A 225012-nucleotide genomic window follows, 5' to 3' on the forward strand; every position below is an offset into this window, starting at 1 on the left:
GTCAGGTCGCCGCGAGCCAAAACCGCCTCCTAAAAGGCAGCCTTGAATCACGCTTCAGCTGATTTGGGAATCCACTTTGTCAACAGGACCTAGTGACCTGCCTAGTCTGATCACTGTTGCTGGCGCCCTGATCGCGCTCGGCATCTGGGTAGGAAACTTGAAAAATCAGGTCGATAGCTCCCAGGTGGAAGTGGCTCAACTGAAAGGGCAGGTAACACAACTGCAAGAACTCTTGCAGAAGACACAGTCTGCAACTCTCACGGGGCTGCGCGGTCCAGCCGGCCAGAAGGGTGAGAAAGGTGACCCTGGCGAGCCGGGACCAATCGGCCCTCGGGGTCCTCGTGGTGAAGTCGGGGCTCAGGGTGAGCAGGGTACGCCCGGTGCTGTCGGGCGCGCTTCTGTAAGCGAAGCAGCAATTCGCGATATCGTGAACGACGCTTTAGAAGCCAAGCTGCGTGCCTTACCATCCGGTAAAGCCGGGAATTCATCTCAACCCAATGGGACAACAAACATCTTTGACACAAGCGACTGTCTTCAGGTGAACGAGATCCGGTCGCTTGATGTCTTGATCCTTAGAAAAGGATTAGAATTCTGTGAGGCAGACGGCAGACTACTAGCGACAGTCGGAGATGTGGCAGAACGCGGGTACGTTTATATACCGGTAGCTGGCAACGGCTTTGACCAGTGTCACCTCAACCACAAATGCTCATTTCGCTTTATGGGATCCCAACAATATGTTTTCGAGCGTGTCGCTCGAGATGACCAAGGGGTCGTCGCTCTGTTCCGAAAAGCAAAATAGGACATAGCTTGCGCACTGGCCCTGAATCGCTTCTGCCGTATTCGGCTTGCTTCAGGGCTGGGGCTGACCGGTGTACCACCTCGGGATTTCTCCCCGCTTTCTACGGCGTTCTCAGAGGCTCACTAGCAGGATCATCAGCGCGTCCAGTGGCGAAATGACTCTCACAGTTTTTCGAGCATGGCAAGAGGCAGCGTCATAGGCACGGCACCACCAAGGATGTCCACCGTCACCACCACGTCGCCCTTGCCCTTGCCGTTCGGAGTGATGACGATAGCTGTCATCGCCTCGAAAGGCCCGCCCGTCATCGACACCTTGTCGCCAGCCTTCACGACAAGCTCTGACGGCTTCTCCCAATCATAAAGCCCTGCATCAGCCATCGTCTTGAAGCGATTGATTTCAATTGCTCTCACCCGCATTGGCTTCTCCGCTCCGCCGAGCACACCGATGACGTCCTGCACCCCTTTGAAGGCGACGAGCACGCAAGGGTTCGGGTCGCTCTGGACGAGCACATAACCGAAGATCACGGGCTGCATAACGCCCTCTATCTTGCGTCCACGACGCTCCCAGGTCTTTCCCTTCCGCATCGGCACCAATGAGTTTATCCCCAACACGTCGAGCGCCTCCTGCACGAAAGCCTCACGTCCGGTCATCACCCGGAGGGCAAACCACGGCGAATCGTCGCCGATGATTCGGGCCGCCTGTTCGAGCGTCGCAAGCCGCGCTTCGGTTTCCACCTCGTCGAACGTCCTTCTGGAATGGGTTGCAATTGCCTTGCCCGTCATGTTGCCCTGCTGCATCATCGCCTCACACCGCCGCTTCATGGGTTTCGCCCTTCACCAGGGCCTGAAACTCCGCCATCGCCTCTTCCGGCTGTCCGGCCGGGAAGTAGAGCCATTCGTGCCCGGTCGCCGGCAGCCAGGGCCAGCCCATGCGCTCGTGCAGCGCCTTCCAGGCCGCCGCTTCGGCGCTGTCCCGATGCATCTTCTGAAACCCCTCGGAGACCACCAGCAGCGGTCCCGGCACAAAGGCGCCAAACCGGTTCTCGACCTTGGCATCCATGGCCGTCACCTTCGGCCAGCCATAGCGAGCCCTGCGCTCGCGCTTGATCTCGGCCGCCTTGTCGGCATCCCGCATCAGTGTTCGCTGAAACGCCGATGGCGCTGGCCAACCCTCGGAGGTCATCGGCTTGGAAAGCTCGGCTAGCCTCAGCGCCATCCATGCCCGGCTGAATGGGTTGTACATCGCCGCCGGCGCCACGTCGGAGCGCGGATCGTCGAGCAGGGTCCACTTGCGTTCCTTGAGGTAAACGGATGGGTAGACGAAGCTGCCCTTGGCATCTTTCGTCGCCTTGATGAAGGCCGGTGTGCGGGCAATGCAGTCCGCCCGCTCGTCTGCCGTCAGGGCGAACCACTCCTTCAGCGCCGCGTCGCGGCTGGTGCCGGCATAGTCCGGATAACTCGGCCACCACTTGTCGAACTTACGGATCACGCTCCTGGAATTTTCTTCCCCGTTCGCGCTTGCGCTCGCGCCCTCTCTCTCAAGTGATGGTTCTACTGGTGGTTCTATTACGGTTCGGGTGTCATGGTGACACCCGTCTTCGTCGTCAGTGTCACCCGTCTCCGTCATGGTGTCACCCGTCAGAGCACCGGCGACGGGTGACATGACGTCACCCGTGTGCCTGTCCTGGCCCAGCCTTGCGATGGCAGCGAGGTCGAAATCGTAGCGCGTGGCCTGCCCCGGCTTGCCGCTTGCCTCCTGCACCACGACCAGCAATCCCTCGGCAACAAAATCGGCGAGAATCCGCTGCACAGTCCGCTCCGAAAGCTCCGTTTCGCGCGCAAGCCGTGCCACCGTCGGCCAGATCCCTCGCCCCTCGTCGTCGGCAAAATCCGCCAGACGCACAGCCATTATCTTACGGCTGGAAGAACCGAGCGAAGCTTTGAACATTCTAGACATGACCATGATGCTCATAGGAACGACATCCTACCATCCGCCACTTGCATCCGTTTGATTCCGATTGCTAACCTGAGCACGCCTGATCCGCATTGCGACAGGCACAGGAGGACGAACGACGCATGTCTTGGGGATTTGAACGCGGGAAAATTTATAACCGGGTCGCCGATATCAACGCCCGCTTCAGCAGCACACCGCAAGGCGGCATCATCAGACCATCGCGACACAACCTGGTCATAGCGATCACCGGCCCCGGTGGCCATTCCTACGGCTACCAAGATCGAGAGAATGAAGATGGAACATTTGACTATTTCGGCGCCGGTCGCATGGGTGATATGGAGTTGGTCCGGGGCAACAAGGCGATCGTGGAACACAGTGCGGACTCTAGGAGCCTGTTGTTGTTTCAGGAGGTCGGGCGTCGCAAGGGGCTGCGCTTTAAAGGCGAATACGTCCTGGAAAGTTACACCTGGCAGATGGCGCCTGATGAAACCGGTGCTATGCGAAGAGCCGTTGTCTTCAAGCTTCGCCCACTCGAAAACATCGTCGAGACGGTCCTGAATGATGAAGAACCGCTGAAGCTGTCCGACGAAGAACTTTTGGCGCGTGCGCGCGATGCGGGGCAACCCATGGCGCCGGGTACTACGACGATCAGCAACACCTATCTCCGTAGTAAACACGTGCGCGAATGGGTTCTGCGCAGAGCTGCCGGCCACTGCGAGGCAGATGGCGCCCCGGCACCATTCCTGCGGGCAAATGGCGAGCCTTACCTGGAACCGCATCACATTCTGCGCGTCAGCGACGGCGGCCCAGATGACATCCATCACGTCATTGCATTGTGTCCGAACTGTCACCGGCGCGCGCATTCCGGAGCGGACGCCAAAGCGTTCAACGCAAACCTGCTGCAGCAAATGGCCACTATTCAGCCCGACTAGTTGGGAAATAGCAGCGGGAATTGTCGAAGCGCGACGGCGAACGTTCATCTCGCCCTCCCCGCCACACTCTCCGCCAGCCGCAATTGCGCCGCCTCGCACATTTCGTAGGCCGCCTGCGCAAGCCACCCGTGCTCGTCGGCATTGCGGCGCAGCGCCGTCAGCCGTGCTTCGATGAAGTCGATCGCCTCCGGCCAGTCCAGTGCGCGAAACCGCGCCATGATCATTGCCTGATAGGTCATCAGCAGCGCCGGCGAGACCCGCCCGAGCCAGTCCGCACGCTCTGCATCGTCCGCCGCGCCGTCCAGGCTGTCGAAGATCGGCAGCTTCTCGTTCATGCCGCCGCCCTCGCCGCTTTCAAGGCGATACGCGCGATTGAATCTGCAATGGGTCCAGCGGCCCCATGCTGGGCGCGCCTCAACTTCAACCGGCCAAGACCTGAGAAAGCCGCAAGGCATCGATAGACATTTTTAATAACAAATATTAATAATAATTCAATTTGGATATTTTTCCTTAGCCTAAATAATATATTGTTCTCGATGGAGATGATATGCCAAGAAAAAATCGGTTTGCATTCCCGCGCAATCGGCAAAAGTCTAACAAACAAGCTTATTACCATTGCAATATTAGAGTGATAAATAAGCTTATAAAAATAGATAGAAAAATCAGACCTTTTCTGCACAAATTTGAGAGAAGCGCAATTGGTCACCTCACAGGCTATTCTGCTGCAATAATAAGCTTTGGAGCAATTATAGTCGGATATTGGCAATTTACCGATTATTTCATACATCGGCAGCAGCAGGAGGAGGCCCAGCAAGAGGAAAGGTACGACAGGGCTTGGGATAGGTTGCTGGTCAGACAAGGAGGCGATGTCCGCAAGGGCGTGGCTTTGAATAATTTGCTGGAAGCGGGAATCAGCATCAAAGAATTGGATCTCGGTTGCCAGCAGACTGGCGAGTGGGATGACAAAGCCAAAAGATGCGTTCGCCCGGCCATCTTCTCCAACCTGAAACTTTCGCAATTCCTTGTTGACAAAGATTGGTACGATTACACTTATAAGTGGCCTATATTCTCTTCCATACCAGGCGGCAAAGATCTCGTGAATCTCTTCTACTTTCGTGGAAACATTATACTTAAGAGCAACCTCACCTCCCTGGTTCTCGACTACACGCCCCCCGAGATCTCCGAGGTTGAAACCGAAGGGAAAATTAAGTTGGCTGAAAATAAGACTTTCATAGAAGAGAGCGAAGTCAGAAATACATACATAGGAAATGGATACAAAAATATTGAATTCTCCAATAATGACGCTTCCTACTTTATCGCCCCTGTAGATTTTCTCAAAAATGTAAAAAAGAGCAACATTAGCGCGGCGCGTCTTTACTACGGCAGCCAGCGTGAATTGAGCGAAATAATCTCGTCCATCACCCAAGAGGATGAGACAAAAGATGATATTTTTTCTCGCTTGGAAAGTGAAAGGGGAAAAAATTGGGCATGGGCAGACGCGCCACCTATGACTAGTGTGCGGGGGCAATATCAGCGAAAGCTTCCATTGCCTCCATCCATACTTGAGCGAATTGTCCTCGCGGACCCTCGATGCCGTGCGAACGCGCAAGAACTCAATTCGCGTTCGGCAGTTGCCAACTCCACACCTGAGGATGTCAGAGGCATCACGCCGAATCTGATAGTTCCAGAAGGCGCCCCTATTCCACGTGACGCTCCCCAAAACTTGAATCTTATAGAATATTTGGAATACAACGTTGATCCGGAATGCACAATTACTTGGCACGAAGCAGCTATTATTTATCCTGATCTCTATCCACAAGTCCCCGATGCGTCCCATTAACATGCTCGCTCTCCCATTGGCTTAGCTAAAGCGTCGCTAGTGCTTTCTGCATCGAGTAGCGTTGTCGATGGGCGGGTCCGTTCGTAGTCCGCAGCTGTGTGAAACATCCCGCGCTTAATCATCGCGGCCATCAGCGCCTCGGCCACGCTGTTGCGAATGCCGAGCCCCTTGCGCAGTTCGGCGACCGAGAGGCTATCCCGCCCCGAGGCAAAGGCGATGGCGTCGTCGAGATCCTCGCCGACCCGCTCCTCGACCGACTTCCGCGGCGTCTCCCGCGCAAATTCGTCGACGCCGGGCTTGAAACCGATCGGCGCCACATGCCCGCCAGTACCCGGCGCCAGCGGCTCGGCCGCCTCATAGGCTTTCCAGTCCACCCGGATCATCTGCGGATAGCCGTCGCCATAACTGCCTTCGTGGTTTCGCTCCCAGACAAACCAGGCGCAATTCATCTGGCTCGACGCCTTCGGCCCGTCCCATCCGTCCCGGTGCATCATCGGCAGCCGACGGGTAAACACGTAGATCCGCGACGGCGGGCATTCATCCATCACGAAACAGCGGTCGACATCCTCGAACCCGGCGGCAAAATTCCAGTTGAGCAGCAGGGCCATCTTGCCCGGCCGGTGTTCGCGCAGCGCATGCGCCGCATAGGCATTGGCCACGCCGTAAGGCGGATTGGTCACGATATCCCGGCCAACCGACCAGAGCTTGCTCGGGCCGGTGGACAGCAGGAAGTCGCCCACCTGCTGCAGCTCGCCATGCCGCGTGGCAATCCCGCGATCGACGAGATCCGAGATCATCACCGCGTAGCCCGCATCTTCCAGCGGTCGCAGGATCGCGCCCTTGCCCACACTCGGCTCCAGCACGCCGCCGGAGAAGCTTTCCAGTGCCAGCAACGTGCGCATCGCCTCGATCGGCGTCTCGTAGAGATCCTCGCCGCGCTCGTCCTTCGTCGCGGTCTTCGTGCCAATCGCGTGCCCCGCCGCCTTCTTCAGGCTGGCGCGGCTTGGCTCGAGCCCTTCCGAAAGCCGGACGGAAATCACCCGATCGACAAAGCCCGGCTCGGCCCGCTCGGCATTGCGCACCTTGCGCGCCTGGTGCAGGTGTTGCGCATCGAGCCCGACCTCATCGAGCGTGAAAATATTATCGCCGGAAATATTTGATTTGCGCCCCGGCCGGGCCACCTGCCCCCGGGCCTGCGCCTCGTCGACGGCATCCGCCATACGGATCGTCGCATGCGTTTCGATGAACAGCGCATCGGCCTGCATCCGCCGCGCCTTGTCGATCAGCTGGCGAGAGGCCTTCACCTTCTCGGCAGACCCTGCCGCAGCCTTCGCCTGGTCATAGGCGACCCCGGCAATCAGCCGTGCCGCCGCCAGGTCGCCATCGTCGAGCAATGCCCGGGCGCGTTCCAGCGTGACCAGAAGGTCGGCCGTCGGTTCTGCAACAATCTGGGCGACAGCGTTCATGGCGAAGCACGCTGACGCCGAAAGCGTTCCACTTGCGATTGCGCCGGGCAGCGGCGATGACCTATAGGTTCGGAAATGAATGAATGGCTGGGGAACCGATGAACGGGGAAAACAAGGATGACGACCGGGCAGTCTCCGACTACCCGCACAAAAATCCGGACACGTGGCTGATCTGGGCAGTCGTTTTTGCCGTGGTGTTGGGAATCGCGGCTTCTTTCGCTTTCTGGTTTTCGTTCGAAGTCGGCTTCCCGAAAACTCCGGAAAAACGAGTTGAGTCTTTGGCTCCGTTCGGCGTGATCCTCGGCGCCCTCGTTACGTTCTGCACAATCATCTGGCGCGGCCTGATCACTGATCGTCAAGCCACCGAGCAAAAGCGTCAAAATGACGCGAACGATCGAGCCCACTTCGCGCTTCTGCTTGAGAAAGGGTCCTCTCTCATCGAGAATACAGAGGAAACTCAAGGCATCGCCGGCGTGGCTCTGTTGAGCGCTGTGATTGAGGACCCCGCAAGTCGCTTCTCGGTTCAAGCCATGGATGTGCTCGCCTCCCATTTGGCGAACCACCCCCATAGTACGGGTGCTTTGTTCACCAATCTTCTCGCCTCCCTTAAAAGGGCTGTAACCGAGAAAGGCATCTGGAGTACCGTTGGCTTGTCCCTCGACGCGGCAGAAGCCAAGACAGAGAGCGAGAAATATTGGCCAGAGGCCTACGGCTTTAACAGCTACCGGTATACTGGCGGAGGCTTTAGGGGCTGCTCCCATTTGGAGAATTTTCTCGAAGGCCTCAACATACCTCCGCTTGCGGCTTGCTTCGTGACAAAAGCAGCGTTCTGCAACTGCGAAGTAAAAAAGGTCATCCGCTATTGTAGCGCATGTTCTTTCGAAACTTGCGATTTTACCGGGAGCACATTCGGTCTCGTGAATCTCATCAGAAATAGTTTCAAGAACTGCGACCTGTCCGATGCCACGATTGAAACGCACCCGGAGGAGGTCGCGAGCGTCGTCAGACTGATAGAACGCGGCCAATGGACCTATTGGCAAAATCGCCCGCCGCGATTGGTAATTTCGCCCTTTCCCGGCACCCCCACGCTCTTGGCAGATGAATATCAGCAGCAATTGCTCGCTTCTGCCACTCCCCTCGATCCAGAAGACCCCGGAGCACACTTGCGATACCAGCTGCCAAGGCTTGCGAAGGAAAGCTAGCACCACTTCATTTCCCTCCATCACCGCCGCTCCATCTCGTTCAGCACGCCGCAGACTTCCGCCTCACTCAGCGCAAAGCGCGCTGCAATCGTGGTCGTGGAGCAGCCTTCGCTGTGAAACGCCTCAAGGATCGCCTCGGCGAGTTGCCGCTTGATGATCAGCTGGCGGGCGGTGTTCGGGTCGCGGCGGGTCATCGTTTCTCGCTGATCTGGATCACGTTGGCGGAAAGGCGGCGGTTCGCCGCGATGTCGATCCACCCGAGACGCGGCGGATCACCGAGGCTCCGATTGATCCTGTCCATCGCCTCAGCCCTCCCCGCCGACGATCGACAGCGCCGCCTTCTCGCCGCCCCGTGCCTTGATGGCGGCCAGTGAGGCGCGCATGTCGGAGGCGCAGCGCTCCAGTGTCGAGAGAATGCGGTCGGCCGCCTGCGCTTCGGCAATGGTGACGACGCCGTCGGCAATCGCCATGGCAATCGAATTGGCCAGCTCCGCCGACTGGCGCATCAGCTCGGCATGCGAGGTGAGCACCGAAACTTCGCTGGCCCGCTCGGCCTCCGGGTCGGTCAGGCGGCGCCCGTTCTTCTCCGCCATCACGGCGGTCACCAGCGATTGCCCGCAATCGCCTTCCAGCACCACGATGGCGCCAACCGGCATCACGGCGCCGTCATTCGGGTTGTTCCAGCGGCCCACCTCGCTCTTCGAAAAGCCGGTCAGATCACCGCAGCGGATGATGCCGCCGCAGCGCTCGATCAGGTCGCGTTGCGCTGCCTTGAGGCGAAAGAGAAATGCATCGGACATGTCGGTCTCCAGACAAAAGAAATCACGTTCCCGCGCCGGGAAGTCCGGCGGGATATTCCCGTGGCGGGAAGGGTCGGAATGTCAGAAAGTCAGGCCATCAGATCGCGGAAGTCCGCGATCGGGATCACGGAGGCCCGCATGCCCATTTCCAGAGAAAAGACCGCCGGAGCAGTCCGCCACGCAAGATCCACGATCTGGCGCGCTCCGGCGGCAGTTGGCGCGCGGCAGGCAAGGAGGCACCACGCGCGGGAGAACTCTGGAAATGACCCTTGCCGCCCCTGCCCCCAACGAGGAGAAGGAAAGGGACGGCAAGGCTTTTCCCGCCACGGGAGTGCGGCCCGTGGGTCGGCGGGAAGGGAATGGAAAGCGAGCCGCTCATTCGGCAGCCTCCGGGATCGGACGAGGCACTTGGGCAGGCCAATTGGCGCCCTCAGGCCAGTTATTGGAAAGCCACATTATTGCCAGCTCCAACCGGCGCGCTCCGACATCCGCTCCATTTCGGATTTGATTGATCCGCTTGCCATCATTGAAAATCCGAGACGAAACCGTCGACGCTGAAACCGAGGCAGCATCGCAGTAAGCTTCGACAAGCAAGAGAAATGATGAAATGAGCGTCATACACCCGTTATCCGGTACATGTACCGACTTGTCAACGGTCCATGTACCTATCGCAACAGGTTCGCCGCGACGGTATATTTACCGAATGACAGAGAATATGACACAAACCGTTTTGGAACAGATCCTTAGCCGCGTTCAACGACGCCTGGAGGCGCTGGGGATAACCGAACACGCAGCCGAGGTAAAAGCGCAGGCCAAGGTAGGTACAATCAGAAATTGGCGCCGTGGCGCGATGCCGCGAATTGAGACACTCAAGGTTGTCGCGCCAGCTCTGGCTACAACTCCAGAATGGCTTGCTTATGGTGTCGGCCCCGAAGACACTGAAGCTCAAACCCCGACGAGGCCAGCCATTGCGGTGCCACGTATCTCATGGGTTAGCGCCGGCGCATTCGCGATCAATGATTCAGTTCTGCCCACGGACGAATTCGACACGGTCTATGCGGCCGACCTGCCCGACGGCGAATGGTATGCTTTCGATATCCCGGAGGGATATGATTCTATGGATCGAATATCTCCTCCGGGTTCAGTAATTATCGTAAACAGAAAGAGCAAAAGGCTAATTCCCAACGCCTGTTACGTCATCACAGATACAGACGGCGCAGCAACATATAAGCGATACAGGCAGAGCCCCGCTAGATTTGAACCGGTCTCGACAAACCCTGCTCACGAACCACTTTTCCCAGACAAAGGCAATCTTCCCGGCATCTTCGGCCGCGTCTATCGATCTTACATCAACATGTAAGATCAATGGCTATCCGGCGCCTCAAAGAGGACGTCTCCCTCGTCGTTTCGGCGCTGTCGCTGATAGCGCTTGAAGTCCGACTTTGGCCCCACAACTTGTATCGTAACGTCGACAAAGCCTTCGTCGTCCACAAAGGTCCGAACCAGCCGGGCACGGACGATACGCTTTGCATTTGCCCCATCTAGCGCAGCGACCACCTCCTTCGGGACATATCCGATCAATTTTCGGTGCGTGAGCCACCATCCCTTCCACACTCCGATAACCTCGATCGCACCAGCATATTCACGCCCGTCAGGTACGATCCTGAGTTCAACTTCAGGCTCCTTTGCCTTTACGAAGTTAGCCACGTCAGCCTTCCTGTGCTGGCTTCCGCGCACCGTCATCGCCGGTTCGTAAATGCACTCCCCGACCGCAAGCGGAAACCGCTTAAGATGATTTGCTTTCTTCAAGATCGTTGCACCCCCCAGTCCTCAGAGACGGAATTTTGCTCCCCCATCACTTCATTGAAAACACAAATGATTCGGTATTCGAACTTATTTCCAGCGGACGCAATTTAGGTATATGTACCGAATTATTATTGACTAGGTACATAAACCGAATTATGTTTTGACCCGTCCCGCCGTCTTTCCCTCCCTCGGCGGACACCGCGAAAGCGGCCGGCACGGGTCTACCCCTTCCTCCTCCAGGAACCCCTGCCGGCCGCCGCGCCACCCGGGAGGTTTTGAGAGGACGCACCATGACCCCCAACCAGAGACAAACCGCCCGCTTGATCGCCAACCGCGCCCTTGAGCGTGGCCAGGGCTTTACCCGCGAGGAAGCCCGCCGCGAGCTTGGCCTCAGCGACGACCAGCTGACCGACACCGTCGTCGAGGCCGCCGGCCGTCTCTACGCCGCCGGCATCGAGCCCCGGGTCGCCTGATCCGCTCCGGTTGCCGCCTTCCAGGAGGCGGTTTCCCGAACGGATGAAAGGACGCCGACATGACCGCGCAGATCCGCATACCCATTTTCACAGGCCGCGCCCCGCGCAAACCCGTTGAGATCCGGCCCATGACGCCGGCAATGACGCCGCTGCAGACGCTGGCCGACAGCCAGGCGGCTATCAACCGCGGCCTGACCTACGCCCTCGGCGGCGTGCTCGCTTTCACCGTGCCCTATCTCGTCGCCGACGGATGGGCGCGCGCCGCGATGGCGCAGGAGACAGGCGACGTTGCCTGGCTAAGGGCGCAGATACCGGCCACGCCCTGGCTGCTGACCAACACGGGCCTCGTCACCGCCATCGTGTTCGCCGCCTGCGGTCTCGCCTTCGGCGCATGGGCACTCGCCATGCTGATGCGCACCCGCCGCAGCAAGAGCGCCGCCGAGCTGCGCGCCGCGATCGCCTATTCGCTGACGCTGTCCAGCCAGCACGCCCAAACCTTCCTGCGCGCCGTCACCAGCGGCAACGATCAGGCGCTGACGCTGTGCTGGCCGAAATGGCCCGACTTCCGCAACCGCTTCGTCGCGGCCGAACTGGACGACGCGGCATGAGCAAGGAAAATTCCGTACCGGCCATCACGTTATGGCTCCCCGAGCCCGATATCGTTACCCATCAGGCGCTCGGCAAGGCAGCCGAGGAAGCGAGCGAGCTTTCAAAGATCGCCGCCCGTTGCATGATCCAGGGTCTCGATGCCTCCGACCCCAAGTCCGGCATCGCCAACCGGCAAGCACTCGCCGACGAGCTGGCGGACATGGAGGCTGTAATCGGATGGATCACCGACCTCCTGAAGATCGACATCGAGACACACAACGCCCGTGCCGACCGCAAATATACTGGCTTTGCCGAATGGCAGAAGATGCTGGAGGCGCACCCATGACTGCCGCCTGCCTCAGCATCACTTTCCCGCAGAACGAATACGAGGAGCTCAAAACCGGTGGATTTATCGGCGCACTGGCGGATTGCGTTGCTGACCTCAAATCTCAATCTAGCGAAGGGCCGACATGCCTGCATAATGCCCGACTGACGCTGAGATCCCACTACGCTACCCCATACAGATCCTGCCGCAATAATCTAACTAACCGTATTTCGGGCCAACCTGCGACAGCTCGTATTCTAAACCCGCTTAAGGAACTTAATACGCCTGGGCCGTTGTCGTTTTGGTTTTGTATAAGGGCCTGGCCCACCTCGTTTGGGTTGCGGATCGACCAGCGTAGGCGCCTCCGCGCGCAACACGACGGAACGCTGCACATCGCCAGCCAATGTTCCTGTGACTTCCAGCATCACCGGAAGTTCCGAGGCTGGGCTGAACGTCATGTCAGGATCCTGCATCGCGTAGCGCCAAAAGAATTTTGCATCTGGCCGACGACTGCGATTTTCCCATCCCTCCAAAGGCACCCATCCCTCGATACGTCCATCCACTTGGATCTCATAATGTTTGTCGGGTTTCAGTTCTTCATCGGTCACTTTGTCCGTTCTGAGTCGAGGCTCGAGGTCGATCTGCGGACCGTTCGTCCACCGGATTTGATTTATGAGGAAAGCTCTTCTGTTCCAGTTTACAATCCGGAAGCGGTAAACCGCGTGATCATTATTGGTCAATATCTCTACGGATGGCAGTTCATCTCCCACAATAAATGCCGTTTGCCGCTTCATTTCTCGAAGTTGCAGAAATACTGGCACCAGCGTCAGAAGCGCGGTCGTGACTGCGGCCCAACCGCCAAGCGCAGACAACCATTCTCGCAGACAGTGCTCGTCAGGGCTGCTTGCGCAAAACGGCTCTCGCCCGAAGAGCAACCTCGCAAATGCGATTGCGAGCCCCACTGCGATCGGCAACCAAAGCCATCTATCCCACAATTTCCGAAAGTCCATTCTGCCCCACCTGAACTCAGAGTTACGCACGTTAGGATTGCTCAACCAATAGTCAAGCTTGCGGCCACCGCGCTAGCGCTCGAGTGTTAGCTATGCAGATCGGAATGGTCACCGGCCACACCCGCATTCTCGGAGAATCCCAAGGCTATCTCGGCCTGCCGATCCGCGACGAGCTGATCACCGGCACGGTCGGCGGCGAAGGCACGCCTGCCATGGTCACCGCCTGGATACCCACACCGGACGAGATCGCCCGCATCGCTGCCGACGCTCCGATCCATCTGCGAATCCTTGGCACGGGCCACCCGCCCGTCATGCTCGATGTTGGCGAGGTGCCGGAATGACCGGGCTATTGCCATATATCTACCGCTGGGACCGTCAGGGCCGAAAGGGTGAGCCGTGCGAACTGCTGGTGCGCGGTCGGACAATGAATTCATGCCTGGTCAGATTTGCCGATGGCTACACGATGGTCACGAGCCGAAACGCCATCATGAAGAACAAGCAGGTGCCGGCATGAGAATGGAGACGGCGCGTGTACTCTATCTTAAGGCTCGCAGCGTCATCCTGAGCGCCTCGCCGGATTACGTGCGCCTCTACGATCCGAATGCGAAGCTCCCGCAGATCGGAGCCCGCCACGAGCGGTCCCATCTGGTCACGCCGATTGCCACCCTCCTGCGCAGCTGCGGACCGGATGACGAAGACGTGCTGCTGAACAGCCGCGCCTACATCGAAGCATGCGTACTCATGGCCGAGGCCTCTTTCGATCAGGTGCGCCACCTGCAGCAGTCTGTGAAGGATCTGCAGGGCGAACGGGGATCGGCGGAAAAGCCGAAAGACTATGCGGCCCAGTGCGCCATGGCCTGCGACAAGCCAGCCTTCCGGCAATGGCTCTCGTCCGTCCATGGCGCAGACACATCCGATCGCGAACGGATCGCCACCTTCATCAGGGATAAGCTCGACATCGGATCACGTGCCGAACTCAATACCGACGCGGAGGCTGCCGATCGCTGGAAGGCACTCTATGCAGACTTCGAAGTCTGGCAGAGGACCGGCCAATGACCCGCCGCGAGGATATTCGGGCCCGCATCATGGCCCGAGTCTTCGTCGATCCGGATACCGGCTGCTGGATCTGGACCGGCCCGACCAGCGGCGACGAAGGTCGCGGCGCCGGCTACCCGCGTATGTCGCTGGGCGGCCAGACGGTCGCCGTGCACCTGGTCATGTGGACCAACGAGCACGGCTATATCCCCGGCAAGAAGCAACTGGACCACGTCTGCCGCAATCGCCTTTGCGTCAACCCGACCCCCCGGCACACCGAACTTGTGACCGCGAAACGCAACGCCATTCGCCGCGAGCAGGCCAAGCAAGGCATGCTCGGCCACAACGGCGGCCCCGTGCTGGAATGTGAGGAAGTTGGCCGATGACAAGTTCCGCATTGATACGAAAATCCGACCTTCAACGAATGGCTACCGTCGCCAAGCGCGAAGGTGTTACGGTCTGGATCGAGGTCGACGGCCGGCGGATCGGAGTATCCCCCGACACCCGGCCCTCTACCGATCGCAAGGATGACGACAGCGAACTGAGACTGTGAGCGGAACCATGCCTCGCAAATTGCAGATGTATGTCGTGAAGCAGAAGACACGACACGGAAACTGGGTCTTCTATTTTCGTATCGGCAAGGGAAAGCGCATTCGCCTGCCTGATCCCGGCAGTCCGGAATTCAAGGAGGCCTATGCCGCCTGCTTGCGCGGCGAGCCCATTCCATCGAAGACGGCCGAGGCGCCGCACACCATCGCATGGCTGCTGGCACGCTACATGGAAAGCCAGATGTGGGCCGAACTCGCGCCAGCGACGCGCAGACAGCGCAGCAACATTTTCTACCATGTGAAGGAAAAGAACGGCCAGCACCCCTATTCGAGGATCACCAGCAAGGCGATCGAGAACGGACTGGACGACCGACGGGCAACCCCTGTCCAGGCAAACAACTATCTGAAGGCGATGGCCGGCCTCTGTAAATGGGCGGTCCGCAACAGCTATCTGCCGACCAATCCGACAGAGAGCGTCGAACGGCTCCGGGTGCGAAGCAACGGTTTCCCTGCGTGGAACGTCGAGGACGTCAAGGCATACTGCCTGCGCTGGCCAATCGGCACGACCCAGCGCCTCGCTCTGGAGATTGCGGTTCACACTGGCCTTCGACGGTCTGACCTGGTGCGTGCGGGCCGTCAGCACATCACCGATGGCGTGCTGGCGATCACGACGAAGAAGACGGGCGCCCGGGTAACGGTGGAATTGCCCAAACGCGTTCTCGAAATCATCGAGGCGACAAAGTGCGGGGATCTGCATCTGCTGATCACCAGCCATGGGAAGCCATTTTCCGAAGCCGGCTTCGGCAATTGGTTCGGCGCTTCGGCACGGGAGGCAGGCATAGAAAAGAACACCCATGGCATTCGAAAATTCGCCGCAACCACGGCTGCCAATGGCGGAGCCAGCGCTCACGAGCTCATGAGCCAGTTCGGCTGGGCAAACTCAAAACAGGCCGAAGTCTATACCCGAGGAGCCGATCGCGCACGACTAGGCGTTAAGTCCTCGCGCATTGTTTCGGAACAGCTGACGAACATCCTCGCCCCTCACCCTGCTACCGGTGAGGGATTTTCAGCAAAAAATTTAAAGAAATCAGATACGAAAGAATGAGATGGTGCCCCCGCCAAGGTTCGAACTCGGGACCCCCTGATTACAAATCAGGTGCTCTACCAACTGAGCTACAAGGGCACATCTGACTGGCGAGATACCATATTCTGCTTTCGTGTAAAGCAAAAAACGGGATCGGTGGACAGATGTCCCGACAACAGGCGGTCGGCACGGCGGTCGCGGGAAAAAACCTTGTCCCTTTGCGGTCTTATCCGCTACCAACAGCGGATAGGTCAGGGAGTAGTTCATGCCGCGTTCCTTTCAGTCGCACGCCTTCAGCGCCTCTCCCACCGAAGAGGCCCAGGCCGCGCGCGACGCGCTGGTCCGTCGCTATGGCGGTGTGCCGCCGGAAGAGGCGGACGTCATCGTCGCGCTTGGCGGCGACGGCTTCATGCTGCAGACGCTGCACGAGACGATGAATTCCGGCAAGCTGGTCTATGGCATGAACCGCGGCTCCGTCGGCTTCCTGATGAACGAATTCAGCCTGGACAATCTGATGGAGCGGATTTCGGCCGCGGTCGAGAACGCCTTCCATCCGCTGCGCATGACCACCCATAGTGCCGACGGCACGACCTCGATTGCCCTTGCCATCAACGAGGTCTCGCTGCTGCGCCAATCCTACCAGGCGGCCAAGCTGAAGGTCACCGTCGACGGCAAGACGCGGCTGGAGGAGCTGATCTGCGACGGGCTGATGGTCGCAACCCCGGTCGGCTCGACGGCCTACAACCTCTCCGCCCACGGCCCTATCCTGCCGCTGGAGGCGCCGCTGCTGGCGATGACGCCGGTCAGCGCCTTTCGGCCGAGACGCTGGCGTGGCGCATTGCTTCCCGATAAGGTGACGGTGGAAATCGACATTCTGGAGTCCGACAAGCGACCGGTCAACGCCGTGGCCGACCATATCGAGGTCAAATCCGTCACCTATGTGCGGATCGAACAGTCGAGCGACACGACGGCCCGCATCCTGTCCGATCCGGACCGCTCCTGGTCCGACCGGATCCTTGCGGAACAGTTTGCCAACTAGGACCGTTTCCGCCGTCGGTTTCCTGCGATACGGTCCAAAGCGCCTGGGTCGCATGCGAGACACCGAAGCGCGGCGGGGCTTTGCCGCCTTGCGGATTTTGCGAAAACATAGCTGTGCTTGCCATACCGTCGACAGAAACCGCCTTACCAGGACCGCCATCGGACCACCGCTTCAGGGAGCATGACATGGCCCGGACATTTCGCCCCCAAGATCACACCGCTTCCGGCGCCTCGCCCGCTCGCGCGCCGGCCCGGCGGGGCGTCGCATGGTCACTGGCGCTGGCGTTGCTGCTCGCCACGACGGGGCATGCGCTTGCCGACGCGATCGATGCCCTGCCGATCACCACCATCTTCGTCACCAGCGGCGGCTATTGGGAGGATCCGGACCAGGCCGAAACGGCAAAGGCCGCCGGGACGCCGGCTCCGAATGCCAGCGACGCCGAGGCCAGCCAGGCCGCGCAAAAGCCGCCACACGGCTATTACAAGCTGGTCGCCATCCGCCAGCCGGACCGAACCGCCAAGGTCTATCTGCAGCAGATCGAGGTGGCGTCCAATGGGGAGCTCAAGATGGTCGCCAGCACACCGCTCAACGAGCTGGCGGCGCTAAATCCCTATGTCACCGACATACGGCCTGAGGATTCAACCGGCGTGACGACGCAGCCCGGTTTTTTCGCCACCGTCTACCTGAAGACCGATCCCGCCGCAAAGGAGCCTGAAAGCTGGACGGTGATCGTCGACGAATTCGGCCAGGTGCAGGTGGAACCGGCCACGAACTGAGCCCTGTTCGGTCGGATCAGCGCGCGGAAAACGCCCTCAGGAAGGTCTTGACCGCATTGGCGGCCATCAGCTCGATCTCGGCGTCGGCCGGCTGGATGCCGAGCTGCATGTCGCTGCGGATATCGGCCATGCAGAGCGCCATATACTGGCGGGCAGCCAGTGAGGGATCGTCGATCTGCAGATGGCCGGCATGGGCAAGCTGTGCGAAGCGGGCGGCGACCGCCGGATATTTCTTGCCCGGTCCATATTCCCGCCAAGTGGCGAAAAGCGCCGGATAGCGCTGGCCCTCGCGCTCGATCAGCCGCGTCAGCCAGCGGCTGTGCGGATTGCAGGCGGCGGTCTTGAGCATGCGCACGGTGAAGGCCGTCAGTTCCGCTTCGAGATCCGCCGGATTGTCCGGGAAGGTGTCGAGCACGGAGAAGAAGCCGGCGCTCGAGCGCTGGGTGATCTCGCCGACCACCTCCTTGAACACCTTCTCCTTGTCGCCGAACTGGTTGTAGACGGTCTGGCGCGAGACACCGGCCCGCGAGGCAATGCCATCAATGCTCGCGGTAGCATAACCGACCTCGGCAAAAATCTCGGCCGCGGCCTCGATGATCAGATCGCGTTTGCCAGCAGGACCGGTGGCGCGGTCAGGCTGCTGACGGAAATCGGCAGGAGAGTGTTTCATGCTTTCTACATAGGGGGGCTTGACGAATTGGACAACACTGTCCAATATACTTGACATGATCGCAAGCGCAATGTCCCGCCTGCGATCGTTTGCGTTTTTGTCGCCAATTCCTACCAGACGCACTCTCGCCGCCCCGCGGCCGATGAGAAAGGTTTCCGCATGTATACGAGACTTTTGCCGCTGTCCGCGATTCTCGGACTGTTGATGGCTGTCGGCCTGTTCGCCGTCGACATGTATTTGCCCGTCCTGCCGGCAATCGGAGAACAGCTCCGCGCCGACAGCCATGAAGTGCAGGCCAGCCTGATCTCCTTCTTCGCCGCCATGGCGCTGTCGCAGATCTTCTACGGACCGCTGTCCGATATGTTCGGCCGCAAGCGGCCGCTCTATTTCGGCCTCACCCTGTTCGTCATCGGCGCGATCGGCTGCGCGCTGACCAATGACATTGAAGGCCTGGTTGCCTTCCGCTTCCTGCAGGGCGTCGGCGCGGCCGCAGGCTCGGTGATTGCCCGGGCGGTCGTGCGCGACTGCTATACCGGCGTCGAGGCCGCACAGCTGATGTCGCGTCTGCTGCTGATCTTCTCGATCTCGCCGATCCTGGCGCCGCTGGCCGGCAGCGCCGTCAGCTTCTTCGGCAGCTGGCGGCTGATCTTCTGGGTCATGGTCGTCGCCGCCGCGCTCGGCCTTGCCATGTGCCTCTTCCTGCTTGACGAGACACGCCCGCCCGAAAAGCGGACCGAAAGCAGCCTCAAGGCCACCTTCGCGGCCTTCGGCACGCTGCTCTCCGACCCCTATTACTTGGGCCTGGTGATGATCGCCGCCTTCGGCATGTCGAGCTACATGATCTATGTCGCCAACTCGTCCTTCGTGCTGATCGAGCATTACGGCCTGTCGCCGACCTTCTACAGCGTGGTCTTTTCCGTCAATGCGGTCGCCTTTATCGGCGCGTCGCAGCTGAACGGCCGGCTTGCCCGTCGCTTCGGCCTCCGGCGGCTGATCCGCACGGCCGTCATCGGCTATGCCGCCATGATGACCGGACTGTTCGTCGTCACCAGCCTCGGCTTCACCCAGCTGCCGGTGATGGCTGCCTTCCTGTTTGCCGGCTACGGCTTTCTCGGCTGCATCATCCCGACCTCCGCGGTTCTGGCGCTGGAAACCCATGGCCGCATCGCCGGCACCGCATCGGCACTGATGGGCACCATTCAGTTCATCGTCGCAGCCACGGTGATCGGCATCGGCGGCCGTTTCGTCGACGGCACCTCGCTGCCGATGATCGGCATCATCGCCCTCTGCAGCGTCACGGTGCTCGGCTTCGCCACCGTCACCCTGCGGCGCTCCGGCGAAATCCAGCCCGCCGAATAAACGCTGTCGTCCCCCGCCAGAGACAGCAAAAGGCGGCGGCGCTCCTGGAAGCACCGCCGCCTTTTATCTTTCAACTCATCAGCCCGACGAAGTCGGTCAGTCGATGTCGGCAACCTCGGCGTCGGCCTTGCCGCTGATGCGGTGCGCGAGGGCTGCTTCCATGAACGCGTTGATGTCGCCGTTCAACACGTCATCCGGCGCCGAGCTTTCGATGCCGGTGCGCAGGTCCTTGACCATCTGGTAGGGCTGCAGCACGTAGGAGCGGATCTGGTGACCCCAGCCGATATCGGTCTTGGACGCCGCCTCGGCATTGGCCGCCTCTTCCCGCTTCTTCAGCTCGGCCTCGTAGAGGCGGGCACGCAGCATGTCCCAGGCCTTGGCGCGGTTCTTGTGCTGCGAGCGCTCCTGCTGGCAGGCGACCGCGATGCCGCTCGGAATATGCGTGATGCGCACGGCCGAGTCGGTGGTGTTGACGTGCTGGCCGCCGGCGCCGGACGAGCGGTAGGTGTCGATGCGGCAATCGCTCTCGTTGATGTCGATATTGATCGAATCGTCGATCACCGGATAGACCCAGACCGACGAGAACGAGGTGTGGCGACGCGCGTTCGAATCGTAGGGCGAGATGCGCACCAGGCGGTGCACGCCCGATTCGGTCTTCATCCAGCCATAGGCATTGTGGCCCTTGATGTGGATCGTCGCGGACTTGATGCCCGCTTCTTCCCCTTCATGGACTTCCAGCACCTCGACCTTGAAGCCGTTGCGCTCCGCCCAGCGGATATACATCCGCAACAGCATGTTCGCCCAGTCCTGGCTCTCGGTGCCACCGGCGCCCGAATGCACTTCCACATAGGTGTCGTTGCCATCGGCTTCGCCCGACAGCATGGCCTCGACCTGGCGCCGTGCGGCCTCGGTCTTCAGGTTCTTCAACACCTGTTCGGCCTCGGTGACGATGTCCTGATCGCCCTCTTCCTCACCGAGCTCGATAAGCTCGATATTGTCGGCCAGCTGCTGTTCCAGCGCCTTGACGCCGTTGATGCCGTCGTCGAGCTGCTGGCGCTCGCGCATCAGCTTCTGCGCTTCGGCCGCATCGTTCCAGAGGTTCGGATCCTCGGCCTTGTTGTTCAACCAGTCCAGTCGTCTTACCGCCTGATCCCAGTCAAAGATGCCTCCTCAGCAGGGTTATCGCCTGCTTGATTTCGTCGACAACATTCTCGATTTCGTTTCGCATAGATCCTGATCTTTTGTTTTTCGGCCTGATCGATTGTCTTTTTGGATCGAAAAAACCCGCCCGTGACATAGAGGGGCGGGTCTTTGATGTAAAGGGCGGGATGCCCGCTGAAGCTCGTCGGAGCGGTCCTTAGAACAGACCGCCCGCGCCGGAGGTGACGGCCTGATTCGCCTGCGGCGAGGTGCGCAGGATTTCCTCGGGCGCGGCATATTCGTCACTGTCGCCGATGACCGAGAAGCTGTCGGCCGGTCCGGTGCCCGGCTTGAACGCCTCGATGATCGTGTCCGGATCACCGTCATAGGCGGCCATGCCGGTCTTGCGATTGACCGGGATCAGGCTCATCCCGTCGGGGATATGGAACTTGCTCTTCGGCATGTCGGCGGTCGCCATGTTCATGAACTCGTTGAACACCGGCGCTGCCAGACCGCCGCCGGTCGCGCCGCGGCCCATCGGCTTGGGCGAATCATAACCGATATAGAGACCGGCCACGAGATCCGGCGTATAGCCGACGAACCACGCGTCCTTCTCGTCATTGGTCGTGCCGGTCTTGCCGGCGGCTTCCCGGTCGAGCTTGACATGCGCCGAGGCGGTGCCGCGCTGGATCACGCCCTGCATCATCGAGGTGATCTGGTAGGCGGTCATCGGGTCGAGCACCTGCTGGCGGGTGTCGGTGATCACCGGCTCGTCCTGGCCGTCATAATCATTGGCGTTGCAGCCCTCGCAGATACGCTCCTCGTGACGGAAGATCGTCTTGCCGAACCGGTCCTGGATGCGGTCGATCAAGGTCGGCTTGATCTGCTTGCCGCCGTTTGCCAGCACCGAATAGGCCGAGACCATGCGCAGGACCGTGGTTTCGCCCGAGCCGAGCGACATCGCCAGAACCGGGTTCATATGGTCGTAGACGCCGAAACGATCGGCATATTCGGCCACCAGGTTCATGCCCATGTCGTTTGCCAGGCGCACGGTCATCAGATTGCGCGATTGCTCGATACCGGTGCGCAGCGTCGACGGACCGGCAAAGCTTCCACCGTAATTCTGCGGCTTCCACACCTCGCCGCCGGAGACGAACTCGACCGGCGCGTCGAGGATCACCGAGGCCGGCGTATAGCCGTTGTCGAGGGCGGCTGCGTAGACGAAGGGCTTGAACGAGGAGCCGGGCTGGCGCATCGCCTGGGTTGCGCGGTTGAATTCGGACTGCGCGTAGGAGAAGCCGCCGACCATGGCCAGAACACGGCCGGTATGCGGATCCATCACCACCAGGCCGCCCTGAACCTTCGGCGGCTGGCGCAGCCTGTAGGCGTTCGGGTCATCCTTGCCGATCGGCTCGACATAGACCACATCGCCACGCGCGACGACGCCGACCGGGGACTTGGTCGTCTTGCGATCGCCGCTGGCCGAGCGATAGGCCCATTCCATGTTCTTGGCGGAGACCTTGCCGGTTTCGCGCTCGGTGCCGATCTTGCCGTCGTCACCCTTGTCGGGACGAATGCCGATATCGAGGCCCTCGGGCGAGACATCGAGCACGACGGCGAGCTTCCATTCGGGAACGTCGCGCATCGGCGTCAGGTCGGCGAGTTCCTTGCCCCAGTCGCCGGAGGCCGAGATCTGCTTGATCGGGCCGTGGAAACCGCGGCGTTCGTCATAGCCGATCAGGCCGTCCTGCAGGGAGCGGCGCGCCTCCTCCTGCAATTGCGGGTCGAGCGAGGTGCGGACCGAAAGCCCCCCTTCATAAAGCGTGTCGCTGCCGTATTTGTCGATGATCTGGCGGCGGACCTCTTCGGCGAAATAGTCGGAGGCGAAAAGATAGGAGCTGCCGATGCGCAGATGCACGCCGAGCGGCTCGGTCTTGGCCTCCGTGCCGTCCTCGGCGCTGATGAAACCGTTTTCCACCATCCGGTCGATCACCCAGTTGCGGCGCTCGAGGGCGGCCTGCGGGTGGCGGAAGGGATGGTAATTGGCCGGCCCCTTGGGCAGCGATGCCAGATAGGCGGCCTCGGCGATCGTCAGTTCGGTGACCGACTTGTCGAAATAGGTGAGTGCCGCGCTGGCGATCCCGTAGGAATTCATCCCGAAGAAAATTTCGTTCAGGTAGAGTTCGAGGATCTTGTCCTTCGAATAGGTCTGCTCGATGCGGAACGAGAGAATCGCTTCCTTGGCCTTGCGGTCGATCGTCTGGTCGGAGCTCAGAAGGAAGTTCTTCGCCACCTGCTGGGTGATCGTCGAGGCGCCGACCGGACGGCGGCCGCTGCCGAGATTCTGCAGGTTGACGACGATCGCACGGGTCAGGCCGGAAATGTCGATGCCCGGATGATTGTAGAAATTCTTGTCTTCCGCCGACAGGAAGGCGGCCTTGACCCGGTCGGGAACCGCCTGAATAGGCAGGAAGATCCGGCGTTCGCGGGCATATTCGGCCATCAGCGCGCCATTGCCGGCGTGAAAGCGCGTCATCACCGGCGGCGCATATTTGGCCAGCACTTCATAGTCGGGAAGGTCTTTCGATATCCTCACGAGATAGATCGCCGCAGCCGCAGCGAAACCCAGCGCGACCACCGAGCCGATGCCGAAGAGATATCCAATCAGTCTAATCATATTCGAAGTACCGGGTCTGCTTACGGTTCTTGCGCGATATCAGCATCGCATATCCATTGGCGTTTTGCACGCAGCGCCTCCGATAGCAAGCCCGGGCGGCCAATCCATGGCCGGCTTTGGACCTCCAGCGGTCGGTGAGCGGCTCTAACGCCGTGATTGTGCGTAAATTGGGGCCGGCGCCCGGGTTCTTCACAATCACGTGCGGCATGATCTCCAGCATCCGCGCCCTGCCCCGCCCGTCGCGGCCGCGCGACCGATGCCGCCCCTCACCCGCCATTGGCGACCAGCGGGTGCCTGTACCGTGACACCGCCTCGGCCAGCCGGTTCGCCACCTTCTCGCGCCATTTCTCGTCCAGTAGCTGCTGCTCGTCATCCTTGTTCGACAGGAAACCGAGCTCCAGCAGGATCGACGGCACATCCGGCGCCGTCAGCACCTGGAAGCCGGCATAGCGGTGCGGGTTGTTGATCAGTCCGATCTGGCCTTCGAAGGCGCTGACGACCGCATTGGCCATGGTCACCGAAAAGGCCTGCGTCTCGCGTCGCGTCAGGTCGAGCAGGATGTCGGAGACTTCCGGCGGCTCGGTGTTGAAATCGACGCCGGCAATCGTGTCGGACTTGTTTTCACGCTCGGCGAGGTCGGCGGCCATCCGGTCCGAAGACTTGTCGGAGATCGTGTAGACCGTCGCCCCGCGAATGGTGGGGATGCTGAGTGTGTCCGCATGAATGGAGATGAACAGGTCGGCGTCATGCTCGCGCGCAATCGCCACGCGCCCCGACAGCGAGACGAACTCGTCATCCTTGCGGGTCAGGAAGGCGTGAATCCCGTCGTTCCGGTTCAGCCGGTCGGCCAATGTCTTGGCAAAGGCCAGCGTGATGGTCTTTTCCGGCGTCTTCGTGCGGGCGCCGGTCGCACCCGCATCGATCCCGCCATGACCGGCATCGACGGCAACGATGAAGGTCGACTTCTTCACATGCGGTGCGATGTCGACCGTCTCATGGCGTTCGCCCGCGGCCCTGGCGGCGTCCGCCCAACCGGCCTTCACCTGCGTCTCGAAGGTCTCTTGCGGCACCACCTTGGCATCGAGCACCAGCCGGTAGCCGCGATCCTTCTCGTCCTTCTGGACTTCGCTCAGCGCCAGCACGGTCGGACGTTTCGCAGTCATCACCAGGCGCGCGGCACCACGCTCCATCGACCCGTAGCGGATGTCGGTAAACACGCCGCGGGCGGCCAGCGCACCGGGCTTGAAGCCGAAAACCGTGTCCGGCAGGTCGATGACGATCCGCTGGGGGCCGTCGAGATAATGCACCTTGAATGTCGGCTTGTGGTCGAAGTCGATGACGACCCGGGTGCGCACCTCGTCCCCGGCAATACGCGCCGCATAGGCGACCAGCGGACGCCCGCCAAGCCCTTTGGCTGCACCCTTGCCGGCCGGCTTGGCCGCCGAGGCGGCAGCCTTGCCTGGCGGTGTCTTGCCGTCAGCGGCGCTGGCAGCGGGACCAAGCCCCGTCATCGACAGCAGAACTATCGACGCGAAGACGACGAATTTGCGAGCGAGGTGCCGGCGGGTCGTCCGCCCTTCAACTGATGCGATCATACGCCGCCTGATCATCCCGTTTCCTGGTTATGCATCGACCATCCGGCCGCTACATCTTCCATGCCTCAAATGCGGTGCCTGGCCGGACCCCTTCATACCGTCTTCCGCATTCGCGCGTTACGCGTCAAGATCCGGCACGCCACCTGCCGCCCGGTTCGCAATTTTACGTTGCGAAGCCATGGCCTTAGAATGCCGGACAGAGCCCGCCAGAGAGATATCCTTAGGCCTGAAAATTCCAACGATATTATGGCGCAAACCGGATTTGGCTTGCCATTGTCATATATACAACATACAACGCAAGTGAGGACAAAAAGCGCCTCGGGATAGAATCATTCCACAGGCAGCCAACCTAAAATGGTTTGGCGCCAGCATACCCGGAATGATCATCTGCCGTTGAAGCGCCTTTGTTCTGGATGGATCGGAAAGCCGGCCAAAACCGGTGGAACTATCAGGTGAGAAATCACCGACCGCTCTCATCGAGCACTCATCGGGCCATAATCGGCCTTAGGCATTGTCGTTCTCGTTTGGTTTCAAGTCGTTGCAGCAGATTTCACCCAGAAGCACCGGAGGAACAGCGACCGAGGTCGCCCAGGGCTTGCTGGCTGTTGCCGTCGCGAGACACGGACGCGAACAATTTTATTCGGCCCAAGCCGCGCAAGAAGCCGTTCCTGCATCCAACGCAGGACACGACAAGCCTCGCCGCGCGTGGGCCGAGGAGCACATCTTAAATGGCAGAGAAAATGCTGATCGACGCGTCTCACGAAGAAGAGACGCGCGTAGTCGTTGTCCGCGGTAACCGGATAGAAGAATTCGATTTCGAGTCCCAGCACAAGAAGCAGATCCGGGGCAATATCTATCTTGCGAAAGTGACGCGGGTCGAACCGTCGCTTCAGGCCGCTTTCGTCGACTACGGCGGAAACCGCCACGGCTTCCTGGCCTTCGCCGAAATCCACCCCGACTATTACCAGATCCCGTTGGCAGACCGGCAGGCCCTTTTGAAGGCCGAAGCCGACGAACATCGCCAGCACGACGATCATCACGATGACGAACCGGCCGTCGATCTGTCCAAGAGCGAACAGCCCGACATCGCGATGGACATCCCGGTGCTGGCAACCCCGACGCCCGCACCGAGCGCGCCAAGCGACAACGCACCGGCCGACACGCCAGAGACCCTGACGGACGCCCCGGAAGAAGAGGCCCCTGCCCCCAAGGCCAAGCCGAAGCGCGTCCGCAAGCCGCGCAAGAAGGCGGCCGACAAGGCAGCCGAAGAGACGGCGGCAACGGACGGCGAAGCCTCGGCCGAAGCGGCTGCCGGCGAAGCCGGCAGCAATGACGATGACGGCGACGACGACGCCAAGGGCGGCTCGATTGCCGCCATGGTCGACAGCGACAGCGTCTCCGAGGATGTCGACAATCGCCGTCATCACGACGACGATGACGACAACGACCGCGACGAGGAAAAGGAAGAAATCGAATCCGTCGGCGCCGAAGACGCCATGGAAGAGGTTCCCGACCGCGTCGTGCGCCGCCAGCGCAAGCAGTACCGCATCCAGGAAGTGATCAAGCGCCGGCAGATCCTGCTGGTCCAGGTCGCCAAGGAAGAACGCGGCAACAAGGGCGCGGCGCTGACCACCTATCTCTCGCTCGCCGGCCGCTATTCGGTGCTGATGCCGAACACGGCGCGCGGCGGCGGCATTTCCCGCAAGATCACCAATCCGGGTGACCGCAAGCGGCTGAAGGAAGTCGCACGCGAACTCGAAGTGCCGCAGGGCATGGGCGTGATCCTGCGCACCGCCGGTGCCAACCGCACCAAGGTCGAGGTCAAGCGCGACTTCGAATACCTGATGCGCCTGTGGGAAAACGTCCGCACGCTGACACTGAATTCCACCGCCCCCTGTCTCGTCTATGAGGAAGGATCGCTGATCAAGCGTTCGATCCGCGACCTCTACAACAAGGACATCACCGAGGTCGTCGTGGCCGGTGAAGCCGGCTATCGTGAAGCGAAAGACTTCATGAAGATGCTGATGCCGAGCCATGCCAAGGTGGTTCAGCCCTATCGCGACCTGCACCCGATCTTCTCGCGCTCCGGCATCGAAGGCCAGCTCGACAAGATGCTGCAGCCGCAGGTGACGCTGAAGTCCGGCGGCTACATCATCATCAACCAGACCGAAGCGCTGGTGGCGATCGACGTCAACTCCGGCCGTTCGACCCGCGAATATTCGATCGAGGACACGGCGCTCCAGACGAACCTTGAAGCTGCCGAGGAAGTGGCCCGCCAGCTGCGCCTGCGCGACCTTGCGGGTCTCATCGTCATCGACTTCATCGACATGGAGGAGAAGCGCAACAACCGCTCCGTCGAGAAGAAGCTGAAGGATTGCCTGAAGAACGACCGCGCCCGCATCCAGGTCGGCCGGATCTCGCATTTCGGCCTTCTGGAAATGTCGCGCCAGCGTATCCGCGCCTCGGTGCTGGAATCGACGACGCAGGTTTGCCCGCACTGCACCGGCACCGGGCTTATCCGGTCGCAGTCGTCCGTCGCCCTGCATGTCCTGCGCGGCGTCGAGGAATATCTGCTGAAGGCCACGACCCACGACATCACCGTGCGTGCCACGCCTGAGATCGCGCTCTATCTGCTCAACCAGAAGCGCGCGACGATCACCGATTACGAAAAGCGATTCGGCGTGACGATCACGATCGACTCGGATGCATCCGTCGGCCACCAGCATTTTGCCATCGATCGCGGCGAGCCGGTTGAAAACCCCATTCGTATCGAAAACCTGATGCCGGTTGCGTTCGCACCCGAAGAAGACGACTACGCCGACGAGGTCGAAGAGGACATCGAAGACGAGGAAGTCGAAGACGCGCCGGTTGCCGCAAAGGCACCGGAAGCGGGCGACGACCAGAACGGGCGCAAGCGCAAGCGTCGTCGGCGTCGCCGCAACAAGAATGGCCAGGGTCCGGACGCCAATGGCGACGACCAGGGCGGTGACGAGGATGACGGCGACGAAGCCTCGGCCGACGCCGATCAGGACGGCAACAGCGATGAAGCCTCCAGCGACGACAACGGCGAAGACGACGGCCAGCGCCGCAAGCGCCGCCGCCGCGGCAAGCGCGGCGGTCGCCGCAACCGCAATGGCGACGAGGCAACGACGTCTTCCGACGACAATGAGGACGGGTCCGAAGGCGACGATGCCGGCGATACCGAGGCTGCCCTGATCGAGGACATCGCGGAGACGAGCGTCGCCCAAGGCACCGCCATGGACGAGATCGAGGCTACCGAAGCCCCGGCCGCGGCCGAGGAAAAGCCGGCCCGCAAGCCGCGCCGCACCCGCCGCGCCAAGGGTGGCGAGCCCTCGCCCGTCGAGGAGCCTGTCATCGAGGAGGCTGCAAAGCCGGTCGAAGCCGAAGTGGGTGAAAAAGCCGCCGATCTCGACGACGAGGACGCCAAGGCGACCCCGCAGGCGGCAGCCGCGCCCGCAAGCGCTGCCCCCGTGGCCGCCGAGCAGGTCAGCGAAAAGGCCGAAGCAGCTCCGGCGGAAGCAGAGCCTGCGGAAGCGGAAGCCAACGAAACGTCCGAGGACGACAAGTCCGTCCGCGCCAATCGCGGCGAGAACATCTCGAGCTCGGAGCCGGTGGTCACCTCGACCGCGAACGGTGACGAAAAGCCCAAGAAGGGCGGATGGTGGCAGCGCCGCGGCTTCTTCTGAGCCGCCGCTGACAGCCTGGTCAGAGACTGAAAAGCCGCGCCGTTCAATGATACGGCGCGGCTTTTTTCATTGTGGATCGTGAGGGGACAGAGATGAGCCCGGCTGCGTTCAGCTTGGCAACCGCTCCAGCACCAGTGCCGGCTTGTCCTCGATGGCGATGCGGCCCGTCAGTCGAAAGCCGGCCTTCTCCGCCACCCTGATCGACGCGCCGTGTTCAGGCGCGATGAGACAGTAGGTATGACGGCTGGGAAGATAGCGGTCACCCCATTGCATCATGGCTGCCACCGCCTCGCTCGCGAAACCGCGTCCCTGCCACGCCGGCGTCATCACCCAGCCCGCCTCCGGCAGGCCGTCGACGGCGATATCGAGGCCGCGCTTGAAATCGGCAAAGCCGACCTCGCCCAGAAACGCCCCCGTCATCCGGTCTTCCACGGTCCAGTAGCCATAGCCCATGACATGCCAGTGACCGATGCCGCGCAGGATCCTTGCCCAGGATATATTGCGTGGGGACGGCAAACCGGTGATGTAGCGGACGGTCCGCTCGTCGGCCCAGAGCGCGGCCGAGGGCTCGAAGTCGGCCTTGCAGGGCAGCCGCAGCCGCAGGCGATCGGTCAGGATATCCGCCGTCCGTTCCTGTTGCAGCAGAGTGTCCATGTCCTACCTCTCTTCCTCTCAACGCCCGTGGGCCTCTCCCCGCCGGCCGTCCCTTGCCGCAGCGCTTCAGGTCCGTCAGGATCTGATTCCGCCGCACGTCGGAAGCCTCTGGATCCGAATCCTTATTAGCGATCGCTGCCATTCAGCCAATGGCCGATGCGGTCGGTCGCCTCCACCATTTCGGCCATGGTGCCGGCATAGGAGAACCGCATGGCGCGATGGCCTTCGACCGGATCGAAGTCGATGCCGGGCGTCGCCGCGACATGAATCTCGGCCAGCATGCGCCTGGCGAATTCCATGCTGTCATTGGTGTGGGCGCTGACGTCGGCATAGGCGTAGAAGGCGCCGTCGACGGGCGACAGCAAGGGCAGGCCGAGTTCCGGCAGGCGGCGCTCCAGGAAGTCGCGATTGGCCCGGCAACTTGCCTTGTAGATCTCCAGCTCGTCGGTCGCGGCAAGCGCTGCGGCGGCGGCGATCTGCGACAGTTCCGGCGGCGAGATATAGAGGCTCTGGGCGAGGCACTCGATCGGCCGGACCAGATAGTCCGGCAGCACCATCCAGCCGATCCGCCAGCCTGTCATGCAATAATATTTGGAAAAGGAATTGATGACGATCACGTCGTCGGTGAGTTCGAGCGCCGAGGTCTCCTCGCCGGCAAAGGTGAGGCCATGGTAGATCTCGTCGGAGATCATGGTGATTTGCCGGTCGCTGCAATGGTCGAGCAGGGCCTTCAGCTGTGCGCGTCCGGTCACCGTGCCGGTCGGATTGGCGGGGCTTGCCAGCAGAACCCCCTTCAGCGTGACGCCCCGCTCGCGCTCGGCGGCCATCAGGCTTTCCGGTGTCAGGGTAAAGGCGGTCCCGGCATTGACCGGCACCTCGACGACCACGAGGCCCAGCGCCTTCAGGATATTGCGATAGGCCGGATAGCCGGGCCGCGCGATCGCCACGGCATCGCCGGGTTCGAACAGGCCAAGAAAGGCGAGATTGAAGCCGGCCGACGAACCGGTGGTGACTGCGATGCGGGCGGGATCGAGATCGATGCCGTGGCGGGCCCGGTAGTGGCCGGCAAGCTTGCGTCGAAGGTCCAGCGTTCCCAGCGCATCCGTATAGCCGATCCGGCCATGCTCGAGCGCCTCCCGGGCGGCCAGGAGGGCTGCCTGGGGCGCCGGGGCGCCGGGCTGGCCGACCGCCATGGAAATCACCGGATGCCCGGCCTGGCGAAGCCTGGTGGCCCCCGCCAGCAGATCCATGGCATGGAAGGGTTCAACGGCGCTGCGACGGGATAGGGAAATCAAAGGCTCGACCTCAAATGCTCAATGTCAGCCTGACTTCTGCCGCATCCGCAGCCGCTTCACAATGGCGCGAGACGCCGCTGGATACGGCTTTTTCACTATCAAACGGCATTCTGCTTCGCTATCAAGGACGCAAACGGCATAGACAGCCCTTTATCGGGCTGAAGGACAAGGACAGGACATGACGACCAAGGCTGCCAAAATCGCCATACTCGCAGGCATCGCGCTCGTCGGCTGGACCGTCGCGGCCACCGCGATCGTCGTCGGGCTGAAAAGCGATGGACGTCAGCAAGTCGCAGCCGTCGAGGACGCTCCCAGTTTCGGCGAGCAGGTCCGCGCCTATCTGCTGGCCAATCCGGAAGTGATGGTCGATGTGCAGCAAGCGCTGCAGAAGAAGCAGGCGAGCGCCCAACAGGCACAGGCATCCTCGGTAATCGAGAAGAACGAGGCGGCGCTCTACCATGCTTCCTCCGACATCTCGCTTGGCAATCCGGATGGTGACGTCACCATCGTCGAGTTCTTCGACTACAATTGCGGCTACTGCAAGCGCGCCCTGTCCGACATGGACAAGGTGATCCGCGACGACAGCAAGGTGCGCTTCGTCCTGAAGGAATTCCCGATTCTCGGCGAGGATTCGGTCGCCGCCCACAAGGTGTCCGATGCCTTCCGCAAGCTGGCACCGGAAAAATATGCCGACTTCCACCGTGCGCTCTTGGGCGGCGACGGCCGTGCCACGGAAGCCTCGGCCATCCAGCTTGCGGCCGCCCTTGGCGTCGACGAGACCGCCATCCGCAAAGAGATGACCGATAACCCGAACGACGCCTCGGTGCGGCAAGCCTATCAGCTGGCGACCGATCTCGGGGTGACCGGCACGCCGTCCTATGTCATCGGCGGCGAGGCGATCTTCGGTGCCTATGGTGTCGATGTCCTCGAGCAGAAGATCGCCAATGTCCGCGCCTGCGGCAAGGCCAGTTGCTGATCGAACGGTTTACCACATCCTCCATTGCCGGCTTGACCTGGCTTTTCCTGTGATCCAAGGCTTTGGCGTCCGCTTGGGGCTTTTCCTTGCGGTGCCTCCGGTCTATAGGAGGCGGGTCTGAAGCTGTGGAATGACATGATGAGCGCGACAATCTTCGTCCTCAACGGGCCAAATCTCAATATGTTGGGAAAGCGGGAACCCGGGATCTATGGGGCTGATACCCTGGCGGATGTCGAAGCCAAGTGTCAGGCCTATGCCGGCGGGATCGGCCTCGGTGTCGATTTTCGTCAGAGCAACCACGAAGGCGATCTGGTCAGCTGGCTGCATGAAGCCAATGACAAGGCCATCGGCGTTGCCCTGAATGCCGGGGCTTACACACACACATCCTATGCGCTGCACGATGCCATTCGCGCGATCTCGATCCCCGTGGTCGAGCTGCATCTGTCGAATGTACATGCGCGCGAACATTTCCGCCACAAATCGATGATAGCGCCTGCCGCCAAAGGCGTGATTTGCGGCTTCGGAACAGACAGTTACATCCTCGCGCTGCAGGCTTTGAAGTCGCTGACGCAATAACAAGAAATACAGGATTCCATCAATGGCTGATAAAAAGAACGGAATTGATCAGGCGCTGATCCGCGATCTGGCCAACATTCTCAAAGACACGGACCTGACCGAGATCGAAGTCGAGCAGGACGACCTGCGCATCCGCGTTTCGCGCAACAGTGCGAACTATCCGGTGGCGATGCCGCAGATGCAGTATGCACCGCAGATGGCGCCGGCGCCGCAGGCAGCCGCGCCCGTCGCCGCTCCGGCCGTCGAAGCAGCCCCCGGTCGTGACCTCTCCAAGGCCGTGACGGCTCCGATGGTCGGCACCGTCTACCTCGCCCCGGCCCCCGGCTCGCGCAACTTCATCGAGGTCGGCGCGACGGTCAAGGAAGGCCAGACGTTGCTGATCATCGAAGCGATGAAGACGATGAACCAGATCCCGTCGCCGCGCTCCGGCAAGGTCGTCGAGATCCTGACCGACGACGCCCGCCCCGTCGAGTACGGCGAACCTCTCGTAATCATCGAGTAAGCTCTGATGGCAGTCATCTCAAAGATCCTCATAGCGAACCGCGGCGAAATCGCCCTGCGTGTCCTGCGCGCCTGCAAGGAGCTGGGCATCGCGACGGTGGCCGTGCATTCGACGGCCGACGCCGACGCCATGCATGTGCGCCTCGCCGACGAAAGCGTATGCATCGGCCCGCCGCCCTCGCGCGACAGCTACCTGAACATCCATCAGATCGTCGCCGCCTGCGAAATTACCGGCGCCGACGCGGTCCATCCCGGCTATGGCTTCCTGTCGGAGAACGCCAAGTTCGCCGATATCCTGGAAGCCCACGGCATCACCTTTATCGGCCCGACCGCGGACCATATCCGCCAGATGGGCGACAAGATCACCGCCAAGCAGACGGCGATGGATCTCGGCATCCCGGTCGTTCCGGGCTCCGAGGGCGAAGTCACGCCGGACAATGCGCTGAAGACCGCCCGCGAGATCGGCTTCCCGGTACTGATCAAGGCAACGGCCGGTGGCGGTGGACGCGGCATGAAGGTCGCCAAGACCGAAGCCGAGCTCGAGGAAGCCGTCTCGACGGCGCGTTCCGAGGCGCTGGCCGCCTTCGGCAATGCGGCCGTCTACATGGAAAAATATCTCGGCAAGCCGCGCCATATCGAAGTGCAAGTCGTCGGTGACGGCGAAGGCAATGCAATCCATCTCGGCGAACGCGACTGCTCGCTGCAGCGGCGCCACCAGAAGGTCTGGGAAGAAGCCAACTCCCCGGCCCTCAACGTCGAGCAGCGGATGAAGATCGGCGAAATCTGCGCCGATGCCATGCGCAAGATGAAATATCGTGGCGCCGGCACGGTCGAGTTCCTCTACGAGAACGGCGAGTTCTATTTCATCGAAATGAACACCCGCCTGCAGGTGGAACATCCGATCACCGAAGCGATCACCGGTATCGACCTGGTGCACGAGCAGATCCGCGTCGCCTCCGGCGCCGGCCTGTCCGTCACCCAGGACGAGATCGTGTTTTCCGGCCATGCGATCGAATGCCGGATCAATGCCGAGGATGCGCGCACCTTCGTGCCGTCGCCCGGCACGATCACGCATTTCCATGCGCCGGGCGGCCTTGGGGTACGCGTCGATTCGGGCGCCTATGCCGGCTACAAGATCCCGCCTTACTACGACAGCCTGATCGGCAAGCTGATCGTGCATGGACGCACCCGCGTCGAATGCATGATGCGCCTGCGCCGCGTGCTGGACGAGTTCGTCGTCGACGGCATCAAGACGACGCTGCCGCTGTTCCAGGATCTGGTGTCCAACCAGGACATCGCCAATGGCGATTACGACATCCACTGGCTGGAGCACTATCTGGCCGAGACGGCCAAGTGAGGCTGTGACCTTGGCGCGCGGCGGGGAACGGAAAATCACTCCGGACATCCTGCTGCGCGCCTATTCCATCGGGCTGTTCCCGATGGCCGATTCGGCCGATGATCCCGAGCTCTTCTGGGTCGAGCCGGAGATCCGCGGCATCATTCCGCTCGATCAGTTCCATGTTTCCAAAAGCCTTGCCAAGGCGATGGCCAAGCGCCCCTTCGAGGTCCGCTTCGACACCGCCTTTCACGCGGTGGTCGACAAATGCGCCGAACCCGCCGACGATCGCCCCTCCACCTGGATCAATGTCGAGATCAAGTCGCTCTACAGCGCGCTGCACACGATGGGCCATGCGCATTCGGTCGAGGCATGGGAGGGGGACGAGTTGGTCGGGGGGCTCTATGGCGTCTCGCTCGGCACCGCGTTTTTCGGCGAGAGCATGTTTTCGCGCCGGACCAATGCCTCCAAGATCTGCCTCGTGCATCTGGTCGAGCGGCTGAGGCAACAGGGCTTCACCCTGCTCGACACGCAGTTTACCACAGACCATCTGAAAACCTTCGGCGCCGTGGATATCCCCAAGGAGGACTATCGGATCCTGCTGGAGGACGCGATGATGCAGGCCGACGCGGAATTCTGAAGAAGATCCACCGCCCGCACGGAGGTCCTGATGGCAGCACTGACGCAGGTGTCCGGCGGATGGAGCTTTCGGCACTGCACCGCGATCGCCGCTACGCTCCACCTCGTGCTTGCTCTGGCGCTGCTGCCCCTGGCTCTCAGCCATCCCCTGCCGCTTCCGCAAGACGATGCGGTCCGCGTCGAACTCGTTGCCCCGCCGCCCCCTGCCCGCAAGCTGGACGGCAGATTGGAGCCCGAGCCGATGGCCGCGCCACAGCCACATGCCGATCCCGCTCGCAGCGCGCCTTCGCCGCCGCAGCCGGACATCAAGCCGAAAGGGCAGGACACACCCGCAGCCCCGGCCCCAAGCCGGGACGGCCTGACGCCGGCCCGTACACTCTATGCGGCAAAGATCCTCCTGGATCCACGCAGCGCCCCTGCCCTTAAGGATCTCGAAACGATCGATGTCGACGAACAGGTCGTGCAGGTGTGCAATCTGGAGGCCATGGAGCAGATCGAGCGCCAGGATCCGTCCCTCAAGCCGGACTTCGTGCTTGCCTATGCGCGCGACGACATGCGCCAGCACGGCCTGGATATCACGGCCGACGGCGCGGCCTTTCACAGCAAGGACGGCTGGTATGGATTGCGGTATCGGTGCAAGGCAAAGGCCGACCATCGCGGCGTGTCCGACTTCGCCTTTGCGGTCGAAGAGGCCGTGCCGGAAGCGCAGTGGGCCGATCTCAACCTGCCGAGCGCAATATCAAGCGGGGAATGAAGCGATGTCGCGCAGAGGGCCGAAAAGACGCCTCAGCTCTTGCTCGGCGGCGGGACGTCGGAGGTCTGCTTGCAGTTCTTCAGCCAGACGTCGTAGATCGGATGCTCGACGGCATTGAGGCCGGGGCTTGCGGCGAACATCCAGCCGGAAAAGATCCGGCGGATCTTGCGATCGAGGGTGATCTCGTCGACCTCGACGAAACCGTCGATCTGCTGGGTTTCGCTGTCGTCGCGCGAATAACAGACCTTCGGGGTCACCTGCAGCGCGCCGAACTGAACGGTCTCGCCGACATAGACATCGAAGGTGGTGATGCGGCCAGTGATCTTGTCGATGCCGGAAAAGACAGCGACCTTGTCCTCGATCCGCTCTGCGCGGGCCGGAAAGGCCGTGGCAAGGCAGCCGGTCATCGTGGCAAGAGCGAATGCCGAAGTCAGCCGAAAAGCCTTTTGTCCTGCCTGGAATGTCATCATGCCCGTCTCCAGCGCCTTCAACGGGGCGCCGCCGGTTTCAACTGGCGCCGTACCTTGCCGACGCTGATCCTGCGCCTAAACGCCAATTATGGCCAAATGGGGTTAGTTGCCCGGGGTCCAGGCATCGTAGTCGCCGGTGACCCGCGGACGTTCGCCAAGCGCCTCGATCGCCCCTTGCGGACGATAGGCCGCGGCCGTTCCGGTCATGTTCGGACGGTGGGTCTTTTCCCATTCGCGCGGCTTGTAGTCTTCCTCGCTCGGCGCGATGTCGGTGCGATGGTGCATCCAGCCATGCCAGCCGGGCGGGATCTGCGAGGCGTCGGCATAGCCTGCATACACAACCCAGCGCTTGGGCAGACCGTAGGAGGACTTGCCGCCCTGGTAATAGACGTTGCCGAACTCGTCCTCGCCGACCTTCTTGAAGCCGCGAAGGGCCACAAGCGTTCCGATGGTGTAGTTGTTCCACCAGGTGAAGGTGTGCAGCAGGAAGTTCTTCATGTCTTGACCTCGTGCCCGCATGGCGCGGACGAAAGCAGAATAGGCTTCCCCGCTTATGCAATCTTAGCCCTGCGATGTCCAGTGCCTCGCCGGCCGAAGCCGTTATTTCAACTTGATCTTGAAGCCCAGATGGGTCGGTTGGAAACCGAGGCGCTGATAGAAGCGATGGGCGTCCTTGCGCACGGCGTTCGACGTCAATTGCACCATCCGCATGCCCCGGTCCCGGGCATCCGCGATACAGAATTCGATCATCAGCTTGCCGATTCCCCGGCCACGGCGATCGGGGCGTGTCTGGACCGCCTCGATGATCATCGACGACGAGCCCCTGCCCGGCATCGTGGTGGTGATCATCGTCTGGAATGTGGCGACGACCTCGCCATCCTCCGTGACCACGTAGAGATCCTGATTGGCCGAATCGGCGATGGTGCGGAAAGCGGCGATATAGTCCGGAAGCGCTGCGGGATCGTCGGTGTCGCCATGGCCGCCGAGCGTATCCTTGGCAAAGATCGCGGCGATCGCCTGCACGTCGGCCTCGGCTGCCTTTCGAATTGTCGGTCCGTTTTCGGTCATGGGCTTGCTCATGCGGTGGTGTTGGACAAGATGGGCGCTTGAGAGGGACAGGAGGACACCAGGATGATGCGTCTGCTATCGACAGGCATCGCAATTCTCGCCATAGCGGCTGTCTCCGTGCATGCGCAAGAGGGGAGCGGCATCGCCTATGTGCAGGCGCCGGAAATGTCGAGCGACCTCTGTCGCGGCGACACCGCGGCGGAAGCCTTCGCCTGTGCCGAGACGCAATGCATCGAGGGCGGCGGAACCGCGCAAGACTGTCTCGAGATCGCCTACTGCAATCCGGCGCGCTTCAGCGTCGATGTCTTCGTCCAGCATCGGGAGGGCCCGCACTGGCACGAATTCTTCTGCGGCCTGGACAACGCGCAAACGGCCATGGCGGTGGCTGACACGATCTGTGACCGCACGCGCCGTCCCGATCTGATCGAATGCGCACCGGTGGTGCTATACGACCCCTCGGGGAAGACGCTGGACATGCCCGGGCAGAACTGACGGCTAGAGCTCGAGCCGCTTTTCCATCAGCACCGCCGGCAGGCCGGATCCCGGACCGCCGCAATCGACCATACGGTCGACTTCGACGAAGCCTAGGCGCTCATAGAAGCTGATCGCGCGGACATTCTCGACCGCGACCTCGACCCGCATGATCTCCGCATCGGGAAAACAGGTCTCCAGTTCGGCAAAGATATCGCGGCCGACACCCTCGCCCTGGCAGGACGGATGCACATAGAGCTGGTGGAGCATCGCGGTCTTGGCCATTTTCGGATACATCGCCGCATAGCCGGTGCCGCCGATCCGCTTGCCGTCGTCGGCCACGAGGAACTCGGCATCCTTCTTGCTCACCCGCGCCTTGATCGCCGGCAGGGAATGCCAGCCTTCCAGCATCTTGCGAACCGTCTCGGCACCGTAGAAAGGAAGATAGGTCGCCTCGAAAGTGTCGACCAGCAGGTCGCGCACGGCCTTCACATCGCCTTCCATGGCGGTTCGGACAAAGAACATGGTCTCAACTCCGGCAAGGCAGCGGCGGGCAACCGGCCCACCGCCCCTCGTGATCTTGCAGTCTTTTGGCCTCAGTCCTCGATGCCGAGCTTGGCCTTGACCAGCGCCTGCACGGCCTGCGGATTGGCCTTGCCGCCGGTCGACTTCATCACCTGCCCGACGAACCAGCCGGCAAGGGTCGGCTTGGCCTTGACCTTCTCGACCTGGTCCGGATTGGCGGCGATGATTTCGTCCACGGCCTTTTCGATCGCACCGGTGTCGGTCACCTGCTTCATGCCACGGGTCTCGACGATCTCCTTCGGATCGCCGCCCTCGTTCCAGATGATCTCGAACAGGTCCTTGGCGATCTTGCCGGAAATCGTGCCGTCCTTGATGAGGTCGATGATGGCACCGAGCTGATCCGGCGAAACCGGCGTGTCTTCAATGCCTTTGCCGGCCTTGTTCAAGGCGCCGAGCAGGTCGTTGATCACCCAGTTGGCGGCCAGCTTGCCGTCGCGGCGGGCGGATACGGCCTCGTAATAGTCGGCGGTCGCCTTTTCCTGCACCAGCACCGAGGCGTCATAGACCGACAGGCCGAGTTCGGAGACGAAGCGGGCCTTCTTGTCGTCCGGCAGTTCCGGCAGGTCGACCTTCAGCGCCTCGATGAAGGCATCGTCGAATTCGAGCGGCAGCAGGTCCGGATCGGGGAAATAGCGATAATCGTGCGCGTCTTCCTTGGAGCGCATCGACCGCGTCTCGCCCTTGGTCGGGTCGAACAGCCGGGTTTCCTGGTCGATCACGCCGCCATCCTCGATCACCGCGATCTGGCGGCGCGCTTCGTATTCGATCGCCTGGCCGATGAAGCGGATCGAGTTGACGTTCTTGATTTCGCAGCGCGTGCCGAAATCCTCGCCCGGACGACGCACGGAGACGTTGACGTCGGCGCGCATCGAACCTTCATCCATGTTGCCGTCGCAGGTGCCGAGATAGCGCACGATCGAGCGCAGCTTGGTCATGTAGGCCTTGGCCTCGTCGGACGAGCGCATGTCGGGCTTGGAGACGATCTCCATCAGCGCAACGCCGGACCGGTTGAGGTCGACATAGGACATGGTCGGATGCTGGTCGTGCATCGACTTGCCGGCATCCTGTTCCAGGTGCAGGCGCTCGATGCCGATCTCGATATCCTCGAACTGGCCCTGACGGTCGGGACCGAGCGAGATGACGATCTGGCCCTCGCCGACGATCGGATCCTTGAACTGCGAAATCTGGTAGCCCTGCGGCAGGTCCGGGTAGAAATAGTTCTTGCGGTCAAACAGCGAGCGCTTGTTGATCTGCGCCTTCAGCCCGAGGCCGGTGCGCACGGCCTGGCGCACGCATTCCTCGTTGATCACCGGCAGCATGCCGGGCATGGCAGCATCGACCAGGGAGACGTTCGAGTTCGGCGCCTTGCCGAACTCCGTCGAAGCGCCGGAAAACAGCTTCGACTGGCTCGTCACCTGAGCGTGGACCTCCATGCCGATGATCACTTCCCAATCGCCGGTGGCACCGGAGATCAGGCGTTTCGGATCGGGCGTGCGGGTATCAACTAGGGTCATCGTCTGTCCGTGTGATGATGCGTTTTCTCAAGGCCGTGAGGTAGAGCAATTGACCAGAGGGTGCAAGGCTTTCGCAACGCTCACCCCGTGGCGCTGCGCTCAGAATTCCTGTCCGTAGCCGCTCTCGGTCAACTCGGCAAGTTGCTTGACGAGACCGACCGTTTCGACATCGCGGTCGAAGCGCGGATTGTAGGCGGCGGAAAACCAGTGGATCGAATAGCCGCGGGCGCGAAAGAAGGCGATGGCCTTCTCGTTGCGCGCATGGGTCTCGACCCGCGCCGTCGCATGGCCCTGCTCGCGCATCTCGATCTCGATGGCCTCCAGCAAAAGGGTGCCGAGCCCACGTCCCTCGCTGGCCGGATCGATCCAGAAGTCGGTGATCAGTTCGTCGAGGCCTTCGCGCGCAGCCCAGCCGGCGGTCGCTCCACCGGTTTCGACCACGAATATGGTGATCCACGAACTGTGGGTGAAATTGCGAAAGGCGCGCCGGGCGCTGTCGAGCATCTGCCGCGTTTCGCCGACCGGGATCATGGCCTGTTCCCAGGCCCGCAGACCGATTTCGGCCAAGAGCTCGGCCTCTTCCAATCGCGCTCCCCGGATACTGGCCATTGCTGCTCCGCATGATCCCCCGATGAATAAAGCACCCTTGGCCGGGTTTGACCAGTATTGCAGGCGCTTCGGCCTTGCGGCATCGCTCGGCTTGCGAAACAATTCCCCTTGAGATCACGCCCGCAGCCGCGGCGCCACCACGAAACAAAACGCACCAGCCGGGGGTTTCGATCTGGAGGCGGGCTCTTGTCCGCAGCGAGGAGACGGCAATTGGACTGGCAGATCCTATTCGACACGACCCGCGACAGGCTGGACTATCTGCTGCTCAACAAATGGGCCGCCTACCAGATCGCCATCATCGCCGCAGGCTTCATCTTCGCCAAACTGATCGCCCGTATCCTCGAGCCCTATATCGAGGAGCGGGCCCGGGCGATCAAGGGCAATCCGGATCTGCTGCGCATCGTCATCGCCTTCATGCGCCGGCTGCACTGGCTGTTCTTCATCCTATGGCTCACCGGCGCCGATCTGTTGATGAAGGAAATGACCTGGCCCAGCCGCTCGTGGATGCTGTCCAAGGCATTGCCCCTGGCGACAGCCTGGCTGATCGTCGCTGTGCTCACGCGGGTCATCCGCAACCGCGCCTTCGCCCGCTTTGTCGCCCTCTGCACCTGGACCTATCTGGCGCTCAATCTGCTCGGCCTCGACGCTCCGGCCGTGCGGGGGCTGGATTCCGTCGCCATCTCGCTCGGTGCCATGCGCATCTCCCTGATGTCGGTGATCAAGGGGCTGATCATCACCACGGCACTGGTCTGGGTGGCGGTCTTTCTCGGCAATGTGCTGTCCCACCAGGTCGATCGGCTGGACGACATCTCGCCGTCCTTCCGCGTGCTGCTCGGCAAGTTCGTCAAGATCGCGCTGATCCTGCTGGCCGGCATGCTGGCGCTGTCGGCCACCGGCATCGACCTGACGACCCTGACGGTGTTTTCCGGCGCCGTCGGCGTCGGCCTGGGTTTCGGCCTGCAAAAGGTGGTGTCCAACTTCATCTCCGGCATCATCATCCTGATGGACAAGTCGATCAAGCCGGGTGACACCATATCGCTCGGCGACACGTTTGGCTGGATCCGCGAATTGCGCGCCCGCTTCGTCTCGGTGATCACCCGGGACGGCCGCGAATACCTGATTCCGAACGAGGACTTCATCACCCAGCAGGTGATCAACTGGTCGTTCTCCAGCGAATATGTCCGCATCGACGTCGATTTCGGCGTCGCCTATACCAGCGATCCGCATGAAGTGGTGCGGATCGCCACCGAGACCGCCAAGGATATCCCGCGCGTCTCCACCTATCGCGCCCCCGTCTGCTGGCTCACCGCCTTCGGCGCCTCCTCGCTCGACTTCAAGCTCAGGTTCTGGATCGCGGATCCGGCCAACGGGCTGACCAATGTGCGCGGACAGATCCTGCTTGCCCTGTTCGACGCCTTCAAGGACGCCGGCATCGCCATCCCCTTCCCGCACCGCGAGGTGATCATGAAGACGCCGGTGGAGGTGAAGTTGGGGGAGCAGCCCGGACAAGCGCCCGGAACCGCGGCCACCTCGACGGCAAGTACCTCGGCCACCAAGGAGGGTGCCGTCGCCCCGCGCAAGCCGAGAACGCGAAAGCCATCCGCAAAAAAGCAGCCTTGAACGTAACGCCATATGTAGTTACATTTCCATGATCTTTGAATGGGACGACGCCAAGAACAGGGTCAATCGGGCAAAGCACGGCCTGTGGTTCGAAGAAGCCGCTGAGATCTTCAACGGGCCGATGCTCAGCTATCGGGACCTACGCTTCGACTACGGCGAGGATCGCACGATTTCCATCGGCGCGATTGCCGACGTCGTACTCGTGGTCGTCGTCCACACGGACAGAGCCGGCGTGATCCGGATCATCTCCGCCCGGCTGGCAAATCGCAAGGAAAGGACGCTCTATCGTGCCTCTCTCGCAGAAAAGACTGGAAGACCTGAAGAATCGCGCTGAAGAGCGAATTGACTACAGCGAGATCCCGGAGCTAGACGAAGCCTTCTTCCGTCATGCCCGTCTGGTGACCCCCGGTCCCAAGCGGCAGATTACCCTGCGGCTGGACAATGATGTCCTCGAATGGTTTCGCGCCCAGGGCGAGGGATACCAGACGCGGATGAACGCCGTGCTGAAGGCCTATATGCTTTCTCAAAAAGATTAAGCGCGCCCCCGAAACGCAAACCGGCGCCCTCGGGCGCCGATTGACTACTCAGGCATAACCTACTGTTTTACCACCACTTTGCCGGCGTAAACTTGCCGGCGGCCTGCTCGATGGCGAAGGCGGTCTTGAACAGGGTTTCTTCCTCGAACGGCTTGCCGATCAGCTGCAGGCCGAGCGGCAGGCCCTTGTCGTCGAGGCCGGCGGGTACCGAAATGCCCGGCAGGCCGGCCATGTTGACGGTCACGGTGAAGACGTCGTTCAAATACATCTTGACCGGGTCCGCGGCGAGCTCCTTGTCGCCGATGGCGAAGGCCGACGACGGTGTCGCGGGCGTCAGGATCGCATCGACGCCGGCCGCAAAGACCTGCTCGAAGTCACGCTTGATCAGCGTGCGGACCTTCTGGGCGCGCAGGTAATAGGCATCGTAATAGCCGGCCGACAGCACATAAGTGCCGATCATGATGCGGCGCTGGACTTCCTTGCCGAAACCTTCCGCACGGGTCTTTTCGTACATCTCGGCAATGTCCTTGCCGCCATCGACGCGCAGGCCGTAGCGCACGCCGTCGTAGCGGGCAAGGTTGGACGAGGCTTCGGCCGGAGCGACGATGTAGTAAGCCGGCAGAGCGTATTTCGTGTGCGGCAGGGAGATGTCGACGATCTCGGCACCGGCATCCTTCAGCCAGGCCATGCCCTGCTTCCAGAGCTTTTCGATTTCCGCCGGCATGCCGTCCATGTGGTACTCCTTGGGAATACCGATCTTCATGCCCTTCAGCGACTGGCCAAGGGCTGCCTCATAGTCCGGCACCGGCAGGTCGACGGAGGTGGTGTCCTTGTCGTCGACGCTTGCCATCGATTTCAGCATGATCGCCGCGTCGCGCACGTCGCGGGCGATCGGGCCGGCCTGGTCGAGCGAGGAGGCAAAGGCAACCGTGCCCCAGCGCGAGCAGCGGCCATAGGTCGGCTTGATGCCCACAGTGCCGGTGAAAGCGGCCGGCTGGCGGATCGAGCCGCCGGTATCGGTCGCCGTCGCACCGGCGCAGAGCTGAGCCGCAACGGCCGAGGCAGACCCGCCGGACGAACCGCCGGGCACCAACTGTTCGTTCGAGTTGGTGGCGCGCCAGGGGTTGGTCACCGGACCGTAGAACGAGGTCTCGTTCGACGAGCCCATGGCGAACTCGTCCATGTTGAGCTTGCCGAGCATGACGGCGCCGTCGTCCCAGAGATTCTGGGTTACGGTCGATTCATATTTCGGCTTGAAGCGGTTCAGGATGTTCGAGCACGCCTGGGTGTGCACGTCATAGGTGGCAAACAGGTCCTTGATGCCGAGCGGAATGCCTTCCAGCGCACCGGCCTTGCCGGCAGCGATCCGCGCGTCGGAGGCCTTGGCCATGCCGAGCGCCTTTTCCGGCGTCACGGTGACATAGGCATTCAGGCTGTCATTGGCCGCTTCGATCGCGCCGACATAGGCCTCGGTCAGCTCGACGGCCGTGATTTCCCTGGCGGTGAGTTTCGTGCGGGCTTCGGCAATGGTCAGGCGGGTCAGTTCGCTCATGATGTCGCTTCACTTTGAAAGGCTTTGGCGCCGGCTGGCGCCCGGATATCGGCGGATCGGTCGAAAGGCGCGCGGGCCTATTCGACGACCTTCGGCACGAGGAAGAAATTGCGGTCGGTCTCAGGCGCATTGGCGACGATATCGTCGGCCTTGCCGCCGTCGGTGACGGCGTCGATGCGCTTCTTCATCTCCATCGGGGTCACCGAGGTCATCGGCTCCACACCCTCGACATCGACTTCCGACAGCTGCTCGACAAAGCCGAGGATGTCGTTCAGCTCGTTCATCATCTTCGGTGCGGCCTCATCGTCCAGCGCAATACGGGCCAGATGCGCGACGCGCTTCACGGTAGCGAGGTCAACGGACATAGACATTCTCCATCTCGATCATTGACCTCGCTATAAAGGCGCAAACCGCCCCGTGCAACGGGGTTTTGTCAGACGCTGTAGCGGTGGCCCACCTTGACCACTTCCACCTTGGTCGCCGAACCTTCCATTGCCTGGACGAACTTGTCGGCGTTCTGATCGATGATTGGGAAGGTGCCGTAGTGGCAGGGCAGCACGGTCTTGAACTCGAAGAAGCGCTGGCAGGCGAGCGCTGCAACAGCACCGCCCATGGTGAAGCGGTCGCCGATCGGCACGAAACCGATTTCCGGCTGATGCAGTTCGTTGATCAGCGCCATGTCGGAAAAGATGTCCGTGTCGCCCATGTGGTAGACGGTCGGCTCGTCGTCGAAATGCAGTACCAGGCCGTTCGGGTTGCCGAGAGCGTGGGAGACGCCGTCCTCGGTGATCTGCGACGACGAATGCTTGGCATCGGTGAAGGTCACGGTAAAGCCGTCGAAATGGATGGTGCCGCCGGTATTGCCCGGCTCCAGCTTTTCGACGCCCTTGGTGCCGAGCCATGTCGCCAGATCGGCATTGGCAAGAACGGTGGCCCCGGTTTCCCTGGCGATGTCCACGGTGTCGCCGACATGGTCGCCGTGACCGTGGGTCAGCAGGATATGAGTGATGTCCTTGGTCACCTCCTTGATATCCTGCCCCTCGAAGCTCGAATTGTGGGTGAGGAAAGGATCGATCAGGATGTTCGCCTTGGCGATCTCGATGCGAAAGGCGGCGTGGCCCAGCCAGGTGATGTTCATCGGGGGTACTCCGTTTGGGAAGGATCTGGCCGGGAATATACTGCAGCTTGCCCCGAGGACAACCGCAGCACCGCCCGACATCCGCAAAGTCTGGCACTCGCCGGCTCGGCCTTCGAGTTGCGCGGCCGGGAACGCTGCTGTAAAGCCGGCCCAAGGCGACATTGCCGATGAAACGGCTTTTCTTTTATCGGACATCGGTCGCGCGGACGATCAGGAAAGAGTGCAGCATGGCAGATGACGACTACGTCTATGACGAAGTGACCGGCGAATGGCGTCCGGCATCGGAAATGGCAGCAGAAGCCGCCGCCGCATCGGCAGTGCAAGATGCCGCCGGCAATGTGCTGGCTGACGGCGATTCCGTCGTGCTGGTCAAGGATCTGAAGGTCAAGGGCGCCGGCCAGACGCTGAAACAGGGTACCGTGATCAAGTCGATCCGCCTCACCGACAACCCGGAAGAAGTCGACTGCCGCCACGATTCGATCAAGGGTCTGGTGCTCAGGACCGAGTTCGTACGCAAGCGCTGAGCGCCTGAAGGGTAGACGATCATGGCAACGCTCACCATCGAGGAACTGGCAGCTCATCTCGGGCCCGGCCTGGCGGTCGCCGGGCTCGATCTCGGCACCAAGACGATCGGACTTGCGATGTCGGATCTCGGTCGACGGTTTGCCTCGCCGCGTCCGGTGATCAAGCGGACGAAGTTCACCAAGGACGCAGAGGTGCTGCTTGCCTTCGCCGAGCGGGAAAAGGTCGCGGCCTTCGTCATCGGCCTGCCGATGAACATGGACGGTTCTGCCGGTCCGCGGGTTCAGGCAACGCGGGCCTTCGTCCGCTCGATGGCAGACAAGACCGATATTCCGTTTACCTATTGGGATGAGCGGCTGTCGACGGTGGCCGCCGAGCGGGCGCTTCTGGAGATGGACGTGTCGCGGGCCAAGCGTGCGGGCCGGATCGATTCGGCCGCCGCCAGCTTCATTCTTCAGGGCGCCTTGGACAGGCTCTCCATGCTCGGACCGGCAAGCTTGCGCTGAGCGTGCCCGGCGCTCGCCTGGCGGGCGGCCCACCATGCGGCGATCTCGCGGCGCTTGCGATAGGCGATGATGGCGAAGACGACAAGGCTGTCGAACAGGATGGCGCGGGCCACGAGCGGCGGGATGCTTTCCGGCGGCATGCCGAGGATATTGCCATAGACCGTGAACACCAGATCATGGGCCTGACGCGTCAGCATGAAGATGCCGAAATTGATGTCGTAGTAGGACAGACCGTACCACCCGCCGAGAATGAGGATCGGCACCGCCCACAAGATCAGGAACCACTTCATGCAGTCTCTCCTCCGGCCTGTTTATCCGTCCGCGCCAGGATGACGGAATTCACGGCCGCCATGGCCGTCAGCACGGTTGCAGGTACATTGATGTCCAGCGCCAGCACCGCGAAAAACGTCATCATGACAATCAGAAACACTATTCGAGACACGTGGGTTCCCAATCGCCTTGGTTAACAAATCATTAATCCAACATGGAGCGCAAGGGCCCCCATCTCAACTTAATCCCGTCGGTATGGTTAACGGCGGCGCGGTCATCCACAGGCACCTTGACACCGCATGGCAACATCCGCAGGGTCGAGACCCACTCGCAGCGCCGCCGGCGCCCTCGCCCGTTCCACCTTTTCCCAGGATTTTCTGATGCTCGGCATGTTCGAAAGCATCCTGCCCGTCTTTCTGGTCGTGGTGGCCGGCGTCGTTTTGAAGCGGCTGCCGGTCATCTCCGCCAGCTTCTGGGACGGGCTCGACCAGTTCGGCTACTATGTGCTGTTTCCAGCCCTGCTGTTCGAAACGCTGGCAAGGGCCGATTTTGCCGCCATGGCCTCGGGCAGTGTCGTGCTCACGGCCGTCGCCGCCTTCCTGGCCATGATCGTCATGACACTTGCGATCTGGCCGATCGCCCGACGCGCCGGCATGGCGGCCCCCTCGTTCAGCACGCTCTTCCAGACCGCCACGCGGTGGAACGGCTTCATGGCGCTTGCGCTTGCCGAGAAGATCGCCGGGCACACCGGCCTCACCGTCGTGGCCGTGGTGATGGCCGCGATCGTCATTCCGACCAATATCGTCAATGTCGCGGTGGTCACCTGGTTCAGCGGCGCCGATCGCGATCCGAGAGCCCTATTGGTCAAGATCTTCACCAACCCGATCATCATCGGCGGCCTGCTGGGCGTCATCGTCAATGCCTCCGGCATTGCGGTCTACGCACCGGTCATGACGGCCATAGACCTCGTCGCGCGATCGGCTCTCGGTCTCGGCCTGATCATGGTGGGTGCCGGGCTCAGGGTCTCCGATGCCTTGAAGCCGCAGCCTGCCGTGGTGCTGTCGACGGCGCTGAAGCTGCTGGTGTTTCCGGCGGTGATGCTGGCGATCGGACTTGCGGCCGGCCTTTCCGGGGACATTCTGCTGATGCTGGCCCTCAGCGCCGGGGTGCCGACCGCGATGAACGGCTACGTGCTGGCAAAGCAATTGGGCGGCGATGCGCCGCTCTATGCAGCGACGACGACGGTGCAGACCATCGCCGCCTTCTTCTCCATCCCGCTGGTGCTGAAGCTGGCCGCCTATGCTACCGGCGGATAAAGCAGGTCAAGCACGTAGCGGGCGTCGAAACGGCCGTCGAGCACGCCGTAGGTATGGCGCCAACCGCCGGCAAGACGGGTTTCCAGGAACGAGTCGGCAATCTTTCCGGCCCCCAGCCTGTAGAGTTCGGCGGAGGCGCCGGCGAGTGCCAGCTGTTCGATCAGCAGGCGGGCCGAACCTTCGTCACGCTCGCACAGCGCGGTCGCCGCCCGCAACACCTCGACGGTCTTCTTGCCGGAGGGGCCGAGATCCCGCTCGAAGCCCTCGAACAGCATCTCGAAGAGATCCTTGCCACGGTTCAGCACCCGCATCACGTCGAGCGCCATGACATTGCCGGAGCCTTCCCAGATCGCGTTGACCGGCGCCTCGCGGTAATGCCGCGCGATCGGGCGCTCCTCGACATAGCCGGAGCCGCCGAGGCATTCCATCGCCTCGTAGATCAGTGCCGGCGCGATCTTGCAGACCCAGTATTTGACGACCGGCGTCATGATGCGCGCATAGGCAGCGTCGGCCGGATTGTCGCGCGCCCGGTCGAAGGCCTCGGCAAGACGGAAGGCCAGCGCCGTGGCTGCTGCGACATCGAGCGCCATGTCGGCCATCACCCGCCCCATGATCGGCTGGTCTATCAGATAGGTGCCGAATACCTTGCGGCCCCGCGCATGATGCACGGCCTCGGCCATCGAGGCCCGCATGATGCCGGCCGATGCCAGTGCGCAATCGAGACGGGTCAGCGTCACCATGTCGAGAATGGTGCGGACACCCTCGCCCGGCTCGCCCAGCTGGTAGGCCATGGCCCCGTCGAATTCGACCTCCGCGGAGGCATTGGACCGGTTGCCGATCTTGTCCTTCAACCGCTGGAATTCCAGCCCGTTGGCCGAGCCGTCTTCCAACAGGCGCGGCACCAGGAAGCAGCCCATGCCGTCATTCGTCTGGGCCAGCATGACGAAGGCGTCGCTCATCGGCGCCGACATGAACCACTTGTGGCCCTTGAGACGGTAGATCCCCTCGCCTGCCCGCTCCGCACGGCTGGTATTGGCACGGACATCCGTGCCGCCCTGCTTTTCCGTCATCCCCATGCCGAGCGTGATCGCGCTCTTCTGCATCGGCGGCTTGTTGGACGAATCATATTTGCGCGACAGGATTTTCGGCGCCCATTCGCGCTGGACATGCGGCGATGCAGCAAGGGCGGCCACCGAGGCGCTGGTCATCGTCAGCGGGCAGAGATGACCACATTCGAGCTGAGCGGTCAGGAAGAAGCGGACGGCGCGCGACTTGTGCTCCTGCCCCTTGCCGCTCGCCTCGCCTTCCCAGACCGACGAATGCAGGCCGATCGACATCGAGCGGCGCATCAGCGCATGCCAGGCCGGATGGAATTCGACGATATCAAGCCGCTCGCCGCGCACGCCATGAGTGCGCAGCTGCGGCGGGCTCTGGTTGGCCATGCGGGCCAGTTCCTGGGCCTCGTGGGAGGTCACATAGCGGCCGAGAGCGTCGAACTCGTCCTTCAACCCGCGTGGCAGGCCGGAGGCGAGATCCACGAGCAGCGGATCGGTACGAAAGGCATTGACGCCGGCCCAGGGCTTGGGCTGGTTCAGCTCGGCGAATTTGTCCTCGGACCGGTTCATGTCACTCATAACGCCCTTCTAACGCAAACTGATTCTCTATTACATGGTGAAATAGAGGGCTATCCACATAGCACAAGCTTGCCGCCGCCATCGTCACTCTTTATAGAGCGCATGACTTTCCCCGGAGGACAACCATATGGTCTTCTACTTCCCCCATCGCCACCTCCTCGGCATCAAGGGGCTTTCCGAACAGGACATCACCTACATTCTCGACAAGGCCGATGCTGCGGTGCAGATCAGCCGTCAGCGCGAGAAGAAAACGACGACCCTGCGCGGCCTTACCCAGATCAATCTCTTCTTCGAGGCATCGACGCGCACGCAATCGTCGTTCGAGCTCGCCGGCAAGCGGCTTGGCGCGGACGTGATGAACATGTCGGTCAGCAATTCCTCGGTCAAGAAGGGCGAGACGCTGATCGACACGGCGATGACGCTGAACGCCATGCGCCCGGACGTGCTGGTTGTCCGGCATTCGTCCGCCGGAGCGGTCGCGCTGCTCGCCCAGAAGGTCGCCTGCTCGGTGGTCAACGCCGGCGACGGCCAGCACGAGCACCCCACCCAGGCCCTGCTCGACGCGCTGACCATCCGCCGCGCCAAGGGTCGGCTTTCGGGCATCACGGTTGCGATCTGCGGCGATATCTCGCATTCGCGCGTCGCCCGCTCCAACATCATCCTGCTCAACCAGATGGGCGCGCGGGTCCGCGTCGTCGCGCCCCCGACACTTCTGCCGACGGGCATCGCCGACATGAGCGTGGAAGTCTTCCACGACATGAAGGAGGGCCTGAAGGGCGCCGACGTGGTGATGATGCTGCGGCTGCAGAAAGAGCGCATGTCCGGTGCCTTCGTGCCGTCGATGCGCGAATATTTCCGCTTCTGGGGGCTCGACGCCGAGAAACTGAAGGCTGCCAAGGAAGATGCGCTCGTCATGCATCCCGGCCCGATGAACCGCGGGGTGGAAATCGCCTCGGAAGTCGCCGACGGTCCGCAGAGCGTGATCGAGCAGCAGGTCGAGATGGGCGTTGCCGTGCGCATGGCCGTCATGGAGACGCTTCTGGTTTCGCAGAACCAGGGTCCGCGCAGTGAATAAGGGAACGGATGCCATGACCAAGCCTCTCGTCATCCAGAATGTCCGCATCATCGACCCTTCGCGCGGTCTCGACGAGACGGGCACGATCATAGCCGGCGAAGACGGAAAGATCCTGGCCGCCGGCGCCGATGCGCTGAACCAGGGAACGCCCGACGGCGCCGAGATCCGCGACGGTCGCGGGCTCGTGGCGACACCCGGGCTTGTGGATGCCCGCGTCTTTACCGGGGAACCGGGCGGCGAGCACCGCGAGACAATCGCGTCTGCCAGCCGGGCTGCGGCAGCGGGCGGCGTCACCACCTTCATCATGATGCCGGACACCGATCCGGTGATCGACGACATCGCACTGGTCGAATTCGTCAAGAAGACCGCCCGCGACCAGGCGATCGTCAATGTCCATCTGGCCGCCGCCCTCACCCGCGGCCTGCGCGGCGAGGAGATGGCCGAACTCGGCCTGCTGCAGCAGGCGGGTGCCGTCGCGTTCACCAATGGCCGCCACGGTATCTCCGACACCCAGCTTCTTCGCCGCGCTATGACCTATGCCCGGGAATTTTCCGCGGTGATCTCGCTGGAGGCGCGCGAGCGCTATCTCGGCGCCGACGGGGTGATGAACGAAGGGCTGTTTGCCAGCTGGCTCGGCCTTTCGGGCGTGCCGAAGGAGGCCGAGATCATTCCGCTCGAGCGGGATCTCAGGATCGCCGGACTGACCGGCGCGCAGTATCACGCCGCCAAGATCTCCGTGCCGGAATCGGTCGAGGCGATCGCGGCTGCCAAGCGCCGGGGCGTCCATGTCACCTCTGCCGTTTCGATCAACCATCTGTCGCTCAACGAGAACGATATCGGCGAATACCGGACCTTCTTCCGCCTGTCGCCGCCCCTGCGCAGCGAACCCGACCGGGTGGCCATGGTCGAGGCCCTGGCCCGAGGCGAGATCGACATCATCGTCTCCTCGCACGATCCGCAGGATGTCGATACCAAGCGCCTGCCGTTTGCCGATGCCGCCGATGGCGCCGTCGGGCTGGAGACCATGCTGGCCGCCGCCCTTCGCCTGCACCATTCGGACCGGGTGCCGCTGATGCGGCTGATCGACGCGATGTCGACCCGGCCGGCTGCGATCTTCGGTCTGGACGCCGGCAGCCTGAAGCCCGGAGCCAAGGCCGACATCACCCTGATCGACCTCGATGAGCCGTGGATGGTGACGACCGAGACACTGCTGTCGCGATCGAAGAATACACCCTTCGAGGATGCGCGTTTTTCCGGCCGCGCGGTCGCGACCTATGTCGCCGGCCGCTGCGTGCATGCCGTGCAGGCCTGACGCTGCACTGAAACGACAAGGAGAGGAATTGCCCGTGCCCAGTCTCGACTACAGCTCACTGACGGCGACCGCGATCGCTGCCTCGCTCGTCATCGGCTATTTTCTCGGGTCTATCCCGTTCGGCTTTCTGCTCACCCGCATGGCGGGGCTTGGCGATGTGCGCAAGATCGGCTCTGGCAATATCGGCGCGACCAATGTGCTGCGCACCGGCAACAAGCCGCTGGCGGCCGCCACCCTGCTGCTCGACGCCTTGAAGGCGACGGCGGCCGCCGTTCTCGCCCAGCATCTGTTCGGCAGCGAACTGGCCGGCCTGCTCGGCGGCTTTGCCGCCTTTATCGGCCATCTGTTTCCCGTCTGGCTGGGCTTCAAGGGCGGCAAGGGCGTGGCCACCTATGTCGGCATGCTGCTCGGCGTTGAACCCATCATGGTCGCGGTCTTCGCGGTCGTGTGGATCGGCATCGCCTGGCTCAGCCGCTATTCCTCGTTGTCCGCTCTGGTTGCAACCCTTGTCATTCCGGTTGCATTGTGGATACTCGGCCGGCAGGATGCAGCGCTTGTCACCTCGGCGATGACCGTCATCACCTACTGGAAGCACAAGACCAATATCGAACGACTGATTGCCAGGACGGAAAGCAAGATCGGACAAAAGGGATAGGATCTTAAATGACCGACGCCGGCGCAAGACGAACAGGGATTGCGCTGACCGATCGGCAAAGGCTTGCCTGGATCCGGCTGATCCGCTCCGACAATGTCGGCCCCGCCACCTTTCGCGACCTGATCAACCATTTCGGCTCGGCCGAACAGGCACTCGCCATGCTGCCGGAACTGTCGCGCCGTGGCGGCTCTGCCCGGCCGATCCGGATCGCCAGCGTCGAAGACGCGGAAGCCGAAATCGATCGCGCACACCGCTACGGCGCCCGCTTCATCGGCATCGGCGAGCCCGACTATCCCTTCGCGCTCCGGCAGATCGAGGCGGCCCCGCCGCTTCTCGCAGTCAAGGGGCGGCCCTCCGTTGCCAGTCATCCGGCAATCGGCATCGTCGGCTCGCGCAATGCCTCGATCAGCGGCGCCAAATTTGCCGCCATGCTCGCCCGCACCACGGGCACCGCCGGCTACACGATCGTTTCGGGCATGGCGCGCGGCATCGACGCGTCGGCCCATGAGGCCAGCCTCGGCACCGGCACGATCGCCGCCATGGCCGGAGGCCTCGACCGCCCCTACCCGCCGGAAAACCAGCGGCTGTTCGCCGAAATCACCGAGAGGGGCCTGGCCGTCAGCGAAATGCCCTTCGGCTGGGAGGCCCGCGCCCGCGACTTTCCCCGTCGCAACCGGCTGATCGCCGGTATCGGCCTTGGCGTCATCGTTGTCGAGGCGGCGGCGCGATCCGGATCGCTGATCACCGCGCGACTGGCCGGCGAATTCGGGCGGCTGGTCTTTGCCGTGCCCGGCTCGCCGCTCGATCCACGCTGCCACGGGACCAACGACCTGATCAAGCAGGGCGCGATCCTGACGACCGGGCCGGACGATGTGCTGGAGGCGCTGGCACCGCTGTCGCAACTGGATCTGCCGATCCGGCCGGAGGCGGAGGAACCGGTGCGCGATGGCGAGGGCCGGTTGCCCGATCTGCCCGACGACAGCATGCGCGCTCGGATCGTCGATGCGCTCGGCCCGACCCCGGTCGAAATCGACGACATCATCCGCCATACCGGCATCGACGCCGCAAGTGTTTACCTGGTGCTCCTTGAATTGGACCTGGCCGGACGCCTATATCGGCATGCGGGAGGGCTGGTCTCCATCCTCATGGCGGAATGACAGGGCGCGCTTGCCGCTCTGCACGTCGCCGGCCTCGACATAGGCCATCTCGATCAGATAGCAGAGCATGTCGGCATGCTCGCGTTCCGCGACCTGACGCAACTCTCCGAGCATCTCCCGGATATACGCGATGTTCTGCCGAGTGCGACGGTCTCTTTCATCCGTCCCAAGCCTGTCAGAAGCCATGATTTCGTCTTTCGCCCCACTTTAATCAACGAGGTCTGGCTCATTGTCCGGGAACCATACTACAAGTATCTGGAATTGCAATCTATGGTAAATCACGTATAGGTTGCATCGCGTTGTATGTCACAGATTTTCACCATCTGCTCTTGACCGCAGTCGAATCCCTGTCCATGTCGAAGGGCCATACGCGGCGGGCAAGACAAAGGCTCGTATAACAATCGATGGGGCCGTTAGAGAAAAAAATGAATGTAGTCGTTGTAGAATCTCCAGCCAAAGCCAAGACGATCAACAAGTATCTCGGGTCGGGCTACAAGGTTCTCGCCTCCTTCGGTCACGTCCGCGACCTGCCGGCCAAGGACGGCTCGGTGCAGCCGGATCAGGACTTCGAGATGATCTGGGAGGTCGACAGCGCGTCTGCCAAGCGGATGAAGGATATTGCCGATGCGGTGAAATCCTCCGACGCACTGTTTCTCGCGACCGACCCCGACCGCGAGGGCGAAGCCATTTCCTGGCACGTGCTGGATCTGCTGAAGAAGAAGAAGGTGATCGGCGACAAGCCGGTCAAGCGCGTCGTCTTCAATGCCATTACCAAGAAGGCCGTCCTCGATGCGATGGCCGAACCGCGCGATATCGACGTGCCGCTGGTCGACGCCTATCTGGCGCGCCGGGCACTTGATTATCTTGTCGGCTTCAATCTGTCGCCGGTGCTGTGGCGCAAGCTGCCGGGCGCCCGCTCGGCCGGCCGCGTGCAGTCCGTGGCGCTGCGCCTCGTCTGTGACCGCGAAAGCGAGATCGAGCGTTTCATCTCGGAGGAATACTGGAACCTGTCGGCCGTGCTGAAGACCCCGCGCGGCGACGAGTTCGAGGCCCGCCTCGTCTCGGCCGACGGCAAGCGCCTGCAGAAGCTCTCGGTCTCCGACGCCGAAACGGCGAACCGGCTGAAGGCTTTGCTCGACGGCGCCAATTATGTGGTCGAGTCGGTCGAGGCCAAGCCGGTCAAGCGCAATCCGAGCGCCCCCTTCACCACCTCGACCCTGCAGCAGGCCGCCTCCTCGCGCCTCGGCTTTTCGGCCTCGCGCACCATGCAGGTGGCACAGAAGCTTTATGAAGGCATCGACATCGGCGGTGAGACGGTCGGTCTGATCACCTATATGCGTACCGACGGCGTGCAGATGGCGCCCGAAGCGATCGACGCTGCGCGGGCCTCGATCGGCAGCCAGTTCGGCGCCCGCTATCTGCCGGAAAAGCCGCGAATCTATTCGACCAAGGCGAAGAACGCCCAGGAAGCGCATGAAGCGATCCGCCCGACCGATTTCGAGCGCTCGCCGGACAAGGTGCGCCGCTATCTCGACGGCGATCAGCTGCGCCTCTACGAACTGATCTGGAAGCGCGGTATCGCAAGCCAGATGGCCTCCGCCGAAATCGAGCGGACCACCGCTGAAATTCTTGCCGGCAAGGACGGCGAACAGGCAGGCCTGCGCGCCGTCGGTTCGGTCATCCGCTTCGACGGCTTCATCGCCGCCTATACCGATCAGCGCGACGACAGCGAGCCGGCCGAGGACGAGGAAGATGGTCGCCTGCCGGAGATCATCGCGCGGGAGACGCTTGCCAAGCAGAAGGTGAACGCCAGCCAGCACTTTACCGAACCGCCGCCGCGCTATTCGGAAGCCTCGCTGATCAAGAAGATGGAAGAGCTCGGCATCGGCCGCCCCTCCACCTATGCCGCGACGCTGGCGACCCTCCAGGACCGCGACTATGTGACGATCGACAAGCGCAAGCTGACGCCGCAGGCCAAGGGCCGGCTGGTGACCGCCTTCCTGGAAAGCTTCTTCACCAAATATGTGGAATACGACTTCACCGCCGAGCTCGAAGAGAAGCTCGACCGCATCTCGGCCGGCGAACTCGAGTGGAAGAGCGTGCTGCGCGATTTCTGGAAGGATTTCTTCGGCCAGATCGAGGACACCAAGGAACTGCGCGTCACCAATGTGCTGGATTCGCTGAACGAGGTTCTGGCGCCGCTGGTCTTCCCGGCCCGCGAGGATGGGTCCGATCCACGCATCTGCCAAGTCTGCGGCAACGGCCAGCTGTCGCTCAAGCTCGGAAAATACGGCGCCTTTGTCGGCTGTTCGAACTATCCCGAATGCAATTTCACCCGGCAACTGTCGAATGACCCGAACGGCGAGGCCGAAGGTGCGCTTGCCAATGAACCGCGCGAACTCGGCAAGGACCCGGCAACCGGCGAGGATATCACCCTGCGCTCCGGCCGTTTCGGGCCCTATGTCCAGCGCGGCGAAGGCAAGGAAGCCAAGCGCGGATCGCTGCCCAAGGGCTGGCAGGTCGACGATATCGACCTGGAAAAGGCCCTGTCTCTGATCAACCTTCCCCGCGAGGTCGGCGCCCATCCGGAGACGGCCAAGATGATCTCCGCCGGCATCGGCCGCTATGGTCCGTTCATCCTGCATGACGGGACCTATGCCAATCTGGAAAGCGTCGAGGACGTCTTTACCATCGGGCTCAATCGCGCCGTCACGGTTTTGGCGGAAAAGCTTGCTAAGGGTCCTGGCCGCGGCCGTGGGACACCGGCTGCCCTGAAGGAACTTGGCGAGCATCCAGACGGCGGACCGGTCACGGTGCGCGACGGGCGCTACGGGCCTTATGTCAACTGGGCAAAGATCAACGCGACGATCCCCCAGGGCAAGGATCCGCAATCGGTCACCATGGAAGAGGCCCTGGCGCTGATTACAGAACGCGCCGCCAAGACCGGGGCCAAGACGAAGAAGAAGGCTCCGGCCAACAAGAAGACCGCCACCAAGGCCGCAAAGGCCGAGGACGGCGCCGAAGCCAAGCCGAAAAAGGCCGCCGCGAAGAAGAAGCCGGCCGCAAAGACGAAAAAGAGCTGACTTTGAGTAAACAAGAGCCCGAGACCGAAAACGACGCCGCACCGAAGAACCGCCGGGAGCGGCGCGCGGCAAAGGCGGCCTCGGGCACCGCGCCCCAGCGGCGTTCGCCCGGCAACACGATCATTCACGGCGAGGTCCCCTCCCGCGAAGTGCTGCTGGAATTCATCTCCGACAATCCGGACCGGGCCTCCAAGCGCGAGATCGCCAAGGCCTTCGGGCTGAAGGGCGAGGAGCGCATCAAGCTGAAGGACGCGCTGCGCGATCTGGAAGACAACGGCCTGGTGCAGAAGAGCCGCAAGTCTCTCGCCCGCCCCGGCGCCCTGCCGCCGGTGACCGTGCTCGACATCACCACCCGCGACAAGGACGGCGAACTGATCGGCCGTCCGACCGAGTGGAACGAGGAACTGGGGGCCGCACCCGCCGTCCTGATCCGCCAGTCGAGTGCGGACCGCAAGTCCGGCAAGACCCCGGTGGGCGGGATGGGCGACCGGGTGCTCGCCAAGATCTTCGCATCGAAGGATCGTGCCGGACCGGCCTATCACGGCCGGATCATCAAGATCATCGACAAGACGCGATTGTCCGTGCTCGGCGTCTACAAGGAACGCGTCGGATCGGAGGGCGGTCGCATTCTTCCCGTCGACAGGCGCGACGACGAGATGACGATCGACAGCATTGACCTCAACGGCGCCAAGGACGGCGATCTGGTCGAGGTCGAGACCATTCGCGCCGCCAGGCTCGGCCTCAAGCGCGCCAAGGTGCTGACCGTAGTCGGCTCGGTTGCCAGCGAAAAGGCGATCTCGATGATCGCCATTCACGCCCACGGCATTCCCCACGTCTTCCCGCAGGCGGTGATGACGGAAGCGGAAGAGGCAAAGCCCGCCTCGATGTCGCATCGCGAGGACTGGCGCGACGTTCCGCTGGTCACGATCGACCCGGCGGACGCCAAGGACCACGACGATGCGGTCTATGCCGAGCCGGATCCCTCGCCGGACAATCCGGGCGGCGTCATCGTCACCGTGGCGATTGCCGACGTGTCCTATTATATCCGACCGAAATCAGCGCTCGACCGGGAGGCCCTGAAGCGCGGCAATTCTGTCTATTTTCCCGACCGTGTCGTGCCGATGCTGCCCGAGCGGATCTCCAACGATCTCTGCTCGCTGCGCGAAGGCGTCGATCGGCCGGCGCTGGCCGTGCGCATGACGTTTTCCAGGGAAGGCCGCAAGGCGGGCCATACCTTCCACCGGATCATGATGAAGAGTGCCGCCAAGCTCTCCTACCAGCAGGCTCAGGCGGCGATCGACGGCAAGCCGGACGATCAGACCGGCCCGCTGCTGGAGCCGATCCTGAAGCCGCTCTGGGACGCCTATGCGACGATGAAGCGCGGCCGCGACCGCCGCCAGCCGCTCGAACTCGACATGCCGGAGCGCAAGATCGTGCTCAGATCAGATGGAACGGTCGACAGGGTCATCGTGCCGGAGCGCCTCGACGCCCACAAGCTGATCGAGGAAATGATGATCCAGGCCAATGTCTCGGCCGCCGAGACACTGGAAAAGAAGCGCCAGCCGCTGATCTACCGAATCCACGACACCCCCTCCATGTCCAAGCAGGAAGCCTTGCGCGAATTCCTCGGCACGATCGGCATGTCGCTGTCGCGCGGCAATCTGCGCGCCAACTCGTTCAACGGGATCCTCGCCCAGGCGCTCGATACCCAGCACCAGCAGATGGTCAACGAGATGGTGCTGCGCAGCCAGAGCCAGGCGATCTATGCCCAGGAGAATATCGGCCATTTCGGCCTCAATCTGCTGAAATACGCCCATTTCACCTCGCCGATCCGCCGGTATGCCGACCTGATCGTCCACCGTGCCCTCGTCGGCTCTCTCGGCCTTGGTGAGGGCGGCATCACGCCGGAAGAAGAGGCAAGCCTCGACGATATCGCCGCCGAGATCTCGACCTTCGAGCGGCGCGCCATGGCCGCCGAGCGCGATACGGTCAACCGGCTGATCGCGCATCATCTGGCCGGCCGTATCGGCGAGGAATTCGAGGGCCGCATCGGCGGTGTCACCAAATCCGGCCTGTTCGTCAGCCTGCCGCAATTCGGCGCCGACGGGTTTATCCCGATCTCGACGCTCGGCCGCGACTATTTCATCTATGACGAAGCGCATCAGGCCCTGTCGGGGGAAAAGACGGGGCTCGGCTACCAGCTGGGCGACAGCGTCGAGGTGCGCCTCGTCGAGGCGCTGCCGATCGCCGGTGCATTGCGCTTTGAAATGCTGAGCGAAGGGCGCGAAATGCCGACCGCCGTGCGCTCGTTCCACAAGTCCAACCGTCGCGGCAAGGGCAAGGTGCCCGGCACACGCCCACCCCGCGGCAAGCGCAGATGAGGAACGCATCAATGAGCCTGGGGGAGGATCGCGGAGTGGAACTCCAGCGGTTTGGCGGAGGAGACGATACGGAGCGGCCGCTTGGTCGCTCGATCATGCGCGGCCTCGCCGGCCGTTGCCCGCGCTGCGCAACGGGACGGCTTTTCAAGGCGTTCCTGAAGCCCGTCGACCGTTGCGAGGCCTGTGGCGAGGATCTGCACCACCAGCGTGCTGACGACCTGCCGCCCTATATCGTCATCCTGATACTGGGCCATGTGCTGGTCGGCGGCTTCATGTTGACGGATCTGATCTATCCCGCATCCGAATGGCTGCATCTGGCGATCTGGGCGCCGATCGGCGTCCTGACGGCGATCGCCGCTCTGCAGCCGGTCAAGGGCGGTGTCATCGGTCTGCAATGGGCCCTCAGAATGCATGGCTTCGGCGGTCACGACGACACGCCCGAAAGCTTCGACGAGGGTTCGGGGACCTGATGACCAGCATTGATCCTGCCGGAAGGGGGGGAAGCGCAACCACGCCCCTGCCCTCGACCATCCGCATTGCTCACCTGGGCCGGACCGGCTCCGGCGCCGTTTGCGCGGCCGGTCCCCGTCACGGCCATTGCCGTAATCGACTTGACAGCGGGCTTGCTTCCGGTGTGAACAGAACCTGGCTTGCGGGAGCCATGAGGGACCGGGCACGAAAGGTCTGGCAAAACGCCGTCCTGTCGCGTCTCGGACCTTCTGCCGAGCACCTAGATACTGAAAGAGGCGCGCGGCCAGACCGCCGCCATCCTTAAGGGTTCGACCGCATGTCGCAGAAAGACTGCCACGCCGACGCGCATCGCGAGGACATTCATTGGCCCTCGCTCGTGGCGGCAATTTCCTCCATCACAGCTGTCGGCATCGCCATGGGTCTCGGCCTGCCGCTGCTCAGCATCATCCTGGAAAAGCGCGGCATCGCCTCGACCATGATCGGGTTCAATTCGGCCATGGCCGGTATCGCGGCCATGGCGGCCGCGCCCGTCACCACGAGGCTCGCCCATGCCTATGGCGTCGCACCGACCATGCTGGTGGCCGTGGTGCTGTCGGCGTTGAGCGCCGTCGGCTTTTACTATGCCGACGCCTTCTGGCTCTGGTTCCCGCTGCGCATCGTCTTCCACGGCGCCACGACGACGCTGTTCATCCTGTCCGAATTCTGGATCAATGTCGCCGCACCACCGTCCAAGCGGGGCTTTGTCCTCGGGCTCTATGCGACCGTGCTGTCGGTCGGCTTTGCCTGCGGACCGCTGATCTTTTCCCTGATCGGCAGCGACGGCCTGCTGCCATTCGCCATCGGTGCGGTGATCATCCTGATGGCAGCCCTTCCGATCTATGTCGCGCGCGGCGAGAGCCCGAAGCTCGACGAGAAGCCACCGCGCCATTTCTTCCGCTATATCTTCCTGGTGCCGACCGCGACGGCCGCCGTCTTCGTGTTCGGCGCGGTGGAGGCCGGCGGCCTGTCGCTGTTTCCGATCTATGCCACCCGCAGCGGTTTCAACGAGAGCCAGGCGGCGCTGTTGCTGACGGCCATGGGCGTCGGCAACATGGTCTTCCAGATTCCGATCGGCATGCTGTCCGACCGGCTGCGGGACCGCAGGCTGCTGTTGACCATCATGGCGGTGATGGGGCTCTGCGGCTCGCTTGCCCTTCCCTATTTTTCCGAGAGCTGGGTGGTGCTGGCCATTCTGCTGCTGTTCTTCGGTGGCTGCGTGTCCGGGCTCTATACCGTCGGCCTCAGCCATCTCGGCTCCCGACTCACAGGCTCGGACCTGGCGGCGGCCAATGCCGCCTTCATCTTCTGCTATGCCGTCGGCACCGTTGCCGGCCCGCAGGCCATCGGCGCAGCCATGGATTTCTCCGGCCGGCACGGTTTTGCCGATGCAATTGCCGGATTCTTCAGCCTCTATGTGCTGATCTCACTGGGACGACTGTTTTTCAGACCCAAACGCACTTGACTTTTCGCCGGCGATTTGTAGTTTCCGGCCAGAATTTGCCGTGGAGTGCCCCGGGCCGTCCACGGCTTCACTATTAGTAAGGCAGAACAACCATGGCCAAGGCTACCACAATCAAGATCAAGCTGCTGTCGACGGCCGACACCGGTTTCTTCTACGTTACCACCAAGAACAGCCGTACGATGACCGACAAGATGACCAAGACCAAGTATGATCCGGTCGCCAAGAAGCACGTCGAATTCAAGGAAGCCAAGATCAAGTAAGATCGGCTTCCCATCGACTGGCATGCCCAAGCGCTTCGCACCTCGCGAGGCGCTTTTTCTTTGCCCTTTCCACGGAGACGCCATCGCCGCTTTCCGCAAGTATAGACAGTATACGCACCGTCATCCCAAACAAAAACACCGTAGCGGCGCGAACCGATACGGTGTTTTTGAAAAGGGGGTCGGTCGACATACAACACGGCACGAGGAACCGCGGTAATATGCATGTCAACCGACCGACCCCACGACCCAGGAGATGCGGCGGACCTGAGCATCATGGGGTATCTGAAATTCTTCATCCCCGCTTGTTGATCCCAAGTTCGCGCAATCTGAAAGAAAAATCAACCAATTCTTAACCAGCCCAGGTTTCTGTCCTCAATTATGGTTAAGAAGCCCGGCGACACCCCTCTTGAGGCATTCTTGTCGATCGAGGAACCCCAAGTATTTCTCGGCGCCATTTGAATATATCAACACCGCTCAACCAGTGCCGACGACAACAAAACATAGTCCCCTCGCAGATCAAGGCGCAACCTCGCGCACAGGCGCGCCAACGCCTTATCCGACAGACTTGCAGGGACCCTGAGAGCCTTTGATTAATCTCTAATTTTTGAATATCTTATGCTTTGCGCCACAGACTGTTTTTCCCGGCGACAGATCGGGACTGCGCCTTACTCGGACAAGTAACGCGGCAAGTCACCAAGCATAGCGAAGCGCTATGCATACATAATGAATCAACATCGCCGAGATTTCTACCGAATGCAAGTGCGGTCTTGCCGCATTTCCTTCGAAACCACCGCGCTGATTCGGAATCAGTCTGTCAGGCGGCAGCCGCAACCACCCGATTTCGACCGTTTTTCTTGGCTTCGTAGAGCGCAAGATCCGCCTGCTTCATCAACTGCTCGGGCGTATCCACTCCGGCCCCGATGGTTGCCAGTCCGATCGATGCGGTGATCGTCAGGGTACCCGCCCCCTCCGGCAGACTGAACGGCTTGTTCTCGATGATCGCCCGCAGGCGCTCGGCAACCGTGGCTGCCGTGTCCGCCGTCGTGTCGGGCATGACGATGACGAATTCCTCGCCGCCGAAGCGGCAGGCGAGATCGGCACCGCGCACGGTGGAGCGCAGGCGGGCGGCGAATTCGCGCAGCACCTCGTCTCCGACATCGTGGCCATGGGTATCGTTGACAGCTTTGAAGCGGTCGATATCAGTAATGCAGACGGTCAGCTCGCGGCCGCGCTGGCGCGCCCGGTTGAACAGCGTCTTCAGGTGATTGTCGAGATAACGGCGATTGTGCAGCCCCGTCAGCGCGTCGGTGACGGCCAGTTCGATCGATTGCTTGACGCTGTTGCGCAGCCGGTCATTGAAGCGCTTGCGGCGGATCTGGGTCAGGGATCGGGCGACGAGTTCGTTCGGATCGATCGGCCTCAGCACATAGTCGTTGACCCCGAGATCGAGCGCGCGCACCACCATCGGTTCGGCCCCCTCCTCGACGATCAGCAGCACGGGGATGAACCGGCAACGCTCCAGAGAGCGGAGCTGCGAACAGAGGCGCAGCGGGTCGTAGTCGTCGAAATTGGCATTGACGATGACGAGATCGAAGGCGTTTTCCGCCGCTTCGAAGACGGCCGCCTGCGGGTCGGACATCGCCGTCACCTCGGCAATCGGCTTCAGCGTCTTGATCAGGCGCTCCTGCGAACTGGCGCGGCCATCGACGACCAGAACCTGCGCCGGCTCCTCCAGACGCGGCTCCCCGCTGCGCGTCAGGTCCTCGATCATGATGTCGCGGGTGGTTTCGCTGCGGATGCGCAGTTCGTCGCTCAGCATCTTCAGCCGCACGAGGCTCTTGACCCGCGAGATCAGCTGCAGATCATTGACCGGCTTGGTCAGGAAGTCGTCGGCGCCGGCCTTCAGTCCGCGCACGCGATCGGCCGGCTGGTCGAGCGCGGTGACGATGACCACCGGGATATGCGAGGTGCGCGGATTGGCCTTCAGCCGCTCGCAGACTTCGAAGCCGTCCATCTCCGGCATCATGATGTCGAGCAGGATGACATCTACCTGGGTCCGCTCGCAGATCGACAGCGCGTCGGCGCCGTTTTCGGCGGTCAGCACGTCGAAATACTCCGCCACGAGCCGTGCCTCGAGCAGCTTCAGATTGGCGGGTATGTCATCGACGACCAGAATGCGCGCAGTCACGGCAGCCCCTCCCCAGTCAGGCGTCCCCAAGATAGGTTTTTATGGTTTCCAGGAATTTCGGCACGGAAATCGGCTTGGAGACATAGGCTTCGCAGCCACCCTGGCGAATGCGTTCCTCGTCGCCCTTCATCGCGAAGGCGGTCACGGCGATCACCGGAATGACATGCAGCTCCGGATCGTCCTTCAGCCATTTCGTGACCTCCAGGCCGGACACCTCCGGCAACTGGATGTCCATCAGGATCAGGTCCGGACGGTAGCGGCGGGCAAGTTCGAGCGCCTCCATCCCGTTGCGGGTCTGGATTGTCGTGTAGCCGGACGCCTCGATAAGGTCGCGGAAGAGCTTCATATTGAGCTCATTGTCCTCTACAATCATAACTTTCTTAGACATCGCCCGGCCCCTCAGACATCAGCAAATGCGGCGAACCAGGAGGCCGACGTCATCATGATCGCTCTATACAGGTCCCCAAACCTAAAGCGATTTGGTTGAGAAAATCGTAATCCTTCGGAAATCTCTGGAAAATCCATGCAGCAAAAAGACCTGGCACCACCGGCCCACGAGACGGCGCTCGAAATACTGACCTGGCTTGCCGGCGAACCGGACATGCTGTCGCGCTTCCTGGCGCTGTCCGGTCTTCGGGCAGACCAGCTGCGCACCGCCGTCGCGGACCCGGCCTTCCTCGCCGGCCTGCTGGATTTCGTCATGAACCATGAGCCGACATTGTTGTTGTTTTGTGAAGCGACCGAAACCAAGCCGGAGACCGTTGCGGCGGCCTGGGCGAAACTTTCCGGCCCGGGCCTGGATTCCGGCGAATATTGATGACGGCTGACGGACAGCTTGCGGATATCAGGCTCGGCCACCGCCCGCTGCTGGTCTGCGACGTCGACGATGTCGTCCTGCAATTCGTCCAGCCGTTCGAGCGGTACCTCGTCGACCGCGACCTCGAACTCGTGCCACGCTCGTTTCGTCTCACCGGCAATATCGTTTCGCAGCGTGACGGCACGGCCGTGGAAGACAGCGCGGTACGGTCGCTGCTGGACACCTTCTATGACGAGCAGGAGCACTGGCAGGTCCCGGCCGAGCGCGCGCATGCCATGCTGGACGGCTTTTCGGCGGAGGCGGATGTGGTGTTTCTGACGGCCATGTCGCCGCGCTATTTCGACCGCCGGCGCCGGCTGCTCGACAGGCTGGGCTTCTCCCAGCCATTGATCGCGACCGAAGCGCCCAAGGGACCGCTGGTCGCGCAGCTGCATGGGGCACGTTCGCTGCCCCTTGCCTTTGTCGACGACATGGTGGGCAATCTCATCTCGGTCGGTACCCATGTGGCGGACTGTCTTCTGGTCCATCTGCAGCCGAGATCGGCCATTCACCGCCTGGCCCCGGCAACGCCGCCTACCGCCGAACGCGCCGATGGCTGGCTGCAGGCCGATCGCCTCATCCGTCGCCATTTTGCCGTCTCGCGGCCCGACTGAACCACGTCCCTCTGGCCTCGACAAAATACCCAGCATGCGAAAAGCCCCCGCTTGTTCGCCGACACGCTAGCGCCTATGGTTCATCTGTTCAACCTTTGTTCCGACATGACGCCAGACCAGACGAGCACCCAGGGTTTTTGCCGTGACTGCCTGACCCTTCAACCGGCCGGTCGCAGACGCTGTAGCGCATGCGGCAGCCCGCGGCTGGTCTTCCATCCCGAGCTTTTCGACCTGACCCTCGCCCATATCGACTGCGACGCCTTCTATGCGTCGGTCGAAAAGCGCGACAATCCCGACCTCGCCGACAAGCCGGTGATCATCGGCGGCGGCAAGCGCGGCGTTGTCTCGACCGCCTGCTATGTGGCCCGTATCCATGGCGTTCGCTCGGCCATGCCGATGTTCAAGGCGCTGGAAGCCTGTCCCGACGCCGTGGTCATTCGGCCCGACATGGAAAAATACGGCCGCGTCGGGCGCGAGATCCGCCAGATGATGTCGGACCTCACGCCGCTGGTGCAACCGTTGTCGATCGACGAGGCCTTTCTCGAACTGAAAGGCACGCAGACGCTGCACCGCGATCCCCCTGCCCGGGTGCTCGCCCGCTTCGTCAAGCGGATCGAAAGCGAGATCGGCATTACCGTGTCTGTCGGGCTGTCCTATTGCAAGTTTCTCGCCAAGGTCGCTTCCGACCTGCAAAAGCCGCGCGGCTTCTCGGTGGTCGGCCGGGCCGAGGCCATGGCTTTTCTGGCCGACCGGCCGGTGACGACCATATGGGGTGTCGGGCACGCCTTTGCCGCCACCTTGGAACGCGACGGCATCCGCACCGTCGGTCAGCTGCAGACCATGGAAGAGACCGAACTGATGCGCCGCTATGGCCTGATCGGCCAGCGGCTGGCACGGCTTTCCCGTGGCAATGACGACCGGGAGGTCCACCCGAATGACGGCGCCAAGAGCGTGTCGGCGGAAACCACGTTCTTCGACGATATTTCCGCTCGGGAACCGCTTGTCAGCCACTTGCGGGCGCTGTCGGAAAAGGTCGCGCGGCGGATGAAGAAGAGCCAGCTTGCCGGCCACACCGTGGTGTTGAAGCTGAAGACGGCCGACTTCAAGGGGCGGACCCGCAACCGGCGACTGGAAGATCCGACCCAGCTTGCCGACCGGATCTTTCGCACCGGCCTGTCCCTGCTGGAAAAGGAACTGGACGGCACGAAATTCCGCCTGATCGGCATAGGCGTGACCGACCTGACCGATCCCGTGCGCGCCGACCCACCCGATCTCGTCGATCCGCAGGCCGCGCGCCGTGCCGCGGCGGAGGCCGCCATCGACCGCCTGCGCGACAAGTTCGGCAAGACCAGCGTGGAGACCGGCTACACCTTCGTGCCGAAACGCGACGCCGGGGACTGATGCGTTTTTGCCTGCCAGCGGAACCTTTTTGGGCGAAAACCGGCCTACACGAAACCGTGAACTAGGCACTGCTTCAAAACTTCATTAAACACCCGCTTATATGGTTACGCGTTAATATTCACCAGGGGCGAGATTTCATGATGAAGCGTTTCACCTTGGGCCTTCTGGTCTGTGCCGCAACGATTTCGGGCGTCTGCGCCCCCGCTTCGGCCGACGATGGCAGGGCGCTTCAGATCTATGTGTCCAAGGCCACCCAGTCGCTGGTGGTCTATGATGGCGACGCGGTCGTGGCGACCTCCAGGGTCTCGACCGGCAAGGCGGGCCACACCACGCCGTCCGGCGTCTTTTCCATCCTGCAAAAGCAGCGCTACCACGAATCCAACATCTATTCGGACGCACCGATGCCGTGGATGCAGCGGCTGACCTGGTCCGGCATCGCGCTGCACGAGTCCAACAGCGTGCCGCGCCATGCCGCCTCGCATGGATGCGTGCGCCTGCCGGCAAACTTCGCCCACTCGCTCTACCGGATGACGAAGACCGGCGCGCATGTGATCATTACCGATGACGAGGTGACGCCGCGGCCCGTCTATTCGCCGACACTGTTCAATCCTGCCGGGACGCAGACGCAGGGCGAGGCCCTGTCGGATGCGGATCTGCGCCCAACCTCGATCCAGGCGAATGGCAGCATCATCGAAGTGGCGATGGCCAAGCCGCTGCCGAAACCGGCCGCCGGCTCGGCCGCCAGCCCGAAGGCCGCGGCAGCCCACGAGGCGCCGTTGCGCATCCTGATCACCCGGCGCGACATGCGCGAGACCGTACACGACGTGCAGGATATGCTGACCGAACTCGGCTTCGACGCCGGTACGCCCGACGGCGTGATCGGCAGCAAGACGCGCAGCGCCATCGCCGGCTACAAGCGGTGGAAGAAGCTGCCCGAAGGACCGCAGATCACCACCGCCTTTCTCGACGCGTTGCACGAGAGCGCCGGCCGCAGCGCTGCACCAAACGGGCAATTGCTGGTCCGCCAGAATTTCAGGCCGGTGTTTGAAGGTCCGATCGAGATTGCCGATCCGCAAAGGCCGCTCGGCACGCATTTTCTCGAGGCGACCCATGTCGATCGCGCCGCCGGCAAGGCGGACTGGCACGGGGTGACGATGGACAATTACATCCCCTCGCCGACAGCCAGACGCCTCGGCATCGATACCGACAGCCAGGCGAGCGACATGGAAGAGGCTTTGTCGCGGATCACCGTGCCCGGCGACCTGCGGGCCAAGATCGCCACCCTGCTCGATGCCGGCTCGTCGATTACCATCACAGATGCCAGCGATCCCCGCGAGACAGGTCGCGGCACGGACTTCATCACCATGACCCGCCCGACACCGCGCAGCTGAATGTTCTGACCTTGCGTCTGCCGGCGCATCGGCGATCCTCACAACACGGGGCCGCCGGTTCGCGGGGGCTGCGGCCAGGACAGGGAAGCTGCGCAAAGAGCCTGCATTTGTCAGTTCTGGCACAGAGCGCCCCGCCTCGGCAAAGACTGGCGCGGGCGGCCTCTACCGTATGGCATGTCACGCAAAACCACGGCCCGGAATCTGTATCAAGCCCGTGCGTGCACGCGCCTACGGCTCAGGTCGCCTGACCGCATGCGGCCATAACAATCAGCCCCTTGCCGGAACATCCTCGTTCAGAACCCCATGCCGCGGATCGTCGGAGCGCGGCTATACCAGCTCGACATCGATGACGCCGGGCGCCGAGCGCAAGGCGGCGGCGATATCGGGCGAGATGCGGTATTTCTCCGTCAGCTCGACCTCGATCTCGCGCTTGCCGTCCTCCTTGATGACGATGAAGGAGACCAGCCCCTCGCCCCGGGCATTGAGATGGGCGGCGACCGATTTCAGCGGCCCGGAATCGCGCACATAGATCCGGAGCGCCTTCTGCATCTGTACCGATTTCGCCTCCAGCGACTGGACCGTCTGGATGCGCAGGCCGATACCCTCCGGCCGCTCGTCGGCCTGGACGGTGATGACCAGCGACTTGCCGGCCTCCAGCAGGTCGCGATACTGGTTCAAAGCCTCGGAAAACAGCACGGCCTCATATTGCCCGGAGGAATCCGAAAAGACGATGATGCCCATCTTGTTGCCGGTGCGGGTCTTGCGCTCCTGGCGGCCGACGACCGTTCCGGCAAGTCGCCCGGCGGTCGCCCCCTGCTTCACTGCCGCGGAGAAATCGGCAAAGGACTGCACCCGCATCTTGTCGAGGATCGGCCTGTAGGCATCGAGCGGATGGGCCGAAAGATAGAAGCCGAGCACCTGGAATTCGCGCAGCAGCTTATCGGACGCAAGCCAGGGGGTGAATTGCGGCATGACGATCTTTTCCGGACCGCTCGCGCCGCCGGCGCCGAACATGTCGGACTGGCCGCTGACGGCATTTTCGCGGGCGCGCTGGGAATAGCCGATGACGCGGTCGAGACCGGCGCTCATCTGCGCCCGGTCAAAGCCGAAGCAATCGAAGGCACCGGCCGTGATCAGGCTTTCAAACACCCGGCGGTTGATCTGCTTGGGGTCGATCCGCAGCGCGAAGTCTTCCAGCGAGGCAAACGGCGTGTCGCCGCGCACTTCGGCGATATGATCGGCCGCCGCTTCGCCGACGCCCTTGATGGCGCCGAGCGCATAATAGATCCGGTTCTCGCCCACCTCGAACCGGCGATAGGATGTCTGCACCGAAGGCGGGATGACCTCGATGCCGAGACGTCCCGCATCCTGGCGGAAATCGTTCAGCTTCTCGGTATTGGCCATATCATAGGTCATGGTCGAGGCGAGGAACTCGACCGGATAATGCGCCTTCATATAGGCCGTCTGATAGGAGACGATGGCGTAGGCGGCGGCGTGCGATTTGTTGAAGCCGTAATTGGCGAACTTCGCCAGAAGATCGAAGATGACGTTGGATTGCGGCTTGGAGACGCCGTTTGCCACGGCACCGTCGACGAAGCGGGCGCGCTGCTTGTCCATCTCCTCCTTGATCTTCTTGCCCATGGCGCGGCGCAGAAGGTCGGCTTCGCCGAGCGAATAGCCCGACAGCACCTGGGCGATCTGCATCACCTGCTCCTGGTAGACGATAACCCCTTGCGTCTCCTTCAGCAGGTAGTCGATCGTCGGATGGACGGATTCGATCTCTTCCTCGCCGTGCTTGCGGGCATTGTAGACCGGGATATTCTCCATCGGGCCCGGACGGTAGAGCGCCACCAGCGCGATGATGTCCTCGATGCAGTCCGGCCGCATGCCGAACAGCGCCTTGCGCATGCCCGCACTTTCCACCTGGAACACGCCGACCGTCTCGCCGCGTGACAGCATTTCATAGGTCTTCTGGTCATCCAGCGGGATTGCCGCCAGATCGACCTCGATGCCGCGACGGCGAACGAAATCGACGGCAGTCTTCAACACCGTCAGCGTCTTCAGGCCGAGGAAGTCGAACTTCACCAGGCCGGCCTGCTCGACCCATTTCATGTTAAACTGGGTGACCGGCATGTCCGAGCGCGGATCGCGGTACATCGGCACCAGTTTCGACAGCGGCCGGTCGCCGATGACGATGCCGGCGGCATGGGTCGAGGCGTGGCGATAGAGGCCTTCGATCTTCTGGGCGATGTCGAGCAGACGGCCGACCACCGGCTCCTCGTCGGCCGCCTCCTGCAGCTTCGGTTCTTCCTCGATCGCCTTCGACAACGGCGTCGGATTGGCCGGGTTGTTCGGCACAAGCTTGCAGATCTTGTCGACCTGGCCATAGGGCATTTCGAGCACGCGCCCGACGTCGCGCAGCGCCGCACGGGCCTGCAGCGAACCGAAGGTGATGATCTGCGCCACCTGGTCGCGGCCGTATTTCTTCTGGACGTAGCGGATCACCTCTTCGCGGCGGTCCTGGCAGAAGTCGATATCGAAGTCGGGCATCGACACGCGTTCCGGATTGAGGAAGCGTTCGAACAGCAGCGAGAAGCGCAAGGGATCGACGTCGGTGATCGTCAGCGCATAGGCCACCAGAGAGCCCGCACCCGAACCTCGCCCGGGTCCGACCGGGATATCCTGCGCTTTCGCCCATTTGATGAAGTCGGCAACGATCAGAAAGTAGCCCGGGAACTTCATCCGCTCGATGATCGAAAGCTCGAATTCGAGCCGCTCGCGATATTCCGCCTCGGTATAGCCAGGCGCGATGCCGAGCGCCGCGATGCGATCATCGAGGCCCTCGCGCGACTGGCGCTTCAACTCTTCGGTCTCGGCACGCTCCGCCTCCAGCGGATCGTCGGAGGCCCCGGTAAAACGCGGCAGGATCGGCTGGCGGGTATTCAGAATGAACGAGGAACGCCTGGCGATCTCGATGGTATTTTCCAGCGCCTCCGGCAGATCGGCAAAGAGCTCGCACATCTCGGCACGGCTCTTCAGATAGTGATCCGGCGTCAGACGGAAGCGGGTGTCGTCGGACACGATGGCGCCATGGGCAACCGCCATCAGCGCATCATGGGCATCGAAGTCGTCGCGGGACGGGAAGAACGCCTCGTTGGTCGCCACCAGCGGCAGATCGAGCGCGTAGGCAAGATCGACAAGCCGCCGCTCGAGCTTGCGGTCATAGGCGGCATGGCGCTGCAGTTCGACATACAGACGATCGCCGAAAGCCTGCTTCAGCCGCACGAGCCGCTGTTCGGCAAGCGCCCTGTGTCCATCCTTGATCGCCTGATCGATCGGCCCGCTGGAAGAGCCCGTCAGGGCAATCAGCCCGTCTGTCCCGTATTCCTCGAACCAGGATGCCTTGACATGCACCGCCTGGCTCGCCTCGCCGGACAGATAGGCACGGCTGACGATATCCACCAGCCGCTCGTAACCAGCCTCTGTGGCGACCAGCAGCACCATGACGGGGAACTTGCGCAACCCGTTCTGGCTACCGCGCGAGGCATCCTCGCTCGCGTCTTCCATGTCGATCGAGACCTGACAGCCGATGATCGGCTGCAGGCCCTCGTCCTTGGCCTTCTGGGCAAATTCAAGGGCGACGAACAGATTATTGGTGTCGGTAATCGCAATCGCCGGCTGATCGTCGCCGACGGCCTTCTTCAGGATTTTCTTGAGCGGCAATGCCCCCTCAAGCAGGGAATGGGCCGAATGTACCCGCAGATGCACGAAGCCCGGCGATCCACCCACCGCGACACCCGCATCCTGCTCGACATTCAAATCAGCCATTTTTACCCACCTTGCGACTCTGACAGACGCTGTGGATTTTCCTCTCTGGGGCGACGGAAGTCCACCCCGCAAGGAGAGCGGCCGGAGCTTGTCCGACCGAAATTATCTTACAGTGCGAACATCAGCACCGACATGCTGGCAATGAACATGGTGATCGAGGCAAAGGCGGCTACGTCACGCAAAACTTCAGTCATGGCTCTCTCCTATCTCTTTATGTTTTTACTTTGTTCTACTTTCGTTCCGTCGTCAACAGGTTTTTTCCTAAAGATGACGCGGCCGTCGGCATCACCGGCAGAGCGACGTCTGCGGTGGGCGACGGGGGCCGCGAAATGACGGATGCAGCCAGGCACTGCAGTGCGGTCAACGCTGCGTCTTGGATGCATCAAAAAGCTATGATTTCGGGAGAGTTGGCCTTATGCCCGGCGCGCCAACCACGCTTGCGCTAGACTCAGGCGGCGCCGGGGTCGTAGGCGATGACCTTGCCGTCGGCAAGCGTGACACAGCGGTCCATCCGCCGTGCCAGATCGTGGTTGTGGGTGGCGATCAGGGCCGAAAGGCCGGACTGGCGAACCAGCGCCTCCAGCGCCGCAAAGACGTAGGACGCGGTCTCCGGATCGAGATTGCCGGTCGGCTCGTCGGCAAGCAGGACCAGCGGCGCATTGGCAACCGCACGGGCAATCGCCACGCGCTGCTGTTCGCCGCCCGACAATTCGGCCGGCCGGTGCGAGGCGCGGTGGCCGATCCGCATATAGTCGAGCAGCTGGCTTGCCCGCTCACGCGCTTCCGCCATGCCGAGCCCTGCAATCAGCTGCGGCATCATGATGTTCTCGATCGCGGAGAATTCCGGCAGAAGATGATGGAACTGGTAGACGAAGCCGACGCTTTCGCGGCGTATGGCGGTGCGCCGCTCGTCGGAAAGCCCGTTGCATTCCAGGCCACCGACCTTGACCTCACCGGCGTCGGGATGCTCCAGCAGCCCCGCCAGATGCAACAGCGTCGACTTGCCGGTGCCCGAGGGAGCGACTAGGGCCACGGTCTCGCCGGCGTTGAGGGTGAAATTCGCACCCTTCAGGATCGAGAGCACGCTCTCCCCCTGTCCGTAGTGGCGATCGATACCGGTCAGCGTCAGAACGGGTTTTTTCATCTGGTTCACGTTCTGCATCCTCACTCGTAGCGCAGGGCCTGTACCGGATCCAGGCGCGATGCACGCCAGGCCGGGAAGATGGTGGCGAGAAACGACAGCACCAGCGCCATGACGACAACCGAGAAGGTCTCGGGGAAGTCCATGTCGGCGGGCAGCTGGCTGAGGAAATAGAGCTGTGGATTAAACAGGACCGTACCCGTCACCCAGGAGAAGAACGCGCGGATGCTTTCGATGTTGAGGCAGACGACCACACCGAGCAGCACGCCGGCAAAGGTGCCGCTGATGCCGATCGCAGCGCCCGTCATGAAGAAGATCCGCATTACCGACGAGGCATTCGCCCCCATGGTGCGCAGGATGGCGATGTCGCTCGACTTGTCCTTCACCAGCATGATCAGGCCGGAGATGATGTTCAGCGCGGCCACCAGAATGATCAGCGTGAGGATCATGAACATCACGTTGCGCTCCACCTGCAGGGCGGAGAAGAAGGTCTGGTTGCGCTCGCGCCAGTCGGTGATGAAGATCTGCCGGCCTGCCGCCGCCTCGATCTTCGGCCGCAGCGTGTCGATATCGTCGGGGTGATCGACATAGATCTCGATCGACTGGGCGATGCCGTCGGCATTGAAGAACAGCTGCGCCTCCTCGAACGGCATGTAGACGATGGTGGAATCATATTCCGACATGCCGATCTCGAAGATGCCCGAAACCGTGTAGCTCTTGACCCGGGGATTGACCCCCATCGGCGTCACATCGCCTTCCGGCGAGACGAAGGTGATGCTGTCGCCGGCCTGGATACCCAGTTGCTGGGCCATGCGGCTGCCGATCAGCACGCCTTGTCCCGACGTGAAGCCGACCATGTCGCCGGACTTCAGATTGTTCGTCACAAGGTTCAGCTTCATGATGTCTTCGGTGCGGATGCCGCGCACCAGCGCGCCGGTGCTGGCGCCCTGCTTGGCCGAGGCCAGAACCTGGCCCTCGACGAGCGGCACGGCGAGCTTGACGCCCTCGACCCCGTCGAATTTCTTCGAAAGGTCGGCATAGTCGGTCAGCGGACTATCGACCGGCTGGACGATCATGTGGCCATTGATGCCGAGGATGCGCGAGATCAGTTCGGTGCGAAAGCCGTTCATCACCGCCATCACGATGATCAGGGTCGCGACACCGAGCATGATGCCGACAAAGGAAAAGCCGGCGATCACCGAGATGAAGGCTTCCTTGCGCCGGGCGCGCAGATAGCGCCAGGCCACCATGCGCTCGAAGGCCGAAAAGGGCCGGGCGACCCTTGTCGTCGTCGGCCCGGCTTCCGCTTCGTCCCCAGCAACCGTCGCTTTCGCCATGTCGTCTCCTATGCCGGCCTTGAGAACCCGACTGTTTCAGGCTCAGGCTGTCAGACGGTTGAGGGCTGCCTCGACCGTCATCGTTTCGCGTTCACCGGTACGACGGTTCTTGACCTCGACCTCGCCATTGGCGATCGACCGGGGTCCGACCACGACCTGGGTCGGCACACCGATCAGGTCGGCCGTCGCAAACTTGGTGCCCGCCCGGTCATCGGTGTCGTCGTAGAGCACGTCCACGCCGGCCTTCTGCAGGTCGCCATAGAGCTTCTCGCAGGCGCCGTCACACGATGCATCCCCCGACTTCATGTTGATCACCACCACGTTGAACGGGGCGATGCTGTCGGGCCAGATGATTCCGTTATCATCATGCGAGGCTTCTATGATGGCGGGAACAAGGCGGCTCGGCCCGATGCCGTAGGAACCGCTGTGGACAAAGTGCTCCTTGCCGTCGGGGCCCTGCACCTTGGCGCCCATGGGCTCGGAATATTTCGTGCCGAAATAGAAGATGTGGCCGACCTCGATGCCGCGGGCAGACAGGCGATCGCCTTCGGGTATGGCGTCGAAGGCCGCCTCGTCATGCATTTCCGACGTTGCGGCATAGAGCGAGGTCCACTTGTCGAAGATCGCCTCCAGGCCCTTCACGTCGTCGAAATCGGTATCTTCGGCGGGAATGTCGAATTCGGTGAAGTCCTTGTGGCAGAAGACTTCCGATTCGCCGGTGTCTGCCAGGATGATGAATTCATGGCTGTGATTGCCGCCGATCGGGCCGGTGTCGGCACGCATCGGAATGGCGCGCAGACCAAGCCGGTCGAATGTGCGCAGATAGGCGGTGAACATCCGGTTATAGGCGTGGATCGCGTCTTCCTTGGTAAGGTCGAAGGAATAGGCATCCTTCATCAGGAATTCGCGCGAGCGCATGGTGCCGAAGCGCGGACGGATCTCGTCGCGGAACTTCCACTGGATGTGGTAGAGGTTGAGCGGCAGGTCCTTGTAGGACTTGACCGAGGAGCGGAAGATGTCGGTGACCATCTCCTCATTTGTGGGGCCGTAGAGCATGGGCCGGTCCTGACGATCGGCAATGCGCAGCATTTCCTTGCCATAGGCCTCGTAGCGTCCGCTTTCCTGCCAGAGTTCGGCCGACTGCAGCGTCGGCATCAGGATTTCGTTGGCGCCCGCCCGGTCCTGCTCCTCGCGCACGATGGCGCAGACCTTGTCGAGCACGCGCTTGCCGAGCGGAAGCCAGGAATAGATCCCCTGGCTCTGCTGGCGGATCATCCCGGCGCGCAGCATCAGGCGGTGGGAGACGATTTCCGCTTCCTTGGGATTTTCCTTGAGGATCGGCATGAAGAAGCGCGACAGACGCATGGCAGTTTCCATTGCATGGGGTCTTCCGCAAATGCGCGGAATCAACCCGCCCGGGTCAATAATTGGTTGCGTTCATACCCGGTTCGGCCGCGGAAGAAAACCCGCTGTACCGCGCCGTCCCGACTAGTTTTCCCCACACGAAGAAGGATAGGCCAGGTCGCGGAAATGTCAGGCGAATTGATGCTGCACTGCGACATATTCGACCCGATACTTTTTTCTCACTTGCTGTCTCAAATTTGCAAAATATGGGGTGACAAAGTGTTCGTACTACGCTAGCGTTAGCTTATAAAACAGGCAGGGAGATCAAATCTTTGCCATACCGCGGTAAAGTCTTGGGAGGATTAGATCTTAGGCGCGCTTGTCGCAGCCCCTTAATTGGTTAAGGATCACGCGAAACTAGAACAAGGCCTTACGGCCTTGTTTTTTTTTGGCTTTCTGAGATTGCGCGGTGGCATCCGGCACATCCGCAGCCGGCATCCAGACCATCTCCTCACCCACCTCTTTCCATTGCCGGCGAATCTGTCCGGCCGTTTTCGGCGGGATTACCCGAAATCCGGCACCATCTGCGGCAAGTCGTCGAAGCTGAATCCGAAATAGCTGCTCGCCAGCAGCCAGCCGCAATAGAGCGCCAGCGAGATCAAGGTGGTCGCGGCAAGCGTGCGGAATGGCCGGTAACGGGCCGGTGCGCTCTCGACCGTGCCCGGCGCGACATCGTTTTCCTCGGCCTGCGTGCGCAGCCCGATCGGCAGGACGATGAACAGCACGATCCACCAGATGATGAAAAAAATTGCAAAATGCTCGAGGAAGGCAATCACGGGCGACTCACATGTTCGAGAGGACGGTTGGCGGGATCGTGGCGCTGGATCGTGGATTTCGATGACGGCAGGCGAGCGGGCTCACAGGGCCAATGGACGATCAGACCTGCTCCAGTTCGATGAGCGTGCCGAAAAAATCCTTCGGATGCAGAAAGAGTACCGGCCGCCCATGCGCGCCCGTCTTCGGCTCGCCGGCCCCCAGCACCCGCGCACCGCGCTCGATCAGGCTGTCGCGGGCGACAAGGATGTCGTCCACCTCGTAGCAGATGTGATGCATGCCGCCGGAGGGGTTCTTGTCGAGGAAGGACCGGATCGGAGAGCCCTCGCCAAGCGGCTCGAGAAGCTCGACCTTGGTGTTGGGCAATTCGACGAAGACCACCGTCACCCCATGCTCGGGCAGCGACTGCGGCGCCGACACGCTGGCGCCCAGCGTGTCTCGATAGCTTGCCACCGCCTTGCCGAGATCCGGCACGACGATGGCGATGTGATTTACCCGTCCGAGCATGTCAGAGCCTCCCTTCTCCACTGCCGAACACCGGGCCCCTGCAGGGCCCGGCGCGATCAAACCTTGGTGACGAATACCGTTACGACCGGCTTCTTGCCCCAGGCTTCGTTGGCCGCCGAGCGGACTGCCCGCCGGACCGCTTCGCGCAGCATCTCCAGATCCTTGCGCCGGGCACGCGGAATGCTCTCCACGGCGCCGAGCACAGCGTCATAGAGCACGTCTTCCATGTCCTCGCCCTCGTCGTCGCATTCCGGCAGACCGATCAGCACCACCTCGGGGTCGCCGCGGAAGTCGAAGCGGCCGTCGAGCACCAGATTGACGCCGACATGGCCGACGAAGGACAGCTTGCGGCGATCCGAAATACCCATCTCGTCGGCATCGCCGATCAGCTTGCCGTCCTTGAACACCCGGCCGAACGGCGCGTGGTCGATAACTTCAGGCGCGCCCGGCGCCAAGCGCAGAATGTCGCCATTGCGCACCTTCGGCACGGTCTTGATGCCCGACTGCTCGCCGAGTTCCTTCTGGGCAACCAGATGGGCCGCCTCGCCATGCACCGGCACCAGGATCTCGGGACGGATCCACTGATACATCTGCTGCAGCTCGTTGCGGCGCGGATGGCCGGAGACATGCACCAGGGCTTCGGCGTCGGTGATGATCTTCACGCCCTGTTCGATCAGGCCGTTCTTGATCTCGATGATGCCCTTTTCGTTGCCGGGAATGGCGCGCGAGGAAAACACGACCGTGTCGCCTGCCGTCAGCGCCACATTGCGCATCTCGTCGCGGGCAAGCTTGGCCAGCGCCGCACGCGGCTCGCCCTGGCTGCCGGTCAGGATGATGACGACCTTGTCGCGCGGAATATAGCCGTATTCGTCTTCGGCGATGAAGGGTTGGATGCCTTCCATCAGACCGATGTCATAGGCGACATTGGTGACCCGCTTCAGCGAACTGCCGAGCAGCAGCACATCGCGGCCTGCCGCCTCGGCCGCCTGCGCGATCGAGCGTATGCGGCCGACATTGGAAGAAAAGGTGGTGATGGCGACGCGTCCCTCGGCGTTCTCGATCACCTGGCGCAGGCCGTCGGAGACTTCTTCCTCCGAGGGAGAAACGCCGTCGCGCATCGCATTGGTGCTGTCGCACATCAGCGCCAGCACGCCTTCGTCGCCGATCTGGCGGAAGCGGTTCTCGTCGGTAAACGGTCCGAGCGACGGCGCGTGGTCGATCTTCCAGTCGCCGGTGTGGACAAGATTGCCGAGCGCCGTGCGGATGATCAGCGACATCGGTTCGGGGATCGAATGGTTGACGCCGACGGCCTCCACCTCGAAGGGGCCGACATTCACCCGGTCGCCGGCCTTGAACGGCGTGATCGGGATTTCGCGGCGACTGCCCTCATAATCCCGCTTAGCTTCCAGCATCCCGGCCGTAAAACCGGAGGCATAGACCGGAACGTTGAGCCCCGGCCACAGATCGTTCAGCGCGCCGTAGTGGTCTTCATGCGCGTGGGTGATGAAGATCGCCTTGAGGTTCTTCTTCTCCTGCCGCACGAAGCGAATGTCCGGCAGGATCAGGTCCGCGCCGGGCAGGTCGGGTCCGGCGAAGCTGACGCCGCAATCCACCATGATCCACTGGCGTTTCGCTGCCGGGCCATAACCGTAAAGGGCGAGATTCATCCCGATCTCGCCCACGCCGCCCAATGGCACAAACACCAGTTCGTCTGTCTTGCTCATACTGTCTCAGTCCATCATTCGAAAAAGACGTCGCCGGCTGCGATCGTCGTCATGCGCTCATCCGCCTGTCTTAACAGGAGCAAGCCTTTATCATCAATTCCGCTAAACTCGCCGGAAATCGACCGGTCGGGCAGATTGACGGTGATTTTTTCGCCGATTCCGCAGGCATGCCGGCGCCATCGCTGCACGATGCGTGCTGTGCCCTGCCCCCGATCCCACAAATCCAGGGCTTCGGCCATCGAAACGAAGAGCCGGGCGAACAGTTCCTCGGGCGACATCGTAACACCATGGTCGGCGAGACACGTCACCGGATATGTCGCAAGCTCCGGCTTGAAGGCGATATTGATGCCGATGCCGATCACCAAAGCGTGACGTCCGTCCGGCAGCGACTGACCTTCCAGCAGGATGCCGCAGGTCTTGCGGCGGCCGATCAGGATATCGTTCGGCCATTTGATCTCGAGCGGCGCGGCATCGGCGGCGAGCACCGTGCGGATCGCATCATGTACGGCAAGCGCCACAGCCAGCGGCAGCGATCCAAGATCGGCCATCGGCGCGGGATCGATCAACAGCAGCGATGAATAGAGATTGCCGGGCTCGGACACCCAGGTCCGGCCGCGACGCGCACGACCGCCCGATTGGGCGGTCGCCGTGATCCAGAGATGGCCGGGGTCGCCGGCAAGGGCACGCTCGAAGCATTCGGCATTGGTGGACCCCACCTCCTGCAAGGCTTCATGCCTGAAGTCGGCCGGCAAAGATCGATGCCGTGACGCCTGGTCGCTCAATAGAAGAGCGACTGCGCTGCGATGCTGGCAGCCCTGTCGATCGGACCGCCAAACAGCACGTAGCAGGTGACGAACAGGCCGGAGAGCCCGAAGACGAGGCGAAGCTCGCCGGCAACCCGGGTGAATTCGCCGGTCGGCTCATCGAACCACATGACCTTGACGATCCGCAGATAGTAGAAGGCGCCGACGACGGAAGCGAGCATGCCGACGATCGCCAGGCCGTAGAGCTTGGCTTCAATGGCGGCCACAAAGACGAAATACTTCCCGAAGAAGCCTGCCAGCGGCGGAATGCCGGCCAGCGAGAACATCAGGGCCGTCAGCACGAAGGCCATGAACGGCTTGGTCGTCGACAGACCGGCGAGATCGTCGATGTTTTCGACATTGCCGCCTTCCTTGCGGCGCATCGCCATGATGCAGGCAAAGGTGCCGAGCGTCATCACCAGGTAGATCGTCATGTAGAGGATCACGCCGGAGACGCCGGTCTTCGAGCCCGCAGCCAGGCCGACAAGGGCAAAGCCGATGTGACCGATCGACGAATAGGCCATCATGCGCTTGATGTTGCGCTGCCCGATGGCTGCAAACGAGCCGAGCAGCATCGAGGCGATCGAGATGAAGACGACGATCTGCTGCCACTCGACGAAGATCGGCTGGAAGGCCTCGATGACGATGCGCACCAGGATCGCCATGGCGCCAACCTTCGGCGCCGCGGCGAGGAAGGCCGTGACCGGTGTCGGCGCGCCTTCGTAGACATCCGGCGTCCACATGTGGAACGGAACGGCCGAGATCTTGAAGGACAGGCCGGCCAGCACGAAGACCAGACCGAAGATGACGCCGAGATTGGGCGTGCCGGCGCTGAGAACGCGAGCAATTTCCTCGAAATTCACATTGCCGGTGAAGCCGTAGACGAGCGACATGCCATAGAGCAGCATGCCGGACGACAAGGCGCCGAGAACGAAATATTTCAGGCCCGCTTCCGTCGAGCGCAGGCTGTCGCGGTTGATCGCGGCGACGACGTAGAGGGCGAGCGACTGCAATTCGAGCGCGAGATACAGCGAGATCATGTTGTTCGACGAGATCATCAGCATGATCCCGAGCGTCGCCAGCACCAGCAGGACCGGGAATTCGAACTTGTCGAGATGGTCGAACCTGGCATGGCCGACGGCCATGATCATCGCGAAGATCGAACCGATCAGCGCCAGCACCTTCATGAAGGTCGCGAAATTGTCGGCGACATAGGCACCGCCAAATGCCTGCCCCTCGGCCGGGACCAGCAGCATCCACATGCCCGATGCCACGAGCAGGGCAACGGCCAGACCCGTGACCGTCGGAGCCGACTTGTCGCCGGAAAAGACGCCGATCATGAGGAGGGCAAGAGCCCCGACGGCCAGGATCAGCTCCGGAGCGATCAGGTGCAGGCTTGCGAGAAGTGTTTCAGCGGTCATATTCAAAGCGTCCCGTCGTCAATTCGCAATAGGCGAAACGTGCTGTGCCGCCTGAATTGCTGCCTGGTAGTTGTTCACCATGAAATGAACCGTGGAGCCCGTCAGATTCAGGATCGGCGCCGGATAGACCCCGAAGAAGATCGTCATCGCCAGCAGCGGATAGAGTACCAATTTCTCGCGCAGGTTCAGATCGAGCATCGCCTTGACGCTTTCCTTCTCCAGTGCACCGAAGATGACCCGGCGATAGAGCCACAGCGAATACATCGCCGACAGGATCACACCGGTGGCCGCCAGCAGCGCAAACCACGTGTTGACCTTGAAGATCGCGATGACCGTCAGGAATTCGCCGATGAAGCCGGAGGTGCCGGGCAGACCGACATTGGCCATGGTGAAGACCATGAAGACGGCCGCGAATTTCGGCATGTTGTTCGCCAGGCCGCCATAGGCGGCGATGTCGCGGGTGTGCAACCGGTCATACATCACGCCGATGCAGAGGAACAGCGCACCCGACACGATGCCGTGCGAGAACATCAGGAAGATCGATCCCTGCACGCCCTCGACATTGCCGGAGAACATGCCGAGCGTCACGAAGCCCATATGGGCCACTGAGGAATAGGCAATCAGCTTCTTCATGTCGGTCTGCACGAAGGCGACCAGCGAGGTGTAGATGATGGCGATCACCGACATCGTCCAGATGAACGGCTCGAAGAAGTGCGAGGCCTCCGGGAACATCGGCATCGAGAAGCGCAGAATACCGAAGCCGCCGAGCTTCAGCAGCACCCCGGCCAGAACGCCGGAGGCCGCCGTCGGTGCCTCGACGTGCGCGTCGGGGAGCCAGGTATGCACCGGCCACATCGGCATCTTGACCGCAAACGAGGCGAAGAAGCCGAGGAACAACCAGTATTCCATACTGACCGGGAAGTTGTAGCGCAGGAGCTCGGGCACGCTCGTGGTGCCGGTTTCCCAATACATCGCCATGATCGCGATCAGCATCAGGACCGAACCGGCAAGCGTGTAGAGGAAGAACTTGATCGACGCATAGACGCGACGCTCATGCCCCCAGATGCCGATGATCAGGAACATCGGGATCAGGCCCGCTTCGAAGAAGACATAGAACAGCACGATGTCGAGCGACACGAAGACGCCGATGATCAGCGTTTCGAGGATCAGGAACGCGATCATGTAGGCCTTCAGCCGTACCTGGATCGCTTCCCAGGACGCCAGGATGCAGAACGGCATCAGCAGCGTCGTCAGCAGGATGAACAGAACGCCGATGCCGTCGACGCCGAGATGGTAGTCGATGCCGGTGCCGAGCCAGTCGACCTGCTCGGTCATCTGGAAACCGCCGGCCGTCGTGTCGTAGCCGGCCCAGATGAACAGCGACAGCACGAAGTTGAACAACATCGTCAGCAAGGTCACCATGCGGATATTGTTGCGGCCCTGCTCGCTATCCTCACGGGTCAACATCAGGAGCGCCGCGCCGACCAGCGGCAGAAATGTGACCACTGTCAGAATTGGCCAATCGGTCATCAGATAGAACTCCCGAGCATCATCCAGGTAATAAGTGCTGCAATGCCGATCAGCATCACGAAGGCATAGTGGTAGAGGTAACCCGTCTGAATGCGGGTGGCGCGCCTGGTCGTTGCGACCACGGCGGCTGCGACACCGTCAGGACCGTAACGGTCGATGACGGCCACATCGACCTTCTTCCACAGGAACCGGCCCAACGCCAGCGAAGGACGCACGAAGAGGAAGTCGTAGATCTCGTCGAAATACCACTTGTTGAGCAGGAACTGGTAGAGAACGCGGTGCTGGTTGGCCAGCTTGCGCGGAGTCTCGGGCGAGCGGATATACATGTACCAGGCGAGCAGGAAGCCGATCAGCATGGCGAGGAACGGGCTGAGCGCCACCCAGACCGGCACATGGTGATGCGCCTCCAGGATTTCGTTTTCCGGCCCGGTAAACAGCGCCTCGCGCCAGAAGCCCTCATAGCCTTCGCCGAAGAAGTAGCCATGGAAGATCCAGCCGGCAAACAGCGCACCGACCGACAGTACATATAGCGGGATCAGCATGACCTGCGGCGATTCATGCACATGGTGCATGACGTCGGCCGAGGCACGCGGCTTGCCGAAGAAGGTGAGGAAGGCCAGGCGCCAGGAATAGAAACTGGTGAACAGGGCGGCGATCACCAGCAGCCAGAAGGCCAGGCCGCCGACCGCCGAATGGGAGGCGAAAGCCGATTCGATGATCGCGTCCTTCGAATAGAAGCCGGCCGTGCCGAAGATGGTGAAGGGAATGCCGACGCCGGTCAGTGCCAGCGTGCCGATGGTCATGGCCCAGAAGGTCACCGGAATGTGCTTCCTGAGGCCACCCATGTAGCGCATGTCCTGCTCGCCATCGACGGCGTGGATGACCGAACCGGCCCCAAGGAACAGCAGCGCCTTGAAGAAGGCGTGGGTGAACAGGTGGAAGATCGCCGCGCCATAGGCACCGACACCGAGCGCCACGAACATGTAGCCGAGCTGCGAACAGGTCGAATAGGCGATCACCCGCTTGATGTCGTTCTGCACCAGGCCGACGGTCGCGGCGAAGAAGGCGGTGATCGCACCGATCAGCGTGACGAAGGTCAGCGCGTCGGGCGACAGTTCGAACAGCGGCGACATGCGGGCGACGAGGAAGACGCCGGCGGTCACCATGGTCGCGGCATGGATCAGGGCCGACACCGGCGTCGGGCCTTCCATGGCATCGGGAAGCCAGGTGTGGAGCAGGAACTGCGCCGACTTGCCCATCGCGCCCATGAACAGCAGCAGGCAGACGACGGTGATGGCATGGCCCTTGTCGAGGTTCATGCCGAAGAAGCTGACCAGTACGGCCTCGCCGCCCTCGGCACCTTCGGCCGGCAGGAAATCCTTGGCGGCGGCGAAGATGGTTTGGAAGTTGAGCGAGCCGAACAGCACGAAGATGCCGGCAATGCCGAGCAGGAAGCCGAAGTCGCCGACGCGGTTGACGACGAAGGCCTTCATCGCCGCAGCCGTGGCGGACGGCTTCTTGAACCAGAAGCCGATCAGCAGATAGGAGGCAAGGCCCACGCCTTCCCAGCCGAAGAACATCTGCAGCAGGTTGTCGGCGGTCACCAGCATCAGCATGGCGAAGGTGAACATCGACAGATAGGCAAAGAAGCGCGGCCGATGCGGGTCGTGGTGCATGTAGCCGATCGAATAAAGGTGAACCAGCGTCGAGACGGTGTTGACGACCACCAGCATGACGGCGGTCAGCGTATCGATCCGCAGGGACCACTGGACGTCGATGCCGCCGACCTGGATCCACTGGAGAACCGGCACGCGCAGGACCTCGCCGTCCTCGTGGCTGCCGAAGCCGACCGAGAAGAACGCATACCACGACAGCAGCGCCACCAGAACCATGAGGCCGGTGGTGATGTATTCGCTAGCCTTGGAGCCGATCTGGCGACCGAGCAGGCCGGCAATCATCGCGCCGATCAGCGGCAGAAAGACAATAGCCTTGTAGATAAGCATAGCCGGATCAGCCCTTCATCATATTGACGTCTTCCACGGCGATCGAACCGCGGTTGCGATAGAAGACAACGAGGATCGCGAGGCCGATGGCGGCCTCCGCGGCCGCAACCGTCAGGATGAACAGGGCAAAGACCTGGCCGACGATGTCGTTGAGGAAGGCCGAGAAGGCCACCATGTTGATGTTGACCGCGAGCAGGATGAGCTCGATCGACATCAGGATGACGATGATGTTCTTGCGGTTCAGAAAGATCCCGAAAACGCCGAGCGTGAAGAGAATGGCGCTGACCGTCAGGTAGTGGGAAAGACCGATTTCCATGATTTGTTTCCTTGACCTCTCAGCTGCCTCAGATGCCCTGACCCGGCTTGACCTTGACCACCTTGACGGCGGTCGCGGGCGTGCGGGCGACCTGTTTGGAAATGTCCTGCCTGCGGATGTGCTGGCGGTGACGCAGCGTCAGAACGATGGCGCCGATCATCGCGACCAGAAGCACAAGGCCGGCGATCTGGAAGAAATAGACGTAGTTGGTATAGAGCACGTCGCCAAGGACTGCCGTGTTGGAGCGGTCGGCGATCGCCGGGATCGGCATGCTGACCGCATGCATCGCTTCCGGCGAAATGGCGCTGCCACCGATGACGAAGATCAGTTCGGTAGCGACGATCAGGCCGATCAGGGCGCCGATCGGCGTATATTTTGCCGCCCCTGCCCTCAGTTCGGCGAAATCGATGTCCAACATCATGACGACGAAGAGGAATAGAACCGCGACCGCGCCGACATAGACGACCAGAAGGATCATCGCCAGGAACTCGGCCCCGGTCAGGAGAAACAGACCGGCGGCATTGAAGAAGGTGAGGATCAGGAACAAAACCGAGTGGACCGGGTTCTTGGCCCAAATGACCATGAATGCCGAGACCACCGCGACAATGGCGAAGATATAGAAAAATAGAGCCTGCAGACCCATAGCCGTGCCTTTTCATTTCCCCCGGACTGCGGCGAGGAGATTGCCGCTGCCCTTGCGAGTGCGTTGAAGCTATCCCCGCCCCTGAGCACTCCGGTTCCAATTTTTATGCGTTCCGCCATGCGCTTGCCGCCGCCGGAACAGTCTGGCCGTCCTATCACCGATAAGGCGAGTCGAGCGCGATGTTGCGCGCGATTTCCCGTTCCCAGCGATCCCCGTTTTCGAGGAGCCGCTCCTTGTTGAAGTAGAGCTCCTCGCGCGTCTCGGTGGCGAACTCGAAGTTCGGCCCCTCGACGATCGCATCGACCGGGCAGGCTTCCTGGCAGAAGCCGCAATAGATGCATTTCACCATGTCGATGTCGTAGCGCACCGTGCGGCGGGTGCCGTCATTGCGGCGCGGACCGGCTTCGATGGTGATCGCCTGGGCCGGACAGATCGCCTCGCAAAGCTTGCAGGCGATGCAGCGTTCTTCGCCGTTCGGATAGCGGCGCAGGGCGTGCTCGCCCCGGAAGCGCGGCGAGACCGGTCCCTTCTCGAAGGGATAGTTGATCGTCGCCTTCGGCTTGAAGAAGTAGCGCATCGTCAGGAAGAAGGCGCCGACGAACTCCTTGAGAAACAGGGAATTGATAGCTTGAGCAACACCCGCCATCTTCAACCTCCAAATCCGCTGTGTGAGAGCATGGTCATGATCATGCCCATCCCGTCAGCTTCAGCACGAATGCAACAATGACGACCATGGCGAGCGACAGCGGCAGGAAGACTTTCCAGCCCAGACGCATCAGCTGGTCATAGCGGTAGCGCGGCACGAAGGCCTTCACCATGCCGAACATGAAGAACACCATGCTGGCCTTCAGCACGAACCAGATGAAGCCCGGTACCCAGTTCAGCACGACGATATCGACCGGCGGCAGCCAGCCCCCGAGGAACAGGATCGTCGTCAGCGCGCACATCAGGCAGATGGCGGCATATTCGCCGAGCATGAACATCATGTAGGGGGCGGAGCCGTATTCGACCATGAAGCCAGCGACCAGTTCCGATTCCGCTTCCGGCAGATCGAAGGGCGGGCGGTTGGTCTCGGCCAGCGCCGAAATGAAGAAGATGATGAACATCGGGAACAGGCCGAGCCAGTTCCAGTCGAGCAGCGTGTTGGGCAGACCGAGCATCGTGCCGAGACCGTCGCGCTGCGAATTGACGATGTCCGTCAGATTGAGAGAGCCAGCCGTCAGCAAGACGCAGACGATGACAAAGCCGATCGAGACTTCATAGGACACCATCTGGGCTGCCGAGCGCAGCGCGCCGAGAAACGGATATTTCGAGTTCGACGCCCAGCCACCCATGATGATGCCGTAGACCTCGAGCGACGAGATGGCGAAGATATAGAGGATGCCGACATTGATATCGGCCATCACCCAGCCATCGGCGAACGGCACGACCGCCCAGGTGGCGAGCGCGAGCACGACACTGACCAGCGGTGCCAGCAGGAAGACGGCCTTGTTGGCACCGGCCGGAATGATCGGCTCCTTGAAGACGAACTTCAACAGGTCGGCAAAGGACTGGAACAGACCGAAGGGTCCGACCACGTTCGGTCCGCGGCGCAGCTGCACAGCCGCCCAGATCTTGCGGTCGGCGAGCAGGACATAGGCAATGAAGACCAGAAGGCAGACCAGAAGCAGGAGCGACTGGCCGATCATGATCAGGCCGGGCCAGAGATAAGTTGATGCAAACGAGTCCATGATCCCCACCCCTTATTCCGCAGCAGCTTGGAAGTTGTTGCGCGCCAGCGCGGAGCACTCCGCCATGACGGCGGAAGCGCGCGCTATCGGGTTCGTCAAATAGAAGTCTTTGACCGCAGACGCAAATCCGGATTTGTCCATCTTCCCTGCTTTTTTCGCGATGGTGGCGATATCGGCACCATCTGCCGGCATGATTTCGTCCAGCGCTGCGAAATGCGGGAAAGCCTCGAACAGCCGCATGCGCAGGGCACTCAGCGAATCGAAGGGCAGCTTGTGGCCGAGCACGTCGGAAAGTGCGCGCAGGATCGCCCAGTCTTCGCGGGCCTCGCCCGGTGCGAAGCCGGCACGGTTGCCCATCTGCGGACGGCCCTCGGTGTTGACCCAGATGCCCGACTTCTCCGTATAGGTCGCACCCGGCAGGATGACGTCGGCATGGTGTGCGCCGTTGTCGCCATGGCTGCCGATATAGACGGTGAACTTCGCACCCTTGGCGGCGAAATCGAGTTCGTCCGCGCCGAGCAGGAAGAGGACATCCATCGACGACAGCATCGACGCTGCGTCGACACTGCCATTGCCCGGCACGAAGCCGAGGTCGAGACCACCGACGCGGGATGCGGCGGTGTGCAGCACGGCAAAGCCGTTCCAGCCTTCGGCAACTGCGCCGACCGACTGCGCGAGGGCTGCAACCGCCGACAGGACAGCCGAACCGCCCTCTCCGGCAAGCGCGCCCTGGCCCAGAATGATCATCGGCCGCTCGGCAGCCTTGAGCTTGTCGAGGAAATCGATCTTGCCACCGGCCAGATCGGCAAGCGTTTCGGTGCCGGCACCGAGATAGTCGTAGCCGTAGCGCATTTCGCCACCCTCACCGATCACGCCGATCGGGAAGTTGCCGCGGCGCGAGCGCTTGCGGATGCGGGCATTCAGGACAGCTGCCTCGAAGCGCGGATTGGCACCGACGATCAGCAGCGCGTCGGCTTCCTCGATACCCTGGATGGTCGGGTTGAACAGATAGCTGGCACGACCGAGCGACGGATCGAGCGCCGAACCGTCCTGGCGGCAGTCGGTATTGGTCGAGCCGAGCGCGTTGATCAGCGTCTTCAGCGCGAACATTTCCTCGACCGAGGCCAGGTCGCCGGCAATCGCGCCGATCCGGTCTCCGGTGGTGGCGGCAACCTGCGCCTTGATCGCGGCAAAGGCCTCGCCCCAGCTGGCCGGCTGCAGGCGACCGTCGCGGCGCACGTAGGGACGATCGAGACGCTGGGTTTTCAGGCCGTCCCAGATGAAGCGGCTCTTGTCGGAAATCCACTCCTCGTTGATCTCCTCGTTGACGCGCGGCATGACGCGCATCACTTCGCGGCCGCGGGTATCGACGCGGATCGCCGAGCCGAGCGCGTCCATGACGTCGATCGATTCGGTCTTGTTCAGCTCCCACGGGCGGGCGGTGAAGGCGAACGGCTTGGAGGTGAGCGCACCGACCGGGCAGAGGTCGACGACATTGCCCTGCAGTTCCGACGTCATCGCCTGCTCGAGATAGGTGGTGATCTCGGCGTCCTCGCCGCGGCCGATCAGGCCGAGCTCGGAAATGCCGGCGACTTCGGTGGTAAAGCGGACGCAGCGCGTGCAGTGAATGCAGCGGTTCATCACCGTCTTGACCAGCGGGCCGATATACTTGTCCTCGACGGCGCGCTTGTTCTCGGTGTAGCGCGACGAGTCGATACCGAAGGCCATGGCCTGGTCCTGCAGGTCGCACTCGCCGCCCTGGTCGCAGATCGGGCAATCCAGCGGATGGTTGATCAGCAGGAATTCCATCACGCCTTCGCGGGCCTTCTTGACCATCGGCGTGTTGGTGAAGACTTCCGGCGGCTCGCCGTTCGGGCCCGGACGCACATCACGCACGCCCATGGCGCAGGAGGCCGCGGGCTTGGGCGGACCGCCCTTCACCTCGACGAGGCACATGCGGCAATTGCCGGCTACCGAGAGCCGCTCGTGGAAACAGAAACGCGGAACCTCGGCACCGGCCTCCTCACACGCCTGCAGCAGCGTGAAATGATCCGGGACCTCGATTTCCTTACCGTCGACCTTCAGCTTTACCATTTTCGCCTTCCTGTCTCACGCACACCGCGCTTCGCGCCACAGTTTCACCTCTGGCAGGTGCGACCAGCCAAAGGCATGGTCGCTATCGCCGTGCTTGTTCAATGCTTCGAGCCGCTGTTTCGCTTCCTGCATGTCGGGACGGTGTCCCTCCTCGACATGCCAGAGGACGAAATGCTGCTTATCCATGATGGAAAACCATTCCGCGCGACGTGCGTAGAACTGCTTGTGCACGGTCTTCCAGACAAAATTCTCAAGGGCTTCCGCGTCGCGCCAGACACTCAGGTTGACGATCGTCATGGGATCGTCAAAGGCCCGGATATCCGTCGCGTTGCCACTCTCCTCCTTTAGCCGCCAGACGAAACCATCAAGCCGTTCGGCGATGGTGTTGACCCGGTCGAGTGCGTCCACGAAGGGCGCCACCCGGGGATCATCCAGCGGATATTTCAGCGTCGCGATGTTCAGTTCGGCGAGATGCATCACCCTCGCCCCCCGACGATCGTCTTCGCCTGACCGACCCAGTCGTCGCGCGCGATACGCCCGGCAAGGCTCAATTCCGTATCGAAACGGGCGATATCCGCCGCACTCCAGCCGGCGATATCGGCAATCGTCTCGACGCCCATGGCCTTCAGCCGTTCCTCGACCTTCGGGCCGATGCCGTCGATCTGCTTCAGGTCGCCGGCCTTCGCCTTGCGCCTGGGTGCAGCGGCCGGCTTTTCAGCCTTGGCAACCGGCTTCGCCACCGTCTCGGGCCTGGTCGCCTTTTTCGCCTTCGGCGAAGGCTTTATCGTCTTTGCAGCCGGTTTGGCCGGAGCCTTGGCTACGGTCTTCTCGACAGACTTTGCCTTGGCCTTTGCCGGCGCGGCGGACTTGCGGGCCGGTGCTTTTGCCGCCGGTGTTTTCGCTGCAGGCGCCTCTGCGACCGGGGCGACGGCCTCGGCCGTTGCAGGCTGCGGGGCCGAAGCGGCCTTGGCAACCGGTTCTTCCGCCATGTCCCGGGCCGCATCGCCGGCCTTGCGGCCGTCATCCGCCATCGCCTGCATCATGCTGAAGAACATGCCGGTCATCTGCGTTGCCATGCCGAAGCCGATGGCCGACGCCGCCATCATGGCCGCCGCCGGCGTGGTCACCAGCGGGTTGGAGGACATGTCCTTCATCGCATCGGCAAGCCGAGAGAGATCATCCGGCGATGCCGTCTGCCCTTCCGTCTTCTTGTCCGGTGCCTTGGCCATGGTCCCTTATCCCCTTCTTGCCGGTTTACTCGGCCGCTTCCATCACGACGCCATGGGCCACGGCGTTGCGGGTGTATTGATCTATCCTGGCTTCGATTTCAGGCCTGAAATTGCGGATCAGACCCTGGATCGGCCATGCAGCCGCATCGCCGAGCGCGCAGATCGTATGTCCCTCGACCTGCTTGGTCACTTCGAACAGCATGTCGATTTCGCGCTTCTGGGCATTGCCGCGCACCATGCGTTCCATGACGCGCATCATCCAGCCCGTGCCTTCCCGGCAGGGCGTGCACTGGCCGCAGCTCTCGTGCTTGAAGAAGGCCGCGATGCGCCAGATCGCCTTGATCACGTCGGTCGACTTGTCCATGACGATCATACCGCCGGTGCCGAAGGACGACTTGACCTCGCGCATGCCGTCGAAGTCCATGACGGCATCCATCATGTCCTCACCCTTGACGATCGGGCAGGATGCGCCGCCCGGAATGACCGCGAGCAGGTTGTCCCAGCCGCCGCGAATGCCGCCGGCATGCTTTTCGATGATCTCGCGGAAGGTCACGCCGAGCGCATCTTCCACCGTGCAGGGCGTGTTCACATGACCGGAGATCATGAACAGCTTGGTGCCGACATTGTTCGGACGGCCGATGCCGGAGAACCAGCCGGCGCCGCGGCGCAAGATGGTCGGCGCAACCGCGATCGATTCGACATTGTTGACCGTCGTCGGGCAGCCGTAGAGACCCATATTCGCCGGGAAAGGCGGCTTCAGACGCGGCTGGCCCTTCTTGCCTTCGAGGCTTTCCAGCAGCGCGGTTTCCTCGCCGCAGATATAGGCGCCGGCGCCGTGGTGGACGATGACGTCCATGTCCCAGCCGTGCTTGTTGTTCTTGCCGAGCAGGCCGGCGTCATAGCATTCGTCGATCGCCGCCTGCAGCGCTTCGCGCTCACGGATATATTCGCCGCGCACGTAAATATAGGCCGTGTGCGCGCCCATCGCGAAGGAGGCGATCAGGCAGCCCTCGATCAGCGTATGCGGATCGTGCCGCATGATGTCGCGGTCCTTGCAGGTGCCGGGTTCGGACTCATCGGCGTTGACCACGAGATAATGCGGACGGCCATCCGATTCCTTCGGCATGAAGGACCATTTCAGGCCGGTCGGGAAGCCGGCGCCGCCACGACCGCGCAGGCCCGATGCCTTCATCTCGTTGATGATCCAGTCACGGCCCTTTTCGAGAATCTGCTTGGTGCCGTCCCAATGGCCGCGCGACATCACGCCCTTCAGCGACTTGTCGTGAAGGCCGTAGATATTGGTAAAGATGCGATCCTGATCTTTCAACATATCGTCAACCCCTTAGCGCGGCTTCTTGCCGAAGACCCTGATGTATTCCGCTTCGCCACCCCGGGCGAGCGCATCGGCCTGCTTGATCCAATCGTCGCGCTCGATGCGACCGCGAAATTTCAGGTAACCGTCGACCCAGTCGCACTCCGCCTTGGTCCAGGCGGCGATCTGGGAGAACTTGTAGATGCCGAGGTCGTTCAGCGTGCCCTCGAGCTTCGGGCCGACGCCGGAGATCAGCTTCAGGTCGTCGGTCTCGGCCGGCCTGTCGATTGCGGCCGGACGGTCGGCATCCTCGAGGCCGGGCTTGCGCGCATCGGCGGCTGCCGTGTCGGAGATCGGCGCCGTTTCCTCGTCGCTGGTCGGCGCAGCCGACTTGCGGCTGCGCTTGACGGTCGGACCATCGGGGGTCGCGGTTTCGCCGTCGGCCGGCGTGCGCAGCGCGGGATTGGTTTCCGCAGCCGTCGTGTCCGGCCTTGCAGCCTTGGTCGGGGGCACGTCGACTTCGCCGGCGCCTGAGCTGTTCTTCGGCACGGTCTTGCCTGCGGCATCGCCGTTCTTCAGCGAGGTCAGGCCACCGATCGGGGCGGAAAACACGCGGTCGATCTGTGTGCCGGTCTTCACATCCTGGCCATTGCCGGCCTGGAACTGGTCGATGATCTCTTCCAGCCGCTCAGGTGTGAGGTCCTCGTAGCTGTCCTTGAAGATCATCACCATCGGCGCGTTGACGCAGGCGCCCTGACATTCGACCTCTTCCCAGGACAGCGTGCCGTCCTCGTTGCGCTCGAACGGTTCCGCGTTGATCTTCCTCTTGCAGAGCTTGATCAGTTCTTCCGAGCCGCGCAGCATGCAGGGCGTCGTGCCGCAGACCTGCACATGGGCGCGGGTGCCGATCGGCTTCAGCTGGAACTGGGTGTAGAAGGTCGCGACCTCCAGCACCCGGATATAGGCCATGGAAAGCTTCTGGGCGACAAATTCGATGGCCGCGCGCGTGACCCAGCCGTCCTGTTCCTGCGCCCGCATCAACAGCGGGATGACCGCCGATTGCTGGCGGCCTTCGGGATATTTCAGGATGGTGGCATCTGCCCAGGCGGCATTCTCCTCGGTGAAGGAAAAGCTTCCCGGCTGGACCTGGTCTTCGGCTAGTCGACGAACGGACATTCTTTCTCAGCCTTGTCTAGTTTATGGACCCGCCCTGCAGGCCGGGCGTTGCAATCGCCAGGTCCCCGCGGGCAGTTTTATCAAGAAGGAGCCCGGCAGCGGAGGGGCGGTTCCCCGCCCCTGCCGTCAAGCCCGATTGATCGCGTCCGGCGAGATCGGCTCCGTTCCGGACGGCCTGACGCCGCGCGGGACAGTGATCGATCGTCGGGCGCGCCATTCGCATCAGCGATCGACCTCGCCGAACACGATGTCGATCGATCCCAGGATGGCGGTCACGTCGGCAAGCTGGTGGCCCCGGCACAGGAAGTCCATCGCCGACAGGTGCACAAAGCCCGGCGCGCGGATCTTGCAGCGATAGGGCTTGTTGGAACCGTCGGACACCAGATAGACGCCGAACTCGCCCTTGGGCGCTTCGACCGCCGCATACACTTCGCCTTCCGGCACGTGATAGCCTTCGGTGTAGAGCTTGAAGTGGTGGATCAGCGCTTCCATCGACCGCTTCATCTCGCCACGCTTGGGCGGGACGACCTTGCCGTCGAGCGAAGACACCGGTCCGATCTTGTGCTTGCCGAGCAGCAGTTCGACGCATTGCTTCATGATCCGCACCGACTGGCGCATCTCGTTCATGCGCACGAGATAGCGGTCGTAGCAGTCACCGTTGAGACCGATCGGGATATCGAATTCGAGATCCGAATAGCACTCATAGGGCTGGGCGCGACGCAGGTCCCAGGCAGCCCCCGAGCCGCGAACCATGACGCCCGAAAAGCCGAGCGACCAGGCATCTTCCAGGCTGACCACGCCGATATCGACGTTGCGCTGCTTGTAGATGCGGTTGCCGGTGAGCAGGCTCTCGATGTCATCCAGCGACTTCAGGAACGGGTCGCACCACTTGCCGATGTCCTCTACCAGCTCCGGGGGAAGGTCCTGATGGACGCCACCCGGGCGGAAATAGGCCGCATGCATGCGCGCGCCACAGGCCCGCTCATAGAAGATCATCAGCTTTTCGCGCTCTTCGAAACCCCAGACCGGCGGCGTCATCGCGCCAACGTCCATCGCCTGCGTGGTAACGTTAATGATGTGCGAGAGAAGACGGCCGATTTCGGAGTAGAGCACGCGGATCAGCTGGCCGCGCATCGGGATCTCGACGTTGAGCAGCTTTTCGACGGCCAGCGCGAAGGCATGCTCCTGGTTCATCGGCGCGACGTAATCGAGCCGGTCGAAATAGGGTACGGCCTGCAGATAGGTCTTGGTCTCGATCAGCTTTTCGGTGCCGCGATGCAGGAGACCGATATGCGGATCGACGCGCTCGACGATTTCACCGTCGAGTTCCAGAACCAGACGCAGAACGCCGTGCGCCGAGGGATGCTCGGGGCCGAAATTGATGGTGAAGTTGCGGACGTTATGTTCGGTCATGACTTAAAGCCTTTCGTCCTCACTTCGCTGCCTTTTCGTCGCCGGGCAGAACATAGTCGGTTCCTTCCCAGGGCGAGAGAAAATCGAAACTGCGGAACTCCTGCTTGAGCTCGACAGGTTCGTAAAGCACCCGCTTCAGCTCATCGTCGTAACGCACTTCAACGAACCCGGTCAGCGGGAAATCCTTGCGCAGCGGATGCCCTTCGAACCCGTAGTCCGTCAGGATGCGGCGCAGGTCCGCATGCCCCGAAAAGGCAATGCCGTACATGTCCCAGGCTTCGCGCTCGAACCAGTCGGCCCCCATGTAGATGCTGCAGGCCGAGGGAACGGGCGTGTTTTCCGCCACCGACAGCTTGACGCGGATGCGCTGGTTCTGACGTGGCGACAGCAGGTGATAGACCACCTCGAAGCGCTCCACGCGCTGAGGATAGTCGGCACCGCAGATGTCGACCAGATTGACGAATCCGCACTGCACGTCGGTGCGCAGGAAGTTCAGCAGCGCCAGAATGCGGTCCGGCGTCGTCGTGACGGTCAGTTCACCGAACTTGACATCGGCACCGGTCAGCAATTCGCCGCGGGTTTCCGTCAAGTAGGAGGAAAGCTCGATAAGGGCCTCGCTCATTGTCTTAAAGTCCCTTCCCTTAGCGCTCGATCGTGCCTGTGCGACGGATCTTCTTCTGCAGCATCAGCACGCCGTAAAGCAGCGCTTCTGCGGTGGGGGGACAGCCCGGCACGTAGATGTCGACCGGTACGACGCGGTCGCAACCGCGCACCACCGAATAGGAATAATGGTAGTAGCCGCCGCCATTGGCGCAGGAGCCCATGGAGATCACGTAGCGCGGCTCGGGCATCTGGTCATAGACCTTGCGCAGAGCCGGCGCCATCTTGTTGGTCAGCGTGCCGGCGACGATCATCACGTCCGACTGGCGCGGACTGGCGCGGGGCGCCACGCCGAAGCGCTCCAGATCGTAGCGCGGGCCGGACACCTGCATCAGGCCTTCGACGGCGCAGCAGGCAAGGCCGAACTGCATCCACATCAGCGAGCCGGTACGCGCCCAGGTGATCAGTGCCTCCGTCGAGGTGACGATGAACCCCTTGTCGGCAAGCTCGTCATTCACCCCGGAGAAGAAAGGATTGTCGGCACCGACGGGCTTTCCCGTGGCGGGATCGATCACACCCTTCGGCTGCTGGGCGACAAGCGTCGTCTCTTGCGTGTTCACTCCCATTCCAGAGCCCCCTTCTTCCATTCGTAGATGAAGCCGATCGTCAGAACGGCCAGGAACACCATCATCGACCAGAAGCCGAACCAGCCGATTGCACCGAAGGACACCGCCCAGGGGAACAGGAACGCGACTTCAAGGTCGAAGATGATGAAAAGGATAGACACCAGGTAGAACCGGATGTCGAATTTCATGCGAGCATCATCGAACGCATTAAAACCACATTCATAGGCCGAAAGCTTTTCCGGATCGGGCGCCTTGAAGGCAACGGCAAACGGCGCCACGAGCAGCGCGAGACCGATGACGAAGGCGATACCGATAAAGATTGCGATCGGAATGTAGGAGCTGAGCAGTTCAGTCATCATATCCATCCCTGCCTGCTCGCAAGTGCCGGAAGGCACTTCACTAAAGCTTCTTGCCGAGCAAGCCGAAAGAAGAGTTGCAACGAGCCCGTGGTTAGCGCAGGCGACGCCGGAGCGCAAGTGCGGGAAGCTTTAAATCCCCCGAACCCGGTTCGGCGATTTCGCCGAGCGCGTCGTCGTCTGCAGCAAAGCATGAGACCATGCTGCGGCACAACAAAACAATTATGGAGGCAAGAAGAAATGGCGCGAGTGACGGGGCTCGAACCCGCGACCTCCGGCGTGACAGGCCGGCACTCTAACCGACTGAGCTACACCCGCGCATTGCCGTGACCCTATCCGGCCACGATGTCCTCCGGCCGGAGCCGTCGAACGGTTCAGAGAGACGAGAATGGCGCGAGTGACGGGGCTCGAACCCGCGACCTCCGGCGTGACAGGCCGGCACTCTAACCAACTGAGCTACACCCGCAATATTCTCGAAAAGGCGCTTGCGCCCTCTCCTGCCGACCGGGCTGGCCCGTTCGATGAGCGGCTAACTATGCTGTTCGGTTTATGGTGTCAAGCTGGTTCGAAGACAATTCTCCAGCCGCCCGGTTTTTCCATTCGCGACCTGTGGGAAAGCGATAAAACTGCCGCCGCGACCATCGCCCTGCCCTCAGGCATTCTTGCGTCTGGCTGCCCGCCAAATCGGCGCGCTTGCAAAAAAGACGGCATTTTTCTCAAAAAGCCTCTTGCGGTTTTTTTTCGATCCGCATAGATCACCACCACCGACGCGGCGGGCAACGAGCCCGGTTGACGCGAAGGGCGATTAGCTCAGTTGGTAGAGCGCCTCGTTTACACCGAGGATGTCGGGAGTTCGAGTCTCTCATCGCCCACCATTCCTTCTTTCCTTCCTTATCCGCCGCCAAAACGCTGCTTTTGCCTGTCCTGCATCATGCGCGTATCGCATTGTCCCGGCGTCAGGCGTTCTGGAGCGCCTGCGGAAAGTCGAAAAGGCCATCGGGATCATAGGCCTGCTTCACCTCGCGCAGCCTCTTCAGGTTGCCCCCGTAATAGGCCTCCGCCCAGTTCTGAAGCGAGATGTCGGGAAAGTTCTGGAAGGCGCCGGCCCCGTCGAACTGCTCGACGATCTGCCGATAGAACCGATTCTGCCAGTCGTGGCCGGACGCGATCAGGCCTGGATCGCGCAGATCGCGTGCCTGCCAGTAATATCCGACCAGCGCCAGCCAGTGATTGCCGCGATGGACATAGGCCGTGGCGTCGGGTCTCTTCACGTCGATCTCGCCGCCGGTCTGGAAGAATCGCAGATCGCATGTCCCATGGACGTCGGGACGCTGGGTGAGCATGCGCAGGGCCTCGATGATCGCTTCGTCGGCGGGCGTGGTTTTCAGAAAGGTCGAACGTTCCTGATAGAAGGCCGGCGCATCCTCCTCTGCCAGCAGATGCTGGCCCTGCCAGTATTCCCCGCGGAAATCGATCAGCACATTTGGTCGCAGGATCTCGTCCACCGCGGAGAACAGCTGCGCCAGGCGGGCCCGCCCGCCGGCGGACTGGCCGAGAAAATCGACAAGGAATTGCGGTTCGCCGCCGATGCCGGGCGCGGGCTTCACGTAGCGGACGGAAATTCGGGAGCCGAAACCGTTGGGCATGGCCTCGCAGCCGGCCAGCAGACGCGAAAGGAAACTGCGCATGGTCGTGATGCTGCCGGTGGCATACTGGCGCTGGAAGACGATGAGTTCCTCCGCGGCCACGTCCACCGTTCTGAAGGAATATCCGGTGCAGATGCCGAAATTGCCGCCGGCGCCGCCGCGCAAGGCCCAGAAAAGGTCTGTATAGGCGCGCTCCGAGGCGGTGACGAACCGCCCGTCGGCCAGCACGATCGATGCGCTTTCCAGCAGGTCGCAGGCCATGCCGAGTCGCCGCATGTCGAATCCGATGCCGCCGCCGAGCACGAAGCCTGAAATCCCGACCGTCGAACAGCGGCCATGGGTGATCGTGCGCCGGGCCCGGGCGAGGGCGTCATAGAGATCGTAATTGATGATGCCGCCGCCGACCTCGACACGCGGATCGGCGCCCGGTCCCAGACTGACGCCGCCAAGGCCCTCCGTCGAAATCACCAGTTTCGGGCATGTGGAAAAGCCGGCATAGGAATGTCCACCACCTTTTATCCGAAACTCGAAGCGGTTTGCCTTGCACCACTGGAGGGTCGCCTGCACCTGGCTTACCGAGGAGACGACGGCGACCGCTTCCGGCAACAGCGCCATATAGCGCAGGTTGTTGACCGCTGCCCGCAGGGCGAAATTGCGGTCTGCCGGCATATAGAGGTTGCCGCCGACCGCCTGGCGCAGTTCCTCCCACGAGGATCGGGTGCCGCCCAGGGTGTCCGCCAGCACCTGCGCCGATGCCCTGGTCATCATCGCAGCCGACAGTCCGGCAGCAGCCGAGGCGATGAACCCGCGACGATTGAGCTGCATGATCCCCTCCCCCCGGTGATGCTGCTTTCCTAGCGCAAGCTAATCTACCTAGGGTAGAACGTCAATTCGCATGCAAGTCGACTTAAGGCGTGGCGACAAACGCAAAGACGCCCCGCATCGCTGCAGGGCGCCTTGGTCATTCACGATCCAGCGGTGCCATGACGGCGGCCGCCGGACGGGGTCACGCTATCAGTGCTTGCCGGCCGTCGAGGAATAGGATGCCGAGACCGGATCGGACGCCGGGAACGTGTCTTCCAGGCCTTCCTCCAGCTGGCTTTCCTGTTCCTCACGGTCCTTGGACTGCCGGGCGGATTTGACCGCAGCGGCCTTGTCCTCGTCACCGGTCTGCGGATCATATCCGGCGGCGCTGGACAGCAGGGCCTTGGCCTTCTCCACCGCATTGCCGCGGGTCAAGCCCCGACTCTCGGTCTGGCGCAGCTGCACGGAGGCCACATCACCGTCTTCGCTGACGAATTCGACGATATAGCCGCCGCGGCCGCCCATCTCTTCATGCACCTGGGTTCCGACGATTCGCATGGAATATCTCCTTGTTGAAAACTTCTGCACGTCAACGCGAGAGCCCTGCTTCCGTTCCGCTCAAAGGGGCGGCGCGATGACGAAGCGTCAAGGGCTGTGAGAAATCTGCGCCCTGCCATAATTCCGGAACAATTTCGGCGCCACAGACTGCGCCATTCGAGGGCGGACAAGGTTCGCCACGGCGGCAAACGAAAGACAGATCCATGCCAGGCAGATATCTTTATGACGGCGCAGGTGCGCTGATTTCCTCCACCCAGACGACCGGCGCGCCCGGTGCGGAGACGGCACAGACCACTGGCGCCCAGCGGCCGGAAAGCGTTGCGAAGAACGGTGCGGCCATCAACAAAGCTTCAAGACCGGCCGGATAATTCCGCCCCACACATCGAAACCGAGCCGGCGCGCCACAGCCTTTGCCAGAATGCGCGCCGGCCAGCGGACAAGTGCCATCAGCACGGTCGAGACGAACCAGGCCAGGGTCTTCAGCAGATCGACGATCAGGCCGGTGATTCGCAGCACCGAACGGCCAAGAAATTTCAGCACCGCGTGACCACTTTCGCCGAACCGGGCACTGACCCGGGCAAGCCGCCGCAGTTCCTTCGGTCCATCGGCAATCGACAGGGCCGCGACCGACGCGCGCACGCCGGACTGCCGGCGCACACCGTTCAGCACCTCGGCCTCTTGCCCCAGGGTTTTCAGCGCCTTGCGGTCGACCGCTTTGACGGCCGCCTTTTCCACCCTGGCCGGCAGCGACAGGGCCTGGTCGGCCGCGCGGAATTCGGCTTTCATCACGCCGAGATTGACCGCCCTGCCCGCCAGCTTCGAGAAATAGGCGGTTAGCGGTTTCGACAGGCGCCGCGCCTTGTAGGCGTTCTTCACCAGCGAAATGCCGGCGTCGGCGGCAGATGCGGCCCCGGCCGTGCCATAGGTCGCAGCCGTGAGCCCGATGCCGGCGGCAGACAGCCCCAGCAGAAGCGGATCATAGTCGCCGCCCGACAGATACCGGTAGCCGTGAATGGAGAAATCCCTGACGTCGCCGACGCCGATGAGGTCGCTTGCCAGTGTGCCGCCGATCTCGGCGCCGGTATCGACGCTGCCGAAGACGAATCCCTTGACGACCTGCGCGCTGGCGGCAGACATCCGACGCAACGGTGTCGCGCGGGCGCGTTCGCCGAGGTCGGGCGACAATTCGTGGCCATAGTGGACGCCAAGACTGTAGAGCGATTCGGCATAGTCGTAGTCGCCCGCGCCGATCGCCTGCTCGATCTCGCCGTTGAACGCGGCGGTATCGGCAAAATAGAGGCGGTATTCGGCAAGGCGCGCGGGATCGACCAGTCCCAGCAACACGCCGGTCCGGTAGGTGGTCTCGACCGCCCCGCCGAAACTGATGGCGAGAAGAACGAGCGGCAACAAAGAAAATACCCGCAAGGCAAATGCCATTCACCGGTCTCCGATCGTCAACCGGGCTGCTTGACCTTGGTCGGTCGCCAGACAATGGTCTCGCGAGTCCTGTCGGTAATGAATTCTATCGGGACGATCCGGCAATCGGATGCATCACATTCACGGCATTTGAATGGCAGTGTCTCGATCCTCCGGCCGGGACTGTAGAACCGCACCAGATCGGTTGCCAGAAACTTCGCCTGACGCCCGCATTTGCGACAATGCGCCTGGACCAGCATGTTGTGGCGTGCCGCCTTTCCGAGCGTATCGATCAGTATGGTCATGCTAAAACACATGGAACAAATAAAGAACATTTGCAACCGATCGCGACCGACCTTGTGTGGAACAACCGCACTTGCTAGGCCCGACCGCAGATTGAAAGGGAGGAATTTCCAGATGAGAGAACACGCCTTCGGAAAAACCGGATTTACCGTCAGCGATGTCGGTTTCGGTGCCTGGCAGATCGGAGGATCCTGGGGCGAGGTCTCCGAAACGGATGGCCGCAATGCGCTGAATGCAGCGCTGGACGCCGGTGTCACCTTCGTCGACACGGCGGATGTCTATGGTGACGGCCGGTCGGAAAAGATCATCGCGGACGTGCTCAAGTCACGCGGCGGCGCGCGCCCGATGGTGGCCACCAAGGCGGGCCGGCGTCTCGATCCGCATGTCGCGGACGGCTATACGAAAGCCAATCTCGAAGCCTTCATCGACCGCTCGCGCCGCAATCTGGCAGTGGACTGCCTCGATCTCGTGCAACTGCATTGCCCGCCGACGGAGGTCTTCTATCGTCCGCAGGTGTTCGCGGCGCTCGACGAATTGAAAGCCGCCGGCAAGATCGCCCATTACGGCGTCAGCGTCGAAAAGGTCGAGGAAGCGCTGAAGGCGATCGAATATCCAGGAGTCGAAAGTGTCCAGATCATCTTCAACATGTTCCGCCAGCGCCCCGCCGGCCTGTTCTTTGCCGAAGCCAAGCGCCGCGACGTGGCGGTGATTGCCCGCGTGCCGCTGGCAAGCGGCCTGCTGTCGGGCAAGATCACCGCGGCCACGCATTTCGCCGACGACGACCACCGCAAGTTCAATCGCCAAGGCGAGGCTTTCGATGTCGGCGAGACCTTTGCCGGCGTGCCGTTCGAGACCGGGCTCCAGGCCGTAGAGGACATCCGCGCGCTGGTGCCGGAGGGCGCCTCGATGGCGCAATTCGCGCTGCGCTGGATCCTGATGCACGAGGCCGTCACGGTCGTCATCCCGGGCGCGCGCAATGGCGAACAGGCAAGGGGCAATGCCGCCGCCTCCGATCTGCCAGCGGTGACCGGCGAGGTCATGCTGGCGGCCAAGGAGGTCTATGACCGACTGATCGCGCCGAGCGTCCACCAGCGCTGGTAACGGACGGCAAACGGGCGGCCGGCTCGATCAGGCCGCCCGGGTTGCGTCCGCCTTTTCGGCCGGCGCCTCGGATGTCCATGTCACCAGCGCCGCTCGGCCGGCCTCGGTCAGGCCATAGACGCCGCGCTCGATCCGCTCGAACCAGCCATAGACATTCGCCTGCAGCATCCTGGCCGCATCGGGTGCGGCAGCCTTCAGGTCGCGGGGGCGCTGCGGTCCTTCGGCCAACGCTTCGGCCACGACCAGCGCCTGCTGGCGGTAAGCGGTCATCTGCGGGATGCGGGTCGAGCCGCCGGCGATCGGATCGCCCTTGCGGCGGTGAAATTCGTTGACGATTCGCGAGCGCCGCTTCGGATCGCGCCGCGGTTTCCAGGGCCCCGGCTCGACCAGCACATCGACGCGGCCATTGGCAGCGACCGAGAGCAGTCCGAAGCCCAGCAGGCGCAGCAGCTTCTTGACCCGCTTGTCGCCTTCCCGGCCCCGCCCGGTCTTCGAGGCCGCGACCGCCAGCCAGACCTCGTCACAGGCCGATGTCCGCTCGACCGCCTGCAGCAGCAGTTCCAGCGAAAACGTCCGCTTGAGTTCGCCGATCACCACGAGTTCGGTGACATCCTTTGAAATCGCCACGACATCGCAACTGCGCACTTCGCCCTTCACCTCGAAGCCGAGGTTTTCGAGAAAGCGTTTGACGGGCGGATAGAGGTCGGTTTCCAAGGTCTGGGCGTTCCGGCAGTTTCTGATGGACGGAGTCTAACGCGTTCGGGTTAAACAAGAAACCGTGTGTGTGGCGCCGTCGGCAACACAGTGACTGTTCCTATCCTTCGGCAAAAAAGGAGCCGGACGGTTGCCCGCCCGGCCCTATTCGCCGCTCGCCTTGGGAGGACTGCGATCAGTTGGTGGCGGTCATGTCGACCGGGAAGAACAGCGTCTCGCCGGACGAATCATCCACACCGTCATTGTCGGTCACGGCATAGGCCTTGCCGGCCGCGTCGAAGGTGAAGCCTTCCAGCTTGTCGACGACATAGCCGTTGGTCGCCGACTTCAGGTCGGGGAGGAAGTCGTGGACCTCTTCCTTGGTCACCAGCGGAAGTTCGCCGCCGAGGGCCGCCGGCGTCAGGTCGGCCAGCGAAACGCGGTAGAGCTTCTTGATCTTCGCGGCATCACCGATCTGGTTGTCACGCTCGACGATGTAGAGCGCGCCGTCCTTGGCCGTGATTTCCGACAGGCCGACCCAGCCCTTTTCGCTTTTGTCGAGCGGATAATGGACGGCAGCCCATTCCTTGGAAGACGGCTTGTAGGTGACGAGCTTGACCATGCCCTTCTCGTCGTCCTTCCATTCGCGCTGAACGGCCATCCAGAGCGTCGCGTCGTCGCCGGTGCCGACCATGGTGACGCCTTCAAAGCCGAATCGGATCTCGTTCTTCAGCAGAACCTCCGGCAGCAGGACCTGTTCGGTGATCGAGCCCTTGCCGTCGACATGGTAGAGGGCGTGCGGAACGTCCTTCTCGGAATTGCCTTCCGAAGCCAGCCAGTAGCCGCCCTGACCGTCGAGAGTTATGCCTTCGATGTCGAGCTTTTCGGCCGTCTTGCCGTCGCGGGTGATCGGCAGGGCCGCGGTGATCCTTGCCGGCCTGGCCGTCGCATCGATCGTGAAGATCTCCGGCTGGGCGCTGTAGAAGCTGTCATTGATCGCATAGAGCATGCCGGGCTTCTCGGCATCGGCGGTCAGGCCGGAAAGCGCACCCCAGCCGATCAGCTGGTCGCCGACCGCCGAGCTGATCATCGGATAGGCCGCTTCGCCCTCACCCAGTTCGTAGACCATGACATGCGAGCGCGCGCCGCCATCCTTGACCAGATCCACCTCGTTGGCGCTCACCAGGAGGTTGCGGCCCGGAATGGCGACAGCGCTTTCCGGCGAGATGCCCGACGGCAGCATCTGAACGAATTCAGGCTCGCCGCCGGTGTCCTTGTAGACGCCGATGACGGAGGCGCGCTCGGACAGCACGAAGATGTATTTCTGATCGCCGAAGGTCGCGGTCTCCAGACCTTCGAGCTCGATACCCTTCTTGTCGGCGCGCTTGTCGGGGAAATGCCCGGCCGCCGCCACGATGCGCTCGAAGGAGGCTCCCGATTCGAAGAGGACCTTGCCGCTCTTGTCGAAGATGGTGAAGCCGCGCGATCCGCCTTCGTAGTCGCCTTCATTGGCGATCACCAGCCGGTTGTCGTCGAGCCACTTGACCGTGTCGGGCTCGCGCTTGACGCCCTTCAGCGCGCCGGTGAAATCCAGCTTGCCATCCTTCTCCGTGTCGATCCCGTCGAGATCGACGCTACCGGCGGAGAAATTCGCCGTCACCTTGGCGGTCTTGCCGTCGATGATGATGATGTGGTTGTTTTCCTGCAGCGTCAGCGCGATCTCACCCAGGCTGTTGATCGAGACGAATTCGGGCTCCGGGTCTTCCGGCGCGATCTCGGCCAGGCCCGTCACATCGACATGCCGGATCGAATCACAATCGGCGACACCGTCCTTCAGCGAGACGATCACCAGGTCGCCGGCCGGCATCTGCGGCAGCTTGCCGTCGTTCAGCTCTTCATCGCGCTCGTTTTCGATGGCGATCGCGGCAAAGGTCTTGTCCGGCGACACCGCAATCGAATCCGGCTGGCCGCCGAGCTCGCAGCTTGCCTCGATCTTCTTGGTGGCAAGATCGATGACGGAGAGCTTGCCGGATGGCTTCACATAGCTCTCCGAGGTGTTGACGGCTGCCAGAACCTTGGTGCCGGCAACGGCAACCGAGGTCGGCTCGCCGCCCATCATCACCGCGCCACCGGCCCTGGGCGCCTTGCCATCGGTGATGTCGACGAAGCCGATCGCACCGAGCGGACTGTCGGAATAGACGATGGTGTTGCCGTCGTCCGTGGCGGTGATGATTTCCGAAGAGGTTTCGGTTGCCGGGTCCTTGTCGGCCGGCAGGTTGCTGGCGACCGGGAAGGCCGCGATGCGGTTGAAGACCTCGGCAGCGCCGGCTGGCAGCGCGACGGAGCCGAGAAGTGCTGCCGTCAGGGCAACGCGCGAAAAACGATGGATCATGGTGGTATCCCCCTGTCTCGTGAACGTGACAGGGGGCGTTTTGCGCGTTGTCGATGACAGGCCGATGACAATGCCCGTTTCCGTCGTGGGAAACCGCCTGCGACGCGGCAATGCCGCCGGTTGGCAAGGGTCAGGCGACCGCCGCCCTCCCCCTGGCGATCTCCAGCCGCATCAGGAAGAGCGAGGCGCTGAGGATCAGCAGCGCACCGATCCAGAAATAGTCGGCCGGTGCATAACCGAAGACGATAAAGCCGGCGGCCACGTTGAGCGGCAGTTTCAGGTCGTCGAAAGGTTGGACATAGGTGGCATCGGCTGCGGAATAGGCAAGCGTCAGCAGATATTGCCCGATGGCCGTCAGCAGGCCGGCTGAAAGCAGCAGGACGAGCGCCAGCCCGCCCGGCACCACCAAGCCGTCGGCCAGCGCCAGACCGGCATTGATCGGCGTCAGCATGACCAGCAGCCAGACGGTCACCGTCTCGGCCGGTTCATGCGCCGTCAGGTTCTTCATCAGCAGGGACGAGCCGCCCCACAGGAAGGCCGAGGCGATCGGCAAGAGGGCAGCCGGCGTGAAACTGTCCGACCAGGGGCTGAGAATCAGCATGGCGCCGGTGAAGCCGGCAAGGGTTGCGCCCCAGCGCGCCGCACCGACCCGCTCGCCGAGAAACACCCGGGCGCCGACAATGATGAAGAAGGGCGAGGTCATCACCAAGGCGATCGCCTGCCAGATCGGCACGGAGGCAAGGCCCAGCAGCCAGGTCTGTACGCCAAGTGCAGCCAGCAAGACGCGCACGACATGGCGCCAGGGATAGGCGGTCTTCATCGCCCTCAGGCCAAGGCGGAAGAGCAAGGGCAGAGACAGGACGAGCGCGAAACCATATTGCCAGAAGGCGACGGAGGCTGCCGGAAAGGCCATCTGCATGGCGAGCCACTGGGTGACGATATTGATCGCGGCAAAGACGACGCCGGCAGCGACCATATAGCTGGCGCCGATGACGGCCGGGGACCGCAGGAGAACTGCAACACTTTGATTCATGCCTCTTTCCTTCACGAAGGACCAACACGAAATCAGGGCGCAGGGTGAAAGACAATTGTCCGCGATCCCCGCCGGCCCCCCGGACGAGGACACGGACGGCGATCACTGGCGCCGGGCCGCCACTGCCGGTGCTCCCGCACCGCGCATGCCGCCCACGACATCGCTTCACCCGTTCTCTTCCATCCGGACTGTGACCGTCGGCTCCGGAGTTGCACCGGATCTGCTGACCCTCTCCCGCCATTGCCGGAAGAGGCGCTCGCGGGCTCGGGATGCCGAACGACATCCCTTACCGCCGGTGGGGATTTTCACCCCGCCCCGAGAACGAAGCCGGATATCCGGCCTTACCGGTTGGTATTACAAAGCCGGTCGCGCGACAAGGCGAGGCGCCGTGCGGCCCGCTGAACACTGTGTCCCTGAAAACGAAAAACCCGCCTTCCGAAGAAGGCGGGTCAGTTCGTGGTCGCAAGAGAACCGGCCTCGGGGGGCCGTGGCTCCATTACTTGTTGTTGACAGCGTCCTTCAGGCCCTTGCCGGCCGTGAACTTCGGCACGTTGCGAGCCGGGATGTCGACTTCAGCACCGGTGGACGGGTTGCGGCCCTTGGAGGCTTCGCGGTGCGATACCGTGAAAGCACCAAAGCCGGCGAGACGGATGTCGCCACCGGTCTTCAGTTCGGCCTGTACGGTTTCGAAAACTGCATCAACAGCCGACTGGGCATCAGCCTTGGTGAGGCCAGCTTTTTCGGCAACAGCAGATACGAGCTCGTTCTTGTTCATGTTTCCACCCTTTCTTGATTGGCATGAAACGACTCAGAGAAATTAACTCGGGCGGAGAATACAAATGCTTCGGCCCTTGACAACTGAAAAGCCACTCAACCGACTGAAAAACAAGGCACTCAGGAGAGTTTACACAAAAAAGGCTGGCAAATTCGCCAGCCTTTTCGAGATTTGTGCCTTTTGCGCAACCAATGGCCTTCAAAGGCCGTCAGTGTGCGATGGATGCACCGGTGTCATCGACCACGTCTGCGGCCGCAATCGCCGGGGAATCAACGGTTCCGTCCCATTCGATCGGCACCGGCTGGCGCACCAGCGCATGGGCGATGACCTCACCCATCCGCGAGACCGGGATGATCTCGAGATTGTTCTTCACATTGTCCGGAATGTCCGCCAGATCCTTGGCGTTTTCTTCCGGGATCAGAACCTTCTTGATACCACCGCGAAGAGCTGCGAGCAGCTTTTCCTTCAGGCCGCCGATCGGCAGGACGCGACCACGCAAGGTCACTTCCCCAGTCATGGCGATGTCCTTGGAGACCGGGATGCCGGTCATGATCGAGACGATCGCCGTTGCCATGCCAATACCGGCCGACGGGCCGTCCTTCGGGGTTGCCCCTTCCGGCACATGCACGTGGATGTCGGTCTTGTCGAACAGCGGCGGCTTGACGCCGAAATCGACGGCACGCGCCCGAACATAGGATGCCGCAGCCGAGATCGACTCCTTCATCACTTCCTTCAGGTTGCCGGTGACCGTCATGCGGCCCTTGCCCGGCATCATCACGCCTTCGATCGTCAGCAGTTCGCCACCGACCTCGGTCCATGCCAGCCCGGTGACCACACCGACCTGATCCTCGCCTTCGGCTTCGCCGTGACGGAAACGCGGCACGCCGAGGAAGTCGTGGATGTTGGCAGCCGTCACTTCGACCGACTTGACATTGCCCTTGATGATCTCGGTCACGGCCTTGCGGGCGAGCTTCATCAGCTCGCGCTCGAAGGAACGCACACCGGCTTCACGGGTGTACTGCTGGATGATCGCCATCAGGGCATCGTCCGACACCGAGAACTCTTCCGGCTGGAGCGCATGTTCCTTGATCGCCTTGGGCAGCAGATGACGCTTTGCGATTTCGCGCTTTTCGTCTTCCGTGTAGCCGGCGATCCGGATGATCTCCATGCGGTCCATCAGCGGACCCGGGATGTTGAGCGTGTTGGCCGTGGTGATGAACATCACGTTGGACAGGTCGTACTCGACTTCCAGATAGTGGTCCATGAAGGTCGAGTTCTGTTCCGGATCGAGCACCTCGAGCAGGGCCGATGACGGATCGCCGCGATAGTCCTGGCCGAGCTTGTCGATCTCGTCGAGCAGGAAAAGCGGGTTCGACTTCTTCGCCTTCTTCATCGACTGGATGACCTTGCCGGGCATCGAGCCGATATAGGTGCGGCGGTGACCACGGATCTCGGCCTCGTCCCGCACGCCGCCAAGCGCCATGCGGACATATTCGCGGCCGGTCGCCTTGGCGATCGACTTGGCGAGCGAGGTCTTGCCGACGCCGGGAGGGCCGACGAGGCAGAGGATCGGGCCCTTCAACTTCTTCTGGCGCGCCTGGACGGCGAGATATTCGACGATCCGCTCCTTGACCTTGTCGAGACCAAAGTGATCCTCGTCGAGAACCTTTTCGGCCGCATTGAGGTCGATCTTGACCTTGGAGTTCTTGCTCCACGGCAGGCCCAGCAGCCAGTCGAGATAGTTGCGCACGACGGTGGCTTCCGCCGACATCGGGCTCATATGGCGCAGCTTCTTGAATTCTGCGTCGGCCTTTTCCCGGGCTTCCTTGGAGAACTTCGTCTTGGCGATGCGTTCTTCGAGTTCGGCCATCTCGTCGCGGCCGTCCTCGCCCTCGCCGAGTTCCTTCTGAATGGCCTTCATCTGCTCATTCAGATAGTATTCGCGCTGGGTCTTCTCCATCTGGCGCTTGACGCGCGAGCGGATACGCTTCTCGACCTGCAGGACGGAAATCTCGCCTTCCATGAAGCCGAGCGCCTTTTCCAGCCGTTCCTTGACGGAGACGGTTTCCAGCATTTCCTGCTTTTCGGTCAGCTTGATCGACAGATGCGAAGCGACCGTGTCGGCGAGCTTGGAATAGTCCTCGATCTGGCTTGCCGCACCGACGACCTCGGGAGAGATCTTCTTGTTCAGCTTCACATAGTTTTCGAACTCGGACACCACGGAGCGCGAAAGAGCCTCGATCTCGACGGCATCTTCCTCGGGCTCACCGAGAATGGTGGCCTGGACTTCGTAGAAATCGTCGCGGTCGGAATGGGCTTCGATCTTGGCGCGGGCACGGCCTTCGATCAGCACCTTCACGGTGCCGTCGGGCAGCTTCAGCAGCTGCAGCACGTTGGCGACCGTTCCGACGCGGTAGATCGCATCGGCTTCCGGGTCGTCATCGCCCGCGTTCATCTGGGTGGCAAGCATGATCTGCTTGTCCGAACCCATCACTTCCTCGAGTGCGCGAATGGATTTTTCACGCCCAACGAAGAGCGGTACGATCATGTGGGGAAAGACCACGATGTCGCGTAGCGGCAAAACCGGGTAGGTATTGGTGTCGCCTGCGGCAGACGTCATGTTCGTCATTGCCTGTCCTTTCAGTTCCTCCCGGTTCAGGGAGGGGTGGCCGTCCCTCGATAGGCAACGGCCCCTAATGTTTGTTCCCAGCTGAAATGGCGTGCCGGGAACCCGAATTCAACCCCAGCAAGGCCGTGCTTGCCTGCCATGCGCCGAGTGCAGGATAACGCAGATTGGCGAACGCCCATGATGCCCGGTCAGGCTATCGCGAACCTTGCGCATTCCCGGGAACGCAACCGTTCATCAAAGGGAATCGCTCGCCTGATCAGCAACGATCGATGACAAGGATTATCGCAAGCCCGCCGGGCTGCAAGCGAAAATCACGCAAAACCGCCGCGTTATCCTCGCAGAAGGCACCGGACGCAGGGCCGGTGCGGCACATGCAAACGGGCCCGGTTACACCGAGCCCGTCCACAAAATCGAGTTCATCGCTCGAATATCACGCCGAAGCGTTGGCCTTGTCGTCCTGACGATCGGCATAGATGTAGAGCGGGCGCGAATTGCCGTTGACGACCTCGTCGGAAATCACGACCTCGCGTACCCCTTCGAGCTCGGGCAGTTCGAACATGGTGTCGAGCAGGATCTTCTCCATGATCGAGCGCAGACCACGGGCGCCGGTCTTGCGGATGATCGCCTTGCGGGCGATTTCGCGCAAAGCGTCCTCGTGGAATGTCAGCTCCACGTCTTCCATCTCGAACAGCCGCTGATACTGCTTGACCAGCGCGTTCTTCGGTTCCGACAGGATCTGGATCAAGGCATCCTCATCCAGGTCCTCGAGCGTCGCCAGCACCGGCAAACGGCCGATGAATTCGGGAATCAGGCCGAACTTCACCAGATCTTCCGGCTCGAGTTCGCGCAGCACGTGGCCGACGCGACGATCGTCAGGCGCCGCCACCGCGGCCCCGAAACCGATCGAGGTCTTCTCACCACGGTCCGAGATGATCTTGTCGAGACCGGCAAAGGCCCCGCCGCAGATGAACAGGATGTTCGTGGTGTCGACCTGCAGGAATTCCTGCTGCGGATGCTTGCGGCCGCCCTGGGGCGGCACGGAGGCAACCGTGCCTTCCATGATCTTCAGCAGCGCCTGCTGGACGCCTTCGCCCGACACGTCGCGGGTGATCGAGGGGTTGTCCGACTTGCGGCTGATCTTGTCGACTTCGTCGATATAGACGATGCCGCGCTGCGCACGCTCGACATTGTAGTCGGCCGACTGCAGCAGCTTCAGGATGATGTTTTCGACGTCTTCGCCGACATAGCCCGCTTCCGTCAGCGTCGTCGCGTCGGCCATGGTGAACGGCACGTCGATGATGCGGGCGAGCGTCTGGGCGAGATAGGTCTTGCCGCAACCGGTCGGTCCAACCAGGAGGATATTGGATTTCGCCAGTTCGACATCGTCGCCGCCCTTGGAGGCATGCGACAGACGCTTGTAATGGTTATGCACGGCAACCGACAGGATCCTCTTGGCACCCTGCTGGCCGATGACATATTCGTCGAGAATCTTGATGATGTCCTGCGGGGTCGGCACGCCGTCCCGCGACTTCACCATGGAGCTCTTGTTCTCTTCGCGGATGATGTCCATGCACAATTCGACGCATTCATCACAGATGAAGACCGTCGGTCCGGCAATCAGCTTCCGGACTTCGTGCTGGCTCTTTCCGCAGAAAGAGCAGTAAAGGGTGTTCTTGGAGTCACCGCCGTTGCTTCCGCTGACCTTGCTCATGTCTTCTTCCTTCCAGCACGCCGTATGACCCTCGAGGGCCTACGGATGACTCACTCAACCGGACCGTCGCACAGACCGGTATCGGCTTCGGCGGGGTACTTTCCACCCTTTACGGGGGCGGAGGCAACGAAAACCCCTCCAAATGGCAGACTATGTCATAAAAATTCAACATAGCCTTAATAGCAACTTCTAGCGCGCTTTCACCAGCTAGTGGAAGCCCCGCCCGTTCACAAAGAAAAGAGCGGGGCCTGGCGCTGGAGCGCCGACGTCAGCCGCCGGTCGCCCCTTCGATTTCCTGGCGGGTGGTCAGGATCTTGTCGATCACGCCCCACTCCTTGGCCTCGTCCGCATCCATGAAGTGGTCGCGATCGAGCGTCTTTTCGACTTCCTCGAAGGTCCGGCCAGTGTGCTTGACATAGACCTCGTTGAGGCGACGTTTCATCTTGATAATGTCACGAGCATGACGCTCGATATCGGTCGCCTGGCCCTGATAGCCGCCGGACGGCTGGTGCACCATGATGCGCGAGTTCGGCGTGGCGAAGCGCATGCCCTTCTCGCCGGCCGCCAGAAGCAGCGAGCCCATGGATGCGGCCTGGCCGATGCACAGCGTCGATACGGCCGGACGGATGAACTGCATCGTGTCGTAGATCGCCAGACCTGCCGTCACGACGCCGCCTGGCGAATTGATGTAGAGAGCGATCTCTTTTTTCGGGTTTTCCGCTTCGAGAAACAGCAGCTGGGCACATACGAGCGATGCCATGTGATCTTCGACCGGGCCGGTCAGGAAGATGATGCGTTCTTTCAACAGCCGCGAATAGATATCATACGACCGCTCGCCCCGGTTGGTCTGTTCTACGACCATCGGCACCAGGGCCATTGCGGTATCTACTGGATTAGTCATGTCCGTCCTTCGTGAAACTCATCCCTGACACGGATAGTCGCGGCGGGAATCATCAACAAATCTGCCACTCCTACATAGAGTGTCACCACCCCGGACTTCAAGACGCGAGCGCGGGATATCCTTAATACTCAAGCCTTGCGTGAGCCTGCTGCGTCTAGCCCGCCCCGCAGGCGAAATCGAGGGGGGATCGTGGCGTTGCCGCCACATCCCCCACGCTTCCGCCCGGCATGGTAAACAGCCCGTGTCGGCAAAACGCAATGAACCATTGACCAAGCGTGGCTTTCTGGCACCCTGTCCAAACGCTCGGTTAACCCTTGATGCCGATGCTGGGCGAAAATTTTTAGGACACCGTCGTGATCGATTTCAACACGGCCATCTTTCTCTGGTCAGGCCAGGGGATCACCCTGTCGCTGATCCTCGTCAGCGTCTGGTGGCATGATCGCCGCCAGCGCCACAGCCTGTATTTCGGCCTCGGCTTTCTCAGCTATGCGCTCGGCGTGCTGTTGATCGCGCTGCGTGGCACGATCCCGGATGTCCTGTCGATCCCCATTGCCAACACCGTGGCGCTGCTCGCCTTCGGCTTCTGGGGTCATGGCATCCGGCTCTTCGACAGCAGACCGGCAACCGCCTTTCCGCTTGTGCCGGCGCTTGTCTGGACGACGGCCTGTCTCTTCCCCCTCGTCCGCGAGACCTTCGCCTACCGGGTCGTCGCCTTCGAGATCGCCTCGATGATCGGCTTTTCGACGCTGTCGATGCTGCTGCTGGTCGGCGGCCACAGCTCCTGGCGCTGCAGGCTGATGCTTGTCGGCATTTTCATGGCGCTTTCGACCAGCGCGGCCCTGATGGGTGCCGATGCCCTCATCCACGCGGCAAGCGACTTTACCGAACTTGCCTTTTCCGGCGCCTATTGCGCCATCACGATCACCGCCTTCATCGCCATCGTGCTGCTCGTGGGCCGGATGATGAGCGACCGGACCAGCAGCGAGCTTGCCCGCCTGGCGCGGATAGATCCCCTCACCGGCGCCCTCAACCGGCGCGGTTTCGAGCAGGGGTTCAACCAGACAAAGGCCGAAAATCCCGCAGCCCTGGTTTCGATCGTGCTGTTCGGCATCGATCATTTCAAGGTCGTCAACGACACCTATGGCCATGCCGCCGGTGACCTGGTGCTGAAACAGTTCACCGCCATCTGCCGGCGTCTGTTGCCCCCCGACACCCCGTTCGGGCGCACCGGCGGGGCGGAGTTCGCCTTTGCCATGCCACAGCAGGACATCCGCGACGCGACGCGCCACGCCGAAGCAATCCGCCGCGCCTTTGCCGCTGTCAGGATCGAGGCCGATCAGGCCGCCATCCAGGTCACCACCAGTGCCGGCGTCGTCACCACGCCGGCGCAGATGGCAAGTTTCGACCGCTCGCTGACGCTCGCCGACAAGGCGCTCTATCTCGCCAAGGCGCGCGGCCGCAACCGGGTGGTGGTGTGGAACGAGGACGAGAACGCGCAGGTCGGGGAACAGGCCCGGATGATCGACGACAATGCCGACCGCCAGGTGGCGGTGCTGCAGCGGATTACCGCCGTCAACCAGCCGCATAGCTGATCCTGCCGCCAGCCGCTTGCACGTGCAAGCGGTTACGATAAGACGGGACCATGACCGATCATACCTTTCTTGCCATCGACGCTGCGCGTCGCCAGGTCCGCCTCGACGCCCGCAGGCCGGCGTTCTACAGCGATCCCAACACCACCTATGCCGCCCTGCATGCGGCCTGCCCGACGTTCTACTGGCAGGAGCAGAAGATGTGGTTCTTCACCGGCTACGACCATGTGAACAGTCTCTTGCGCGACCGTCGCTTCGGCCGGCAGATCCTGCATGTCGCCAGCCGCGCGGAACTAGACCTGCCGGCACCGGCCGAACATACGCGGCATTTCGACAAGGCGGAGGAGCATTCGCTGCTGGAAATCGAGCCGCCGGAGCACACGCGACTTCGCACCCTGGTCAACCGCGCCTTCGTCTCGCGCCATGTGGAGAAGATGACAGGCGAGATCGAGGCGCTCGCCAACCGGCTGATCGACGGCTTTGAACGAGACGGCGAGACCGAACTGCTCTCGTCCTTTGCCGACATCATTCCGGTGACGATGATCGCGCGGATGATCGGCATTCCCGACGACATGGGGCCGCAATTGCTCAAATGGAGCCACGACTATGTCGGCATGTACATGTTAAAGCGCTCGCGCGCCGACGAGGATGCCGCCGACCGTTCGGCAAGGGAATTCGCCGACTACGTCCGCCGCCTGATTGCCGCGCGCCGGGCGGAACCCCGCGAGGATCTGCTGAGCCACATGATCCATACCGAGCACAAGGGCCGGCATCTGACCGATGACGAACTGGTATCCACGACCATCGTGCTGCTGAATGCCGGGCATGAGGCGACCGTGCACCAGATCGGCAATTCGGTGCGGGTGATCCTGGAAAGCGGCGTGGACCCGAAGACCCTCTTTGCCGATCCGAAGGCGACCGAGCGGACGGTGGAGGAAACACTGCGGCTTTGCGCGCCGGTGCACATCTTCCAGCGCTGGTGCATCGAGCCCTGCGAGATCGACGGCATTTCCTTCCAGCGTGGCGACAAGGTCGGGCTGATCCTCGCCGCCGCCAATCTCGATCCCCTGAAATTCAGCGATCCCCTCGCCTTTCGCCCCGATCGCGACGAGGGCGCCAATCTGTCCTTCGGCGCCGGCATTCATTTCTGCATCGGCGCACCGCTTGCCCGGCTGGAGCTCAACATAGTGCTGCCGCTTCTGTTCAGACGCCTGCCGGACCTTGAGCTTGCAGCGAAGCCCGCGGTCAAGGATGTCTATCATTTCCATGGCCTGGAGCGGCTGGAACTGGCGTGGACGCCTCCGGCTGTGGCGGGATGACATCGCGGTAAAAGCCGGCGATCTTCGCCGTCGTCTCGGCCATTGCCGTGCGCAGCGCCTCCGGTGCGATGACCTCGACTTCCGTTGACAGCCGCAGGATATCCGAAACCGCATGGCGGGTCGAACCGACCGGCATCCGCACCGTCTGCCAGCCGTCGGCGTCGGGATCACCGACGGTTTCCATGCGGCTGCGTGCATAGGCCGGGCTCACTCCCTCCAGCATCTTCATGCCCCAGTAAGACAGTCTCAGCGTTGCAGTCTCCCTGTAGAGCTCCGCTTCCAGACGCTCGGTGCTCTCCCTCCAATAGGCTGCAAGATCGAAGGACTTCGGCCGTTCGAAGATCCGGTCGGTGACAACGAGGTCGAGAATGCGGGCGATGCGATAGGTCCGCACGCTGTCGTCCACCCGTCCGGCCAGGTACCAGGCACCGCCTTTCAGGACGATGCCGAGAGGCTCGACCTCGCGATCCTTCTCCGACTTCCACGCGCGGTAGCGCATGCGGATCCGCTTGGCATTCCAGACCGCATCGGCAACCGCCTGCAAATGAAGCGGCTGCTCGCTCTCGCCGAACCAGGTCGGTGCATCGAGATGAAATTTCGCCTGCATGCGCGCCGCACTCCGGCGAAGTTCTTCCGGCAGGGCCGCGGTCAGCTTCCTGTGGGCCCCGGCCATCAGCGATCCGAGGCCGAGATCGGCTGCCGCACCGGGCAGACCCGACAGGAACATGGCTTCGGCCTCGCCCGGCGACATGCCGTTCAGCCGCACACGGTAGCCGTCGAGCAGGCGATAGCCGCCATCGGACCCGCGCTCGCTATAAACGGGCACGCCCGACAACGACAGGGCGTCGATGTCGCGGTAGATCGTGCGCACCGACACCTCGTTTTCGGCAGCCAGCGCCTCGGCGGTTACCAGTCCCCTCGCCTGCAGGGTCGTCAGGATGTTGATCAGCCGGCTGGCACGCATCGAAAAATCTCCGTTCCGCCGATCATGCTATCTCAACCTGACAAAAACTGACAGGTATGGAGCCGCATCCTGTGTGCATCGAAACGTCCATCACAGGAGACACCAGCCTTGGCCACGACCCAACCGATCACTTTCTACTATGCGCCCCAGACCCGCGCGACCGGCGTGCGCGTACTGCTCGAGGAGCTCGGCGCTCCGCACATCTTGAAGGTTCTCAACTTCAAGGTCGGGGAACATCGCCAGCCGCCCTATCTGGCGATCAATCCCCTCGGCAAGGTGCCGGCAATCCTGCACGGCGAGACGCTGGTGACGGAGCAGGTCGCCATCTATCTGCATCTCGGCGACCTGTTTGCGGAAGCCGGCCTGACACCGGCGATCAACGACCCGGACCGCGGCGCCTATCTGCGCTGGATCGCGCTCTACGGCAGCAGCTTCGAGCCGGCGGTAATCGATCGTCACCGCCAGTATGTCCCGTCCGATCCGAACGACACACCCTATGGCCGCTACGAGGACCTCATCGCCATGATCGAGGACAGCCTGTCGAACGGCCCCTATCTGCTCGGCGAACGCCTGACGGTCGCGGACATCCTCTGGGGCATGGCGCTGAACTGGACGGTGATGTTCGGGCTGGTGCCGGAGCGCCCGGCGATCAAGGCCTATATCGCGCGGATGACCGGCCGGCCCGCATTCCAGCGCGTCGCCGCCGAGGACGCGGCGCTGGCCGCACAGCATCAGGCGGAGGCGGACAAGGCGGCCGCCGCCTCATAAGGGCCGCAGCCCCCCGCACGACAATTGCCCGGTGACGGATGCCACCGGGCGATTGCTGTTGTCGTCGCGTTTGCCGCCAGGTGGTCAGGCGGGCTGGGCGATCTCGCCGCCGCGGCGGCGGAAGCGGCCGATGCCGAGCACCATGATGGCCGCCACCAGACAGGCGAAACCCGCGATGTAGATGGCCGGCAGGAAGGTCTGGAAATCGGTGCGGATATAGCCGGCGCCGAAGGTCGCGGTCGCAGCGCCGATCTGGTGACCGGTAAACACCCAGCCGAAGACGATATTGGCCTTGTCCCGGCCGAAATGCTGGACGGTCAGCTTGACCGTCGGCGGCACGGTCGCCACCCAGTCCAGGCCGTAGAAGATTGCAAAGACCGCAAGTGTCACGTAGTCGAAGCCGGACATCGACAAGAAGATCAGCGACAGGCCGCGCAAGCCGTAGAACCAGAACAGCAGCCAGCGATTGTCGAACCGGTCGGAGAGCCATCCGGCAAACAGCGTGCCGGCGAAGTCGAACAGGCCGATGGTTGCCAGCATGCCGGCAGCGGCGACCGGCAGGATGGAGAAATCCCCGCAGATCGAGATCCAGTGGGTCTGGATCAGGCCATTGGTCGACAGGCCGCAGACGAAGAAGGTGAGAAACAGGATCCAGAAGGCGGGTTTGGCAGACGCCTCGACCAGCACCTTGATCGGTGACGCCAGCATCTGGCCGAGCGAGGCAGCGCGCACCGGCGGCGGCTCGATCGACTTTTCGCCATAGGGTGCCAGACCGACATCCGCCGGATAATTGCGCATGAACAGCAGCATGCCGACCATGGCGAACAGCAGTGTCGCTATGTTGAAGGAGAGCGCGACGCGCCAGCCATAGGCTTCCGTCAGGCTCGCGAGGATCGGCAGGAAGATCAACTGTCCCGTGGCATTGCTGACCGTCATCAGGCCGACGACAAAGCCGCGGCGTTCGACGAACCAGCGGGTGGCGATGGTCGCACCGAGCACCAGCGCGGTCATGCCGGTGCCGACCCCGACGATCACGCCCCAGAACAGCACGAGCTGCCAGAGCGAGGTCATGAAGAAGGAGAGGATGATGCCGCCACTGATCAGGCCAACGGCCAGCGTCACGACCTGGCGGACGCCGAAATGGTTCATGAAGGCCGCCGCGAACGGTCCGAGCAGACCGAAGAGCACGAGGCGCAGCGCCATGGCCGAGGAAATCTGCTCGGTCGTCCAGCCGAACTCCTTACCGAGCGGGCCGATCAGCACGCCGGCGGACCCCATGGCGCCGGCCGTCGCCAGCATGGTCAGAAAGGTGACCCCGGCCACCACCCAGCCATAATAGATGCCCCGGGCTTCAAGATAGCTGGCAAGGCGTGTCGAGATCATGGTGTTCCCTTCCGGATGACAGCCGGCCCGGCTGCACAATTGCGGGTATCAAAGTGTTTCGAGGCGGTCGCAAAGCTCTAGCAGGACGGATTGCGGCATGGCCTCCTCGACCTTTGCCTGTACCGCGTCCCAGGCCGGCGCGGCCTCCTTCAGGAGGTCCGCCGCCTTCGGCGTCAGACGAAGCGCATTCTGCCGGCGATCCTCGCCATCGGTTGTTTCGACCAGTTCGAGGCGCTGCAGGACCTTGACGTTGCGGCCGATGGTCGAGCGATCGAGCTCCAGCTTTTCGGCAAGCTCGCTCAGCGATACCGGCTGCAGACGCTGGATGTTGCGCAGCTCGCTGAACTGGGTGATGGTGATGCCGAACGGCGCCATCGCCCCGTCATAGACGGCGGTCAGGCGGCGCGAGGCCTTGCGCAAGGAAATGCAGTGGCAATCGGGACAAGTCATGACGCGGGTATATACCCGCATCATGACTTCGGCAAGCGCAATTTCCGCGCTTTCAACCGGAGATGCGGCCGCCTTCAGGCGGCATCGGATGCTGCATCGGTCACCCCGTAACGGGCGGCCGGCTTGCGCAGCGACAGATGCGGCCCCAGCGCATCGCGGGCCGCGATATAGCCATCGTAGAGACCGGCATCGGCAAGCGAGGGAATGGTGATCAGTTCGCCCTGATCGAGACCTGCAAGCGCCGCATCCACCAGATCGCTGACGTCCATCACCTTTTCCGGGTCGAGCGCATCGACGGAACCGCCGGCCCTTTCGAAGATCTCGGTGCGGGTCAGACCGGGCAGAACCGCCTGCAGACGGACATTGGTGCCCTGCAATTCGCCCGCCAGGCTTTCGGTGAAGGTCAGGACGAAGGATTTGCTGGCGCTGTAGGTGCCGTTGAAAAAGTGGGGCGACAACGCAACGACCGAGGCCGTGTTGACGATGGTGCCCCGGTCGCGGGCCAGGAAGGCCTGGACGGCAGCGATCGCCAGACGGTTTGCCGCGACAACATTTACCGCCACCATCCGGTCGAGCAGGTCGAGATCCGTCTCGTCCTTCAACGCGCTGCCGCTTCCCATGCCGGCATTGTTGACAAACATCGTGATGGCGGCATCGGACCGCAGCCTGGCCTCGACGCGCAGCACATCCTCGTGCTGCGTCAGATCGGCAGCAAGCACATCGACCTTCACGCCATGATCGCGGGCGAGCCGCTCGGCAGCCGCGTCAAGGCGCTCGCGGTTGCGGGCAACCAGGATGAGATCATAGCCGCGTCTGGCCAGACGGTCGGCATAGGTGGCACCGATGCCGGAGGAAGCACCGGTCACGAGGGCCGTACCGGGAAGCGAATTGGATGTCATGTCAGTTCCTTTCTTGATTTGCTGGCACATACCACTAAATGCAGATCAGGTTCCCCATCGACAAGATGCCGGACGATATTTTTTTGACGCAGGCCGCATCACGCCGATATGGCAGAACAGACATTGCCCTTGAGCGCAGGAAAGACCCATGACCGAGCCGAGCCGGAGCATTTTCGATTATTGCAACAGCAGCGCCGCGCGCCGGGCCGCCCGCCAGCTCGGCCAGTTTTACGGCGAGGCGATGGCGGGTGCCGGCCTCAACGGCACACAGTTCGCGCTGTTGTCGCAGATCTCGCTTTCCGGTGCCCCGACACAGAAGGCGCTGGCCGCAGAGCTTGTGATGGACCTGTCGGCGCTCGGCCACACGCTGAAGCCACTGATCCGCGACGGGCTCATCGAGATCATCAAGGATGAGACGGATGGCCGCGTGCGCCGTGTCAGGCTGACGCCCTCGGGCGAAGCTGCCCATCGGGCGATGGTACCTTTGTGGCAAAAGGCACAGGCGCGCTTCGACGCGGCATTCGGGGCAGACCGGGCAGAGGAGCTGCGCCGCACCCTCGCCTTCATCTCTTCGGATGCCTTCGCCGCCGCGTTCCGCAAAACGCCCGGGGACTAGAGCCGGATCACATAGTCCTTGCGGGTCGTTTCAATGACTTCCCAGCTTCCCTTGAAGCCGGGCCGCAGCACGAGCCGGTCGCCGGCGCGCAGATGCACCGGCTCTCCACCCTCCTCGGTGACGATCGAATAGCCGGAGAGAATATGGAAATACTCCCATTCGTCGTATTCGATCCGCCATTTTCCGGGCGTCGCCTGCCAGACGCCGGCATAGATCCCGCCCTCCGCCTCCTCTACATTCCAGGTGGTGAACCGCGGATCGCCGGCAATCAGCCGATCGGGCGCGGGTGCGCCCTCCTCCGGCTCCACTGCGTCGAGATCGAATGTCGCGATATTGACGCTCGTCATGCCACCTAAACCTTTCCCAGCGCCTGTTCGAGGTCGGCGATCAGGTCATCGGCGCCCTCGATGCCGATCGACAGCCGCACGACGTCAGGCCCGGCTCCTGCCGCGATCTGCTGCTCTTGCGAAAGCTGCGCATGCGTGGTCGAGGCCGGATGGATGACCAGCGATCGGGTGTCGCCGATATTGGCCAGATGCGAGAATAACTGCAGGCTCTGGACAAGGGTCTTGCCGGCTTCGAGCCCACCCTTCAGCCCGAAGGTGAAGACCGCGCCGCCGCCTTTCGGCGAATAGCGCGCCTGCAGGGCCTTGTTCGGATCGCCGTCGAGCGCCGCGTAGCTGACCCAGTCCACCTTGTCATGGCGCTTCAGCCAGCCGGCGACCTTCAGCGCATTGTCGCAGTGCCGCTGCATGCGAAGCGGCAATGTCTCGATGCCGGTCAACAGCAGGAAGGCGTTCATCGGCGCGATCGCAGGCCCGAGATCGCGCAGCCCCAGCACCCGGCAGGCGATGGCAAAGGCGATATTGCCGAAGGTCTGGTGCAGCACCACGCCGTTATATTCGGGCCGTGGCTCTGAAAGGGCCGGATATTTGCCGGAGGTGGACCAGTCGAAGGTGCCGCCATCCACAATCACACCGCCCATCGAATTGCCATGGCCGCCGAGGAATTTCGTGGCGGAATGGACGAGGATATCGGCACCATGTTCGAGCGGGCGCACCAGATAGGGGCTCGCCATGGTGTTGTCGACGATCAGCGGCAGACCATGGCGATGCGCGACCTCGGCGATCGCCTCGATATCGACGAAGGTGCCGCCGGGATTGGCGAGGCTCTCGATGAAGATCGCCCGCGTGCGGTCGTCGATCTCGGCTTCCATCGCCGCCAGGTCGAAAGGATCCGCCCAGCGCACCTGCCAGTCGAAGCTCTTGAAGGCGTGGCCGAACTGGTTGATCGAACCGCCATAGAGCTTGCGTGCGGCGATGAAGTTGTCGCCCGGTCGCATCAGCGTGTGGAAGATCAGCAATTGCGCGGCGTGGCCCGAGGCGACCGCAAGGGCCGCGGTGCCGCCCTCCAGAGCCGCCACCCGCTCCTCGAGCACCGCCTGCGTCGGGTTCATGATCCGCGTGTAGATATTGCCGAATTCCTTCAGCGCGAACAGGTTTGCGGCATGCTCCGGACTGTCGAAGACATAGGCCGTCGTCTGGTAGATCGGCGTGATCCGCGCGCCCGTCGACGGATCGGGCTGGGCGCCGGCATGAACAGCAAGCGTGTCGAATCCCGGATTGATGTCAGGCATGCCTTCCTCCCTTTTCCACTGGGCGACGTTCATGCGCCCCGCCGGAGTTAAGACCCATTGCCGGAGGGCTGCAAGGGCGGTCGATCCATTTGATCTCCATCAACGCGCCGCGGGCCAAGGGAGGCGAACATGGCGGGGAACGAATGACAAGGAGCCGAGCAATGCCCCCTGCTGCCGATCAGACCGACGCCACGCTGCTGTCCCGTCTCGCTACATGGGCCGCTCAGGCCTTCGAGACCGCGGGTGAAAGCGACATGATTGCCTGGATCGATGAAGACCTGCTCCGGCAGATCGCGCGCTCGGGCCGGATCACCGCCGACCAGATGGTCGAACGCGCCGGGCACGGACAGCCGGCATCCGAAGAGATGGCGTAGATGATGCGCGCGCTCGGCATCGACCCCATGGAAGTGGAGACCCGCTATGAGACCCTTAATCGCGACATGCAGAACAACTGCGCCCGCTGCACCGCCAAGGACACCTGTCGTGCAAGCCTTGCAGCCGACAAGGCCGCGCAGGAATTCGACAGGTTCTGCGCCAATGCCCAGGACATGCGCTGGCTGAAGCCCATACCGGCGGCGCTGAGCGACTAGTGCCCGACCGGTGCGAAATCTCAGCCCAGCAGCCGCGGATATTCGATCGCCGGGCAGCGATCCATGACAACCGTGATGCCGACCATCTCGGCGCGCAGCGCCGCGTCGTCGTCGCGCACCGTCAACTGGCCCCAGAGACAGCGCGGCAAAGGCGACATCTTCAGGACGTCGTCGACCACGGCGGACAATTGATCGGCGGCGCGAAACACATCCACCATGTCGACCGGCTCGGGAAGATCGGCAAGGGTGGCATAGACCGGCTGGCCGAGGATCTCCTTGCCCGCCTGTCCGGGGTTTACCGGAAACACACGGTAGCCCTTCGACAGCAGGAACCGCATGACCGAAAAGCTCGGACGCTCCGGCTTCGACGAGGCACCGACCAGCGCTATGGTCCTGGTGTCGTGCAGGATCGCGGCAAGCAGTGCGTCATCATACTGATCATGGGGGTGGAACATGCTTACCTCGTCTATCAGCGACTCGTGAAACGTCTTTCAACCTCTTGTTAGTACCCGGTGCCGTGAGGGGAAGGGCCAAAATGCCCCCTGGAATTGCCGCAGGGGCAGGAATCCCGACCGCGCTGCATTCTGGCCACAGTGCCGGCAGCACCCGCCCCGGAGCATTGCTGCGGCAACCCTTGCGGTAGCGCGGCCGCCCCAGCCTGATCGACGGGCGCGGAGGTGATATTGTCATTGCCGCTGCCGAACCTAGATTCCAGAGGGAGGAATCGACTGAAGCAGGAGCTAGACATGAGAACCTTGTGTGGATTGGCCGGCGCCCTGGCGGTCGCGATGGCTGGCGTCCTTCTCGCCGGGCCTGCGGCGGCGATCAGCCGGTATCAGTCAAAATCGCTGAATTGCGAACAGGCGCGCCAGACCATCCGCTCGGAGGGTGCCGTGATCCTTCGCTATCCCTCGACCCATGTGCAAGGGATGACCCTCTATGATCGCTATGTGCGCGACAATGCCCAATGCGATCCGCACGAATTCGCCGACTGGGTGACGGTGCCGACGCGCGACGCACCGAAATGCCGGGTGCTCGCCTGCAAGCCGCGCCCCGATCGCGACGAGCGGCCTTTCCGCTTTTTCCTGCCGCACAATTCGCTCTGAGAGGGCCCGTCGCTCAAAGATAAGCCCGCTCCGAAAGGCCAGGCCTTCCGAAGCGGACAGGGTATCAGGCAACGCCGTCCGCAACCCGAACCTTGCTCCCGGTCACTTCCTTCTCCCGGCCATGTCCATGCGTCAGGCCGTAGATCATGCCGTATTCGGCCACCAGAGCGCGGTTCATGACGACCCGGATGCCGGCATCTTCCGCCCGCCGGGCTGCCTCGTCGTCGCGCACGCCGAGTTGGCCCCAGATCGCTTTCGGCCGCCAGTCGAGCCGCAGCACCTCGTCAACCACATCGCCGAAGGCATCGGCGCGGCGAAACACGTCGATCAGGTCGACCGGCTGATCGAGATCGGACAGGCTGGCCCGGACAGGGCAACCGAGCACCGTAAGGCCGGCGTGTCGCGGATTGACGGGAAAGACAGTATAGCCCTTTCCGAGCAGAAAACCCGTGACCCAATGGCTCGGCCGATCGTCGCGCACGGATGCACCGACAATCGCGACCGAATGGATGTCTCCCAGGATCGCGGCGAGATCCTCAATGGAATAGTGGTCGTGAGAATATCGATCGTAACGCATGATGTTTCCTCCTCGGCACAAGGCCGTCCATCATCACCGTCCCGCTATCGTCCCGCGCTCATGATACCTTAACAACCTTGCTCAAATATTGAGAGGCAGTGTGTCATAATGGCGCTACAATTCGGTATTAACTTTAGACTTGAAGTACAATCGAGAAAAATATCGTACTCACCCCCAAGAACAAATCCCCACAAAATAGTGGTATATTTTTACCCGAACTAATCACAGGTACTTATTTATATTCTCGGCACGGGATTTCAGGCGCCGTCAAACCCCTTATGACCACGCTCTGATCCCCATTCGTTCCAACTTGCATTAGTATTTCCTCACTAACAAGCATCCCGGCTGCTGAAATTGGCGGAATTTCAGGATTTGGCGGCTGTCGCTGTCCCTCTGCCCGGGAGAGGATGGCGGACAGCGAGCCTCAACGGCCGCGAAATGCAGAAAATTTACGGTATTACATTACCACATATGTAAGCATCTGATTTTCATGAGCTATTTCGACGACCTGCTTTCCGGCCTCGCTTGACGCCTGTCCTCCCCGCCAGTATAAGCCAGCCCGAGACGCGGGGACCTTTAAGCACCCCACGCCTTCTATTGCGGGCTACAGTCTGCAATTCAAGCAACAAGAAACGCCCGAGGGATGCAAATCCCGTCGGTTCAAACGGAAAGATAGCAATCATGTCTACCTTCGTTCAGAAGCCTGCCGAGGTGGAGAAGAAGTGGATCATCATCGACGCCGAAGGTCTCGTTGTTGGTCGCCTCGCCACCCTGATCGCCACGCGCCTGCGCGGCAAGCACAAGGCAACCTACACGCCGCATGTTGACGACGGCGACAATGTCATCGTCATCAATGCCGAAAAGGTCGTCCTGACCGGCAAGAAATACACCGACAAGAAATACTACTGGCACACCGGCTACCCGGGCGGCATCAAGGAGCGCACTGCGCGCGCCATCATCGAAGGCCGCTTCCCCGAGCGTGTCCTCGAAAAGGCTGTCGAGCGGATGATCCCGCGCGGCCCGCTTGGCCGTCGCCAGATGAAGAACCTGCGCGTCTATGCCGGTTCCAACCACCCTCACGAAGCGCAGCAGCCCGTCGCACTCGACGCTGCCAAGCTCAACAGCAAGAATGTAAGGAGCGCCTGATATGGCTGACCTCTCTTCCCTGAAGGATCTCGGCACGACCGGCGAAGCAACGGGCGAAACCGCTGCTGCTCCGGTACATGTCCGCAAGGTCGACAGCCTCGGCCGCTCCTACGCCACCGGCAAGCGCAAGAACGCTGTCGCCCGCGTATGGGTCAAGCCGGGCTCCGGCAAGATCACCGTCAACGGCCGCGAATTCGCAGCCTACTTCGCCCGCCCGGTTCTGCAGATGATCCTGCAGCAGCCTGTCGTCGCGACCGCCCGTGACGGCCAGTTCGACATCATCGCCACGGTTACCGGCGGCGGTCTGTCTGGCCAGGCCGGTGCCGTTCGTCACGGCATCTCCAAGGCGCTGACCTATTACGAGCCTGCGCTGCGCGCGGTCCTCAAGAAGGGTGGCTTCCTGACCCGTGACAGCCGCGTCGTCGAGCGTAAGAAGTACGGTAAGGCCAAGGCCCGCCGGTCGTTCCAGTTCTCCAAGCGTTAATCGCTGGGCAACCGGATACGGTTCATGTTCGAAAAGGCGGGGCTTCGGCTCCGCCTTTTCTCGTTTGGGGCTGCCGGAAGGCGGAACACCCGGACGATCTGCAACCGCCACACCGCAGGCACGCGCAAACACACCCCTCGCGCAAGGCCCGCCCCCTAACGTGGCGCCGCATCCACGAAATTGCCGGGAAGGGTTCGAGATGGAAAAACCGCGCGTCACAGCGATCCTCAGCGCCTGGGGCACCGGCTCGACGGCGGTCACCGGCTATCTTGACCACTGCGGCGCCTATAGCTGCCCGCCGCATCTGCATACCACCGACCCGCGCACGCCGAACTGCTACGAGCCGAAGCAGTACCGCGCCGCACTGCTGGAGATGATCGACGAGAACACCCTGCAATTCATCGGCGACACCGACAAGTTCATCGACTTCTTCGCCGCCTGGCTGCCGGCGCAGTATGCGCAGGCCAAGGCGGAAGGCCGCGACGAGATCGTGCTGAAGCATCCGCTGCAGGCACTGCTGCTGCCCGTGCTCGATGCGATCGCCGACTGCCACTATGTCGTTTTGACCCGCTCCCTCGACAAGATCGAGGAGACCAGGGTTCGCCGCCACTGGCCGGCCTCCTTCGGCGCCGCCGGCGCCCAGGTCATCTATCCGGTGATCCAGACCTACCTGACCAAGAACGACAAGCCCTTCATCCGCATGGCCTTTGAGGACTTCACCCGAGACCGGGCGCTGCGGCAGGAACTCGTCGCCCATGCGCGCCTCGCCCCGACGGCCGAGCAGCTCGAGGCCGCCGAAGCCTTCCTGCGCTGAGGCGCCAGCAAGCTTCATCCGTCGCGCAAGCCGTTTGGCAATCGGATTCCGCATGCTGCGACAGGCTTCGGATTTCGCAACCTTATCAGGCACCCCTCATATTCAAAATCGCCGGAATGCGATGCGTGCAGGCGCCTGACGGCGATCGCGGAACACCCTCCTTTCCCTCGCTCTTGAGGACAGACGCAATTGCCGATGGCTTTCCATACGCTCCGTCCTGTGCTGATCTCGAAGAATCATCAAGACCGCCATCAGTGGGAGTGACCGCCTTGCCGAAGAAAACCATCGACCACGCGTTTACCGCCCAATCGCTGACCTCGGCTGCGACCGATCCGACCCATGCGGGCGCCCTCTCCTTCATGCGCCGCCGCTTCACCAAGGATCTGGCCGGCGTCGACACGGTCGTCTGGGGCATTCCCTTCGATGCCGCGACGTCGAACCGGCCCGGCGCCCGATTCGGGCCGCAGGCGATCCGCCGCGCCTCGGCGATCTTCGACAATGATCCGCAATACCCCTTCGACCGGGATCTCTTCGCCGAGATGGCGGTGATCGATTACGGTGACTGCCTGCTCGACTACGGCCAGCACTGGGAAACGCCTGCGACCATCGCGCGCGACGCCGCAACCATCCTCGAAGAGGCCAATTTCCTGCTGACGCTCGGCGGCGACCATTTCATCACCTGGCCGCTGCTGAAGGCCCATGTCGCGCGCCACGGGCCGCTGGCGCTCGTCCAGTTCGATGCCCATCAGGACACCTGGTTCGACGACGGCAAGCGGATCGACCACGGTTCCTTCGTGGCACGGGCAGCAAGAGAGGGACTGATCGATCCCGCACGCTCGATCCAGATCGGCATCCGCACCCACGCGCCGGAGGATTGCGGCATCCGCATTCTCTACGGCCACGCGGTCGAGGAGATGAAGGCATCCGAGATCGCCGAGACGATCCTTGCCCATATCGGCGGCCATCCAGCCTATCTCACCTTCGACATCGACTGCCTGGACCCGGCCTATGCCCCCGGCACCGGCACGCCGGTCGCCGGCGGCCCCTCGAGCGCCAAGATCCTCTCGGTCTTGCGCGGGCTTGGTGCGCTCGACATGCGTGGCGCCGACGTCGTCGAGGTGGCCCCCGCCTACGACCATGCCGATATCACGGCCATTGCCGGAGCGACGGTTGCACTGTATATCCTTGGCCTCAGGGCCGAAAAGCTTGCCAGCGCCGGCTGATCCGGTCTCGGCACGGCCTGCGATACACCATTCCTTCAAACGCGACAGCCTCCACACGGGAGAGGACGACATGACGGCAAAGATCTTCATCGATGGCGAACACGGCACCACGGGCCTGCAGATCCGCACCCGCATGGCCGACCGCCGCGACGTCGAACTGCTGTCGATCCCCGAAGCGGAGCGGCGCAATGCCGCCATGCGCGAAGACCTGCTGAACGCGGCCGATGTCGCGATCCTCTGCCTGCCCGACGATGCCTCGCGCGAGGCGGTGCGGATGGTCGAGGGCAACAACAAGATCCGGCTGATCGACACGTCCACGGCTTACAGGACGGCGGCCGACTGGGCCTATGGTTTTGCCGAAATGGACAAGGCCCAGGCCGGCAGGATCCGCGCCGCGCGCTATGTCGCCAATCCCGGCTGCTATCCGACGGGCGCCATCGCGCTGATCCGGCCGCTGCGGGCAGCCGGCATCCTGCCCGACGGCTATCCCGTCACCGTCAATGCCGTCTCCGGCTATACAGGCGGCGGCAAGCAGCTGATCGCCCAGATGGAAGACGAAACGCATGCCGATCATCTGGCGGCCAACAATTTCCTCTATGGCCTGAACCTCAAGCACAAGCATGTGCCGGAGATGAAGGCCCACGGACTGCTCGACCGCGCGCCGATCTTTTCGCCATCGGTCGGCCGTTTCGCCCAGGGGATGATCGTCCAGGTGCCGCTGTTCCTGGACGATCTGAACGACGGCGCGACCCTGGAGAGCGTCCATGCTGCTCTCACCGAGCACTATACCGGACAGGACGTCGTCAAGGTGGTGCCGCTGGCGGAGAGTGCGGCGCTGCCGCGCGTCGATGCCGAGGAACTGGTCGGGCAGGATACGATGAAGCTCTTCGTCTTCGGCATGCCGGGTGGCGCCCATGTCAATCTGGTCGCCCTGCTCGACAATCTCGGCAAGGGGGCCTCCGGCGCCGCCGTCCAGAACATGGACCTGATGCTCTCGGCCTGACCGATGGCATCGAGGCTGTCTTCTGACATATGCCAGCGATGGCAGCTGAGAGAGCCGCTCCGGATTGCCGACACCTTCACCTCACGGATCTTTCGGGCCCAGACGCCCGAGGGATCGCGGATCGTCAAGCAATTGAAGCCCGCCGGCGAGCGCGAGCGGACCGGCATGGCCTATCTCCGCTGGCGGGACGGAAAAGGTGCTGTCCGGCTGCTCGACACGATCGATGACTGCTACCTGCTGGAGGATGCAGGCGAGCATTTACTGCGCGACACGCTCTTTGCCAAAGGCGACGTGGCGGCGACCGAGATCCTGACCCACGTGCTCAGAGCGCTTCATGCACCGGCAGCCGGTCCTCCCCCACCGGCGCTGCTGCCGCTTCGAGCGCATTTTTCCGAACTCTTCCGTCAAGCGGCCAAGCCGCAGCAGCCCGCCATTGCCGCACTCCTCGTGGCTGCCGTGCCGCTCGCGGAGGCGCTTCTGGCCGACCAGACCGATAGTCGTCCGCTGCACGGCGACCTGCACCACGAAAACATCATAGCCTCATCGGCCGGACACTGGCTGGCGATCGACCCGCAGGGGCTGATCGGCGATCCCGTCTATGATGTCGCAAATGTGTTCGGCAATCCGGATGGCGCAAGTTCGCTTGTGCTGGCGCCCGAGCGCGCGCTCTATCTCGCCCGACACTTCGCCGGCGTCTTCGGCTGCCCGCCCGAAAAGGTGCTGCGCCACGCGATCGCGCATGCCGCCCTGTCGGTCAGCTGGAGCCTTGCCCAGGACCTGCCGCCCGAGAATCAGAATATCGCGGAACGGCTGGCATTCGGCGCACAGGCGCATCGCTTGCTGACCCAGGGTGCCGTGTAGCCGACACGCCCACGTTAGCGTCACGATCAACATCATGTTCAGAGCTCAGGCCGTAGATACCAAAGCAAAACGCTAAGCAGGATCAGCGGAGACCCCGACGCGGATGGCATTGTAAAATGCCAAATGCGCTTCGACACACGCCTGCTTGGTGAATTCCTGCAAATAGCGCTGATAGCCGGCAGCGGATAACTGTCGGGCCAGAGCCGGATCATCGATCAGCCGCTGGATTGCGGCACGCATTTCTGCCTTGTCGTCGATGTCGACAAGAAGACCGTCTTCGCCGTCTTGCACAAACTGGCTCGGTCCTTCTGCGCGGGTGGCAATCAATGGTGTGTTTTCCGCCCATGCCTGCACGAAGATCGTGCCGAAAGGCTCCTTGCGCGACGACATCACGAATATGTCGCTCGCCTGCAGAAGCGCGGCCCGATCGGTGCGCCAGCCGAGCAGTTTGATGCGAGCCTGCGCATCGGCAGCAGCCCCTCCGTCTGCCGCCAAACGCGCTATTAATCCCTCGAGGCTGGCCCGGTCCGGTCCTTCGCCGGCGATGCGCAGATGAACACCCGGCATCGCCGCGACGGTTTCGATCAAGGTGTCGAAGCCCTTGGCGTCGTGGAGCCGTCCCATCGCCAGCAGCAGCGGCGCGCCTTCCGGCACGGCCAGCTGGCTGCGGTCGACAGGCTGCTCCACCGGCTCGGTTTCGGCAAAATTGGCGATGAAATGCACCCGCCCGGCATTGATCCCACCCGCCACGATATAGCGGGCGATGTCCGGCGTGATGGCCAGATAGTGATCCGCGGCGCGAAAATATTTGAGCTTGTAATAGCCGCCAAGGCGCGAGACCACCTGGTATCGCGGGATGCCCATACCGGGTGTCCATTTCGGCACCGCCGCAGACGCGCGCGACATCCAGCTCTGAACGATGTCCGGACGAAACCGGCGGATGATCCGCTTCAGTTTCCAACGGGTATAGAAATCGAAGCCACCGCCGAACGGCAGGGTATGGACCGGTACGCCTGCGGCGCGCAGCCGTGGTACGCGAATGTCGTTGGCCCGGGTTGCGACCTCTACCGTCTGGCCCGCCTCATGCAGGGCGATCGCCATGTCGACAAAGGCAGTTTCCGCCCCACCGAACTTGCCGCCAGCCAGTACCTGCAAGATCTTCATCAGCAATGTTCCTCTGCAACGCTCAAGACAAGGTTGTGAGCGAATAGCAGTTTTGCCGCAACGGCGATACTCTGGAAACCGTTGGCCGGGGCACGAACAATTCTATCTCGGTGCGCGGATCCGACTACCTCTCCGCGCGCTCGGCCAGATCCTCCCAATCGCCTTCGGCGAGATACTGGAACTCGCGAATGACCCTCAGTGTCGGCTTCAGGGCGAAGAATACCGAACCGATCACGAAGCACCAGATCGCCGGAGTCTCCAGGCTCTTGTAGAAGAACAGCACGGAGCCGATGAGAAACAGGAAGGCGGCACTGAAGTCGACCAGCGTGTAGGCGATCTCGTAGATCGCATAGATCCGGCGGTTGCGTTGTGACTTGGTGCGGTTTTCCGGGCGAAACAGGGCCATCTTCATCTCCGTGATATCGAATTCGTCGTCCGGCGACTTTCCCCTCGGCACCGGCCACGCGATACCGGCCACCCGATACCGGGCAAAACGCGCCGGACGTCCGATAGGCTAACACGGAAGCGGCCTTTCGGTTTCATACCGGATCGGCAGGATTTCGGCTATCGAGGCGTCACGAAGCCCTCGCCTCAATCGGCAACGACCACCCGCGTCTCACGCGGATATTCACCAATGAAACCGCGCCAGTGGGCGACGGCGAAGAACAGCACGACAAGCGCGCCTGCCTGATGGGTCAGCGCCACGTCGATCGGCACCTGCATCAGCAGTGTGGAGATGCCGAGGATGGCCTGCAGGGTCACCAGCCCGAAGAAGACGATCGCCCGACGGGCATGGGTGGTGCCCGGCGCTTTCTGCTGCAGGAGGAGCATCTGCAACAGCGCCATGGCCCAGAGCAGATAGGCCCCGCAGCGATGGAGGAACTGCACCGTTTTCGGGTTCTCGAAGAGGTTGCGCCAGGCCGGATGCTGGGCGAAGAGGTCCGAGGGAATGATGGCGCCATCCATCAACGGCCAGGTATTGTAGGACATGCCCGCATCGAGGCCGGCCACCAGGGCGCCCAGATAGATCTGCAGGACGACCAGAAAGGCGACGACGCCGGCAAGCCGCGTCATCGAGGCCGGCGCGCGGTCGGCACTGTGGCGCGCAAGTCCGCGCATGATCCAGACGCAGGACGCAAAGATCAGACAGGCGATCGTCAGATGCGTTGCCAGCCGGTATTGCGAAACACTGGTAAGCTTGCTCAGGCCCGAAGAGACCATCCACCAGCCGATGAAGCCCTGGAAGCCGCCAAGCGCCAGCAGGCCGACCAGCGGCAGGCGCAATCGCTTTTCCACCCGTCCGGTCAGCCAGAAAACCAGCAGAGGAAGGCCGAAGATCAGGCCGATCGAGCGGGCCAGCAGACGGTGCGTCCATTCCCACCAGAAGATCGACTTGAACTGGCCGACCGTCATCCCCTCGTTCAGCTGCTGGTATTGCGGAATGCGCTGGTACAGCTGGAATTCCTCTTCCCACTGCTGCGCATTCAGCGGCGGAATGACGCCGTGGATCGGCTTCCATTCGGTGATCGACAGGCCCGAATCGGTCAGCCGCGTCGCACCGCCGACCAGGACCAGGGCAAACAGCGCGGCCAGCACGATACCGAGCCAGATGCGCAGCGCACGCCGGTTGCGGCGTTCGCTTTGTTCGGCTTTCAACGGGGCGGCGTCATCAACGACGGCAGCGCTTTGAACCATGCGGATATCCTCTTTTTCGCCTGTTTGTTTGCCGCAGAAGCCGCTAGAACACAAGTCTGGCAGCTTGCGGCACACGGTCGCGAGCCGCCTAGCGGGATATCAGGGGGGATCCGGCAGCATGCCCGTCAGGCTCAGGAAATTCATCGGCACCATTCTCATCATCCTGCTCGTCGTCGTCTATGCCATGCTGGCGACCACGATCGCGGTCGCCAGGCTCGGCGACCAGCCATGGTGGGTCCATCTCCTCTATTTCATCCTGACCGGCCTGTTGTGGGTGCTGCCGGCCATGGGAATCATCAAATGGATGGCCGGTCCGCTGCGCAGGCCATAGCGCCCGCCGTTAACCCGAAAGTAACCTCAGCATCTGGAAATCCTGCCTCAAAACGACACGGTAACGTTCTGTGCAGGGAACGACCATAGCATGCCGGCCAGGTCGCTTTCATGGAGACAACGCCGGTGCAGAGCCTGCCCTTGCAATTCAATTCGCACCCCATCGGCCCAGGCCGGACCCAGATGGCGGAGCTGAATGGTGTCAGCGGGACGAATGGGACGATGACGATCCGGGTTGTCGACCGCATGGAGCTGCTCGAAGCCGAATGGCGGATGCTGGATCGCGATTCGATGAACTCCCTTCATCAAAGCTATGACTGGTGTGCCGCGTGGGTGAAAACTCACGGCAATCCGCTGGCGCTGCTGCACGGCGAGCAGGACGGCCGGACCGCCTTCATCCTGCCGCTCGAAATCGTCCGCCACAGCGTGATCCGCACGGCGCAATTCATCGGTAGCCGTTTCAGCAATATCAATACCGGGCTGTTCAGCGCCGCGATGCGTGCCGACGGTCAGACCGGCGTGGGCCAGCAGATCGCAGCGGAAGCGGTACGCCTGCTGTCGGGCAAGGCCGACCTCCTGCATCTGGAGAACATGCCGCTTGGCTGGCGCGGCGAGCGGCATCCGTTTGCCGGCCTGCCGGCCATGGAAAATCGCAATCACACTTTCCAGCTGCCACTGCTGGACAGTTTCGAACAGACGCTGTCGCAGGTCAATGCCCGCAGCCGTCGCAAGAAATACCGCAACCAGGTACGCCGCCTGGAAGCCATGGGCGGCTTTCGCCATCTGGTCGCCCGCAGCGAGGCGGAAAAGCAGTTCCTGCTCGACCTGTTCTTCATCCAGAAGGCCGAACGCTTCAAGTCCGCCGGCCTGCCCAACGTGTTCCAGGCTCCCAGCACCCAGGCCTTTTTCCGACTGCTGCTGGAAGGCGGGCATGACGGCACCAATACGCCGCTCGAACTGCATGGCATCGAACTGCGCGGTGCATTCGAGGGACAGATTGCCGCGATTGCCGGGATGTCGCGCAAGGGCGACCATGCGATCTGCCAGTTCGGGTCGATCGACCCGACGCTTGCGCGCGATGCCAGCCCCGGAGAATTGCTGTTCTGGCTACTGATCGAGCAGTTCTGCGCGGAGGGCGCCACCCTTTTCGATTTCGGTCTCGGCGACCAGGGATACAAGCGCAGCTGGTGCACCATCGAAACGGTCCAGCATGACGTGCTGTTGCCGATCAGCGCTTCAGGTCGACTTGCCGCCTATACCCAGCGCGGGCTCAACCACACCAAGGCGGTGATCAAGAACAATCCCCAGCTCTACGGCTTCCTGCAGCGCCTGCGCGCCCAGTCGGACGCCAAACCGGTCCGCAAGGCCGAACCGGAGAACTGATCAGGCGGCGCGCGTTCTCGGACGTTTCGGCGTCGTGCCTCCGGTCATCAGGATCAGGTCGTCATAGCCTGCCTTGGAAAACGCGGTCATGATCTCGGCCAGTTCCGACGTGTCGGGCTCCGGCGCCGAGAGCACGATTTCATGGATGCCGCTATGCGACAGCCGCGCGACGCCCTGCGCATCGGCCGGACCGCATTCGACCAGAACCGTGTCGTAGACGTCGGCCAGCGCATCGGCGATCATCGACATCCGGTCGGCGCCGCGCATCGCCTGGCGCACATCGGCGCGCCCCTGCGGAATGAGATCGACGGACGACAGGCGGTCCGGATGGATGACGTCGGCAAAGGCCGCCTCGCCGCACAGAAGCTCGGTGATTCCCGGCAGGTCGCGGCTGCCGGCCATCAACGCCGTCGGGCAACCGGAACCGGACATGTCGATCACCAGCACCTTTTGACCACGCTCGCCAAGCTCGCGCGCCAGCATGACGGTCAATGTCGACCCGTCGTCGCCGGTGGGCGAAATACCGAACACGATCTGCGCCTGGCAGCCCGCCAGATAGTCTGCGACAGCCGAAACGGAGAAATCGTCCTCCGGCGCCGGTTCCTCCAGCGCTTGCCGGTCGTTCGACACGACGTCAGCTGCGGACGCCTTGAGCATGTCGGCGTCGACGGCCCGCTCCATCGCAGCCGCCAGCCGGGTATCGACCTCCGCGACCATCAGATGGGCCGGAACCGCCTCGGTCTTCTTGCGGGCGGGGCCGATGACGACCGGCTGGGGTGGCGCGGACGGCGCCTCGACAGGTTCGGTGCGTTCGATCTCGACCACCTCATCCTCGCGGCGGGCGGCAGGGCGCGCGATCGGGCTCAGTGCCCGACCGCTGAACAGCTCGGCCAGCATGATGATCACCGAGCCGAGCACCAGCGTGGCGACGCCGGCGACGATGGTGATCGGGATCACCTTGGGAAAACTTGCCGTCGTCGGCGCAATGGCGGTCGAAATCACCCGGGCGTCGGCGGGGCTGGCATCCTTGTCGAGCCGGCTCGAGGCTTCTCTGTAGCGGGCGAGATAGGTCTCCAGCAGGTCGCGCTGGGCAGTCGCCTCGCGTTCGAGCGCGTTCAACCCGACCTGGTCATCGCCGGCGCGGGCGGATTCGGCCTTGGCCTGGTTCAACTGCTGATCGAGCTGGGCTTCGCGGAGCTGGTAAAGTCCGGCCTGGTTTTCCAGGCCTTCGGCGATCTTCTGCGCTTCGCTGGCGATCTGCTGGCGAATGCCGGCGATCTGCGCGCGCAATGCCTTCAGCCGCGGATGGCTGTCCAGCAGCGTCGTCTGCAGGTCGCTGAGCTGCGCATTGGCATTGCCTTCGGCTTCCTTCAGCCTCTGGATCACCGGCGAACTGGCGACCGCATCCAGGGTTTCGGTCGAACGGCCGGCCTTGAGGGCGGCGCGGACATTCTGCGCCGTCGCCACCGCATTGGCGCGCTCGGCCCGCACCTTGGAAAGTTCGACGGTAATGTCGTTCAGTTGCGTGGTCGTGATATCGGAGGTGTCGCTGGTCCTGAGCAGGCCCGAGGATGCCCTGTAGTCGGCGACTTTCTTTTCCGCCGCCCGGACCTTTTCGCGCAGATTGGCGATTTCCGGTTCCAGCCAGCGTGCCGCTTCCGACGTGTTGTCGAGCTTGGCACCGCTCTGCAGCGACCGGTAGACCTTGGCGATCTCGTTCGGCACGCCGGCCGCCAGTTGCGGATCCTTCGAGGTAAACTGGATGCCGATGACCCGCGACTTCTCGACCGGGTAGACCTGCAAATGCTCGAGGAAGGTCTTCAACACCCGGTCTTCCGGCTGGATTTCCAACGGGTTGTTGCGCAATCCGAGCGAAACCAGAATGTCGGCCAGCGGCGAAGGATTGGTTTCCGGATCGAATTCCGAGCGCTCATAGAGCTTCATGTTCTTCGCCACCCGCCGCAACAGGTCGGTCGAGGTCAGCAGTTGCACCTGGCTCACGACATTCTGCTCATCCAGCACGGATTGCAGATCGCTGCGTGCAGTGCCTGGCGAGGTCAGATTGGGCTCGCGCGGTTCGATCAGGATGCGCGTTTCGGCCTCATAGCGGGGCGCCATGAGACTGGCGACGACAAAGGCAGAGCCGGCAACGAACACCGTTGCTGCGAGCAGACGTCCCTTGCGGCGCCACACCGCACGGAACAGCTGCGCCAGATCGATATCGACGTCCTGAGACGGGTTCCCGGCGGCTGTCATGCCCTATCCCCAATGCTTCAAATCGCGGCAAGGGTAAAGGAACATGGTAACTCAAGCGTTAACTGTGCGAGTGGCCTCTAAATAAGCAAACATCGCCCGCCTTTACCCCCTATTAACCATGACTGATAGATAACTCGTCCCATCGAATGAGTTGATCGGGACACAACCTATGACTGCGGTGGGGACCAGAAGCGTTGCATTGGCGATGGCCATCGGGCTGTCGGCCGCCCTGGCGGGCTGCCAGACCTATAACCCACCACCGAAGGCATTCAGCCAGGCGACGATCCAGCCCTACCGGCTCGACAGCGGCGACCGGCTGCGCATCACCGTCTTCGAACAGGCAAGCCTCACCAATACCTATACCGTCGACCAGGCAGGCTATATCGCCTTCCCGCTGGTCGGCCAGGTGCCAGCCCGCGGCGCCACCCTTACCCAGCTGGAAAGCGCCATCGCGCAGAAGCTGAAGAAGGGGTATCTACGCGATCCCGATGTCAGCATCGAGGTCGACCGCTACCGGTCCATCTACCTCATGGGCGAAGTCGGCCAGCCCGGCCAGTATTCCTATGTCCCGGGCATGACCGTGATGAACGCCATTGCCGCTGCCGGCGGCTTCACCCCCCGCGCCAACGAGCGCACCGTCGACATCAGCCGACGCATCAATGGAGACATCATCACCGGCAAGGTCCAGGTCACCGACCCCATTCTCGCCGGGGATACCATCTACATCCGCGAACGCCTCTTCTGAGCCATGGATGCCGACGCAAAGCTGCGCATCATCCACTGCTTTCGGTCGCCTGTCGGCGGGATCTTTCGCCATGTCCGCGATCTGGCCGAGCAGCAGCACAAGGAGGGTCATGCGGTCGGCATCGTCTGCGACAGCATCACCGGCGGCGAACACGAGGAGAAGCTGTTCGAACAGATCATGCCCTATCTTGCGCTGGGGCTGACGAGACTGCCGATACACAGATCCATCGGGCCGAGCGATTTTCCGGCGCTTTGGAAGACCTACAAAAAGATCGAAAGTTTGCGGCCGGACGTGCTGCACGGCCACGGTTCCAAGGGTGGCGTGCTGGCACGGACGATCGGCTCAGCGTTGCGGGTTAAAAGGTATAGCGTTGCCCGCTTCTATTCCCCGCACGGCGGCAGCCTGCACTTCGATCCCGCGCGGTTGAGCGGGAAGCTGGTGTTTGCCGCCGAGCGGATGCTGGAGAGACTGGCGGACGGTCTGCTCTTCGTCTGCGACTACGAGCGTCAGGTCTATCAGACCAAAGTCGGCAGACCGCGCTGCGACGCCCGCGTCGCGCATAACGGCATCGGCGAGCGCGAGATCCGGCCGGTTGCGGCCGGCGAAAACGCCGTAAAATTCCTCTATATCGGCATGTTGCGCGATCTCAAGGGACCGGATCTGTTCATCGAGGCATTCGCCAAGACCGAGCGGCTGATCGGCCGTCCCCTGTCGGCGGCCATCGTCGGCGACGGACCCGATGAGGAAAAATATCGCCAGATGAAGACCCGCTGGGGTCTTGGGCAGCGCATCTCCATGCATCCGGCCATGCCGGTGCGGCAGGCCTTTGCGCTTGCCGACATCATTGTCGTGCCGTCCAGGGCCGAGGCGATGCCCTATATCGTGCTGGAGGCGCTCGGCGCCGGCAAGACCGTCATCGCCTCGCGGGTCGGCGGCATTCCCGAAGTGCTGGGCGCAGACAGCCGTGCCCTGGTCAATCCGGGCGACACCGACGACTTCGCCCGCGTCATGGCCGAGGCCGCCACCGACGACGGCTGGCAGGCCGAAGTGATGCCGACACCGGAAAGCTTTCGCGCCCGGTTTTCCAGCCAGGCCATGGCACACTCGATCCTGACGGCCTATCGCCACGCCCTTTCCCGCATCAGAGGCTGACCAGATCGACGATATTGGCCCTTTGCGGCGCCTCCGTGGACAACCATCCCTTGCCCTCACCTCATAAGCGTTTCTTAGAACCTTTCTGCTAGGGCTTTGAACGAAAGGGAGGCCATTATGAGCCAGGTCCGCAAGTCCGAGCCTTTTGACGCTGAAGCGCTGCGCAAGCGCATGACCGAAAATGCGCCCCCCGAGACCGCGTCGACGCGCGACGGGGCGAACGTGGAGATCAATGCCAAGGCACGTCGCGTCGCCTCGCAGTTCAGCGCCGCAAGCCATACGCCGACGATCGTCACGGGACAGGTGCGTCTGCTCGAATTCGGCCTTCTGCTTGCGACCGGGCTTGTCATGCATTTCGCGCTGACGGATGCGCCGGCCGCTGCGATCCTTCTTTATGCCGCCCTGTCGCTTGTCGGCGCGGCGGTTGCGATCATCACCATCCGGATCGCGGATTGCTATCATGTCGGTGCGCTGCGTTCGCGCATGCATTATCTGCCGCGGGTCCTGGGCGCCTGGACGGTCACCTGCGCGCTGATCGGCCTCAGCCTCTTCCTCGCGCAGCTGATGTCGGCCGAACTCCGGCTCTGGTTTCTTGCCTGGTACGCTACCGGTGCGGTCGTGCTCGTGCTCGAGCGCATCTCCATCGCCTTTGCCATCCGCCGCTGGGCCCGCAACGGGGTGATGGAACGCCGTGCGGTCATCGTCGGTGGCGGCCAGCCGGCCAAGGATCTGATCCGCGCCATCGAGCAGCAGCAGGACAACGATATCCGCATCTGCGGCATCTTCGACGATCGCGGGCCTGAACGTTCGCCGGTGATGATTGCCGGCTATCCCAAGCTCGGCACCATCGCGGAACTGGTGGAATTCGCCCGCGTCGCGCATATCGACATGCTGATCATCGCCTTGCCGCTCAATGCCGAAGACCGCATTCTCGGCATGCTGCGCAAGCTCTGGGTGCTGCCGGTGGATATCCGCCTTGCCGCCCATTCCAACAGCCTGCGTTTTCGCCCCCGCTCCTATTCCCATGTCGGCGCCGTCCCGATGCTCGACATTCTCGACAAGCCGATCCGCGACTGGGATTCGGTGGCAAAGCGCATCTTCGACGTGGTGTTCAGCCTTGGCGCCCTGGCCGTGCTCTGGCCGGTGCTGCTCGTGGCCGCGCTGGCCGTGAAGCTGACGTCGAAGGGCCCGATCATCTTCGTGCAGAAGCGGCACGGCTTCAACAACGAGATCATCAACGTTTTGAAGTTCCGCTCGATGTACACCAATATGAGCGATCCGACCGCCACCCGCGCCGTCAGCAAGGGCGATCCACGGGTGACGCCGGTCGGGCGCTTCATCCGCAAGTCGTCGATCGACGAGCTGCCGCAGCTGTTCAACGTGCTGCGCGGCGATCTCTCGCTGGTCGGCCCGCGGCCGCATGCGGTGGCCGCCCAGACCCACGACCGGCGCTATGCCGACGTCGTCGAAGGCTATTTCGCCCGCCACCGGGTCAAGCCCGGCGTTACCGGCTGGGCGCAGATCAACGGCTGGCGCGGCGAGATGGACAATGACGACAAGATCCGTTTCCGCACAGCCTACGACCTCTATTATATCGAGAACTGGTCGCTGCTGTTCGATCTGAAGATCCTGTTCCTGACGCCATTCAAGCTTCTCAACACGGAAAATGCCTATTGAGCGCGATCGTCCAGCAACCGATTGGCGGCTTCAGGCCGCAACTGGCGACGATCGGGCTGATCGGCTCCGGCCTGGTCGGGCTTGGGGTTTTCCTGTCCGGCTTCGTCATATCCGAGCCCGCGCCCTATGAACTGTTCATGGCAGGCCTTGTCGGCCTCTGGTTCATTCTCGGACTGAGGATTTCACGCACGGTGGGCGCATTGCTGGCCGCCCTGCTGGTGTTCGAGACCGGCGGCATGATGTCGCTCACGACGATGAAGGACCTCAGCGGCGCGCCGATCTATGTCGCCGTGTCCACCTTCCTGGCGCTGACCGCCGTCTTCTACGCGGCCATCGTCGAGGACAACCACGCCCGGCTCAGGCTGATCTTCCGCGCCTGGGTCGTTTCGGCGCTGATTACCTCGATGCTGGGCATTCTCGGCTATTTTCACGCCTTTCCGGGTTCGGAGATCTTCACGCTCTACGACCGCGCCAAGGGCGCCTTCCAGGACCCCAACGTGTTCGGCCCCTTTCTCGTCGCCCCCTCGCTCTACCTGATCCACGGCGTGCTGACCGGGCGGCTGATGGCAAGCCCGCTGAAGCTTGCCGCACTTCTGGTTCTGGCGCTCGGAGTCTTCCTGTCGTTTTCCCGCGCCGCCTGGGCGCTGTTCCTGTTCTGCGCCGTGCTGATGGTTGTGGTGCAACTTTTGAAAGAGCGCACCGGCGCCTTCCGGCTGAAGATCCTGGTGCTGTCGCTCGTCGCCGTGGTCATGCTGGTGCTGTCGGTGGTGATCGCCCTGCAGATCCCCAAGGTGGCGAACCTGTTTACCACGCGCGCCCAGCTGGAACAGGATTATGACGCCGGCCATCTCGGCCGCTTCGAGCGCCACCAGCTCGGCTTCCTGATGTCGATGGAAAGGCCACTCGGCATCGGGCCGATGATGTTCGGCAAGATCTACCCGGAAGACGAGCATAATATCTGGCTGAAATCCCTGACCACCTATGGCTGGCTCGGCTTCGTCACCTATCTCGGCCTGATCGTCACGACAATCGCGGTCGGTTTTCGCTATCTGCTGCGCGACCGGCCCTGGCAACCCTATCTGATGATCGGCTGGATCACCATTGTCGGCCATGCGGCGATCGGCAATGTGATCGACACCGACCACTGGCGGCATTTCTATCTGCTGCTCGGCATCGTCTGGGGTTGCATTGCGCTGGAGCACCGCCAGCAGCGGCTTTCCCCCGACAGCAAGACCTAGAGCACGTCCGGTAAACACGAGTTCACCTGACGTTCTCCAGTCTGTTGTTTTTACGCATTTCCGGACGGAAAACCGCGACTACACTTTTCCTGGAAATGCTCTAGGCCCTCAGCCGCCGAGCTCCCATTTCCGCGTCATGGTCGTTGCCGCACAGACGCCGACATCCAGGTAATAGCGCTTGTCGCTGCTGCGCGCACGCCGCGCCTTGGTCACCGGCAATCCGTGGTCCATCGCCTCGAAACGGTATTCCTCGACTGCGATCCGACCACTGTCGTCCCGCCACTGCCAGCCCGTTCGCTGCACCGCCTTGCGCACCTTGGCGCTTGCCCGCTTCAAGCCGTGCAGATCGAGCCATTGATCGACGATGGCATCTGCATTGGCGGCGGACACGACACGGTCGTGGCTGCCATGCCAGATCGAGATCATCGGCCAGCGGCCTGGCGGCGGCTGCGGCGAGGCCTCGCGCACGAGGTCTCCCCATTGCTTCGGGCTCTGCTGCGCGCCCGAGGCCATGACCCGCATGGCGGTTACCGCATCACGTGCCGCCCCGAAGGGCATGCCGGCGACGACGCAGCCTCCGGCAAACACGTCCGGATAGGCAGCAAGCAGCGCCGTTGTCAGCGCGCCGCCGGCCGAGAGGCCGAAGACATAGATCCTGTCGGCGGAAATCCTGTGCCGCTTGCACATGACGTCGATCATGGCACGCACCGATCCCGCCTCGCCGCGATCCCGCCGCACGGAGCTTGGCCGGAACCAGTTGAAGCAGCGGTTGGGATTGTTAACGGTCTTCTGTTCCGGATAGAGCAGCGCAAAACCGTGGCGGTGGGCGAGGTCGCTCCAGCCGCTCGCCCGGTCAAAGCCCTCGGCGTTCTGCAGGCAGCCATGCAGAACCACCACCAGGGCTGCCTTTTTCGGCAGGCCCGGCGGCGCATAGCTGAGCATCCGCAGATCGCCGGGATTGCTACCGAATTTCAGCGTCTCCTTCAGCCGTGTCGCGGCGGGCCGCGGCTTTCGCGTCCGGGCAAGTTTCGGCACCTTCGGCATGACCGACTTCGCCGCGGCGGATTTCGGCACGGCGGAGACGACGGATGCAAGCGACTTCATCTGACGCTGCCAACGTCGGTTCTCCTTCATCAACCGTGAGTAGAGACGAGGCAGTCCAAGGCGCATCCTGTTACTCCTCAATTGGACGGGGCGACCGCATCAGCAACGAGGCAGCAGGCGAATTGTTGCGCCGCAGCAAGCGAAAGGCAAGCAATCGATTTTCCGCCCCCAACAATGCAGACGCGAAGTTTCCCGCAAAGATGGGTATTTTTGGTTTTGCTAATCTCCAAACTTCGGGCTATGATTCGCCTGCAACCAAGGAGATGCCGCATGAAAACGATCCTCATTGCCGCTACCCTCGGATTGGTATCCTCGGCCGCTATGGCCGAGTGCATGGGGCATGGCCCGATAAATGCCGCCGCCGATGTTGATCGGACCATCGTGACCGCCAGTGTCGCGACCGACGAGACGCCCGGCGGCGCAATGTCCGTGCTGTTGCGCAAGCAGACTGGCCAGCCGGCCGAAAGACCGGCTTCTGTGGACGAACAGCGCTGACATACCTCCAATGACGGAGGGGTGGGTTGTTCCCTGCCACCCGCCCCTCCGGTCGCATCCTTCCAGGGCGCATATCGCCTTGCCGGCAATCGCATACCCCCCTTTCGCTGCCACGGCCATCCGATCGGCAAGCACCTGTGATCGGGGCGCAAAAAAGCGGACATTCATGGAACTTTAGTCCAAGGCCAGCGTTTTTAGTCGATTACGGGAGGTCCAATCATGGAACAAATTTCCGACAATGAGATCGAGCGCAGCACCCTGCTCGAAGTCTTCAACGTCTCCGAATTCTGCAAACGCTACCGTCTCGACGCTCTCGAGGAACGCCGCCTGCGGGTGCTGTTCGGTGAATTTGCCACCCAGCACGAATTGCTGATGAATGCCCGTCGCGAACCGAAGTTTCGCTGACAACCAGTCCGCTCTCGTCACGTAGAGCACCGTCAGATGCATGCGGTCCCCTCAAGGGCCGCTTTTTTTTATGCGATTTTTCAGCCAATGGCCGTCAAAGCGTCCAACATGCGAACAGGGCCCCAGGGGCCGGTGGCGAAAAACGCACGGAGAAAGGCTCGCCGACAGGCCGGCTCACCGGCTCGCGGCCGCGCAAAAAATCTCTTGTTTTTTGGATCTTGTGACCTGTCATTCTGGGGGAATGAGCCAGGTTCTGTCTTAATTGGTCGGGGCGGCCGGATTTGAACCGACGACCCCTTGACCCCCAGTCAAGTGCGCTACCGGGCTGCGCTACGCCCCGACCTGCCCTCTTGCGAAGGCAGGTTCTCCATAAAGGCTAGCCCTACACTGCGCAAGCGAAAAACCAGTTCGCCCCAGCGAAAAAACCGTGCCCGGCCTGTCGCTATCGAACCTGGTCGAGCAGCCGTTTGCATTCCAGCAGATCGTAGAGCGCCTCCTGCAGAAGTGCCCGGTCTTCCTTGCCGACGGCCGGCCCCTTGCCGGAGGCCACGAGGGTGTCGCCATCCTCTGCGCCGCCAAAGCCGAAGAACCGGCCGCTGGCGCGCGCCTTTGGTCGGCCGAGGATCTGGTCGTCGTCCATCCGCGGTTCTTCCACCTTGGCAGGCGGGACTGCTGCGACCAGCGCTTCCATGGTCGCGACATCGCCATTGGCGATCGCCACGACGAATTTGTTGCCGTTGGTCTTGAGGAGCTTCTGCACGCCCTTGATCGTGTAGCCCTGATCGTAGAGCAGGTGGCGGATCCCCTTCAGCAGATCCACGTCGTCCGGCCGGTAGTAGCGGCGTCCGCCGCCGCGCTTCATCGGCTTGATCTGCGGAAAACGCGTCTCCCAGAACCGCAACACATGCTGCGGAAGATCGAGATCCTCGGCCACTTCGCTGATGGTCCGAAAGGCGTCTGGGCTCTTGTCCACGGGCTCTGTCCTCAACGGTCAGGGGGCCGACGGAACGGTCGGCGACTCACGGAACCATTTCAACGATTTGCAACGGGAAATTCAAGCAGGCGGAGAAGCACACAGCGGGGTTATCCCCTTTGCCGGACTTTTACGTCCCATCAAGCGGGCAAGGACGGCTGTCATTGCGGTTCGGCGCCTGAGGTTTTCGACCTCGCGTCCGGGGCCGCGCGGGTTCTCCGGTTCGGCCGTCCGATTCAGGCTGCCGGATTTTGCGGCTTCTGCTTGGCCTTGCGCGACAGATGCGCCCGCAGGATGCGCTGCTTCAGCACATTGGAAGCCTTGAAGGTCATCACCCGCCGCGGCGAAATCGGCACTTCCTCGCCGGTTTTCGGATTGCGGCCGATACGCTCGTTCTTGCTGCGGACCTGAAAGGTGGCGAAAGACGACAGCTTGACGATCTCGCCACGCACGATCGCATTGCAGATTTCGTCGATGACGGTCTCGACGAGTTCAGCCGATTCGGTGCGCGAGAGGCCAACCTTGCGGAAGACCGACTCTGCCAGATCTGCTCGCGTCACTGTCTTTCCGCTCATAGCTCTCCGCCTATTGTTTTTCCGCCGCCGCCTGAAAGCATATTGAGAGTATTGCCCTTGAAGGTAGTGGTCAAGCGCCTGTTTGAAATCCTTTATTTCGAATCGGACGGCTACCAGCGAAGTAGAATAGCACCCCAGGTGAAACCGCCACCCATGGCTTCGAGGAGCACCATGTCGCCCTTTTTCAGGCGGCCATCGCCGGCCGCGGTGGCGAGCGCCAGCGGGATCGATGCGGCCGATGTGTTGCCGTGCTGGTCGACGGTCATCACCACCTTTTCCGAGGGAATGCCGAGCTTCCTGGCGGAGCCGTCGATGATCCGCTTGTTGGCCTGGTGCGGCACCAGCCAGTCGACATCCTCGGCCGTGAGCGCGGTGGCATCGAAGGCCTGTTCGATCACATCGGTGATCATCCCGACGGCGTGCTTGAACACCTCGCGGCCTTCCATGCGCAGGTGACCGACGGTGCCGGTCGAGGACGGGCCGCCGTCGACATACAGCTTTTCCTTGTGGGAGCCGTCGGAGCGCAGCTGGCATGTCAGCACGCCGCGATCGGCAACCGTGCCCTCGCCTTCGGCCGCTTCCAGCACCACGGCGCCTGCCCCGTCGCCGAAGAGCACGCAGGTCGTGCGATCGGTCCAGTCGAGAATGCGCGAAAACGTCTCGGCGCCGATCACCAGAACGCGTTTGGCCATGCCGCCGCGAATGTAGAGGTCTGCGGTCGTCAGCGCATAGACGAAACCGGAGCAGACGGCCTGCATGTCGAAGGCAAAGCCATGCACCATGCCGAGCCGGTTCTGGATGTCGACCGCGGTTGCCGGAAACGTATTGTCCGGCGTCGAGGTGGCACAGATGATGACGTCGATATCGTCAGGGGAGAGCCCGGCATTGGCAAGGGCGGCGCGGGCTGCGTCCGCGCCCAGAGACGCCGTCGTCTCGCCGTCGCCGGCGATATAGCGCTGGCGGATACCGGTTCGCTGGACAATCCACTCGTCCGAGGTCTCGACCATGCCCTCCATCTCGCGATTGGTCATCAATCGCTTCGGGAGAGACGCCCCGAAACCGCACACTACTGAACGAATCATTTTCGCTTATATCCTGACATTCACGCTGCTTCAGGACCCGCATTCTTCGGGTGCTGCGCATGGTATCTGTTGAGATCGCTCTCGATCTTGCGGGTGAGCTCGTTGCGCGCCATGTCGTAACCGACGTCGATCGCCGCGGCAAAGCCTTCGCCGTCCGTTCCACCATGGCTCTTGATGACGATCCCGTTCAGGCCGAGGAAGACGCCGCCATTCACCTTGCGCGGGTCCATCTTCTCGCGCAGCCGGTCGAAGGCGCCCTTGGCGAGAATATAGCCGAGCTTGGCGAGCAGCGTGCGCGACATCGACAGCCGCAGGTATTCGGCGATCTGGCGAGCCGTACCCTCGGCCGTCTTCAGCGCGATATTGCCGGTAAAGCCTTCGGTGACGACCACATCGACAGTGCCCTTGCCGAGATCGCTGCCTTCGACGAAGCCGCAATATTCGATCGTATCCAGTCCGGCCTCGCGAATCAGGCGACCGGCCTCGCGGACCTCTTCTTGGCCCTTGACCTCTTCCACGCCGACATTCAGCAGACCGATCTTCGGATGCTCGATCTCGAAAAGGGCGCGGGCCATCGCGCCACCCATGACGGCGAAATCCAGAAGCTGCTGGGCATCGGCACCGATCGTCGCGCCGACATCGAGCACGATGCTTTCACCGGCCAGCGTCGGCCAGATCGCCGCGATCGCCGGCCGTTCGATATTGGCCATGGTGCGCAGGCAGAACTTGGCCATGGCCATCAGCGCGCCGGTATTGCCGGCGGAGACGACGACGTCGGCCTCACCCTTCTTGACGGCGTCGATCGCCATCCACATGCTCGAGACATAACGGCCGCGGCGCAGCGCCTGGCTCGGCTTTTCGTCCATCGCGACCGCGACCTCGCAGTCGTGGAAGACGGCGTTCTGCTTCAGCTTGGGATGCGCCGCGAGCAGCGGCTCGCACTTGTCCTTCTGGCCGAACAACAGGAACGTCACGTCGGGGTGGCGCTCCAGGGCCTTGGCGGCGCCGGGTATGACGACTTCCGGGCCGAAATCACCGCCCATCAAATCGAGAGAAATTCTGATCACGCTAACCTGATCCTCCTGTTCGCCCATGGGCGAAATTTTGGCCAAAATACCGGTTTTGCGGGGCCATACAACTTAAATATGGCCACGATCAACCGGCACTGCACGTCCGTCAGTCCTTTTTCAGGCCCTGCAGCACGGCAAAGGGAGAGGGCTTGGCATCCTCTTCCGCCTTGCTTTCCACGTGGGGTTCGAAGGATACGCCGGGCTTTCGCGGATAAGGATCGATCGACAGTGCGGCAAATTCGCTGACCAGTTCGCCCGCGTCGATCGTGTCGCCGGAAAACGTCTCCGGCAGATCAGGACCTTCCGGGTCGAGGACCATTTCGCCCGCCTCGTCGGTGACGATCCGCGCCAGCTTCGAACCCTCCGGCACGTAGATCTGCTCGAGGTCGGCCTTGAACTTCGACAGGACCGGCTCCAGCGTGACGACGCAGGATTGGACGACTTCGCCGCTGACCGTACCGCGAATCTTCACGCCGTCGCGCTTCCAGCGGCCGATATGGAGCTCGGCCTTCAAGGCGTTGACCGCCTCGACCTGCCAGAGCCGTGCGAGGCCCTCGCGCTCCTGTTCGTCCGCCTCCAGCCGCACCTGCACCGGATTTGCGGAGATATGACCGATCTTCACCGCATAGGAAAACGGCACGTCGGCACTGGGTGACTTATGAGATTTCATCGCAATATTTCCTCCGGAGCCTTGATCGCCAGCCTGCCGGAAATGACCTCTTCTTCGGGACGCGTGGTGAGGTCGTCGTCCGTGGTGAACATCCAGGCGGCCAACCCCTCAAGATCGGGGGCCTTGTCGCCTGCTTCGGGATATATATTCCGGCGAAGCGCTTCTGCCAACCGATCGCGGTCGCGGGCGTCCAGCGCCGCGGCGTAGGATTCGAGCCGGCCGTAGAACATGGCCGCGAATTTCTTCATCCGCTTGGGCACGCCCTGATCGCCGATGCCGAGTTCGCGGATCGAGTGGTCGACATCCTGGAAGAAGGCGTCGACGATCTCCTGGGCCACTTCCTGCCCACCCTGCTGCGACTGGCGTGTCCGGCGAAAATAGAGGATCAGCACCAGCGCCAGGGCCTCGAACCGTCCCATGACGGTATCGGGCACGCCCAGCGCCAGATAGAGGCTCGGGGCGCGGGCGACCGTCGTCAGCAGGTCATACTGCCTGTCGACGATCAGGCGGTTGTTCTTTTTTTTGCGCAAGAAACCGAAGACCATCGATAAACCCAGAATCCTTCGACACAGGCTGCGTGTTCCGGCCGCGTCATGTTGCATGATTGATAAAGCTGGTTTACCGAAGCAGTCGTGAATTGCAATGCCGCGGCTGCGGGGGCGTCGCAGCCGGTTCTGCACCCTCCGATGAAGAGACTGCGGCGAAAGTCGCGCATGTCGTCAACCTTTCCCCGGAAAGGCCATAATGATGTGCCCAAGAGGCGTTCCGGCTCGATAAGGCGGCCGGGCAGTGCAGGACGGGAGAATTTGGTTGAACATGCAGGACTTCAGATCGGACAAGGTTCTTCTGCGCAGCGTTGCCCTTGCGCTCATCCTGTCCTCGGCCGGGCTTGCGGGCTGCACGACGACGGAAGTGTTCCACAACGGCTATGTGGTTGACCAGGACGCCCTTGCGCTGGTGCCGGTCGGATCGAGCCGCGAACAGGCCCTGTTGACGCTCGGCACGCCGTCGACCACTGCCACCTTCGACGGCGAGGTGTTCTACTACATCTCCCAGACCCGCAAGCGGACTTTCGCCTTCCAGAAGCAGCAGCTCGTCGACCAGCACATCCTGGCCATCTATTTCGACAAGGACGGCGTGGTGTCCAACCGTGCCGACTACACGCTGAAGGACGGTAAGGTATTCGACAACATTTCCCGCACGACACCGACCGGCGGCAAGGACCTGACCTTCCTGCAGCAGATCCTCTCGGGTGGCGGCGGCGCTGCCAACTCCGTCAAGAACATCTTCGGCGGCGGCGGCCTCTGATCGCTGCCAGCACTGCCTGCCATTTGAAACACCGCGGAGATCGCTCTCCGCGGTGTTTTCGTTTTCAAGGCATGGTGCGAATGTTATTGTCTACCCGGCAAGCACCGCCAGCAGCAGCAGCGCCACGATATTGGTGATCTTGATCGCCGGATTGACGGCGGGACCTGCCGTGTCCTTGTAGGGATCGCCGACCGTGTCGCCGGTCACCGAGGCCTTGTGCGCATCCGACCCCTTGATATGGCGCACCCCGTCCTTGTCGACGAAGCCGTCCTCGAAGCTCTTCTTGGCATTGTCCCAGGCACCGCCGCCCGACGTCATGGAAATCGCGACGAACAATCCGTTGACGATGACCCCGAGCAGCGAGGCGCCCAGCGCCGCGAAGGCGGAAGCCTTGGAGCCGGAAACCAGAAGAATGCCGAAATAGACGAAGAACGGTGCCTGCACCGGCAGCAGCGAGGGGATGATCATCTCGCGGATGGCGGCCTTCGTCAGCAGATCGACGGCGCGGCCATAGTCCGGCTTGACGGTGCCCTCCATGATGCCGGGGTTCTCCCGGAACTGCCGGCGCACCTCCTCGACGATCGAGCCTGCCGCCCGCCCGACGGCGGTCATGGCAATGCCGCCGAACAGATAGGGGATCAGCCCGCCGAAGATCAGCCCCGACACGACATAGGGGTTGGAGAGATCGAACGAGATCGGCCCGATATCGGCGAAATACGGAAACTGGTCCGGATTGGCCGCATAATAGCGCAGGTCGAAGGAATAGGCGGCAAACAGCACCAGGGCGCCGAGACCGGCAGAACCGATCGCATAGCCCTTGGTCACCGCCTTGGTCGTGTTGCCGACGGCGTCCAGCGCGTCGGTCGATTTGCGCACTTCGGGATCGAGCCCTGCCATTTCGGCGATGCCGCCGGCATTGTCGGTCACCGGGCCGAAGGCGTCGAGCGCGACGATCATGCCGGCCAGGCCGAGCATGGTGGTGACGGCGATCGCCGTGCCGAACAGGCCGGCCAGCAGATAGGTGGCAATGATACCGCCGACGATGACGAGCGCCGGCAGCGCCGTCGATTCGAGCGAGACCGCCAGTCCCTGGATGACATTGGTCCCGTGGCCGGTGACCGAGGCCTGGGCGATCGAGTTTACCGGGCGCTTGTTGGTGCCGGTATAATATTCGGTGATCACTACGATCAGGGCCGTGACGACGAGGCCGACGATCCCGCAGAGAAACAGGTTGAAGCCGGTGATCGCCCGTCCGTCGGCGACCCCGACCGCGCCCCAGCCGATGGTCAGCGTGTTGGCGATGACCAGACCCACGATCGACAACAGACCGGTGACGATCAGCCCCTTGTAGAGCGCGCCCATGATCGAGCTGTTGCGGCCGAGCTTGACGAAGAAGGTGCCGATGATCGAGGTGACGATGCACACCGCGCAGATGACGAGCGGATAGACCATCGTCGTCTGCACGAGTTCAGCGTCACCGGCAAAGAAGATCGCGGCAAGCACCATGGTGGCGACGACCGAGACGGCATAGGTCTCGAACAGGTCGGCTGCCATGCCGGCGCAGTCGCCGACATTGTCGCCGACATTGTCGGCGATCGTGGCCGGGTTGCGCGGATCGTCCTCCGGGATCCCCGCCTCGACCTTGCCGACGAGATCGCCGCCAACATCGGCGCCCTTGGTGAAGATGCCGCCGCCCAGACGGGCAAAGATCGAAATCAGCGAAGCGCCGAAACCGAGCGCCACCAGCGCATCGATCACCTCGCGCGAGCCGCTTTCATGGCCAAGGCCAGCGGTCAGAATAAGATAGTAGACGGAGACGCCAAGCAAGGCGAGGCCGGCCACCAGCATGCCGGTGATGGCACCGGACTTGAAGGCGATATCGAGACCCGCACCGAGGCTGAGGGACGAGGCCTGCGCGGTGCGCACATTGGCCCGCACCGACACATGCATGCCGATGAAGCCGGCTGCACCCGACAGCACGGCCCCGATCAGGAAGCCGATGGCGGCCGTTGCCGACAGCAATATCCATGCAATCACGAAAACCACGGCGCCGACGATCGCAATCGTCACATATTGCCGCGTGAGATAGGCTTGCGCCCCTTCCCGGATGAAACCTGCAATTTCCTGCATTCGCGCAGTGCCCTGGTCGGCCGCAAGAACGGAACGTGTCGCCCAGATCGCATAAACGACGGACAGCAGGCCGCACAGGATTACGCCTAAAGTAATCGACATTCGCATTACCCTCCCGGATGCCCGCGCCTAGCTTGCGCGGGCGATGACAATCGGGCAGCCCCCTCCTCCGGGACCGTCCGCGCATGGAGAGTGCGTTGCCGTTCAGGTCGCGTCAAGCCCCGCTTCGGTAGGGGCCGGACCGGGGCATCAGGCTGCGGATTTGCGGCGCGAAGCCTGCATCTGCAGCAGGATGAGGATCAGGCAGACGATGACAACCGGCCAGATCACGAGGTTCATCACCGACCAGCCATAGGCGCTGAACACCTTGCCGGAGGAGAAGGAGGATAGCGCGACAAAGCCGAAGAGGATGATGTCGTGGAAGCCCTGGACCTTGTCGGCCTCCTGCGGCCGGTAGCTGGAGGCGACGATGGAGGTGGCACCGATGAAGCCGAAATTCCAGCCGATGCCGAGCAGCACCAGCGCCAGCCAGAAGTTCCATAGCGCCACGCCCATATGCGCGACGACGGCGCAGCCCAGCAGGATGACGAGGCCGGCCGCAACCACCTTCTCGGCGCCGTAGCGGGTGATCAGCATGCCGGTGAAGAAGCTCGGCCCGAACATCGCGATGACGTGCCACTGGATGCCGAGCGTCGCCAGATCGCTCGAGAATCCGCAGCCGACGACCATGGCCAGCGGTGCGCCGGTCATCATGAAGGACATCATGGCATAGGTGCTGACGCCGCAGATCAGGCCGGTGAGAAAGCGCTGGGTCAGCACGATCTCCAGCAGCGGTCGCGCCGGCGCGTGGGTTTGCGCCTGAACGGTGGTATTCTTCGGCAGGTTGAGGAAGCTCAGTACCACGATCGCCACCAGCATCAGCGGTGCGAGCCCCATGAAGACGCCGGCAAATGTGACAGGCGCCAGGAAATCCTTCAGCAGGATGGCGAGCTGCGGACCGACAACCGCCGAGACGATGCCGCCGGCGAGGATCCAGGAGATGGCCTTGGCCTTGTAGAAGCTGGGCGCTGCGTCGGCAGCGGCAAAGCGGATCTTCTGGGTGAAGCCGCCCGATATGCCGACGAGAAGCAGCGCGGCGGCGAAAAGCCAGAAATCCGACAGGTATAGTGCATAGGTGGCCAGCAGGCCGCCGGCCGCCCCAAGGACAGCGCCGAGCATGAAGCTCTGCTTGCGGCCGAGAAACCGCGACAGCGTGGCGATGATGACGGCGCCGAAGGCAACCCCGAGATTGAAGCCCGTCACCGGGGCGGTGGCGAGCGACTTGTCGGCACCCAGCAGCGCGAAGCCGGCCAGTCCGCCGGTGGAAATCGTCAAAGGCGCTGCCGAGCCGAGGATCGCCTGGGCAACGGTCAGGATGGCTATGTTGCGCTTGGCCGAACCAAGCCTGGTATCCATTGCCGTTGCCTCAACCGCCGTCATGACCCGTTCCTGTTCAGCTGTTCTGAGCCCTGACCTGCTTGGCGATGCGGTCAAGGACAGCATTCACCAGCTTGGGCTCGTCTTCCTCGAAGAAAGCCTGGGCGATATCGACATACTCGGTGACGATCACGGCGACCGGCACATCCTTGCGGTTGATCAGTTCGAACGTGCCGGCACGCAGGATGGCACGCACGGTGCTGTCGATGCGCGACAGCGACCAGCCCTCCTGCAGGGCACCGCGGATCACCGGATCGATGGTCGGCTGGCTGTCGACGACGCCGGAAACGATCGACCGGAACCAGCCGGCATCGGCCTTCAGATAGGTGTCGCCGTCGAGTTCCTGTCCGAGACGATGGGCCTCGTATTCGGCAACGACTTCCAGAAGGCCGGCGCCACCGATATCCATCTGGTACAGCGCCTGAACGGCCGCCAGACGGGCAGCGCCGCGCTGGTTTGCGGTCTTCGGCGACTTGGGCGTGTTTTCGCTGGTCATGGTTCAGCCACCCAGTTTCTTTTTCAGGGCGATCATCGTCAGCGCCGCCTTGGCGGCAAAGCCGCCCTTGTCCTTGTCGGTGCGGCGCGCGCGGGCCCAGGCCTGCTCCTCGTTCTCGACCGTCAGGATACCATTGCCGATCGCCAGCGATTCCGAAACCGTCAGGTCCATGATGGCGCGGCAGGATTCATTGGCAACGATATCGAAATGATAGGTCTCGCCGCGGATGACCATGCCGAGCGCGACAAAGCCGTCATATTCTGTGCCGCCGGTATCGGCGCCATCGAGTGCCATGGCGATCGCTGCCGGCACTTCCAGCGCACCCATCACGGTGACGACGTCATAGGTCGCGCCGGCTTCGTCGAGCGCTGTCTTGGCGCCGTCGAGCAAGGCGTCCGACATGTCGTCGTAAAAGCGGGCCTCGACGATCAGGAGATGCGGCGCGGTGTGCTGCGGCATGGTGATTCACCTTTGAATTCTGGTCGGCTGTCTGGGAAATCGCGGTCAAACCATGCCCGCCCTGGCTTGGCAAGCTTTTTATGCGCAGAGCTATTGGTGCGGTAGGGTCCGCGGGCCGGCATGCCAAAGACTTCGGTCCGCCGGAGCGCCGGGCACGACGGCCCTGCCACAGTCTTCTTCGCCTGTCCTCCTCCGCCCGCCGAGATCGACTGTCAGCGACGCTGCGGCCCCGCGCCATCACAGCGGCGCAACATTACAGTTATTTAATATTACTGATAGCTTCCTACTCTTTTTTGCGCCGAAATCATCGCTACATTTCAACCTGTGCGGAGTGACCATGCGCCATGGCCTTCGCCGAAAACCACCCCGCCAACAACGCAGATCTTCAGGAATACGACAATGAACAATTTCAGCAAGTTCGCCAGTGCGACCTTCATCTCTGCCCTTGCCTTCGGTGGCGAAAGCTATGCCGCGTCGATGCCGAGCGTCGTCACGCCTTCGCAGACGGCGCAGCAGTTGAAGACCACGGCCAATCCCCGCGTCAACGTCATCCGCGCCTCCTCCCTCAGCGACGCCGAAGACCCGAACAACTTCATCGCCGATATCAGCCCGTCCTCCCCGCAGGCCCGTGAAGTGCAGCAGGCCGTGCGGCAGAACGCATCGCTTCATCGCCAGCTCGAAGCCGAGCACGTCGAAATCCAGAACATCACCTATGCCCGGGAAGCGGCTGACGGTTCCTTCATGATCGTCGTGCGCTGAGGCGAAAGATCCGGCAATAACAAGGTGCCGACGCGCGGCCTGCCGTTCCTTCACGGCAGACAGGGCGTCGGCAAGCTGCCCTAAAAGCCGTCCGTCCAATGCAGGGCCCCTGGCCTTGCCACATCTCCCGGCATCGATCCGCGCGTCGCCGCCCGTCAGGCGGGCGGAACCAATTGACGCCGACGGTGTTTTGCGAGCAGCCGCTCCCACAGAAGCGGTTCAGCAACAACATTGGGTCGGCACGCCGACGGGAGACAATCATGGGTCGCGGTATTTTGCTCTGGATGCTGGGGATTCCCCTGCCAATCATCATTCTCATCATGCTGTTCTGGCACTAGGGATCACATCATGTCCCTTACAGATAATACAACTGTCGCGGCGATCCCGGTCGACAGCTCGGCTTCGGCCGTCTCGTGGGCCGCGATTATCGCCGGCGCACTCGGTGCAACGGCGGTGACACTCATCCTGATGCTGGTCGGCTCCGGCCTCGGCCTTTCGCTGGTTTCGCCCTGGTCGGGCCAAAGCAGCTCGGCGGTGACCCTCGGCGCCACCGCCGCGGTCTGGATGATCCTGACCCAGTGGCTTTCGGCCGTGCTCGGCGGTTATCTTGCCGGCCGGCTGCGGACCAAATGGACAGGCATCCATACCGACGAAGTGTTCTTTCGGGACACCGTTCACGGCTTCCTTGCATGGGCGCTTGCAACACTGATCGTGGTATCGCTTCTCGGTTCGGCTCTGACGTCGGCGCTCGGCACTGGTGTGCAGGCGACGGCGACGATCGCCGGGACCACTGCCGCCGCGGGCGTCGCCTCGACGGCCGGCGACAAGGACGGTGCATCGGGATCGGGCTTCTCGACCGCCTACTTCACCGATGCCCTGTTGCGGCCTGACCAGAACAACGCCGCTCCGACGGCGCAAAGCAACGAACAGGCAAGCGCCGAAGCGTCGCGGATCCTCGTCAACGCCGCAGCGGCAGGCCAGATGCCGGACAATGACCGTAGCTATCTTGCCACGCTCGTCGCCTCGCGCACGGGACTGAGTCAGGACGAGGCACGTGCCCGGGTCGACGCCACGCTGAAGAGCATCGAGGATGCGAAGAATGCGGCCAAGAAAGCCGCAGACGATGCCAAGAAGGCTGCCACCGGAATCGCCCTCGTCGGTGCGCTTTCCCTGCTGATCGGCGCCTTCATTGCAAGCGTTGCCGCAGCCTTTGGCGGTCGCCTGCGCGATGACGATCCGCGCTTCATGCACTGAACGTGATCGTGACAAACGAAGAAAGGGCCCGGACGCAGACGCGTCCGGGCCCTTTTGTTCATGTCATCGGGGACGGTTTATGCCACCGGGAATTCGGCCAGACGGGCCGCATAGCGGGCCATGGTGTCAACTTCAAAATTGACGAAATCGCCGACCTGGCGCTCGCCCCAGGTCGTCACCTCCAGCGTGTGGCGGATCAGCAGAATGTCGAAGTCGCAGCCATTCACCGCATTGACCGTCAAGGAGGTACCGTCGAGTGCGACGGAGCCCTTCGGCGCGACGAACCGGGCCAGATGCTCGGGCACACGCAACGTATAGCGGGTGGCGTCGCCCTCCTCACGGATCCCGATGATCTCGGCCTTGCCGTCGACATGGCCCGAGACGATGTGGCCGCCGAGCTCGTCGCCGATCTTCAGCGAGCGTTCGAGGTTGATGCGCGTCCCCTGGCTCCAGCTTCCGATCGTCGTCAGCCGCAGCGCCTCCTCCCAGGCCTCCACCTCGAACCAGCGCTCATTGCTGTCGGCTTCCGGCAGGCCGGTGACCGTCAGGCAGGTGCCGGCATGAGAAATCGAAGCCCCCATATCGATGGTTTGAGGATCATAATTGGTCCTGACCTTCAGCCGCACGCCTTCGTTCAAAGGGGTGATCGTGTCGATTTCACCGACATCGGTGACAATTCCGGTAAACATCAAAGCGCTCTTTCATACTGTCTCAGGCGGTCCTTGCCGACGGGTCTGTCGTCCACAAGCGCGAATCCATGCGGAATATCGGCGGGGGTGACGGGCGATTCAATCCCGCCCGCGCCTATTTCCATGTCCGCGGTGTAAAGATCGATCCGGTCGACCAGGTCCAAATTCCGGAATGCGGCCGCGACCTGCGCGCCCCCCTCGACCATCAGGGTGGAGACTCCGCGAACCGCCAGCTGGTGCAGCAGATCCCGCAGATCGAGCGCCTCCATCACCTCGACACCGGCAGCTTCGAGCGCCAGACGGCGCGCCGCACGATCTAAATTCGCGGTGTCCTCAACGGCGGTATGCTCCGATGGTCCCGACACTTGCCACGCCAGCGCTCCGCCGGACGGGATCGACACCACGGCCACGGGAACGCCAGATGCCGACCGGACCAATTTCGACGTCAGCGACAAGCCGAAATCCCGGTCGAGCACGATACGGAACGGCGAGCGATCCTCCAGGCCTGCGAGCCGCACCGTCAACTCCGGGTCATCGGCCAGGGCGGTGCCGCTGCCGACCAGAATGGCATCGCTTTTCGCGCGCAGCCGGTGGACCTCGGCCTTCACCTCCGGCCCGGTGATCGCGATTTCCGTGCCGCGGCGGCCCAGCATCCCGTCTGCCGAAACGGCGAGCTTGAGGATGACATAGGGGCGGCCCTTTGTCTGGCGGGAGAGATAGCCGGCAAGCGCGCGGGCCGCCTCCGCCTTCAGCACACCGGTTTCGACGAGTATGCCGGCATCCTCCAGGCGCTTGAGGCCGCGGCCGGAAACGCGGGTGTCCGGATCGCTGAGCGCGACGACCACCCGCGCGACGCCTGCCACAATCAGGGCATCGGCACAGGGCGGTGTGCGTCCGAAATGGGAACAGGGTTCAAGCGTGACATAGACCGTTGCCCCCCTCGCCTTCTCGCCCGCTTCGGCCAGCGCCTGCGGCTCGGCATGGGGACGACCGCCGATCGCGGTAACGGCCCGGCCGACCACTTCGCCGTCCTTGACGACAATGCAGCCGACGGAGGGATTGGTCGAGGTCTGGCCGAGATGGGTCAGCGAAAGCGCAATCGCCTGGCCCATGAAACCTTCGTCGTCAGCCCGGCTCAACGGCCTACTCTATAGCATTGTCGCGGGAGATCCGGGCGCTGATCTCGTTGATCAGGTTCTCGAAATCCTCCGCATGAGAGAAGTCGCGGTAGACGGACGCATAGCGCACGAAGCCGACGTCATCGAGACCCTTCAGCGCTTCCAGCACCTGCAGGCCGATCTGCTCGGACGAGATCTCGACCTCGCCGGAGCTTTCCAATCGCCGGACGATGCCCGACACGGCCCGCTCGATGCGCTCGGCATCGACGGGTCGTTTGCGGAGCGCGATCTGGAACGACCTGACAAGCTTGTTGCGGTCGAAGACCGCCTTGCGGCCGGTCTTCTTCACCACCATCAACTCGCGCAACTGCACGCGCTCGAAGGTCGTGAAGCGGCCGCCGCAATCGGGGCAGATGCGCCGCCGGCGGATCGAGGTATTGTCCTCGGCAGGCCGGGAATCCTTGACCTGCGTGTCGTCCGAGCCGCAGAAAGGGCAGCGCATCGTTAAAGCCTCGACTGCTTACATGTAGGGGTACATCGGGAAACGGCCCGTGAGGGCCACGACCTTTTCGCGGACGGCTGCTTCGACGGCGGCATTGCCCTCGTCGGAATTGGCGGCCTTCAGCCCGTCGAGAACCTCGACGATCAGATTGCCGATTTCCTTGAATTCCGCTTCCTTGAAGCCGCGCGTCGTGCCGGCCGGGGTGCCGAGACGCACGCCCGAGGTGACGAAGGGCTTTTCCGGGTCGAAGGGAATGCCGTTCTTGTTGCAGGTGACATAGGCGCGGCCGAGGGCTGCCTCCGCACGCTTGCCGGTCGCGTTCTTCTTGCGCAGGTCAACCAGCATCAGGTGGTTGTCGGTGCCGCCGGAGACGATGTCGAGACCACCTGCGACCAGCGTCTCGGACAGCGCCTTGGCGTTCTTTACCACCTGGGCGGCGTAATCCTTGAATTCCGGCTTCAGCGCCTCGCCGAAGGCAACGGCCTTGGCGGCGATGACATGCATCAGCGGGCCGCCCTGCAGACCGGGGAAGACGGCCGAGTTGATCTTCTTGGCGATCGCCTCGTCATTGGTCAGCACCATGCCGCCGCGCGGACCGCGCAACGACTTGTGGGTGGTGGTGGTCGCGACATGGCAATGCGGGAACGGCGACGGATGCTGGCCACCGGCCACCAGACCGGCGATATGCGCCATGTCGACCATCAGATAAGCGCCGACTTCATCGGCGATTTCGCGGAAGCGCTTCCAGTCCCAGATGCGCGAATAGGCGGTGCCACCGGCAATGATCAGCTTCGGCTTGCTCGCGCGCGCCTTCTCGGCGACCTCGTCCATGTCGAGCAGGTGATCTTCCTCGCGCACGCCATAGGAGACGACGTTGAACCATTTGCCGGACATGTTGACCGGCGACCCGTGGGTCAGGTGACCACCCGAATTCAGGTCGAGGCCCATGAAGGTGTCGCCCGGCTGCAGAAGCGCCAGGAACACGGCCTGGTTCATCTGGCTGCCGGAATTGGGCTGGACATTGGCAAAATCGACGCCGAACAGCTGCTTGGCACGCTCGATCGCCAGCTCCTCGGCGATATCGACGAACTGGCAGCCGCCGTAATAGCGCTTGCCCGGATAGCCCTCGGCATATTTGTTGGTCATGATCGAGCCCTGCGCTTCGAGCACGGCGCGGCTGACGATGTTTTCAGAGGCGATCAGTTCGATCTCGTGACGTTGACGACCCAGTTCCTTCTCAATCGCGCCGAAGATATCCGGATCGCTTTCAGCAAGCGGGCGAGAGAAGAATGCATCGGTATTCGACATGGTCAAAGGCTCCTCAACGGGTGATGGTGAGGGTCTTAACGCTCCGGCTTTGCAAGGGCAATACGAGACGCGACATTTGCAGATCAAAGAGCGATGCCGTGCAGCGATCCGCCATCAAAGGCACGCTTCCACCGCTGTTTTCCCTGCAGGCACCCTCTTCCAGGCGTGTGCCATTCAGGGACGATCGCCCCTATCGGGCACCGTACAAACGAAACGGGCGGCGCATCGCTCGTATGCACCGCCCGTTTCAAATTGATACTGAACCCGCATTTATTGCGGCAGGATGTCGTCCTCGATCGAGCCGGCCGGCTGTTCGACGCCGATATTGGCCTGCAGCGCCAGCTGCGCGTCGCCATCCTTGTGGTAGATGTCGTCGCGGAACTGGACGATATTGTCCTTGGACGACCATGCGGTGATGTAGACCCAGTGCACACCGATGTCGTCGGCAACCTTGATCGGTGTGCTGACGCGGGTCGCGATCACCTGCTCGATATGCTGGCGGTCCCAGCCGGGCGTGTTCTTCAGCACCCAGACCACGAGGTCGCGGACGTTCTGGACGCGCACGCAGCCGGACGATTCGAAACGCATCAGCTTGTTGAACAGGCCCTGTGTCGGCGTATCGTGCATGTAGACGGCATCGGGGCTCGGGAAATTGATCTTCACCGAAGACATCGCGTTGATCTTGCCGGGGTCCTGGCGGAAGGTCAGGTTTGGGGCCTTCGGCGCGAACCAGTCGATCGTCTCGGGCGCCACCTCGTTACCGCTGCCGTCGATCAGGCGGATGTTGTTGCGGGCCAGATAGGTCGGATCCTTCTGCATCAGCGGCATGATGTCCTTCTGGACGATCGAGCGCGGTGCCGTCCAGTAGGGATTGAGGATGATGTCGGAGACCTTGGATTCGACGAGCGGCGACGGGCGGCTTTCGCGGCCGACGATGGCCGTGTTGCGCAGCGCGACCGTATCGTTCTCGACCGCCTCGACATGGGCCGCCGGAATGTTGACGACGATGTAGCGCTGGCCAAGATCCGGCTTCAGCTCCTCGAAGCGCTGCAGGTTCTTGTTGAGCTGCATCAGGCGGGTATCGGCCGAGACGTTGAGCGCCTTCAGCGAGAACTCGCCGAGCACGCCGTCATCCGGCAGGCCATGACGGGCCTGGAAACGCTTGACCGCGCCATCGACATAGCTGTCGAAGGAATTCGACATGCCGGCCGAGCGCGGCAGGTCGCCGGAGACCATCAGACGCTGGCGCAGCACGGCGACGGCCGGATCGACCGAGCCGAGACGCAGCGCGTCACCGGTCGGATTGACCTGCGGCCAGCCGCCATTGGCAACGATCGCCTGATATTCGCCGATCGCCTGGAGAATATTGATCTTGTTGTTCGGGCTCAGCATCGGAACGTTGGAGATCACGTTCGCAGCGCCGCTGGACGCCTTGGCATCGAACTGGTCGTCCCAATTGCCGCGGCGCGGCGCGTTGATGAGTTCGTCCAGTGCCGAGGACTGCGCCATCGCCGTTCCGGCTACAGCAGACATTGCGGCAGTCGCAGCGCCACGCAGCAGAGTACGGCGCGACAGTGCGACAAGATCGGTTTTGTTCGACATGATTCCTATCAATTCCCCAGCAATCGGACGGAGTTGCCCATGTTCGTCCAGCTTAGAAGACGCCTTGATGCCAAAAGTTCCACAGGGAACCATGGGTTACGGGCCAAATAATGAGCGGCGAGGCAACCTTGCCGCTCCCATAGCAATATGGCCAATTCGTGTCGCGTAGCGGGCGCTCACGTAAGCGTTAGACGGCGTGAGCGGATAAGGCAACCACTGGGCGAATTTTACGCGAAGAACGAAAGGGCCATGCCGCACGACCGGTAGAACGGCAGGCGGGCGCTGCGGTGCAAATGCACCGAGCGCCGCCTTGCATGGCTCGCAGGACTGGAGATCCGGCAGTTGCCGTCCGGCAACCGAAAGCTCTGGTGGATCAGAGCGTTATCTCGCGTTCCTGTCAGAGGCGATAAGCGATGCTGTCGTTCCAGAAACGGTCCAGACGCTGCAGCAGCTTGTTCATTTCGGAGAATTCGTTCTCGCCGATGCCGCCGACCTTCTCGATCGAACCGATGTGGCGGTCGTAGAGCCGGGCAACCGTGGTGGCGATATCCTGGCCTTCCTGGGTCAGGCTGATACGCACCGAACGACGGTCGATTCGCGAACGCTGGTGGTTGATGTAGCCGAGGTCGACGAGCTTCTTGACGTTGTAGGACACGTTGGAGCCGAGATAGTAACCGCGCGAGCGCAGTTCGCCGGCCGTCAGTTCCGAATTGCCGATGTTGAAGAGCAGCAGAGCCTGCACGGCATTGACGTCGGAGCGACCTTCGCGGTCGAATTCATCCTTGACCACATCGAGTAGGCGGCGGTGCAGCCGCTCGACGAGGTGAAGGGATTCCAGATAGAGCGAACGGATCGCGTCGTCCTGGATTTCGGTTTCGGCCATCTTCGGCTTGGTGTTCGTGTTCATCGGTCTGCCTCACTGTTTGGTTTGGCGGTTGTTTTTCTGCCCGCCTTGTGAGTGACCCTATCGAATGCCTATAAAATTCTATTTAAAACCTAAGCTTAACAGCCCCTTACCGGAAGATGAGTGACAATCACGGTAAATCAAATCTTATACGGTTCGGCACGTTGCCTGCCCTGGAACCAGATCGCGGCGCGAAACGTGACATAGACGGCCGCCACCAGAATATGACTGATCACGACGATCCGGTGATCGCCAAAGGTCTGCGTCCAGACGACGAACATGGCGAGTTGCAGGCCGGCGGCAATGGTCCAGATCACCGGCCCCCAGGAACTGGCGAGCCACAGGCCGAGGGCGGCGACCGGAAAGATGACGGCGAGCGAGGTGGCCGCCGCACGCCATGGCAGGCTCAGCAGATCGAAGCGTCCGAACCCGCCGTCGGAATAGCCGACCAGCATGCCCCAGTAGGTCAGACCGAACCACAGGCAAGACAGCGCCACGATCCGCAAAAAGATGACATAGAGGATGTCGGTGAGGCTCGGTCGCAGCAGTTGCGAAGAATCATCGTCCATGGGCTCTCCATAGCCAAAATGCGGCCGGCAGGCCAGATCGCCGCAGCGGCAGCTTGCCGCTTTGGCAGGTCTCGTCATTGGTGCTAAGACCGGAAACCGATGATAGGGAGCGGTAAGGCGTTCCACAAGACTGCGGAAGGACCAGAGGCATGGACGACAAGACCCACGGCGTCGACGAGGTGACAGGCCACCGGCGGATGCGGCGCAACCGCAAGACAGACTGGGTCCGGCGCCTGACACTGGAAAATCGCGTGACGGTCGACGACCTGATCTGGCCGATCTTCATCGTTCCCGGCGAAAACATCGTCGAGCCGATCGCCGCCATGCCCGGCGTCAACCGGATGAGCATCGACAAGGCGGTCGAGGCTGCCAGGGAAGCGGCCGACCTCGGCGTCCCGGCGCTGGCGACCTTTCCCAATATCGAAATGGCGCTGCGCGACGAGACCGGCTCGGAAATCCTCAACGCCAATAATCTGATCAATCGCGCCACCGCGGCCATCAAGAAGGCGATCCCGAATATCGGCGTCATCACCGACGTCGCGCTCGACCCCTTCACCAGCCACGGCCATGATGGCATTCTGCGCGAGGGCGAGATCGTCAATGACGAGACGGTCGACCAGATCGTCCGCGCCGCTATCGCCCAGGCCGATTCCGGCGCCGACATCATCGCACCCTCCGACATGATGGATGGCCGTATCGGCGTGATCCGCCGCGGGCTCGACGCTGCCGGCCACCAGTCGGTCGGCATCATGGCCTATGCGACGAAGTTCTCCTCCTGCTTTTATGGGCCCTATCGCGAGGCGATCTCGACCGGCGGCCTGTTGAAGGGGGACAAGAAGACCTATTACGTTGATCCGGCCAATGGCACCGAGGCACTGCGCGACGCGGCACTCGACGTCGAGGAAGGCGCCGACAGCCTGATGGTCAAGCCCGGCCTGCCCTATCTCGACATCTGTTGGCGCTTGAAGGAAGCCTTCAGCCTGCCGGTCTTTGCCTATCAGGTCTCGGGCGAGTATTCGCAGATCAAGGCAGCGGCCGCACAGGGCCTGCTCGACGAGGAACGGGCGATGATGGAGACCCTGCTCTGTTTCAAGCGCGCCGGCTGCGATGGCATCCTCACCTATTTCGCCCCGCAGGTCGCGCGGCTGCTGGCAAAGTAAACCGCTAAAGGCTTTCGCCTCCGTCCTCACGGGTGGCGACATGACGGTCATGCCCGGCCCGCTCAGCGACCGTTAAGGCGCGCTCGCGCCTCGATTGAATTCGTCCTGTGTCGCCCCCATATCAGGGCGCGACACAGGAAGGATGACGAAACATGGTACTCGATCGCGACTACGTCTATGCAGCACCGGATGACTGGCGCGCCTATCGCGGCGTCCTGTCGCGGCGCATGTTCGCTTTCATCATCGACTATCTGATCATCGCCATCCTCTGGGTGCCGGCGGCAATCCTGGTCTTCTTCCTCGGCATCCTGACGCTGGGTCTCGGCTTCCTGCTCTATCCGGTGCTGTTCTTCATCGTCGCCGGCCTCTATTTCGGCGTGTCGCTGGCAGGGCCTTCGCAGGCCACGCCCGGCATGAAGACGATGGGCATTGCCATGGTCCGCGTCGACGGCCGCAAGATCGACTTCCTGACGGCGATCGTGCATCTCGCCCTGTTTTGGATCCTGAACTCGCTCCTGACACCGCTGATCCTGCTGGCCGGCCTGTTCATCGAACGGTCGCGACTGGTCCATGACCTGCTCGTCGGCACCGCCATGGCCCGCAGCTACTGACCCGTTCAGATCAGCCGTCGGTGGGTTCGATGGCACCCGTCGACGGCGCAGCCCGGCATCCCCCAGAACAGCGCGGTGATACCCCCGCGTCTTTCTTGCGAAAAATCCGCTGACGGCTTGCATCTCGACGACGAATATTGGGTTTCGTCGCTTTTCGGCTGAAGTTTGATCGGACGAAACCGTGACCATGGTTGACGTTTTTCCAAGTTTGGCCAACTTATGCTAAAACACCGGCGACGTATGACGCAGTGGAGCCCGATGAATACCCAGACCTCGCTTTCACCGCAGTTCTATCTGACCGCGCCCGCACCATGTCCCTATCTGGCCGGGGAAATGGAACGGAAGGTGTTTACCCATCTCATTGGCCCGCGCGCCGGCGAGATGAATGATCTGCTGACCCAGGGTGGGTTTCGCCGGTCGCAGAATATCGCCTACCGGCCGGCCTGCGAGCGTTGCCGGGCCTGCGTATCGGTGCGCATCCTTGCCAATGCGTTCAAGCCGACCAAGTCGATGCGGCGCGTGATGACCAGCAATCGCGATCTCGTGTCGACCGTCTTTCCGGCGCAGCCGTCCACCGAGCAATTCTCGCTGTTTCGCCGCTATCTCGATTTTCGCCACCAGACCGGCGGCATGTCGGACATGTCGGCGCTCGACTATGTGATCATGGTGGAGGATACGCATGTTCAGACCCGGATCATCGAATATCGGCTGCCGCCCAGCGACGAAGCGCCCGATGAAAAGGGCGAGCTGGTGGCCGTTGCCCTCACCGACCTGATGGGCGACGGATTGTCGATGGTCTATTCCTTCTTCAATCCGGAATTCGACAAGCGTTCGCTCGGCACCTTCATGGTGCTCGACCATATCGAGCGCACCCGCAATCTCGGCCTGCCGCATGTCTATCTCGGCTACTGGGTCAAGGGCTCGCGCAAGATGGGCTACAAGGTGCGCTACCAGCCGCAGGAACACCTGACCGCGCACGGCTGGGAAGTCTACGCGCCGGAAGAGATCAGCGAATAACCAGGCGAAAAAGAAAACGGGCGGAGACGGCATTCACCCTCCCCGCCCGCCGTTTGCCGATCTGCACCGGCAAACGCGCCGTCCCCCGACCGCGTCCCGTGGGTTTCCTGACCCTTCCGGATCAGGAAAGCTTGCGAATGATCCCGTAGACGATATTGCGATTGGCACCGAAGCGCAGCGTGCACTCGACGTCAAGCCCCTCGGTTGCGGCCCGCATGATCCGCCACATGTCTTCTTCCGAGCGCAGCAGCAGCGCCCAGTTCATGAAGGTTTCCATGTAGCCGTCGTCGAAGATTTCGTCGGCGAAATTGGCGAACAGGAAGGTGCCGTTCGGCTTCAGCATCTGCAGGCAGCGCTGCGACAGCTTGATCGCGACCTCGTCGGCCAGATAGTCGTAGAGGCCGGCGGCATAGACGAAATCGAACTTGCCGAGCGTCTGCGCGCGCATCAGAACGGTGCGCACCGATCCGTCGACCGCCTCGACAGCCGTGCCGGCAAAGTCCTTGGCGACCGAACCGACACTCATCGGATCCTGGTCGAGCGCCACCCAGCGCTTGATCGTCTTCTGCTTCAGTGCCTGCGACATCTGCCCTTCGCGCAGGTGGCCAGCCGCGATCGTCAGGATCTCGGCCTCGCCGCCACGCGACGACGCGACGTCGTCGACATATTGCGCCAGCAGGTCGCGACGTTCGCGGACCGCCACGCAGGCCGGAGCCTTGCTGGTGAACTCGTTATAGATGGTCTTGCCGAGCGGGCTTGCCGCGTCGAGCATCGGCTGGACGCTCGGATGGCCATAGATGAAGTCGAGCAGGCCAGCGTCCCCCGAATAGCCGCGCGGCTTTTCAAACGACCAGCGGGTGAAGGGGTCCTGATGGAAGTAACGGGCCACCGGATGGTTCTGCGCGATCGGGATCAGCTGCTCCCAGACCTTGGGCGAGAAGCGCTTGCGAAGACCGTGCAAACCGGTCAGCAGGCGGGCCATGACCTGGCCGGCCGGGACGTCCTGAAGGAACTGCTGCTGCGCAACCCGAAGATGCAGTGCCAGCTCCGTCTGCGCCGCGTCGAGTTCGCCGTCCTTGATGGGAGAAGCAGAAGAATAAACCTGGGAAGCAATGGAATCGGGCGTAATGAGGCTCTCGCCGTCGAATGCAATATCTACTTCACGCATTGTGCAATCCCTTACCGAAAACACTGATATTAATACTCCGTAAACTATAAAGTGAATTCCGTGCGGTTGCACCCCCAATTTAGGCAGTCGTTAAAACATAGTTAACGTGTCTGAGGGTTAGGTGAGTCGGAGTGCCTGCGTGAATCCCACGAGAATAGGAGCACAACATGGACCGGAGCGGTGATCATCGAGAAAGCTCGAAATCCGGGCAGTTGCATCCTGCGCGCGAAAACGGTCCCGAGGCCGCGCTCGAGCTGACCGTCACGCGCGACGCACCCCAGCCCTCCACCGGCGCCGAAGTCCATTCCCCCGCCGCCTTGAAGGCTCTCTACAAGACCGAGCGCGGCATACCCCAATTGCGCGAAACCCGGCACGGCCTGTGGCTCGCCGCGATCGTCTATCTGCTGTTCGGCATTTCGGACGCCATCCTCATTCCCGACGTTTCGGGGCGCACCATAGCGGCACGCTTTGTGGTCGCCATCCTGTCGATGGGGCTGATGGAACTGCTGGTCGCGGCGCGCGTGCCCAGCCGCTGGTCGGATATCGCCTGTGCCGGCATCGTGATTGCCGCCTATGTCGGCTGGCTCATCCCGGCGCTCGGCACCGAGGCGCACGATAACTTCCGCTTCTACATGCTGTTCGGCACCATCTTTATGATGAGTGCCAATCTGTTCTTCAACCTGTTCTTCCGTCTGTCGGTGATCACCTCGGCCACCATCATGGTGATCTTCCTCGTCAGCCTGGCCTTCACACCGCCATTGACACAGCAACAGAGCGCGGTTGTCATCCTGTTCTACATCTCGTGCTTCGTCTTCACCTCCTACGTGAACTGGAAGCTCAACAAGGAGCGCTATCAGGTCTTCCTGAATGCGCATGAAGCCGAACGGCAGCATGACGAGGCGACCAATCGCGGGCGGCAGCTCTACCGGATGTCGACCACCGACTACCTGACCGGCGTCGACAATCGCCGTGCGATCGACAAGCGCCTGCAGGAGTGCTGGGACGCATGGGTGGCGCGCGAAACGGCGTTTGCCGTGATCCTGTTCGATATCGACCTGTTCAAGCGCTACAATGATTGCTACGGCCACCAGGCGGGCGATGCCTGCCTGACCAAGGTGGCGCGCGCCATCAACACCGAACTGCAAAAGCATGGCGTCTCCTTCGGCCGCTATGGCGGCGAGGAATTCATCGCCATCGTCCAGCTGCCCGGCAAGGCAGAGGTGCTGGCCATTGCCGAGACGATCCGCCGGACGGTCGAGGACCTGCAACTGCGCCACGAACAGCGCAAGGACGGAACCAATGTGGTCACCGTCAGCGTCGGCATGGCGCTCAGCCGGCAATCGACCAATCCGGGCCTCGACAAGATCATTCATGAAGCCGATCTCGCGCTCTATTCCGCCAAGCGCGAGGGGCGCAATTGCGTCCACTTCTTCGACCCGCGCGACCCGCAGTCGGCAGACGAGACGGATGCCATCGCCGCCACCCTGCGCGCGGCGCTGGAAAACGATCTGGTCACCATGGCCTACCAGCCGATCATCAGCCTCTCCAACGGCAAGATCGAGGCTTATGAGGCCCTGATGCGGATGAAGATGTTCGACGGCACGCCGATCTCGCCGTCGCGTTTCATTCCGATCGCCGAGGATACCGGCATGATCCTGCCGCTCGGTCTGTGGGCGATCCGGCGTGCCTGCCTGGACCTGCTGCTCAGCGACCGCACGCCGCTGGTCTCCGTCAACATTTCCCGCGTCCAGCTGAAAAGCCCGAATTTCGTCCGCAACGTCGCCGATCTGCTGCGCGAGACGGGTGTCGAGGGCCGCCAGTTGGCCTTCGAGATCACCGAGGGTCTGGATCTGGACGGCCAGGTCGATGCGCTACGCTGCCTGCGCGAACTCTCGGATCTCGGCATCCGGATCTGGCTCGACGATTTCGGCACCGGATTTGCCGGCCTGTCATGGCTGCGGATGTTCCCCTTCGACACGGTCAAGATCGACCGGTCCTTCCTGCACGACGCCTCCACCGATGCCGGTCGCGAAATGCTGCAGGACATCATCGAACTGGTACGCCGCCGTGGCGCGCGCATCCTGGTCGAAGGCGCCGAAGATGCCGCCCAGCTGGAACTCGCCCGCAGTCTCGGCGTCCAGCAGATCCAGGGCTATCACACAGGTCGCCCGGCGCCCGCAGCCCAGGCTCCGGTGATGTCCGGCGTGGCGCCCGACATCGTCAAGGATACGCCCAAGCCGCGTCTGCTGCAGGTGCACCCACCCCGCTGAAGGCGTGCCTGTTGAAAAGGGGAAGTGCGCCGCAATCATGGCGCGTCAGGGGACGGGCGCAATGCCCTGCCCCTCGCCGTCTGACGCAAGGCCCTTTACCGTCGATCAGCCGGAGAAACGACCGCTGCGGGGGAAGCCCTTCGGCACCAGTCGTCCGGCCGTGGCGCGATCGCCGAGCCATTCGACCAGCTCGTCGCGCTGCTTGGTGAAGGTGCGTCCGGCACTGTCGGCCCAGGTCAGCCCCTCATCCATGCCGAAGCATTTCAGATCGGAAATTCCGCCGTCCTTGTAGCGCTGCAGGCGAACGCCCTTGCCGCGCGTCATCTCCGGCACCTGGACCAGCGGGAAGACCAGCATCTTGCGGTTCTGGCCGACCACGGCGATATGGTCGCCGGTGACCGGCACCACGAGCTTGGTCTCGTCGGGCATGCCGACATTCATCACCTGCTTGCCCTTGCGGGTGTTGGCGACGATCTCGCTTTCCGCGACGACGAAACCATTGCCGGCGGTGGACGCCATCAGCAGCTTGCGCTGAGGGTCGTGGACGAAGGCCGTCAGCACGTCCTGCTCGTTTTCCATGTCGACCATGATGCGGATCGGCTCGCCGTGACCGCGACCGCCCGGCAGCTTGTCGGCGCCGAGCGTGTAGACCTTGCCGCCCGTGGTGACGAGAATGATCTTGTCGGTCGTCTGGGCCGGGAATGCGACCTTCAGCGCATCGCCTTCCTTGAAGGTCAGCCCCGACACATCCGACAGATGCCCCTTCAGCGCGCGGATCCAGCCCTTGTCGGAAATGACGACGGTGACCGGCTCCTTCTCGATCATCGCCTGGTGGATGGCTTCCAGATCGGCGTCCGGTGCATTGGCAAAGGTCGAGCGGCGGCGGCCGAGTTCGGTCGCCTTGGCAAACTTCTTCTTCACCTCGCCGATTTCCCAGGCGATGGTCTTCCACTGCTTGTCGTCGGAGGCGAGCAGGCTTTCGATCTCGGCCTTTTCGGCAGACAGCGTCTCGTGTTCCTTGCGGATCTCGAACTCTTCCAGCTTGCGCAAATTGCGCAGCCGCATGTTAAGGATCGATTCGGCCTGCAGGTCGGTGATCGAGAAAGTGGCGATCAGCACGTCCTTCGGCTCGTCCTCCTCGCGGATGATGCGGATCACCTCGTCGAGATTGAGATAGGCAACGAGCAGGCCGCCCAGGATTTCGAGCCGCCGGTCGATTGCCGCAAGCCGGAAGCTCGAGCGGCGGATCAGCACGTCCTTGCGGTGCGCCAGCCATTCGCTGAGCACGTCCGGAAGGCTCATCACCTTCGGCACCTTGCCCTGGCTCAGCACGTTCATGTTGAGCGAGATGCGGCTCTCGAGCTCGGTCAGCTTGAACAGCGATTCCATCAGCAGGGTCGCATCGACCGTACGGGTCTTCGGCACCAGCACGACGCGCACGTCTTCGGCCGATTCGTCGCGCACGTCTTCGAGCAGCGGCAGACGGCGGGCGATCAGCAGTTCGGCGATCTTCTCGATCAGCCGCGATTTCTGTACCTGGAACGGAATTTCCGTGACGACGATCTGGTAGCCGCCGCGGCCGAGGTCTTCGATCTCCCAGCGCGCGCGTACGCGGAAGCCGCCGCGACCGGTGCGATAGGTCTCGATCATGCTTTCGCGGCTCTCGATGATCACCCCGCCGGTCGGCAGGTCCGGTCCCTCGATGCCACCCTTTTGCGGATGGGCCGGATCGGCGATCAGGTCCTCGACGGTGGCGTCCGGATGCTTGATCAGGTAGAGCGCGGCGTCGCAGATCTCGTGCGCATTGTGCGGCGGGATCGAGGTCGCCATGCCGACGGCAATGCCGGAGGAGCCGTTGGCCAGCAGATTCGGGAAGGCGCCGGGCATGACCACCGGCTCTTCGTCTTCCTCGTTATAGGTCGGGCGAAAATCCACCGCGTCCTGGTCGATGCCCTCGAGCAGCAGCGCTGCGACATCGGTCGTGCGCGCCTCGGTATAACGATAGGCCGCCGCCGAATCGCCGTCGATATTGCCGAAATTGCCCTGGCCGTCGACAACCGGATAACGCTGCGAGAAATCCTGTGCGAGACGCACCAGTGCGTCGTAGACCGACTGGTCGCCATGCGGGTGGAACTTACCGATCACGTCACCGACGATACGAGCGCATTTCTTGAAGGCCGAGTTGGGTCGGATACCCATCTCGCTCATCGCATGGATGATGCGCCGATGCACCGGCTTCAGCCCGTCGCGGACATCCGGCAGCGCGCGGTGCATGATGGTCGACAGCGCATAGGCGAGGTAACGCTCTTCGAGCGCCGCGCGCAGATCGATCGCTTCGATGTGGTCGCCGCCGTCGTCGCCGGGCGGTGTCAGGTTTTTTCCCATGGGTCCTGCCTAGCGGAGATGAAGCCAAACGGCAAGAAAACCGCACCATCCCCCTGTGGATTAAGGTTTCCAGCCAAACCCTTGCCGCCATAAGGCCATTTTCTGCTGCCGATTGAAGTGGAACTCGGCCCGCATCGCAGGTAATGCTGCCATACCAAACGCCAACCAGGGACGCCGGGAACGGAAGACAGAGAGAGACCATGCCTAGCCACCTCACCACCGCCATTCTCGCAAGCACCGCTTTGCTCGCCTTGACCGCCCCGGCTTTCGCCCTCGACGGCCAGGATCTGCTCGCCAAGATCAATGCCGCCTATGCCTCGGGCAGCGGCGACCTGCAGGCCGACAACGTGACCGTCGAGGGCAATGACGTCGTGCTCAACGGCGCGCGCTTCGTTGCCACCCAATCCGCCGACAAGGCAATCGATCTGGGCGACCTGCGGTTTTCCGATGTCGAGGAAGGCCCAGGCGGCAGCTATGACATCGGCCGCGTCGATTTTTCAAACGTCGCGCTGACCGAAGGCAACACGAGCCTGGCGATCAAGACCTTCTATCTCTCCGGCATCCACGTGCCGGCAAGCCAGGACGGCTCCGACCTGAACTCGCTGCTCTACTACCGGGAAGCCCATCTCGGTTCCCTGACGGTCAACAATGACGGCAAGCAGATCGCCTCGATCGAAAGCGGCGACGCGAAGGTCGACGTGTCTTCCGATAACAAGACACTCTCGTTCACCGTCGCCGTCGACGGGATCGCCGCCACGCTGGATGCCGTGAAGGACGCCAAGTGGACGGACATGGTCGACAGTCTCGGCATCCGTCAACTCGATGGCCGCATGACCATGGCGGGCAGCTGGAATGCAGAGACCGGCGCCCTCGACATCACCGACGACACGCTCGATTTCGACAAGGTCGGACGCCTGCAGATCAAGCTCGGCCTCTCCGGCTATACAATGGACCTCGTCCACCAGATCCAGCAGAATGCCGAAATGATGCGAACGGCGCCCGAGGGCGAGGAGAGCAAGAAGGCCGCGGCAATGGCGATGCTCGGCCTGATGCAGCGGCTGAATTTCGTCGGCGCCGAAATCCGCTTCGACGACCACGGCATCACCAAACGCGCGCTCGACTATACCGGCAAGCAGCAGGGTGCCGACGGCGAACAGATGGCATCCACCATCAAGATGATGGCGCCGGTGCTGTTGATGGGCTACGGCCTCAACGACATCGCCGACAGCGTTTCGGCGGCGCTCAACACCTATCTCGATGACCCCAAGAGCTTCACGATCCGCGCCGCACCGCCGCAGCCGGTCCCCTTCCCCACCATCACCGCGGCCGGCATGAGCGCGCCGCAGACCCTGACCAAGGTGCTTTCGGTGACCGTCAACGCCAATGACGGCCCGTGAAGCCTGACGCAGATAACGGGGGCGACAGGCGCGACGACGCCGCGCAAACCGCCCCCGTGACAGGCATCCGGTTGACGGACGTTGCGACATCGCTAAACCTCGCTCCAAGGCGTTTGAAAATGGATAGGCGATGCTCTCCTGGTTAACCAGACCTGTGGCGATCAAGGAAAAGCTGGCTGGGCGGAATTTCATTCCCGCCCATGCCGACTTCTACAGCGGAAAGAACGGTCGGCCGATCGAGTTGATGCTGCAGGCCCGCACCGACTTTCTCTCGATCTGGCGCAAGCGCGATTATACCGAGCGGGTGCACGAGATCCGGGTGCTCGGCCGGCAGATCGTCATCGTCAATTCGCCCGAACATGTGCGCTATGTCGTGGCCAAGCGGCACGAGAATTTCGAGCGCAAAAGCCCGCAAATGCGTCGGGCGCTCGAATATCTGCTGGGCGACGGGCTGTTCATCTCCGACGGCGAGACCTGGAAGCAGCGTCGCTCGCTGGTCAACGACATCGTCCACAAGAACCGCGTTCCGGCCTTCGGCCCGGTGATGGAGCGCACGACGCAGGAGCTCGTCGAGCGCTGGTCGTCGCTCGGCGATGGCGCCGAGGTCAACGTGCTGGCCGAGATGGCGGGCCTGACGGCCGAGATCATCTCGCGCTCGGTGTTCGGCAACACTCTCGGGCGTGACAGCGCCGATGCCGTGACCGACAGCTTCACCAGCTACCAGTCGCTGATCGATTCGATCAATATCGGCTATTTCCTCGGCTTCAACGAGGGACTGCCGGTCTGGCGCACACCGTCGCTCAGGCGCTCGGTCAAGCGCATCCACGGAATTATCGACGGGGTCGTCGAGGATCATCTGGCAGGCCGCGGCGATCACGACAGCATGATTCAGTTGCTGCTGCGCCGCCAGCAGAAGAACCCGGAGCTCAAGCTCGATCTGGTCGCATTGCGCAATGAGGCCGCAACGATCTTCATGGCCGGGCACGAGACGACGGCCGCGACGCTGACATGGGCCTGGTATCTGCTGTCGAAGGCGCATTGGGTGGAAAAGGCGGTGCATGCCGAGATCGCCAAGGTCTGCGGAAAGCGCACGCCGACGATCGACGACGTGCCGCAGCTCGAATGGTGCCGCGCGGTAATCGAGGAGACGCTCAGGCTCTATCCGCCGGTGCCGATCCTCGCCCGCCAGGCAAAGGAAGCCGACGTCGTCGGCGACATCAAGGTGGAGCCTGCCGCCCTCGTGCTGATCGTCCCGTGGCTGTTGCACCGCACCGGCAGCCTGTTTGAAAAGCCGCATCATTTCCGCCCAGAGCGGTTCCTGAAGGGGCGCCCGGCGCCCTATAGCTACATTCCCTTCGCCGCCGGCCCCCGGGTCTGCCCTGGTCTGCAGTTCGGATTGACCGAGGCGATCCTGTGCCTGGCGATCCTCGCGCAGAAATTCAAGGTGCGGGTGCCGGAAGACCATGCTGTCGAGCCGCAGTGCCGCCTGACCCTGCGACCAAAAGGCGGCCTGCCGGTGACCCTTCATCCGCGCGGACGCAAGGAAGCCTGATGCCGAAAGCACCGCATCCGATCGAACGCAAGCCCGCAGCCGACGCAATCGCCAAGCGCAAGGCCTGGCGCTACGAGGCACAGGACAAGCCGGGCCTCGCCGACTTGACTGCCGGCGGCGAACGGCGCCGGCGCTTTTTGCGCTACTGGATCCAGGACAATTTCTGGAACGGCATGCATCTTGCCGGCCACTATTCGATGAAGCTGCTGCCGATGGATGCGGCCACCGCCTTCGGTGCGCGTCTCGGGCTCTTTGCCATTCCGCGCTTCCACACATCAGCCGAAAAACGCGCGCGTGCGACCATTGCCAAACTCAGGCCGGATCTCGACGCCGCGGCCCAGGACGCGCTGTTCAAGGAGAACTGCCGCACGCAGGGGCGGCTGATGATCGAATTCTCGCATATCAACCGCCTCGTCCACCATCCCGAACGCATCGAGATCCGCGACCTGCACCATATCGGCGACAGCGCCGCCGCCGGTCCTGTGATCATCGTCGGCATGCATCTCGGCAATTGGGAAATCGGGCCGACCGTGCTCACCCATATCGGCCTTCGTCCCTATGCCAATTACACGCCGCCACCCGGCCGGGCCAAGGCCTGGATCTCGGAGCGCGTGCGGCGCAAAGGCGGCCTCAACTTCCTGCCGCCCGGCCTGCAGGGCATCCGCCCCGCGGTGAACCTGCTGAAACAGGGCGGTGTCATCTCGATGTTCTGCGACGAGGGTGTCAACGGCAAGATCCGAGGCCCGCTGTTCGGCCGCAAGCCGCATCTGGAGGGCAATCTGGCGCTGGCCGTACGCCTTGCCCGGATGACCGGGGCCACGATCTGTCCGTGGTACAATCTGCGCCAGGACGGCTTCCGCTTCGTCGCCCAGATGCTGCCGCCAATCACCCTGCCGCCGGAAGACAAACCCGGCGCGCGGCTGATGGAGGACATCCTGCTGCTGAACGGGGTGATCGAACCGGTGGTGCGGGCACATCTCGACCAGTGGTTCTTTCTGGACAATGCCTTGCCGGGGAAGTGACGGACGTCGGAGTTCCGGGCTACCCCCCCTCTGCCCTGCCGGACATCTCCCCCTCAAGGGGGAGATCGACTCGCGGTCATGTCCCAATCCCTCGGTGGCCTTTCTTAAGCTGCAGCCGATCGAGACTATGGGGATCGGGCAGGCGCACCAGCTGATCTCCCCCCTTGAGGGGGAGATGGCCGGCAGGCCAGAGGGGGGTGCATCCGCAACGCCACGTGCCAAAGCAAAAAGCCCCGGCACGAAACCAGGGCTTTCCGTATTTCAATCAGACGACCGTGACGCTCGCCTCAGTCTTTCTTCTGCTGCGGCATGACCCGCAGGCCGAGTTCGCGCAGCTGGGTCGGCTGGGCTTCCGACGGCGCGTTCATCAACAGGTCCTGTGCCTGCTGGTTCATCGGGAACAGCGTGATCTCGCGCAGGTTCTTGGCGCCGATCAGCAGCATGACCACACGGTCGATGCCGAAGGCGCAGCCGCCATGCGGCGGAGCGCCGTACTGGAACGCACGGTACATGCCGCCGAAGCGGTCCTCGACGTCTGCCTTGGACAGGCCGACCATCTCGAAGGCCTTGACCATCAGGTCCGGCGACTGGTTACGAATGGAACCCGAGGCGATTTCGAAACCGTTGCAGACCGCGTCATACTGGAAGGCCTTGATCGACAGCGGATCCTGACTCTCCAGCGCGTCCAGACCACCCTGCGGCATGGAGAACGGGTTGTGGGCAAAATCGATCTTCTTGTTGTCCTCGTCATATTCGAAGAACGGGAAATCGACGATCCAGCACAGCTCGAAGCGGTCCTTGTCGGTGAGGTTCAGTTCCTCGCCGACGCGCGCACGCGCCTCGCCCGCGAACTTGTAGAAGTTCGACGGTTCACCGGCCACGAAGAAGCAGGCGTCGCCGGCTTCCAGGCCGAGTTGGGCGGCAATCGCGGCCGTGCGCTCTTCGCCGATGTTCTTGGCAAGCGGACCGGAGCCTGCAACCACGCCGCCCTCTTCCTTCCAGAAGATGTAGCCGAGACCCGGCTGGCCCTGCTGCTGGGCCCAGGCGTTCATCCGGTCGCAGAACGCGCGCGAACCACCGGTCTTGGCCGGGATCGCCCAGATCTCGACCTTCGGGTTCTTCTCGATCATGCCGGCGAAAACCTTGAAGCCGGAGCCGGCGAAATGCTCGGTGACGGCTTCCATGACGATCGGGTTTCTAAGGTCCGGCTTGTCGGAACCATATTTGCGGATCGCCTCGTCATAGGGGATGCGCGGCCATTGTTTGGTGACCGGCTTGCCGTCGGCGAACTGCTCGAATACGGCCGTCATCATCGGCTCCATCGTCTCCCAGACATCTTCCTGGGTGACGAAGCTCATCTCGACGTCGAGCTGGTAGAATTCGCCCGGCAGGCGGTCGGCGCGCGGGTCTTCGTCGCGGAAGCAGGGCGCGATCTGGAAATAGCGGTCGAAGCCCGCCACCATCAACAGCTGCTTGTACTGCTGCGGCGCCTGCGGCAGGGCGAAGAACTGGCCCTGGTGGATACGCGAGGGCACGAGAAAGTCGCGCGCGCCTTCCGGCGACGAGGCCGTCAGGATCGGCGTGGTGTATTCGGCAAAGCCGATTTCGCCCATGCGGCGGCGCATGTCGGAGATGATCTGCGTGCGCTTGACGATGTTCTTGTGCAGCGTCTCGCGGCGCAGGTCGAGGAAGCGGTATTTCAGCCGCACGTCTTCCGGATAGTCCGGCTCGCCGAAGACCGGCAGCGGCAATTCCTTGGCGGACGACAGGACCTCGATCTCGTTGGCATAGAGCTCGATTTCGCCGGTCGGCATGTTCTTGTTGACGGTGTCGTCGGTGCGCGCCTTGACGGTGCCGTCGATGCGGATCACCCATTCGCCGCGGACCTGTTCGGCCAGCTTGAAGGCCGGGCTGTCGGGATCGGCCACGACCTGGGTCATGCCGTAATGGTCGCGAAGGTCGATGAACAGCACGCCGCCATGGTCGCGAACGCGGTGGACCCAGCCGGACAGGCGGACGGTCGAGCCGACATCGGACTTGCGAAGGGCGGCGCAGGTGTGGCTGCGGTAACGGTGCATGGTTTGATCCTGCATATTCTTGGATGATGATCCGGCAAAGGCACGGATTCTGGCGTATTTAAAATCGCGCGGACAAGCGCATGGCGCGCCCGATTTGTCAAGGCTGAAGCCCGGGAAAGCCATGGCGCTCCGGCGCCGCGCACACGGCCTGCCCCGATCAGAGCATGCCCTTCATCGCCCGCTCCTCCTGCCAGATGCGGACGGCCAGGACCAGCAGGTAAACGGGCAAACCTGCCGCCAGTGTCCACCATGCATGGAAGATCAGCGCGATGCCGATCAGTTCCGGCACGATGTTGAGCACATAATTGGGATGGCGCACGGTGCGAAACAGCGCATGCCGGCTGATCGGATGGTCCTTGGCAATCATGATCTTCACCGTCCAGACCGGGCCTAGCAGCCTGACGATCCAGACCAGCATGACAAGAGCGCCGAGAAGAATGACGAGCCCAAGGGCGGAGATCGCGTCGAAGCGGGTTTCGCGCACCAACCCCTCGCCGAAGGCCGCCAGATAATAGGCGATATGGGCGATCGCCAGCAGCCGGGTCACCAGCGCGCCATGTTCGACCGCCCCCTGCGCCCGCAATTTCTTCTCGTGGCGCTTCGAAACGGCGACGCTTGCAAGCCGGGCTATCACGGCGGCAACGAAGAGGACCGAAAGAATGGTGTTCATGAAATCCGGTGTCCGTTTAACGTGCAAAACAATGACGTCAGCCCTTAGCCAGCATTTTAGACCAAGACAATCGCGGCCGCCTTCGTTTATGACTGACGCCGCCCGTTCGCGCTCAGGCGGACCGGCCCTGCGATGAAAAGTCCTTTCATGTCAACGCTGCGCCCCCTCCTGCCCCTTCTCGTCACCGCCGGAATCCTGATCGGCGGCAACGGATTGCAGGGGACCTTCGTGTCGCTGCGCGGGCTGCAGGAGGGCTTTTCGCCTTCGGTCATCGGCATTATCGGCGCCGGCTACAATATCGGCTTTGCCATCGGCTGCATCTATGTCACCCGGATCATCCGCTCGATCGGCCATATCCGCACCTTCTGCGCGCTGGCGGCAATCGCCTCGGTCGCCTCCCTCACCATGCTGCTGTTCCTGACGCCGACCGCCTGGTTTGCGATGCGGCTGATACAAGGCCTCTGTTTTGCCGGCCTGTTCGCCACGGTGGAAAGCTGGCTGAATGCCCGGGTCACCAACAACAACCGGGCCCGGACGCTGTCGATCTACCGCTTCGTCGATCTCGGCGCCGTCACGCTCGCCCAGTTCGCCATTCCGGCGATCGGCATCTCCGGCGAGACGCTGTTCGTCGTCATCGCCATGGCGCTCAGCTTTTCGCTGGTGCCGATCTCGCTCACCGACCGGTCGAGCCCCGCCCCGCCCGAGCATGTGCGCTTCGACGTGCGCGTGCTCTGGCGCGTCTCGCCGCTCGCCACCATCGGCTGCGTCGTCGTCGGCCTGTCGAATTCGAGCTTCCGCTCGCTCGGACCGATCTATGCCGACGGCATCGGCATGTCGGTGGCCTCGATCGCCACCTTCATGAGCGTCGGCATCTTTGCCGGTGTCGTGCTGCAATATCCGCTCGGCTATTATTCCGACCGGCTGGACCGCCGCATCATCATCCTGGCGGCGACCTTCGGCTCGCTGCTGGCGAGCCTGTTCATCGCCTTTGTCGCCGGCGAAAGCGAGATCGCCAACTATATCGGCATCTTCCTGTTCGGCGCCTTCGCCATGCCGCTCTATTCGCTGTGTTCGGCCCATGCCAACGACCATGCGGCCCCCGGGCAACATGCGCTGGTGTCCGCCGGCACGCTGTTTTTCTGGTCGATCGGTGCCGTTATCGGACCGCTCTTCGCCTCGTTCATGATCGACCTGTTCGGCCCGCATGCCCTGTTCCTCTACATGAACGTCGTCATGGCCGTCTTCATGCTTTACACGCTGCAGCGCATGACGGTGCGCGAGGGCGTGCCGACCGAGGAGCGGCGCATGGGCTTCCGCTCGCTGCTCAGGACCTCGACCTTCTTTGCCAAGCTCGCGGCTCCCGCCAAGCGCGGCAAGCCGACGCAAGCGCAAGCCGGCGCGCCGGGGATTGATGACAAGGGCGGTCAGCTTTAAAAGGCCCTGCAGCAAGCCCCTTTCAATACCGGACGACAGTCATGCCGCTTCTGACCCGCCGACGCCTTCTTGCCGGAGCCTCCGTTGCCGGCGCCTATGGTGCCGGCATCGGCCTTGCCGGACGTTTTCGCACCGCCTTTGCGGCGCCCGAGCCACTCGGCATCGAGGCCGCGGCCACCAAGGCCGGCATCATCGACGGCAAGCCGACTCGGGAGATGATGACCTTCCGTGCCGCCGGCATCGGCGACGGCACGATACCGCCGGTGCTGCGGCTGAAGCGCGGCCAGCCCTTTGCCGCTCGCCTCACCAACCGGCTCGAAGAGCCGACCACCATCCACTGGCACGGGCTGCGCATTCCCAATGCCATGGACGGGGTGCCGTTTCTCACCCAGCCCTATGTCTATACCGGCGACAACTTCGACTACGCCTTCACCCCGCCGGATGCCGGCACCTTCTGGTACCATCCGCATTGCAACACCCTGACCCAGATGGGGCGCGGCATGGCCGGCATGCTGATCGTCGAGGATGACAAGGACCCTGTCTTCGACGCCGAGATCGATCTCAATCTGCGCGACTTCCGGCTGGGCGGCAACGGCCAGTTCATCGCCCAGTTCAAGCCGCGCGACGCTGCGAAATCCGGCACCTTCGGCACCATCCGCACCGCCAATTGGCGCCAGGAGCCGGTGTATGACGCACCGGCCGGCGGTCTGGTCAGGCTGCGCATCGCCGTCACCGACGTCACCCGCATCTACAATCTGAAGCTCGACGGTGCACAAGCGGTGATCGCCGCCCTCGACAGCCAGGCGCTGCCCGCGCATGAAGCCTTCGATCTTGCCACCGTATCGCCCGGCCAGCGGCTCGACCTGATCGTCCGCATGCCGGATGATGAAGGCGCGACGGTCACGCTCAGCGACATCCGCCCGTCGACGCCGAAGATCGTCGCAAGCTTGCGCTCCGTCGGCCGCTCGCTCGACCGCGCGCTCGGCGACGCGCCGCTGCTTGCGCCGAACGCACCGGTCGAACTCGACCTCTCATCCGCAGAAGAGGTGCCGCTGCTCCTCAGCGCCACGGCCGAGGATGCGGCGCGCGAAAGCTTCTGCGGCTCGCTCGGCTTTTCCTTCTGGGCGATCAACAAGAAGCCCTGGCCGGGGGACACCGCCGACCCGACGGCGCCGCTTGCCGAGATGAAGCTCGGCAGGACCTATGTGCTGGATCTGGAAAACGTCACGCCGCATGCCCATCCGATCCATCTGCACGGGATGAATTTCGTGCCGCTGGCGTCGTCGACACGGCCGGTGCGCAAGCTTGCGACCGACACCTATCTGGTGCTGCCCGACGAGAAGGTGAAACTGGCGCTGGTCGCCGACAATCCCGGTGACTGGGTCATCCATTGCCATATCATCGAGCATCAGAAGACCGGCATGACCTCCTATCTGCGCGTCGTCTGACGATGCCGCGTTGACAGGCGGGCTTTGCCGGTTGCTGATGGTCGGCAAACCACGAGGGCCATGTGAGATGCCGGATCTTTCCGAAACCATGCGGATTTTCGAACCCTATCCGGGCCTTTTTGCCTATTACGACGGTCGCATAGCCGGCAAACGGCTCTGGTCGGACGAAGAGAACTGGCTCGACGACGGCGCCTATTCCCTGGGGATCGCGACCTATGCGCTGGTCGATGGCGCGGACGCGATCGTCTACGACACCCATACCTCGCTCGACCATGCCCGGGCGATCCGCCGGCACCTCAAGCAGCTCGGCGTGACGACCATCCGCGTCGTGCTCAGCCACGGGCACACCGACCATGTCGCCGGAAACGCGGTGTTTGCCGATTGCGAGATCATCGCGCTGCAGGCGACCGCCGACTATCTGGCGGCCAACCGGCTGAAGCTGGAGACCGGCAGTCCGTCCATCATGCCGCTCGTCATGCCGAACCGGCTCTTCGAAAAACGGCTGTCGCTCAGGATCGGGAACCGGGCCGTCGAACTGCTGCATTTCGACATCCACAGCGCCGATGGCTGCGTGCTCTGGCTGCCCGATGCGGGGATCCTGCTGGCTGGCGATACCGTCGAGGACACCGTTACCTATGTTTCCGAGCCCGAGCACACCGCCATCCATATCCGCGAGCTTGAGCGTCTCGCGGCATTGCCGATCACCCGCATCCTGCCGGATCACGGCGCACCGGAGATCATCGCGGCCGGTGGCTACGCGCCGTCCCTGATTGCCGCCAACAGGGCCTATCTCACCCGTCTTCTCGAACGCCTCGACGAACCGGGGATCGACGAATTGCCGCTTGCATACTTCGTCGCGACAGAGATCGAGAGCGGCGCGATCGGCTATTTCGCCCCTTATGACGCGGTCCATCGGCAAAACATCGCTTGCCTTCGCGGCGTCCAGCCCGTTTGAGCTGATCCTGGCGAGAAGAGGTCGAATACGGCCTTTTTCGGTCCGCACTCTGGTCGAAAGGCGGTCGTCGTATTGACATGGGCGGCCGAAAGGGAAAGGAAGGTTGTCTTCTTTTATCGTTTGACCGATGTGAAATGATCGAAACAACAAAAGCCCTCGAAGAGGCCTGCAGCACGCTCGCCAAGTCCGACTTCATCACGATCGACACGGAATTTCTGCGAGAAAGTACGTTCTGGCCCGAACTCTGCCTGATCCAGATGGCAAGCCCGGATCTGGAAGTCATCGTCGACCCGCTGGCGAAGGGCATCGATCTCAAGCCCTTCTTCGAGCTGATGGCCAATCCCTCGGTCACCAAGGCGTTTCATGCCGCGCGTCAGGACATCGAAATCATCTTCCATCTTGGCGATCTGATCCCGCATCCGATCTTCGACACCCAGGTCGCCGCCATGGTCTGCGGCTTCGGTGACTCGGTCTCCTATGACCAGCTGGTGCAGAAGATCAAAGGCGTCCACATCGACAAGTCGTCGCGCTTTACCGACTGGAGCCGGCGTCCGCTGACCGAAAAGCAGCTCGACTATGCACTGGCCGACGTCACCCATCTGCGTGACATCTACATCACGCTGCGCGACGAGCTTGAGCGCGAGGGCCGCGCGAGCTGGCTGAAGGAAGAGATGGCGATCCTGGAATCGCGCAACACCTATGATCTGGCGCCGGAAAATGCCTGGCAGCGGCTGAAGATGCGCCTGCGCAAGCCGCAGGAACTGGCCGTGGTCAAATATGTCGCCGCCTGGCGCGAACGCGAGGCCCGTTCCCGCAACGTGCCGCGGTCGCGCGTGCTGAAGGACGATGCGATCTTCGAGATCGGCCAACAGCAGCCGAAGGACACCGAGGCACTCGGCCGCCTGCGCACCATCCCGCGCGGCTGGGAACGGTCGTCGTCCGGCAGCGCCATTGTCGAGGCGGTCAACGAGGCGCTGGCGCTTCCCAAGGAAGAGATGCCGCGCCTGCCGCGTCACACGCCGACCCCCGATGGCGCCCAGGCAGCCGTCGAACTTCTGAAGGTGCTGCTGCGCCTGACCTCCGAGCGGCACGGCGTCGCCGCCAAGATGATCGCCAACAGCGACGATCTCGACCGGATCGCCAGCGAGGGTGAAAACGCCGAAGTGCCGGCCATGCAGGGCTGGCGGCGCGAGCTGTTCGGCAATTCCGCGCTCAAGCTGATCTCCGGCGGCATGGCGCTTCGCTTTGCCGACAAGAAGGTCGAGACGGTGGAGTTCTAAGCGCCATGATCCGCGCCACGGCGCGGCGCGCCACCCTGGACGACATCCCCTTCATCCTGGCGACCGAACGGCTTCCCGGCTACGAGAAGACCGTCGGACGGTTCGACGAAGCCGAACACGTCGCGCAGGTCGATCATCCGGACTGGCTCTATCTCGTTGCCGAAGGTCTCGGCCTCGGGATCTTCCAGGACATCCGGCATCCCGACCAGAATATCCAGCTTCGCCGCTTCATCGTCACGGAACCGTCGAAAGGCCTTGGCAGCCTGCTGCTGCCGGCCGTGCTCGGCCATGCGTTCCAGCACACCGATGCCCACCGCATCTGGCTGCGGCTGGTCGACGGCAATACGGCCGCCGTGAAGCTCTACGCGAAATGCGGCTTCGTCCGGGAAGGCATCCAGCGCCAGGCCGGTGTCCGGCCCGACGGCAGCCGTTTCGATTTCATCGTCATGTCGGTGCTCAGGCCCGAATGGGAAATGCAGGACTGATTCATGGAACTGCCAGCCCCCTTGCGTGCCGCCGTCGACCGGATGCTCGACGGGATTGCGCTCGAGACATTGACAAAGGCGGGCGCGCGGCTTTCCGACCGCTATCGGCGCGAGGTGCGGGACGGCCGCCTGCATATCGATGACGTGCTCGCCGCCAAGGCCTATCTGGCTACCCGCCTGCCGGCGACCTTCGCCGCCGTGCGCGCAGCGCTGGAAATGGTCGCGGATGCGTCACCCGATTTTTCGCCTCGCACATTGATCGACGCAGGCTCCGGCCCCGGCACGGTGCTCTGGGCCGCCGCCGATTGCTGGGACGATCTGGAAAGCGCCCGGATGATCGAGGCAAGCGATGCGATCCGCGATTTGGGCGAGACACTCTCCACCCATGCGGCGGTCGACGTGGAATGGCTGAAGGCGGACGTCACCCTTTCCCTGCCATCCCTCGCGCCTGCGGATCTGGTGACGCTCTCCTATGTGCTGGACGAGGTGCCGCAGGCGAGCATCGCCCCGATCGTGACGCAGCTGTGGGCGCTCACCAGCCACACGCTGGTGATCATCGAACCCGGCACGACGGCCGGCTGGCAGCGCATTCTGGCGGCCCGCAGGCTGCTGGTCGAGGCGGGTGCCCATCTCGTCGCCCCCTGCCCGCATGCCGCCGACTGTCCGATCGTTACCCCGGACTGGTGCCATTTTTCCCGCCGCGTCGCCCGATCGCGCGTACATCGTCTTGCCAAGCAGGCGGAGGTGCCGTGGGAGGACGAGAAATACATCTTCATCGCCGCCTCGCGCCATGCCGCGGAACCGCCGGCTGCCCGCGTGCTGGCGCCACCCAGGGCGTCGAGCGGCGTTGCGCGGCTGAAACTCTGCCGCGCCGACGGCACTGCCCGCGAACAGACCTTCAGCCGGCGCGACGGCGATGTGTTCAAGCAGGCCCGCCGGGCCGACTGGGGCGACGGCCTCAACCTTGCCGAAGGAGACCAGACCGATGGCCGATGAACTGACGCCGGCGCTTGCCGAGAGCTTCGCCAAGATCGCCCTCGGCCATGTCAGCCGCGAATATCCCAATTCGCTGGCCCATATGTTCGACAGCGCGGCGGACGCCGCTACACCGAGCCAGCTGCATCCGATCTTCTACGGCAGTCTCGACTGGCATTCCTGCGTGCACGGCTACTGGATGCTGGCGCGGCTGATGAACCGCTTTCCCGACCTCCCCTCGGCTTCGAGGATCGTGGCGCTTTTCGACGCGCAACTGACGGCGGACAAGGTCGCCGGCGAATGCGCCTATTTCGAGCGGCCGTCGTCGCGCGGCTATGAAAGGCCCTATGGCTGGGGCTGGCTGCTGAAGCTTGCAAGCGAACTGTCGGCAGTGCGCGACATCCGCTGGTTCGAGACCCTGAAGCCGCTGGCCGACATCATCGCCGGGCGCTTCACCGACTTCCTGCCGATCGCGACCTATCCGATCAGGGTCGGCACCCATTTCAACACCGCCTTTGCCCTGCGCCTTGCCGCCGACTACGCCGACTCGGTGGCGGACGGCGAATTGACCGCTCTCCTGACCGCGACGGCCGAGCGCTGGTACGGCGGCGATGCGGCCTGTCCGGCCTGGGGCGAACCCTCGGGCGACGAATTCCTGTCTTCGGCGCTCATCGAGGCCGAATGCATGCGCCGGCTGATGACGCCGGACGCCTTCCGCCCGTGGTTCGAGCGCTTCCTGCCCGATATCGAAGGCGGCCGGCCGGGCAACCTGTTTGTGCCGGCGACCGTCACCGACCGCAGCGACGGCAAGATCGCCCATCTCGATGGCCTCAACATCAGCCGTGCCTGGTGCTGGCGTGCCCTTGCCTCCAGCCTCGCCGAACACGATCCGCGCCACGGTATGATGATCGACGCGGCAGACCGGCACCTGGCGGCAGGTCTCGGCCATGTCGACAGCGACTATATGGGCGAGCACTGGCTGGCGAGCTTCGCCGTCCTGGCGCTCGAGGCCTGAGACCATCCGCCTCAGGGGTGCATTTTTGCGCCCTTGGTGATCTTGTCGACAATCTTCTTGTCCGCCCGGATCGCGATGCCGACGACCCTGGCATCCTCCGGTGCATGCTCGGCAAAGGCTGCGCGATTTTCGGCGTCGTGACCGGTCGAGAACATCTCCTCGATATAGAGCGAAGCCGGCACTTGCCGTTCGAGCGCGCGGCCGTGGATCTTGCGCAGAGTCTCCTGGTCGGTCGCCAGCACGACGATCGGCTGGATGCAGAGCGCATTGTAGACATTGCCGGCCGCATCGCGATAGGGCTCGCCAATGATCGAGGGCTCGGCGCCCACTATGCCGCTGGTCAGGAAGGCGGTAACATTGAGCTTCTGCCACTGGGCGAGATCGTCCCGGAGGACAACGGCGATTTTGGTATCGAACATGAAACACTCCGCACACGGACTACTGGATGAGGGGCTCGGCCTAGCAATGGCTGCGGGCAGCGGTCTTGAACGTTCGTGCATCCGCCCTGCCCCGGCAACCGACACGATCCGCATGGGGCGCGACCTCGGCCCGGTGGAGCGGATCGAGGCGGTGTTTTCCGGCAACGGCTTTTCGCCGCACCGCCACGACACCTACGCGATCGGGCTTACCCTGTCGGGTGTCCAGACCTTTGCCTATCGCGGGGAAAGCCGCTATTCGACGCCCGGCAACATCATCGTCCTGCATCCCGACGAACTGCATGACGGCGGCGCCGGCACCGATGCCGGGCTGCGCTACCGGATGATCTACATTCCGCCGGAACTCGTGCTGGAGGCCGGCCGGCGGCAGGGGGACAGCCTGCCCTTCGTCGCCGCGCCGGTGTTTTCCGACCCAGACCTTGCCGCCACGCTTGCCGAGGTGCTGCACGACCTCGATCAGGTGCCCGAGGAACTGGCCTTTTCCGACCAGATCGCCCGCATTGCCGATGGCCTTGCCCGCAACGCGCTTGCCCGGCCGGCAATGTCGAAAACACCGGCACGTAGTGCTGTCGCCCAGGCCTCGGCCTATCTGAGGGAGAACTGCAACCGGCCGGTCTCCTCGCAAGAGCTGGAGGGCGTCACCGATCTCGACCGCTATACGCTCGCCCGCCAGTTTCGCCAGCTGACAGGCACCAGTCCGCACCGTTACCAGGTGATGCGGCGGCTGGAACGGGCGCGTTCCGCCATGCTGGCGGGCATGCCGATCGCTGAAGCGGCTTTCGATGCCGGCTTTGCCGACCAGGCGCATTTCACCCGGCATTTCAAGAAGAGCTACGGCATGACCCCCGGACGTTTCCAGGTGATCTCCCGCAACTGACCCGGCGACGGATCAAGCCCGTTCCTCGATCAGGCAATTCCCGCCACCCGTCGATGCGACCCGTCGTCGGTCGCAACGAGCAGAGCAAGGCGGATTGCCATGCGGCGGCTCAGAAGCTGCCCTTGATCCCGGCCCCGACATAGGCGGCCTGGAAGGTAGCCCCGCCGATATCGGCAGCGGTCGTGCGCGTGCCGGCCGTTCGGTCCACATAGGTCGAATCGCCGTCACCGAAATCGGTATAGTCGAAACTGCCTGCCAGATAGACCGATGCGGAGTGGGTGAGCGCGTAGTTCAGGGTCAGGTTGACCGCAACCATCGGCGCATAATCGAACTCGTCGGTGATCCGCAGATCGCGCATCCAGTGATCGTCGATCGTTTTCGGCTTGATCAGCGCGCCGACCTCCACGCCGCCGTCGAGGCTGAACCGGCCGAATGTCCGCGTCCCGTCGACCTGCGCATAGACCGCCGGCATTTTCTGCCGGTAGGTTATGGCCTTCTCTCCGTCGGCGAATTCGCCGACTGTGTCACGGGTGCCCGAGACACTGTAGACGTAGGAGCCACCCCGCGCCGTCCACTGGACGTCGGTATAGCGCCCGCCGATGCCGGCACTCAGGGTGTTGCGGCCGTCCTCGAAAAGTTGATGGTTGATTTCCACGCCGCCGGAGAAATAGTGGTCGAGTTCCGTGTCGGGATGGACAGAGCGATCGCTCCAGCCGCCATCGCCGGTGTTGATATAATAGGGCGGGATCCAGTCATAGTCCCGCATCTCGCCATCGCCCTTAAAGCCGATGCGGCCTTCGGCCTTGATCTGCCAGGTCGGCGTAATGTTGATGCCGAGCGCGCCGCGCAAGGTCGGCACGTTTTCGCTCTTCCAGTCGAGTTCGCTCAGACGGAAACCGTCGATATTGACCGATTCTTCGGCCGATAGCCGGCTGTAGCCCGCATCAAACGACGCGAAGACGGTATCCCCGGCCCTCGCCTGCGCCGAGACGACGAGCACTCCGGCCGCCAACGGATATAATGCCAAGCCCATCCTGATCATCTGAAAGCCCCCACAACACTCTAAGTTGTGGGCACCTTCGGGGAATCGTGGTTAATAAACTGCCTAAAACAATAAATTATAATGCTATTTATAACAGATCACGAAGATAGAATCCTGGCCGCGGGATCCGCGTTGGAGCCCGTCCGCACGGTGTTGCCTGCATCGTCCATCCGCACCTCTCCGAGCGCCACCGCGCGCAAGGCCATCGGATAGAGCTGGTGCTCGACGGTGAGGACGCGGGATGCCAATGTCTCCGCGGTGTCGTCGGCCATTACCGGCACCACGCCCTGAGCGATGATCGGACCTTCATCCATGCCTTCGGTGACGAAATGCACCGTGCAGCCTGCCACCCGCATCCCGGCGTCGAGCGCCCGCTCATGGGTGTGCAGCCCGGCAAACAGCGGCAGCAAGGACGGATGGATGTTGAGGATGGCGCCGGCATAGGCCTGGATGAAATCGGCCGACAGCAGTCGCATGTAGCCGGCAAGGCAGATCAGGTCCGGCTGAAGTTCCGACAGCTTGCCGAGGATCGCCATTTCGTGGTCGGCCTTGCTCGGATAATCGCGGCGGGCAAAGGCATAGGTGGCGATGCCCTCGGCCCTTGCCTTGGCGAGACCTCCGGCCTCGGGCTTGTCGGAGACGACGGCGACGATCTCGGCCGGGAAGTCGGCCGCCTTCGTCGCTTCCAGCAGCGACAGCATGTTGGAGCCGCCACCGGAAATGAAGACGACGACCCGCTTGCGGGCGCGGCTCACAGCGCGAGGTCTCCGGCGTAGATCGTGCCGGCAGCGCCCTCTTCACGGCCAACCATGCGGCCGAGGGCAAAGACCGTCTCGCCCTCCGCCGTCAGGGACGCGGTGACGCGCTCGACGTCTTCGCTCCGTACCACGAGGATCATGCCGACGCCGCAATTGAAGGTTCTGAGCATCTCGTTGCGGGCGACGCCGCCGGCCTTGGCAAGCCAGGAGAACACGGCAGGCGGCGTGATAGACGAGAGGTCGATTTCGGCGGCCAGGTGCTTGGGCAGCACGCGCGGAATGTTTTCCGGGAAACCGCCGCCGGTGATGTGGGCAAGCGCCTTGATCGCGCCGGTCTCGCGGATCGCCTTCAGCAACGGCTTCACATAGATGCGGGTCGGCGTCAGCAGCGCCTGACCGAGCGACTGCCCTTCCGCAAAGGGTGCCGGCGCATCCCAGGCAAGACCGGAAAGCTCGACGATCTTGCGCACCAGAGAGAAACCGTTGGAATGGACGCCCGAGGAGGCGAGCCCGAGGATGACGTCGCCTTCGGCGATATCGCCGGCCGGCAGCAGCTGGCCGCGCTCGGCAGCGCCGACGGCAAAGCCGGCGAGATCGTAGTCGCCGCCCTTGTACATGCCGGGCATTTCGGCCGTCTCGCCGCCGATCAGCGCGCAGCCGGCGTCGCGGCAACCGGCCGCGATGCCCTCAACGATCGCGGCCCCCTGTTCGGGCTCCAGCTTGCCGGTGGCGTAGTAGTCGAGGAAGAACAGCGGTTCGGCGCCTTGCACCACGAGATCGTTGACGCACATGGCGACGAGGTCGATGCCGACGGTATCGTGGATATCGGCGTCGATGGCGATCTTCAGCTTGGTCCCGACGCCGTCATTGGCCGCCACCAGAACCGGATCGGTAAAGCCCGCGGCCTTCAGGTCGAATAGCCCGCCGAAGCCGCCGATCTCGCCATCCGCACCGGGGCGACGCGTGGAACGAACCGCCGGTTTGATCTTTTCCACCAGCAGGTTTCCGGCATCGATGTCGACCCCGGCATCGCTGTAGGTCAGGCCGTTCTTCCCTTCCTGGCTCATATGCGTACTCCATGGCTGGCAGATATCGGCTGGCAATTCGCATGAGATGCCCTGGGATGCAAGCGCAAGGCGCTGCCGGCGGGCGGTTTTCCGGCGAAAATGCGCGGGCGTTGCGCGATTGCCGTTGCGCGGCCAGCCCGGATGCTATCCTGAAACAGGAGAGCCCAGCATATCTGGTCCACCGACAGTCTAGCCTACAGCGTCCGCGCCAACGCCGTTACCCTCCTCGCCATCTTCCATCCAATACCGCGGCCTGCCCCTTGGGGCAGCAGGTTCGGAGGCCCGGTGACTGAGCAAGCCCGATCAGGTCTCCCGGATGCGGGAGGGGATGTCACGCCGTTGCAGTCGGCTTATCCCCTGTGCACAGCGGGGATGATACTGTGCGCTGCAACAGCCAATCTTGACCTTTGCCTTGGTGGCAGCCTATTCGTGCCTAAGTTAAAGCGTTCATAGCCAACGCCCGCGTGTCCGTGGACCGCTCACCGAGGACAAGCACCATGACCTATCAATTCACAGGGTCCGGCCTTCGGCGCCAGTTCATCTTCTGGATGATCGTGCTGGTGACCTTCGTCTGCTTCCTGATGCTGTTCCGCTCCATCCTGCTGCCGTTCATCGCCGGCATGGCGCTCGCCTATTTTCTCGATCCTGTCGCCGACCGGCTCGAAGGTTTCGGCCTGTCGCGGATGATGGCGTCGGTGGTCATTCTGATTGCCTTTGTCGTGCTCTTCGCGCTCTCGCTGATGATCATCATCCCGCTGATCATCAGTCAGCTCAACGACTTCATCAAGAACGTCCCCGACTATGTGACGCAGCTGCAGCAGCTGGTCGCCCAGTCGAACGCCCAGTGGCTGCCGGAATGGCTGCACAGCCAGATGGATACGATCAAGGGCAATTTCTCCAAATATATCAGCGAGGGCGTCGGCTTTGTCGGCACCCTTCTGGCGCAGATCTGGAATTCCGGCAAGGCGATCGTCGATATCGCCTCGCTGCTGGTCGTGACACCGGTGGTTGCCTTCTACATGCTGCTGGACTGGGACCGCATGGTCGCCAAGGTCGACAGCTGGATCCCCCGCCGGCATCTGGGCGACGTGCGCGAGATCGCCCTCGAGATGGACCGGGCGATTGCCGGTTTCGTCCGCGGCCAGGGCTCGCTCTGCATGATCCAGGCTGCCTTCTACGGCATCGGCCTGACGCTGATCGGGCTCAATTTCGGCCTGCTGATCGGTATCTTCACCGGGATGATCAGCTTCATCCCCTATATCGGTTCGACCGTCGGCCTGTTGCTGGCGCTGGGCGTCGCCGTGGTCCAGTTCTGGCCGGATTACTGGCAGGTGATCCTTGTGCTCGCCTTCTTCTTCGCCGGCCAGTTCATCGAGGGCAATATCCTGCAGCCCAAGCTGATCGGCTCCTCGGTCGGCCTGCATCCGGTCTGGCTGATGTTCGCCCTCTTCGCCTTCGGCGCCCTGTTCGGCTTTGTCGGCGTGCTGGTGGCCGTGCCGTTGGCCGCCGCCGTGGGCGTGCTTGTCCGCTTTGCCTTGAGGCAGTATCTTGAAAGCGATCTCTACGAAGGGCCGACGACGGTGATCATGACGCTGCCGGATGCCGCCAAGCCCGACCAGAGCCGATTGCCCGAGGCCTAGATGAACGATGGGAAGAAGTCCGCGCCGAAACGTGGACCCGAACAATTGCCGCTGGCCTTCGCCTACCGCGCCTCTTCCGGGCGCGACGACCTGCTGATCAACGCCCGCATGGAAACGGCCGTCGGCCTTGTCGACAGCTGGCCGGATTGGCCCTCGCCGGTGGTGATCATCACCGGGCCGCCCGGTTCCGGCAAATCCCACCTGGCCGCGGTCTGGCGCGAGGCGAGCAATGCGGCCGATATCGTGCCGGAAAGCGGGGCGCAGACCTCGCAGACGGCCGCGACCCGTCCGGTGATCTTCGAGGATGTCGATCGCACCGCCTATAGCGAGACCGAACTCTTCCATGTGATCAACAGCGTGCGCCAGAACGGCAGCGCGATCCTGATGACGGCACGGACCTGGCCGGCCACCTGGGGTATCGACCTTGCCGATCTCAAGTCGCGACTTCGAGCCGCCACCATGGTCGAGATCGGCGAGCCCGACGAGGACCACCTGCAGCAGCTGATCGTCAAGCTGTTTGCCGACCGTCAGCTTCATGTGGATGACAGACTTGTCGGCTATATCGTACAGCGCATCGATCGCAGCTTCGAGGCGGCGCAGGCCGTCGTCGAGCGGATCGACCAGATGGCGCTGGCCAGACGGGCCAAGGTGACCCGTCAGCTTGCCGGCCAGGCGATCACCGAGCTCGGCTTTTCGGCCTCGGAGACATAAAACCTGTCACAGTAACTTCGTGAATTTGTTATAGTTGGCAGGACGGCAATAGCGAGAGAGTGTGATGGATACGAGCGCGGTGGAAAACCAGGTCAATGACGAGCTTCCCGAGGCAAATGCCGAAGAGGACCTGCTGAACCAGCCCGAGCGCTTCATCAACCGGGAATTCTCCTGGCTTCAGTTCAACCGCCGCGTTCTCGAGGAAACGCTCAACATCGCCCACCCGCTGCTGGAGCGCGTGCGTTTCCTGTCGATTTCGGCAGCCAATCTCGACGAATTCTTCATGGTGCGCGTCGCCGGCCTCGAAGGCCAGGTGCGCCAGAACATCGTGATCAAGAGCCCCGACGGCAAGACGCCGGCCGAACAGCTGGAAGACATCCTGAAGGAAATCGACAACCTGCAGATGGAGCAGCAGGCCTCGCTGGCGGTGCTGCAGCAATATCTGGCGCAGGAGGAAATCCTGATCGTGCGTCCGGCAGCGCTGGCTCCCGAAGATCGCACCTGGCTGGAGACCGAATTCGAACAGTCGATCTTCCCCGTGCTGACGCCGCTGTCCATCGATCCGGCCCACCCCTTCCCGTTCATTCCCAATCTCGGCTTCTCGATGGGCCTGCAGCTGGAATCCAAGCGCGGCCGCGATCCGATGACGGCGCTGCTGCGCCTGCCGCCGACGCTGGAGCGCTTCATTCGCCTGCCCGACGAAGGGCGCGCCATCCGCTACATCACCATGGAAGATGCCGTTGGCATGTTCATCCACCGGCTCTATCCGGGCTACGAGGTGACCGGCTACGGCACGTTCCGGATCATCCGCGACAGCGATATCGAGGTCGAGGAAGAGGCCGAAGACCTCGTGCGCTTCTTCGAGACGGCACTGAAGCGCCGCCGCCGTGGCTCGGTGATCCGCATCGAGACCGATTCGGAAATGCCAGCCAGCCTTCGCCATTTCGTCGTCCATGAACTCGGCGTGCCGGACAACCGCGTGGCCGTCCTGCCAGGACTTCTGGCCCTCAACACACTGTCGGAAATCACCAAGGCGCCGCGCGACGACCTGCGTTTCGACCCCTATAACGCCCGCTTCCCCGAACGCGTGCGCGAACATGCCGGCGACTGCCTGGCCGCCATCCGCGAGAAGGACATGGTCGTCCACCACCCCTATGAGAGCTTCGACGTCGTCGTGCAGTTCCTGCTGCAGGCGGCCCGCGATCCGGATGTGCTGGCGATCAAGCAGACGCTCTACCGCACCTCCAATGACAGCCCGATCGTGCGCGCGCTGATCGATGCGGCCGAGGCCGGCAAGTCGGTCACCGCACTGGTCGAACTGAAGGCCCGCTTCGACGAGGAAGCCAATATCCGCTGGGCCCGCGACCTGGAGCGCGCCGGCGTGCAGGTGGTGTTCGGCTTCATCGAATTGAAGACCCATGCCAAGATGTCGATGGTGGTGCGCCGCGAGGACGGCAAGCTCCGGACCTATTGCCATCTCGGCACCGGCAACTACCACCCGATCACGGCGAAGATCTATACCGATCTCTCCTACTTCACCTGCAATCCGAAGATCGCCAATGACATGGCCAATATCTTCAACTTCATCACCGGCTATGGCGAGCCGGAGGTGAGCATGAAGCTTGCGGTGTCGCCCTATACGCTGCGCGACCGGATCCTGCTGCATATCGCCCAGGAAATCGAGCATGCCAAGAACGGCCGGCCGGCGCAGATCTGGATGAAGATGAACTCGCTCGTCGACCCCGAGATCATCGACAGCCTCTATGCGGCAAGCCGGGCGGGTGTGGAGGTCGACCTGGTGGTGCGCGGCATCTGCTGCCTGCGGCCGCAGGTGGACGGCCTTTCCGAAAACATCCGCGTCAAGTCGATCATCGGCCGCTTCCTCGAGCACAGCCGGATCTTCTGCTTCGGCAACGGTTTCGGGCTGCCGTCTGAAAAGGCGCTGGTCTATATCGGCTCGGCCGACATGATGCCGCGCAATCTCGACCGTCGCGTCGAGACGCTGGTACCGCTGACCAATCCGACCGTGCATGAGCAGGTCCTGTCCCAGATCATGCTGGGCAACCTGATTGACAATCAGCAGAGCTACGAGATACTGCCCGATGGAACGTCGCGGCGCCTGGAAGTGCGCGCGGGGGAGGAACCGTTCAACGCGCAGCAGTATTTCATGACCAATCCCAGCCTGTCCGGGCGCGGTGAAGCCTTGAAGTCGAGCGCCCCGAAGCTAATTGCCGGACTGATCGCAGGTCGGAAACAGTAAAACTGGGCATGCATGACCATATCTGAAGCTCGGGGGCGCCTTCCAGGTATTGCCCCTGTCTCCGTCGTCGACATCGGATCGAACTCGATACGTCTTGTCGTGTACGAAGGTCTGTCGCGGTCGCCGACCGTATTGTTCAACGAAAAGGTGCTGTGCGGGCTCGGCAAGGGCCTTGCCGGCAGCGGCAAGATGGACCCGGAAGGGGTCGATCGGGCACTGGCGGCGCTGAAGCGCTTCCATGCGCTCGCCCGCCAGGCGCAGGCAAGCCAGACCTATGTGCTGGCGACGGCGGCCGCCCGCGAGGCCAGCAATGGTCCCGCCTTCATCGCCGAAGCCGAGCGCATTCTCGACCACGAGATCATCGTGCTGTCGGGTGAACAGGAAGCGCTCTATTCCGCCTACGGCATCATTTCCGGTTTTCACGCGCCCGACGGCATCGTCGGCGATCTCGGTGGCGGCTCGCTCGAACTGGTCGACATCAAGGGGCGCACCGTCGGCCAGGGCATCACGCTGCCGCTCGGCGGCCTCAGGCTGTCGGAGACGGTCGGCGGCTCGGTGCAGAAGGCGCGCGCCTTTGCCCGCAAGCAGCTCGAAAAGGTCGATCTGCTGCAGGCCGGCAAGGGCCGGACCTTCTATGCCGTCGGCGGCACCTGGCGCAATATCGCCAAGCTGCACATGGAGATCCGCGGTTACCCGCTGCACATGATGCAGGGCTACGAAATCGCCTATGACGAGATGGTGCGTTTTCTCGACGAGATCATCTCCGGCGAGAGCACCAAGGACCCGGCCTGGTCGTCCATCTCCAAGAACCGCCGCGCGCTGCTGCCCTTCGGTGCTGCGGCGCTGCGCGAAGTGCTTGAGGACATGAAGCCGGCGCGGATCTGCTTTTCGGCGCAAGGCGTTCGCGAGGGCTATCTCTATGCCCTGCTCGACGAAAAGGAGCGGCAGGTCGATCCGCTGCTGGCGGCCGCCAATGATCTCGCCATCCTGCGGGCCCGCTCGCCGGAACATGCGCGCGAGCTGGCCGACTGGACCGGCAACATGCTGCCGTTCTTCGACGTCGAGGAGACCGAGGAAGAGGCCCGCTATCGGCGCGCGGCCTGCCTGCTTGCCGACATTTCCTGGCGGGCGCATCCGGATTACCGCGGATTGCAGGCGCTCAACATCATCGCCCATTCGTCGCTGGTCGGCATCACCCATCCGGGCCGCGCCTTCATCGCACTTACCAACTACTACCGCTTCGAGGGGCTGAGCGATGACGGCGTCACCCAGCCGCTGGCGGCGATCGCCAATCCGCATCTGGTCGAGCGGGCCAAGCTGCTCGGCGGCATGCTGCGGGTGGTCTACCTGTTTTCCGCCTCGATGCCCGGCATCGTCCACAAGCTGAGCTTTGCGCGCAGCAACACCGAGGATCTCGATCTGGAACTGGTGGTGCCCCACGAATTCGCCGACTTCGCCGGCGAACGGCTGTCCGGCCGCCTGAACCAGTTGTCGAAGCTGACCGGCAAGAAGCTGGCGTTCCGCTTCGAATAGCGCAGTCGGAGAAGGGGTCTCCCCCTTCCCTTCGACCGGCCTACTTCATGCGGGTCTTGTCGAGCACCAGCCATTGCACGAGCATGATCGTCTTGGCGTCGATGATCCTGCCATCGGCGATCATTGCCATGGCCTCGTCGAGCGAGACTTCGACGATGTCGAGATCCTCGTGCTCCTCGTCCAGCCCGCCGCCGTCCTCCACCCTGGCCGCCTCGGATACCGGCGCGTGGTAGAAGTGGATCTTCTCGGTCACCGAGCCCGGCGACATATAGGCGGCAAACAGCAATTCGGGCGCGTCGATCCGGTATCCGGTCTCTTCCAGAACCTCGCGGACGATGGCGGCACCGGGATCCTCGTCCTTCTCCAGCGATCCTGCCGGCACCTCCAGCAGGAAGGGCGCGTCACCGCTCAGATGCACCGGAAGGCGGAACTGGCGCACCATGACGATCACGTTGCGCGCGGGGTCATGGAGCAGCACCGCCACCGCATGGCCGCGGTCGAACACTTCCCAGCGGAGCCGGTGGGTATCGCCCTCATCCCCGGTATAGTCCAAGGTCACCCGGCGGACATGGCTCCAGCCCTTCCACACCGTCTCATCCTCGACGAGATCGATGCGGGTCCTGTCGAATTTCGCCATTAGGCAGAGGTCCTTTCCAGCCAGACGCGGTTGTCGTGCACGGCGGCACCGCCATGGGGCGCGACATTGTCCGCTCCGGTCAATACGTTGATACCCTCGCCGTCGAGATGGGCATGGTTGGGCCAAAGCCCTTCGGCCACCAGCACGCCGCACTTAACGGTGTCGGTCACTTTCGCATGGAGGCGAAGATCGCCGCGCATATTGCCGACGCGCACGATCTCGCCGTCGACAATGCCAAGCCGCCCGGCATCCGCAGGGTTGATCATCACCTCCGGGCGCCCTTCCTTCTGGCGCGAGGTCGGCGTCTCGGCAAAGGTCGAATTGAGGTAGTTGCGCGCCGGCGATGTCGCCAACCGGAACGGATGCGCAGCGTCCGCGACCTCGATCAGTTCGACATAGTCGGGGAATTCCGGAAGCGCCTGCGACGGCCCGAGAATGCCGACGGACACGGGCGGCCGGTTCGGCGCGCGGCCGTTCTGCCAGTCGGGCCTGAAGCGGAATTTTCCGTCGGCATGACCGAAGCCGTCGAGATAATGCGCCGTGCGGAAATCGGGCTGACAGTCGAGCCAGCGGTCGACCAGCAGATCGTCATAGCCCGGCAGCCCGTTCACCGTGGTCAAACGGTCGATATGCTCGCGCTCGCTCATGCCGAAGCCTTCGTGGTCGGCAACCCCGAGGCGCTTGGCCAGTTCCTCGATGACGAAGAGATTGGTGCGGACCGTCTCCGGCGGCTCGACCAGCTTCGGCCCGAGCAGGATGTGGCTGTGACCGCCGCCGCGATAGATATCGTCATGCTCGACGAACATGGTGGCCGGCAACACGATATCGGCCATCTTCGCCGTGTCGGTCATGAACTGCTCGTGCACGACGGTAAACAGGTCGTCGCGGGCAAAGCCCTTCGCGACCAGCCGCTGTTCCGGCGCGATATTCATCGGATTGGTGTTCTGGATCAGCAGTGCGGTCACCGGCCCGCGATGGCGCAGTGCCTCGGCGTCGCCGGTCAGCACCCGGCCGATCTGGGACTGGTCGAGGAAGCGGACGTCCTGGTCGCGGTAGGCCTCGCCGGTCAGCACCGACTTGTCGAACCGGTAGAGGTCGCCATTGTTGTGGAAGGCGCCGCCACCTTCGTATTGCCAGGAGCCCAGTACGGTTGCGATGGATAGCGCCGCATGCATCGACACCGTGCCGTTGCGCTGCCGGGTAAAGCCGTAGCCGAGGCGGAAGAAGGTCTTCTTCGTCCGGCCGACCAATGCCGCGAAGGCCTCGATCTCGTCGACCGAAAGGCCGGTGATCGCAGCCGCCCATTCCGGCGTGCGGCTCTCAAGATGCGCCTCGAGGCCTGCCGGGTCGTCGGCATAACGGGCCATGTAGGCGCGATCGGCATGGCCGTCGCGGAAGGCGACATGCATGACGGCGCAGGCGAGCGCCGCGTCCGAGCCGGGCTTCAGCACCAGGCCGATATCGGCCTGCTTGATCGTCGGGCTGTCATAGATGTCGATGGCGACGATCGGCGCGCCGCGCTCCTTGCGCGCCTTGACCGCGTGGGTCATGACATTGACCTGGGTGGCCACCGCATTCGTGCCCCAGATCACCACGCAGTCGGCCATGGCGATCTCGCGCGGATCGGGACCGCGCAGCGCGCCGGTGCCGAGCACATAGCCGGTCCAGGCCATGTTGGTGCAGATCGAGCCGAAGAAACCGGAGTAACGCTTGGCATGCCGCAGCCGGTCGATCGAATCGCGCTGCACCTGTCCCATCGTACCGGCATAGAAATAGGGCCAGACCGCCTCTGCCCCATGCGCCTGCTCGGCCTTCAGGAAGCCCTCGGCGACTTCGTCCAGCGCCGCATCCCAGGAGATCTCGCTCCAGTCGCCGGCCCCCTTGGCGCCCTTGCGACGCTTGGGCGACAGCAGCCGGTCCGGATGGTAGAGCCGCTCGGCATAGCGGGCGACCTTGGCGCAGATGACGCCGGCGGTATAGGTGTTTTCCGCCGCGCCACGCACGCGTCCGATACGGCCATCGACGCCGATCTCGACGTCGAGGGCACAGGCCGATGGACAGTCATGCGGACAAACCGTATGACCGGTGGACTTGGAGCGGTTCGGGGTCGCGATGTTCATGACCTCTCTATACGGCAAGCCCATGAGCCTCAAAAGGCCCATTCCAACAATTCATCGAAGCCATCGGGAAACGCTATGAACTATCGGCATATCTATCACGCGGGCAATTTCGCCGACGTCTTGAAGCATGCCGTGCTGACACGCCTGGTCGTCTACATGCAGCAAAAGGACAAGGCGTTTCGCGTGCTCGACACCCATGCCGGCATCGGCCTCTACGACCTTTCGTCGGAAGAGGCGCAGAAGACCGGGGAATGGACAGACGGCATCGGCCGGCTGCTCGACGCCGCGCTGTCGAAGACGGCTAAAGACCTGCTGGCCCCCTATCTCGACCAGGTGCGGGCACTGAATCCGGAGGGTCCGCTCCGCCGCTATCCCGGCTCGCCGAAGCTTGCCCGCATGCTGTTTCGCCCGCAGGACCGGCTGTCGGCGATGGAACTGCACGAGGATGACGCGCGCGCCTTGCACCGGGTGTTCGAGGGCGACTTCCAGGTCAGGGTCACCGAACTCGACGGCTGGCTGTCGCTTGGCGCCCATCTGCCGCCGAAAGAAAAACGCGGCATCGTGCTGGTCGATCCGCCCTTCGAGATCGACGGCGAATACGAGCGTCTGGCAGACGGACTTGCCAAGGCCTGGCGCCGTTTTCCCGGTGGTGTCTACTGCCTCTGGTATCCGCTGAAAAAGGGCGCGCCGATCGCCGACTTCCACGAGCAGCTGAAGGCGCTCGACATCCCGAAAATGCTGTGCGCCGAGATGAATGTGCGCAGCGACCGGGAGACGACGGGCCTGACCGGATCGGGCCTGATCGTCGTCAATCCGCCCTTCACGCTGAAGGACGAATTGCACAAGCTGCTGCCCGAGTTGAAGACCATCCTGGCGCAGGACCGCTATGCGTCGCAGCGCTGCTTCTGGCTGCGCGGCGAAGAGCGCCCCGAGGACTGATCGCCGCCGAGGCGGAAGTCTTGACCGATCGCACCTTTGGCAACATGGTGCGGCCACCTGCCAAGCTTCGGAAAGCCCCATGATGTCCAATCTCGTCCGTCACCTGGCCAGATATCCGGTCCTCCTGCTCGTGGCGCTACTTGCATTTTTCGCGGCGCCGCAGGGTAGTCGGGCCGAGCCCGCCGCCGGAGAATTTGATTTCTACGTGCTGTCGCTCTCCTGGTCGCCAACCTATTGCCGTACGCCGCAGGGGCGCAACAACCGGCAACAATGCAGCGCCGCCCGGCGCTACGGCATGGTGCTGCACGGGCTCTGGCCGCAATACGAGCGCGGCTACCCCGAGTCCTGCCCGAGCACCGAACCCGAGCGGGTCGACCGCGCTCTCGGCAATCGCTATCTCGACATCATGCCCGGCATGGGGCTGATCGGCCATGAATGGCGCAAGCACGGCACATGCTCGGGTCTCAACCAGGCCGACTATTTCGCCACGGCGCGCAAGGCCTTTTCCAGGGTCCGCATACCCGAGCAGATGAAATCTCCCGCATCGACCAAGCGGTTCACGCCCCAGGTCGTCGAGGCGCTGTTTTCCAAGGCCAATCCGGGTCTCGGCCACCGGGCCATGGCCGTCACCTGTCAGGGCGAGATGCTGCAGGACGTGCGCATCTGCCTGACCAAAGATTTGCGCTTTCGCGATTGCCGTCAGGTCGACGCCGATGCCTGCCGCCGCTCTTTCGTCATCCTGCCGCCGGCACCGTGACGCTCTCCTCATTCTCGTTTCCCATACCCTCCCCGGAGCCTTTCGCATGAAACTGCTTTATTCGCCCGCCTCCCCCTATTCCGCCAAGGTCCGCATGGCGGCCCGCTATCTCGAGATCGAGGCCGAAGCGGTCCAGGTCGCGACCGGCGACGAGCCGGCGCTGCTGGTCGATGCCAATCCGCTTGGCAAGATCCCGACGCTGTTGCTGAAGGACGGCACCGCGCTCTACGACAGCCGGATGATCATGCAGTATCTGAACCGGATTTCCGGCAAGACGCTCTATCCGCGCAAGGACGACAAGCGCACGGAGGCGGAACTGCTGGAAGCGCTATGCGACGGCATCACCGATGCGGCCATCACCATCGTCTACGAGCGCCGCATGCGGCCAGAGGAAAAGGTGCATCAGCCGATCATCGACCGGCAATGGCGCAAGGTCACCCGCGGACTTGATTATCTGGAGGCGCACCTGCCGAAGACCGGCAAGTCGCTGCATGGTGGCCACTTCTCGCTGGCCGCCCTTCTCGCCTACCTGATGCTGCGGTTTCCCGGGCAGTGGGAAGAAGGCCGTCCCGCGCTTGCCGCCTGGCCGGCAAAGTTCGAGAAGCGCTTCCCCGACTATCCGGCGATCAAGCCGCAGGCCTGAGAATCACGCCCCTGCCCGGTCACGATCTGACCGTGCGGAAAGCCATCGTTACAGAGGGCCGCCCCTGACAGGCATCACCATTTCGAAACGCCTTGACGCCGCCGGACGCCTGCGTAACGCACAAAAAAGCCGGGCAATGCCCGGCTTTCCTGGTTGAGTGCGAGGATCAGGATCAGAACTTGACGCCGATACCGACCTTGACCGAGTGGTCGTCGAACCCGCGCGAATAGGTGGCGCCGCCGACGTCGAAATCCTTCGACTGGTAGTCGGTGTAGCGATATTCGACACGCGTCGTGATGTTGTCGGTCACCTGCGCCTCGACACCGGCACCGACGGTGTAGCCGAGAGCGGTCTTGCTGTCGGAATCGCCGCCGCCCGAGAGCTCATGATTGCCGACGGCCAGACCTGCCGTACCATAGAGCAGGAAGGGGCTCATGTCGTAACCGACGCGACCGCGGATCGAGCCGTTGACGCCGTTCTTGCCGGTCAGGCCCGGGCCTGCATCGCCATCGGCGCCGTCATAGGAAACATCGGCTTCCGCACCGTAGACGATCTGGCCGGCCTGCCAGTTATAACCGCCGTAGATGGTGCCGCCGACGCCGTCGATGTCGCGGTCACCCGCATCCATGCGGCCCCAGTCATAGGTGACGCCGCCGCCGAGATAGGCACCGGTCCAGCCCTGCGGCGGCGCGGTGTAGTTTTCCGTGGCAACAGGAGGCTGCGGGATCTGATCCACAGCGTCGGCTGCCTGCGCAGCGCTGAAGGTCGCCAGTCCGGCGGCCGAAACCATGAGGGTCAGAACAAGTTTACGCATCACATTCTCCTTTGAAACTTCAAATCCGCCGATCGTGCTCTGCGATCTGAACGCATAGGGCCGCTGCCCGTTCCCTCAGAAGATGGATTGCAATTGCGGATTCGAAAGAGCCGAATTATGAAAAGATTGCGGCAACGGCGTGAGGAAATTGCGATGTTGCCATTTTGATACAGGAACTTTATTAACCCTAACCAGACGTTAATAGGTTTATACTGTTCGGCCGACAGATTATACGCCCGCCGGGCAAAAGTAATAACATCCTGCCACTCTCTGGTATATGCCGCCCTTTTCCAAGCCCCAGCGACCTCCTATATCTCGGTGACGACGATGGCGGGATTCGCGGTCGCCCCTGCCCTACACCGGCCGATCCTGTCCGCACTCCGTCGCGCGCATCGAACTGTTGGCGACGGGACGGGTGGGGCGCTTTCCTTTTGACACCTCGTCGGTCACGGGCCAAATGGTGACGCGGATGACGGCCTTGCCCGCTCCGACAGGGCGCGGCAGGCAAGAGCCAAGAGCAATGGAGATCGACCAGGCAATGACGGGCGGCAAGCTCACCGATGGCGGCATTCTCTACGAGGAGGCCGGGGATGACGACGACGACATCGTGGAAACGTCTGTCGCCGCGCTGACCAGTGCTATCGACTGGAGCGAAGGCGTCGTCGATGCCAACGGCCTGAAGGGCCAGGAACTGATCGGCGAATTCGTCAAGCAGCTGCCGAACGCGCCGGGGGTCTACCGGATGTTCGATGCTGCCGGCGAGGTGCTTTATGTCGGCAAGGCGCGCAGCCTGAAGAAGCGGGTCGGCAATTATGCGCAGGGACGCGTGCATTCCAACCGGATCGCCCGCATGGTGCGCGAGACGACGAACATGGAATTTGTCACGACCCGCACCGAGATCGAGGCACTGCTGCTCGAAGCCAATCTGATCAAGCGCCTGCGGCCGCGCTACAACGTGCTGCTGCGCGACGACAAGAGCTTTCCCTATATCATGCTGACCGGCGACAGCCGGGCGCCGGCAATCTTCAAGCATCGCGGCGCGCGCGCCCGCAAGGGCGACTATTTTGGCCCTTTTGCGTCGGCCAGCGCCGTCGGCCGCACGATCAACTCGCTGCAGCGCGCCTTTCTGCTGAGGACCTGCACCGACAGCGTGTTCGAGACCCGCACGCGGCCCTGCCTGCTTTACCAGATCAAGCGCTGCTCCGGCCCCTGCACCAACGAGGTCAGCGAGGAAGGCTATGCGGAACTGGTGCAGGAGGCGAAGGACTTCCTCTCCGGCAAGAGCCAGAACGTCAAGGAAACCATTGCCGGCCAGATGAACGAGGCGGCGGAGGATCTCGATTTCGAGCGCGCCGCCGTCTACCGCGACCGGCTGGCCGCGCTCTCTCATGTGCAGAGCCATCAGGGGATCAACCTTGCCAGCATCGAGGAAGCCGATGTCTTCGCCATTCATCATGAAGGCGGGCTGACCTGCATCCAGGTGTTCTTCTTCCGCACCGGCCAGAACTGGGGCAACCGCGCCTATTTCCCGAAAGCCGATCCGCAGCTGACCGGCGCGGAGGTGCTCGCCGCCTTTCTCGGCCAGTTTTACGACGACAAGCCTTGCCCGCGACAGATCCTGCTGTCGGAGCCGATCGAGGAACAGGAACTGCTCGGGCTGGCGCTGTCGGAGCGCGCCGGGCACAGGGTGCAGGTGGCGGTGCCGCAGCGCGGCGAAAAGAAGGACGTGGTCGATCACGTGCTGTCCAATGCCCGCGAGGCACATGGCCGCAAGCTCGCCGAGACCTCCTCGCAGGGGCGGCTGCTCACCGGGCTTGCCGAGACCTTCGGCCTGTCTCCCGTGCCGCGGCGCATCGAGATCTACGACAACTCCCACATCATGGGCACCAATGCCGTCGGCGGCATGGTGGTTGCGGGACCGGAAGGCTTCGTCAAGAACCAGTATCGAAAGTTCAATATCAAATCGACGGACATCACGCCGGGCGACGATTTCGGCATGATGCGGGAAGTGATGACACGCCGGTTTTCGCGCCTGCTGAAGGAAGAAGGCCTTCCGGATCGCAGCGGTGCCGCCCCGTCCCCGGAAGAGGCCGCAGATGCGCCTTTCCCGGCCTGGCCGGACGTAATCCTGATCGACGGCGGCCAGGGACAGATGTCGGCGGTGCGCAAGATCCTCGACGAACTCGGCATCCGCGACGTGGTGACCGCCATCGGCGTCGCCAAGGGCGCCGACCGCGAGGCCGGCCGCGAGCGCTTCTTCATGGACGGCAAGCCCGATTTCAGCCTGCCGCCGCGCGATCCGGTGCTCTATTTCGTCCAGCGCATGCGCGACGAGGCGCACCGGTTTGCCATCGGAACACACCGCGCGCGGCGCAAGAAGGAAATGGTCAAGAGCCCTCTCGACGAGATCGCCGGCATCGGCCCGACGCGCAAGCGCGCCCTTTTGCAGCATTTCGGCACCGCCAAGGCGGTGTCGCGCGCAGCGATGAACGACCTCATGGCGGTCGAGGGCATATCAGAGGCCGTCGCCAGGCTTGTTTACAATCATTTTCACGAAACACGCGCCGAATGACGGGCGCATGCCGCAAATCGGACTGCATATCCGCAACATAAATCCCAGTCTGGTGTTGACGGTCGCAAGCGAACACCGTCATCTACCGGCGCAATCACTCGAGACGCGTTACCTATGGCTTCCAGGGCATATAACATCCCCAATCTCCTCACCTACGGTCGGATCCTCGCCGTTCCGTTGATCGTGCTGTGCTTCTTTGTCGAGGGCACCCTGCAGAGTTCCGACTTCGCCCGATGGACGGCGCTCGGCCTGTTCGTCCTCGCGTCCCTGACGGACTTCCTCGACGGATATCTGGCACGCATCTGGAACCAGACGTCGAATATCGGCCGCATGCTCGATCCGATCGCTGACAAGCTGCTGGTGGCGACCTGCCTGATCCTGATGGCGGCCGACACGGAAAAGACCATTGCCGGCTGGTCGCTCTGGGCGGCGATCATCATCCTGTGCCGCGAGATCCTGGTGTCGGGGCTGCGCGAATATCTGGCCGAACTCAAGGTTTCGGTACCGGTGACCCGGATCGCCAAGTGGAAGACCACGGTGCAGATGGTGGCGCTCGCCTTCCTGCTGGCCGGTCCGGCCGGCGACAAGGTGCTGCCGCACACCACCCAGATCGGCATCGGCCTCTTGTGGGTCGCGGCCCTGCTGACCATGTACACAGGCTACGACTATTTCCGCGCCGGCCTGAAGCACATGATGGATTGAGACATGACCAAGCTCGTTTATTTCGCCTGGGTTCGCGAACGGATCGGCCGGGGCGAGGAAGACCTCGACCTGCCGGCAAGCGTGGTGACCGCCGGCGACCTGATCGAGCACCTGAAGGGGCTCGGCGAGGAATACGAGACGGCCCTGCAGTTTCCGAAGGCGATCCGGGTCGCGATCAATCAGGAACATGTCGAGCATGACGAGCCGATTGCCGGCGCCACCGAGATCGGCCTGTTCCCGCCGATGACGGGCGGCTGACCCATGCGGCGGGTGCCATCGCCTGCCCGGGCGGCCGTGACTGCATCGCGAGAGATATTGAGATGAGCGACGCCAATCCCACAATCCGCGTCCAGTCGCAGGATTTCGATCTCGACGGCGAAGTCCGCGCCCTCAGCGCCGGACGACAGGATATCGGGGCCGTGGTGACGTTTTCCGGCCTTTGCCGGGACGAAGGCGCAACACTTTCGGCGCTCGAACTCGAGCATTATCCCGGCATGGCGGAAACCGAAATGCGCCGCATCGCGGAACTTGCCATCGCGCGGTTCCACCTGATCGGGCTCACCGCCATCCACCGTTTCGGCAAGATCGCGCCGGGCGAGAACATCGTGCTCGTCATCGCCGCGGCCCCGCATCGCCAGGCCGCCTTCGACGGGGCCAATTTCATGATGGACTACCTGAAGACCTCCGCGCCGTTCTGGAAGAAGGAACACTTGCGCGACGGATCCTCCGGGGCCTGGGTCGCGGCCAAGGATGCCGACGACAAGGCCCGGGAAAAATGGTTGTAGGGCGAACCTTTAGCGGGCGGGCGGCGTTCTCCTGATCTTGGAACAGGATGGAGGCCGACATGAATTTCCGTTTGGGCGGATGCCTGTGTGGCGACGTACGCTACACGGTCGAGGGCGAGCCGCTGCGCGTCGGCCTTTGCCATTGCAGCGCATGCCGCAAGGAAAGCGGCTCGATGGTCACCTGTTTTGTGGTCTATCCCCGCTCAGCGCTGAAAACGACCGGCCATACGGCAAGCTATGCCGGCCGGCATTTCTGCCCGCGCTGCGGCGGGCGGCTGTTCATCGTCAACGACGAGGAGGCGGAAATCCGCCTGGGCAGCCTCGACCGGGCGCCAAGCGATTTTCGTCCGGCCTACGAGATCTGGGTCAAGCGCCGCGAAGCCTGGCTCTCGGCGATCGAGGGGATCGGGCAATGGCCGGCAGACAGGGTCGGATGAGGCACGATTGTAACCGCACGACCGGCGTCAGGGAATGGCCCGCTCCTGGCGTGTGACGACCGCCAGGCCGACTAGGGCCGAAAACAGCACTGCGTCGCGCCAGAGAAACGGCAGATAGGCACCCCAGAGGGTTTCGATGAGACCGTAAAGCGCGGCACCGCCAGCAGCCCTCATCGGCATGGCATGCCCGCCAATCGCCGCCAGAAGCACCACTTTGAGCCCGAATACCATGCCGGCGCCGAAATCCATCGTCCCGTAATGGGCGGTCGCGAGCACGCCGCAGGTCGCAGCCGTGAGGGTCGCGGCGCCATAGGCGACGACGAAGACACGGTCGCTGTCGATCCCCATGAGCCTTGCCGCAAACGCATCGTCGGCCACCGCCCGCCAGATCCGCCCGGCACGGCTGCGCGCCAGCACCCCGCCGCCGAACATGACGATGGCCGTCATCAGCGCGGCGTTGAGCAGCTGAATGACCGTCAGGCTGACGGAGAAGGCGCCGTCATTCCAGAAAATCAGGCGCTGGTTGAGAAAGGGGGCAAGCCAGATCGAGCGGCTTTGCATCGCCAGCCTTGCGCTTTCTTCCAGCACCAGCACGAGACCGAGCGAGGCGACCAGCACGGCATTGGCCGAGGACCGGACAAGCGGCAGCATGACCTTTCTGGCGATCCACCATCCGGCTGCCAGGCCGTAGACCAGGGCGGCCGTTGACCCCAGCGCCAAGGCGACCGGCAGCACCAGATAGAGTTTGCTCCACCCGAAATTGGCAAACAGCAGGAAGATCTGGCCGGAAAAGGCAAAGATCGCGCCGTAGACGATATCGGCCCGCCGCGTCATGGCAAAGGCCGTGGCATAGCCGAAGGCGAGCGCCGCGTAGAGCGCCGCGACGGGAATGCTGTTTGCCAGTTGCTGCAGCAGATAGGCCATGTCTTGTCCTCGCGCTATTCTTATAACTGGTAAAATCGTTATTACCAGTTATATTGAGGCATGAGCTTTCAATGGACCCCACACCGGTTTTCCGGCGGCGCCCTGGCGCTGGACGTTGCCAACAGCGTCATTCTGCGCGCCGACCCCGAGCGCTGCATCGACCGCTTTGCCGTCGAGGCTCAGCTGGCCGCCTTTCCGCAGGCTGCCGCGCGCCACTGCGCGGAACGGGAACTGGCAGCGGTGCTCGACCTGCCGGAACCGGCGGCGAGACAAAGACTGGTCGACCTGCGCGAAGCGATCGATGCCTATTTTCGCTGCCGGACCCTCGGCACTGACGACCGCCCACTGCTGGCGGGCCTTCTCTCGGCGGCGGCGATCTGCCTTGCCGGGGCCCGGAGCGAGACGGCGTTGGAGGCGGCGACCGCCCGGTCGGCCATTCGGCTGGTCAGCGACCCCGCGTCCGAGCGAATGAAGATCTGTGGCAATTGCGGCTGGCTGTTCCTCGACCGCAGCAAGAACCGCAGCCGGACCTGGTGTGACATGGCTGTCTGCGGCAACCGGGCAAAGGCGAGCCGCCATTATCAGCGCAGGAAGCAGGAGGCTTCGTCATGAGACAGAGCAGGCGTGGGTCGGGACAGCGGGCGTTTCGATCGCTGGCGGTGGCGCTCGCGGGTATCGGCGCCTTGCTGGCCGGATGTCAGCGCGAGAGCGAGGACGGTCCATTATCGGTCGCCGGGCGGCTGTTCGAGTTCAACTACCGCAATGCGACCGCCGCCTATATCCTGACGCTCAACCGCGACCGGGACCTGCCGGAGGGCAGCGTGGTGGAAACCGCCTATGAGGATCCGGCCGGCGGCAAGCCGATCGTTACCGCGACGAAGATCTATCCGTTCTGGGAAAAGATCGCCTTGCAGAGCCCGCCGGTCCACTGCATCGTCAAGGACCGCCCCTACAAGGTGACGGTGACGCTGAAAAATGCGGATGGCCGGGAGGTGCAGACACTGAGGACCGAGATCATCTCGAATATCGACCAGACGGTGCTTCCGGAAAAACCACTGACCGTCGGTCCGGGCTATACGCCCAATCCGCAGGTCTTTCATGCCGACGGAACGCCGGATTTCGCGCCGGAAAAGGGTTGCCCGACGGTGTGATACGGGGCCGGCCCGGCCCCGTATCGAGGGGAAAGCGTCAGGCGGCGATCGCCAGGCGCGCCTTGCCGATGGCGAGTGCCGCGCGTGCGGCCTCGCGGCCTTTCTCGACGAAATGGGCGCGGTAGATCGCCTTGTGGTGATCGGTTTCCTGGAAGTGGTGCGGGGTCAGCGACACCGACAGCACGGGAATGCCGGTGTCCATGCCGGCGCGCATCAAGCCGTCGACGACGGCCTGGGCGACGAATTCATGACGATAGATGCCGCCGTCGACGACAAAGGCGGCGGCCGCGACCGCGCCGTAGCGCCCGGTGGCGGCAAGATCGCGGGCCAGCAGCGGCATTTCGAAGGCGCCGGGGACGTCGAAGACATCGACAAGATCGGCAGGGATGAGTTCGAGAAAGCCGTCGAGGGCACGGTCGACGATATCGGCGTGCCACTGGGCTTTGACGAAGGCATAACGGGTGGGTGTCATAGCAGGATCTCCTTTCGGTCACGACACGTCACCCAAGGCGATCACGAACGCGTCCGCCTGCCCCTTCCAGGGCTTGCGGCACCGCGCACGTTCTCTTTCATCCGGACTATGACCGTCGGCTCAGGCATCGCACCTGATCTGCTGACCCTTCGCTTTGCGAAGGCGCTCGCGGGCTCGCGGCTCTGGCCGCATACCGCCGGTGGGGATTTCCGCCCCGCCCTGAGAACAGCACAGATGTAGTGTGCGTCTTTCCGCCTGGCAATTGCCAAATGCGGCGAAAGACACTCCGTCAACGAAAACGCCCGCGGCATGGCCGCGGGCGCTTCGCATAAAAACTGGTCAGCGGCGGCCGTCGGCCTCCGGCTGCCCGGTATAAGATCAGCCGACGATTTCGGTGTCGGAGAACCAGTACTTGATTTCTTCGGCCGCGGTTTCCGGGGCATCCGAACCGTGAACCGAGTTTTCACCGATCGACAAGGCGTGGGTCTTGCGGATCGTGCCTTCGTCGGCGTTTGCCGGATTGGTGGCGCCCATGATCTCGCGGTTCTTCAGGATGGCGTTTTCGCCTTCCAGCACCTGAACGATGGTCGGGCCGGAGGTCATGCCTTCGACCAGTTCGCCGAAGAACGGGCGTTCCTTGTGCACGGCGTAGAAGCCTTCGGCTTCGCGCGTGCTCATCCAGACGCGCTTGGAGGCGACGACGCGCAGGCCGGCGTCTTCGAGCATCTTGGTGATGGCGCCCGTCAGGTTGCGCTTGGTGGCATCCGGCTTGATCATGGAGAAGGTGCGTTCAATCGCCATCTGTCTCGTCCTTTTTAGAAAACTCGGGAAAGTGGGCGGTATCTAGCCGCCCCGAATCACGAAGACAAGAGGGATGGGCGAAATTCACGTCGCCGTCACACATCAAGCCGGTGCTTGATAAAGAAGCCGGTGGAAGGCCTCAGGCGACCTTGCGGGCATGTCCGTCGTAGAGATCGAGCAGACGGTCGAACCATCCGGCCACCGGATCGCCGGAGGGCAGATGGATCGAACCGGTGGTAACCCGCAGCCATTGCAGCGCGCCGAACAGGATGTAGTCGGCAAACAGCGGGCTCTCGCCGCCGAGATAGGCCTGACGCTTCAACAGGTGGCGCAGCGTGGCGAATTTTTCCGGGAATGCGGCGATCTCGGCATCGCGTGTCGCAATAAAATCCTCGAGCGGCTTGCCCAGACGCTGCTCGCGACTCTCGCGGAAATAGGCCTGATCGACGGGGCCGAGCATGGCGTGAATGTCGTTGATCGCGATCTTCGTGACCGCCATGTGCAACATCGTCAGGCCGTAGGATTCGACGAAGCGCGACAGCACCATGCCGCCTTCCCCGCCGAACAGGCTCGGACGGTCCGGATAGGTCGCCTCCAGATAGAGCGCGATGTCGAAGCTGTCGGACACGATGGTGTCGCCATCCTTCAGGATCGGCACGATCTTGGAGACGCCGCCCTCGACCTTGGGGATCTCGGTGAAGGCCTGCGGGCTTTCGACGAAATCCAGCCCCTTGTGCCGCAGCGCCATGACCGTCTTCCAGCAATGAGGCGAGAACGGGCGGGCGGTTTCGGCACCGCAAAGCGAATAAAGAATGATGGACATGACAATCTCCCCGGAGGCCAAAGCTGATTTTGCCCCACACTGACCCGAACCGCGCCGTCGATCAAATCAGCTTATTTCATCCATGCCATCAGCAGGCCGGATCGGTGGTCATCGGAAGCGGCCTTCGGCGACCGAAAAGAAAGGACCGGCCGTTGTGAGGGGACAACGGCCGGCCAAGTCGGTGTGACGCTTCGTGCTTGGAAGGCGTCAGGCTGCGCGACGCGCCTGACCTGTCGCAGCGTCTGCGACCCTGAAGCGCTGCATCAGCTCTTCAAGACGTGTGGCCTCGCTGGCAAGCGAGGAGACCGCAGCAGAGGATTCCTCGACCATCGCGGCATTCTGCTGGGTATTGCGGTCGACAGCGCTGATGGCACCGTCGATCTCGCCCAGGCCATTGGCCTGTTCGCGGGCGCTACCGACAATCTTGGCGACCTCGTCGCTGATCATGTTGACCTCCTGGGCGATGCGGTTCAACGCCTCGCCGGCCTGGTCGACCAGGCTGACCCCGTTGCGGACCTGATCGCTGGAGGTGGTGATCAGCGCCTTGATCTCCTTGGCGGCGGTTGCCGAACGCTGGGCAAGCTCGCGCACTTCCTGGGCGACGACGGCAAACCCCTTGCCGGCCTCGCCGGCGCGTGCCGCCTCGACGCCGGCATTCAGCGCCAGCAGATTGGTCTGGAAGGCGATGTCGTCGATCACCGAGATGATCTGGCTGATCTCGTTGGAGGAGTTCTCGATCATGCCCATGGCCTCGACCGCATTGGTGACGATCGCACCGGAACGCTCGGCGCCGTTGCGGGCCTTCTGCACCATCTGGCCGACGGTCTCGGCCACCTGGGCGGTCTGGCGCACGGTCTCGGTCACCAGCGACAAGGCAGAGGCGGTTTCCTCGACCGAGGCGGCCTGGCGTTCGGTGCGCTGGGACAGATCCTGGTTGGCATGGCTGATCTGGCCCGTGCCGGTGCGGATGATCTGGATCACGTCGCCGGCCTCGCCGATGACGATGGCCAGATTGTCGATGGAGGTATTGTAGGAGACCCGCAGCCTGTCCAGTTCCCCCTCGAAAGGCAGGTTGATGCGATAGCCGAGATCGCCGGCGGCAAGCGCGCCCAGCCCCTTGCCGAGCGTCGTGACGGCGGCATCGATGGCGGCGGCTTCCGCGGCCTTCTCCGCTTCACGGATCTGGCGCTGTCTTGCCGCTTCGCTATCGGCATTGCGCACCTGGTCCGCCATGGCGGTTGCCTCGCGTTGGGCCGCCTCGGCCTTTTCGACGGCTGCGTCGGAGGACTGGAAGGCACGCACCACGGAATAGGTGAGCACAATCAGCACGCCGGTCTGGACGACGAGCACGACCGCATGCAGCAAGACACGGGAGAAATCCGACTGACCCGGGAAGACGGCGAACGGCAGCACGAAGAACAGCAGCAGGTGATGCACCGCGACAAGCGCCGCATAGCCGACCAGGGCGCGCCAGTCGATCCAGGCTGCGCAGATCGCCAGCGAGGCGAAGAAATACATATGGATGTCGATCTGCAGCGGCGAGCCGGCAAAGGCATAGACCATGATGGCCACCGTCGCGGCATGGGCAAGCGAGGTGACGGCACGCGTGGTCGCGCCGATCCGGTCCTGCCACCACGCAGCGCTGGCCGAGAGCGCAATCAGCAGCGTGCCGCCAATCGCGAGAAATTCAGGGCCCTCCGCGCGCAGCAGGAAGCGCGCGGTAATCAGCGCGACGTTGATCCATAAAAGCGCGAAGATCACCGAAGAGACCCTATGGCGCAGTGCGTTCAGAGAATTCATGTTCGCTAGTCCTTCAAGCAACCAACAGCGAGTTTGTGATCCAGTACGATGAGCGCGCCTGCCTTCATCAATCGATAGGCAAAGTCCCGTTCATCGGAATAGGCAACAGTGAGCCAGGGAAAGCGCCCCGACTGGACGAAGGCGCCGCCGGCCTCGCCGATCACGGCCAGGCTTTCATCCGCGCCACCCGCCGGAGCGGTGACCACCAACACGAAGCGATCGGTCGGCAAGGCCCATATTCCAAGGATCAGCACGAGATAGAGGACGAAATTGAAAGCGATCACGGTGCGGCTGATCCCGCCTTCCCTGCCCTCGTCCATCGGTTTCTCGACCATCGCTGCCTCCAATAAAGGCATTTGCCTCGCCGCAGCGCGCATTCACCGGTCGGTACATTACGTCATGCGAATAAATGAATGCTTAATTAGATTATTGTTATATATCTCGCATACGTATCGTTCGGCGCCGGGACGACAGCTCGCGATCCGGCTGCGGCCGGCGCCAGACTGACCCTGTGTTCGGTATCTCGTCGCCGGCGCAATATTGCCTTTGTCGCGAACATCGGCCAAAACCCGCAGCATGATCACGCTCAATGAAATTTCCGCCCGCATCGCCGGCCGTCTGCTTATCGACAACGCCACGCTCTCTCTGCCGGCCGGGGTGAAGGCCGGCCTTGTGGGCCGCAATGGCGCCGGCAAGTCGACGCTGTTTCGCATCATTACCGGCGACCTTGCGGCCGAGAGCGGGACGGTCGGCATTCCGAAGCAGTCGCGCATCGGCCAGGTCGCCCAGGAGGCGCCGGGAACCGAGGAATCGCTGATTTCCATCGTGCTGTCGGCCGACAAGGAGCGCGCGGCCCTGCTCGAGGAAGCCGAAACGGCAACCGACCCCGGCCGGATCGCCGAAATCCAGACGCGGCTCGCCGATATCGATGCCCATTCCGCGGAAGCGCGGGCGGCGACGATCCTGGCCGGCCTCGGCTTCGACCACGAGGCGCAATTGCGCCCGGCCTCTTCCTTTTCCGGCGGCTGGCGCATGCGCGTGGCGCTGGCGGCGGTGCTGTTTTCCGAGCCGGACCTGCTGCTGCTCGACGAGCCGACCAACTATCTCGACCTGGAAGGCACACTCTGGCTGGAGGATTATGTCCGGCGCTATCCGCATACCGTCATCGTCATCAGCCATGACCGCGACATGCTGAACAATGCGGTGAACGCTATCGTTCATCTCGACCAGAAGAAGCTGACCTTCTATCGCGGCGGCTACGACCAGTTCGAACGCCAGCGGGCCGAAGCCAACGAATTGCAGATGAAGGCCAAGGCGAAGAACGACGCCGCGCGCAAGCATCTGGAAAGCTTCATCAACCGCTTCAAGGCCAAGGCCTCCAAGGCCAAGCAGGCACAGTCGCGCGTCAAGGCGCTGGAGCGCATGGGCACGGTCTCGGCCGTGATCGAGGATCACGTCCAGCCGATCACCTTTCCCGAGCCCGAAAAGCAGCCGGCCTCGCCGATCATTGCGATCCAGGGCGGCGCCGTCGGCTACGAACCTGGAAAGCCGATCCTGAACGGCATCGACCTGCGGATCGACAATGACGACCGCATTGCGCTGCTCGGCGCCAACGGCAACGGCAAGTCCACCTTCGCCAAGCTGATCGCCGGCCGGCTGAAACTGCAGGCGGGCGAGATCAAATTGGCACCCAATCTCTCGGTCGGGTTCTTCGCCCAGCACCAGCTCGACGACCTGGTGCCCAACGAGACGCCGGTCGATCACGTGCGCCGGCTGATGCCGCAGTCGAGCGAAGCCCAGGTGCGCGCCCGCGTCGCGCAGATGGGCCTTGCGACCGAAAAGATGGGCACGGCCGCCAAGGATCTCTCCGGCGGCGAAAAGGCGCGCCTGCTGATGGGGCTCTCGGCCTTCCATGCGCCCAACCTCCTGATCCTCGACGAGCCGACCAACCATCTCGACATCGACAGTCGCCGCGCGCTGATCGAGGCGCTCAACGACTATAATGGCGCCGTCATCCTGATTGCCCATGACCGCCATCTGATCGAGGCGACGGCCGACCGTCTGTGGCTGGTCAATGACGGCACCGTCAGTGTCTTCGAAGGCGACATGGAGGAATATCGCAGCCTGATCATCCAGGGCTCGAAGAAAAAGGACGAGAAGAGCAAGGCCGCCGTCGAGCCGACCAACAAGGCCGATCAGCGCAAGGCCAATGCCGACAAGCGCGCCAGCCTCGCCCCGCTTCGCAAAAAGATCAATGAAGTCGAGGCCTTGACCAAGAAGCTGGAGACATTGATCAAATCGCTTGATGCGGAGCTTGCAGATCCCGTGCTCTACGAGAAGACCCCGGCCAAGGCCGCCGAGAAGGCCAAGCAGCGGGGCGAGGCCGCAGCAAAACTGTCCGATGCCGAAGAACAGTGGCTGGAGCTCTCCGGCGAATACGACGAGGCAATGGCCGGCTGAAAGCCGGTCTTTCGACCAATACCCTTCTGTCCTGCACCGTGTCGGCGGAGCCGTCCGGCTGCCCTGCCCGATCTGCCGAGCATTGGAACCCTGCGTCTGCCTCAAATCCATCAAGACTTACAATACGCATGCAATCTATAATTCGGTGGCAAGCAACACATATCGGACTTTCGGGCCGCAGATCACCGGTTAGTACACGCATTTACTCGTAAGACTCCGTTAAAGCGAAAACCCTATACATTTCTAAATCATAACTAGAGCATGTGCCGAGGGTCTCTTGCCGAACAGTATTATCCATTGCCGTCGGCTGATCCTTCAACTTTGGCACGACAGGCGCGGAAATTTCGCGATCAGCTTCGCAATCTTGCTGGTTCCGGTGCTGACCGCCGTCGGCATGAGCCTCGATTATGTGCGCGCCTACAATGTGCGTACCAAGATGCAGGCCGATCTCGACACGGCGCTGATTGCCGCTGTGAAAAGCGTCGGCACCAAGGACACCAATCTCGTCCAGCAGAAGATGAAGAGCTGGTTTGCCGCGCAGACCGACCAGACGGGCAAGGGTTACACCCTGAGCGATATCGAAATCGGCGCCAACAACAACGAGCTTACGGCAACGGCCCGTGTGGCCGTGCAGACGACGGTGTTGCAGATCGCAGGTTTCAAGAAAGTCGACGTCGGCGTCGCCTCGTCTGTCGCGGGACCGACGAAGGAATATATCAACGTCTATTTCGCCATCGACAAGTCGGCGTCGATGATGCTGGCGGCCACGCCGGCCGGCCAAGCGGCGATGTTCGGGGCGCCGGCCTATTGCGCCTTTGCTTGCCATGAGGTCGAGGGCGGTCCCTACAAGTACAAGGGCAAGAGCTACACCACCAACTACGCCCTCGCCCGGGCCATGGGCGTCCAGCTGCGCACCGATGTCGCGATCAACGCCGTCAACCAGGTGCTGGACATGGTCGAGGCCGCCAATCTCGAGACCCAGCACATTAAGGTCGGCCTCTACACGGTGGGCCAGTCCGGCTCCCAGGTTCTGGCGCCGACATTCTCGGTCTCCGATGCACGCAAAAAGCTTTCCGACGATTCGGCCGGCTTCAACGCCGCGACCTCGCAGCCGGCGACCTATTTCGACTATTCGCTCGCCGACCTCTCCAAGTTTGTCGGCACCGGCGGCGACGGCTCGGTCAACAATCCGAGCAAGCTCGTCCTGCTCCTGACGGACGGCCTGCAGTCGGAACGCAACTGGGTCCACGACACGTCCAGCGGCATCCGCTTTCCGACCACCGTCGGCAAGCTGACGACCGCCACGACCCCTCTCAATCCCGACTGGTGCAAGCAGATCAAGAACGACGGCTCCAGCTTCGGCGTCCTCTACACCACCTATCTGCCGCTTGCGGGTGACTGGGGTTATGACCGCACCGCCGGCCAGACGATGAAGAGCAGCGGCTTCAAGTCGATCTGGGGCGGCACCTGGGCCAGCGGATATGGCAACTGGACGCGCCAGGCCTATCTGCCGGTTGCCCTCAAGTCCTGCGCCTCTGCCTCCAACCTCTTCATCCAGGCCGACTCGGCGAGCGAGATCGAGAAAGGTTTGGGCCAGTTGTTCCAGCAGTACATGTCCAAAGTCCGCCTGATCAATTGAGGCGTGCGATGCGAAAGATAATCACATTCTCGAAGGACCGGTCCGGCGCGACAGCGATCGAGTTCGCGCTGCTCGCCCTGCCCTTCTTTCTGCTGGTGCTCGCGGTGCTTGAGGTCGCGTTGCTCGCCTTTGTCGATACATCGCTGGATTCCGCCCTGCACAAGGCCGCGCGCGATGTCCGCACGGGTAGCGCTACGAAGGCGGCATGGAACCTCACGAAGTTCAAGTCCGAGGTCTGCAACCACATGATGGTGCAGTTCGGCTGCGACAGCAGCCTGTTGATCAAGACGGATGTGCTCAGCGATTTCTCGGGCGCGGCGATGACATCGCCCGACCTGTCCAAGCCTCTGAACATCAGCGAAAACTTCGCCCCGGGCAAAGCCAATGACTACATGCTGATCCAGGCGTTCCTGCCCTGGAACAGCATACTTGGCTATGCCGGCGTAAAGACCCGGACGCTTCCTGACGGCCGCTATGTACTCGCCGCCTCCGCGATGTTCAGAAACGAGCCCTTCGAATGAACCGTTTGCACACAGGACTGCAGCGAACGGCGTGGGCGCTTGTCCGCGACTGCCGCGGCGTATCCGGCATCGAGTTCGCCATCATCCTGCCCATTCTGGTGATGCTTTTCGCGGCAACCCTCGACCTCGGCCAGACGCTCACCGTCAAGCGGCGGCTCAACCAGGTTGCAACGACAAGCAGCGACGTCATCGCCCAAGAGACGACCTGGACCGGGACGCAGCTCGACAACATGCTGGCTGGTGCAGCCAAGATCCTCGAACCCTATGATGCCGGCAGCCTGAAGATCCGAGCCATGCTGGTGAGGCCGGACGGCAGCGGATCGACGACCACCGTCTGGACCCGAAATTACCCGGCGAACTCCACGATGTCCGTCGCAAATGTGCCGATCGATGACAAGGTTATGGAAGCGCAGGTGGACCTGATCACGCTCACCGTCACCTATGAGATGAGCACCGCGTTCACTTCGCTGCTCGCCTCTGTGACCGGCGTGCAGAGCTACAGTCTCGTGGAGACGTCGATTTCACGGCCGCGTGTCTCTGACACCGTCGACCTTACCAACAAGTAGTGTTCGCGGCGGCGCGCCCTGCGCCGCACATCCTGTCAGGCCTTGCGCTCCCAGCGCCCCTCCGGCGTCTGCTGCCAGTAGGTCAGGGCGTGCGCGGCACCCTTCAGCCGCTTCCAGTTCGCCCGGGCGCTTTCCAGCTGCTGCTGGTCGTGGCCGTCGAACACGAAGACCACGCGCTCATAGTCCAGGCCGTCTGCCGGCTCCGCACCGTCGACGATGAAGCGCACGGTCGCGCCATTCACATTGCCCTGGTCGATCGTCAGCAGCACCGGCTGCTCGGCCGGAGCCGACGCCTCGTCCGTGCCATGCGGCAGAAAGCTGTCGTCGCGATAGGTCCACAGATGCGTGTCAAGCAGATCGCGACGTTCCGCATTGCCGACCTGTACCGCGACCCGCCATCCGCGCTCGACGCTCTTTTCGAGAAGCGCCGGCAGCGCCTCCTCGAGTTTCGATTCCGTCAGATGGTAGAACAGGATCTCGGCCAAAGGCTGCGCTCCTCGCCGCTCGTCAGCGCTCGAAACTCGCGCGCACGAATTCGTCGAGCAGCCGCACGCCGAAACCGGACGCCCAGGACTGGTTGGTCTCGTCCTGAACCGACCCCATGGCGGTGCCGGCAATGTCGAGATGCGCCCAGGGGGTGTCGCCGACAAAGCGCTTGAGGAACTGGGCGGCCGTGATCGAGCCCGCATGACGACCGCCGGTATTCTTCATGTCGGCAAACTTGGAATCGATCATCTTGTCGTATTCGTCGCCGAGCGGCAGGCGCCATAGACGCTCGCCTGTCGAGAGACCGGCCGAAAGCAGCATGTCGCTCAGACCGTCGTCATTGGAAAACAGGCCGGCATGATGGCTGCCGAGCGCCACCAGCACGGCTCCGGTCAGGGTCGCGAGGTTGACCATATAGCTCGGTTCGAAGCGCTGGCGGCAGTAATACAGGGCATCGCCGAGCACCAGACGGCCTTCGGCATCGGTATTGATGACTTCGATCGTCTGGCCCGACATCGAGGTGACGATGTCGCCCGGGCGCTGGGCATTGCCGTCCGGCATGTTCTCGACCAGGCCGATGATGCCGACCACGTTGACCTTGGCCTTGCGCGCCGCAAGCGTGTGCATCAGCCCGGTGACGGCGGCCGCGCCGCCCATGTCGCCCTTCATGTCCTCCATGCCGCCGGCAGGCTTGATCGAAATGCCGCCGGTGTCGAAGACCACGCCCTTGCCGACGAAGGCGACCGGCTTGTCCTTCGCCTTGCCGCCATTCCACTGCATCACGACCAAGCGCGGCGGCCGCACCGACCCCTGGGCAACACCCAGCAGCGCGCCCATGCCGAGCTTCTTCATGTCCTTTTCGCCGAGGATCTCGATCTCGACGCCGAGGCTTTCGAGCTCCTTCGCGCGGGCCGCAAATTCTTCCGTCCCCAGCACGTTGGCAGGTTCGTTGACCAGGTCACGGGCGAGATTGACGCCGGCCGCCACTGCGTCTGCGGTCTTGAACGTCGACTTTGCCGCGTCGGCAACCGAAGTCACGATCGTCACGTCCACCGACTTGACGTTCTCATCGCCCTCGTCGGCCTCTGCCTTCTTCGTGGTCTTGTAGGTGTCGAACCGGTAAACCCGCATCAGCATGCCAAGCGCGAAGTCGGCGGCTGCCCCGCCATCGACATGGACACCGGGGGCATCGAGGAAGACGACGACCTTCCTGGCGGACTTCAGCGCGGCTGCCGCCTTGCCGCCAGCCTTCAGCCAGTCCAGCGGCTTCAGCTTGTCGGCAGTGCCAAGACCCAGCACCAGAAGCCGGTCGGCAGTCGAGCCGTGCGGCGCGATCAGGTCCAGCGTGGCCGTCGCCTTGCCCTTGAACTTGCCGATCTCGGCGGCGCGGGCATAGACGCCCTGCGGATCGGCCTCGGCAAGTCCAGCCGGCCCCTGCCCGTCGCCCGCCGACAGCGCCACGACCAGAGCGCCCTTGAACTTTGCGGAGGTGGCGAAGGTTATGTCGAGCTTGGTGGGCATCAGAATTTCCAATCCAAAAATTTCAAAGTGACGGTTTTGTCGCGATCTTCCCCGTTTCGCCCGTCATGGCAAGAGCCGCATGGCATTTTCCGGCACTTGTGCCGCCGCCAGGGAGGCGAGCGGAGGATCGCGGTCGATGGCCGGGAAGCACTGTCCACCCTCGTCTCCCAAGGCTGGGGCAAGCGTTCCCGAGTTTGATGAAACGCACAAGACGCCATGTTGTTGCCGAAATACCCCAGTTTGAGTGTCGCCAAATCGATGCATGCGTCTTAGATAGAAGCCGACGAGAATGCTGGCACATGCCGGCCCATCAGGTTACCGAATGAAGCTACTCGAGGCCTATATCCTTAGACGCGTCTGGACCATGTTCCTGACAGCGCTGCTGCCCGTGCTGGCGATCATCTGGACGACCCAGGTGCTCAATCGCATCAATCTGGTGACGGATAGCGGGCAGTCGATCGGCTCGTTCATGAAGCTTGCAAGCCTGATCCTGCCGACGCTGCTGCCGACCGTCATGCCGTTTGCCCTGGTGATCGGCATCACCCAGACGCTGACGATGATGAACAATGATTCGGAGCTGGCGGTGATCGATGCCGCCGGCGCTTCGCGCGGCATCGTCTATCGTCCGCTGATCAGCTTTGCGGTGCTGCTCTGCATCTTCTCCTTCGTCATGACCAGCTTCGTCGAGCCGAGGCTTCGCGTGTCTGTCCGCGAAATGATCGCCGCGGCCTATGCCGACCTTCTGTCCACGGTGATCGAGGAAAAGACCTTCCGCCGCCTGGACGATGGCCTCTATGTGCAGATTTCCCAGCGGCTTTCGGGCCGCATCCTGAAAGGCCTGTTCGTCGCGGATTCGCGCGACCCGGCCTATGACATGATCTATTATGCCCGCGAAGGCGCCGTCGACGAGACCGGCAAGGCGCTGATCATGCGCGACGGCGAGGTCGAGCGCAAAACGCCGGACGGCAATGTCTCAATCGTCCGCTTCGACAGCTATTCCTTCGACCTGTCGGAACTGTCGCAATCGCGCGGCGAAGCCCGGCTGCATGCCGGCGACCGCGATCTCTCCTTCCTGCTTTCGCCCGATCCAAACGACAAGGACTACGTCAAGCGGCCGCAGGAATACCGTGCCGAGTTGCACAAGCGCCTGTCGGGCTGGCTCTATCCGCTGGCCTTTGCGCTGATCTCGCTGGTGGTCGCCGGCGACGCGCGTTCGCACCGGGAGGCCCGGCTGCACCCGATGGTCTCGGCGCTGACCCTGGCGATCGGACTCTTCTGGCTGTCGAACTACACGGTCAATCTGGTGGAGAGCAGCGCCACCTTCATTCCGTTCGTCTATGCCGTACCGCTGGGGACGATCGTCATTTCCGGCTCCATCCTGGCGCGGGGCCGCGGGCTCAGGCTGCCGGGCGCGCTGGAGCGGCTGTTCGGGCGGATGGCACAAAGCCTTCGCCAGGGTATGTCCCGGGTCGGCGGAAGCGGTGGAGGTGCATCATGATCACCACGCTCGGTCGCTATTTCCTCAAGCGCTATATCGTCGTCATGCTCTGGTTCCTGCTGGGCGTCACGGCGATCAGCTACCTGATCGACTTCAGCGAAAGCAGCGGCCGGTTTTCGGATCTCGACGGCTTCAGCGTCGCCGGTGCACTCTACCTGACGGCGCTGCGGATACCGCTTATTCTGCAGCAGACGGTTCCGTTCATCACGCTGTTCGTCGGCATGACCGTGCTGATCACCCTCAACCGCAAGTCGGAACTGGTGGTAGCACGCGCGGCCGGCATTTCGGTGTGGCAATTCATGCTGCCCTTCGTCGTCGGCGCGCTTACCGTCGGGCTGTGCACCACATTCGTGCTGAACCCGCTTGCCGCCTGGGGCCAGCGTCAGTCGCTGCAGGTCGAATCGCTCTGGCGCGGCGGCGGCAACGACACCTCGAAAGCCATACCGTGGCTTCGCCAGATCAGCGGCAAGGACGATGTGATCATCGGCGGACGCGTGGTGCTGGACGAGGGCACGATGATCGTCGATGCCGTTCTGATACACTTCGACCGCGACGGCCGGATCATTCTGAGACAGGATGCCCAGTCGGCTAAGTTGAAAGATGGTTATTGGCTGCTTAACGGCGTTACCGAAACCCGGCCGGGCGATATTTCCAAGCGGCTCGACACCGCGAAAGTCAGCACGAACTTAAAGAAGGATTTTGTGCAACAAAGCCTCGCTTCCCCAGAAACCGTTGCATTTTATGATCTTTCTCAAAAAATTGCTGTAGCAAAATCTTTCGGGGTCTCTACAAAGGCGTTGGAGACTCAGTTCCATTCACTCCTGTCACTGCCCTTACTCCTAGTAGCCATGACCCTGATTGCCGCCACCGTTTCCTTGAAGTTCAGCCGGTTCAACCAGTCGCGTTCCGTGATTCTGGGTGGAATCGTTGCAGGCTTCGTGCTTTATGTGGTGACGGTGCTCGTCAAGGCATTCGGCAGCAGCGGGGTCATTCCTCCTTTCGTCGCTGCCTGGATCCCCGTTGTCGTGGCAATGGCTCTGGGGGCGACGGTGCTACTTCATCAGGAGGACGGTTAGTGGCGGCAGGTGACCGTTCCATATTCAAGCGGTTCCTTGCGGGTCTGTTGACCAGCACGGCAGTGTGCCTGATCGCATTTGCTCCGCCTGAAGTCCGCGCGCAGGACGCCCCCGCAGCGGCGCTCCAGCCGTCTGTGCCGGAGGATGCCAAGCTGTTGCTGGCAGCCAACGAATTGCTGTATGACCGCGACAACCAGCGCATCACGGCCCGCGGCGCCGTGCAGATCAACTATGGCGGCTATCGGATGGTCGCCCGCCAGGTGATCTACGACCAGAAAACCGGTCGCATGACCGCCCTCGGCAATATCGAGATGGTGGAGCCCTCCGGCAACCGTCTCTATGCCGACAAGCTCGACGTCACCGACGATTTCGCCAACGGCTTCATCAATGCCATCCGCATCGAGACGACCGACAATACGCGCATGGCCGCCGAGCGCGGAGAGCGGGTCAACGGTACCGATTTCATTCTCTACAAGGGTGTCTACACCGCCTGCGAACCCTGCCGGGAACACCCGGAAAGACCGCCGCTGTGGCAGATAAAGGCCGAGCGCGTCATCGAGAACGGCACCACGCACACCGTGCGCCTGGAGCATGCCAAGTTCGAACTGTTCGGGCATTCGATTGCCACGGTGCCGGCCATCGAGGTTCCCGACTACACGGTAAAGCGCAAGTCCGGGTTCCTGTTCCCGACCATGCGCACATCGGACAATCTCGGCTTCGGCCTGACCATTCCCTACTACTACGTCCTCAACAACCACATGGACGCGACGATCAAGGCCACCGGCTTCACCTCGCAGGGCGTCCTGCTCGACGGTGAATTCCGCAGGCGTTTCGACAATGGCGAGGTCACCGTCCGCGCCGCCGGCATCCAGCAGATGAATTCGGATCTGTTCGACGCCCATACCAGCGACAGTTCCAAGGATACGCGCGGCATGATCGCGTCGAGCGGCAAGTTCGACATCAATCCGCGCTGGTCCTTCGGCTGGGACGTGATGGCGCAGAGCGACAACAACTTTGCCCGCACCTACGAACTCGACGACTACAACCAGCGTACCCACGTCAACCAGCTCTACCTGACGGGGCTTGGCGACCGGAACTATTTCGACCTGCGCGGCTATTATTTCGACGTCCAGAATGCGGACACGAACAGCGAGCTGGAAAAGCAGCAGGGCGTCGTGCTGCCATCGCTCGACTACCAATATTACGCCCCGGAGCCGGTGGCCGGCGGAGAGCTTACGGCCAATTTCAATCTCGCATCGGTTTCGCGCTTCGACAGCGACATCTATACCGTGAATGGCGTAGACCGTTATCGCGGCCTGAAGGGCAACACGACCCGCGCGACGGCGGAAGTCGAGTGGAAGCGTAGCTTCATCACCCCGGGTGGCCTGGAGCTCACGCCGATGCTGGCGGCGCGCGGCGATGCCTTCTCGCTCAACATGGATACGCCGTCCGGCTATACGGGCGACTATTACGACGGCGATGCAGCGACCCGCGGCCTGCTGACGGCGGGCCTTGAGGCGCGCTATCCGATCCTGATGACAACCGCCAATTCGAGCCATGTTCTCGAGCCGATCGTCCAGGTCTATGCCCGCAACGACGAACAGCATGCCGGTCAACTGCCGAACGAGGACGCCCAGAGCCTCGTGTTCAACGCGACCAACCTTTTCGACAGCAACCGCTTCTCCGGCTATGACCGCGTGGAAGGTGGTACGCGCGCCAATGTCGGCTTCCGCTATACCGGTTCGTTCGACAACGGCATCGGCGTTCGCGGCATTTTCGGCCAGTCCTATCAGCTGGCCGGGCTGAACTCCTATGCGACCGACGATCTCGTCAAGGTCGGATCCGCCTCCGGGCTCGAGGATGACGTGTCCGATTTCGTCGGCATGGCGGCCATCGACCTGCCGAACGGCGTGTCGGTCAGCAATAATTTCAGGCTCGACAAGGACACGCTGGACCTGCGCCGCACCGATTCGACGCTGACCTTCACCAATGAGGATCTGCAGGCGAACCTGACCTATACCCGGATCACTGCGCAGCCCGAATACGGCTTCGCCTCGGACAATGACGAGCTGCAGGCCTCCGGCTCCTACAAGCTCGACGAGTCCTGGTCGGTGTTCGGCGCCATGACCTGGGATATCGACTCGGCGGAAATCAGCCGGCATGGCGTCGGTATCTCCTATGCCGACGAGTGCGCGATCCTGTCGCTGGTCTACAACAGCGAACGCGACGACGACAATGAATCGGCAAGCGACTGGTCGATCGGCGCCCGCCTCACCTTCCGTACGCTGGGCGACGTCAAGGTCGGCGACGCGAACGTCAAGGGCTACAATTAAGGCACGGCCTTTCTCGGGCGACAAAGCGGCAGCATGCGGCGCTGTTTTGCGGCCATGCTTTTGCCACCGGGTCATTGTTTTGCCGCAAGGATTGTGCAATCGCTCCGCTTAAATATACTGGTTTCCCCAGCACATCCTGATGTCGGCTATACGAGGAAGAGGTAGAAAATGAAGTTCGGGAGAAACGGGGTTCGCTCGGCAATCATCAGCGGCCTTCTCGCAGTCTCCGCCGTTTCCGTCACTTTGCTGCCGCCTGTCACGGTGCAGGCCGCAAGCGAAGTCAAGGCCGTCGTCAACGGCCAGGCCATCACCTCCGGTGACGTGGCAAGCCGGGTCGCCTTCCTGCGCCTGCAGCATCGCAGCGGCAATCTGAACAAGACGGCCCTCGACCAACTCGTGGAAGAAGCGCTGAAACGGCAGGAGATCGCGCGGGTCGGTGCCTCGGTCAGCACCAGCGATGTCGATGCGGCCTTCGCCCGCTTTGCCGCGTCCAACAAGATGGACACCAAGCGGATGGCGATGATCCTCGACAAGTCGGGCGTCGGCGTATCCCACTTCAAGTCCTTCATCGCCGTGCAGATGAGCTGGCCAAGACTGTTGAGCGCCCGCTATGGCTCCAGCGGCCAGATGTCCAAGCAGGACATCATCAGCCGCATGGCCGAGAGCAAGGAAAAGCCTTCGACGACCGAATACTTTTTGAAGCAGATCATCTTCGTGATCCCCGAATCGAAGCGCAAGTCGATCACCGGCAAGCGCAAGGCCGAGGCTGAAGCGTCGCGCAAGTCCTTCCCGGGCTGCGAGGAGGCCATGCAGTTCGCCCGCAATTACCATGATGTGTCGATCCGCGATCTCGGCCGCATCCTCGAGCCGCAGTTGCCGGCCGAATGGAAGCCGCTGATCGAGAAGGCCAGCAACGGCACCACCGGCACCCGCGTCACCGACAAGGGCGTCGAATATCTGGCGATCTGCAAGAGCCGCACCGTCTCCGACGACCTGGCCGCCGAAATGGTCTTCCGCGCCGAAGACATCGGTAAGGACAAAAAGAAGGAAGACGAAGACCCGAACGACAAGAAGTATCTGGATGACCTGCGCTCCAAGGCCCAGATCATCTATCGATGACGACAGTGTGCCGACATGAGCGCTGACGCAGCGCCGCCGCTGGCCCTGACCCAGGGCGATCCGGCCGGCATCGGCCCGGATATCGCGCTGATGACCTGGGCGGCGCGTCGGGCGCTCGGCCTTGCGCCGTTTCTCTATATCGGCGATCCGGCCGTGCTGGCTCTGCGGGCCCGTCAACTCGAGATCGACGTTGCGATCCGCGAAAGCACGCCACAGACGGCGGCCGATCAGTTCGGCTCGTCTCTTCCGGTGCTGCCGATACCCTGCGGCATCGATGTCGTTTCCGGCGAACCGCATGCCGAGACCGCGCAGGCGACCATCGGCGCAATCGAGACGGCGGTTTCCCTTTGCCTGCGTGGTGAGGTACGCGCCGTCGTCACCAATCCGATTGCCAAGTCCGTCCTCTATCAGGCCGGTTTCGGCTTTCCGGGGCACACCGAATTTCTGGCGGACCTCGCGCAGCGCCACACCGGCACCAAATGCCGGCCCGTGATGATGCTGGCTGGCCCCACG

General features: G+C 62.6%; 220 protein-coding genes, 5 tRNA genes and 2 riboswitches (1 of these 227 only partly in view). Of the genes, 108 read left to right on the top strand and 117 right to left on the bottom strand.

Annotated features, from left to right (window positions below):
* Positions 1 to 76 precede the first annotated feature (76 nt).
* Complete coding sequence (locus J2Z17_RS09725; RefSeq protein ID WP_245223999.1) at positions 77 to 799, top strand: collagen-like triple helix repeat-containing protein; 723 nt, start codon at positions 77 to 79, stop codon at positions 797 to 799.
* 161 nt (positions 800 to 960) lie between these two features.
* Here J2Z17_RS09725 and nusG read toward each other — a convergent pair whose 3' ends face one another.
* Together nusG and J2Z17_RS09735 are read right to left on the bottom strand one after the other, a co-directional pair.
* Complete coding sequence (gene nusG, locus J2Z17_RS09730; protein WP_209944368.1) at positions 961 to 1599, bottom strand: transcription termination/antitermination protein NusG; 639 nt, start codon at positions 1597 to 1599, stop codon at positions 961 to 963.
* Positions 1600 to 1603: 4 nt separating this feature from the next.
* Entirely contained in the window at positions 1604 to 2770 is a 1167-nt protein-coding gene (locus tag J2Z17_RS09735) for a helix-turn-helix domain-containing protein (protein ID WP_245224000.1), read from the bottom strand.
* Between the two features lie 104 nt (positions 2771 to 2874).
* On the opposite strand from J2Z17_RS09735, the gene J2Z17_RS09740 reads away from it, so the two are divergent.
* Positions 2875 to 3684 carry an HNH endonuclease gene (locus J2Z17_RS09740; RefSeq protein ID WP_209944370.1) on the top strand — a complete coding sequence of 270 codons (810 nt, stop codon included), beginning with the start codon at positions 2875 to 2877 and terminating at the stop codon, positions 3682 to 3684.
* A gap of 44 nt (positions 3685 to 3728) precedes the next feature.
* Here the strand turns inward: J2Z17_RS09740 and J2Z17_RS09745 are convergent, their stop codons facing one another.
* Positions 3729 to 4019: a hypothetical protein gene (locus J2Z17_RS09745; RefSeq protein ID WP_209944371.1), complete on the bottom strand. Its 291-nt coding sequence runs from the start codon at positions 4017 to 4019 to the stop codon at positions 3729 to 3731.
* A gap of 212 nt (positions 4020 to 4231) precedes the next feature.
* Here J2Z17_RS09745 and J2Z17_RS09750 point away from each other — a divergent pair, with 212 nt between their 5' ends.
* Complete coding sequence (locus tag J2Z17_RS09750; protein ID WP_209944373.1) at positions 4232 to 5524, top strand: hypothetical protein; 1293 nt, start codon at positions 4232 to 4234, stop codon at positions 5522 to 5524.
* Here J2Z17_RS09750 and J2Z17_RS09755 read toward each other — a convergent pair.
* A complete protein-coding gene (locus J2Z17_RS09755) occupies positions 5521 to 6990 on the bottom strand; it encodes a hypothetical protein (protein WP_209944375.1) in 1470 nt (489 codons plus the stop codon). The two genes, J2Z17_RS09750 and J2Z17_RS09755, sit on opposite strands and share 4 nt — an antisense overlap.
* Before the next feature lie 83 nt (positions 6991 to 7073).
* Here J2Z17_RS09755 and J2Z17_RS09760 point away from each other — a divergent pair, with 83 nt between their 5' ends.
* The gene (locus J2Z17_RS09760) at positions 7074 to 8192 is read left to right on the top strand and encodes a hypothetical protein (RefSeq protein ID WP_209944377.1); all 1119 of its coding nucleotides are present in this window, start codon (positions 7074 to 7076) and stop codon (positions 8190 to 8192) included.
* Between the two features lie 20 nt (positions 8193 to 8212).
* On the opposite strand, the gene J2Z17_RS09765 is transcribed toward J2Z17_RS09760, so the two are convergent.
* Positions 8213 to 8386: a hypothetical protein gene (locus J2Z17_RS09765; protein WP_209944379.1), complete on the bottom strand. Its 174-nt coding sequence runs from the start codon at positions 8384 to 8386 to the stop codon at positions 8213 to 8215.
* 111 nt (positions 8387 to 8497) lie between these two features.
* Entirely contained in the window at positions 8498 to 8992 is a 495-nt protein-coding gene (locus J2Z17_RS09770; RefSeq protein WP_209944381.1) for a phage regulatory CII family protein, read from the bottom strand.
* A gap of 715 nt (positions 8993 to 9707) precedes the next feature.
* Here J2Z17_RS09770 and J2Z17_RS09775 point away from each other — a divergent pair.
* Complete coding sequence (locus J2Z17_RS09775; RefSeq protein ID WP_209944382.1) at positions 9708 to 10352, top strand: S24 family peptidase; 645 nt, start codon at positions 9708 to 9710, stop codon at positions 10350 to 10352.
* A gap of 2 nt (positions 10353 to 10354) precedes the next feature.
* Here J2Z17_RS09775 and J2Z17_RS09780 read toward each other — a convergent pair whose 3' ends face one another.
* The gene (locus J2Z17_RS09780) at positions 10355 to 10801 is read right to left on the bottom strand and encodes a hypothetical protein (protein ID WP_209944384.1); all 447 of its coding nucleotides are present in this window, start codon (positions 10799 to 10801) and stop codon (positions 10355 to 10357) included.
* A 287-nt stretch (positions 10802 to 11088) separates the two neighbouring features.
* Here J2Z17_RS09780 and J2Z17_RS09785 point away from each other — a divergent pair, with 287 nt between their 5' ends.
* The 3 genes from J2Z17_RS09785 to J2Z17_RS09795 are packed head-to-tail and all read left to right on the top strand — an operon-like array spanning position 11089 to position 12205.
* The gene (locus J2Z17_RS09785) at positions 11089 to 11271 is read left to right on the top strand and encodes a hypothetical protein (RefSeq protein WP_209944386.1); all 183 of its coding nucleotides are present in this window, start codon (positions 11089 to 11091) and stop codon (positions 11269 to 11271) included.
* A 59-nt stretch (positions 11272 to 11330) separates the two neighbouring features.
* Positions 11331 to 11879, top strand: a complete 549-nt coding sequence (locus tag J2Z17_RS09790) for a hypothetical protein (RefSeq protein WP_209944388.1) — start codon at positions 11331 to 11333, stop codon at positions 11877 to 11879.
* On the top strand, positions 11876 to 12205 hold the full coding sequence (locus J2Z17_RS09795) for a hypothetical protein (protein WP_209944390.1): 330 nt from the start codon (positions 11876 to 11878) through the stop codon (positions 12203 to 12205). The genes J2Z17_RS09790 and J2Z17_RS09795 overlap by 4 nt, the downstream gene beginning before the upstream one ends.
* Before the next feature lie 236 nt (positions 12206 to 12441).
* On the opposite strand, the gene J2Z17_RS09800 is transcribed toward J2Z17_RS09795, so the two are convergent.
* Positions 12442 to 13194, bottom strand: coding sequence for a hypothetical protein (locus tag J2Z17_RS09800; protein WP_209944392.1), 753 nt, complete (start codon positions 13192 to 13194; stop codon positions 12442 to 12444).
* 92 nt (positions 13195 to 13286) lie between these two features.
* On the opposite strand from J2Z17_RS09800, the gene J2Z17_RS09805 reads away from it, so the two are divergent.
* From J2Z17_RS09805 to J2Z17_RS09825, 5 genes are all read left to right on the top strand, one after another.
* Complete coding sequence (locus J2Z17_RS09805) at positions 13287 to 13535, top strand: hypothetical protein (protein ID WP_209944393.1); 249 nt, start codon at positions 13287 to 13289, stop codon at positions 13533 to 13535.
* Positions 13536 to 13704: 169 nt separating this feature from the next.
* Entirely contained in the window at positions 13705 to 14250 is a 546-nt protein-coding gene (locus tag J2Z17_RS09810) for a hypothetical protein (RefSeq protein WP_209944395.1), read from the top strand.
* Positions 14247 to 14615 carry an HNH endonuclease signature motif containing protein gene (locus J2Z17_RS09815; protein ID WP_209944397.1) on the top strand — a complete coding sequence of 123 codons (369 nt, stop codon included), beginning with the start codon at positions 14247 to 14249 and terminating at the stop codon, positions 14613 to 14615. Before J2Z17_RS09810 ends, J2Z17_RS09815 begins: the two co-directional genes overlap by 4 nt.
* Complete coding sequence (locus J2Z17_RS09820; protein WP_209944399.1) at positions 14612 to 14782, top strand: hypothetical protein; 171 nt, start codon at positions 14612 to 14614, stop codon at positions 14780 to 14782. Before J2Z17_RS09815 ends, J2Z17_RS09820 begins: the two co-directional genes overlap by 4 nt.
* 35 nt (positions 14783 to 14817) lie before the next feature.
* Positions 14818 to 15882, top strand: a complete 1065-nt coding sequence (locus J2Z17_RS09825; protein ID WP_209944401.1) for a tyrosine-type recombinase/integrase — start codon at positions 14818 to 14820, stop codon at positions 15880 to 15882.
* A 2-nt stretch (positions 15883 to 15884) separates the two neighbouring features.
* Here the strand turns inward: J2Z17_RS09825 and J2Z17_RS09830 are convergent.
* Positions 15885 to 15960 (bottom strand) — tRNA-Thr (locus tag J2Z17_RS09830).
* A 166-nt stretch (positions 15961 to 16126) separates the two neighbouring features.
* On the opposite strand from J2Z17_RS09830, the gene J2Z17_RS09835 reads away from it, so the two are divergent.
* Both J2Z17_RS09835 and J2Z17_RS09840 read left to right on the top strand, forming a co-directional pair.
* Positions 16127 to 16900 carry an NAD kinase gene (locus tag J2Z17_RS09835; protein WP_209944403.1) on the top strand — a complete coding sequence of 258 codons (774 nt, stop codon included), beginning with the start codon at positions 16127 to 16129 and terminating at the stop codon, positions 16898 to 16900.
* 185 nt (positions 16901 to 17085) lie between these two features.
* On the top strand, positions 17086 to 17676 hold the full coding sequence (locus J2Z17_RS09840; protein ID WP_245224001.1) for a hypothetical protein: 591 nt from the start codon (positions 17086 to 17088) through the stop codon (positions 17674 to 17676).
* A 16-nt stretch (positions 17677 to 17692) separates the two neighbouring features.
* On the opposite strand, the gene J2Z17_RS09845 is transcribed toward J2Z17_RS09840, so the two are convergent.
* Positions 17693 to 18346 (bottom strand): TetR/AcrR family transcriptional regulator, encoded by a 654-nt coding sequence (locus tag J2Z17_RS09845; protein WP_209944405.1) that lies wholly within the window; start codon positions 18344 to 18346, stop codon positions 17693 to 17695.
* A 159-nt stretch (positions 18347 to 18505) separates the two neighbouring features.
* Between J2Z17_RS09845 and J2Z17_RS09850 the strand changes: the two genes are divergently transcribed.
* Complete coding sequence (locus J2Z17_RS09850; RefSeq protein ID WP_209944407.1) at positions 18506 to 19705, top strand: multidrug effflux MFS transporter; 1200 nt, start codon at positions 18506 to 18508, stop codon at positions 19703 to 19705.
* 96 nt (positions 19706 to 19801) lie between these two features.
* Here J2Z17_RS09850 and prfB read toward each other — a convergent pair.
* From prfB to J2Z17_RS09865, 3 genes are all read right to left on the bottom strand, one after another.
* Positions 19802 to 20933, bottom strand: a protein-coding gene (prfB, locus tag J2Z17_RS09855) for a peptide chain release factor 2 (RefSeq protein ID WP_209944409.1) whose coding sequence is annotated in 2 segments (ribosomal slippage) — positions 19802 to 20863 and positions 20865 to 20933 — 1131 coding nt in all. Because the reading frame shifts where the segments join, the coding sequence is not laid out codon by codon here.
* Between the two features lie 129 nt (positions 20934 to 21062).
* Positions 21063 to 23522 carry a penicillin-binding protein 1A gene (locus J2Z17_RS09860; RefSeq protein WP_209944411.1) on the bottom strand — a complete coding sequence of 820 codons (2460 nt, stop codon included), beginning with the start codon at positions 23520 to 23522 and terminating at the stop codon, positions 21063 to 21065.
* A gap of 266 nt (positions 23523 to 23788) precedes the next feature.
* Positions 23789 to 25033, bottom strand: coding sequence for an N-acetylmuramoyl-L-alanine amidase (locus J2Z17_RS09865; RefSeq protein ID WP_209945094.1), 1245 nt, complete (start codon positions 25031 to 25033; stop codon positions 23789 to 23791).
* Between the two features lie 812 nt (positions 25034 to 25845).
* Here J2Z17_RS09865 and J2Z17_RS09870 point away from each other — a divergent pair.
* Positions 25846 to 28824 carry an Rne/Rng family ribonuclease gene (locus J2Z17_RS09870; protein WP_209944413.1) on the top strand — a complete coding sequence of 993 codons (2979 nt, stop codon included), beginning with the start codon at positions 25846 to 25848 and terminating at the stop codon, positions 28822 to 28824.
* Positions 28825 to 28932: 108 nt separating this feature from the next.
* Here J2Z17_RS09870 and J2Z17_RS09875 read toward each other — a convergent pair whose 3' ends face one another.
* Complete coding sequence (locus tag J2Z17_RS09875) at positions 28933 to 29478, bottom strand: GNAT family N-acetyltransferase (protein ID WP_209944414.1); 546 nt, start codon at positions 29476 to 29478, stop codon at positions 28933 to 28935.
* Positions 29479 to 29603: 125 nt separating this feature from the next.
* On the bottom strand, positions 29604 to 30773 hold the full coding sequence (locus J2Z17_RS09880; RefSeq protein ID WP_209944416.1) for a pyridoxal phosphate-dependent aminotransferase: 1170 nt from the start codon (positions 30771 to 30773) through the stop codon (positions 29604 to 29606).
* A gap of 14 nt (positions 30774 to 30787) precedes the next feature.
* On the opposite strand from J2Z17_RS09880, the gene J2Z17_RS09885 reads away from it, so the two are divergent.
* The 7 genes from J2Z17_RS09885 (at position 30788) to J2Z17_RS09915 (ending at position 35555) form a co-directional block, all read left to right on the top strand.
* Positions 30788 to 30955 (top strand): hypothetical protein, encoded by a 168-nt coding sequence (locus J2Z17_RS09885; RefSeq protein ID WP_209944418.1) that lies wholly within the window; start codon positions 30788 to 30790, stop codon positions 30953 to 30955.
* Entirely contained in the window at positions 30952 to 31749 is a 798-nt protein-coding gene (locus J2Z17_RS09890; RefSeq protein WP_209944420.1) for a DsbA family protein, read from the top strand. Before J2Z17_RS09885 ends, J2Z17_RS09890 begins: the two co-directional genes overlap by 4 nt.
* Before the next feature lie 138 nt (positions 31750 to 31887).
* Positions 31888 to 32325 (top strand): type II 3-dehydroquinate dehydratase, encoded by a 438-nt coding sequence (gene aroQ, locus J2Z17_RS09895; RefSeq protein ID WP_209944422.1) that lies wholly within the window; start codon positions 31888 to 31890, stop codon positions 32323 to 32325.
* A 22-nt stretch (positions 32326 to 32347) separates the two neighbouring features.
* Positions 32348 to 32827 (top strand): acetyl-CoA carboxylase biotin carboxyl carrier protein, encoded by a 480-nt coding sequence (accB, locus tag J2Z17_RS09900; RefSeq protein ID WP_209944424.1) that lies wholly within the window; start codon positions 32348 to 32350, stop codon positions 32825 to 32827.
* Between the two features lie 6 nt (positions 32828 to 32833).
* Entirely contained in the window at positions 32834 to 34183 is a 1350-nt protein-coding gene (gene accC / locus J2Z17_RS09905; protein WP_209944426.1) for an acetyl-CoA carboxylase biotin carboxylase subunit, read from the top strand.
* A gap of 10 nt (positions 34184 to 34193) precedes the next feature.
* Entirely contained in the window at positions 34194 to 34802 is a 609-nt protein-coding gene (gene aat, locus J2Z17_RS09910) for a leucyl/phenylalanyl-tRNA--protein transferase (protein ID WP_245224003.1), read from the top strand.
* A 30-nt stretch (positions 34803 to 34832) separates the two neighbouring features.
* Entirely contained in the window at positions 34833 to 35555 is a 723-nt protein-coding gene (locus J2Z17_RS09915) for a DUF930 domain-containing protein (protein ID WP_209944431.1), read from the top strand.
* A 32-nt stretch (positions 35556 to 35587) separates the two neighbouring features.
* Here J2Z17_RS09915 and J2Z17_RS09920 read toward each other — a convergent pair whose 3' ends face one another.
* From J2Z17_RS09920 to J2Z17_RS09930, 3 genes are all read right to left on the bottom strand, one after another.
* The gene (locus J2Z17_RS09920) at positions 35588 to 35962 is read right to left on the bottom strand and encodes a DUF2155 domain-containing protein (RefSeq protein WP_377300040.1); all 375 of its coding nucleotides are present in this window, start codon (positions 35960 to 35962) and stop codon (positions 35588 to 35590) included.
* Between the two features lie 165 nt (positions 35963 to 36127).
* Positions 36128 to 36523 carry an NADH:ubiquinone oxidoreductase subunit NDUFA12 gene (locus J2Z17_RS09925; protein WP_209944435.1) on the bottom strand — a complete coding sequence of 132 codons (396 nt, stop codon included), beginning with the start codon at positions 36521 to 36523 and terminating at the stop codon, positions 36128 to 36130.
* Between the two features lie 102 nt (positions 36524 to 36625).
* Positions 36626 to 37093, bottom strand: coding sequence for a GNAT family N-acetyltransferase (locus J2Z17_RS09930; RefSeq protein ID WP_209944437.1), 468 nt, complete (start codon positions 37091 to 37093; stop codon positions 36626 to 36628).
* Positions 37094 to 37156: 63 nt separating this feature from the next.
* On the opposite strand from J2Z17_RS09930, the gene J2Z17_RS09935 reads away from it, so the two are divergent.
* Entirely contained in the window at positions 37157 to 37585 is a 429-nt protein-coding gene (locus tag J2Z17_RS09935; protein WP_209944439.1) for a hypothetical protein, read from the top strand.
* 3 nt (positions 37586 to 37588) lie between these two features.
* On the opposite strand, the gene J2Z17_RS09940 is transcribed toward J2Z17_RS09935, so the two are convergent.
* The 3 genes from J2Z17_RS09940 to J2Z17_RS09950 all read right to left on the bottom strand — a co-directional run bounded on the left by J2Z17_RS09940 (position 37589) and on the right by J2Z17_RS09950 (position 40272).
* Positions 37589 to 38089 (bottom strand): GNAT family N-acetyltransferase, encoded by a 501-nt coding sequence (locus J2Z17_RS09940; RefSeq protein ID WP_209944441.1) that lies wholly within the window; start codon positions 38087 to 38089, stop codon positions 37589 to 37591.
* 71 nt (positions 38090 to 38160) lie between these two features.
* Positions 38161 to 39663 (bottom strand): Asp-tRNA(Asn)/Glu-tRNA(Gln) amidotransferase subunit GatB, encoded by a 1503-nt coding sequence (gene gatB / locus J2Z17_RS09945; protein WP_209944443.1) that lies wholly within the window; start codon positions 39661 to 39663, stop codon positions 38161 to 38163.
* 99 nt (positions 39664 to 39762) lie between these two features.
* Complete coding sequence (locus J2Z17_RS09950; RefSeq protein ID WP_209944445.1) at positions 39763 to 40272, bottom strand: GNAT family N-acetyltransferase; 510 nt, start codon at positions 40270 to 40272, stop codon at positions 39763 to 39765.
* A gap of 210 nt (positions 40273 to 40482) precedes the next feature.
* Here J2Z17_RS09950 and J2Z17_RS09955 point away from each other — a divergent pair, with 210 nt between their 5' ends.
* Genes J2Z17_RS09955 through J2Z17_RS09965 form a run of 3 tightly spaced genes read left to right on the top strand, consistent with a single transcriptional unit; the run spans position 40483 to position 42428 of the window.
* On the top strand, positions 40483 to 41892 hold the full coding sequence (locus tag J2Z17_RS09955) for a mechanosensitive ion channel family protein (RefSeq protein ID WP_209944447.1): 1410 nt from the start codon (positions 40483 to 40485) through the stop codon (positions 41890 to 41892).
* Between the two features lie 28 nt (positions 41893 to 41920).
* On the top strand, positions 41921 to 42226 hold the full coding sequence (locus J2Z17_RS09960; protein WP_209944449.1) for a BrnT family toxin: 306 nt from the start codon (positions 41921 to 41923) through the stop codon (positions 42224 to 42226).
* Positions 42180 to 42428 carry a BrnA antitoxin family protein gene (locus tag J2Z17_RS09965; protein WP_342454394.1) on the top strand — a complete coding sequence of 83 codons (249 nt, stop codon included), beginning with the start codon at positions 42180 to 42182 and terminating at the stop codon, positions 42426 to 42428. Before J2Z17_RS09960 ends, J2Z17_RS09965 begins: the two co-directional genes overlap by 47 nt.
* A gap of 67 nt (positions 42429 to 42495) precedes the next feature.
* Here the strand turns inward: J2Z17_RS09965 and gatA are convergent, their stop codons facing one another.
* The 3 genes from gatA to J2Z17_RS09980 all read right to left on the bottom strand — a co-directional run bounded on the left by gatA (position 42496) and on the right by J2Z17_RS09980 (position 45118).
* Entirely contained in the window at positions 42496 to 43980 is a 1485-nt protein-coding gene (gatA, locus tag J2Z17_RS09970; RefSeq protein ID WP_209944451.1) for an Asp-tRNA(Asn)/Glu-tRNA(Gln) amidotransferase subunit GatA, read from the bottom strand.
* A gap of 77 nt (positions 43981 to 44057) precedes the next feature.
* Complete coding sequence (gene gatC / locus J2Z17_RS09975) at positions 44058 to 44345, bottom strand: Asp-tRNA(Asn)/Glu-tRNA(Gln) amidotransferase subunit GatC (protein ID WP_209944453.1); 288 nt, start codon at positions 44343 to 44345, stop codon at positions 44058 to 44060.
* A 68-nt stretch (positions 44346 to 44413) separates the two neighbouring features.
* Positions 44414 to 45118 carry a metal-dependent hydrolase gene (locus tag J2Z17_RS09980; protein WP_209944455.1) on the bottom strand — a complete coding sequence of 235 codons (705 nt, stop codon included), beginning with the start codon at positions 45116 to 45118 and terminating at the stop codon, positions 44414 to 44416.
* Positions 45119 to 45345: 227 nt separating this feature from the next.
* Here J2Z17_RS09980 and J2Z17_RS09985 point away from each other — a divergent pair, with 227 nt between their 5' ends.
* Together J2Z17_RS09985 and ruvX are read left to right on the top strand one after the other, a co-directional pair.
* Positions 45346 to 45642 (top strand): alkylphosphonate utilization protein, encoded by a 297-nt coding sequence (locus tag J2Z17_RS09985; protein ID WP_209944458.1) that lies wholly within the window; start codon positions 45346 to 45348, stop codon positions 45640 to 45642.
* 21 nt (positions 45643 to 45663) lie between these two features.
* Positions 45664 to 46146, top strand: a complete 483-nt coding sequence (gene ruvX / locus J2Z17_RS09990) for a Holliday junction resolvase RuvX (protein WP_209944460.1) — start codon at positions 45664 to 45666, stop codon at positions 46144 to 46146.
* Here the strand turns inward: ruvX and J2Z17_RS09995 are convergent.
* Both J2Z17_RS09995 and J2Z17_RS25405 read right to left on the bottom strand, forming a co-directional pair.
* A complete protein-coding gene (locus J2Z17_RS09995; RefSeq protein ID WP_209944461.1) occupies positions 46095 to 46436 on the bottom strand; it encodes a DUF6105 family protein in 342 nt (113 codons plus the stop codon). The two genes, ruvX and J2Z17_RS09995, sit on opposite strands and share 52 nt — an antisense overlap.
* On the bottom strand, positions 46433 to 46561 hold the full coding sequence (locus J2Z17_RS25405; RefSeq protein ID WP_280923358.1) for a hypothetical protein: 129 nt from the start codon (positions 46559 to 46561) through the stop codon (positions 46433 to 46435). The genes J2Z17_RS09995 and J2Z17_RS25405 overlap by 4 nt, the downstream gene beginning before the upstream one ends.
* A 235-nt stretch (positions 46562 to 46796) precedes the next feature.
* Between J2Z17_RS25405 and J2Z17_RS10000 the strand changes: the two genes are divergently transcribed.
* Positions 46797 to 47732: an AEC family transporter gene (locus J2Z17_RS10000; protein WP_209944463.1), complete on the top strand. Its 936-nt coding sequence runs from the start codon at positions 46797 to 46799 to the stop codon at positions 47730 to 47732.
* Here J2Z17_RS10000 and J2Z17_RS10005 read toward each other — a convergent pair.
* The gene (locus tag J2Z17_RS10005; RefSeq protein WP_209944465.1) at positions 47714 to 49366 is read right to left on the bottom strand and encodes an acyl-CoA dehydrogenase family protein; all 1653 of its coding nucleotides are present in this window, start codon (positions 49364 to 49366) and stop codon (positions 47714 to 47716) included. The two genes, J2Z17_RS10000 and J2Z17_RS10005, sit on opposite strands and share 19 nt — an antisense overlap.
* Before the next feature lie 127 nt (positions 49367 to 49493).
* Here J2Z17_RS10005 and J2Z17_RS10010 point away from each other — a divergent pair, with 127 nt between their 5' ends.
* The 4 genes from J2Z17_RS10010 to dprA are packed head-to-tail and all read left to right on the top strand — an operon-like array spanning position 49494 to position 53565.
* Positions 49494 to 50441: an aspartate carbamoyltransferase catalytic subunit gene (locus tag J2Z17_RS10010; RefSeq protein WP_209944467.1), complete on the top strand. Its 948-nt coding sequence runs from the start codon at positions 49494 to 49496 to the stop codon at positions 50439 to 50441.
* 13 nt (positions 50442 to 50454) lie between these two features.
* The gene (locus J2Z17_RS10015) at positions 50455 to 51753 is read left to right on the top strand and encodes a dihydroorotase (protein ID WP_209944468.1); all 1299 of its coding nucleotides are present in this window, start codon (positions 50455 to 50457) and stop codon (positions 51751 to 51753) included.
* Between the two features lie 34 nt (positions 51754 to 51787).
* Entirely contained in the window at positions 51788 to 52408 is a 621-nt protein-coding gene (plsY, locus tag J2Z17_RS10020) for a glycerol-3-phosphate 1-O-acyltransferase PlsY (RefSeq protein ID WP_342454395.1), read from the top strand.
* Positions 52409 to 52416: 8 nt separating this feature from the next.
* Positions 52417 to 53565: a DNA-processing protein DprA gene (gene dprA, locus J2Z17_RS10025; protein WP_209944470.1), complete on the top strand. Its 1149-nt coding sequence runs from the start codon at positions 52417 to 52419 to the stop codon at positions 53563 to 53565.
* Here the strand turns inward: dprA and J2Z17_RS10030 are convergent.
* Complete coding sequence (locus J2Z17_RS10030) at positions 53518 to 53751, bottom strand: hypothetical protein (RefSeq protein WP_209944479.1); 234 nt, start codon at positions 53749 to 53751, stop codon at positions 53518 to 53520. The genes dprA and J2Z17_RS10030 overlap by 48 nt on opposite strands.
* Before the next feature lie 239 nt (positions 53752 to 53990).
* Between J2Z17_RS10030 and topA the strand changes: the two genes are divergently transcribed.
* From topA to rpmG, 5 genes are all read left to right on the top strand, one after another.
* The gene (gene topA / locus J2Z17_RS10035; protein WP_209944481.1) at positions 53991 to 56648 is read left to right on the top strand and encodes a type I DNA topoisomerase; all 2658 of its coding nucleotides are present in this window, start codon (positions 53991 to 53993) and stop codon (positions 56646 to 56648) included.
* On the top strand, positions 56645 to 59029 hold the full coding sequence (gene rnr, locus J2Z17_RS10040; RefSeq protein WP_377300039.1) for a ribonuclease R: 2385 nt from the start codon (positions 56645 to 56647) through the stop codon (positions 59027 to 59029). The genes topA and rnr overlap by 4 nt, the downstream gene beginning before the upstream one ends.
* An 11-nt stretch (positions 59030 to 59040) precedes the next feature.
* Complete coding sequence (locus J2Z17_RS10045; RefSeq protein ID WP_209944485.1) at positions 59041 to 59499, top strand: DUF983 domain-containing protein; 459 nt, start codon at positions 59041 to 59043, stop codon at positions 59497 to 59499.
* 317 nt (positions 59500 to 59816) lie between these two features.
* A complete protein-coding gene (locus J2Z17_RS10050) occupies positions 59817 to 61001 on the top strand; it encodes an MFS transporter (RefSeq protein WP_209944491.1) in 1185 nt (394 codons plus the stop codon).
* Positions 61002 to 61093: 92 nt separating this feature from the next.
* Positions 61094 to 61261 (top strand): 50S ribosomal protein L33, encoded by a 168-nt coding sequence (gene rpmG / locus J2Z17_RS10055; protein WP_209944492.1) that lies wholly within the window; start codon positions 61094 to 61096, stop codon positions 61259 to 61261.
* Between the two features lie 814 nt (positions 61262 to 62075).
* Here rpmG and J2Z17_RS10060 read toward each other — a convergent pair.
* A complete protein-coding gene (locus J2Z17_RS10060; RefSeq protein WP_209944496.1) occupies positions 62076 to 63449 on the bottom strand; it encodes a PleD family two-component system response regulator in 1374 nt (457 codons plus the stop codon).
* A gap of 16 nt (positions 63450 to 63465) precedes the next feature.
* Positions 63466 to 63837 (bottom strand): response regulator, encoded by a 372-nt coding sequence (locus J2Z17_RS10065; RefSeq protein WP_209944498.1) that lies wholly within the window; start codon positions 63835 to 63837, stop codon positions 63466 to 63468.
* Between the two features lie 135 nt (positions 63838 to 63972).
* On the opposite strand from J2Z17_RS10065, the gene J2Z17_RS10070 reads away from it, so the two are divergent.
* The 4 genes from J2Z17_RS10070 (at position 63973) to J2Z17_RS10085 (ending at position 67711) form a co-directional block, all read left to right on the top strand.
* Complete coding sequence (locus J2Z17_RS10070; RefSeq protein WP_209944499.1) at positions 63973 to 64266, top strand: DUF3572 domain-containing protein; 294 nt, start codon at positions 63973 to 63975, stop codon at positions 64264 to 64266.
* Positions 64266 to 64919: a hypothetical protein gene (locus J2Z17_RS10075; RefSeq protein WP_209944501.1), complete on the top strand. Its 654-nt coding sequence runs from the start codon at positions 64266 to 64268 to the stop codon at positions 64917 to 64919. Before J2Z17_RS10070 ends, J2Z17_RS10075 begins: the two co-directional genes overlap by 1 nt.
* Positions 64920 to 65024: 105 nt before the next feature.
* On the top strand, positions 65025 to 66320 hold the full coding sequence (locus tag J2Z17_RS10080) for a DNA polymerase IV (protein ID WP_209944503.1): 1296 nt from the start codon (positions 65025 to 65027) through the stop codon (positions 66318 to 66320).
* A gap of 137 nt (positions 66321 to 66457) precedes the next feature.
* Entirely contained in the window at positions 66458 to 67711 is a 1254-nt protein-coding gene (locus tag J2Z17_RS10085) for a L,D-transpeptidase family protein (RefSeq protein ID WP_209944505.1), read from the top strand.
* A 327-nt stretch (positions 67712 to 68038) separates the two neighbouring features.
* Here the strand turns inward: J2Z17_RS10085 and dnaE are convergent, their stop codons facing one another.
* The 26 genes from dnaE to J2Z17_RS10215 all read right to left on the bottom strand — a co-directional run bounded on the left by dnaE (position 68039) and on the right by J2Z17_RS10215 (position 96144).
* Complete coding sequence (gene dnaE, locus J2Z17_RS10090; RefSeq protein ID WP_209944508.1) at positions 68039 to 71539, bottom strand: DNA polymerase III subunit alpha; 3501 nt, start codon at positions 71537 to 71539, stop codon at positions 68039 to 68041.
* Between the two features lie 448 nt (positions 71540 to 71987).
* Complete coding sequence (locus J2Z17_RS10095) at positions 71988 to 72683, bottom strand: ABC transporter ATP-binding protein (RefSeq protein WP_209945098.1); 696 nt, start codon at positions 72681 to 72683, stop codon at positions 71988 to 71990.
* A 20-nt stretch (positions 72684 to 72703) separates the two neighbouring features.
* Entirely contained in the window at positions 72704 to 74017 is a 1314-nt protein-coding gene (locus J2Z17_RS10100; RefSeq protein ID WP_209944510.1) for a lipoprotein-releasing ABC transporter permease subunit, read from the bottom strand.
* 42 nt (positions 74018 to 74059) lie between these two features.
* A complete protein-coding gene (gene proS / locus J2Z17_RS10105) occupies positions 74060 to 75382 on the bottom strand; it encodes a proline--tRNA ligase (RefSeq protein ID WP_209945100.1) in 1323 nt (440 codons plus the stop codon).
* Positions 75383 to 75924: 542 nt separating this feature from the next.
* Complete coding sequence (locus J2Z17_RS10110) at positions 75925 to 76194, bottom strand: DUF1467 family protein (RefSeq protein ID WP_209945103.1); 270 nt, start codon at positions 76192 to 76194, stop codon at positions 75925 to 75927.
* Between the two features lie 103 nt (positions 76195 to 76297).
* A complete protein-coding gene (gene mce, locus J2Z17_RS10115) occupies positions 76298 to 76702 on the bottom strand; it encodes a methylmalonyl-CoA epimerase (RefSeq protein ID WP_209944512.1) in 405 nt (134 codons plus the stop codon).
* Positions 76703 to 76758: 56 nt separating this feature from the next.
* Complete coding sequence (locus J2Z17_RS10120; protein WP_209944514.1) at positions 76759 to 78426, bottom strand: ribonuclease J; 1668 nt, start codon at positions 78424 to 78426, stop codon at positions 76759 to 76761.
* A 14-nt stretch (positions 78427 to 78440) separates the two neighbouring features.
* Positions 78441 to 79208 carry a biotin--[acetyl-CoA-carboxylase] ligase gene (locus J2Z17_RS10125; protein WP_209944516.1) on the bottom strand — a complete coding sequence of 256 codons (768 nt, stop codon included), beginning with the start codon at positions 79206 to 79208 and terminating at the stop codon, positions 78441 to 78443.
* Positions 79205 to 80650, bottom strand: a complete 1446-nt coding sequence (nuoN, locus tag J2Z17_RS10130) for an NADH-quinone oxidoreductase subunit NuoN (RefSeq protein ID WP_209944518.1) — start codon at positions 80648 to 80650, stop codon at positions 79205 to 79207. Before nuoN ends, J2Z17_RS10125 begins: the two co-directional genes overlap by 4 nt.
* A gap of 18 nt (positions 80651 to 80668) precedes the next feature.
* Positions 80669 to 82180, bottom strand: coding sequence for an NADH-quinone oxidoreductase subunit M (locus J2Z17_RS10135; RefSeq protein WP_209944520.1), 1512 nt, complete (start codon positions 82178 to 82180; stop codon positions 80669 to 80671).
* Positions 82180 to 84183 (bottom strand): NADH-quinone oxidoreductase subunit L, encoded by a 2004-nt coding sequence (nuoL, locus tag J2Z17_RS10140; RefSeq protein WP_209944522.1) that lies wholly within the window; start codon positions 84181 to 84183, stop codon positions 82180 to 82182. Before nuoL ends, J2Z17_RS10135 begins: the two co-directional genes overlap by 1 nt.
* A 7-nt stretch (positions 84184 to 84190) precedes the next feature.
* Positions 84191 to 84499 (bottom strand): NADH-quinone oxidoreductase subunit NuoK, encoded by a 309-nt coding sequence (gene nuoK / locus J2Z17_RS10145; RefSeq protein WP_209944524.1) that lies wholly within the window; start codon positions 84497 to 84499, stop codon positions 84191 to 84193.
* A 28-nt stretch (positions 84500 to 84527) separates the two neighbouring features.
* Entirely contained in the window at positions 84528 to 85142 is a 615-nt protein-coding gene (locus tag J2Z17_RS10150; RefSeq protein WP_209944526.1) for an NADH-quinone oxidoreductase subunit J, read from the bottom strand.
* 154 nt (positions 85143 to 85296) lie between these two features.
* The gene (gene nuoI / locus J2Z17_RS10155) at positions 85297 to 85788 is read right to left on the bottom strand and encodes an NADH-quinone oxidoreductase subunit NuoI (RefSeq protein ID WP_209944528.1); all 492 of its coding nucleotides are present in this window, start codon (positions 85786 to 85788) and stop codon (positions 85297 to 85299) included.
* Positions 85789 to 85828: 40 nt separating this feature from the next.
* Positions 85829 to 86872, bottom strand: coding sequence for an NADH-quinone oxidoreductase subunit NuoH (gene nuoH, locus J2Z17_RS10160; protein WP_209944530.1), 1044 nt, complete (start codon positions 86870 to 86872; stop codon positions 85829 to 85831).
* A gap of 12 nt (positions 86873 to 86884) precedes the next feature.
* Entirely contained in the window at positions 86885 to 88966 is a 2082-nt protein-coding gene (gene nuoG / locus J2Z17_RS10165; RefSeq protein WP_209944532.1) for an NADH-quinone oxidoreductase subunit NuoG, read from the bottom strand.
* 15 nt (positions 88967 to 88981) lie between these two features.
* Entirely contained in the window at positions 88982 to 89443 is a 462-nt protein-coding gene (locus tag J2Z17_RS10170) for a DUF3291 domain-containing protein (protein WP_209944534.1), read from the bottom strand.
* Positions 89443 to 90195, bottom strand: a complete 753-nt coding sequence (locus J2Z17_RS10175; protein ID WP_209944536.1) for a helix-hairpin-helix domain-containing protein — start codon at positions 90193 to 90195, stop codon at positions 89443 to 89445. The genes J2Z17_RS10170 and J2Z17_RS10175 overlap by 1 nt, the downstream gene beginning before the upstream one ends.
* Positions 90196 to 90220: 25 nt before the next feature.
* Positions 90221 to 91525: an NADH-quinone oxidoreductase subunit NuoF gene (gene nuoF, locus J2Z17_RS10180; protein ID WP_209944538.1), complete on the bottom strand. Its 1305-nt coding sequence runs from the start codon at positions 91523 to 91525 to the stop codon at positions 90221 to 90223.
* A 12-nt stretch (positions 91526 to 91537) separates the two neighbouring features.
* On the bottom strand, positions 91538 to 92683 hold the full coding sequence (gene nuoE, locus J2Z17_RS10185) for an NADH-quinone oxidoreductase subunit NuoE (protein ID WP_209944540.1): 1146 nt from the start codon (positions 92681 to 92683) through the stop codon (positions 91538 to 91540).
* Between the two features lie 222 nt (positions 92684 to 92905).
* Entirely contained in the window at positions 92906 to 94096 is a 1191-nt protein-coding gene (locus J2Z17_RS10190) for an NADH-quinone oxidoreductase subunit D (RefSeq protein ID WP_209944542.1), read from the bottom strand.
* 19 nt (positions 94097 to 94115) lie between these two features.
* Positions 94116 to 94718 (bottom strand): NADH-quinone oxidoreductase subunit C, encoded by a 603-nt coding sequence (locus J2Z17_RS10195; protein ID WP_209944544.1) that lies wholly within the window; start codon positions 94716 to 94718, stop codon positions 94116 to 94118.
* A 19-nt stretch (positions 94719 to 94737) separates the two neighbouring features.
* The gene (locus tag J2Z17_RS10200; RefSeq protein ID WP_209944546.1) at positions 94738 to 95322 is read right to left on the bottom strand and encodes a NuoB/complex I 20 kDa subunit family protein; all 585 of its coding nucleotides are present in this window, start codon (positions 95320 to 95322) and stop codon (positions 94738 to 94740) included.
* Complete coding sequence (locus J2Z17_RS10205; protein WP_209944548.1) at positions 95313 to 95678, bottom strand: NADH-quinone oxidoreductase subunit A; 366 nt, start codon at positions 95676 to 95678, stop codon at positions 95313 to 95315. Before J2Z17_RS10205 ends, J2Z17_RS10200 begins: the two co-directional genes overlap by 10 nt.
* Before the next feature lie 241 nt (positions 95679 to 95919).
* Positions 95920 to 95996: transfer RNA gene (locus J2Z17_RS10210), tRNA-Asp, on the bottom strand.
* A 71-nt stretch (positions 95997 to 96067) separates the two neighbouring features.
* Positions 96068 to 96144: transfer RNA gene (locus tag J2Z17_RS10215), tRNA-Asp, on the bottom strand.
* Positions 96145 to 96477: 333 nt separating this feature from the next.
* Here J2Z17_RS10215 and J2Z17_RS10220 point away from each other — a divergent pair.
* Positions 96478 to 96553, top strand: a tRNA-Val gene (locus tag J2Z17_RS10220).
* Positions 96554 to 96634: 81 nt separating this feature from the next.
* Here J2Z17_RS10220 and J2Z17_RS10225 read toward each other — a convergent pair.
* The 4 genes from J2Z17_RS10225 to J2Z17_RS10240 all read right to left on the bottom strand — a co-directional run bounded on the left by J2Z17_RS10225 (position 96635) and on the right by J2Z17_RS10240 (position 100407).
* A complete protein-coding gene (locus tag J2Z17_RS10225; protein WP_209944550.1) occupies positions 96635 to 98149 on the bottom strand; it encodes an FAD-binding oxidoreductase in 1515 nt (504 codons plus the stop codon).
* 189 nt (positions 98150 to 98338) lie between these two features.
* On the bottom strand, positions 98339 to 98686 hold the full coding sequence (locus tag J2Z17_RS10230; RefSeq protein ID WP_209944553.1) for a hypothetical protein: 348 nt from the start codon (positions 98684 to 98686) through the stop codon (positions 98339 to 98341).
* Between the two features lie 339 nt (positions 98687 to 99025).
* Positions 99026 to 100123, bottom strand: coding sequence for a hypothetical protein (locus J2Z17_RS10235; protein ID WP_209944555.1), 1098 nt, complete (start codon positions 100121 to 100123; stop codon positions 99026 to 99028).
* 17 nt (positions 100124 to 100140) lie between these two features.
* On the bottom strand, positions 100141 to 100407 hold the full coding sequence (locus J2Z17_RS10240; RefSeq protein ID WP_209944558.1) for a hypothetical protein: 267 nt from the start codon (positions 100405 to 100407) through the stop codon (positions 100141 to 100143).
* A 112-nt stretch (positions 100408 to 100519) separates the two neighbouring features.
* On the opposite strand from J2Z17_RS10240, the gene J2Z17_RS10245 reads away from it, so the two are divergent.
* Positions 100520 to 101506, top strand: coding sequence for an aldo/keto reductase (locus tag J2Z17_RS10245; RefSeq protein WP_209944560.1), 987 nt, complete (start codon positions 100520 to 100522; stop codon positions 101504 to 101506).
* Between the two features lie 27 nt (positions 101507 to 101533).
* Here the strand turns inward: J2Z17_RS10245 and J2Z17_RS10250 are convergent, their stop codons facing one another.
* The 7 genes from J2Z17_RS10250 to clpP all read right to left on the bottom strand — a co-directional run bounded on the left by J2Z17_RS10250 (position 101534) and on the right by clpP (position 111640).
* Complete coding sequence (locus tag J2Z17_RS10250) at positions 101534 to 102220, bottom strand: DUF2161 domain-containing phosphodiesterase (protein ID WP_209944562.1); 687 nt, start codon at positions 102218 to 102220, stop codon at positions 101534 to 101536.
* Positions 102221 to 102395: 175 nt separating this feature from the next.
* On the bottom strand, positions 102396 to 104591 hold the full coding sequence (locus J2Z17_RS10255) for an esterase-like activity of phytase family protein (RefSeq protein ID WP_209944564.1): 2196 nt from the start codon (positions 104589 to 104591) through the stop codon (positions 102396 to 102398).
* A 130-nt stretch (positions 104592 to 104721) separates the two neighbouring features.
* Positions 104722 to 105624, bottom strand: coding sequence for a DMT family transporter (locus tag J2Z17_RS10260; RefSeq protein ID WP_209944566.1), 903 nt, complete (start codon positions 105622 to 105624; stop codon positions 104722 to 104724).
* A gap of 167 nt (positions 105625 to 105791) precedes the next feature.
* Positions 105792 to 105951, bottom strand: a riboswitch (FMN riboswitch).
* A 169-nt stretch (positions 105952 to 106120) separates the two neighbouring features.
* On the bottom strand, positions 106121 to 106399 hold the full coding sequence (gene hupB / locus J2Z17_RS10265; RefSeq protein WP_209944568.1) for a DNA-binding protein HupB: 279 nt from the start codon (positions 106397 to 106399) through the stop codon (positions 106121 to 106123).
* Between the two features lie 208 nt (positions 106400 to 106607).
* The gene (gene lon / locus J2Z17_RS10270; protein ID WP_209944571.1) at positions 106608 to 109028 is read right to left on the bottom strand and encodes an endopeptidase La; all 2421 of its coding nucleotides are present in this window, start codon (positions 109026 to 109028) and stop codon (positions 106608 to 106610) included.
* A gap of 430 nt (positions 109029 to 109458) precedes the next feature.
* Complete coding sequence (gene clpX / locus J2Z17_RS10275) at positions 109459 to 110739, bottom strand: ATP-dependent Clp protease ATP-binding subunit ClpX (protein ID WP_209944573.1); 1281 nt, start codon at positions 110737 to 110739, stop codon at positions 109459 to 109461.
* A 268-nt stretch (positions 110740 to 111007) separates the two neighbouring features.
* On the bottom strand, positions 111008 to 111640 hold the full coding sequence (gene clpP, locus J2Z17_RS10280; protein WP_209944575.1) for an ATP-dependent Clp endopeptidase proteolytic subunit ClpP: 633 nt from the start codon (positions 111638 to 111640) through the stop codon (positions 111008 to 111010).
* A gap of 353 nt (positions 111641 to 111993) precedes the next feature.
* On the opposite strand from clpP, the gene J2Z17_RS25520 reads away from it, so the two are divergent.
* Positions 111994 to 113232, top strand: coding sequence for a GGDEF domain-containing protein (locus J2Z17_RS25520; RefSeq protein WP_209944577.1), 1239 nt, complete (start codon positions 111994 to 111996; stop codon positions 113230 to 113232).
* Positions 113233 to 113282: 50 nt separating this feature from the next.
* Positions 113283 to 114548: a cytochrome P450 gene (locus J2Z17_RS10290; RefSeq protein ID WP_209944579.1), complete on the top strand. Its 1266-nt coding sequence runs from the start codon at positions 113283 to 113285 to the stop codon at positions 114546 to 114548.
* Here the strand turns inward: J2Z17_RS10290 and J2Z17_RS10295 are convergent.
* On the bottom strand, positions 114475 to 115512 hold the full coding sequence (locus J2Z17_RS10295; RefSeq protein ID WP_209944581.1) for a helix-turn-helix transcriptional regulator: 1038 nt from the start codon (positions 115510 to 115512) through the stop codon (positions 114475 to 114477). The genes J2Z17_RS10290 and J2Z17_RS10295 overlap by 74 nt on opposite strands.
* 108 nt (positions 115513 to 115620) lie before the next feature.
* Here J2Z17_RS10295 and J2Z17_RS10300 point away from each other — a divergent pair, with 108 nt between their 5' ends.
* Entirely contained in the window at positions 115621 to 116280 is a 660-nt protein-coding gene (locus J2Z17_RS10300; protein WP_209944582.1) for a glutathione S-transferase family protein, read from the top strand.
* Between the two features lie 84 nt (positions 116281 to 116364).
* Here the strand turns inward: J2Z17_RS10300 and J2Z17_RS10305 are convergent, their stop codons facing one another.
* From J2Z17_RS10305 to J2Z17_RS10315, 3 genes are all read right to left on the bottom strand, one after another.
* Positions 116365 to 117663, bottom strand: coding sequence for an MFS transporter (locus tag J2Z17_RS10305; protein ID WP_209944584.1), 1299 nt, complete (start codon positions 117661 to 117663; stop codon positions 116365 to 116367).
* Positions 117664 to 117711: 48 nt separating this feature from the next.
* Positions 117712 to 118113: a MarR family winged helix-turn-helix transcriptional regulator gene (locus J2Z17_RS10310; RefSeq protein WP_209944586.1), complete on the bottom strand. Its 402-nt coding sequence runs from the start codon at positions 118111 to 118113 to the stop codon at positions 117712 to 117714.
* A gap of 74 nt (positions 118114 to 118187) precedes the next feature.
* A complete protein-coding gene (locus J2Z17_RS10315) occupies positions 118188 to 119012 on the bottom strand; it encodes an SDR family NAD(P)-dependent oxidoreductase (protein ID WP_209944588.1) in 825 nt (274 codons plus the stop codon).
* Between the two features lie 148 nt (positions 119013 to 119160).
* Between J2Z17_RS10315 and J2Z17_RS10320 the strand changes: the two genes are divergently transcribed.
* Entirely contained in the window at positions 119161 to 119628 is a 468-nt protein-coding gene (locus J2Z17_RS10320) for a MarR family winged helix-turn-helix transcriptional regulator (protein WP_209944590.1), read from the top strand.
* Here J2Z17_RS10320 and J2Z17_RS10325 read toward each other — a convergent pair.
* Both J2Z17_RS10325 and J2Z17_RS10330 read right to left on the bottom strand, forming a co-directional pair.
* The gene (locus J2Z17_RS10325) at positions 119625 to 119975 is read right to left on the bottom strand and encodes a cupin domain-containing protein (RefSeq protein ID WP_209944592.1); all 351 of its coding nucleotides are present in this window, start codon (positions 119973 to 119975) and stop codon (positions 119625 to 119627) included. The two genes, J2Z17_RS10320 and J2Z17_RS10325, sit on opposite strands and share 4 nt — an antisense overlap.
* A gap of 5 nt (positions 119976 to 119980) precedes the next feature.
* Positions 119981 to 121264 (bottom strand): O-acetylhomoserine aminocarboxypropyltransferase, encoded by a 1284-nt coding sequence (locus J2Z17_RS10330; RefSeq protein ID WP_209944594.1) that lies wholly within the window; start codon positions 121262 to 121264, stop codon positions 119981 to 119983.
* A 161-nt stretch (positions 121265 to 121425) separates the two neighbouring features.
* Here J2Z17_RS10330 and J2Z17_RS10335 point away from each other — a divergent pair, with 161 nt between their 5' ends.
* Both J2Z17_RS10335 and J2Z17_RS10340 read left to right on the top strand, forming a co-directional pair.
* Positions 121426 to 121638, top strand: coding sequence for a hypothetical protein (locus J2Z17_RS10335; protein WP_209944596.1), 213 nt, complete (start codon positions 121426 to 121428; stop codon positions 121636 to 121638).
* Positions 121639 to 121854 carry a DUF6455 family protein gene (locus J2Z17_RS10340; protein ID WP_209944598.1) on the top strand — a complete coding sequence of 72 codons (216 nt, stop codon included), beginning with the start codon at positions 121639 to 121641 and terminating at the stop codon, positions 121852 to 121854.
* A 20-nt stretch (positions 121855 to 121874) separates the two neighbouring features.
* Here J2Z17_RS10340 and J2Z17_RS10345 read toward each other — a convergent pair whose 3' ends face one another.
* Complete coding sequence (locus J2Z17_RS10345) at positions 121875 to 122309, bottom strand: CoA-binding protein (protein ID WP_209944600.1); 435 nt, start codon at positions 122307 to 122309, stop codon at positions 121875 to 121877.
* A 291-nt stretch (positions 122310 to 122600) separates the two neighbouring features.
* Between J2Z17_RS10345 and J2Z17_RS10350 the strand changes: the two genes are divergently transcribed.
* Positions 122601 to 122960, top strand: a complete 360-nt coding sequence (locus tag J2Z17_RS10350; RefSeq protein WP_209944602.1) for a hypothetical protein — start codon at positions 122601 to 122603, stop codon at positions 122958 to 122960.
* Between the two features lie 64 nt (positions 122961 to 123024).
* Here J2Z17_RS10350 and J2Z17_RS10355 read toward each other — a convergent pair whose 3' ends face one another.
* Positions 123025 to 123537: a CoA-binding protein gene (locus J2Z17_RS10355; RefSeq protein ID WP_209944604.1), complete on the bottom strand. Its 513-nt coding sequence runs from the start codon at positions 123535 to 123537 to the stop codon at positions 123025 to 123027.
* Positions 123538 to 124218: 681 nt separating this feature from the next.
* Between J2Z17_RS10355 and rplM the strand changes: the two genes are divergently transcribed.
* The 6 genes from rplM (at position 124219) to J2Z17_RS10385 (ending at position 129068) form a co-directional block, all read left to right on the top strand.
* Positions 124219 to 124683, top strand: a complete 465-nt coding sequence (gene rplM / locus J2Z17_RS10360) for a 50S ribosomal protein L13 (protein WP_209944606.1) — start codon at positions 124219 to 124221, stop codon at positions 124681 to 124683.
* A gap of 1 nt (position 124684) precedes the next feature.
* The gene (rpsI, locus tag J2Z17_RS10365) at positions 124685 to 125167 is read left to right on the top strand and encodes a 30S ribosomal protein S9 (RefSeq protein ID WP_209944608.1); all 483 of its coding nucleotides are present in this window, start codon (positions 124685 to 124687) and stop codon (positions 125165 to 125167) included.
* A 199-nt stretch (positions 125168 to 125366) separates the two neighbouring features.
* Complete coding sequence (locus tag J2Z17_RS10370) at positions 125367 to 125981, top strand: hypothetical protein (protein ID WP_209944609.1); 615 nt, start codon at positions 125367 to 125369, stop codon at positions 125979 to 125981.
* Between the two features lie 269 nt (positions 125982 to 126250).
* Positions 126251 to 127204: an agmatinase gene (gene speB / locus J2Z17_RS10375; RefSeq protein ID WP_209944611.1), complete on the top strand. Its 954-nt coding sequence runs from the start codon at positions 126251 to 126253 to the stop codon at positions 127202 to 127204.
* A gap of 70 nt (positions 127205 to 127274) precedes the next feature.
* Positions 127275 to 128207: an N-acetyl-gamma-glutamyl-phosphate reductase gene (gene argC, locus J2Z17_RS10380; protein WP_209944614.1), complete on the top strand. Its 933-nt coding sequence runs from the start codon at positions 127275 to 127277 to the stop codon at positions 128205 to 128207.
* Between the two features lie 3 nt (positions 128208 to 128210).
* Positions 128211 to 129068, top strand: a complete 858-nt coding sequence (locus J2Z17_RS10385; protein ID WP_209944616.1) for an aminoglycoside phosphotransferase family protein — start codon at positions 128211 to 128213, stop codon at positions 129066 to 129068.
* Positions 129069 to 129140: 72 nt separating this feature from the next.
* Here the strand turns inward: J2Z17_RS10385 and J2Z17_RS10390 are convergent, their stop codons facing one another.
* The 3 genes from J2Z17_RS10390 to J2Z17_RS10400 form a co-directional block, all read right to left on the bottom strand.
* Positions 129141 to 130232: a glycosyltransferase gene (locus J2Z17_RS10390; RefSeq protein ID WP_209944617.1), complete on the bottom strand. Its 1092-nt coding sequence runs from the start codon at positions 130230 to 130232 to the stop codon at positions 129141 to 129143.
* Between the two features lie 124 nt (positions 130233 to 130356).
* On the bottom strand, positions 130357 to 130638 hold the full coding sequence (locus tag J2Z17_RS10395) for a YrhK family protein (RefSeq protein ID WP_209944619.1): 282 nt from the start codon (positions 130636 to 130638) through the stop codon (positions 130357 to 130359).
* 185 nt (positions 130639 to 130823) lie between these two features.
* Entirely contained in the window at positions 130824 to 131927 is a 1104-nt protein-coding gene (locus J2Z17_RS10400) for a COX15/CtaA family protein (RefSeq protein WP_209944621.1), read from the bottom strand.
* A gap of 118 nt (positions 131928 to 132045) precedes the next feature.
* Here J2Z17_RS10400 and J2Z17_RS10405 point away from each other — a divergent pair, with 118 nt between their 5' ends.
* Entirely contained in the window at positions 132046 to 132258 is a 213-nt protein-coding gene (locus tag J2Z17_RS10405; RefSeq protein WP_209944623.1) for a DUF2842 domain-containing protein, read from the top strand.
* A gap of 221 nt (positions 132259 to 132479) precedes the next feature.
* Complete coding sequence (locus J2Z17_RS10410; RefSeq protein ID WP_245224004.1) at positions 132480 to 133640, top strand: GNAT family N-acetyltransferase; 1161 nt, start codon at positions 132480 to 132482, stop codon at positions 133638 to 133640.
* Here J2Z17_RS10410 and J2Z17_RS10415 read toward each other — a convergent pair whose 3' ends face one another.
* Positions 133641 to 135896: a GumC family protein gene (locus tag J2Z17_RS10415; RefSeq protein ID WP_209944627.1), complete on the bottom strand. Its 2256-nt coding sequence runs from the start codon at positions 135894 to 135896 to the stop codon at positions 133641 to 133643.
* Positions 135897 to 136065: 169 nt separating this feature from the next.
* On the opposite strand from J2Z17_RS10415, the gene J2Z17_RS10420 reads away from it, so the two are divergent.
* From J2Z17_RS10420 to J2Z17_RS10435, 4 genes are all read left to right on the top strand, one after another.
* A complete protein-coding gene (locus J2Z17_RS10420) occupies positions 136066 to 136641 on the top strand; it encodes a polysaccharide biosynthesis/export family protein (protein ID WP_209944629.1) in 576 nt (191 codons plus the stop codon).
* Between the two features lie 3 nt (positions 136642 to 136644).
* Positions 136645 to 137793, top strand: coding sequence for a glycosyltransferase family 4 protein (locus J2Z17_RS10425; protein ID WP_209944631.1), 1149 nt, complete (start codon positions 136645 to 136647; stop codon positions 137791 to 137793).
* A gap of 117 nt (positions 137794 to 137910) precedes the next feature.
* A complete protein-coding gene (locus J2Z17_RS10430; RefSeq protein WP_209944633.1) occupies positions 137911 to 139470 on the top strand; it encodes an undecaprenyl-phosphate glucose phosphotransferase in 1560 nt (519 codons plus the stop codon).
* On the top strand, positions 139467 to 140708 hold the full coding sequence (locus tag J2Z17_RS10435) for an O-antigen ligase family protein (protein WP_209944635.1): 1242 nt from the start codon (positions 139467 to 139469) through the stop codon (positions 140706 to 140708). The genes J2Z17_RS10430 and J2Z17_RS10435 overlap by 4 nt, the downstream gene beginning before the upstream one ends.
* A gap of 108 nt (positions 140709 to 140816) precedes the next feature.
* Here J2Z17_RS10435 and J2Z17_RS10440 read toward each other — a convergent pair whose 3' ends face one another.
* Entirely contained in the window at positions 140817 to 141812 is a 996-nt protein-coding gene (locus J2Z17_RS10440; protein ID WP_245224005.1) for an extracellular catalytic domain type 1 short-chain-length polyhydroxyalkanoate depolymerase, read from the bottom strand.
* A 270-nt stretch (positions 141813 to 142082) separates the two neighbouring features.
* Here J2Z17_RS10440 and J2Z17_RS10445 point away from each other — a divergent pair, with 270 nt between their 5' ends.
* Together J2Z17_RS10445 and J2Z17_RS10450 are read left to right on the top strand one after the other, a co-directional pair.
* Positions 142083 to 142307, top strand: coding sequence for a hypothetical protein (locus tag J2Z17_RS10445; protein ID WP_209944639.1), 225 nt, complete (start codon positions 142083 to 142085; stop codon positions 142305 to 142307).
* A 219-nt stretch (positions 142308 to 142526) separates the two neighbouring features.
* On the top strand, positions 142527 to 142712 hold the full coding sequence (locus tag J2Z17_RS10450) for a hypothetical protein (protein ID WP_209944641.1): 186 nt from the start codon (positions 142527 to 142529) through the stop codon (positions 142710 to 142712).
* Positions 142713 to 142975: 263 nt separating this feature from the next.
* Here the strand turns inward: J2Z17_RS10450 and J2Z17_RS10455 are convergent.
* The 7 genes from J2Z17_RS10455 to J2Z17_RS10485 form a co-directional block, all read right to left on the bottom strand.
* A tRNA-Pro gene (locus tag J2Z17_RS10455) sits at positions 142976 to 143052 on the bottom strand.
* A gap of 102 nt (positions 143053 to 143154) precedes the next feature.
* Positions 143155 to 143685, bottom strand: coding sequence for a MerR family transcriptional regulator (locus J2Z17_RS10460; RefSeq protein WP_209944643.1), 531 nt, complete (start codon positions 143683 to 143685; stop codon positions 143155 to 143157).
* Between the two features lie 236 nt (positions 143686 to 143921).
* Positions 143922 to 144260 carry an integration host factor subunit alpha gene (locus tag J2Z17_RS10465; protein ID WP_209944645.1) on the bottom strand — a complete coding sequence of 113 codons (339 nt, stop codon included), beginning with the start codon at positions 144258 to 144260 and terminating at the stop codon, positions 143922 to 143924.
* Between the two features lie 110 nt (positions 144261 to 144370).
* The gene (locus tag J2Z17_RS10470; protein WP_209944647.1) at positions 144371 to 145342 is read right to left on the bottom strand and encodes a beta-ketoacyl-ACP synthase III; all 972 of its coding nucleotides are present in this window, start codon (positions 145340 to 145342) and stop codon (positions 144371 to 144373) included.
* Between the two features lie 20 nt (positions 145343 to 145362).
* Positions 145363 to 146409: a phosphate acyltransferase PlsX gene (gene plsX / locus J2Z17_RS10475; RefSeq protein WP_209944650.1), complete on the bottom strand. Its 1047-nt coding sequence runs from the start codon at positions 146407 to 146409 to the stop codon at positions 145363 to 145365.
* A gap of 109 nt (positions 146410 to 146518) precedes the next feature.
* On the bottom strand, positions 146519 to 147082 hold the full coding sequence (locus tag J2Z17_RS10480; RefSeq protein WP_209944652.1) for a YceD family protein: 564 nt from the start codon (positions 147080 to 147082) through the stop codon (positions 146519 to 146521).
* On the bottom strand, positions 147079 to 147627 hold the full coding sequence (locus tag J2Z17_RS10485; protein ID WP_209944654.1) for a ubiquinol-cytochrome C chaperone family protein: 549 nt from the start codon (positions 147625 to 147627) through the stop codon (positions 147079 to 147081). Before J2Z17_RS10485 ends, J2Z17_RS10480 begins: the two co-directional genes overlap by 4 nt.
* Before the next feature lie 259 nt (positions 147628 to 147886).
* Between J2Z17_RS10485 and J2Z17_RS10490 the strand changes: the two genes are divergently transcribed.
* Complete coding sequence (locus tag J2Z17_RS10490; protein WP_377300038.1) at positions 147887 to 148390, top strand: outer membrane protein assembly factor BamE; 504 nt, start codon at positions 147887 to 147889, stop codon at positions 148388 to 148390.
* Positions 148391 to 148480: 90 nt separating this feature from the next.
* Here the strand turns inward: J2Z17_RS10490 and J2Z17_RS10495 are convergent, their stop codons facing one another.
* The 4 genes from J2Z17_RS10495 to ribH form a co-directional block, all read right to left on the bottom strand.
* Positions 148481 to 150622, bottom strand: a complete 2142-nt coding sequence (locus tag J2Z17_RS10495) for a sodium-translocating pyrophosphatase (RefSeq protein WP_209944658.1) — start codon at positions 150620 to 150622, stop codon at positions 148481 to 148483.
* Between the two features lie 147 nt (positions 150623 to 150769).
* Positions 150770 to 151999, bottom strand: a complete 1230-nt coding sequence (locus J2Z17_RS10500) for an MFS transporter (protein ID WP_209944660.1) — start codon at positions 151997 to 151999, stop codon at positions 150770 to 150772.
* 13 nt (positions 152000 to 152012) lie between these two features.
* A complete protein-coding gene (gene nusB / locus J2Z17_RS10505) occupies positions 152013 to 152492 on the bottom strand; it encodes a transcription antitermination factor NusB (protein ID WP_209944662.1) in 480 nt (159 codons plus the stop codon).
* Between the two features lie 3 nt (positions 152493 to 152495).
* A complete protein-coding gene (gene ribH / locus J2Z17_RS10510; RefSeq protein WP_209944664.1) occupies positions 152496 to 152951 on the bottom strand; it encodes a 6,7-dimethyl-8-ribityllumazine synthase in 456 nt (151 codons plus the stop codon).
* Positions 152952 to 153350: 399 nt separating this feature from the next.
* Between ribH and J2Z17_RS10515 the strand changes: the two genes are divergently transcribed.
* Complete coding sequence (locus tag J2Z17_RS10515) at positions 153351 to 153710, top strand: hypothetical protein (protein ID WP_209944666.1); 360 nt, start codon at positions 153351 to 153353, stop codon at positions 153708 to 153710.
* Positions 153711 to 154058: 348 nt separating this feature from the next.
* Positions 154059 to 154964, top strand: coding sequence for a hypothetical protein (locus J2Z17_RS10520; RefSeq protein WP_209944668.1), 906 nt, complete (start codon positions 154059 to 154061; stop codon positions 154962 to 154964).
* Positions 154965 to 155041: 77 nt separating this feature from the next.
* On the opposite strand, the gene J2Z17_RS10525 is transcribed toward J2Z17_RS10520, so the two are convergent.
* From J2Z17_RS10525 to J2Z17_RS10555, 7 genes are all read right to left on the bottom strand, one after another.
* On the bottom strand, positions 155042 to 155653 hold the full coding sequence (locus J2Z17_RS10525; protein WP_209944670.1) for a riboflavin synthase: 612 nt from the start codon (positions 155651 to 155653) through the stop codon (positions 155042 to 155044).
* On the bottom strand, positions 155653 to 156792 hold the full coding sequence (gene ribD, locus J2Z17_RS10530; protein ID WP_342454396.1) for a bifunctional diaminohydroxyphosphoribosylaminopyrimidine deaminase/5-amino-6-(5-phosphoribosylamino)uracil reductase RibD: 1140 nt from the start codon (positions 156790 to 156792) through the stop codon (positions 155653 to 155655). Before ribD ends, J2Z17_RS10525 begins: the two co-directional genes overlap by 1 nt.
* Before the next feature lie 4 nt (positions 156793 to 156796).
* Complete coding sequence (gene nrdR / locus J2Z17_RS10535) at positions 156797 to 157273, bottom strand: transcriptional regulator NrdR (RefSeq protein WP_209944672.1); 477 nt, start codon at positions 157271 to 157273, stop codon at positions 156797 to 156799.
* A gap of 18 nt (positions 157274 to 157291) precedes the next feature.
* Positions 157292 to 158581, bottom strand: coding sequence for a serine hydroxymethyltransferase (glyA, locus tag J2Z17_RS10540; protein WP_209944674.1), 1290 nt, complete (start codon positions 158579 to 158581; stop codon positions 157292 to 157294).
* Positions 158582 to 158851: 270 nt separating this feature from the next.
* Positions 158852 to 160183 carry a L,D-transpeptidase family protein gene (locus J2Z17_RS10545; protein ID WP_209944676.1) on the bottom strand — a complete coding sequence of 444 codons (1332 nt, stop codon included), beginning with the start codon at positions 160181 to 160183 and terminating at the stop codon, positions 158852 to 158854.
* Positions 160184 to 160580: 397 nt separating this feature from the next.
* Positions 160581 to 161090, bottom strand: a complete 510-nt coding sequence (gene ldtR / locus J2Z17_RS10550) for a transcriptional regulator LdtR (protein WP_209944678.1) — start codon at positions 161088 to 161090, stop codon at positions 160581 to 160583.
* 137 nt (positions 161091 to 161227) lie between these two features.
* Complete coding sequence (locus J2Z17_RS10555; RefSeq protein ID WP_209944680.1) at positions 161228 to 161656, bottom strand: DUF6163 family protein; 429 nt, start codon at positions 161654 to 161656, stop codon at positions 161228 to 161230.
* A gap of 149 nt (positions 161657 to 161805) precedes the next feature.
* Between J2Z17_RS10555 and hemB the strand changes: the two genes are divergently transcribed.
* The 3 genes from hemB to J2Z17_RS10570 all read left to right on the top strand — a co-directional run bounded on the left by hemB (position 161806) and on the right by J2Z17_RS10570 (position 164444).
* Positions 161806 to 162816: a porphobilinogen synthase gene (hemB, locus tag J2Z17_RS10560; RefSeq protein ID WP_209944682.1), complete on the top strand. Its 1011-nt coding sequence runs from the start codon at positions 161806 to 161808 to the stop codon at positions 162814 to 162816.
* Positions 162817 to 162968: 152 nt separating this feature from the next.
* On the top strand, positions 162969 to 163427 hold the full coding sequence (locus tag J2Z17_RS10565) for an RDD family protein (protein ID WP_209944684.1): 459 nt from the start codon (positions 162969 to 162971) through the stop codon (positions 163425 to 163427).
* Positions 163428 to 163685: 258 nt separating this feature from the next.
* Positions 163686 to 164444 carry an arginyltransferase gene (locus tag J2Z17_RS10570; protein WP_209944686.1) on the top strand — a complete coding sequence of 253 codons (759 nt, stop codon included), beginning with the start codon at positions 163686 to 163688 and terminating at the stop codon, positions 164442 to 164444.
* A gap of 121 nt (positions 164445 to 164565) precedes the next feature.
* Here J2Z17_RS10570 and J2Z17_RS10575 read toward each other — a convergent pair whose 3' ends face one another.
* Positions 164566 to 165612, bottom strand: coding sequence for a class I SAM-dependent methyltransferase (locus tag J2Z17_RS10575; protein ID WP_209944688.1), 1047 nt, complete (start codon positions 165610 to 165612; stop codon positions 164566 to 164568).
* A gap of 167 nt (positions 165613 to 165779) precedes the next feature.
* Between J2Z17_RS10575 and J2Z17_RS10580 the strand changes: the two genes are divergently transcribed.
* A complete protein-coding gene (locus J2Z17_RS10580; protein ID WP_209944690.1) occupies positions 165780 to 167882 on the top strand; it encodes a putative bifunctional diguanylate cyclase/phosphodiesterase in 2103 nt (700 codons plus the stop codon).
* 105 nt (positions 167883 to 167987) lie between these two features.
* Here the strand turns inward: J2Z17_RS10580 and parC are convergent, their stop codons facing one another.
* Positions 167988 to 170267 carry a DNA topoisomerase IV subunit A gene (gene parC, locus J2Z17_RS10585; protein WP_209944692.1) on the bottom strand — a complete coding sequence of 760 codons (2280 nt, stop codon included), beginning with the start codon at positions 170265 to 170267 and terminating at the stop codon, positions 167988 to 167990.
* Between the two features lie 200 nt (positions 170268 to 170467).
* On the opposite strand from parC, the gene J2Z17_RS10590 reads away from it, so the two are divergent.
* The 3 genes from J2Z17_RS10590 to J2Z17_RS10600 all read left to right on the top strand — a co-directional run bounded on the left by J2Z17_RS10590 (position 170468) and on the right by J2Z17_RS10600 (position 174238).
* On the top strand, positions 170468 to 171664 hold the full coding sequence (locus J2Z17_RS10590; RefSeq protein ID WP_209944694.1) for a hypothetical protein: 1197 nt from the start codon (positions 170468 to 170470) through the stop codon (positions 171662 to 171664).
* A gap of 130 nt (positions 171665 to 171794) precedes the next feature.
* A complete protein-coding gene (locus J2Z17_RS10595; protein ID WP_209944696.1) occupies positions 171795 to 173216 on the top strand; it encodes a cytochrome P450 in 1422 nt (473 codons plus the stop codon).
* Positions 173216 to 174238 (top strand): lysophospholipid acyltransferase family protein, encoded by a 1023-nt coding sequence (locus J2Z17_RS10600; protein WP_209944698.1) that lies wholly within the window; start codon positions 173216 to 173218, stop codon positions 174236 to 174238. Before J2Z17_RS10595 ends, J2Z17_RS10600 begins: the two co-directional genes overlap by 1 nt.
* A 287-nt stretch (positions 174239 to 174525) precedes the next feature.
* Here the strand turns inward: J2Z17_RS10600 and aspS are convergent, their stop codons facing one another.
* Both aspS and J2Z17_RS10610 read right to left on the bottom strand, forming a co-directional pair.
* A complete protein-coding gene (gene aspS / locus J2Z17_RS10605) occupies positions 174526 to 176316 on the bottom strand; it encodes an aspartate--tRNA ligase (protein WP_209944700.1) in 1791 nt (596 codons plus the stop codon).
* A gap of 157 nt (positions 176317 to 176473) precedes the next feature.
* Complete coding sequence (locus tag J2Z17_RS10610; RefSeq protein WP_209944702.1) at positions 176474 to 176986, bottom strand: isoprenylcysteine carboxyl methyltransferase family protein; 513 nt, start codon at positions 176984 to 176986, stop codon at positions 176474 to 176476.
* Positions 176987 to 177133: 147 nt separating this feature from the next.
* Between J2Z17_RS10610 and J2Z17_RS10615 the strand changes: the two genes are divergently transcribed.
* The 7 genes from J2Z17_RS10615 to J2Z17_RS10645 all read left to right on the top strand — a co-directional run bounded on the left by J2Z17_RS10615 (position 177134) and on the right by J2Z17_RS10645 (position 184578).
* Positions 177134 to 178420 (top strand): MFS transporter, encoded by a 1287-nt coding sequence (locus J2Z17_RS10615; RefSeq protein ID WP_209944704.1) that lies wholly within the window; start codon positions 177134 to 177136, stop codon positions 178418 to 178420.
* 41 nt (positions 178421 to 178461) lie between these two features.
* Positions 178462 to 179868 carry a multicopper oxidase family protein gene (locus tag J2Z17_RS10620; protein WP_209944706.1) on the top strand — a complete coding sequence of 469 codons (1407 nt, stop codon included), beginning with the start codon at positions 178462 to 178464 and terminating at the stop codon, positions 179866 to 179868.
* A gap of 67 nt (positions 179869 to 179935) precedes the next feature.
* On the top strand, positions 179936 to 180823 hold the full coding sequence (locus J2Z17_RS10625; protein WP_209944708.1) for an MBL fold metallo-hydrolase: 888 nt from the start codon (positions 179936 to 179938) through the stop codon (positions 180821 to 180823).
* 134 nt (positions 180824 to 180957) lie between these two features.
* Positions 180958 to 182103 (top strand): ribonuclease D, encoded by a 1146-nt coding sequence (gene rnd / locus J2Z17_RS10630; protein ID WP_209944710.1) that lies wholly within the window; start codon positions 180958 to 180960, stop codon positions 182101 to 182103.
* Positions 182104 to 182108: 5 nt separating this feature from the next.
* Positions 182109 to 182588, top strand: a complete 480-nt coding sequence (locus tag J2Z17_RS10635) for a GNAT family N-acetyltransferase (protein ID WP_209944712.1) — start codon at positions 182109 to 182111, stop codon at positions 182586 to 182588.
* Between the two features lie 3 nt (positions 182589 to 182591).
* Positions 182592 to 183584, top strand: coding sequence for a small ribosomal subunit Rsm22 family protein (locus tag J2Z17_RS10640; RefSeq protein ID WP_209944715.1), 993 nt, complete (start codon positions 182592 to 182594; stop codon positions 183582 to 183584).
* The gene (locus J2Z17_RS10645) at positions 183574 to 184578 is read left to right on the top strand and encodes a DUF2891 domain-containing protein (protein WP_209944717.1); all 1005 of its coding nucleotides are present in this window, start codon (positions 183574 to 183576) and stop codon (positions 184576 to 184578) included. Before J2Z17_RS10640 ends, J2Z17_RS10645 begins: the two co-directional genes overlap by 11 nt.
* Positions 184579 to 184589: 11 nt before the next feature.
* On the opposite strand, the gene J2Z17_RS10650 is transcribed toward J2Z17_RS10645, so the two are convergent.
* Positions 184590 to 184997: a DUF2000 family protein gene (locus tag J2Z17_RS10650; RefSeq protein WP_209944719.1), complete on the bottom strand. Its 408-nt coding sequence runs from the start codon at positions 184995 to 184997 to the stop codon at positions 184590 to 184592.
* On the opposite strand from J2Z17_RS10650, the gene J2Z17_RS10655 reads away from it, so the two are divergent.
* Positions 184996 to 185892, top strand: coding sequence for an AraC family transcriptional regulator (locus tag J2Z17_RS10655; protein ID WP_245224010.1), 897 nt, complete (start codon positions 184996 to 184998; stop codon positions 185890 to 185892). The genes J2Z17_RS10650 and J2Z17_RS10655 overlap by 2 nt on opposite strands.
* Positions 185893 to 186001: 109 nt before the next feature.
* Here J2Z17_RS10655 and J2Z17_RS10660 read toward each other — a convergent pair whose 3' ends face one another.
* The 3 genes from J2Z17_RS10660 to purM form a co-directional block, all read right to left on the bottom strand.
* Positions 186002 to 186919 (bottom strand): omptin family outer membrane protease, encoded by a 918-nt coding sequence (locus J2Z17_RS10660; protein ID WP_209944722.1) that lies wholly within the window; start codon positions 186917 to 186919, stop codon positions 186002 to 186004.
* A 113-nt stretch (positions 186920 to 187032) separates the two neighbouring features.
* Positions 187033 to 187689 (bottom strand): phosphoribosylglycinamide formyltransferase, encoded by a 657-nt coding sequence (purN, locus tag J2Z17_RS10665; protein WP_209944724.1) that lies wholly within the window; start codon positions 187687 to 187689, stop codon positions 187033 to 187035.
* Complete coding sequence (gene purM / locus J2Z17_RS10670; protein ID WP_209944726.1) at positions 187686 to 188759, bottom strand: phosphoribosylformylglycinamidine cyclo-ligase; 1074 nt, start codon at positions 188757 to 188759, stop codon at positions 187686 to 187688. Before purM ends, purN begins: the two co-directional genes overlap by 4 nt.
* Before the next feature lie 497 nt (positions 188760 to 189256).
* Between purM and J2Z17_RS10675 the strand changes: the two genes are divergently transcribed.
* The 4 genes from J2Z17_RS10675 to ppx all read left to right on the top strand — a co-directional run bounded on the left by J2Z17_RS10675 (position 189257) and on the right by ppx (position 194903).
* Entirely contained in the window at positions 189257 to 190399 is a 1143-nt protein-coding gene (locus J2Z17_RS10675) for an AI-2E family transporter (protein WP_209944727.1), read from the top strand.
* Complete coding sequence (gene hdaA / locus J2Z17_RS10680; RefSeq protein WP_209944729.1) at positions 190400 to 191110, top strand: DnaA regulatory inactivator HdaA; 711 nt, start codon at positions 190400 to 190402, stop codon at positions 191108 to 191110. It abuts the gene before it with no gap.
* 64 nt (positions 191111 to 191174) lie between these two features.
* Complete coding sequence (locus J2Z17_RS10685) at positions 191175 to 193370, top strand: RNA degradosome polyphosphate kinase (RefSeq protein WP_209944731.1); 2196 nt, start codon at positions 191175 to 191177, stop codon at positions 193368 to 193370.
* 12 nt (positions 193371 to 193382) lie between these two features.
* Complete coding sequence (gene ppx, locus J2Z17_RS10690) at positions 193383 to 194903, top strand: exopolyphosphatase (protein ID WP_209944733.1); 1521 nt, start codon at positions 193383 to 193385, stop codon at positions 194901 to 194903.
* Between the two features lie 40 nt (positions 194904 to 194943).
* On the opposite strand, the gene J2Z17_RS10695 is transcribed toward ppx, so the two are convergent.
* Together J2Z17_RS10695 and J2Z17_RS10700 are read right to left on the bottom strand one after the other, a co-directional pair.
* Positions 194944 to 195540 carry an NUDIX domain-containing protein gene (locus tag J2Z17_RS10695; protein ID WP_209944735.1) on the bottom strand — a complete coding sequence of 199 codons (597 nt, stop codon included), beginning with the start codon at positions 195538 to 195540 and terminating at the stop codon, positions 194944 to 194946.
* Positions 195540 to 197660: a molybdopterin-containing oxidoreductase family protein gene (locus J2Z17_RS10700; protein ID WP_209944737.1), complete on the bottom strand. Its 2121-nt coding sequence runs from the start codon at positions 197658 to 197660 to the stop codon at positions 195540 to 195542. Before J2Z17_RS10700 ends, J2Z17_RS10695 begins: the two co-directional genes overlap by 1 nt.
* A gap of 75 nt (positions 197661 to 197735) precedes the next feature.
* Here J2Z17_RS10700 and J2Z17_RS10705 point away from each other — a divergent pair, with 75 nt between their 5' ends.
* The 3 genes from J2Z17_RS10705 to J2Z17_RS10715 all read left to right on the top strand — a co-directional run bounded on the left by J2Z17_RS10705 (position 197736) and on the right by J2Z17_RS10715 (position 199999).
* Positions 197736 to 198599: a 23S rRNA (adenine(2030)-N(6))-methyltransferase RlmJ gene (locus J2Z17_RS10705; RefSeq protein WP_209944739.1), complete on the top strand. Its 864-nt coding sequence runs from the start codon at positions 197736 to 197738 to the stop codon at positions 198597 to 198599.
* Between the two features lie 79 nt (positions 198600 to 198678).
* A complete protein-coding gene (locus J2Z17_RS10710) occupies positions 198679 to 199356 on the top strand; it encodes a ribonuclease T2 family protein (RefSeq protein ID WP_245224012.1) in 678 nt (225 codons plus the stop codon).
* A gap of 46 nt (positions 199357 to 199402) precedes the next feature.
* A complete protein-coding gene (locus J2Z17_RS10715; RefSeq protein ID WP_209944741.1) occupies positions 199403 to 199999 on the top strand; it encodes a glutathione S-transferase in 597 nt (198 codons plus the stop codon).
* A gap of 172 nt (positions 200000 to 200171) precedes the next feature.
* Here the strand turns inward: J2Z17_RS10715 and J2Z17_RS10720 are convergent, their stop codons facing one another.
* Positions 200172 to 200813 (bottom strand): outer membrane protein, encoded by a 642-nt coding sequence (locus J2Z17_RS10720; RefSeq protein ID WP_209944743.1) that lies wholly within the window; start codon positions 200811 to 200813, stop codon positions 200172 to 200174.
* Between the two features lie 538 nt (positions 200814 to 201351).
* Between J2Z17_RS10720 and uvrC the strand changes: the two genes are divergently transcribed.
* The 5 genes from uvrC to J2Z17_RS10745 all read left to right on the top strand — a co-directional run bounded on the left by uvrC (position 201352) and on the right by J2Z17_RS10745 (position 205309).
* Positions 201352 to 203385 carry an excinuclease ABC subunit UvrC gene (gene uvrC, locus J2Z17_RS10725; RefSeq protein ID WP_209945111.1) on the top strand — a complete coding sequence of 678 codons (2034 nt, stop codon included), beginning with the start codon at positions 201352 to 201354 and terminating at the stop codon, positions 203383 to 203385.
* A 114-nt stretch (positions 203386 to 203499) separates the two neighbouring features.
* Positions 203500 to 204087 carry a CDP-diacylglycerol--glycerol-3-phosphate 3-phosphatidyltransferase gene (pgsA, locus tag J2Z17_RS10730; RefSeq protein ID WP_209944745.1) on the top strand — a complete coding sequence of 196 codons (588 nt, stop codon included), beginning with the start codon at positions 203500 to 203502 and terminating at the stop codon, positions 204085 to 204087.
* 3 nt (positions 204088 to 204090) lie between these two features.
* Positions 204091 to 204345: a molybdopterin converting factor subunit 1 gene (moaD, locus tag J2Z17_RS10735; RefSeq protein WP_209944747.1), complete on the top strand. Its 255-nt coding sequence runs from the start codon at positions 204091 to 204093 to the stop codon at positions 204343 to 204345.
* 62 nt (positions 204346 to 204407) lie between these two features.
* The gene (locus J2Z17_RS10740; RefSeq protein ID WP_209944749.1) at positions 204408 to 204872 is read left to right on the top strand and encodes a molybdenum cofactor biosynthesis protein MoaE; all 465 of its coding nucleotides are present in this window, start codon (positions 204408 to 204410) and stop codon (positions 204870 to 204872) included.
* 59 nt (positions 204873 to 204931) lie between these two features.
* Positions 204932 to 205309 (top strand): GFA family protein, encoded by a 378-nt coding sequence (locus J2Z17_RS10745; protein WP_209944752.1) that lies wholly within the window; start codon positions 204932 to 204934, stop codon positions 205307 to 205309.
* A gap of 27 nt (positions 205310 to 205336) precedes the next feature.
* Here J2Z17_RS10745 and J2Z17_RS10750 read toward each other — a convergent pair whose 3' ends face one another.
* On the bottom strand, positions 205337 to 206233 hold the full coding sequence (locus J2Z17_RS10750) for a branched-chain amino acid ABC transporter permease (RefSeq protein ID WP_209944754.1): 897 nt from the start codon (positions 206231 to 206233) through the stop codon (positions 205337 to 205339).
* A 60-nt stretch (positions 206234 to 206293) separates the two neighbouring features.
* Here J2Z17_RS10750 and J2Z17_RS10755 point away from each other — a divergent pair, with 60 nt between their 5' ends.
* Entirely contained in the window at positions 206294 to 206845 is a 552-nt protein-coding gene (locus J2Z17_RS10755) for a CGNR zinc finger domain-containing protein (RefSeq protein WP_209944756.1), read from the top strand.
* Positions 206842 to 207384, top strand: coding sequence for a hypothetical protein (locus J2Z17_RS10760; protein ID WP_245224014.1), 543 nt, complete (start codon positions 206842 to 206844; stop codon positions 207382 to 207384). The genes J2Z17_RS10755 and J2Z17_RS10760 overlap by 4 nt, the downstream gene beginning before the upstream one ends.
* A gap of 37 nt (positions 207385 to 207421) precedes the next feature.
* On the opposite strand, the gene J2Z17_RS10765 is transcribed toward J2Z17_RS10760, so the two are convergent.
* The 5 genes from J2Z17_RS10765 to J2Z17_RS10785 all read right to left on the bottom strand — a co-directional run bounded on the left by J2Z17_RS10765 (position 207422) and on the right by J2Z17_RS10785 (position 211615).
* Positions 207422 to 207856: a 6,7-dimethyl-8-ribityllumazine synthase gene (locus tag J2Z17_RS10765; RefSeq protein ID WP_209944758.1), complete on the bottom strand. Its 435-nt coding sequence runs from the start codon at positions 207854 to 207856 to the stop codon at positions 207422 to 207424.
* Positions 207857 to 207941: 85 nt separating this feature from the next.
* Positions 207942 to 208087: riboswitch (FMN riboswitch) on the bottom strand.
* 147 nt (positions 208088 to 208234) lie between these two features.
* Positions 208235 to 208657 (bottom strand): nucleoside-diphosphate kinase, encoded by a 423-nt coding sequence (gene ndk / locus J2Z17_RS10770; protein ID WP_007608969.1) that lies wholly within the window; start codon positions 208655 to 208657, stop codon positions 208235 to 208237.
* 139 nt (positions 208658 to 208796) lie between these two features.
* The gene (locus tag J2Z17_RS10775) at positions 208797 to 209480 is read right to left on the bottom strand and encodes a glutathione S-transferase family protein (RefSeq protein ID WP_209944760.1); all 684 of its coding nucleotides are present in this window, start codon (positions 209478 to 209480) and stop codon (positions 208797 to 208799) included.
* Between the two features lie 207 nt (positions 209481 to 209687).
* The gene (locus J2Z17_RS10780; protein ID WP_209944762.1) at positions 209688 to 211280 is read right to left on the bottom strand and encodes a methyl-accepting chemotaxis protein; all 1593 of its coding nucleotides are present in this window, start codon (positions 211278 to 211280) and stop codon (positions 209688 to 209690) included.
* Between the two features lie 5 nt (positions 211281 to 211285).
* Positions 211286 to 211615, bottom strand: a complete 330-nt coding sequence (locus J2Z17_RS10785) for a hypothetical protein (protein WP_209944764.1) — start codon at positions 211613 to 211615, stop codon at positions 211286 to 211288.
* 241 nt (positions 211616 to 211856) lie between these two features.
* Here J2Z17_RS10785 and J2Z17_RS10790 point away from each other — a divergent pair, with 241 nt between their 5' ends.
* The 4 genes from J2Z17_RS10790 to J2Z17_RS10805 all read left to right on the top strand — a co-directional run bounded on the left by J2Z17_RS10790 (position 211857) and on the right by J2Z17_RS10805 (position 216466).
* Positions 211857 to 213740: an ABC-F family ATP-binding cassette domain-containing protein gene (locus J2Z17_RS10790; RefSeq protein ID WP_209944766.1), complete on the top strand. Its 1884-nt coding sequence runs from the start codon at positions 211857 to 211859 to the stop codon at positions 213738 to 213740.
* Between the two features lie 277 nt (positions 213741 to 214017).
* On the top strand, positions 214018 to 215379 hold the full coding sequence (locus J2Z17_RS10795) for a TadE/TadG family type IV pilus assembly protein (protein ID WP_245224015.1): 1362 nt from the start codon (positions 214018 to 214020) through the stop codon (positions 215377 to 215379).
* Between the two features lie 8 nt (positions 215380 to 215387).
* Positions 215388 to 215900: a TadE/TadG family type IV pilus assembly protein gene (locus J2Z17_RS10800; protein WP_209944768.1), complete on the top strand. Its 513-nt coding sequence runs from the start codon at positions 215388 to 215390 to the stop codon at positions 215898 to 215900.
* Positions 215897 to 216466 (top strand): TadE/TadG family type IV pilus assembly protein, encoded by a 570-nt coding sequence (locus tag J2Z17_RS10805; protein ID WP_209944770.1) that lies wholly within the window; start codon positions 215897 to 215899, stop codon positions 216464 to 216466. Before J2Z17_RS10800 ends, J2Z17_RS10805 begins: the two co-directional genes overlap by 4 nt.
* Positions 216467 to 216501: 35 nt before the next feature.
* Here the strand turns inward: J2Z17_RS10805 and J2Z17_RS10810 are convergent, their stop codons facing one another.
* Both J2Z17_RS10810 and J2Z17_RS10815 read right to left on the bottom strand, forming a co-directional pair.
* The gene (locus J2Z17_RS10810) at positions 216502 to 216951 is read right to left on the bottom strand and encodes a DNA polymerase III subunit chi (RefSeq protein WP_209944771.1); all 450 of its coding nucleotides are present in this window, start codon (positions 216949 to 216951) and stop codon (positions 216502 to 216504) included.
* Between the two features lie 22 nt (positions 216952 to 216973).
* The gene (locus J2Z17_RS10815; RefSeq protein ID WP_209944773.1) at positions 216974 to 218473 is read right to left on the bottom strand and encodes a leucyl aminopeptidase; all 1500 of its coding nucleotides are present in this window, start codon (positions 218471 to 218473) and stop codon (positions 216974 to 216976) included.
* 322 nt (positions 218474 to 218795) lie between these two features.
* Between J2Z17_RS10815 and lptF the strand changes: the two genes are divergently transcribed.
* From lptF to pdxA, 5 genes are all read left to right on the top strand, one after another.
* A complete protein-coding gene (gene lptF, locus J2Z17_RS10820; RefSeq protein WP_209944775.1) occupies positions 218796 to 219971 on the top strand; it encodes an LPS export ABC transporter permease LptF in 1176 nt (391 codons plus the stop codon).
* The gene (gene lptG / locus J2Z17_RS10825; RefSeq protein ID WP_209945117.1) at positions 219965 to 221047 is read left to right on the top strand and encodes an LPS export ABC transporter permease LptG; all 1083 of its coding nucleotides are present in this window, start codon (positions 219965 to 219967) and stop codon (positions 221045 to 221047) included. The genes lptF and lptG overlap by 7 nt, the downstream gene beginning before the upstream one ends.
* A complete protein-coding gene (locus tag J2Z17_RS10830) occupies positions 221047 to 223380 on the top strand; it encodes an LPS-assembly protein LptD (protein ID WP_209944777.1) in 2334 nt (777 codons plus the stop codon). The genes lptG and J2Z17_RS10830 overlap by 1 nt, the downstream gene beginning before the upstream one ends.
* A 168-nt stretch (positions 223381 to 223548) precedes the next feature.
* The gene (locus tag J2Z17_RS10835; protein WP_209944779.1) at positions 223549 to 224499 is read left to right on the top strand and encodes a SurA N-terminal domain-containing protein; all 951 of its coding nucleotides are present in this window, start codon (positions 223549 to 223551) and stop codon (positions 224497 to 224499) included.
* Positions 224500 to 224514: 15 nt separating this feature from the next.
* Positions 224515 to 225012: the start of a 4-hydroxythreonine-4-phosphate dehydrogenase PdxA gene (gene pdxA, locus J2Z17_RS10840; RefSeq protein WP_209944781.1), read on the top strand. The gene runs 528 nt beyond the window's last position; 498 of the gene's 1026 nt are visible here — the first part of the coding sequence; the start codon lies at positions 224515 to 224517; its stop codon lies beyond the right edge, outside the window.

The sequence above is a fragment of the Heterorhizobium halophytocola genome, from assembly GCF_017873095.1.
GTDB classification, from domain to species: domain Bacteria; phylum Pseudomonadota; class Alphaproteobacteria; order Rhizobiales; family Rhizobiaceae; genus Allorhizobium; species Allorhizobium halophytocola.

Coding starts and splice junctions, on each gene's coding strand:
- J2Z17_RS09850 (WP_209944407.1), top strand. CDS start 18,506: ATGTATACGAGACTTTTGCCGCTGTCCGCGATTCTCGGACTGTTGATG.
- gatA (WP_209944451.1), bottom strand. CDS start 43,980: ATGAGCGAACTGACCCGCCTGACCATTGCCGAAGCCCGCACGAAACTC.
- J2Z17_RS10480 (WP_209944652.1), bottom strand. CDS start 147,082: ATGAAATCTCATAAGTCACCCAGTGCCGACGTGCCGTTTTCCTATGCG.
- J2Z17_RS10575 (WP_209944688.1), bottom strand. CDS start 165,612: ATGCGTGAAGTAGATATTGCATTCGACGGCGAGAGCCTCATTACGCCC.
- J2Z17_RS09735 (WP_245224000.1), bottom strand. CDS start 2,770: ATGAGCATCATGGTCATGTCTAGAATGTTCAAAGCTTCGCTCGGTTCT.
- J2Z17_RS10345 (WP_209944600.1), bottom strand. CDS start 122,309: ATGTTCCACCCCCATGATCAGTATGATGACGCACTGCTTGCCGCGATC.
- J2Z17_RS10005 (WP_209944465.1), bottom strand. CDS start 49,366: ATGAGTGACATGAACCGGTCCGAGGACAAATTCGCCGAGCTGAACCAG.
- J2Z17_RS10335 (WP_209944596.1), top strand. CDS start 121,426: ATGCCCCCTGCTGCCGATCAGACCGACGCCACGCTGCTGTCCCGTCTC.
- J2Z17_RS10620 (WP_209944706.1), top strand. CDS start 178,462: ATGCCGCTTCTGACCCGCCGACGCCTTCTTGCCGGAGCCTCCGTTGCC.
- J2Z17_RS09810 (WP_209944395.1), top strand. CDS start 13,705: ATGAGAATGGAGACGGCGCGTGTACTCTATCTTAAGGCTCGCAGCGTC.
- J2Z17_RS10235 (WP_209944555.1), bottom strand. CDS start 100,123: ATGGCATTTGCCTTGCGGGTATTTTCTTTGTTGCCGCTCGTTCTTCTC.
- proS (WP_209945100.1), bottom strand. CDS start 75,382: ATGCGTCTGTCGCGCTTCTTCATGCCGATCCTCAAGGAAAATCCCAAG.
- J2Z17_RS10635 (WP_209944712.1), top strand. CDS start 182,109: ATGATCCGCGCCACGGCGCGGCGCGCCACCCTGGACGACATCCCCTTC.
- J2Z17_RS09930 (WP_209944437.1), bottom strand. CDS start 37,093: ATGACCGAAAACGGACCGACAATTCGAAAGGCAGCCGAGGCCGACGTG.
- J2Z17_RS10450 (WP_209944641.1), top strand. CDS start 142,527: ATGGAACAAATTTCCGACAATGAGATCGAGCGCAGCACCCTGCTCGAA.
- J2Z17_RS09760 (WP_209944377.1), top strand. CDS start 7,074: ATGGCTGGGGAACCGATGAACGGGGAAAACAAGGATGACGACCGGGCA.
- J2Z17_RS09790 (WP_209944388.1), top strand. CDS start 11,331: ATGACCGCGCAGATCCGCATACCCATTTTCACAGGCCGCGCCCCGCGC.
- J2Z17_RS10705 (WP_209944739.1), top strand. CDS start 197,736: ATGAACTATCGGCATATCTATCACGCGGGCAATTTCGCCGACGTCTTG.
- J2Z17_RS10740 (WP_209944749.1), top strand. CDS start 204,408: ATGAGCGACGCCAATCCCACAATCCGCGTCCAGTCGCAGGATTTCGAT.
- uvrC (WP_209945111.1), top strand. CDS start 201,352: ATGACGGGCGGCAAGCTCACCGATGGCGGCATTCTCTACGAGGAGGCC.
- J2Z17_RS10645 (WP_209944717.1), top strand. CDS start 183,574: ATGGCCGATGAACTGACGCCGGCGCTTGCCGAGAGCTTCGCCAAGATC.
- dprA (WP_209944470.1), top strand. CDS start 52,417: ATGACCGACGCCGGCGCAAGACGAACAGGGATTGCGCTGACCGATCGG.
- J2Z17_RS10590 (WP_209944694.1), top strand. CDS start 170,468: ATGCCTAGCCACCTCACCACCGCCATTCTCGCAAGCACCGCTTTGCTC.
- accC (WP_209944426.1), top strand. CDS start 32,834: ATGGCAGTCATCTCAAAGATCCTCATAGCGAACCGCGGCGAAATCGCC.
- J2Z17_RS10050 (WP_209944491.1), top strand. CDS start 59,817: ATGTCGCAGAAAGACTGCCACGCCGACGCGCATCGCGAGGACATTCAT.
- J2Z17_RS09865 (WP_209945094.1), bottom strand. CDS start 25,033: ATGACGGGGCTTGGTCCCGCTGCCAGCGCCGCTGACGGCAAGACACCG.
- J2Z17_RS09775 (WP_209944382.1), top strand. CDS start 9,708: ATGACACAAACCGTTTTGGAACAGATCCTTAGCCGCGTTCAACGACGC.
- J2Z17_RS10075 (WP_209944501.1), top strand. CDS start 64,266: ATGACGGCTGACGGACAGCTTGCGGATATCAGGCTCGGCCACCGCCCG.
- hdaA (WP_209944729.1), top strand. CDS start 190,400: ATGAACGATGGGAAGAAGTCCGCGCCGAAACGTGGACCCGAACAATTG.
- J2Z17_RS10150 (WP_209944526.1), bottom strand. CDS start 85,142: ATGGGTCTGCAGGCTCTATTTTTCTATATCTTCGCCATTGTCGCGGTG.
- J2Z17_RS10170 (WP_209944534.1), bottom strand. CDS start 89,443: ATGCATCTCGCCGAACTGAACATCGCGACGCTGAAATATCCGCTGGAT.
- J2Z17_RS10315 (WP_209944588.1), bottom strand. CDS start 119,012: ATGACATCCAATTCGCTTCCCGGTACGGCCCTCGTGACCGGTGCTTCC.
- J2Z17_RS09805 (WP_209944393.1), top strand. CDS start 13,287: ATGCAGATCGGAATGGTCACCGGCCACACCCGCATTCTCGGAGAATCC.
- J2Z17_RS10200 (WP_209944546.1), bottom strand. CDS start 95,322: ATGGGAGTGAACACGCAAGAGACGACGCTTGTCGCCCAGCAGCCGAAG.
- J2Z17_RS10525 (WP_209944670.1), bottom strand. CDS start 155,653: ATGTTTACCGGAATTGTCACCGATGTCGGTGAAATCGACACGATCACC.
- J2Z17_RS09795 (WP_209944390.1), top strand. CDS start 11,876: ATGAGCAAGGAAAATTCCGTACCGGCCATCACGTTATGGCTCCCCGAG.
- J2Z17_RS10545 (WP_209944676.1), bottom strand. CDS start 160,183: ATGTCGAACAAAACCGATCTTGTCGCACTGTCGCGCCGTACTCTGCTG.
- J2Z17_RS10815 (WP_209944773.1), bottom strand. CDS start 218,473: ATGCCCACCAAGCTCGACATAACCTTCGCCACCTCCGCAAAGTTCAAG.
- aspS (WP_209944700.1), bottom strand. CDS start 176,316: ATGCACCGTTACCGCAGCCACACCTGCGCCGCCCTTCGCAAGTCCGAT.
- hupB (WP_209944568.1), bottom strand. CDS start 106,399: ATGAACAAGAACGAGCTCGTATCTGCTGTTGCCGAAAAAGCTGGCCTC.
- J2Z17_RS09925 (WP_209944435.1), bottom strand. CDS start 36,523: ATGAAGAACTTCCTGCTGCACACCTTCACCTGGTGGAACAACTACACC.
- argC (WP_209944614.1), top strand. CDS start 127,275: ATGACGGCAAAGATCTTCATCGATGGCGAACACGGCACCACGGGCCTG.
- J2Z17_RS10675 (WP_209944727.1), top strand. CDS start 189,257: ATGACCTATCAATTCACAGGGTCCGGCCTTCGGCGCCAGTTCATCTTC.
- J2Z17_RS10420 (WP_209944629.1), top strand. CDS start 136,066: ATGACTGCGGTGGGGACCAGAAGCGTTGCATTGGCGATGGCCATCGGG.
- J2Z17_RS10615 (WP_209944704.1), top strand. CDS start 177,134: ATGTCAACGCTGCGCCCCCTCCTGCCCCTTCTCGTCACCGCCGGAATC.
- clpP (WP_209944575.1), bottom strand. CDS start 111,640: ATGACTAATCCAGTAGATACCGCAATGGCCCTGGTGCCGATGGTCGTA.
- J2Z17_RS09985 (WP_209944458.1), top strand. CDS start 45,346: ATGGCAGATGACGACTACGTCTATGACGAAGTGACCGGCGAATGGCGT.
- J2Z17_RS10085 (WP_209944505.1), top strand. CDS start 66,458: ATGATGAAGCGTTTCACCTTGGGCCTTCTGGTCTGTGCCGCAACGATT.
- J2Z17_RS09980 (WP_209944455.1), bottom strand. CDS start 45,118: ATGAACATCACCTGGCTGGGCCACGCCGCCTTTCGCATCGAGATCGCC.
- J2Z17_RS10765 (WP_209944758.1), bottom strand. CDS start 207,856: ATGACACCCACCCGTTATGCCTTCGTCAAAGCCCAGTGGCACGCCGAT.
- ruvX (WP_209944460.1), top strand. CDS start 45,664: ATGGCAACGCTCACCATCGAGGAACTGGCAGCTCATCTCGGGCCCGGC.
- J2Z17_RS10400 (WP_209944621.1), bottom strand. CDS start 131,927: ATGGTTCAAAGCGCTGCCGTCGTTGATGACGCCGCCCCGTTGAAAGCC.
- J2Z17_RS09750 (WP_209944373.1), top strand. CDS start 4,232: ATGCCAAGAAAAAATCGGTTTGCATTCCCGCGCAATCGGCAAAAGTCT.
- J2Z17_RS09835 (WP_209944403.1), top strand. CDS start 16,127: ATGCCGCGTTCCTTTCAGTCGCACGCCTTCAGCGCCTCTCCCACCGAA.
- lptF (WP_209944775.1), top strand. CDS start 218,796: ATGAAGCTACTCGAGGCCTATATCCTTAGACGCGTCTGGACCATGTTC.
- ldtR (WP_209944678.1), bottom strand. CDS start 161,090: ATGAACACGAACACCAAGCCGAAGATGGCCGAAACCGAAATCCAGGAC.
- J2Z17_RS10065 (WP_209944498.1), bottom strand. CDS start 63,837: ATGTCTAAGAAAGTTATGATTGTAGAGGACAATGAGCTCAATATGAAG.
- J2Z17_RS10775 (WP_209944760.1), bottom strand. CDS start 209,480: ATGTCCATCATTCTTTATTCGCTTTGCGGTGCCGAAACCGCCCGCCCG.
- J2Z17_RS10310 (WP_209944586.1), bottom strand. CDS start 118,113: ATGACTTGTCCCGATTGCCACTGCATTTCCTTGCGCAAGGCCTCGCGC.
- J2Z17_RS10790 (WP_209944766.1), top strand. CDS start 211,857: ATGATCACGCTCAATGAAATTTCCGCCCGCATCGCCGGCCGTCTGCTT.
- nuoG (WP_209944532.1), bottom strand. CDS start 88,966: ATGGTAAAGCTGAAGGTCGACGGTAAGGAAATCGAGGTCCCGGATCAT.
- J2Z17_RS09745 (WP_209944371.1), bottom strand. CDS start 4,019: ATGAACGAGAAGCTGCCGATCTTCGACAGCCTGGACGGCGCGGCGGAC.
- J2Z17_RS10070 (WP_209944499.1), top strand. CDS start 63,973: ATGCAGCAAAAAGACCTGGCACCACCGGCCCACGAGACGGCGCTCGAA.
- nusB (WP_209944662.1), bottom strand. CDS start 152,492: ATGACCAGCGAAAACACGCCCAAGTCGCCGAAGACCGCAAACCAGCGC.
- J2Z17_RS10640 (WP_209944715.1), top strand. CDS start 182,592: ATGGAACTGCCAGCCCCCTTGCGTGCCGCCGTCGACCGGATGCTCGAC.
- J2Z17_RS10225 (WP_209944550.1), bottom strand. CDS start 98,149: ATGCAGCTCAATCGTCGCGGGTTCATCGCCTCGGCTGCTGCCGGACTG.
- J2Z17_RS10010 (WP_209944467.1), top strand. CDS start 49,494: ATGGTCTTCTACTTCCCCCATCGCCACCTCCTCGGCATCAAGGGGCTT.
- J2Z17_RS10465 (WP_209944645.1), bottom strand. CDS start 144,260: ATGAGCGGAAAGACAGTGACGCGAGCAGATCTGGCAGAGTCGGTCTTC.
- J2Z17_RS09995 (WP_209944461.1), bottom strand. CDS start 46,436: ATGAAGTGGTTCCTGATCTTGTGGGCGGTGCCGATCCTCATTCTCGGC.
- J2Z17_RS10710 (WP_245224012.1), top strand. CDS start 198,679: ATGATGTCCAATCTCGTCCGTCACCTGGCCAGATATCCGGTCCTCCTG.
- nuoE (WP_209944540.1), bottom strand. CDS start 92,683: ATGTCCGTTCGTCGACTAGCCGAAGACCAGGTCCAGCCGGGAAGCTTT.
- J2Z17_RS10515 (WP_209944666.1), top strand. CDS start 153,351: ATGAACAATTTCAGCAAGTTCGCCAGTGCGACCTTCATCTCTGCCCTT.
- purM (WP_209944726.1), bottom strand. CDS start 188,759: ATGAGCCAGGAAGGGAAGAACGGCCTGACCTACAGCGATGCCGGGGTC.
- J2Z17_RS10390 (WP_209944617.1), bottom strand. CDS start 130,232: ATGAAGATCTTGCAGGTACTGGCTGGCGGCAAGTTCGGTGGGGCGGAA.
- J2Z17_RS10445 (WP_209944639.1), top strand. CDS start 142,083: ATGAAAACGATCCTCATTGCCGCTACCCTCGGATTGGTATCCTCGGCC.
- J2Z17_RS10565 (WP_209944684.1), top strand. CDS start 162,969: ATGGTACTCGATCGCGACTACGTCTATGCAGCACCGGATGACTGGCGC.
- rpmG (WP_209944492.1), top strand. CDS start 61,094: ATGGCCAAGGCTACCACAATCAAGATCAAGCTGCTGTCGACGGCCGAC.
- J2Z17_RS10625 (WP_209944708.1), top strand. CDS start 179,936: ATGCCGGATCTTTCCGAAACCATGCGGATTTTCGAACCCTATCCGGGC.
- J2Z17_RS10245 (WP_209944560.1), top strand. CDS start 100,520: ATGAGAGAACACGCCTTCGGAAAAACCGGATTTACCGTCAGCGATGTC.
- J2Z17_RS10800 (WP_209944768.1), top strand. CDS start 215,388: ATGCGAAAGATAATCACATTCTCGAAGGACCGGTCCGGCGCGACAGCG.
- pgsA (WP_209944745.1), top strand. CDS start 203,500: ATGGCTTCCAGGGCATATAACATCCCCAATCTCCTCACCTACGGTCGG.
- J2Z17_RS10745 (WP_209944752.1), top strand. CDS start 204,932: ATGAATTTCCGTTTGGGCGGATGCCTGTGTGGCGACGTACGCTACACG.
- J2Z17_RS10715 (WP_209944741.1), top strand. CDS start 199,403: ATGAAACTGCTTTATTCGCCCGCCTCCCCCTATTCCGCCAAGGTCCGC.
- J2Z17_RS10095 (WP_209945098.1), bottom strand. CDS start 72,683: ATGAAAAAACCCGTTCTGACGCTGACCGGTATCGATCGCCACTACGGA.
- J2Z17_RS10780 (WP_209944762.1), bottom strand. CDS start 211,280: ATGAATTCTCTGAACGCACTGCGCCATAGGGTCTCTTCGGTGATCTTC.
- J2Z17_RS09840 (WP_245224001.1), top strand. CDS start 17,086: ATGGCCCGGACATTTCGCCCCCAAGATCACACCGCTTCCGGCGCCTCG.
- glyA (WP_209944674.1), bottom strand. CDS start 158,581: ATGTCGAATACCGATGCATTCTTCTCTCGCCCGCTTGCTGAAAGCGAT.
- J2Z17_RS10205 (WP_209944548.1), bottom strand. CDS start 95,678: ATGACTGAACTGCTCAGCTCCTACATTCCGATCGCAATCTTTATCGGT.
- J2Z17_RS10230 (WP_209944553.1), bottom strand. CDS start 98,686: ATGCGAATCGTCGGAACCCAGGTGCATGAAGAGATGGGCGGCCGCGGC.
- J2Z17_RS09885 (WP_209944418.1), top strand. CDS start 30,788: ATGCTCAATGTCAGCCTGACTTCTGCCGCATCCGCAGCCGCTTCACAA.
- ndk (WP_007608969.1), bottom strand. CDS start 208,657: ATGGCGATTGAACGCACCTTCTCCATGATCAAGCCGGATGCCACCAAG.
- J2Z17_RS10290 (WP_209944579.1), top strand. CDS start 113,283: ATGACCGATCATACCTTTCTTGCCATCGACGCTGCGCGTCGCCAGGTC.
- J2Z17_RS10580 (WP_209944690.1), top strand. CDS start 165,780: ATGGACCGGAGCGGTGATCATCGAGAAAGCTCGAAATCCGGGCAGTTG.
- J2Z17_RS09920 (WP_377300040.1), bottom strand. CDS start 35,962: ATGACCGGCTGCCTTGCCACGGCCTTTCCGGCCCGCGCAGAGCGGATC.
- J2Z17_RS09860 (WP_209944411.1), bottom strand. CDS start 23,522: ATGATTAGACTGATTGGATATCTCTTCGGCATCGGCTCGGTGGTCGCG.
- J2Z17_RS10135 (WP_209944520.1), bottom strand. CDS start 82,180: ATGACCGATTGGCCAATTCTGACAGTGGTCACATTTCTGCCGCTGGTC.
- J2Z17_RS10500 (WP_209944660.1), bottom strand. CDS start 151,999: ATGACGGCGGTTGAGGCAACGGCAATGGATACCAGGCTTGGTTCGGCC.
- J2Z17_RS09765 (WP_209944379.1), bottom strand. CDS start 8,386: ATGACCCGCCGCGACCCGAACACCGCCCGCCAGCTGATCATCAAGCGG.
- ribH (WP_209944664.1), bottom strand. CDS start 152,951: ATGCCGCAGCACACCGCGCCGCATCTCCTGATCGTCGAGGCCCGCTTT.
- J2Z17_RS10120 (WP_209944514.1), bottom strand. CDS start 78,426: ATGAGCAAGACAGACGAACTGGTGTTTGTGCCATTGGGCGGCGTGGGC.
- J2Z17_RS10350 (WP_209944602.1), top strand. CDS start 122,601: ATGAGAACCTTGTGTGGATTGGCCGGCGCCCTGGCGGTCGCGATGGCT.
- J2Z17_RS10045 (WP_209944485.1), top strand. CDS start 59,041: ATGAGCCTGGGGGAGGATCGCGGAGTGGAACTCCAGCGGTTTGGCGGA.
- moaD (WP_209944747.1), top strand. CDS start 204,091: ATGACCAAGCTCGTTTATTTCGCCTGGGTTCGCGAACGGATCGGCCGG.
- ppx (WP_209944733.1), top strand. CDS start 193,383: ATGACCATATCTGAAGCTCGGGGGCGCCTTCCAGGTATTGCCCCTGTC.
- J2Z17_RS10370 (WP_209944609.1), top strand. CDS start 125,367: ATGGAAAAACCGCGCGTCACAGCGATCCTCAGCGCCTGGGGCACCGGC.
- J2Z17_RS10190 (WP_209944542.1), bottom strand. CDS start 94,096: ATGACCGAACATAACGTCCGCAACTTCACCATCAATTTCGGCCCCGAG.
- J2Z17_RS09915 (WP_209944431.1), top strand. CDS start 34,833: ATGGCAGCACTGACGCAGGTGTCCGGCGGATGGAGCTTTCGGCACTGC.
- J2Z17_RS09940 (WP_209944441.1), bottom strand. CDS start 38,089: ATGTTCTTTGTCCGAACCGCCATGGAAGGCGATGTGAAGGCCGTGCGC.
- J2Z17_RS10650 (WP_209944719.1), bottom strand. CDS start 184,997: ATGTTCGATACCAAAATCGCCGTTGTCCTCCGGGACGATCTCGCCCAG.
- nuoI (WP_209944528.1), bottom strand. CDS start 85,788: ATGGCGGGTGTTGCTCAAGCTATCAATTCCCTGTTTCTCAAGGAGTTC.
- nuoN (WP_209944518.1), bottom strand. CDS start 80,650: ATGACCGCTGAAACACTTCTCGCAAGCCTGCACCTGATCGCTCCGGAG.
- J2Z17_RS10355 (WP_209944604.1), bottom strand. CDS start 123,537: ATGCGTTACGATCGATATTCTCACGACCACTATTCCATTGAGGATCTC.
- J2Z17_RS10495 (WP_209944658.1), bottom strand. CDS start 150,622: ATGTCGATTACTTTAGGCGTAATCCTGTGCGGCCTGCTGTCCGTCGTT.
- J2Z17_RS10015 (WP_209944468.1), top strand. CDS start 50,455: ATGACCAAGCCTCTCGTCATCCAGAATGTCCGCATCATCGACCCTTCG.
- J2Z17_RS10755 (WP_209944756.1), top strand. CDS start 206,294: ATGAGCTTTCAATGGACCCCACACCGGTTTTCCGGCGGCGCCCTGGCG.
- J2Z17_RS09820 (WP_209944399.1), top strand. CDS start 14,612: ATGACAAGTTCCGCATTGATACGAAAATCCGACCTTCAACGAATGGCT.
- nusG (WP_209944368.1), bottom strand. CDS start 1,599: ATGATGCAGCAGGGCAACATGACGGGCAAGGCAATTGCAACCCATTCC.
- J2Z17_RS09875 (WP_209944414.1), bottom strand. CDS start 29,478: ATGGACACTCTGCTGCAACAGGAACGGACGGCGGATATCCTGACCGAT.
- J2Z17_RS25405 (WP_280923358.1), bottom strand. CDS start 46,561: ATGATGACGTTTTTCGCGGTGCTGGCGCTGGACATCAATGTACCTGCA.
- J2Z17_RS10685 (WP_209944731.1), top strand. CDS start 191,175: ATGGATACGAGCGCGGTGGAAAACCAGGTCAATGACGAGCTTCCCGAG.
- J2Z17_RS09755 (WP_209944375.1), bottom strand. CDS start 6,990: ATGAACGCTGTCGCCCAGATTGTTGCAGAACCGACGGCCGACCTTCTG.
- clpX (WP_209944573.1), bottom strand. CDS start 110,739: ATGAGCAAGGTCAGCGGAAGCAACGGCGGTGACTCCAAGAACACCCTT.
- rnd (WP_209944710.1), top strand. CDS start 180,958: ATGATCGAAACAACAAAAGCCCTCGAAGAGGCCTGCAGCACGCTCGCC.
- J2Z17_RS10325 (WP_209944592.1), bottom strand. CDS start 119,975: ATGACGAGCGTCAATATCGCGACATTCGATCTCGACGCAGTGGAGCCG.
- J2Z17_RS10430 (WP_209944633.1), top strand. CDS start 137,911: ATGAGCCAGGTCCGCAAGTCCGAGCCTTTTGACGCTGAAGCGCTGCGC.
- accB (WP_209944424.1), top strand. CDS start 32,348: ATGGCTGATAAAAAGAACGGAATTGATCAGGCGCTGATCCGCGATCTG.
- J2Z17_RS10320 (WP_209944590.1), top strand. CDS start 119,161: ATGACCGAGCCGAGCCGGAGCATTTTCGATTATTGCAACAGCAGCGCC.
- J2Z17_RS10080 (WP_209944503.1), top strand. CDS start 65,025: ATGACGCCAGACCAGACGAGCACCCAGGGTTTTTGCCGTGACTGCCTG.
- J2Z17_RS10700 (WP_209944737.1), bottom strand. CDS start 197,660: ATGAACATCGCGACCCCGAACCGCTCCAAGTCCACCGGTCATACGGTT.
- lon (WP_209944571.1), bottom strand. CDS start 109,028: ATGACGAACATGACGTCTGCCGCAGGCGACACCAATACCTACCCGGTT.
- J2Z17_RS10485 (WP_209944654.1), bottom strand. CDS start 147,627: ATGGTCTTCGGTTTCTTGCGCAAAAAAAAGAACAACCGCCTGATCGTC.
- parC (WP_209944692.1), bottom strand. CDS start 170,267: ATGGGAAAAAACCTGACACCGCCCGGCGACGACGGCGGCGACCACATC.
- J2Z17_RS10440 (WP_245224005.1), bottom strand. CDS start 141,812: ATGAAGTCGCTTGCATCCGTCGTCTCCGCCGTGCCGAAATCCGCCGCG.
- J2Z17_RS09950 (WP_209944445.1), bottom strand. CDS start 40,272: ATGGCCAGTATCCGGGGAGCGCGATTGGAAGAGGCCGAGCTCTTGGCC.
- J2Z17_RS10330 (WP_209944594.1), bottom strand. CDS start 121,264: ATGCCTGACATCAATCCGGGATTCGACACGCTTGCTGTTCATGCCGGC.
- J2Z17_RS09870 (WP_209944413.1), top strand. CDS start 25,846: ATGGCAGAGAAAATGCTGATCGACGCGTCTCACGAAGAAGAGACGCGC.
- J2Z17_RS10760 (WP_245224014.1), top strand. CDS start 206,842: ATGAGACAGAGCAGGCGTGGGTCGGGACAGCGGGCGTTTCGATCGCTG.
- nrdR (WP_209944672.1), bottom strand. CDS start 157,273: ATGCGCTGCCCTTTCTGCGGCTCGGACGACACGCAGGTCAAGGATTCC.
- J2Z17_RS10255 (WP_209944564.1), bottom strand. CDS start 104,591: ATGATCCATCGTTTTTCGCGCGTTGCCCTGACGGCAGCACTTCTCGGC.
- nuoH (WP_209944530.1), bottom strand. CDS start 86,872: ATGGACTCGTTTGCATCAACTTATCTCTGGCCCGGCCTGATCATGATC.
- J2Z17_RS10240 (WP_209944558.1), bottom strand. CDS start 100,407: ATGACCATACTGATCGATACGCTCGGAAAGGCGGCACGCCACAACATG.
- J2Z17_RS10405 (WP_209944623.1), top strand. CDS start 132,046: ATGCCCGTCAGGCTCAGGAAATTCATCGGCACCATTCTCATCATCCTG.
- J2Z17_RS10175 (WP_209944536.1), bottom strand. CDS start 90,195: ATGGCCAAGGCACCGGACAAGAAGACGGAAGGGCAGACGGCATCGCCG.
- J2Z17_RS09935 (WP_209944439.1), top strand. CDS start 37,157: ATGATGCGTCTGCTATCGACAGGCATCGCAATTCTCGCCATAGCGGCT.
- J2Z17_RS09960 (WP_209944449.1), top strand. CDS start 41,921: ATGATCTTTGAATGGGACGACGCCAAGAACAGGGTCAATCGGGCAAAG.
- J2Z17_RS10835 (WP_209944779.1), top strand. CDS start 223,549: ATGAAGTTCGGGAGAAACGGGGTTCGCTCGGCAATCATCAGCGGCCTT.
- J2Z17_RS10520 (WP_209944668.1), top strand. CDS start 154,059: ATGTCCCTTACAGATAATACAACTGTCGCGGCGATCCCGGTCGACAGC.
- dnaE (WP_209944508.1), bottom strand. CDS start 71,539: ATGGCTGATTTGAATGTCGAGCAGGATGCGGGTGTCGCGGTGGGTGGA.
- rpsI (WP_209944608.1), top strand. CDS start 124,685: ATGGCTGACCTCTCTTCCCTGAAGGATCTCGGCACGACCGGCGAAGCA.
- J2Z17_RS09890 (WP_209944420.1), top strand. CDS start 30,952: ATGACGACCAAGGCTGCCAAAATCGCCATACTCGCAGGCATCGCGCTC.
- J2Z17_RS10295 (WP_209944581.1), bottom strand. CDS start 115,512: ATGCGTGCCAGCCGGCTGATCAACATCCTGACGACCCTGCAGGCGAGG.
- J2Z17_RS10655 (WP_245224010.1), top strand. CDS start 184,996: ATGAAACACTCCGCACACGGACTACTGGATGAGGGGCTCGGCCTAGCA.
- J2Z17_RS10305 (WP_209944584.1), bottom strand. CDS start 117,663: ATGATCTCGACACGCCTTGCCAGCTATCTTGAAGCCCGGGGCATCTAT.
- J2Z17_RS10000 (WP_209944463.1), top strand. CDS start 46,797: ATGCTCGGCATGTTCGAAAGCATCCTGCCCGTCTTTCTGGTCGTGGTG.
- J2Z17_RS09800 (WP_209944392.1), bottom strand. CDS start 13,194: ATGGACTTTCGGAAATTGTGGGATAGATGGCTTTGGTTGCCGATCGCA.
- J2Z17_RS10425 (WP_209944631.1), top strand. CDS start 136,645: ATGGATGCCGACGCAAAGCTGCGCATCATCCACTGCTTTCGGTCGCCT.
- J2Z17_RS10720 (WP_209944743.1), bottom strand. CDS start 200,813: ATGCGTAAACTTGTTCTGACCCTCATGGTTTCGGCCGCCGGACTGGCG.
- mce (WP_209944512.1), bottom strand. CDS start 76,702: ATGCTCGGACGGGTAAATCACATCGCCATCGTCGTGCCGGATCTCGGC.
- gatC (WP_209944453.1), bottom strand. CDS start 44,345: ATGTCCGTTGACCTCGCTACCGTGAAGCGCGTCGCGCATCTGGCCCGT.
- J2Z17_RS09815 (WP_209944397.1), top strand. CDS start 14,247: ATGACCCGCCGCGAGGATATTCGGGCCCGCATCATGGCCCGAGTCTTC.
- hemB (WP_209944682.1), top strand. CDS start 161,806: ATGGACGACAAGACCCACGGCGTCGACGAGGTGACAGGCCACCGGCGG.
- rplM (WP_209944606.1), top strand. CDS start 124,219: ATGTCTACCTTCGTTCAGAAGCCTGCCGAGGTGGAGAAGAAGTGGATC.
- J2Z17_RS10415 (WP_209944627.1), bottom strand. CDS start 135,896: ATGACAGCCGCCGGGAACCCGTCTCAGGACGTCGATATCGATCTGGCG.
- nuoK (WP_209944524.1), bottom strand. CDS start 84,499: ATGGAAATCGGTCTTTCCCACTACCTGACGGTCAGCGCCATTCTCTTC.
- J2Z17_RS10595 (WP_209944696.1), top strand. CDS start 171,795: ATGCTCTCCTGGTTAACCAGACCTGTGGCGATCAAGGAAAAGCTGGCT.
- nuoL (WP_209944522.1), bottom strand. CDS start 84,183: ATGCTTATCTACAAGGCTATTGTCTTTCTGCCGCTGATCGGCGCGATG.
- J2Z17_RS10395 (WP_209944619.1), bottom strand. CDS start 130,638: ATGGCCCTGTTTCGCCCGGAAAACCGCACCAAGTCACAACGCAACCGC.
- J2Z17_RS10555 (WP_209944680.1), bottom strand. CDS start 161,656: ATGGACGATGATTCTTCGCAACTGCTGCGACCGAGCCTCACCGACATC.
- J2Z17_RS10340 (WP_209944598.1), top strand. CDS start 121,639: ATGATGCGCGCGCTCGGCATCGACCCCATGGAAGTGGAGACCCGCTAT.
- J2Z17_RS10470 (WP_209944647.1), bottom strand. CDS start 145,342: ATGATTCGTTCAGTAGTGTGCGGTTTCGGGGCGTCTCTCCCGAAGCGA.
- J2Z17_RS10260 (WP_209944566.1), bottom strand. CDS start 105,624: ATGAATCAAAGTGTTGCAGTTCTCCTGCGGTCCCCGGCCGTCATCGGC.
- J2Z17_RS10570 (WP_209944686.1), top strand. CDS start 163,686: ATGAATACCCAGACCTCGCTTTCACCGCAGTTCTATCTGACCGCGCCC.
- J2Z17_RS10805 (WP_209944770.1), top strand. CDS start 215,897: ATGAACCGTTTGCACACAGGACTGCAGCGAACGGCGTGGGCGCTTGTC.
- J2Z17_RS10385 (WP_209944616.1), top strand. CDS start 128,211: ATGGCATCGAGGCTGTCTTCTGACATATGCCAGCGATGGCAGCTGAGA.
- gatB (WP_209944443.1), bottom strand. CDS start 39,663: ATGACCCTAGTTGATACCCGCACGCCCGATCCGAAACGCCTGATCTCC.
- J2Z17_RS09770 (WP_209944381.1), bottom strand. CDS start 8,992: ATGTCCGATGCATTTCTCTTTCGCCTCAAGGCAGCGCAACGCGACCTG.
- J2Z17_RS10610 (WP_209944702.1), bottom strand. CDS start 176,986: ATGAACACCATTCTTTCGGTCCTCTTCGTTGCCGCCGTGATAGCCCGG.
- nuoF (WP_209944538.1), bottom strand. CDS start 91,525: ATGTTGAAAGATCAGGATCGCATCTTTACCAATATCTACGGCCTTCAC.
- J2Z17_RS09845 (WP_209944405.1), bottom strand. CDS start 18,346: ATGAAACACTCTCCTGCCGATTTCCGTCAGCAGCCTGACCGCGCCACC.
- J2Z17_RS10030 (WP_209944479.1), bottom strand. CDS start 53,751: ATGGCTTCTGACAGGCTTGGGACGGATGAAAGAGACCGTCGCACTCGG.
- J2Z17_RS09740 (WP_209944370.1), top strand. CDS start 2,875: ATGTCTTGGGGATTTGAACGCGGGAAAATTTATAACCGGGTCGCCGAT.
- J2Z17_RS10100 (WP_209944510.1), bottom strand. CDS start 74,017: ATGGCGAAAGCGACGGTTGCTGGGGACGAAGCGGAAGCCGGGCCGACG.
- J2Z17_RS09785 (WP_209944386.1), top strand. CDS start 11,089: ATGACCCCCAACCAGAGACAAACCGCCCGCTTGATCGCCAACCGCGCC.
- J2Z17_RS10600 (WP_209944698.1), top strand. CDS start 173,216: ATGCCGAAAGCACCGCATCCGATCGAACGCAAGCCCGCAGCCGACGCA.
- J2Z17_RS10195 (WP_209944544.1), bottom strand. CDS start 94,718: ATGAGCGAGGCCCTTATCGAGCTTTCCTCCTACTTGACGGAAACCCGC.
- J2Z17_RS10785 (WP_209944764.1), bottom strand. CDS start 211,615: ATGGTCGAGAAACCGATGGACGAGGGCAGGGAAGGCGGGATCAGCCGC.
- J2Z17_RS10750 (WP_209944754.1), bottom strand. CDS start 206,233: ATGGCCTATCTGCTGCAGCAACTGGCAAACAGCATTCCCGTCGCGGCG.
- topA (WP_209944481.1), top strand. CDS start 53,991: ATGAATGTAGTCGTTGTAGAATCTCCAGCCAAAGCCAAGACGATCAAC.
- aroQ (WP_209944422.1), top strand. CDS start 31,888: ATGAGCGCGACAATCTTCGTCCTCAACGGGCCAAATCTCAATATGTTG.
- J2Z17_RS10410 (WP_245224004.1), top strand. CDS start 132,480: ATGACGATCCGGGTTGTCGACCGCATGGAGCTGCTCGAAGCCGAATGG.
- J2Z17_RS10695 (WP_209944735.1), bottom strand. CDS start 195,540: ATGGCGAAATTCGACAGGACCCGCATCGATCTCGTCGAGGATGAGACG.